Genomic DNA, 230686 nt, shown 5'->3' with positions numbered 1-230686 from the left:
GCTGCAATCAGCTTCTTTGTTACAACCCGCCAAGGCAGTGGCGGCAAGGCCTACACCAGCTGCTGCGAGAATTTGACGACGTTTCATGCAATGCTCCTTCTTGTTGTATTGGTCTTATCACAGGATCACTGTCAGCAGACCGCGCCTGAGTAACATAGGGCGAAGTGACTCTCAAGCCTAGTAGATACGACTAAAGTTGTAGTGCCATTGCTGCATGACCACGAGCTGCCTAGAATCACCGGCCTGCCCGCTTTCTCACCCATAACGATAAGGACTCACCATGTCCGACAAGCCTCCCCTTTTGCTCCATCTTGCGCGCATTATCGATGCGCTGAACAAACGCTTTGGTCAGGCCTGTGCCTGGTTAACCGCATTTCTGGTACTCGGAACCGCCATTGTAGTCGTCCTGCGCTACGGCTTCGGGATCGGCGCCACAGGTTTGCAAGAAGCGGTGTTGTACGCACACGCCCTGGTATTTATGGGCGCAGCAGCCTGGGCATTGCAACGCAACGCACATGTACGCGTGGATATCTTTTACCAGAAATTCAGCGGCAAACGCCAAGCCCTGGTGGATATTCTCGGCACGCTGCTGTTTCTGTTGCCGCTTTGCCTGTTTCTGGGCTGGAGTAGCTGGGACTATGTCGCCAACTCCTGGGCCACTAAAGAGGCTTCAAGCGAATCTGGCGGTCTGCATTTCGTCTACCTACAAAAAAGCATCATCCTGATTCTGGTTGCAGGCCTGGTCCTGCAAGGAATCTCCGACATCATCAAAGCTGTTTACATGCTCGCCGGTCGTCTGCCCGAGCCGGAGGTGAAGCATGGTTGAATTAATGCCGATTCTGCTGTTTATCTGTATCTGTATCGCCTTGATGGCCGGTTATCCGGTCGCCTTCACTCTTGGTGGCGTGTCATTGCTGTTCGCAGGTATCGGTATCGTCACCGGCACCTTCGATGCCACCTACCTCAGTGCATTGCCCAACCGTTTGTTCGGCATCATGAACAACCAGACGATGCTGGCGGTGCCGCTGTTCGTGTTTATGGGGGTGATGCTGGAGAAATCCCGCGTTGCCGAAGACTTGCTCGAATCCATGTCCAGGCTGTTCGGCACCCTGCGTGGCGGCTTGGCCATTTCAGTCTGTGTGGTCGGTGCCTTGCTTGCTGCCAGCACCGGGATCGTCGGCGCGACCGTAGTCACAATGGGCCTGCTTGCACTGCCAACCATGCTGCGGCGTGGCTACGACCCCGCAATTGCGACCGGCACATTGGCCGCAACCGGCACTCTGGGACAAATCATTCCACCTTCGATCGTCCTAGTTCTGCTCGGGGATGTGATGTCCAGCGCCTACCAACAGGCGCAGTTGAAGATGGGTATCTTTTCGCCCAAGACAGTTTCGGTCGGTGACTTGTTCGTCGGTGCATTCCTGCCAGGCATGTTGCTGGTAGGCCTGTATATTCTCTACATCATCGGTGTAGCGATTTTCCAACCGAAGAAGCTGCCTGCGCTGCCACAAGAAGAGCTTGGCCCAATTGAGTGGGGCAAGCTGGCAAACGCCCTGATTCCACCGCTGATCTTGATTGCTGCGGTACTGGGTTCAATTCTCGCCGGTTACGCCACACCGACAGAAGCTGCGGCGCTGGGTGCATTGGGCGCAATGATACTGGCAACGCTAAAGCGCAAACTCAATTTCAAGCAGTTGAAGGAGGTCGCTTACGGCACCACTGAAATCAGTGCCATGGTGTTTATGATTCTGATTGGCGCCTCACTGTTCTCCCTTGTATTCCGTGGCTTTGGTGGTGAAATCCTGATTGAGGAAGTTTTCGCTCAACTACCAGGCGGTGTGCTCGGCGCGTTCTTCCTGGTCATGGTGGTGATCTTCTTCCTCGGCTTCATTCTCGACTTTATCGAGATCACCTTCGTGGTGGTGCCGATTGTTGGCCCGGTATTGCTGGCAATGGGTCTGGACCCGATTTGGCTGGGGGTAATGATTGCACTCAACCTGCAAACCTCGTTCCTCACGCCGCCGTTCGGTTTTGCGCTGTTTTACCTGCGCGGGGTGACACCGGCATCGGTTGCAACCAGCACCATCTACAAAGGTGTGCTGCCGTTCATTTTGATTCAGATTATCTTGCTGGTCATTGCGTATATCTTCCCGGGGCTGATCACTTGGCTGCCGGAACAGGTTTACGGCAACTAACGCGGCACCGCTTGGTCAAAACGCCCGTACTTGTTACGGGCGTTTTGCATTTTGGGCTGCCTAGGCGCGCCCCACTCTCAACATTTACTGCAGGAAATCTAATGACCATGGCAAGCGTAGAACGCATCAAACTCGGCTCACTGGACTGTTGGCGCTTGAGCTTCAACAACAGCAAACTGCTGATAGCTGAGCAAGGTGCACAAATCCTCAGCTATAGCCATGATGATGAACCGCCGATCATCTGGCTCAGTCAACAAGCCGAGCATGAGCCCGGCACTAGCGCGCGCGGTGGCGTGCCTCTGTGCTGGCCGTGGTTCGGTGACTTGCTACGCAACCCGCAAACCGTTCAAGCCATGTACCGGCAGCCAAAACAGGCTCCTGCGCACGGCCTTGTGCGCAGCATTGATTGGTCATTGGTCGGTGTTGAGCAGCAAGAGCAGGCTGTGTGCATCAGCTTTAGCTACAACAGCCTTGAGCAGCCGCTTGAACATTGGCCGCATGCCGCTGAACTAACCCTGAGCGTGCGTCTTGGCGAACGCCTGAGCATCAGTCTGACGTGCCGCAACCTTGGCCAGCAGCCTCTGGTCTTCAGCCAGGCGCTACACAGTTATTTCGCCGTGAGTGACATCAGGCAGGTAACCGTCGAAGGCCTTCAAGGTTGCGACTACATCGAGACTCTGGAGGACTGGCAACGGCGCACACAACTCGAAGCATTGCACTTCAGCGGTGAGACCGATCGTATCTACCTGAAACCACCGGCTGACATCCAGATTATCGACCCCATTTGGCAGCGCACAATCAACCTGCTCAGCGGTGGCTCACAGTCCGCCGTGGTCTGGAACCCTTGGGTAGCCAAAGCTCAGCGCTTATCGCAATTCGACAGCGCGGCCTGGCAACAGATGCTTTGCATCGAGCACGCCAACGTTCTTGATGACGCGGTAACGCTAGCGCCTGCAGCCGAACATGAGTTGTACATCGATATTTGGGCTGAAAAACTAACCACCAATCAAACGCTCGTATGAAGCAACTAATCTATTAACATACTTGCAGTAGCAAAAAGCTGGTTTTGTTTATCTGTGGATACCAACAGACACGTTATTTGATCCGCTAATACCAAATCCTATTTGTGACACACCCCTACTTTAGTATTAGGACTGTTTCACAGAATTAAACATCCATAAAGTGGATAACCTCTTGATCTTATGCAGCTATAAGTGCCTGATAGCGCGGTGATACAACAAAGGCAGTACAAAGTTCAGAACTTTAGTACCAATTAAACCACACGATGGTATATTGCCTAACGAAGGCAAGGCCGATAGGATGCGGGCCTTAGAGACATTTGCGCAACTTATTGCGCATATAAAGTGCGCAAAAAGTTGCGCACTCTCTATGTAAGCTTACATTCACACATGTGAACTAAGCTGCATTTTTTGTTCGCTATATTATACCGAGTCAGGGAATGACCTATTCGAGTCCTTTGTCTGCACGCTACTTCTCGCTTGCAAACAACCCCATATCAGCCGACAACTTTGCTGGCAGCGATATTCGCTATTCGACAGAATACGAACATCTCGAAAGCGAACTTCGCAAAGCAAATGCTTTGCACGAAGTGGGCTCGATTGACTGGCAAAAAGTACTCGAATCCAGTGAAGTAATTCTCACCAGCCACTCCAAAGATATCCGCGTGACAGCTTGGTTGATCTGGGCGCTTTACCAGCGTGAGTCCTTCGCCGGTCTGCACGCTGGAATTGTGCTTTTGCACGCGCTTTGCACCCAGCATTGGGGCAAGCTTTACCCGCAAAAAGCACGCACTCGCGCCGCCGCAATCAGCTGGTTAACCCCGCGTCTGGAACAAGTTCTTGCAGAGCACGTCCCGGTTGGCGAGCGACTCGACCTGTTTGGTGATCTCGCGGCAAAACTGCGCGAGCTTGAAGGCTGCCTGTCCGAACAGCTCGGGGCTGACGCGCCCTTACTGCTGCCGCTGTGCAGACGTCTTGAAGAGCAGACCAAGCGCGCAAGCCAAAGCAAACAGGATTCGAACAAAGGGGTTGCAGGCGCACTTGCCCAGGTCAAACAAACCGCAAGCAACTTACTGACCTCCGCCGCATCGGTTGATAGCGAAAAGGATGCGCACAAGCAGTTGCGTAGCCTGCAAGACCAGTCGCGGCCTCTTTGTGCTTACTGGCTCAAGCAAAAAGTCAGTGACGTGCGCGCTTTGCGGCTGTCCAGAACCCTGCTGTGGCTACCCATCGACAGCTTGCCGGAACGCAACGCCGAGAAGGTTACAGGTTTGCGCGGCCTGCCTGTGGATAAGTTAAAAAGCTATCAGGAACGCTATCAACAAGGCCAATACGCCGACCTCTTGGTTGACCTCGAGACCAGTATTGCCAGAGCGCCCTTCTGGCTCGATGGCCAGCACCTCGCTTGGCAATGTCTGCAAGGTCTGAATGCCGAAGCTGCAGCTCTCGAGATCGAAATCCAGTTGGCGTTATTCATGCAACGTATGAGTGGCCTTGAAGAACTGCAGTTTCACGACGCCACACCGTTTGCCGACGAACAAACCCGAGCCTGGCTGAGCTCTCACGTACTGCCCCACGTAACGCCACAGCAACCAGCTAGCGCGCCAGTGAGCAGCAGCGGTGATAGCCAGCGGGCGTGGGATGAAGCCTTGCAAGAAGCGTTACCCGTATTGCGCAAAGAAGGTTTGAAGCCTGCCGTTCAGCAGATCAAAAAAGCCATGCAATCAGCTCGCGGCGGACGTGAGTCTTTTTTCTGGCAGCTGACGCTCGCAAGGCTCTGCTTCACCGCCAAAAAGTATGAGCTGGCCAAGACCCAACTCGACACCCTTGACCAGATGATTCAAACCTCAGGCATCGCTGCCTGGGAACCCGATCTCGCCCTCGAAGTCCTGCACATGCTGCATAACTGCTGTGAGCTGTTACCGCAGAACCACTCTGTGCGCGAATACAAGGATGAGATCTACCGCAGGTTGTGCCACATCGATCTCGAAGTGGTGCTGGACTAGGCCCCCGGGCCATAACCGAACAGGAGAACTCCCATGGCCAAAGAAGGCTCAGTTGCACCTAAGGAACGGATTAACGTCACTTTCAAGCCCGCCACTGGCGACGCTCAAGAAGAAATTGAACTGCCGCTGAAGTTGATGGTGTTGGGTGATTTCACTCAGCGTCATGACGACCGCAAGATCGAAGATCGCAAACCGGTCAGCATCGACAAAAACACCTTCGACGAAGTGCTCGAGAAGCAAGAGTTGAGCCTGAGCTTCACCGTGCCGAATCGTCTGCAGGAAGACAGTGCCGACGAAGAACTTAGCGTAAAGCTGAACATCAACTCAATGAAGGACTTCAACCCAGCCAACGTGGTTGAGCAAGTTCCAGAATTGAAGAAGCTGATGGAACTGCGTGACGCCTTGGTCGCCCTCAAGGGCCCACTGGGCAACGCTCCAGCGTTCCGCAAAGCCATCGAAAGCGTGTTGGCTGACGATGACTCTCGTGACCGCGTACTCGGTGAACTCGGACTCGCTGCCCAAGGCAAGCTTGAATCCTGATCGCAATTAACAAGGAAGCTATTAGATGAGCACTAGCGCAGCAAAAGACACCGGCGGCCAAGCTACCGAAGTCGGTCTTCTGGACCAAATCATCGCTGAAACCCGGCTGACTCCAGACGACGAAGCCTATGACATCGCCAAACGTGGCGTGTCGGCGTTCATTGAAGAGTTACTCAAACCGCAAAACCAAAATGAGCCGGTTAAAAAGGCCATGGTCGATCGCATGATCGCGGAAATCGACGCCAAGCTCAGCAGCCAGATGGATGAGATTCTGCATAACCAGAGCTTCCAGGCGCTGGAATCTTCATGGCGCGGCCTGAAGCTGTTGGTTGATCGCACCGACTTCCGCGAGAACACCAAACTGGAGCTGATCAACGCTTCCAAGCAAGACTTGCTGGAAGATTTTGAAGACAGCCCAGAAATCGTTCAGTCGGGCCTGTACAAGCACGTCTACACCGCTGAATACGGTCAGTTCGGTGGCCAGCCAGTCGCGGCGATTATTGCTAACTACTTCTTCAACCCAAGCTCGCCAGACATCAAGACCATGCAGTACGTGGCAAGCGTTGCCTCGATGTCGCACGCGCCGTTCATCGCGGCTGCCGGTCCTAAATTCTTCGGCCTGGAAGCCTTCACTGGCTTGCCTGATCTGAAAGACCTCAAGGACCACTTCGAAGGCCCGCAATTTGCCAAATGGCAGAGCTTCCGCGAGCAAGAAGATGCGCGTTATGTTGGCCTGACTGTGCCGCGTTTCCTGCTGCGCAACCCGTATGACCCGGAAGAAAACCCGGTGAAAAGCTTCGTTTACAAAGAAAACGTCGCCAACAGCCACGAGCATTATCTGTGGGGCAACACCGCTTACACCTTCGCCAGCAAGCTGACCGACAGCTTTGCCAAGTTCCGCTGGTGCCCGAACATCATCGGCCCGCAAAGCGGCGGCGCTGTTGAAGATTTGCCATTGCACCACTTTGAAAGCATGGGCGAAATCGAAACCAAGATTCCAACCGAAGTGTTGGTGTCCGACCGTCGCGAATACGAGCTGGCTGAAGAAGGCTTTATCGCCCTTACCATGCGTAAAGGCAGCGACAACGCCGCGTTTTTCTCGGCCAACTCAACGCAGAAGCCGAAGTTCTTCGGTAACAGCGCAGAAGGTAAAAACGCAGAACTCAACTACAAGTTGGGCACTCAGCTGCCGTACCTGTTCATCGTCAACCGCTTGGCGCACTACTTGAAAGTGCTGCAGCGCGAGCAGATCGGTTCGTGGAAAGAGCGCACCGACCTTGAGCTGGAACTGAACAAGTGGATCCGTCAGTTCGTCGCCGACCAGGAAAACCCGAACGCTGAAATCCGTGGCCGTCGTCCGCTGCGCGCCGCTCAGGTTGTGGTTAGCGATGTTGAAGGCGAGCCTGGCTGGTACCGCGTCAGCCTGAATGTGCGTCCGCACTTCAAGTACATGGGTGCAGATTTCACCCTGTCGCTGGTTGGCAAGTTGGATAAGGAATAAGCATCCATGTCATACGGCAGTCTATTTGAACGCATAGGTGGTGAACTTGACCGACGCTCCAGCTGGACGCGTGAGGCAAGTGCCATGGCGTCGGTGGCTGCCCATTTGGCAAAAATGCTCAGCACCCGGGCCGGCAGCGTGCAAACGCTCGCCGACTACGGGTTGCCCGATCTCAACGATATGCGCTTGTCACTGCACGACTCGTTGCAACAAGCGCGTATCGCTATCGAACGCTTTATCGAGGCGTACGAACCTCGTTTACGTGAGGTCAAGGTTGTGTCGATGCCGCGCGACCATAACCCACTGAACCTGGCCTTCGCGATTGAAGGCCTGCTTGAAGTCGCCGGCATTAAACGCCGGGTAAGTTTCGCTGCCAGCCTGGACGGCAGCGGCCAAGTCACCGTTAACGCAGGAGAGCCCCGTGTCTGGTAAACCCGCCGCGCGAATCAGCGATATGACCGCCTGTTCAGGTCATAACAAAAACCCAATCGTAGAGGGTTCTTCAGATGTGCTTTTTGATGGGCTGGGAGCTGCCCGTCTCGGTGACAAAACCGCGTGCGACAGCGTGATCAGCAGCGCGGTAATCGCCAACGTACTGATCAACGGCAAACCCGCAGCGGTACTCGGCTCAACAGCCAGCCATAACAATAACCCGATTGTTACTGGCTCAGGGACGGTGGTGATTGGTAATTCGCATACACCGGCTGAGTTTATTGCGCCTGCGCCAGTGCTCATGACAGGGTTCGATACCCGTGTTCAATTGCTTGACCAAGCAAGCGGTGCACCGATGAAAAGCATAGCTTACACCGCAACCCTAGAGGACGGCAGCGAAGAACACGGCACGACTGACGCCAATGGCTTAACTCGCCCCTTAGGCAAGAAGGATGTACCACAAACCATCGCTCTGTCCGTAAAACCAGGTTGGTTGCTGCGAGGAGAATGACATGACACAAGCTCTGCCAATTCCTGCAGGTACAGTTACTACCACTCCCGCCTTGGACCAATCACCGGTACAGATTTACTTGAGCGGTGAACAAGACTTCGTAATCCCGATTGTCTTCCCTGATTACGAGATCCATATCGATGGTTATGAAGGAACGTTTTTCGGCAAAAAATTCAAAATACCTGCACAAAAAGCCCCCTATCTTGGACATGCCGGTGTACTGGTAATCAATGGCAAAACAGGCCTCTCGAAGTACTACGAATATGGTCGCTATCCCGGACCAGGACCGGCTGGACGCACGCGCCGAGGTCGTATTCCAGACGTGAGCCTCACAGGAGGAATGATCGTAGAGTCCTCTCTAAAGAAAACCCTACGCGCCATCTCCAGTGCGCACGGACAACACGGACGTATTTCTGGGGTAGTACTCAGGGGCCAAGTGTTTGATAAGGCCCTCACGTGGTTGGAAGCCAAAGAAGTGGAAAACGCCGACGCTACGCGTGAGGAGTACGACCTTGGTAATCACAACTGCATGACTTTCGTCGCCGAACTGGTCGACCACATTGGTCTAGACAGCCCTTTTCGTACTCGGGTAATCGTGCCCAGCCTCTACATGGAGCAGTTCCAGCTTAGCGAAATCGATCTGGACTACGACTACGCCACCGAAACGTTGGAGATATCTGATTGAAAGCAGTCAAGTGGCTCATTCTCGCTACAACGGCGCTAATTCTAATTGGTGTCTTGCTGGTTGCGGCTTTTCTGAATCTGGAACCCGTGGCGGCACCGCCTGCTCCTCTACGCGATCACCCGAATGCCCATTGGAGCGGTGGAGTCGATGGCGGCACTTTCTTTGAAATAACCAGCGCCGAGCCGCCTCGGTATTTCGTGGAAATACGTTATGAGAGCGGTGACATATGGACCGAAGGTTGGGTTTCACACCAAGGTCAGCCACTGAAGAACAGTGACTTTTGGGCTTACGACGGCGGAAGTGTTGTCTTTTTGAGAAATGAAACGCAGCTTCAATTGGAGAACAAGGATGGTACTTCAATTGACATGGATTAAAGCGACAACAGATTTGCGTCGGCAGATCGTGGCAATCGTATGTCACGCAGTTGCCTGCCTGCTTTTTCCGTTAGCCACCGCTATTGGTTTTAAAGTGAACACAGCCGTGTTCACAGCCCCACTTACAAGAAGCGTCGGTATTGGGATGGCGTCTTATTCAATCTGGTGCAGTTTTGTCTTATCCAACTGGCTGATTGCCTTGATAAATAAGTTGCTGAGAACAGTTGCGCTCATCAGTGCTCAAGCAATCACGGTGCTGATTTATCTACTACCGCAACATCCGCTTCGTGCAGCGTTTTTTGCTGACCCAAGCGGTGTGCTCAAGTCGCTAGGCTTCAGCGTGCTCATTTGCTTATCAATTTTAGGCGGCTGTACCGCGCAACCCAAAACTGTATTTATTGCCAACCTTGAAAACATTTGCAGTTATCCCGTGAGCGTAATCGCTCACGAGTATTCGAACGCAAAGGATCCATTTGTACTGGAGAAACACCTGAAGCCAAGCGAAAGTACCGAAGTACTTTCATATATTTCATTTAGCGACGACATAGAAAATAGTTTTCCAGAAACTTATCAGTTGGATATCGAGGCGAACGGAAGAGCCCTATCGTTCAATAAACCCAAGCTACTTCAACTGCTTAAACAGTCTGACTACCACCTCAAAGGCAACACCATCCACACATGGAAAATTAGTGACAAAACGCTGTGTCCATATACTCAGTTTTCACGGAGGAATTAAAGTATGGCTCTAAACAGACTCTGCCAACGCATATTAGTCGCGACACTATCAATCGCTTGCCTGCTGATAATCGCACTGGCGCTGGCGACGCGTTTATTCTCCAAGAGTCTAATGCTACTCATGGACCGGATTAACTTCATCCCTAAAGAATCATCTATTTTTTCATTTTCACCCTATAAAATAAATCAAGGGTCTTCATCTTACTGGCTGTATGGCGAAGACGGTGAAAATTACTATTACTTCACCTATGAGCCAGCAGCACCTTATAAACATATATCAAAAGCCAATAACTGCCCTTCATTCGACCAACGAGACATTTCGACATGGTGCAGTGCAACTAATGGTGCAGCAAAGTGATTTATTTATGTGCCCTCATAATTATTTCCGCAACTGGGTTGTGGCTATTCGTGAAAACTGACATAAGCAAAAATACCGAAAATTACTCTAAAATCTGGAGCGATTCAGGTGCCTGCTACATTAACTCTTATATTCCAAACTATCGTGCACTGGGTGTAACAGGGATTACGGTTGGACTATTTAGTAGTGAATCGTTCTTCCGTGTATACCGCAAGGACGGAACACTGTTGAAAAGCTCCGAGTGGCTGCTTACCCAAAGCGAATTCGCAGGAACTGAAAGCGCTAAGTGGATCAACGGCAATGTTATCTATCCGACTAATAGCGGCTATGAAGGCTGGACATTACCCGAATGCAATTGATTGTCAACGGCACAGAGAATTTTAACGCCTATCCAAAGAAAGTTTACTTGGGCGAGCAAAATCTGTGTGCATATTACATCGTGATCTTTACAACCCTTGAACAACTGTTGCTGTTGCGAACCATTATTTCTGAAAAGTTTAATATTGATCTACCTTATGACCGCACTACGGTAACAACCAAAAATAGTGAAACCTTAAGTCTTTCGTATCAACAAGTATTTAGTGAAATACTTGTTGAACTCACCACGAATTCAACACGAATAATTAGCGTGATTGATGAGCTATTTGAAATACCCGCACCTCCATGGCATGCATTTTCCAACTTGCAGCCGATTGAAGCGGTAATGAGTAAACAAGGCGAGCTTGAATATTGGTGGAACTGGGTATGGCTACCGTACTGGGATAACTGCACACCCGCAGAGCGCAATAACTACTTGAGCACAGTTGGTGCTACGCAAGAGTGGCAAGAGTATCTGCGCAATGAAGAATAACTATGACATTGACCTTTACGATTTTAACTACTGCCATGATTTAAAGCCGCAATGGTCACTACCGAATTTGCTTTTAAACATTAACTACCCAATCAAGGATTGATCCGTGTCTTTTAACCACTACTACCAGAGCGAACTCACCGCCCTGCGCCAACTGGGCAAGCGATTTGCCGAGCGCAATCCGGCGTTGGCGCCGTTTCTTGGGCAGAGCGGTCGTGACCCGGATGTCGAGCGTTTGCTGGAAGGCTTTGCCTTTCTCACGGGGCGCTTGCGGCAAAAACTTGATGATGAATTGCCAGAGCTGACCCACTCGCTGATGTACTTGCTGTGGCCTAACTATATGCGCCCGTTGCCGGGCTTCAGCATGCTTCAGTTTGAGCCGCTAAAACGTCCGGGTGCCGCTCAGTTTGTGCCGCGTGATACGCCGGTTGAAGCCAAGCCAATTGAGGGTGTGACCTGTCAATTCCGCACCGCCTATGACACCGATGTATTGCCGCTGGCGATGAACGCTCTGCAGTACTCGGTCAAAGGAATGGGCGCGGTGCTCAGCCTGAAAATGCAGATGAGCGCCGACGGAAATATCGCTGACCTTAACCTGACCAAGCTTCGTCTACACCTCGCTGGCGAGCGTTACATCAGTCAGATGCTGTACCTCGGTCTGTTGCATCACTTGGGCAGCATCCAAGTGGTGTTGCTCGACGAGAATGGCAAACCCATTCTGCGCGATGCTAGGGAAGTCGCGGTACCGAGCCTGACCCTAAGCGCCAATCAGGTTAAGCCGGTTGGTTTTGCCGAAGATCAGGCACTGATTCCCTATCCGCTCAATACCTTCCGTGGCTACCGCTACCTGCAAGAGTATTTCGCCTTCCAAGAGAAGTTCATGTTTGTCGATGTGTTCGGCTTGGATGGCTTGAAGCAGGTTCCGCAGGAGGTCGTGGAACAAGCCCGTGGCATCGAGTTGCGCTTTGATATTAATAAGGCAGGCGAGCAGCGAATCCGCCCGACACTGGATAACGTGCGGCTGTATTGCACCCCCGTGGTCAACTTGTTCGAGCACGACGCCACTCCGATTCGTCTCGATGGCAAGCAGGATCGCTATCTGCTGCTGCCAGCTGAACTCAGCGCCAAGCACTGCGGGGTGTTCTCGGTTGACCGTGTGACCGGCTGGAAGCCCGGCGGCCAAGGGTATGAAGAGTACGTACCTTTTGAGTCATTCGAGCACGACGCTAGTTTTGATGTCGGCACCGCCCGCCCGCATTACAGCGTGCGCCAGGAAACATCCTTGCTCAGAGAAGGCACCGATACCTGGCTCAGTTTTGGCCTGCGCGATCAAGCCGAGCACGAGACCTTGTCGATCGATCTGACCTGTACCAATCAGAACCTGCCGAGCAAATTGGCCCTCGGCGATATTTGTGTGCCCAGCGAAAAAACCCCAGGTTTCCTGCATTTTCGCAACATCAGCGCCGTCACCCCAAGCTATGCACCGCCATTGAATCGCGACTTCCTGTGGAAGCTGATTTCCAACATGTCGCTCAATTACCTGTCACTGGCGAATGTTGAAGCGCTGAAAGTCATTCTCGAAACCTACGACTTGCCGCGCTACTACGACCAGCACGCTGAAAAGGTCAGCAAACGCCTACTCGATGGTTTGAAGAGCATTCGCCACACCCATGTCGACCGCCTGGAACGCGGGCTGCCGATACGCGGCGTGCGGACCGAGATGACCATCGACCCAGACGGCTACATCGGTGAGGGTGATCTGTTTTTGTTCGCATCGGTACTTAATGAATTTTTCGCCCTTTATGCCAGCTTGAATTCTTACCACGAGCTGCGCGTGAACAGTACTCAGGGAGAGGTCTACACATGGACGCCACGCATGGGGCAACAGCCCCTGCTATAAGCCGGCTTAGCCGGGGCATCCGCGAGTACAGCCTGTTTCAGGGTGTGCAGTTGGTGCTTAAACGATTACAACAAGCGCATCCCGAACTGGATGAGGAGTCTTTGCACCTGCACCTTGAGCTGCAGGCAAATCCTAGTCTTGGTTTCCCCGGAAGCGACATCGAGCGCGTCGAATTCATCGAAGAAAACGGTGAGTTGCGAGCCCGTATGCGCATCAATCTGGTCAGCTTGATCGGCTCGGGTTCGCCGCTGCCTGCCTTTTATGGTGAACAAGCGCTTGGCGACAGTGAAGACGGCAATCCAACCCGAGATTTTCTCGACCTGTTCAACAATCGTTTACAACGCTTGTTGCTGCCGGTTTGGCAGAAATACCGATACCACTCGCGCTTCAAGACCGGGGCGCTGGACCCATTCTCACAACAACTGTTTTCGTTGATTGGTCTGCGCGGTGAAGAAATTCGAGCGACCTCAGAACTCAACTGGAAGCGCTTGCTCCCATACCTCGGCCTGCTCAGCTTACGCGCGCATTCGGCGGCGTTGATTGAGTCAGTGCTGCGTTACTACTTCAAGCATTCCGATGTGTACATCGAGCAGTTCATTGAGCGTCGCGTCGAGATTCTCGCCGAGCAACGCAACCAGCTCGGTACCGCCAACAGCATGCTCGGTGAAAGCCTGGTGCTGGGCGGTTGGGTGCGCGATCGCGGCGGCAAGTTCCGCGTACACATCCGCGAACTGAAGTGGGACATGTTCCAACAATTCCTACCCGTTGGCAGCGGCTACAACCCGCTTTGCGCACTGGTGCGTTTCACCTTGCGTGACCCCATGGATTACGACATTCGCCTGCAACTGCGCAAAGACCAGATCAAAGAACTGCGTATTGGCAATGACAATCTCTGCCGACTTGGCTGGACCAGTTGGCTCGGCTGCGACAACGCCGATGGCATCGTCACGCTTGGCAAAAGAGCTCATTAAGGACAGATGAAATGATAAACGTCGATTTACAACAACTGGTACAAGCACTTGATGCCGAAACTAAGCGCGATCTCGAAATGGCGGCTGAGCGTTGCGTAGTACGTAGCGGCAACAAAGTGCTGGTTGAAGACATGCTGCTTGGCCTTTTAGAACGTCCGGAAGGCTTGCTGCAACGTGCATTGAATGATGCTGAAATTGATGCCGGCGAGCTTGTCAAAGCCCTGCACCCGAGTAGCGAACACAGTGCGACGCGCAACCCTGTGTTCTCGACCGAACTGGTGCAGTGGTTACAGGATGCATTGCTGGTTGCCAACCTGGAGTTGGGCAGCAGCCAAATTGATCAGGCGGCGTTGATCCTCGCGTTGTTGCGCAACCCGATGCGCTATGCCGGCAGCCATTATCAAAGCCTGCTCGGCAAACTGAATGCGGAACGTTTGCGCGACTTTGCAATGTCTCAACAACCGCAATCTACCGACGCAAAAACCTCAAGCAGTGCAGAGTCGAACCTGCAGCGCTTTACCCACAACTTCACCCAGCAAGCACGGGACGGCAAACTTGACCCGGTGTTGTGTCGCGATGAAGCGATCCGCCAGATGGTCGATATCCTTGCTCGGCGGCGCAAGAACAACCCGATAGTGGTCGGTGAAGCCGGTGTCGGTAAGACAGCAATTGTCGAAGGCCTCGCCCTGCGCATCGCCACTGACGAAGTCCCTGAAGTGCTCAAAGGCGTTGAGTTGCTGTGTCTGGATCTGGGTTTGCTACAAGCCGGGGCCAGCGTCAAAGGCGAGTTCGAGCGTCGCTTGCAAGGCGTTATTGACGAAGTCAAAGCTTCACCGAAACCGATCATCCTGTTCATCGATGAGGCGCACACCTTGATTGGTGCAGGCGGCCAGGCTGGCAGTGGTGACGCGGCGAACCTGCTCAAGCCAGCGTTGGCCCGTGGTGAGCTGCGTACCATCGCGGCAACGACGTGGAGCGAGTACAAGAAGTACTTCGAGAAAGATCCAGCACTGGCGCGACGCTTCCAGCCAGTTCAATTGCACGAACCCACCGTGCCTGAAGCCGTGACGATTCTGCGCGGCCTTGCTTCGGTGTATGAAAAGAGCCACGGCATTTACCTGCGCGACGATGCTGTTGTTGCCGCCGCTGAGCTTTCCGCACGTTATCTCGCAGGACGGCAATTGCCGGATAAAGCTGTCGATGTGCTGGATACCGCGTGTGCCCGCGTGCGCATCAGCCTGGCAGCAGCGCCCGAATCACTTGAGCAACTGCGTAACGAGATCGCTGAAGGTGAACGTCAAGTCCAAGCTCAACGACGCGACCGCGACTCGGGTCTGAATATCGATAACGTAGCGGCTGAACAACTTGAGCAGCGTTTGCGTGATGCCCGTGCGGAACTTGAACAGCTAGAAACCCGTTGGGCGATTCAGCGTGACTTAGCCCAACAAATAATAAGCCTGCGCATGCGCTGCGCTAATGCTCGCCAACAGCTCAACACGCAGACCAACGTTGCAGCCGATGAGCAGAGCGAGCCATTCGAACCGCTTCATCTCGAAGAGCTCGAGGCCCAATTGCGTGCAGTACAAGCTGAACTAAACGCTGAGCAAAGCCAGCAACGTCTGGTCAGCTATGAAGTATGCCCGCGCTTGGTTGCCGAGGTTATCAGCCACTGGACGGGTGTACCGCTGAGCCAATTGGCGCGCGAACACAACAGCAAAGTCATCAGTTTCTCTGAAGACTTGCGTCTGCGCCTACGCGGACAAGAACAAGCCATTAGCGCACTCGACCGCGCCATGCGCGCAACTGCTGCCGGTCTCAACCGGCCAGATGCACCGGTCGGCGTATTCCTCTTGGTCGGGCCTAGCGGTGTTGGCAAAACTGAAACGGCATTGGCGTTGGCTGACTTGTTGTACGGCGGTGAGCGCTTCCTGACCACCATCAACATGTCTGAATTCCAGGAGAAGCACAGCATCTCGCGGCTGATCGGTGCACCGCCGGGCTATGTCGGTTATGGCGAAGGCGGCATGCTCACCGAAGCGGTCAGACAAAAACCGTATTCGGTGGTGTTACTGGATGAGGTCGAAAAAGCCGATCCGGACATACTCAACCTGTTCTACCAGATCTTCGACAAAGGCGTGGCGAACGACGGTGAAGGTCGCGAGATCAACTTCCGCAATACCTTGATTCTGATGACGTCGAACCTGGCCAGCGAGCGTATCGACTCACTGTGCCAGAACGGTCAGCGTCCAGCCGCCGAAGACCTAGAGCAGGCCATCCGCCCGGCACTCAGCCAGCACTTCAAACCAGCGTTGCTCGCCCGTATGCGTGTAGTGCCTTATTACCCGGTAAGCGGTGAAGTGCTGCACGAACTGACCACACTGAAACTCGAACGTTTTGCCGAACGCCTGCAGCGTCGCCAGTTGCAGTTCAGTCATTGTCAGGCCCTGGTCGAAAACCTCGCCGCGCGTTGCACCCATAGCGAAAGCGGCGCGCGCCTGATTGATCACTTGATCGACCAGCACCTGCAGCCGTTGGTGGTCGACCGCCTGCTCGGTGCAATGGCCAGCGGCGAAACCTTGACTCAGGTTCACGCAACTCTCGATGAGCATGGAGCAGTGGTCTGTGAGTTCACTTAACGTACCGTCCATTCTCGCTCAGGTGCCACAGCCTTTGTGTTATGCGGAGGGGCTGCTACAGCGCTTGGCGGGCTTGGCTCAGGTCAATAATGCCGACAACCTGCTCAGCGGGCTGGTTGAGGCCGCCGCTGAACTGACTGGCTCGGCGCTAAGCCAGCTTTACCTGCTGGACAGTACGCATACACGCCTGACGCTAACCGCAGAATGGCTCGATGGCTTGCAACAGCCTCAGGCTGCCGACAGTTTGCCGAGTGATTATGACGGCGAGCAACTGCTGCAATATTGCCTGTGCCAAAACCGTGTATTGAGCCTTAACGAACTCGACAACAGCCTGCATCAAACTGAGTTCTTACCGGCCACCCAGCAGCCATGGCGTAGCTTGCTGTGCTTACCCATTGTTGATAAGCAGCAACATGTCAGCGGTCTGTTGTTATGCGCCAGCCACCAAACGCAAGACCTGCAAGGTTTTGCTGACTCGTTGAGCCTGCTCGGAAACTTCGGGGTCAACCAGTTGCAATTGATGCATCGCCTGCTCCCGCCGCCGAGCGAAGTGCAACAGCAAGTGCAGGTCGAGCCCATCCGCACCAGCGGTTACGGCCTGATCGGCAATAGCCAGTCCATGCGCGACGTTTATCAGTTGATTGGCAAAGTCCTGCATAACCCGGTGAGCGTATTGCTCACCGGTGAAACCGGCACTGGCAAAGAGTTGGTCGCCCACGCGATTCATAACTGTGGCTCGCGCCGGAGTATGAACTTCGTCGTACAGAACTGCGCTTCATTGCCTGAACATCTACTCGAAAGTGAGTTGTTTGGTTATCGCAAAGGTGCTTTTACCGGCGCTGATCGCGACCATAAAGGCCTGTTTGATGCTGCTGACAACGGCACCCTGTTTCTTGATGAAATAGGCGACATGCCACTTAGCCTTCAAGCCAAACTGTTGCGCGTTCTGCAAGAAGGTGAAGTCCGTCCGCTGGGTTGCAACGACACGCATAAAGTTGATGTGCGAATCATTGCCGCCACGCATCACGACCTGCAAAGCCAAGTTGAAAAGGGTCTGTTTCGCGAAGACTTGTTCTATCGGCTGTCGCACTTCCCAATTGAATTACCACCGTTGCGTGAGCGCAACGAAGACATTCTGCTGTTGGCACGACACTTTGTTGAAAACACCTGCGAGTTCCTTCAGCGCAGTCCTTGTCGCTGGTCCGAAGAGACCCTGGCCGCGCTTGCGCAATATAACTTCCCGGGCAACGTGCGCCAGCTGAAAGGTTTAGTTGAGCGCGCCGTATTGCTTTGTGAAGACGATGAACTGTTGCCCGAGCACTTCAACCTTAATCGCGAAACAGCCAGCGACACTGCGACCCATTTGCGCGAACGCATGGCGAAAGTCGAACGAAATTTTTTGCTCGACAGCCTGCGCAGGAACCGCGGCAATCAAAGCAAGGCGGCCCGTGAACTGGGGCTTCCACGCAGAACTTTGCTGTATCGAATGGAGCGCTTGGGCATCAGCCCAGACGATATTTGAACGACTTAAAAATACTAAATCACAACACTTAACACCCGCTGAGCTCTGCCAGCTTTAACGATAAGGAACTCAAGATGAAGCCACACTTCTGGGCCATAACATTGCTAGCTGTAATGCTGACACTTGCTGGTTGCAACAGTAACTACAAGTTTAACGACGATGAATTTCGTCCACTAGGCGACCCGCAAGCTGACGAACGCGGCAATTGATCTCAGGAGTGTAGGCACCATGGAACTGGTATTCGACGTAGTCAGCGCCCAGCAATTTTTGCCCGGGCTTGCGACCAGCAAAACCTTCAAGCAAGCCGGTGGCATTATCGGCCGTGCGGACACCTGCGACTGGGTTCTACCCGACCGCAAACGCGTTCTTTCGAGCCGCCATGCCGAAATCAGTTTTCGCGATGGTGGCTTTTACCTGACAGATGTCAGCAGCAACGGTATTCAGCTCAAAGACAGCGGCGCCAATCTGCGCAAGCAAGAGCCGCATCGCATTGAGCACGGCAGCATCTATTGCCTCGGCGAGTTCGAGGTACGCGCCCGCCTGATCCAGGACCCAAGCAAGTTTGAGGCTGATATTGGGCTCACGCACACAACCGGCAGCAGCATCATTCCGGATGACGCCTTTCTTGATCTGGACCCGCTTAACGCCTTGGATCAGCAAGAGCAAAGCCACGGTTATGAGCCCAGCGATGAACTGGCTGCGCTTGACGTTCCAGAACTGAGCGATGCGCAGCAACATGATTACGCACGGGTCGAAACCGAAAACCTGTTGGTTCCCGAGCTGGTAGCGCCCAGTGCCGCGCAAGCCAGCAAGCCCGCAGCGCCCGCACCAGAGCCAATGTCCGAGGCTTTTTGGCAGCGCTTTTCAGAAGCACTTGGCGTACCGCTCCATGACCTTGACGAGCCTGCCCGCCAGGCCTTGGCGCTACAAGCTGGCAAGTTGCTCAGACAAAGCGTTAGCAGCTTGCAACAAAGCCTGCGCACGCGCAGCGAGTTGAAAAACGAAATGCGCCTGGCCCTGACCACTGTGCAAAGCACCGGTAATAACCCGCTGAAAACCAGCACCGACACCAGCGATGTGATGAACACGCTATTGCGTGGGCAAAAGCCGGGGCAATTACCCGCTGAACAAGCCATCAGCCGTGGCTTCCGTGACCTGCAAGCGCACCAGGTTGCCTTGCTGGCTGCCAGCCGCGCTGCGGTTAAAGGTGTGTTTGAGCAACTGTCGCCCGAGCAATTAATCCTGCGTTTTGAACGCGACGGTCGCAAACCGCTGTGGGCCACCTCGGGCAGCCGCTGGCGCGCTTACCGCCGCCTGCACAGCAATCTCGAACAAAACAATGAGTGGAATGAGCGCCTGTTTGCCCGCGACTTTGCCACTACTTACGAAGAACAGGTTCGCCTGATCGCCACACTCAACAATGACGTTCAAGGATGATTTCCATGCAACGCTTGCTTTCCCTATTGGTCTTCACCGCACTTTTGGCACTCACCGGCTGCTCAGCACTGTCGCCATACTCGAGCCACACCAAGTTAGAACTGAACCTGTCAGGCAGCAGCGAGCTTAATCCTGATATCAGCAACCGCCCTTCTCCGATCGTCATTCGATTGATGGAGCTGAAGCACCCGGTTGCCTTCCAGAATGCAGATTTTTTCTCGCTTTATGAGCGTCCAAAAGAAGCCCTTTCCCCTGACCTGGTCGCGCTTGAAGAGCTTGAATTACGTCCAGGCGAAAACCGCCAGCTGAAGCTTACGGTAAAAGAAGGCAGCCGTTATGTGGGTGTTCTCGCAGCCTATCGCGACCTGCCAGAAACCCAATGGCAATTCGTCATTCCATTGCATGACAAAGCGCTCAACCAGATCAACTTGCGCCTTGATAAAGAAGGCATACATGCGGTGTCCGACGCCGAAGCGGGCAAGGACTAAACCATGAGCCAACACAAAGTAGTCTGGCAAGAAGGAATGCTGCTGCGCCCGCAGCATTTTCAACAAAATGACCGCTACTACGACTACCAGTTAAAGACCCGCACGCAAAAGCTTGATAGCTATGCCTGGGGTTTCTTCGAGCTGGAGATCGACCGCCAATTCCTCAACATGGGCAAATTGGTCGTGAGCAAGGCCAGCGGTGTACTGCCCGACGGCAGCCTGTTTGACCTTGGCAGTGAGCGCGAGCCGTTGGTAATCGACATACCGCCAAGCACTGGCAACACCCCGGTTTACCTGGCGTTGCCGCTGGTCACGGGCAACCACATCGAAAGCCGCCGACCTGAGCAGCAAGATGTGCTGTCGCGCTATACCGCCGTGGTCGAGAATGTCGCCGACTCGAATGCCGATGACGCCGCCAGCAGCCAAGTCAGTTGCGCCCGCCCGGACTTTCGCTTGCTGTTGGGCGATCAGCAAAGCGACCAGGCGTTCGTCAAACTGCAGTTGTGTGTGATCTTCGACAGCACCCCGGCCGGGGTTGTCAGCCTCGACACCGAGTTCATGCCGAGCTACGTCAATTTCAAGGCATCTGGCTACCTGCTTTCATGCTTGAAAGAAGTCATCAGCATGCTCAGCCATCGTGGCGATATTCTCGCCGAGCGGATTCGCGCATCTGGCAAAGTCGCAGGCGCCGAAGTTGGCGACTTCTTGATGCTGCAGCTAATCAACCGCTCAGAACCGGTGTTGCGTCATTACCTGAATATCGAGCATGTTCACCCCGAGCATATTTACCGTGAACTATTGGCTTTACTCGGCGAACTGGCAACCTATTCCGGCGAGAGTAAACGCCCACGCCTGGACAGTTATTACCTGCACAGCGATCAGGCACAGAGTTTTGGCAAGCTGATGGACGCACTGCGCGAATTGCTTTCGATGGTGCTTGAACAACACGCGATCGAACTTCTGCTGCAACAGCGTCAGTACGGTATTCAGGTCTCACCGCTACACGACCACAAGCTGCTTAACACGTCATCGTTCGTGCTTGCAGCCAGTGCCCAGTGTGACTCCGAGGAACTACGCCGCCGCTTGCCTGCGCACCTTAAAGTCGCACCAGTTGAACGCATTCGCCAACTGGTAAACCTGCATCTGCCGGGTATCAAGGTGAAACCATTGTCGGTGGCTCCACGGCAGATCCCATTCCACTCCGGCAAGACTTATTTCGCACTGGAATTGACCACCGAAGAGCGCGCACAACTGGAGCGCTCCGGCGGCTTCGCATTCCATGTCTCCGGCGAGCTTACTGAGCTTGAGCTGAAATTCTGGGCGATCAGGAACTGACTATGAGTAACAAGGATGACAACTACAGCCAGGGTGACAAAACCGTCATTCTGAGCCGAGACGGTGGCGCTCCAGCACAAAGCCCGCTGACCGATTTTGCCACCGCGCCAAAATTCGAACAGCTCGAAGAGCGGATGATTTACGCCGCACGACTGCGGCCATCGGAAAGCTTCAACATCAGCCTCAACCCGCTGGTTGCTGCTGCTTCGCCACTGCTCTCTGAAGTGGTCAGGCTCAAGCACAGCTATGAGCACGAAGACCTCTCCAGCTTGCATCAGCGTCTGAGCAGTGCAATTCGTTTGTTCGAACACACCTCGCTCAATGAAGGCGCTGACAACAGCCAAGTCATGGCGGCGCGCTATGTACTGTGCACGGTGCTTGACGAAGCGGTCGTCACAACGGCGTGGGGCAATGAAAGCCAGTGGTCGAAAATGAGCCTGCTGAGCAGCTTTCACAACGAGACATTCGGTGGCGAGAAGTTCTTCCTGCTGCTTGAGCGCCTCGCCCGCAACCCAGTCAAACATCTGCCCATGCTGGAGTTGATGTACCTGTGCCTGTCGCTCGGTTTTGAAGGCAAGTACCGCGTCCTGCCACGCGGCATGCTCGAACTGGAAGCGGTACGCGACAGCCTTTACCGGCAAATCCGCCAGTTGCGTGGCGATATTCCACGGGATATCTCACCGCACTGGGAAGGCTTGAAAGATGCTCGCAATCGCCTTGTGCGCATTGTGCCATGGTGGATGGTTGCACTGTTCACCGTCATCTCTCTAGGTGTTATGTACAGCGGTTTCGCCTGGGTATTGAGCGAGCAACGCGACACCACGCTTGAGCCATTTCAGCAAAATCTACCGACCTCTGCAGCGGTCATGGATGATCCAAAATGAAGAGCTTTTTCGGCAAAGTAGCCGTATTCCTGCGTAAAACATGGGTCTGGAGCCTGTTGCTGGTTCTATTCATTGCCCTGATTGTTTGGTTCGCTGGCCCATTGTTTGCGGTCAACGACCACAAATTCTGGGCATCAGCCACCAGCCGCCTGTTAACCATCAGCTTTCTGTTCCTGATCTGGGGACTGACAATGGTGTTCGTCAGCTGGCGAGCGACTGCGCAAAAGAAAGCCGATGAAAACGACGAGCAAGCTCAAGAACGCCTGCGCCGCGAAGGTCAGATCAGCGACGAGCAGCACGAATTGCGCCGCCGCTTTAAAGACGCACTGCGCACTCTCAAGCGCTCGAGCATGTACAAAGGCCGCAGCGAACGCTGGCGCAATGATCTGCCTTGGTACTTGGTTATAGGTCCACAAGGCAGCGGTAAAACCAGCCTGCTGGATTTTTCCGGACTCGAGTTCCCGCTCAACCGGGGCGACGCCTCGCGCATGACCAAGAACGTATCCGGTACGCGCTACGCTGACTGGTACTTTGCGGAACATGCCGTACTGATCGATACCGCCGGGCGCTATCTGACTCAACCAGACCCACAAGTCGACGGCAGCGCCTGGACCACCTTGCTCGACTTGCTGCGCAAACGTCGTGCCCGTCCGCTCAATGGCGTGTTGATCAATATTGCGTTGGATGACCTGCAAGGTAAATCTGAGCAGGCACTGGAAACACTTGCACGTCAGACCCGTCAACGCCTACAAGAGATTCACCAACGGCTTGGGGCGGATGTTCCGGTCTATCTGGCCGTCAGCAAAGCCGACAAAGTGCTTGGTTTTGATGAGTTCTTTGATCAACTGTCCCGCGAAGAAAGCGATCAGGTGCTCGGCGCCAGCTTTCGCAAGGATCAAAACAGCAGCGACACCCCAGTGGTACGCCGCGAGTTCGAAGCCTTGCTCACTCGCCTCAACAGCCAAGTTATTTTGCGCATGCACCAAGAGCGCGACACCTTGCGCCGTGGCCGTATTCTCGACTTCCCGCACCAACTTGGCCAGGTCGGCGAGCGCCTGTGTCTGTTCATTGAACTGGCCTTTAGCGGCAACCGTTATCAGCGCGCCAGCCGCCTGCGTGGCTTCTATTTCACCAGTGCGCCAGAGTTAGACAGCAAACTTGACGGCATGACCGCGAGCATTGGCGACAACCTTGGCTTGATCAACAGCGCTCTGCCGACTTTCCGTAAAGGCCGCACCCGCTTTATCAACCAACTGTTGAGCCGGGTGATCTTTCCTGAGTCGGATTTGGCTGGGCTGGATAAACGCGAAGTTCGCCGTATCGACTGGGGTCACCGGATCATGTACGGCTGCGCAATCGCGTGCCTGGCAATCTTCGGTTTTCTTTGGGCCAATGGTTTCTCATCAAACTACGGACGCCTTGAACAAGTACGCAGCGTTGCTCAGGACCTGACCCAACAGCAGGCTAAAATAACGCCACAAGATGACGCCCTGCGCATCCTTGGCGCGCTGGATAAGAGCTACGCGGCAACTCAGGTTTTCCCGCCTATTGATGATGTCTCCTACTTACAGCGCACAGGTTTGTACCAGGGCGAAGACGTTGACCCGGTGGTGCAGAGCGCTTATCGCGTAGAGTTGGAGGAGCTGCTGCTACCGCGCGTGGCCCGTCAGCTTGAGGCGCAGATTCGCGCCAACATGGATGACCGCGAGCGACTGCTCAACAGCTTGCGCGCCTACCTGATGCTCAACCTCGAATCACGCCGTGACCCTGCGTATCTGCAAGACTGGATGGCCGCTGACTGGTCAGTGAGTTATTCCGGCAATAGCACTGCGCAAAAAAGCTTGAATGATCATTTCGCACGCTTGCTCAGTGGTCCGTTCAAACCCTACGCGCTAAACAGCCCTCTGGTTGCACAAGCACGACAAATACTGCGCAGTGAATCGCTGGCAAATGTGGTTTATCGCATGCTTCGTGATCAAGCGCGTAGCCTGCCAGAGTACCGCCTGAGCCAGAATCTTGGCCCACAAGCGCGACTGTTTATCGGCAGTGATTACACAATTCCCGGTTTCTACACGCAGATGGGTTATCAGAAGATGTTTGTCGCTCAAGGCGGCGATCTGGTGCGCAACATCCTGCAGGACAACTGGGTGCTCGGCGACGACAAGTCAGAAACCCTCAGCGGCAAAGATTTGAGCCGTTTGCTGGTCGAGATGGAGCAATTGTACTTCCGCGATTACGCCAACTACTGGAGTGAGGCGCTGGCGAAGATATCCATCCAGCCGATCTCCAGCACCACGCAAGGCTCACAGGAGTTGGCCGCACTCACCGCCGCTAATTCGCCACTGGTGCAGTTGCTGGTTGAGGTGCGTGAGAACACCCGCTTTGCTGGGCTCGGCGAGGTTGCAGATGGTGTTGCAGCGGCAGGTGACGTCAAAGGGGTAAATGGCAAACTGGGTAAAGCCGCGAAGCTTGCAGCCGCTGCGGCGGAAAAAGCCAAGACCTCGCTGGCCGACAGTCTGCCAGCAACTGCGCGCAAAACCCTTCAGCGTCAATTTGAGCCACTGCATCGCCTGCTCGACAAAGAAGGCGGCCCGGGCCCAGAACTGGCAGCCACTCAACAAGCGCTGAGCGAACTGCAGATACAACTCAATAGCCTGGCCAATGCCAGCGCACCTGAGCAATCGGCATTTGAGCAAGCGAAGGGTCGCATGGGTGGTCGCTCTAATGCGATCGACCAAGTGACTGCTGCCGCCGCACGCTTGCCAATGCCGGTACAGGGCTGGATTCAGCCTCTGGCAACGGGCAGTTGGACGCTGACGCTGAATGAAGCGTACGGCTACCTCAACAAGCGCTACAAGAACGAATTGTACGGGTCGTACCGCACCTCGCTGCGCAACCGTTACCCATTCAGTGCTGACAGTGACAGCGACGTAGCAATTGCCGACTTCCGTGAGTTCTTCAAAGCGGATGGTATTGCTCAGGACTTCTTCGACAGCTACCTGAAGCCTTTTGTACGCGGCAGTTCGGGCAAGTATCAATTGCGCCGTGTGGATGGCCAGGGCATGCCGATCTCAGGTTCGTTCCTGAGACAAATGGGCAACGCTCAAACCATTCGCCGCAGTTTCTTTGCGGAGAATCCAAACGAGCCTCAGGTGTTGTTTACGCTGGAGCCTTACTCACTGGATTCAAGCCTGGCGCGTGCGGATTTCCGCTTCGGCGACGAAAACCTTGAGTACCGTCACGGGCCAATCGTGCAAACCTCATTCAGCTGGCCAGCCCAAGCGAATGAAGGCCGCACCAGCTTGGTCCTTGAGGAACTTGATGGTCGTCGCGTTGGCATTGAGAAGAATAACGGGCCATGGTCGTTGTTCCGCCTGCTCGATGTCATGAGTGTCGACTACCACAGTGGCCGCGATGTGTTATTGCTCAAAGCTGATTTGGGCGGCTTGCGTGCGAACTACTTGCTGCACAGCCAGCGCACACCAAACCCATTCGACATCAACATGTTGCGCAGTTTCAAACTGCCGGCTGCGCTTTGATGCAGAGCGCAGTTAGCCAATGGCGAAGTGTCGCGCGAACCGAGACCGGTAAAGTGCGTGCACGTAATGAAGACGCGTTTCTGGCCATGCCAGAACGCGGTTTGTGGGTGGTCGCCGACGGTATGGGCGGCCATCAAAACGGCGCGCTTGCCAGTCGTTTGATTGTCGAGCAGCTCGCTGATTTACCGCATGACTGCGAGCTTGAGGAGCGCCTCAAGCACGTGCGCAAATGCCTGCATGAGTTAAATCGGCGCCTCGGCCAGGAACTGACCGTCACCGCTGCGCGCCCTGATGCTGTAATCGGCAGCACAGTGGTCGCGCTGCTGATTGATGGCGAGCGAGCGGCATGTGTGTGGGCTGGCGACAGCCGTTGCTATTTGTGGCGCGGCAGTCGGCTTTACCAACTCACGCGTGATCACTCACTCGCACAGCAGTTGATCGACGAGAAAAAACTCACCGTTGAGCAAGCCAAGTTCCATCCAGGCTCGCACGCGCTGACCCGAGCGATTGGCGCGTATGAGGACCTTCAACTCGAGACGATTGAGTTGGATGTGTTCCCCAACGATGCCTTTTTGCTCTGCAGCGACGGTTTGTATCAAGGCCTGAGCGCCGATGCGATCAGTGCTCAACTCAATCTGTCATCGCCGCATCTGGCCATTTCTCGCATGTTTGACCAAGTGCTTGATGGCCCCGCGCGCGACAACCTCAGCGCCGTACTGGTGCGCCAATGAGGACGGTGAATGACTAGCCAGAATGCCGCCGACAGGCCAGCAGCGCTCGATGACGAGCCTGACGATCTGACTTACTTTGCCTTTGCCGAGAATGCCGCCAAATCGGCACCGGAACAGGCGCCTGAAGGGTTGAGCGAGGTGTCGGAAATATTCGGCAATCGCTACACGCTCGAGCGCTTGCTGGGTGTCGGTGGCATGGGCGTTGTCTATCGGGCCCGGGATTTATTGCGCGAGCAATTTGGCGACCCGAACCCGTACATTGCGCTAAAAACATTGAGCGATGATTTCGCTGAATACCCTGACGCCAACGCACTGCTGTTCAGTGAGTTTGCGCTCACCTCCCGGCTACAACACGCGCATGTAGTGCGTGTATTCAGCTTTGATGTGGATATGGCGAGCAAGCGGGCGTTCATCACCCTCGAATTGTTAAACGGCCCAACTCTGGATCAGTTGCTCTGCGACAACCCACACGGGTTGCCGTGGGATGAGCTGCGATCAATTGCAATTCCACTGATCGAAGCACTGCTCTACTCGCACCAACAAGGTGTGCTTCACGGCGATATAAAACCGAGCAACGTGTTACTCGCCGATGATGGTTTGCGCTTATTTGATTACGGTCTGGGCCAGCCAATAGACGGTTTGCTTGCAGGTTTACCGCGTTTGTCGCGCCGACGCTTCAATGCGTGGACGCCGCGCTATGCCGCGCTGGAGTTGATCAACGGCGAGCCGCTGACCCCAGCCGCCGATATTTATGCCCTCGCCTGCGTGTTGCTTGAGCTAAGCAGCGGCAAGCATCCGTTCCAGCGCCTGAGCGCACGCCAGGCGATGAACATAAAGCTTGATCAACAACTGCAGCGCCCCGACCAAATTCCTCAGCACTGCTGGGATGCGTTGCTCAAGGCGATTGCTTTCGAGACACAACACCGCAGCCAGTGCTGCACCGAATTACTGCATGCGTTTCAAACGCCCGAGCCTGTGAGACGAACCGGATGGCTTAGTCATTTCTCGTCAAAAGGTGCCAAAGGATGATTACTGCACAAGGAAACCGACATGTTCAATCCGGCCAATGAGACCCATTTCAGCCTGAACATCAAAGACCTGCCTAACGACTTGCAGGTACTTAACTTCACGGGCGTTGAAAGCATTAATCAGCCCTATCATTTGCAGATTGAGGTGGTCAGCGAGCAGCCGGATATCGACCTTGAGAGCCTGCTTGGCAAAGCCGCATTTCTAGCCTTTACCCCTCAAGGCGCGGGTATTCACGGCATCATCCAAAGCTTTGCCCAGCGTGAGTCAGGTAAACGCCTGACCCGTTATCAATTGAGTATCGTGCCGCAGCTGAGTTACTTGGCTCGGCGCACCAACCAGCGTATTTATCAAGCGCTAAGCGTGCCTCAAATCATCAGTGTGGTGCTTGAAGAGCACGGTATTCTCAGCAACAGCTACCAATTCCAGCTGGGCCCGACTGTCTATCCGCCCCGCGAATACTGCGTGCAGTACGATGAAACCGACCTGCACTTTATTCAGCGCCTGTGCGAGGAAGAAGGTATTCATTACCACTTCCAGCACAGCCCGGACGCTCACTTACTGGTGTTTGGTGATGACCAGACCGTGTTCCCCAAGCTGGGCCAGCCGACGGTCTATTTACCCGGCAGCGGCATGGTTGCCAATGAACCGGCGATCCGCCGCTTTGCCATGCGCCAACAAACGCGTAGCAGCCGTGTCACCCAGCGCGACTACAACTTTGAGACCCCGCGCCTGCTGCTAGAATCTGCCTACAAGCAGCCACAAGACGAAGACGCCAAAGCTCTGCCGGATTTGGAGGATTACAGCTATCCCGGCCACTTCAGCGAGCGCGAACGCGGCAAGCACCTGAGCCAACGCGCAGTTGAACGCCACCGCAGCGACTATCGTTTGGCCGAAGGTAACAGCGACCAGCCGGGGTTGATCAGCGGTCACTTTTTGGAAATTTCAGATCACCCGCGCAGCGAATGGAATGATCTGTGGCTAATCCATCAGGTTCGCCATGAAGGCAAACAGCCGCAAGTGCTCGAAGAGTCCATGACCCATGACGTTGGCGACGCGGATGACTTCCAGCAAGGCTACCGCAATAGCTTTATCGCAACACCTTGGGATATTCCCTTCCGGCCTCCGCTGAAGCATCCCAAGCCACAAGTACTGGGCAGCCAAACCGCCGTGGTCACGGGCCCTGCGGGCGAAGAGATTCACTGCGACGAGTACGGCCGCATCAAGGTGCAATTTCACTGGGACCGTGAGGGCAGCGGCGACGACAAGTCCAGCTGCTGGCTGCGCGTCGCCTCCAACTGGGCAGGCGACCTATACGGCGGCATTGCCATTCCTCGCATCGGCATGGAGGTGTTGGTGACCTTTCTTGAGGCGGACCCAGATCAACCCGTCGTCACCGGCTGCCTGTACCACGCAGAAAACAATGTGCCTTATGCCCTGCCTGCGAACAAAACCCGCAGCACCTTTAAAACCCTCAGCACGCCGGGCGGTGCGGGTTACAACGAACTGCGCCTGGAAGACAAAAAGGGCGAGGAACAAATATTTGTCCACGCCCAGCGCGATCTCGATGAAAACATCGAACACGACCAGAAAATCCACATCGGCAACGAACGCCACGACACCGTCGAAGCCAACAGCTTCAGTGAGTTCAAAGCCGAAGAACATGTAACCGTTACCGGCGAGCGCAAAGTCGAAACCAAAGCCAACGATCACCTGAGCATTGGCGTCAGCCAGCACACCCAACTTGGCACCGCGCAACTGACAAAATCCGGTCGCGAAATCCACCTCAAGGCTGGCCAGAAAATGGTCATTGAAGCCGGCGTAGAACTCACCCTGCAAGCGGGCGGCAGCTTTATCAAACTCGACCCAAGCGGCATCAGCATGGTCGGCCCAATCATCCGCTACAACGCTGGTGGATCTCCGGGTAAGGGCTCTGGGATTGGAATACTTGCACCCGGCTTACCCGGAGCAGCAGACCAAGACTCGGCTGGTGAGGCATTAGGCCAAGCACTAAGCCAAACGGTTACACCGCTAAAAAAAGCCAACCGTTCAATTAATTTTTCAAGTTGAGCTGCCTGCTCAATTCAATGGATTAAAGCTAGGGATTAGACATGGATGACAAAGTGTTGATCACCAACTGGAGCTTGCCGTGCCCAGCCAAAGAAGCGAGTGACGGATCATTTTCAATGTTGACTGCATTGAGTAATGCCGCTGGTGGTACGTACCCAATTGGTGCAAACGGTCTGTGGCATGGCGGTATACATTTCGACAAAGGCACTGCAAATAATTTTGATCAGTCCAGCGTCAAATGTATTGCTGATGGAGAAGTCATCGCCTACCGCATAGACGCGTCCTACCCAACAACTGTGTACCCGGGTAAGCCACCAATGCAGACCACAGCTGCATTTTCGACAGGCTTTGTTTTGGTAAAGCACACATTGCAAGCGCCTGAGAAGCCGACAAAACCTGAAAGTGAGACATCCCAAGCATCAGCGGAAACTGCAACCGCCACTCCACCGAGCATTACTCTGTTTAGCCTGTATATGCACTTGAAGGACTGGAAGAGTTACCAAGTCGACAACAAATTAGCCAAACCAAGCTTCTGGGGCGAAGGTGCTGAATATGCTGTCAAAAGCGATACGAAGGACGCCGTTCTCGGCCTCAATGCGCGCGCAGGTTATCCCGGCCAAACAGGACACAGCACTATCTATGGCGTCATTCCAAGAGGCGTAATTGTTGAAGCCAGCGAAGCGAGTCCAGATGGGTGCTGGCTGAAAGTCAGCAGCACAACACCCAACGTGCCTGAGCTAACCGGAGATGCTTGGGTTTATAAAGGGGAAATGCACAGCTTGGGTGCTGACCAATACCTGATTAGCGAGGAGGACTCCAAAGACAAGCCCGCAACCGAAATACTCGGGCTCAATGTTAGAGAAACCGAGCAAGGCGGAAAAATTATCGCCGTGCTGCCGCGCGCAAGCGTGATAACCATCAGTGGCACAGGCAGATACCGCAAACTCGAATCTATCGTCAGTGGCATTTCAACACCCGCCTTGATACCCGCAGTCGACGGCAAGCTTCCTGGTTACGTCTGGTTTGAATCTTTAGTTGCCGATGCAAAACCAAAAAACACTGACAGCATCGTTACTCTCGACACACCCGCCACTATCAAGGCTGGAGATTTAATCGGCCACATCGGTACTTATCAAAATAATGATGGTGTGGACCAGCAGCAACTTCACGTTGAGCTATTCAGCTGTGATGATGTGCCTGGCTTTATCAGTAAAAGCCGAGCCTGGGCTGCATCCTTAGCCGATGGACAGAAAACACTGCTCAAGATCCACAAAGGTGCGAGCAAACTCATTGCCCACCACGACGGTATCAGCGAGACCAATCCCCCGAAGTTGACCGATGCGGGAACTGAGATCGGTGTAACCATTACCATCCCGCAAAACCTTCTGGACGCATTGCCAGCCACCCATAAAATCAAGATCAGCAAGCCAGCGACTGCCGGCCAACCGCCCGAAACTACGTATTGGTGGCGGCTCGATGACCTTTTGGCGGATAAAAACGGCAAGCCAATCAGCGGTTGGCTGTGCGAGCAAGAACTAATCACTACCCGACACAGCCCATGGGAATGGGAAGGCTATGACTACATTGAAGAGACGGGTAAACCCGTCGAACACGTAGCCTATGCCCTAGACGCTATGGGCATGCTCGATAAAGACGAACAAGCCAATTACCGAACCATGATCAATAAAGTCGATGGCGGCCCGCTAACCAGCACCGCTCGTCTATACGAAATCGTCGATAGCAACAAAGACGACAAATTGACCAGCCGTGAAATCACCTCGGCACTGACTAAACCCTGGTCAGCCCAAGCCCTCTCTCAGATCATCACCAAATACGAGAGCGAGTGGTTTAAAAACCCTGCTAAATGGGACGAACTCGACGACATCCTCACCCCAGAACCCAGTGAACCAAACCTGATCTGGACAGCCGAAAAGCAACGTATTGAGAAATTAAGCTGGTGGGATCAACTAGCAGGCCAACAAGGCTTAAGCGCAGATGGGAAGGCGTGGCATTTAAATCCTACCGCTTTATTGGGAAGCTTCTCATCACACAACAAAGGTAAAATAACAGTTCCATTTCTTGAAAAAATACTCGGAAAGCCTGGAGCATGGTTCACCGGACGTGGTGGGTCGAGTAGATTCATAGAAAATTTCAGGGAAAACTATCCTGCCATATATAACATCGACAAATATAAATTTGTAAAAATATTAAATGCAGCTCTAACAAGGTATGAAATTACCACTAGCTATCAACAGGCGCATTTTTTGGCACAATGCTTTCATGAATCTGCACATTTTGAGACAACAATTGAGTTTGCTTCAGGGGAAGGATATAACCCCGGCCAACATAGAGATGCAGAGAAAAACGGGAATACTACAATAGGAGATGGACCTAGATATAAAGGGAAAGGTTTGATTCAACTCACGTGGAAAAACAACTATAAAAAGTATTCGAGTTACAGAGGAATCGATTTCACAGAATTTCCAGATCAGATTGCATCAGAAATGTTTAATGCCGTGGACGTATCATGTTGGTATTGGCGAAATAATGGTGGCATTCACAGAAAGTACAACGCCAAGGGTGACATCAATATACTGATTGAACATGAACCTAACAACGTTCAGTTGATAACCCTAGCTGTTAATGGCGGAAGCAATGGCTTAGCAGAGCGAATAAAAATTTTTGAGGCCATCAAGAAGGAATGGAGCTTAAAATGAAAAATAACCTTAGCAACAATAATAGTAATACGCATATTTTTTGTACAATTACAATCAGCTTGTTTGTGGCCCTCTTAAACAGCAGCGCAATGGCGTCAGAAAAAAGCCCTATTACGTCGACAGCTGAAGACACAACAAACTTTGTCGTTACAAAATCTCTGCACTCCCTGTCGATCAGCGCTTGCATAAAAGACACGTGCAGAGCGATCACTCCTCCGCAAGACATGTTAAATTCTATCAAAAATGGCTACTCTAAGGTTACCGTAGAAGATTTAACGCTGGACGGTAGTCCAGAAATAGTTCTGACACACGAGGCAGAAGGGAGCGTTAACGCTTGCTCTAAAGTCTATCAATACAACAGCGCCGAAAACTCTTTCACATATTTGGATAGCTTACCAAAACAACTATGTAACTACGTAATAAAAAACAACTATTTAGTTAGCAGTTACAAGAACAATGCAAAATGGCACGAAGACATTTACAAAATAGAAAACAATAAACTTTCACTAAAAATATCCGACAACTGTATTGGATGTGATTATATAAACAGAACAATCTATCTAGCAAAAGACAAAACAGATCATACACTTGTGACTAACAACCTTGACTATACACTTCGCACTCAGCTTTCGACTTCCGTCATATCCATGAAAGCAATGCTTTATCAGGAGCCCAATGAGGATTCAATTACTAAAATGTACTTAATAAGGGATGACAAAGTCGCTCTCACTAACTTTATAGCAACTGAAAATAACGCTTTCTGGTACCAGATCAAATACATCACTAAAAAAGGAGGCATCATAAAAGCTTGGTTAAAGTGCGACAACATTAAATATTGCGCACAATAAAATTGTGGATAGCATAACTAAAGTTGTAAACGAAAATACCGCCAGGCATCCTGAACGCAGGGCAAACTTCACAAGGCTATGGAGTTTAAAAATATTAGATTAATACAGCATAACCCTACAGGTAGATTTAATTAACTAAAAACTTATATAAGCGTTTTCTAAAGGTTGAAGGTGCGCGTGAAATATATTTATATCGCTCTGTCTTTCATTATGTATTTTCCTGTATTAGCACAGGGCACAGAAAAGCCTAACCCTGTGTTCCAGTGCGAAACGGAGAATAATAAAAGCATTAGTGTATACAGTACAAAAAACACATTGACATATGTGTTTGGTCGGAAAAATCACCAGCCAGAGCTTAAACTAACCAAAAACAGAGAACACGTAGAAGTTTCTATAGACCATATTTCAGGCAGTGAATTATCAAACTCTATAACATTCCAAAATGACGTATACGCATATACAGTCATAACAAAAATCAATAGATCTGCAAGTACTCAAGAGCCAAGCAGTGGAGTCTTAGTCTTAAAAAACTCTCACTTCGTCACATATATAGCTTGTATTCCAGACACGGTGCAAGACAACTTGCTTGACCTAGATTGAAACAAAAATATATCGGAAAATTTCACGATAAACATTAAAATACCTATCAATGTAACCTTCCTCTCAATCAACCTCCATAAACTAAACTTGAGCGTTTGGAGTAGGTAAAACTATACAATCTAGTACAGAGCAGGACAAAGAACACGACGCATCACTGTCTGACTTAAATATCCTAAAAACAATCCACACAGATATGACCGGCGATGGGCAAGACGAGACGATTAATGTACGGTTCATGGGCGCTTACTCTTCTAGCGCTCATCACTGCTTAGCTCGCCAAGTCCGTTACAATTCGTTTTTTCGACAGCTGACTCTCTTCTCCTATGCACAAGATTCTTGTTATCGGCTACGTATGGCCAGAACCACGCTCATCGGCTGCGGGCAGTAGAATGATGGAGCTGTTGGAGTTGTTTCAAGCGCAAGATTGGCAGGTGGTCTTCGCCAGCGCCGCTGCGCTGTCAGAACACCGGGCTGACTTAACTACGCTGGGCATTCCGGAGATTCAGGTTGCGCTCAACTGCGACAGCTTTGACCAACTTGTAGCTGAAATGCAGCCAGACATGGTGCTGTTCGACCGGTTTTTCACTGAGGAGCAGTTCGCCTGGCGCGTTGAGCGTGCCTGTCCTAAAGCCCTGCGCGTGCTCGACACCTGCGATTTGCACAGCTTGCGTGAGGCGCGTCAGTTGCTGCTGAAAAATGCGCAGCAAGCCTGTGCAAGCGAGGCGGAAAAGCAGCATGTAGGCGCAGTAACCGCAGACGCTGACCAACTCTTTAGCACAATGGCCGAGTTAGATACCGCCAAGCGCGAGGTCGCAGCGATCTTTCGTAGCGACTTAACCCTGATGATCTCAACCTTTGAGACGCAGTTGCTGCAACAGGCCTTTGCGGTGCCTGCCGCGCTCATTCACGACTGCGCATTGATGTTGATACCCAGCTCCAGCGAGCCCGCTCCGTTCGCCGAGCGGGCGCACTTCATCAGCATCGGCAATTTCCGCCACGCGCCTAACTGGGACTCTGTACTGTGGCTTAAGCACGCGCTGTGGCCGCTGGTTCGCCAACGGCTGCCGCACGCTCAGTTGCATGTATATGGCGCTTATCCTCCGCCCAAAGCCACTGCACTGCATAACCCCAAGCAAGGTTTTCATGTGCTGGGCTGGGCGGATGACGCACATCAAGTCATGGGCCAAGCGCGGGTGTGCCTGGCGCCGCTGCGCTTTGGTGCGGGAATTAAAGGCAAGCTGGCGGATGCAATGGCCTGCGGTACACCGAGCATCACCACCGCAATTGGCAGCGAAGGGATGCATGGCGATATGCCTTGGGGTGGAGCGGTGGTGGATTGCGCAAGTGCCTTTGCCGATGCAGCTACGACGCTGTATGAAGATGAAAACCGCTGGCTGCAGGCTCAAGCGCAAGGCACTGCAATTTTGCAGCAGCGCTTTGATCGCCAGCGTCTGGGAAGCGAACTGATTAGCCAGCTTACTCAGTTAAGCGAAAATCTCGACGCGCACCGACGCAGCAACTTCATCGGTAGCATGCTTCGTCATCACACACTGAAAAGCACGCAATACATGTCACAGTGGATTGCTGCGAAGAATAGAACCGAAAATTGACTTATCCACAGGTGCAAGCCTACTAAAGGTGCGCCGTGCACTGCGTTACAGGTCTTCTTCCTCGACAAGCCTAACCTCACTGGCATCCAGCGCGTAGGCGGCATCTGCGAGATCGTTGCTGACGCTCTCGACCTTAATCTCACCGCTAACCCACAGCGGCGCGTAGATATCTTCCAGCGCGATACCTTTTGGATATCGCACCAGCACCAGTTGATTCGGAGGCGGAGGCGGTACGTGAATGCAGGCACCGGGGTATGGCACGAGGAAAAACAGCGTGCTGCGCCCTTTGGCATCACTTTCGAGCGGCACAGGATAACCGCCAAGACGAATCTGCTTACCGTTAAACGCCGCTACGGTTTTAGCCGAGTACATGACTGCGGGAAGCTTTGCATCACGCTGTTTAAGGCCACCGGATTGGTAGAACGTGCTGTCTTCTTCGGGGCTGTCATGGCTGATATCCGGCATGTTCTCCAAGGCCTTCTGGTCCTCGGCAGGCATCAGCTCCAGCCAGTCAGTCTCGGGCAACTCAGCAAAGGCCAGGCTGCTGATCAGCAACAGAGGCAGTATTAACAAACGCAACATCAACAGTCGTCCCGGCGAAAAGCAGGCCTGCAGTTTTATCCAGTCGGCAGGCACATGCAAGCGTCAGCCCTGCAACGGCGGTAGGCCGTTACAAATGGAAAAGCCACCGTGTGGCGACACACGGTGGCTTTTTGCAGAACAACGACAGAACCTGTATCAGTTCTTTTTAACCATGGCGTAGATAAACAGTAGAACCACTGCACCCACGACTGCACCAATAAACCCGGCGCCTTGGCCCGCTTGGTAAATGCCCAACGCTTGACCACCATAAGTCGCTGCCAGCGACCCACCGATACCTAGCAGGATGGTCATGATCCAGCCCATGCTGTCATCGCCAGGCTTAAGGAAGCGTGCGATTAGACCGACAATCAGACCGATAATAATTGTGCCGATAATTCCCATGGCTTGTTCTCCATTTCAAATGATTGCGCCTTGAGTTCAAGCAGTAGGCATCATCACAGGACGATACTGGCGCTCAAACCACAGTCTAGAACAACTATGGCGCTCAGCAATCTGACGGCCAATCTGAATGGAGGTTCCCCTGACGCTGCGTTGCGCAGCGCCAGGTCAGCTCATCAGGCATCGATAAGGGCCTGTACGGCGGCAACTTGTTGGTCCAGCGTAGCGCGGTCTTTACTGCGCACGGTGGCGTGGCCAACCTTGCGCCCAACCTTGAATGCCTTGCCGTAATGGTGCAAGTGGCAGTCGGCAATGGCGCTCACTTTATCCACAGGCGGAATTTCGCCAATAAAGTTGAGCATGGCGCTCTCGCCCACTTTCGCCGTGGAGCCCAGAGGCAAACCAGCAATGGCGCGCAGGTGGTTTTCAAACTGGCTGCATTCAGCGCCTTCAATCGTCCAGTGTCCGGAGTTGTGCACACGCGGGGCGATCTCGTTAGCTTTTAAGCCACCGTCGACTTCAAAGAACTCAAACGCCAATACACCCACGTAGTTGAGTTCATCCAGCACGCGGCTGGCGTAATCTTCCGCCAGCGCCTGCAGTGGGTGATTGCTGCTGGCGATCGACAAGCTGAGAATGCCGCTGTTATGGGTGTTGTGCACCAGCGGATAAAACTGCGTTTCACCGTCGCGACCACGCACAGCGACCAGCGAGACTTCGCCAGTGAACGGTACGAATCCTTCGAGCAAGCATGGCACGCTGCCCAGCTCAGCAAAGGCATCGACAACATCTGCAGCGCTGCGCAGAACCTTTTGTCCCTTGCCGTCGTAGCCCAAGGTGCGGGTCTTCATCACGGCTGGCAGGCCAATGCTGGCGACGGCGGCATCAAGATCCGCTTGCGATTGAATATCAGCGAACTCCGGCGTCGGGATGCCAAGGTCCTTGAACATCGACTTCTCGAACCAACGATCGCGGGCAATACGCAATGCTTGCGCGCCTGGATAAACCGGTACGAACTGCGACAGAAAGGCAACGGTTTCAGCCGGGACGCTTTCAAATTCGAAAGTCACCAGATCGACTTCATCAGCCAACTGGCGTAAATGATCCTGATCACCGTAATCGGCACGAATATGCTCACCCAGCGCTTGCGCACAGGCATCTGGCGCCGGGTCGAGAAAAGCGAAGTTCATGCCCAGCGGAGTCCCCGCCAGTGCCAACATGCGGCCCAACTGGCCGCCACCGATTACACCGATTTTCATAACACAGCCCTTTTAGATCGACTCAAGCGTGACGCGGGTCTGGATTGTCCAAAACAGTTTCAGTTTGCTCAGCACGGAATTTCTTCAGCGCCTCATGAAACTGCGGGTGTTGATGGCCAAGGATACTCGCCGCCAGCAATGCCGCGTTAATTGCGCCAGCCTTGCCGATCGCCAAGGTTGCAACCGGAACACCGGCGGGCATCTGGACGATAGAGAGTAGCGAATCAACACCTGAAAGCATCGACGATTGCACCGGCACGCCGAGGACTGGAAGGTGCGTTTTAGCCGCACACATGCCCGGTAAGTGTGCAGCGCCACCGGCGCCAGCAATAATCACCTGGATACCGCGAGACTCAGCCTGCTCGGCGTACTGGAAGAGCAAGTCCGGGGTGCGGTGAGCTGAAACAACTTTCACCTCATAACCGATACCCAGCTTATCCAGCATCTCGGTGGTGTGGCTAAGGGTGCTCCAGTCGGACTTGGAGCCCATGATCACGCCTACCAGTGTGCTCATCGTTGTGCCTCTTGCTTTGGCGCCAGCTGGCGCGTCAAAAACTAACAAGCCACGCGGTTTAACCAGCGTGGCTTGTTTGCGATATATAGCCGGGTGCCGCCGGCCGAAGGCCGCGCAGTGTACCGCAAAAAAACGCGTGTAAACACCGGAGAATGGGGCTTTAACCCTGACCGTTGGTCATGCCTTGGTAACAACAAATATACGTCAAACCTACAATTACCAACGAGAACGCCGATATTCGGCAAATTGTCGACAAACCCGGCGTGTATTTTGCTTAAAGTGTATTCAAACAATAAGTATGGACACCGCAATGTTGCAGGCCCACTTAACCACACTGCACGTGGTCTCATTGACCCTCAAGTATTTTGCCAACCAGCCCGAGCTCATCGACGCGTTGCTGGCTGACAGCGGTATCGACCCCAAGGCGCTGGACAGCACCGATACGCGTATTACCCGACACCAGGAATTGCAAGTCTGCGCCAATGGTTTAGCCCTGCGCAGCGACCTTGGCCTTGAGCTGGGCCGGCGCATGCATGTTTCAGCCTATGGTTTGCTCGGTTACGCCGCGCTATCAAGTGCAACCTTAGGTGACGCCCTGCACTTTATGTTCGGTTATCCAGCGTTACTCGGCACCTATTTCGAACTCGATTTGCACGTCGAAAACGATCTTGCCTGGATCAGTGCCAGCGACTACAAACAGCTGGAACAGCTTGAGGTATTTAGCGTCGAGATGTGCATGGCCTCACTGAAGTTGATGTGCGATGACCTTCTGGGTGAACCCATTAGCGTGACCCGCGCGACGTTCACTCATCAGCAACCCGAGTATGTAGCGTTTTACTCATCCAGCTTTGGCCAAGACATTGCGTTTAATGCCAGCCAGAATGCTTTTGCCTTCCCTGCAAGCCTGCTGCAAAAACGCCTGCCGCTGGCCGACCCGGTCACTCATCAAGAAATGCTGGTGCGCTGCCGCCAGCAAAATACCGAGTTCACAACCCGGCAAACGTGGCTGGCACGCGTGCGCCAGCATATCGAAGCGCAGCTTCCCAACCCACCCGGTCTTGAACAACTGGCGCAGCAAATGCACTGCTCGCCGCGAACCCTGCGTCGTCACCTGCACACATTGGGCACGCACTACCAAGAGCTGCTTGATGAGCTGCGTTTCGCCCGCGCTAAAGAGTTACTCGGTAAAGAGCACTGGCCGATCTACCGAATTGCCGAAGAGCTCGGCTTTAGTGAAACAGCCAGTTTCCGGCACGCTTTTCAACGCTGGAGCGGCGTCGCGCCCAGCCATTTCAGAGTTTGAGTACACAACCCGCAAGGGGCCATTGCGATGAGAAAGGCTCGCAGCGGTCGTAAAATTTGGCCATATCGATCCCCTTTTGGCCGTTGTCAGCGTTCACCCGAGCGTCCTGCAGGCAAACAATGGAGCCATAACAAATAACCGTGGGGCTCCAATCATGCTTACCATTTACAGCGACGACCATCATCTTCATCACGGCAGTTGCGAGTTGATCGACGGCAAATTGATGCCCTGCTTTGAGATGCCCAAGCGCGCCGATCATATTCTCCAGCGCGTAAAGGACCGCAGTATTGGTGAGATTCGCGAGCCGCAAGACTTTGGCCGCGCGCCCATAGAACGCATCCACACAGCCCAATACCTGAACTTCTTCGAGGGCGCCTGGGCGCGTTGGCAAGAACAAGATGGAAGCGGGGATTTGCTGCCCTACACCTGGCCTGCGCGCACTTTAAGCCAGCGCTTGCCAACCAGCCTGCACGGGCAACTCGGCTACTACAGCTTTGACGCTGGCGCCCCGATCACCGCAGGCACTTGGCAAGCCGCTTATAGCGCGGCGCAAGTTGCGCTCACCGCACAACACGAAATTGCCAAGGGCGCACAGAGCGCATTTGCCCTGTGCCGGCCACCGGGCCATCACGCTGCCAGTGATGTAATGGGCGGCTATTGCTACCTCAACAACGCCGCAATCGCTGCGCAGGCCTTTATCGATCAAGGCTACAAGCGCGTCGCGGTTCTCGATGTCGATTACCACCACGGCAACGGCACTCAATCCATTTTCTACTCACGCAGCGATGTGCTGTTCACCTCGATTCATGGGGACCCGAAGTTTGAATTCCCCTTCTTCCTCGGCCATGCCGATGAACATGGCGAAGGCGCCGGTGAAGGGTTCAACATCAATTATCCATTGCCTGCAGGCAGTGGCTGGGACAGTTGGGGCGCTGCGCTGGACGACGCCTGCAAACGAATAAACGCATTCGACGCCGAGGTAGTTATCGTCTCGCTAGGCGTCGATACCTATAAAGAAGACCCAATCTCGCAATTCAAGCTCGACAGCCCGGATTACCTGAGCATGGGCGAGCGCATTGCAGCAATGGGCTTACCAACGCTGTTCGTCATGGAAGGCGGCTACGCCGTCGAAGCTATTGGCGTCAACGCAGTCAATGTGTTGGAAGGTTTTGAAAATGTCTGCCGACCTAATAATTCGAAGAAGGACGCATGATCATGAAGAAAATCCGCACCTTGATTGGCGCCGCACTCTGCGGCACAGCCATGCTGGCCAGCGCAGCACATGCTGCTGAGCGTGAGCTACGGGTTTATAACTGGGCCGACTATATTTTGCCGTCGGTGCCGAAAGACTTCGCCAAAAGCACCGGTATCAAGCTGACCTGGGACGTGTTCGATACCAATGAATCGCTGGAAGCCAAGCTGCTAACCGGCAACTCGGGCTACGACCTGGTGGTGCCTTCCAACACCTTCCTCGATACTCAAATCAAGGCTGGCGTGTTCCAAAAACTCGACAAGAGCCAATTACCCAACTGGAAAAATCTCGATCCAGAACTGTTAAAGCTGATGGCGACGAACGATCCGGGCAACGAACACGCTGTGCCTTACATGTACGGCACGGTAATTATTGGTTTCAACCCAGCCAAGGTTAAAGCCGTGCTCGGCGCCGATGCGCCCGTCGATAGCTGGGACCTGATATTCAAAGAAGAAAACATCTCCAAGCTCAAGCAATGTGGTGTGGCGATGCTCGACTCGCCCGGCGATATCCTACCAATAGCCCTGCATTACCTCGGGCTGAACCCCAACAGCACCAAGTCGGCTGACTACGACAAAGCCACCGACCTGATGATGAAAATCCGCCCGAATATTGCCTATTTCCACTCGGCCAAATACATGACCGACATTGCCAATGGCGACATTTGCGTAGCGGTGGGTTATTCGGGCAGCTTCTATCAGTTCGCCAACCGCGCGAAAGAGGCTGGCAACGGTGTGGTGGTTGATTGGCGCTTGCCGAAAGAAGGCGCGCCACTGTGGTTTGACTCATTTGCCATTCCAACCAGCGCGCAAAACGTTGAAGAAGCACATGAGTTCCTCAACAACTTGCTTGAGCCACAAGTGATCGCATCGACCAGCAACTTCCTCGGTTATCCAAACCCGAACAAGGCAGCGTTGCCGCTGATGAAAGCGGAGATCCGCGATAATGCAGGGCTGACGCCGACCGCTGAAGCGCAGAAAACCTTGTATGTGCTGCAACCGCTACCGCAAAAAGCCGAGCGGATGCGCACCCGCGCCTGGACCAAAATCAAGTCAGGCACCTAACTCTCAAACGAGGCCGTCGCACCCTGCCCTGTAGGGTGCGACAACGCGAAGCTTGTCCACCGAAGCCCGGCCAATCGCACAAATATCCACAGCCGCAATGGCGGACGAAAAAAGCGTCGTCCACCCTACTTTCCTGATGCGCCGTAGGGTGTGACAACGCGAAGCTTGTCCACCGAAGCCCAGCCAATCGCACAAATATCCACAGCCGCAATGGTGGACGAAAAAAGCGTCGTCCACCCTACTTTCCTGATGCGCCGTAGGGTGCGACAACGCCAAGCTTGTCCACCGAAGCCCAGCCAATCGCACAAATATCCACAGCCGCAATGGTGGACGAAAAAAGCGTCGTCCACCCTACTTTCCTGATGCGCCGTAGGGTGCGACAACGCCAAGCTTGTCCACCAAAGCCCAGCCAATCGCACAAATATCCACAGCCGCAATGGCGGACGAAAAAAGCGTCGTCCACCCTACTTTCCTGATGCGCTGTAGGGTGCGACAACGCGAAGCTTGTCCACCAAAGCCCGGCCAATCGCACAAATATCCACAGCCGCAATGGCGGACGGAAAAGCGTCGTTCACCGTACTTCCTGATGCGCCGTAGGGTGTGACAACGCGAAGCTTGTCCACCGAAGCCCGGCCAATCGCATAGTTATCAACAGCCGCAATGGTGGATGAAAAAAGCGTCGTTCACCGTACTTCCTGATGCGCCGTAGGGTGCGACAACGCGAAGCTTGTCCACCGAAGCCCGACCATTCGCATAGTTATCAACAGCCGCAATGGTGGGTCAAAAAAGCGTCACTACCCTACTTCGTCTGTCCTACTTCGCCGCTTTCCAGCTTGCGCCAAAGCAGGCGCACGGCGGCTTTGCGCACCAAGGCGCAGCGGTATAAACGAATTTCCAGTGGTGATTGCCACGCGTCTCCACCGCACACCGCCAACTCGCCCCGCGCCAGCTCGGCGGTCACGCTTAAACGCGGCACCCACGCCACGCCCATACCTTGCAGCGCCATGCTTTTGAGGCTGTCCGCCATTGCGGTTTCATACACGGTGGTCGAGCGCAGCGCACGCTGGCGTAGCAACAGATTGACCGAGCGCCCGAGAAACGCCCCAGCGCTATACGCCAGCAACGGCACCGTTTGACCACTGTCGAGATCAAACAAAGGTTGCCCGTGCTCATCCACTGCGCAGACCGGCAACATCTCTGTGCTGCCCATGTACAGCGACGGGAATATCTCCGGGTCCATCTGCAAAGCCGCGTCAGGATCGTAGTAAGCGAGAATCAAATCGCAGCTGCCTTCACGCAACGAATGCACCGCTTCACCCACATTGGTCGCCACCAATCGGGTGTTGAGCGGCAACCCTTCACGACGCAAGCGAGCGATCCATTCAGGGAAAAAGCCGAGAGTCAGTGAGTGCGCAGCAGCGATTTGCAACACCTCGCCCTGCTTGCCTTCAAGGTTATGCAAATGCCGCACGACCTCGCCCAACTGTTCAACCATGCTCCGCGCTGTCACCAGAAACAGCTGGCCCGCCTCGGTCAACTCGATAGGGGTGCAAGAGCGGTTTATCAACGTCAATCCGAGCACCGATTCAAGGCTGCGAATCCGCCGACTGAACGCTGGCTGGGTGACAAAGCGTTTCTCCGCCGCGCGCGAAAAACTACGCGTGCCAGCCAATGCGACAAAGTCTTCCAGCCATTTGGTTTCCAGATTCATCAATCCCCCAATGCCCTGATTGCAGCCTGAAAGTTATCCACAGACCAGCTTCGCGTGCCTGTACAGGTGTGACCATTGCTCAAGCCAGCATCCGCACAACGCTGATTAACGTTGTGAAGTCACACCTACATTATGCCGATTGTGCATAGCATAGCGTTTAACAGCATTGGCTTGAATATCCATGAAGTCCTTACCCTATAAGGCATGGCGATACCTCTCGCCGAATCCAGAGATCATCTCAATCATGTCCGCTGCTGCATCATTCCGCGTTGAAAAAGACCTGCTCGGTACCCTCGAAGTCCCTGCAGATGCTTATTACGGCATTCAAACCCTGCGCGCCGTAAACAACTTCCGTCTTTCTGGCGTACCGCTGGCCCACTACCCGAAGCTGGTCACCGCTTTGGCAATGGTCAAGCAAGCAGCAGCCGACGCCAACAGCCAGCTGGGCCACCTCAGCGGTGAAAAGCACGCAGCCATTAGCGAAGCCTGCGCCCGGATTATTCGCGGCGATTTCCACGACGAATTCGTGGTCGACATGATTCAGGGCGGTGCCGGTACATCGACCAACATGAACGCCAACGAAGTCATTGCCAACATTGCGCTCGAAGCCATGGGCAAGCAAAAAGGCGAGTACGGCTTCCTGCACCCAAACAACGATGTGAACATGGCGCAGTCAACCAACGACGCCTACCCAACCGCGATTCGCCTGGGCTTGTTGCTTGGCCACGACACTTTGCTGGCCAGTCTCGACAGCCTGATTCATGCTTTCGCCGCCAAAGGTGAAGAGTTCGCCCACGTCTTGAAGATGGGCCGTACCCAGTTGCAAGACGCCGTGCCTATGACCCTTGGCCAGGAATTCCGCGCCTTCGCCAATACCTTGGGTGAAGACCTCGCACGCCTGCGCAGCCTGGCACCGGAACTGCTGACTGAAATCAATCTCGGCGGCACAGCAATCGGCACCGGTATCAACGCCGACCCGGGCTATCAATTGCTTGCGGTTGAGCGCTTGGCTGCAATCAGCGGACAACCTCTGGTGCCAGCGGCTGACTTGATCGAAGCCACCTCGGACATGGGCGCCTTTGTCCTGTTCTCGGGCATGCTCAAGCGCACTGCAGTGAAGCTGTCGAAGATTTGTAATGACCTGCGTTTGCTGTCAAGCGGGCCACGTACTGGCATCAATGAAATCAACCTGCCACCGCGTCAGCCGGGCAGCTCGATCATGCCGGGCAAGGTCAACCCGGTCATCCCGGAAGCCGTTAACCAAGTGGCATTTGAAGTGATTGGTAACGATCTGGCACTGACTCTGGCGGCTGAGGGCGGTCAATTGCAGCTCAACGTTATGGAGCCGCTGATTGCTTATAAAATCTTCGACTCGATCCGCCTGTTGCAACGCGCCATGGACATGTTGCGCGAGCATTGCATCGTCGGGATCACCGCTAACGAAGCACATTGCCGTCAACTGATGGAGAACTCCATCGGCCTGATCACCGCGCTGAACCCTTACATCGGGTATGAAAACGCCACCCGTATCGCCAAGCTCGCCCTGGAAAGCGGCCGCGGCGTGTTGGAGTTGGTGCGCGAAGAGAAGCTGCTGGATGACGAAACGCTGAACGACATTCTGCGTCCGGAGAACATGATTGCTCCGCGCTTGGTGCCGCTCAAAGCTTAGCGATTATCCGACGAAAAGCGCTTAAAAATGCTCCATCAGGGGGAAACTTAGGGAGAAAACGCAGCGAACGCTCGGTAAACTGCGCGCCCTTTATGTTTCCCCCTGCCGACACCGCTCACTGTATTTCCCTGCACGTCTCTACTCAACGCCTGCGGTTAAATGCCGAAGGGCCAATGAGTATGTGCAAGTTAGACATTCGCGCGTGGCCAGCAGGTGAACAGCTAACGGATCAATCATCACAGCGCCTCGTACAAGGTGTTGCATGATCCGTCAGCGTAGAAATGCAGGTTACGAGCAACCTTCAAGACCGCACAGACGGTCTGCTCAACAACAGTTACTGGAATGGTGAAATGCATGTCTCAGAGTTCTAAAACCGCAACATCGCCGGGCCTGTGGAAACGTCTACAGCTGTGGCACAAGATCCTTATTGGTCTGGTCCTCGGTGTTGCCACAGGTGCAATCTTCAAAGAAGACGCGCTGGTTCTGGCTCCCATCGGAACCCTGTTCCTCAATGCAATCAAGATGTTGATCGTACCGCTGGTGTTTGTCTCGCTGGTGGCAGGTATCACCTCCATGCAGGATTCCGCCAAGCTCGGGCGGATCAGCATCAAAACTATCTCCATCTATATGGTCACGACTGCATTCGCAGTCAGCATTGGCCTGCTATTTGGCGCGGTATTCACCCCTGGTGACGGCCTCAATATGGTTGCCAGCGGCCAAGAGACTGCCAAAGAAGCGCCATCGCTGGTCTCCATTCTGGTTGGCCTGGTGCCAAGCAACCCGGTGACTGCGTTTGCTGAAGGCAACGTGCTGCAGATCATCGTGTTCGCCATCGCGATTGGTGTGAGCATGAACTTGGTCGGTGAAAAAGCCGCACCGGCAATCAAGCTGTTCGATAGCTTGGCCGAAACCTTCTACAAACTGACCGACCTGATCATGAGCCTCGCGCCCTATGGCGTGTTTGCCTTGATCGCCGGTGTGGTTGGTAGCCACGGCGCCGAAGTCCTGCTGCCGCTGGCCGAAGTGATCGGGGTTATCTACCTCGCCAGCATCGCCCATGTGTTGTTGGTCTACGGCGGCTTGATCAGCTTGCTCGCACGCTTAAGCCCGATGCGCTTCTTACGCGGCATTGCGCCGGCATTGGCTGTGGCGTTCAGTACGTCAAGTAGTTCCGGTACTTTGCCGGTTTCGATTGAATGTGCCCGCAAAAATCTTGGTGTATCGCAGGGTGTAGCGGGGTTTGTGCTGCCGGTTGGCGCGACCATCAACATGGATGGCACGGCGATTTACCAAGGCGTATTGGCACTGTTTATTGCCCAAGCGTTCGGCGTTGATCTTGGCGCTGGCCAGTACATGATGATCATCCTCACCGCCACGCTGGCCTCTATCGGCACTGCCGGTATTCCTGGTGCAGGCTTGATTATGCTCGGTCTGGTCCTGACCGCTGCTGGCTTGCCGCTTGAGGGTGTTGCATTGATTGCTGGCATCGACCGTATTCTCGATATGGCCCGCACCACCGTCAACGTCGCGGGCGACCTGATGACCACAACCTTGGTTGGCCGCAGCGAAAACGAGCTGGATGTCGAGATTTACAACAGCCCCAACCACGACGGCACTCAGTAACACCTGACGCAAAGGGGTTTATTCGATTTCGAATAAACCCTGTCGGATGCGTGCGCCAGCCAAGCGCTGACGCACGTCATCATCAATACGCGGGTCATCGGGTGCATAAAGCATCACCTGACGATAGGTGTTAACCCGGTTGATATCAGTACCAAGAAATTCCCACACCACCCGCGTACAAGCTGGGGTTCGTTGATCACCGCTGGAGACACCGGTCTTCAAGCCATTCAAACGGGTGATGCGACTCTTAAAGCTGGGGATAAGTATGGTCTGACTCATCTCATTGCCGGTCAGGCTTTCATAATCGATCAAAAACACCCGATCCTGAAGATAGAACGCAGCGCCTAAATAACGACACCGCACCCAATCCTCTGCACCGCCACCGCGCGCCCTCTCCTGGCGTTCCTGACGCTCAAATACAAAGCTGCCACGCTCTTCACGCAGGTGCACAAGCGACAACAAAATCTGCCCCGGCACCGACATGCAGTTGGAGTACTCAAAATAGTAACCGCAGTAGCGTGAGAGATCGTTTGAGTGCTCACTGAGTGATTCAAATAACTCAAGGAGTGGCGCGCCTGCTGACGCACTTGCGATGCTGTTGTCGCGGGCACCAATCAGCCGTGAAAACTGCTCCTGCGGAAGTGCTAGCTCGTAATCTTCGACGCCAAAAAAGTCGCAAATTCGCTTCAGGTTATGCGTGGTCGGCCTGCTCTGGCCCGCCAGATAACGATTGAATTGCGCTCGATTTATCGAGAGTTTGCGACATACCTCGGCAATTGAGCGGTAGTGACTACAAAGTAGCTTGAGGTTAGCGCCAAAAGAATCCGACATGCGGGTATTCCAGCCAAGTAAAGTGACGCGATATTAGCATCAAATAGCATCACATCACTGCAACCCGCGAAATTGTTTGTAACATTCACATCTACAATCATTGAAAAAGGTCCGCAGAGACCAACTTCTTATCAGAACAACAAGAGTGACTGCCCCCATGCTCGACTTACTCAATGACCTCATCTGGAGCAAGCTGCTGATCGTAATGCTGATCGGCCTTGGCTTGTTCTTCACCATCGCCTCGCGATTCGTTCAATTCCGCTACTTCGGCAATATGTTCAGCATTTTTGCTGAGGCATTTAAGCGCCAGCCGGGCCAACTCAGCTCGTTTCAGGCATTGATGCTATCGGTTGCCGGGCGCGTCGGCGCAGGCAACATCGCCGGTGTATCGGTGGCAATTATCCTTGGCGGGCCAGGTGCAATTTTCTGGATGTGGATCGTTGCATTGGTCGGCATGGCAACCAGCTACTTCGAGTGTTCGATTGCTCAGCTGTACAAGCGCCGCGAGCCCGATGGCAGCTACCGTGGCGGTCCTGCTTTTTACATTCAGCACGGTCTGGGCCAGCGCTGGTTAGGCATCGTGGTTTCTATCCTGCTACTGATGACTTTCGGCTTCGGCTTTAACGCGGTGCAGTCCTACACTGTCGCCAGCTCGATGTACGACACCTTCGGCGTACCGACTTATGTCAGCGGCGTGGTGTTGATGGCCGTGATCGGCATGATCATCTTCGGCGGCATCAAGCGTATCGCCAAGTTTGCCGACATTCTGGTTCCGGTTATGGCGTTCTCATACATCGGCATGGCTGTGTTCGTCATCGGCAGCAACGCGGATCGCATCCCAGAAGTATTTTCGCTGATCTTTCGCAGTGCTTTTGGCCTTGAGCCAGCGTTTGCCGGCGGTATTGGCGCAGCCATTATCATGGGTGTTAAGCGCGGCCTGTTCTCCAACGAAGCAGGTCTGGGCAGTGCGCCGAACGTAGCCGCTGTCGCCGAGGTTCCACACCCGGTCGCGCAGGGCATCGTGCAATCGCTTAGCGTCTTCATCGATACCATCATTCTGTGCAGCTGCACCGCGCTGATCATTCTGCTCTCGGGCGTGTATCAGCCGGGTAGTGAAATGGCCGGTGTACTGCTGACACAAACCGCAGTCGCCAGTGTGGTCGGTGAATGGGGCCGTGTATTTATCAGCATCGCATTGTTGTTGTTCGTGTTCACCACCTTGATCTACAACTACTATCTGGGTGAAAACGCCTTGGGTTTCTTCAGCCAAAAGCGTACACCGGTTGTGGTTTACCGGGTTATGGTCATAGGGTTGGTGTTCTGGGGCTCGGTACAAGACCTCGGCACCGTATTCGCTTTCGCTGACGTAACCATGGGCTTATTGGCTATCTGCAACCTGGTGGCTTTGGCGCTGCTGTTCAAGATTGGTCTGCGCTTGATGCGTGACTACGACAAGCAGATGAAAGCGGGTGTAAAGTCTCCGGTATTCGATCCTAACGAATTCAGCGATCTGGATCTTGACCCGGCCGTTTGGGCGCAACTGAAGGCTCAGAACAACACTGAGAAAACTGCTGTGACCAATCCAGTTTAAAGCTGGAGCGCCCCAGGCAGGCACAGGGAGCGGCCTGTTACAACGCTATTTGTAACCACAAAAGGGGGCTTGATAGCCCCCTTTTGTTATCCCGCATTTATTGAGGAGCGACCATGGCCGCTTGCAAAAAACTCCTTGTGATCTACACCGGCGGCACCATTGGCATGCAGCAAAGTGCCGAGGGTTTGGCCCCGGCGTCCGGATTTGAAGCCCGTGTTCGTGCACAACAATCCGAAGAAGATCAAGGCCAGCTACCCGATTGGGCTTTCAGCGAATTACTGCCACCCATCGACAGCGCCAACATGAGCCAAGCCAACTGGCTGGCAATGGTTAATGCGATTGTTGAAGGTATTGAGCAAAACGGCTGCGATGGCGTACTTGTTCTGCAAGGCACAGACACCCTGGCCTACAGCGCCGCAGCCTTGAGTTTTCTGCTGCTGGGCTTGCCTGTGCCGGTGGTATTGACCGGTGCCATGCTGCCCGCAGGCATCGAAGGTAGCGATGCGTGGGGCAATTTGTTCGGCGCCATGCGCGCACTGCATCAAGGCCAGGCCAACGGCGTGCAGGTGTATTTCAACGGCGCATTGATGCATGGCGCACGCGTCAGCAAGCTGCAAAGTGACGCCTTTGATGCATTCACTGTATTACCGCGTCAACGGGTCAGTCCGCGCGCTGAGCAAATACCGCAGGCCATTGATTATCGCCAGCCACGCCATCCGGTCAGCATTGCAGTACTGCCTTTCTACCCCGGTATACAAGCTGAACACATCAGCGCCCTGCTCGACAGCGGCGTTCAAGCCCTGCTGCTTGAGTGCTACGGCAGCGGTACCGGCCCTTCGGATAACGCGCCGCTATTGGCGGCGCTTAAAGCTGCGCATGAACGGGGCGTTGTGCTCGCGGCAATTAGCCAGTGCCCGCAAGGCCATGTTGAGTTTGGCGTATATGCTGCCGGTAGCCAGTTGCAAAGTGCCGGGTTGATTTCAGCAGGTGGCATGACTCGCGAAGCGGCGCTGGGCAAGTTATTCTCATTGCTGGGTGCTGGCCTCGAGCAACGTGAGGTCGAGCATTGGTTCAACCTTGACCTGTGCGGTGAGCGCGCTGATTAATCAGCGCGCAAGTTCGCACTCAAACAATAATAATTAACAGGAGGACAGCAGATGGCCGCCCGCATAGAAGTCGAAGTTCGTCCAGTCAGCGCCGACGATCACGCAGCCTGGCTGCCGCTGTGGCAAGGTTACCAGCGCTTTTACATGACCGAGATTCCGGCCGAGGCCAGCGAGGTTAACTGGCAGCGTTTTCTCGACCCTAATGAGCCGGTCAATGCCGCGCTGGCGTGGCACGACGGCCAGGCAATCGGCCTCGTCCACTGGGTCTACCACCGCTCAACGTGGACCGTTGATGACTACTGCTATTTGCAGGATTTATTCATCGACAAAAATGTGCGCAGCAATGGTGGCGGACGCCAACTGATTGAGTTTGTCTACGCACAAGCGCAACAGGCCAATTGCTCACGCGCTTACTGGCTCACTCACGAGAGCAACAGCAAAGCCATGCTGCTCTATGAACGCATTGCCGAGCGCTCTGGCTTTATCCAGTACCGCAAGCAGCTCAAGTAAGCGCGCAACCACCCGCCAGGTAACTCAACCGCCTTGGTTAATAGCCGCATGACCGTGTGGCTCATTCGAAAGGCGGTAGATCGGAATAACGCGGCAAGCTATCGGCAAACTCCACCCATGGCAAATGCTCCGAGTGCCAATAGTGCAGTGTCGGAGTGATCCGCTGCGGCTCATCGAGGCTGCCAACGGTGATATCAATCAAGCCCGGCAGAAAGCCTGCGCTGAACAAAATCTGTGTACCGCAGTGCTCACAGAAGCCGCGCTGAGCATCTGCCGATGAAGCGTATAGCTTAGGCTGCGCCTGAGTGAAGTGGACTTGATCCTGTTGATACATTGCCCAGGCTACAGCCGGCGCCGCATGCGCTCGGCGACACATTGTGCAATGACAGATCGCAGCCATCAGCGGCTCGCCTTCCAGCGCATAACGCACCGCACCACATTGACAACCACCTTCGATTCTTTGCTCAGACATATCCAGCTCCCAGTCTATGAAGCCATAAACTTTAGCTGAGGTAAGTTGATGAGCTATTCCAATTAAGCAGCTGTTACAAAACTGTAAGATGACTCCGTTATAAAAAGCGGCTATCCCCAATAACAAGGACTGCCCGCTGCCATGCATTTTCGACCGACCCATCTTGCCCGCTGTATCGCCCTTAGCCTGTTTGCTGGCGTTACTACGCAGGCGCTGGCAGCCAACCAAACAATTAACGACGCCGTCACCGACAGCCAGGAACTTGCTGGCGAGAGCACGCTGACGATTGCCAACAGCGGCAGCGTTATCACCAAAAAAGACCCGGCGGTGCTGCTGGAAGGCAATACCAGCGGCTCAGGTGTGACCATCGATAACAGCGGCATCCTGCAATCGAGCAAGGATCGTGGCATAGATAGCGATGACGGTGATGGCCCGGCACGCAACTACCAGATCATCAACCGCGCAGGTGCAACCATTGATGCCGCCAAGCAAGGCATCCGCATCGACGGCGATTTTGCCGGCAGCACAATCAGCATCGACAACGCTGGCACCATTACCTCGCAAGGCGACCGGGCAATCATGCTCAAGGCGCTGCAAACCGATGTAAAAATTGACATCCTCAACCGCGAAACAGGCGTCATTCATGGCGTAGTTGAAGACGCGATGCGCCTCGGAGCCAACGCCACGGTGATCAACTATGGCGAGATCAGCAGCGGCGACATGACCGATGACGAAGCCAAGTTCGACGGTATCGACTTCGATGAATCCAGCGGCGGCAAAGTGGAAAACCACGGGTTGATCAGCGGTGGCCGTCACGGCATCACCACAGATATCGGCGCCGAGCTGATCAACTACGAAGATGGTGTAATCATCGGCCGCAACGGCTCAGGCTTCGGCTCTGACGGCGATGGTAAAGTCATCAACTACGGTCGCATCACTGGCAGCTACAACGGCATCGCAGCTAACGGTGACGGCGATGGCGTTGATATCGACGGCCAAGGCTACATCGATAACCGTGGCACCATCGAAGGCACGGGCGCAGGCGGCGAGAAAGACGGCGCAGCGAATACCGGCGAAGGTATCGCCATGGGCGGCGGTACAATCATCAACCGCGAAGGTGCGACCATCAGCGGCGCCGCCAACGCGGTGCTGATTGATGACAGCGCAACCGGCGGTGCACCGTTCGCCACCTTCCTCGAAAACCACGGCAGCATCCTCGGCCTGAACGGCGACGGTGTGCGCATTATTGGTGATCAGGCCGACAGCGTGATTAATAATGGTTTGATCAGCGGCGCCAGCGGTCTGGCACTGGATCTTGGCGGCGGTGATGACAGCCTGACTTTAGGCGCTGGCAGCCAGTTTGTTGGCTTGGTCGATGGCGGCGCCGGGCGCGATAGCGTGACATTGGACGACGCTGCAGGCGGCAGTTTCGGCAACAGCCAGAACTTTGAGTGGCTGGCCGTTAAACAGGGTATATGGACCGTCACCAGCAATGACTTCAGCGAAGGCGGTGAGGTTCAGAGCGGCGCAGAACTGATCAACCAAGGCCAAATCGGCGGCACTTTGAATGTTAAGTCTGGTGCGACCTACAGCGGTGCTGGCCAACTGCAAAACCTCAATCTGGAAGCAGGTTCAACGCTCGCTTTCGCCGTCGCAGCGGATGGCAGCCACACGCCTGTGCAGGTCAATGGCAACGCACAAGTCAATGGGGCCAAACTGGATGTTCGCGCAGGCAGTGGCGACTATCCAACGCAAAGCAACTACAGCGTAATTAACGCAACCGGGGGCGTCAGCGGTGAGTTCGCCAGCGTCAGCAGCAACTTTGCCTTCCTCACGCCAACGCTGTCCTACACCGGTAATAGTGTTGAACTCGAACTGCAGCGCAACGATGTCGCCTTCAGTGACATGGCCAGTGGCGGCAATGCTGCAAGCGTCGCGCAGCGCATCACCGCCAGCAGCAACCCAGCCCTCTACAACGCGTTACTAAGCAGTGATGCAAGCAGCGCCAGCGCAGGTCTGGAGCAACTTTCTGGCGCCAGCAACGCCAGCCTGGCCAACGCCACACTAGCAGGCAGTAGCCAGATTGGCAGCGCCATGCTTGGCGCCATGCAGCAACTCGGTGGCGGCATGAGTGGCAATCTGCAAAGCGCAATCGACCTGCAAGACGGCCCTTTGCTTGCCGCCAACGGCTTGCCCAACGAGGCGCGCAACCTTAATGATCCAAATGCCCAAGGCAGACTCTGGGTTCAGGCACTGGGCAGCCAGGGCACGCTCGACGGTAACTCGGGCAGCCATGATATCGACCAGAATACCGGGGGTGCGATAGTCGGTGCCGACTGGGCGCTGAATACGCAGTGGCGATTGGGGGTATTGGCTGGCTATTCAAGCACTGATATTGACGCCGGTAGCGATGCTGACGGTAACGTCGACAGCTATCACATCGGTACTTACGCCTTGCGTCAAAGCGGTGCCTATAACTTGCGCCTCGGTGCGGCGTACAGCAGCCATGACGGCGACAGCAAGCGTGAGATCAACTTCAACGGCTTTAACGACACGGCTCGCGGTGACTACGACGCCGACAGCCTGCAGGCCTTTGCCGAACTTGGTTACACCATCAACAGCGGCAAACTGCAGGCCGAGCCTTACGCCAACCTCGGCTATCAACGCTACGAGCGCGACAGCTACAACGAAAAAGGTGGCCCGGCCGCATTGCATGTTGAATCTCAAGATCAAGACAACATGACCAGCACTTTCGGTGTGCGCGTTGCACGCTTCGACACTCTGGATAACGGCATGAGTTTCACCCCACGCCTCGGCATCGGCTGGCGTCATGTTTATGGTGATGTTGATAGCAACACGCGCCAGTCATTCATCAGTGGCGGCACGGCATTCAGCGTTGAAGGCAGCGCGCTGGATCGCAACAGCATGCTCGTGGAGACAGGCTTTGACGTCGGCATCAGCGCCAAGCAAAACCTCGGTCTGGCCTACACAGGGCAACTCGGTAATGACTCGCGCAACCATGCCTTGATCGTGCAGTGGCAGCTTGGTTTCTAATGCTCGCGCACGGAGAGTGCTGCCTTAGCTAGATAGCTTCCTTCGCTGCCCCGGTATTTCTTCAAGCGAGGAAATACCGGGGGCGGGAAAGGTTCCTTAGCGAAGCAGCAACACAGCAATGGTGGCTGTGCGCAGCATGGTCGTGGTCGTACTGCCTACCAGAAACTGGCGAATGCGTGAGTGCCCGTAAGCACCCATGACCAGCAGATCAATTCCCTGCTCAGCTTGATAACCGTGCAGTACCGCCTCCACATCGCCTGAGCGGATCTGCGTTTTGACATCAAAGCCAGCAGAGAGCAGCACGTCTGCTGCTTTGCCCAGTACATCACGGTTATCTGCCGAGTCGGTTGCAACCATGACAAGATGAATGGGCAAGCCTTGGCAAATCGGGCTGGCGGCGAGCATCTGCACGGTTTTCTGCGCTGTCGGGCTGCCGTCGAAAGCAAGCATCACCGTTTCCGGCTTTTTGTAGCTATTGGCGGTGATGAGGATCGGCCGGTGAATTGTCCGCACAACAGCTTCTATCTGGCGACCAAGAGTGCAGGCATCGCGCGCGCTGTCTTCACCTACTTTACCGATCACTAACAGGCGGATATCGTCCTGAAGCTCACTCAAACTCTCGACCAAATGCCCGTGGCGCTGCTTGAGTTGAGGGGAAACAGCGCCAAAGTTGAGCGTCCGTTCTTTGGCGTTCTCCAGCATATGCTGGCCCTGCTCCAGAGCCAGCCTGGCGCGCTTGGCATCCAAGGTCGCCAGTTCTTCCAGCAGATGTTCCCGGCTGCCAAGGCCAATATTGCCGCTCAGATCAGCTGTTGCCGGGTATTTTTCTTCATCCAATACATGCAGCAAAGTAAGTGGCGCTGCTAATTGTTGTGACGCCCATGCTGCGTAATCGCAGACGGCCAGTGAAGATTGTGAGTTATCGATGCATGCCATTACGTGGGTCATTGCCAATCTCCTTTAATGGTCCATGAGCTTGTCGATGGCATCAGGCTTGTCATGCACACCAAAGCGATCAACGATTGTGGCGCTTGCTTCGTTCAGGCCGAGCACTTCAACCTCGGCACCTTCGCGACGGAACTTGATGACCACCTTGTCCAGTGCTGCAACGGCCGTGATATCCCAGAAATGCGCCTGGGTCAGATCGATGGTCACTTTCTGCAGCGCTTCCTTGAAGTCAAAAACACCGGTGAACTTATCAGATGAGCTGAAAAAAACCTGGCCGACAACACGGTAAGTACGATGCGACCCGGCTTCATCAAGACTGCTTTTGATATCGAGGTAATGTCCGACTTTGTTGGCAAAGAACAGTGATGCCAGCAGCACACCGACCAATACCCCGAAGGCCAGATTATGCGTGGCGACCACGACAGCTACAGTCGCGATCATGACCAAGTTGGTCGACAGCGGGTGCTCTTTAAGATTGCGCAGAGAATCCCAGCTAAAGGTGCCGATGGACACCATGATCATCACTGCAACCAATGCCGCCATCGGTATCTTGGAAAGCCACTCACCCAGAAACACCACCATCAGCAGCAGGAAGACACCCGCGCACAATGTCGAGAGACGGGTACGGCCACCGGACTTCACGTTGATGATCGACTGGCCAATCATTGCGCAGCCAGCCATACCACCCAACATTCCCGCTGTAATGTTGGCAATACCTTGCCCTTTGCATTCGCGGTTCTTGTTGCTGGTGGTGTCGGTCAAATCGTCGACAATGGTCGCGGTCATCATCGACTCAAGCAAGCCAACAACTGCCAGAGCGGCTGAGTACGGGAAGATGATGATTAGGGTTTCAAGGTTCAGCGGCACTTCAGGCCAAAGGAAAATCGGCAGCGTGTCAGGCAACTGGCCCATGTCACCTACGGTGCGGATATCAAGACCGAGATAGATGGCAACTGCGGTCAGCGTCAGGATGCACACCAGCGGCGAAGGCAACAGCTTGCCGATCTTCGGTACATACGGAAACAGGTAGATGATTCCAAGGCCCGCGGCGGTCATGGCGTAGACATGCCAGGTAACGTTGGTCAGTTCAGGCAGTTGCGCCATGAAAATCAGAATAGCCAATGCATTAACAAAACCAGTCACCACCGAGCGTGAGACAAAGCGCATCAGCGAACCCAGCTTCAGGTAACCGGCGAGGATTTGCAGAACCCCGCATAGCAAGGTGGCGGCCAACAAATATTGCAGCCCGTGCTCTTTGACCAATGTGACCATGAGCAGCGCCATGGCACCGGTTGCCGCCGAGATCATCCCCGGTCGCCCGCCGACGAAGGCAATAACAGCGCAGATACAAAAGGAAGCGTAGAGCCCTACTTTGGGGTCGACGCCCGCAATGATAGAAAACGCAATGGCTTCTGGAACCAATGCCAGACCGACTACGAGGCCCGCGAGCACGTCGGCACGGACGTTAGAAAACCACGTTTGTTTGAGTGATTGCAGCATCAGAATATCCAAGGCAATGCATCGCACGCATATTAGGTGAATGGCGAGTGCGTCGATACGAATTCAAGTTGTGAGGATTATTGCTGGATGCGTTGGGTGTAAGAACCGGGCATACAGCCGTACGCACCGCGCGAATCAGGCGGGTGCGCGATGTTGCGGGGGGCGTAGCGCTAAGGCGGCGTAGGCTGCCAGTAAGTCATTCGAAGTACCATTATGCGGGTGTTTGCTCAAGGGTGAAGCTGAGCGAGAAGTATAGCTTCAAAGCTCCGTTGATTGCGACCGCCTGAGTGAGTTGTTCCGGTTAAAGCTGAAAAGGCAGACCAAAGATCTGCCCTCTTCTACTTACCGCAAAGCTATTTCAGCGCTTTAATTGCCGCGGCAATAAAGTCGTAGGTTTCCATCTCTTGCTTGTCCATCTCCGGCTCTGGCCACGCACTCCAGACCACTGCGACCAGGTTTTCTTTACGGTTCACATAAACAAACTGGCCAAAAATACCCTGCGCTTCAAAAGCACCATCATGCTGAGGTCGCGCTGCTTTGCCGGTAGGGAACAGCCACCATTGGTAGCCGTAACCGAGGATGTAATCTCCGCCGTAGAGCTTACCTGGCGCCAAGTATGAAGCAGGATCAACCTCAGTGGCTTTATCCAGCCAGCCCTTTGGCAAGATACGTTCGCCATCAATCACCCCGTCATTGAGGATGAACTGTCCGAAGCGCCCATAATCTTTAAGCGTGGCGGAGAAACCGCTGCTGCCGATTTCTTGGCCCGCCTGAGCATCCAGTTGCCAAAACGCTGGTTTTTCCATGCCCATGCGCGCCCAGATACGGTCGGACAAGTAATCGCTGGTGGTCATGCCGGTAGCGGCGTGAACCAATTCACTCTGCAAATGCGATTCGCCAGTGCTGTATTTGAAAACAGTCCCCGGCTTAGATTTACGCTTTAATTGGCTTAGCTGTTTGACCAGCGAACCCGGCGTGTTCGATAGCTGCAGCTCGAACATCTTGCGCCGATCCGACGTCGGGTCGCGATAGGTTTCGTTCCAGTCAGCCCCGGAACTCATGCGCAAAACCTGTTCGACGGTAACGCCGTCATAGGCTCCGCCTTTGAGCGCTGGCAGGTATTGGGTAATCGGTGCCTTAACGTTAATTCGGCCTTGCTGCACTGCCGCACCGACCAAGGTCGATGAGATCGACTTAACCACGCTGAATGATGTCCAGCGGGTGTCGGCATCGTTACCCAAGCCGTATTTTTCCAGCACCACCTTGCCATCTTTGATGATCAGCACACCGCCAACCCGATTGCGGCGCATAAAGTCATCAGCGGTTTGTTCGGCACCGTCGGCTTGATAAGTAACGTCGATATTAGCCTGCTGCGGTAACGGATAAACCTTCTCACCGCGAGCTACAGCGCGGGTGAAATACAGCTGATCCATATTGCGATAAGTACCGGGCTGATACAGCGGCGGTAAATCGTATAAGTCTTGAGCGCGGCCTATATATTGGTGTTTCTCTGGCTTAGCTGAAGTATTGGCGGCGCCGGTTTCAGTACTTGCAGTCTGCGCGCACCCACTTATTAACAGGCCAACGGTCATGCTCAGTAAACCGCCTGCGGCTCGCATCGTGATCGACATTGCTGTTCCTTATTTTTAGCGTCTATGGACAATGGGCAAATTATTGATGCCTAGACCATAGCTAGAAACAACCGCGCTGTCGCCCTCAATGGCCAGACTAGAGGCGCTGCGGTCAGCTTACAGATTCACTTCAGCACAGGCCTGAAAAAGCTGCGCTCGTAACTCACAATGCATTTGGTTTCTTCTGCGTAGCGAAAGGCTGCCTGGCAGTCTGCGTCAGTCATCGAGTCAATGCGGTACTGCTCATATGCAGCAAGGCTGGGGAAGCTAAACAGAGCCAGCGCAACATTATTGGCGCCCTCCGAAGGTAAGAAGTAACCGTGATGCTGCCCGCCAAACTTCTCTACCAGCGGAATCCAAAGTTGCGCATAGTGTTCGAACTCTGCTTGTTTATAGGCATCGATGATGTAGCGCAGATAACAGGTAACCATGGGTTGTCCTTATGATGATTGAAAGCCTGAATCACTCGGCTAGCAAAAGCGTTAGACGCCTCCAACAAAGGTGGCTCAGCCGCTTATCAGCGACTCCTTAATAGACCGACCAGCCGATCTTGTCACTGAGCATCTCCAGCGCTTCCAAACCGATCAGCGAGTTACCGGCAGGGTTCAACTCTGGCGACCACACGCAAATGGAATAACGCTCAGGAACGATAGCAATGATCCCGCCTCCGACCCCACTCTTACCGGGCAAGCCAACGCGATAAGCGAATGTGCCCGCCTCGTTATACAGGCCGCTGGTTGCCATGATCGCGTTAATTTGGGTCACTTGACGTGGGCTCATCACTCGCTCGCCAGTGAGCCGGTTTACGCCTTGGTTGGCCAGAAAACTAAAGGCGTGCGCCAGATCCACGCAGCTCATGCGTAAGGCGCAATGGTTAAAGTAACTGCGCAGCACTGAGTCGACATCGTTATGGAAGTTGCCGAATGACTGCATCAAGTAGGCGGCTGCAGCATTACGCGCGCGGTGCTCGTATTCAGACGCCGCCACCACACTGTCGATCACCACGTCACGATTGCCTGACAGGCGTCGCGCCATGTCACGCATGGCCAACGAAGGCGCGGCATAGCACGACTGGTTGATATCGCAGATCACCAAGGCGCCGGTGTTGATAAACGGATTTCGTGGAATCCCGCGCTCCAGCTCAAGCTGCACCAGCGAGTTGAAGGGCTGACCGGAAGGCTCGTAACCGAGCCGGTCCCAGATTGCTTCACCCGAGTGACCAACTGCCTGAACCAGACTGAATACCTTGGAAATACTCTGGATCGAGAACGGCGTCCGCGCATCGCCAGAAGTAAATAACTCGCCTTCGTTGCTGTACACAGCAATACCCTGCTGGTTCGGTTCAACACCGCCCAATGCCGGAATATAGTTGGCGACTTTACCCTGCCCAAGCAAAGGTCGGGTTTTCTCAATGATCTCGTCTAACAGCGCTTGCATCAGCCTACTCGTGATATTTCTGAACGGCGTCCAGCCTACAGTTGCTAGACGCATTCCGGCTAGGCGCAATCACACTCGACGGATAAATCCGAACAAAAAAAGGGAGCCCGAAGGCTCCCGCAGAGAAACTTGTAATTCAATGGCTGCACTCCAGAGCGCAGTCGCTTGGTCAGGGGTGTCTACCCATCGCTATTCGATTTCGACTAATACTTCACCCGGATTAACCCGATCGCCTTTGGCCACGTGCACAACCTTGACCGTGCCGTCGATTGGCGCTTGCACTTCGGTCTCCATCTTCATCGCTTCGGTGATCAGCAGTGACTGGCCCGCCTTGACCGTGTCGCCCTCTTTAACCAGGACATCAACGATGTTGCCCGGCATGCTGGTGCTGACATCGCCCGGACCACTGGCTTGCTTGCGCTTGCCACCGGCACCCGCGACGAAGTCGTTGAGCGGCTCGAACACCACCTCTTCGGGCATGCCATCGATCGATAGATAGAAGTGACGCTTGCCGTCGCCTTTAACGCCAACGCCAGTAATGTCGACGCGGTAGCTTTCACCGTGCACATCGACCACAAACTCGGTCGGCACACCTTCACCGCCCGCCGCTGCGACGCCAGTGCCGTCAGGGATCGGCAGCAGCACTTCAGGCACTAAAGTGCCGGCTTCGCGCTCTTCCAGGAACTTGCGCCCGATGTCCGGGAACATGGCGTAGGTCAGTACGTCTTCTTCGGATTTAGCGACAGTGCCGATTTCTTTGCGCAGTTTGGCCAACTCTGGCTTGATCAAATCAGCCGGGCGGATATCGATGACTTCTTCGCTGCCAATGGCCTGCTTACGCAGCTTCTCGTTGACCTTGCCCGGCGCTTTGCCGTAACGGCCCTGCAGGTAAAGTTTGACCTCGTTGGTGATGGTCTTGTAACGCTCGCCTGCGAGCACGTTGAACACCGCCTGCGTACCGACGATTTGCGAGGTTGGTGTCACCAACGGTGGGAAGCCAAGGTCTTCACGGACCCTTGGAATCTCGGCAAATACTTCGTTGATACGGTTCAGCGCGCCTTGCTCTTTAAGCTGGTTGGCGAGGTTGGACATCATCCCGCCCGGCACCTGATTGACCTGCACACGGGTATCGACTGCGGTGAACTCGCTTTCAAACTGGTGATACTTCTTGCGCACCGCGTGGAAGTACAGCCCGATTTCCTGAATCAGCGCCAGATCAAGACCGGTGTCGTATTGGCTGCCGCGCAGCGCTGCAACCATCGACTCAGTGCCCGGGTGGCTGGTGCCCCAGGCGAAGCTGGAGATGGCGGTGTCGATATGATCAGCACCGGCTTCAATCGCCTTGAGCTGACACATGGAGCCCATGCCTGCGGTGTCGTGGCTGTGGATAAATACCGGCAGATCGATTTCATCTTTCAGCGCTTTAACCAAATCAGCGGTGGCGTATGGGGTCAGCAGGCCCGCCATGTCCTTGATCGCGATAGAGTCGATGCCCATCGCTTGCATGGCTTTGGCCTGATCAACATAGGCCTGAGTGGTATGTACCGGGCTCACCGTGTAGCTGAGGGTGCCTTGGGCGTGCTTGCCAGCCGCTTTGACTGCTTCAATTGAGACGCGCAGGTTACGCACATCGTTCATCGCATCAAAAATACGGAACACATCGATGCCGTTAACCGCTGCCTTGGCGACGAACGCCCTGACCACATCATCGCTGTAGTGCCGATAACCGAGCAGGTTCTGGCCGCGCAGTAACATTTGCAGGCGCGTATTAGGCAGAGCAGCCTTGAGTTGGCGCAGACGCTCCCACGGATCCTCCTTGAGAAAGCGTACGCAAGCATCGAATGTCGCGCCGCCCCAGACTTCCAGCGACCAGTAACCGACCTGATCAAGCTTGGCGCAGATCGGCAGCATGTCGTCGAGGCGCATGCGCGTGGCCAGCAACGACTGGTGAGCGTCGCGCAGGATGGTGTCGGTAACAGTGATTTTCTTAACCATTTCTCAATTCCTCACAGGCCAGCGTGGGCAGCAATTGCAGTGGCGATGGCGATGGCCAGGTGCGACGGGTTACGTTTGATCGAGTACTCGGTCAGTTCCGGATGACTCTCGACGAAGCTGGTGTTGAACTGGCCGCTACGGAATTCCGGGTTTCGCAGAATTTCCTGATAATAGGCAGCGGTGGTCTTGACCCCCTGCACGCGCATGTCATCAAGGGCGCGCAAACCGCGGTCCATAGCCTCTTCCCAAGTCAGCGCCCAGACAATCAGCTTGAGGCACATCGAGTCGTAATAAGGCGGAATGGTGTAGCCGGTATAGATCGCTGTGTCGGTGCGCACACCGGGGCCGCCGGGCGCGTAGTAACGGGTGATCTTGCCGAACGACGGCAGGAAGTTGTTCTTCGGGTCTTCGGCGTTAATCCGAAACTGCAGGGCAAACCCACGGTGAATAATGTCTTCCTGCTTGACCGACAACGGCAAGCCCGAGGCGATACGAATCTGCTCGCGAACGATGTCGATGCCGGTGATTTCTTCGGTGATGGTGTGTTCCACCTGCACCCGTGTATTCATCTCCATGAAATACACCTCGCCCTCGGCGAGCAAAAATTCCACGGTGCCAGCATTCTCATAACCTACAGCTTGCGCTGCACGCACCGACAGATCGCCAATGTAAGCGCGTTGTTCGGGGGTTAGCTGAGGGCTGGGCGCGATTTCGATGAGCTTCTGATTGCGTCGCTGAATCGAGCAATCACGCTCAAACAAATGCACGACGTTGCCGTGGCTGTCCGCGAGAATCTGCGCTTCGATGTGCTTGGGATTAACAATACATTTTTCGAGAAAGACTTCAGCGCTGCCAAAAGCCTTGGTCGCTTCCGAAATGACTCGCGGGTAAGCCTGCTCAAGCTCAGCTTTGCTGTTGCAGCGACGAATACCGCGACCGCCACCACCTGAGGTGGCCTTGAGCATCACCGGATAACCAATGCGCTCGGCTTCTGTCAGTGCCTCGGTAATATCGGCGACGTTGCCTTCGGTGCCAGGTGTGACCGGCACGCCAGCTTTGATCATGCTGCGCCGGGCTTCAGTTTTATCGCCCATGCGCCGGATCACTTCAGCGCTAGGGCCGATAAATTTGATCCCACGCTCGGCGCAGATGTCAGCCAGTTCGGCGTTTTCCGAAAGAAATCCATAACCGGGATGCAGTGCATCACAACCGGTTTCGACCGCCAGATTGACCAGCTTGCGTGGGTTCAGATAACCCGCCAGCGGATCATCGCCAAGGCTGTGCGCCTCATCGGCACGCTTAACGTGCAACGCCATGCGGTCAGCGTCGGAGTAGACAGCCACCGAGCGAATGCCCATCTCGGCGCAAGCACGCACGATACGGACGGCTATCTCGCCACGGTTAGCAATCAGGATTTTCTTGATCACAAGTGTTGTCCTCGAGCATTGGGCTAACAAACCCCGCTCCATCGACTTTCTGTAAGCGGTTGTGTCCCAACCCTACGCCGCTTAATCAATTACCTAAAATCAATAATTATTTGATTACCCATAAGTAAAAACTTATATATAGGTTTTCAGGCGTAGCTTTTTGCTTTGGCTGAGTCGCAAAATCACTGAGGCGAGGCAACAAACCGTGCGTAAATCATTGATGCGAATGACACTTCGCCAATTGCAAGTGTTTCGCTCAGTCTGCGAACAACAGTCCTACAGCCGCGCTGCCGAGGAAATGTCGCTGACCCAACCAGCCGTTAGTTTGCAAATCCGCCAGTTGGAAGAGCTCGTCGGCCAGCCTCTGTTTGATTACGTCGCCAAAAAACTGCACCGCACTGAAGCCGCCGAAGCCTTGCTGAGCGCCAGCGAGGATATTTTTGGCCGACTGGAAAGCCTGGATATGCAACTGAGCAACCTGCAGGGCTCACTGCAAGGCCAACTGAGCTTGGCGGTTGAATCCAGCGCCAAATACTTCATTCCCCACCTGTTTGCTGCATTTCGCCACCAATACCCGGAAATTAACCTACAACTTACCGTGGTTAATCACGCGCAGGCCGTCAAACGACTCAGCGCAAACCGCGACGACTTATTGATTCTGTCGCAGGTGCCAACCGATATGGCGCTGGAGTTTTTACCCTTTCTGAACAACCCGATCATCGCGGTTGCGCCAGCCGATCACCCACTGTGCACTGAGCAAAAGCTGGACTTACAAGCACTGACACCGTATCCACTGCTGACTCGCGAACTAGGCTCGGGCACCCGCAAAGCCTGCGAAGAGTACTGCCACCAAAAACGTGCGCACTTCGCTAATACCTTGGAGTTTGGGTCTTTTGAGGGGCAAATAGAAGGTGTTATCGCAGGCTTGGGCATCGCGCTCTTGCCCCGACATGCCGTGCGCCGAGAACTTGATTGCGGCGTGCTGAAAGAGCTGCCCGTCAGCGAACTACCGCTGCTACGCAGTTGGTGCGTGGTGCATCCGCGCGGCAAATACCTGTCACCCGTGGCACAGGAATTTTTTACTTTTGTGCGCAACCAACGCAGCCAAATTACCTTATTAGCTGAGCGCTTCAGCCTGCCGCAAGCAAAGCCAGAAGCAGTTGCTCCCGGCATTGACTCGAACGGTTAATGCGCTGGGGCCGTCACTGCACGACCCAGCTCGCGTGAAGCAGCGATATAGTTGGCAGCAATTAATTCAGGGTAGTCAGACAACTCCTGCTGCAGCAGACGCTGCTCGGAGTAGCTCTCGATGGCTCGGCGGTATTCCATGCGTCGCTGGTCAACCAATTTACGCCGAGCTTTGGCTTGGCTGCTGGCGTACGGCTGCGATTCATCAACATAGCGCGACATATTCAGACTCCCAGACTGGATATCAGGAGCCTCAGCTTCGCCATAAAACATGACAGCTTTGCGGCAAAACAGTGAAATTGCGATGACCCGCGATCAGCCGCAACAACACTGTAAAACGCCGCGCATTCGCATAGACAGCAATCCCCTAGAACAGCGCATCCAGCAGCCGGTACCACGCGATACCTGCCCCAAGATAGAGGCGCTGAAGCCTATGCAATGGAATTTGCCGGACTGGGCTGACAGGAAATGGAAACACCTCGTTCTTGCCCATCAACCGCAGCGCCAACCGCCTGCCAAGCGCCGTTGACAAAGCGACGCCACGCCCGTTGTAACCGAGCAGACAGGAAATGCCCGGAGCAGGCTCATGCAAGTGCGGTAAAAAATCCTGGGTCAGCGCCACGCGGCCGCTCCACCGATACTCGATGGGAGTACCAGCGAGTTGTGGGAAAAGCCCTGTTAACGAGCGCTCCAGATGTTCCCAGTCGGCCTGTCGAGATGGCTCGGAGAACGGTCCGCGCCCGCCAAGCAACAGACGCCCCTGCGCATCCTGCTTGAAATACAGCAGCAACCGGCGCGCGTCCGAACAGACTTCACCTCCCGGAAGAATACTTTCGCGCAACGACTGCGGCAGTGGCTTGGTGGCGACAATAAAACTGTTGGCGGCTATCAACGTTTGACGCAGCCCTGGTAACAGTTCGTCGCTGTAGCCGTTGGTTGCCAGCAACACCCGTTCAGCGCTCACATTGGCCCCTTGCGCAGTGCTCAACTGCCAACGCCCGTCGTGACGGCGCAACCCCGTAACACGACTACTACCGTGGATGCGCGCGCCTTTTTCACTGGCAATACGAGCCAGGCCGCGGGCATAACTAAGGGGATGCAGACTACCTGCACGCGGATCGACCCAACCCCCCAGGTAATTGCTACTGCCGATACGCTGGGTCACAGCAGCCTGATCAAGTAACTCAACCGCCACCCCGCGCTGACGCCACTGCTCGGCACGCTGCTCAATAGCGCGCATCGAAGTCGTGGATGCAGCTGGTTGAATCCAGCCTTTACGGGTTGCGTCGCACTGGATGGCATGGCGTTCAATCAGATTGAAGACCTCATCTGCAGCGCCCCCCGCCGCGTCAATCAGCGCTTGCCCGCGCTCGTCACCAAAACGAGCCAGCAATTGCTCGGGGTCGTATTTCAAGCCAGGAATTACTTGGCCGCCATTACGCCCGGAGGCACCCCAACCGGGCTCTCCAGCATCAAGAACACAGACATCGACTCCAGCCTCAGCGAGATACAGCGCGGTGACCAAACCGGTATAACCAGCGCCGACAATAACTACATCAGCACGGCAATCGACTGCCAACGGCGCCGTCTCTATGCCCGCCGCAGCGGTCGCCGCCCACAGCGAGTTTGGCAGGTGGGTGGGTCGCGATGCGCTCATGATGCAGAAGCCTCGTGGCTTAGCATGCGCCGCAAGAAATCTTGCGTACGCGCATGCTGCGGTGAGCTAAGCACTTGACGCGCTGGTCCTTCTTCGATGATCACGCCGCCATGCAGAAAACACACCTTGTCAGCAACATCACGGGCGAAACCCATCTCATGCGTCACTACCACCATGGTCATGCCTTCATCGGCCAACTGACGCATTACTGCCAAGACTTCGCCAACCAGTTCCGGATCAAGCGCGGAGGTCGGCTCGTCAAAAAGAATTGCTTTGGGTTTCATCGCCAGCGCCCGCGCAATTGCCACGCGCTGTTGCTGGCCTCCTGACAATTCGTCCGGGTAGGCATCCATGCGATGTGATAAACCGACCTTTTCCAACAGGGCACGAGCATCCTCACGGGCCTGCCCTGGGTTTTCCTTCTTCACATAGACCGGCCCTTCCATGACATTTTCCAAGGCCGTGCGATGAGGAAACAGATTAAAACGCTGAAACACCATCGCCACTTGAGTGCGAATTTCGTGAATGCGCTTATCGTGCCGGTTAACTTTTTCACCGCCTACCAAGACATCACCCTGGTCGTAACTTTCCAGACCATTTATGCAACGCAGCAGTGTCGACTTTCCGGAGCCGGAGGGGCCAATCAAGCAAACCACTTCACCGCTATTGACGCTCAAGTCGATACCTTCAAGCACTTTCATATTGCCGAAGCTTTTGTGCAGCGCCTTGATCTCAATCATTTGGACTTCCTCACGCCAATTCGCGCTTCCAACCGACGCAGCGCGTAGGACAGCGGCAAGCTCAGGGCCAGATAGAGCAACGCCACCAAGGTATAAACGGTCATATTCTCGAAGGTCGACGAAGCAATCAGCTGCCCCGCACGCGTCATTTCAGCCACGGTAATAGTGGAAACCAGCGAGGAGTCCTTGAGCATCATCACCAGCGTATTGCCATAAGGCGGCAGCGCAATACGGAACGCCTGTGGCAGCACCACACGGCGCATGACCATCGCACCGCGCATTCCGATAGACTCTGCGGCCTCAATCTGGCCTTGATGAATGGCCTGGATGCCCGCGCGAAAGTTTTCAGCTTGATAGGCCGAATAGGCGATACCCAAACCAATGACACCGGCCTGAAAAGCACTTAGCTGGATACCAAAATCAGGTAAAACGAAATAGATGTAAAACAACTGCACGATAATTGGCAGGCCACGAATGATGCTGACCAGGCCTATGGCGAACAGGGCTATCGGGCGCACTTTAGAAACCATCATCAGCGCCAGCAGCAAACCGAGTACAGAGCTGAGCAGGAATGAGCCAGCCGTGACCTGAATCGTGACCACCGCCCCTTTCAAAAGAATAGGGAGGAAGTCCAGAGCATTCTGCAAGAACATAAGACTACCCAAGGCTTAACAGAGGGAGCCGCCCGCCAGCTTCAGCGGGCTGGCGAAAGATCAGTTGAGCTTCCACTTCTCAATGATGCGCTCAAGCGAACCGTCGGCCTTGATCGCCGCGATACCCTTGTTGACTCGAGCGAGCATCTCGCTGTCGCCTTTACGCACCACCAGGCAGACATCACCCATGATCACTGGCTGGTAATCACGCACCAGGCGCACTTGATCATGGCCGCCTTGAGCCAACTGGTATGCCATGATCGGGCGATCGGCAAAGCCCGCCTTGATTCGGCCAAGGGTCAGGTCGCGCATCAGGTCGGCGATAGAGTCATAGCCGCGCACTTCCTTGAATATTCCGCGCTTGTTCAACTCATCGAAGAACACCGTCCCCACTTGGGCACCAACAACCTGACCGGCCAGATCTTCCATCTTGGTGTAGGCCGTCTGGTCATCCGCCTTAACCATCAAACCCTCGCCATAACTGAAAACCGGGTCAGAGAACTGCACCACTTTTTCACGCACAGGCGTGCGCAACATGGCCGCAGAAATCACGTCGATCTTCTTCGAAGTCAGAGAAGGAATCAGTGCTGAGAATGTCGTTTGCTGGATACCGACCTCGAAACCAGCCGCATCAGCCACTGCCTGCACGGCATCGATCATCATGCCTTGGATGCTCTGGCTCTTGACGTCGAGAAAGGTAAAGGGAACGCCGGTAGCGGTTGCTCCGACCCTGTATTGAGGCTCAGTAGCGGCACTGACGGAACCCGCAAAACCGCTGACCATTACGCATAGAAGCACGAGTGAACGCAAACGTGTGTACATGGTTTATCTCCAATTGGACGCTGTTATTGTCGTAAGTCCTTGATGGATGGCCTCAGGGGTCGGCAGGAGGCACAAACTGACTATAAACAATTTACAAGAATCGTAAAGAGATTTATAAGTATCGATAATCGATACGATAACAACACAAAGGCCAGCCATGAGCGAAGACAACAGCACTCTGTTCAATCAGTCACTGGAAAAAGGACTCGCGGTTTTACGCGCTTTCGATGCACACCGCCGCACCATGAACCTAGCCGAGGTGGCTGAAGCCGCTGGCATCAACAAGAGTTCAGCCCAGCGCATGATCCATACGCTGGAACAGCTCGGTTATGTCCGTAAGCACCCGCTAACGAAACGCTTCCAATTGACACCCCGAGTAATGGAGATCGGTTATAACTACCTCGCCGCCGACACCTTGGTGGATGTGGCGAATCCATTCCTGGCCGAGTTGGCACAGGTCACTGGCGAAACCACCAACCTGACCGAGCCAGACGGCTTGGAGATGGTCTATGTCGCTCGATTCGTCGCGCCCAAATTTATTCCTATTCACATGCCCATCGGCAGCCGCATACCCATGTATTGCACCGGCTCTGGCCGTGCTTATTTGAGCGCGTTGATGGATACACAGATCGACACGTTGCTGGGCGCCAGCGACCTGAAGCGGCACACCCTGCACACTCTGACTTCGATGGATGAAATTCGCGCACAGATCGAAGCGACTCGTCGCCAAGGATATGCGACCAACAAAGAGGAATTGTTTCTCGGCGACATGACAATCGCGGCGCCTATTCTCGGCAGCCAAGGCCTGCCCGTTGCGGCCGTGCATGTGGTGGCCCCGACCAGTCGCTGGACCCTGGAAGAAGCAGAACGCAAGCTTGCACCCGCAGTTATTGAGTGCGCTCGAGCAATCCGCACTTCGATTCGCACCCTATGATTGAGCGCTGCGCACAACCAAGCTACAGGGGAAGGACGCTCAGATGTCCTCGGACGCCCGCACCGACTTCGGAGACAAACGCAGGCTGCGAAGGCTGCGCTTGACGCTCTTCAGGTGGTTAACCAGCGACGGGCCACGCGCCATGGCAACGCCCATCGCAAGCACGTCAATGACCACCAAGTGGGCGATGCGCGAGGTCAGCGGGGTATAGATTTCGGTGTCTTCGTGAACATCCACCGCCAAGTTGACGCTAGCCAGGTCAGCCAAAGGAGTCTGACTCGGGCATAGGGTAATCAGCGTAGCGCCGGTTTCACGTACCAGATTGGCGGTGACCAGCAAGTCCTTGGAGCGCCCAGACTGGGAAATACAAATAGCCACATCATTGGGCTTGAGGGTGACCGCTGACATCGCCTGCATATGTGGGTCTGAATAGGCCGCTGCCGTCAGCAGCAAACGGAAAAACTTGTGCTGGGCATCCGCCGCCACTGCACCTGATGCACCAAAGCCATAAAACTCCACACGCTGCGCATTGGCACAGGCAGCAATTGCCTGCTGCAACGCTTGCGGATCAAGCTTTTCACGCACTTCCATCAAGGTGTGCAGCGTGGTGTCGAAGATTTTCAGACTGAAATCCGAGACCGAGTCATCTTCATGGATCGCAAACTGGCCAAAACTGGCGCCGGCGGCAAGACTTTGCGCCAGCTTCAGCTTGAGATCCTGGAATCCGGTACAACCAATCGCCCGACAAAATCGCACGATGGTTGGCTCGCTGATTCCGACACTGTGCGCAAGCTCGGCCATGGAGCTGTGCATGACAACTGCAGGATCAAGTAGCACGTGATCAGCCACCTTAAGCTCGGATTTACGGAGCAAGTGGCGCGATTGAGTGATGTGCTGCAACAAATTCACAAGATTAGACTCGGTATTTAACAGGCATGTGAGTCGCCAAGAACCTAACCCGAGTTAGTCTACAAAAACGGACAGGGTTGTGGCCTGACGACACGGTGAAGTAATCATTGCTGTAGTGACTTTGTAGTTATACTACATGAGTGCGTGTATCGCACTGTTTAACCGAGCTGGAGTTGCGATTTTGAGTATTGCGTGTGACATGTTGGTTTTTGGCGGCACCGGCGATCTGGCTCTGCATAAACTGCTTCCAGCGCTCTATTACCTGCATCGCGACGGTCGCCTGCATGCTGATATGCGGATCATTGCCTTGGCCCGCAGCAAGCACAGCAGCGCTGACTACAAAAGCCTTGCAGAGCGACATTGCCGAGCAAAAATCGCCGAATCTGACTTCGATCCGCAGTGCTGGCAAGCCTTTAGCGACCGTCTCGACTACTTCGCCATGGACGCCTCGCAACGCACTGACTTTGCTCGCTTGGCGCAGTTTCTGGGCAACATCGAAAAGCGTGTGCGGGTTTACTACCTCGCGACCGCCCCGGACCTGTTCGAAGCCATCGCTGCACACTTGAAAACCGCCGGCTTGGCTGACGCCTACTCGCGCATCGTGCTGGAGAAACCTATCGGTCACTCCTTACTGTCGGCACAAGCAATCAATGCATCGCTGGGTAATGTATTTGATGAGTCGCAGGTGTTTCGCATTGACCACTATCTCGGCAAGGAAACCGTACAGAATCTGATGGCACTGCGTTTTGCCAACATGCTCTTCGAGCCCATCTGGCGTGCGGCGCACATCGACCACGTACAAATCAGCGTCTGCGAAACTCTTGGCGTCGAAAACCGTGGCAACTACTACGAACACGCTGGCGCCATGCGCGACATGGTGCAAAACCACTTATTGCAATTACTCTGCCTGGTTGCGATGGAGCCACCGGTGCGCTTTGACGCCGAGTCGGTGCGCAACGAGAAGGTCAAAGTACTCGAAGCCCTGAGGCCGATAACCGACCAGGATGTCCGCGACAAAACCGTGCGCGGGCAATACACCGCAGGCCAGATCGCTGGCCAACCCGTGCCTGCCTACTACTTCGAGAAAAATGTCGATAACGACAGCGATACCGAAACCTTCGTCGCGATTCAGGCACAGGTCGAAAATTGGCGCTGGGCTGGGGTGCCATTTTATCTGCGTACCGGCAAACGCCTGGCCGAAAAAACTTCGGAGATTCTGATTCAATTCAAGCCCGTGCCCCATGCGCTGTTTGCCGAAGGCGATGCCAATCAATTGCTGATTCGCCTCCAACCGGAAGAGCGCATCAGCCTGCATCTGATGGCGAAAAATCCCGGTAAAGGCATGAAACTGGAGCCGGTTGCGCTTGATCTGAATCTGGCCACCGCATTCAAGCAACAACGCCGCTGGGACGCCTACGAACGCTTGCTGCTAGATGTGATTGACGGCGATTCGACATTGTTTATGCGCCGCGATGAGGTTGAGGCCGCGTGGCGCTGGGTGGATCCGATCATCAAAGGCTGGCAGCAACATTATCAGCGCCCGCGACCTTATCCCGCTGGCAGCAACGGGCCAGAACAGCTGCAACATTTACTTGAGCGACACGGACGAAAGTGGATGCAATCGCCGGGTTCAAGCTGAGCGAGCGGCGATAACTTCGACCAGTTTCGGCGGCAAATACCGACTCAACTGGTTGTTGCTCAGAGGCAATAGCTTTGGCAGCAATTGCATCAACGCAAGCGGGCTGAGCCTGGCGCAAACACTTGCCTGACGCTGCATGGACAGCATGCCAATCACCCGGACCACAGCCTCCATGTGCCGACGTTGTGCAGCCTATTCGGCAAGACGCGCCAAAAAATCAGTCGAGCAACCACGCAATCCCTGCCCGGCAACCGGAAGGTTTTCCATGTGCTCAAGAATCGACACTACATAGCCTTCGTTATTGAGCGCAAAAAACAGCACCTTCAACTGCGCCGCAGAAAGAAAGTTGGCGAAATCAGCGGCTGTCGAGAATGCATGAATGCTACAAAGCTCTTGGGTCAGCTCAATGTGGAACTCTTCTGGCAAGTCCATGTAGTCATCACGTATGGCTTGCGGCTGCAGATACCTGACCACCTGCGCAATCAGGGGCATCGGCATGCTCTGAGCGAGACGCGTAAATTGTTCGGTCGATAACTGGGTAATAAGCCCAGCCGCCTGTTTAGGGCGAATCCGACCCAGTATTGCCTGCTTAAATGGCAGAGGAATTCTGCCTTTACAGGCCATCAAAAGGCGTACAGCAACGTTGATCTGCGCAGAACCTGGCATGGCAACCTTCCTTAAAAGCCAACCAAACTGAGTCATTTCACTGTCAGCCCTGAGCCGGACCCGATTAGCACGGCAGACGCCCGCTCAGCTCGACAGATAGCCAATTAACATCACACCTTTGTACTGGCTGTAACCAACCAATCGTTAGCAAACGACTGATCTTGTTTGACACCCGGCAACGGCCCGGAACAGAGGTATTTTTCAGTTAACAGCGCAAACCCTGAACTGATTACTTAAACAGTGGTTTGCCCTGCGTGCGCCAGCCCCCTAGAATGCTGCGATGCATGATGATCTCTCGCTTCTCCTCAACTCTCTGAATGACGCCCAACGCCAAGCCGTAGCGGCTGGTCTTGGCCGTCAATTGGTCCTGGCCGGCGCTGGCTCCGGTAAAACCCGTGTGTTGGTGCACCGTATCGCTTGGTTGATCCAGGTTGAAAACGCTTCACCCCACAGCATTTTGTCGGTGACCTTTACCAACAAAGCCGCAGCCGAAATGCGTGTGCGTATTGAGCAGATGCTCGGTACCAGCCCGGCCGGCATGTGGGTTGGCACCTTCCACGGCTTGGCCCATCGGTTATTACGCGCACACTGGCAAGAAGCCGGTCTGACCGAAAATTTCCAAATTCTCGACTCTGATGACCAGCAACGCTTGGTAAAACGAGTGATTCGCGAACTGGGCCTGGATGAGCAGCGCTGGCCGCCACGTCAGGCGCAGTGGTTTATTAACGGCCAGAAAGACGAAGGTCTGCGCCCGCAACACACCCAGCCCGGCGGCGATCTGTTCCTCGCGACCATGCTGAAAATCTACGAAGCCTATGAAGCCGCTTGCGCACGTGCGGGCGTCATCGACTTCTCCGAGCTACTGCTGCGTGCGCTGGATCTATGGCGTGACAAGCCGGGCTTGCTGGAACATTACCAGCGCCGCTTCCGGCATATTCTGGTCGACGAATTTCAGGACACCAATGCCGTGCAATACGCCTGGCTGCGCATCCTTGCCAAAGGCGGCGACAGCTTTATGGTGGTTGGCGATGACGACCAATCGATTTACGGCTGGCGCGGCGCCAAGATTGAGAATATCCAACAGTTCTCCAACGACTTTGCCGACGCTGAAATTATCCGCTTGGAGCAAAACTACCGCTCCACGGCTGGCATCCTCAAAGCCGCTAACGCCCTGATCGCCAATAACCAAGGGCGCCTGGGTAAAGAACTGTGGACCGAAGATGCGGATGGCGAACCCATCAGCCTGTATGCCGCTTTCAACGAACACGACGAAGCGCGTTATGTCGTCGAGTCGATTGAGGATGCGCTGCGCAAAGACGGCCTCAAGCGTAGCGAAATCGCCATTCTATATCGCTCCAACGCCCAGTCGCGGGTACTTGAAGAAGCCTTGCTGCGCGAGAAAATCCCTTACCGCATTTATGGCGGTCAGCGCTTCTTCGAGCGCGCTGAAATCAAGAACGCGATGGCTTACATGCGCATGCTTGATGGCCGCGGCAACGATGCTGCGCTGGAGCGAATCATCAACGTACCGGCCCGAGGTATCGGCGAAAAAACTGTAGAAACCATTCGCGAATTTGCCCGCAGCAATGATGTGGCGATGTGGGAAGCCATACAACTGATGGTTGCGGGCAAGCTGCTGCCGGGGCGTGCGTCTGGCGCACTGGCGGGGTTTATCGAGCTGATTGAAAACCTCGCGGCCAAAGTGCTGGAAATGCCGCTGCACCTGATGGCCCAGACCGTCATCGAGCAAAGTGGTTTGATCGCTTACCACCAGGCTGAAAAAGGCGAAAAAGCCCAGGCTCGTATCGAAAACCTTGAGGAACTGGTCAGCGCCGCGCGCAGCTTCGAGAATGACGAAGATGACGAACAAACACCGCTGCAAGCATTCCTTGGCCATGCTTCGCTTGAGGCCGGTGACACACAAGCGGCCGAGCATGAAGACAGCATTCAACTGATGACCCTGCACAGTGCCAAGGGCCTTGAGTTCCCGCAGGTGTTTTTGGTCGGCGTCGAGGAAGGCCTGTTCCCGCACAAGATGAGCCTTGAAGAGCCCGGTCGCCTCGAAGAAGAGCGCCGCCTGGCCTACGTAGGCATCACCCGGGCCATGCAGAAACTGGTGATCAGCTACGCCGAAACACGGCGCCTGTACGGCAGCGAAACCTATAACAAGGTTTCGCGCTTCGTCCGCGAAATTCCGCCAACACTGATCCAGGAAGTGCGCCTGTCCAACAGCGTCAGTCGTCCGTACGGGGGCAGCAGTCAGGGCACCAGCAGCAGCTCGATGTTCGCTGGCAGCGAGATTCCACAAACCGCATTCAGCCTCGGCCAACGCGTACGCCATGCATTGTTCGGCGAGGGCACCATCCTTAACTTTGAGGGTTCTGGCGCGCAGGCACGGGTACAAGTGAATTTTGAAGATGAAGGCAGTAAGTGGCTGATGCTCAGCTACGCCAAATTAGACGCGTTATAACAATAACCGCACACAGGGGAAGATATTGATGAACCGCCGCAACTTGCTCGGCGCTGCCGTCGCACTGTTCGCCGCCATGGGCCTGGCTGGCTGCAAAGAAGAAACCAAGGCAACAACCGCAGAAACCAGCGCACCGGCACAAAGTTTCCACTGGAAGATGGTCACCGCCTGGCCAAAGAACTACCCAGGGCTGGGCACCGCAGCAGAACGGCTGGCCGAACGAGTCTCGACCATGAGCAACGGCCGCCTGACCATCAAGGTTTATGCCGCGGGTGAACTCGTTCCGGCGCTTGAGGTGTTTGATGCAGTTTCACGCGGCACAGCTGAACTCGGCCACGGCGCAGCGTATTACTGGAAAGGTAAAGTACCAGCCGCACAGTTCTTCACTGCGGTGCCTTTTGGCCTGTCAGCCAGCGAGATGAATGCGTGGCTGAGCAAGGGCGACGGTCAGAAACTCTGGGACGAGGCCTATGCACCTTTCGGCGTTAAACCGATGGTTGTGGGCAACACCGGCATGCAAATGGGCGGCTGGTACAACAAGGAAATTAACTCGCTGGACGACCTCAAAGGTCTGAAAATCCGCATGCCGGGCCTCGGCGGCGAAGTACTCAGCCGCTTGGGTGCAACCACAGTCAATCTACCGGGCGGCGAAGTGTTCACCGCGCTGGAAACCGGCGCAATTGATGCAACCGACTGGGTCAGCCCATATAACGATTTGGCGTTTGGCCTGAACAAATCGGCCAAATACTACTATTTCCCGGGCTGGCAAGAACCGCAAGCTGTGCTTGAGTTGTTGATTAATCAGAAAGCCCTCGACAGCTTGCCGCAAGACCTGCGCGCGATCCTTACCGAAGCCACGCTGGCGGCTAATCAGGACATGATGGACGACTACGTTTATCACAACGCCACAGCGCTGGTTGAGTTGAAGAAACAAGGCACACAACTCAAGCGCTTCCCAGATGAAGTTCTCGCTGCAATGAAACAGCAATCCAGCGCAGTACTGGGTGAATTGGCTGGGCAAAGCGAGCTGAACACACGTATCTGGAACTCGATGAAGGCCTTCCAGGAGCAGGTCACGCCAATGCACGAAGTCTCTGAAAAAGAGCTTTACAACTGGCGCTGAGACTGAGCCTTCTTAAGCCGATGCTCTGTGCACATAATGTGTTGAGGGCATCGGCGTCTCGCCCCTGCATTGACTGCTCAGCGCAGAAAAAACCCGAAACATTCTCTCGCTAGTCATCCTGACAGCGCTCACGCAGTATCGCCTGCATAGCTTCATCACTTGTTTACCACCAAGAGACACACTCTCATGCAACGTTTCATCAGCCTCGCCATGGTGCTTTGCATGGCCATGACTTTCAGCCTGCACGCCGACGCCAAGCGTTTTGGCGGCGGCAAATCATTCGGCTCGGCGCCAAGCCATCAAACCCGCCAGGCTGCGCCGCAATCACAACCCAATGCCGGTGCAGCCGCTGCCGGTCGTCCCGCAGCTGCAAGCGGGGCTTCGCGCTGGCTTGGCCCGTTGGCCGGCTTGGCTGCGGGCGGTTTGTTGGCCTCGATGTTTATGGGCGATGGTTTCCAGGGCATGCAGATCTTTGATTTCCTGATCATCGGCCTGATCGCCTTTATGATCTTCCGCTTTCTCGCCGCCCGTCGTCAGGCCGCACAGCCGCATACAGCTAACGGCGCGCCGATGCAGCGTGAAGTGCCAGGGAATGACTCGCCTGCAGCTTCGATATTCGGCAATAAGGCCGCAGCCAGTAAGCCGGTGATCAATGCACCTGCGTGGTTCAACGAGCAAAACTTTATCGCCGCTGGCCGTGAACACTTTATGAACCTGCAACAGCATTGGGACGCCAATGAGATGGAGCAGATCAGTGAGTTCGTAACACCGCAGTTGCTTGAGTTCCTCAAGCGTGAGCGTGCTGATCTGGGTGATGGCTTCCAGGCCACCTACATCGATGAGCTTGATGTGCAGCTTGATGGTGTCGACGACCAGAGCGACAAAACCATCGCCACTCTGACGTTCAGCGGTATCGCCAAAACCTCACGCTTCGATCAAGGCGAAGCCTTTAGCGAAAGCTGGCGTCTTGAACGGGTCACTGGCGAAAACCAGCCGTGGATTGTTGCAGGCATCCGCCAGAACGCATAAATCCAGCCTTGGGCGTTGCAACCTTCTGAAGTGGCGCAAAGCTACCAGCGGTTGCAGCGCACCAGCCCCGGACTGGATCACGCTGCCACTGAACCAACCGAGGTTTTAGCGCAGCGACCTCGAAGTCAAAAACCGGCACATATTCCACTCAGCAAAATTGCATGCACAATTGGGCTGTTTGCCTGCGCTTGGCTACTGTATAAAGCGCCCATTGCCGATGCGATCCTAGCTCTGCAATCCTACCGCTAGCCATCAACCGTCCAGGAGCCCGCCCGTGGAAGAAGTTATTGATCAACTACGCGAACTGAACGAACCGGTTCCAGTGCCGCTTGAGCTGCCTGAAGAAGAGTTGCTAGTCGAAATTCAGGAGCAAATCCTGATTCACTTGCCTTATGAGTTGCGTGAGTTTCTGCTCAAAGTCAGCGATGTGGTGTATGGCCGTCTTGAGCCTGTGACTGCAACTGACCCGCAATCTCACACCTATCTACCCGAAGTAGCCTCAGTTGCCTGGTCACTGGGCGTACCTCGTGAACTGGTGCCGATCTGTGAAGATCGCGGCAATTACTACTGTGTTGAAGAAGATGGCACCGTAGTTCTCTGGGAACAGGACACCGAAGAACTCAGTGAAGAAAACTGGGAATCGGTTTGGCACTGGGTCCGCGATGTCTGGCTGGAAAGCTGATTGAGCTGAATCCGTGAGTGCAGGCGCGATCCAGCGCCTGCCATGATTGACAGCAAGGCATTTTCACACCGATCATGTGTGAAATAATGAACAACATGTTCTAAATAGCGCTCGCCGCCTGATTAACCACGCACAGACTGAACAACCGAGCAGGCTCAAGCGTCTCAACTCACAAGCTTGCTGCACAAACGCTCGGGAAATTGCCAATCTAATTGCAACGTACAACTACGCTTGATGGAAGCCTCACCCACACACGGAAATCACCACTGGAGTTAGCCTTATGAGCACACCTGTCGTCCTTATCACTGGCGCCGCTGGCGGACTCGGTCGGGCCATCGCCAAACGCTTTTCACAAAGCCGTTGGCGTGTGACAGCCACTGATGTCGACAAAAGTGGTTTGCACTCACTCAATACCTTGGTGCCGTTGGATTACAGTGCGACTGCTGATCTGCGCAGTGCCAAAAATTGTCATGATCTGATCGCGGCAGTACTGGCCAGCACGGGTCGTATCGATGCGGTTATCAACGCTGCTGGTGTCTGGCGCGAAGGGCCGGTTGAAAAGTTCAGTGAAGAAGACTTCGATCTGGTGATGGGGGTTAATCTCAAGGCAGCCTTCTATCTCGGCCAGGCCGCAACGCCACATTTGAAAGAAAGCCGTGGCTGTATCGTCAATATTGCCAGCGATGCAGGTCGCCAGGCCTACCGTGGTTCAGCCGCCTACTGTGCGAGCAAAGCCGGACTGGTGATGCTAAGCAAGACCATGGCTCTTGAACTCGCAGAGTTTGGTGTGCGGGTTAATGTGGTGTCGCCCGGCGATATCGCCACGCCAATGCTCGACTATCAAGCGGAACGCTACGGCAACGGCAACCCAAAGGCTTACAAGCGCGAATTGCTTAGCCAGTACCCTCAAGGCCGTGAAGCGCGCTTCCTGCGCCCGGAAGAAGTCGCCGAGATGGTCTGGTTTCTCTGTCAACCTGCAGCCGAAGCCATTACTGGCGCCGACATGGCCATTGACTTCGGTATCTCTGCCGGTAAGTAATATCAACCCAATAACCGCGTGTGCCGACAACACGCGGTTCCCCGCTTAACACCTGCCTGCAGTATTGCCGAGCGACGCAAACACTGACTGACTATTGATTCAAACCGGCAATGTGTTTGAATCCTTCCTCCTTCAAGATACGGACACTCAGCTAATGGTTCCCGGAAACGCACAATTGACGATGACCGTGCTGATGACCCCAGATATGGCCAACTTCTCTGGCAAAGTCCACGGAGGCACGCTGCTTAAGTATCTGGACGAAGTGGCCTACGCTTGTGCCAGCCGCTACGCTGGCAGCTATGTAGTGACGCTGTCTGTTGATCAAGTGACCTTTCGCCAGCCAATTCACGTCGGTGAACTGGTGACCTTTCTCGCCTCAGTCAACTTCACCGGCACCACCTCAATGGAAGTCGGCATCAAGGTCGTGACTGAAAATATTCGTGAACGCTCAGTGCGCCATACCAACAGCTGCTTTTTCACCATGGTTGCCGTCGATGACCAAGGCCGCTCGATGAAAGTGCCACCGCGCCAACCAGAAACCCCCGAAGAACAGCGCCGTTTTACCAAGGGCCAACAACGCCGTGCGATCCGCCAGGAAATGGAGCACCGCTACAAACAACTCAAAGAGCAAGGCTAACCAAGGCCGCGCAATAGCAGACAATATCGGGCCCGGCTGGCAAGATGCAGCATTGTCTGCCCTGCACGGCTCAACTGGAGCTTCACCATGCTGACCCTCGGCAATATCTTCGTGCTAATGCTGCTCGCCACTGCTGGCGCCTGGCTTTGGCATGCCCATGGGTTGCGTGAGCGCACGCTGGTGTTAGTCAAACAATACTGTGAGAAAGCCGACATCGAGCTGCTGGATGAAAACGTCGCGTTTCGCAAAATCACACTGCTCAAAGATGGCAAAGGACGCAAACGTATCGCCCGCGTTTATGGCTTCGAATTCACGGTGACGGGCGAACAACGCCATGCGGGTCAGGTCATCATGTTCGGGCCCAACCTTGGCAGCATTGAGCTGGCGCCGCATCCATTTCGCGAGCCTCAAAGCGAAGATCCGCAAGTGGTGCGCCAACCTCCGCAGGTTATCGAACTGGATCAATGGCGCCGTGAGCGGCGCCCGCCGCCGCAATAACTCTCGGTTTGCGTAATCGCATCGCACTTGACCGCCCAATTGCTTTGCCGCTGACAAGCGCTTGCATTCAGCTTGACCAATACTCAGCAACGTCTCGACCGGCAGAAAACGGCCAAGAGCGGACCTTGAGATAATTCTAAAAATTCAGGGGAGAATTTACTCCAAGGTCGAGGCTCCCCCGTTCAGTCGCCTTTGCTGTCGGATCTAAGCTGGCTTCGAAATACCATGCACGGTGGATTTGGAGGGGCTACCTGTAGCAGGCCGTTTTTCTTTCCAGAGTTTCGCAACCCTATACCAAGAAACCATTTCTTAAATGCCTGCTCTTGATAATTCCAACTTACGCAGCCGTGGCTAATCGTTCAATGGGTGTTGAGCATTTCTCTCTGATGACGATGTCCTAGAACCTCGTAACCCACTACCGTGATGATCGGCGCAAACATAAGTACGACCAAGCACACTACGATACTCATGCCCATTATCGCCGCGATGATCGCAGTCGCGATGACCACACTGGTCGCAACCAAGAGCCATACATGCAGGAGGTCAAAGCGGCGCACCAGAAAATAATGAAGCGCGTAGATCAAGCCAAGGAAAACCGCAACCGGAATAACTGTGGCGAGCAGAGCTGGGAGCGATCCTATGTATGCCTTGTTCTCAATAACGTTTGCCGCAACGTCCAGACCTGCCCCCGTCGCTACAATGGACGTAATAATCAGTATTTGCCCGTAGCTCCATATGAAAGCGCGTGAGCGATGGGCCTGCAACACGTGCCCCGACGGTAGAATGGAATATACCCACCACAGGCTAAAGGTCAGTCCGACTCCTGCTATGCAGGCCAATGCCGTTTCCAGCGTCCATCCTTGATGCTCCATTGCGGCAGATAAAGTCGCGACGGTACCCACCAATCCTTCACCTAGCGCAAGGATTGCGAATAAGGTATAGCGCTCGGCAATGTGCTCTGCGTGCTAGGGTGTACCGCCATCCTTTCGCTCAGCTAACGCAGGTCCGGTGAACTCGATTAGGAAACCTATGACGACCAAGGTAAGGGTCAAGCTCATCGAGAAAGGGAAAAGAACAATCGCTATCCAACCTATCTGCGCTACTGTTATTGCGACGGCATAAGTGAGGCAAGTGCGGCGCCGTGTGAGGTCTTGCCTCGCTGCACGCAGCCATTGAAAAATCATCGCGACGCGCATGATCACGTAGCCGATTACCATCACCGAGTTATCTAATTGCTGGCCTTGTTCGAGTGAGGTGAACATGCGTGGTAAGCCGACCGCCAGTACCAGCACACCACTCATCTGTACCATCGTGGTGATGCGGAAAATCCAATCGTCAGTGTCGTAGGCTGATGCGAACCAGGTGAAATTGAACCAGGCCCAACAGATGCACAGGCTCGAAAATCCGAACCCGACTAATGCGGCGAAGTAGTGGCCTGCAGCGAGCGCGTGTGCGAACTGTGCAGCAGCAAACGCAAAGCAGATCACGAAAGTCAGGTCGAACAATAACTCCAGCGACGAGGCAACGCGGTGTATCTCGTGCGGATCGCGCCCGGACATTCGTCGTATGTGGTGGTGTAGAGCTTTAGTAACAGACGCAGATGTGCTCATGCATGATCCCTCGTTGGCGAGCGCTATGTATCAAAGGTGATGTGAAAAGTTACGTTCTAAGTGACAAACAAATGCTATCGCTTTCAGTGTGAAACGCCTCCAACTAGTCGGCTAGCACACGCCGCTACTCAGAGGTGTCCGTCTCGAGACGCATGCGTTTGATATCACGCGATGGGGGCGCACCAAACAGTCGCTTGTATTCCCGGTTGAACTGCGAGGCGCTCTCATAGCCAACAAGATTGCTCGCTTCACCTGCATCGAAAGCCTGGTTTAACATTAACTGCCGAGCCTCCTGCAGACGCATTTGCTTCTGGAATTGCAGAGGACTCATGCCGGTGATATCGCGAAAATGTTGTCGGAAGGTAGACGGAGTCATGTGTGCGTGGGCGGCCAAGTCATTCAGATTCAAGGCTTGTTTGAAATTCTTTCTGAGCCAAGAAAGCGTTTGAGCCATTCGTTGACGCGGTGTGCCGTCGGCAATGATGTGTCGAAGTTGGGGGCCTTGAGGGCCAGCTAACAAACGAACAATAATTTCTTGCTGAAGTAGTGGAGCAAGCGGGGTCACCAACATTTGAGGCTCATCCAGTAGCCGCACAAGTCGCATAAGCGCATCGAATAAAGCAGGGTCCAGATTGTGAACAGAGATGGGCTCATAGGCGGTCTCGGACGAGGGCGGTAGTTCCATCTCGTAAGCCACTTGCGCAATCTGGCGAATATCCAGCTTCAGCATCATACCCAGCAGTGGCTCGCTGCGTGACGCCTGCGTGACATGAGCAGTCACTGGCATGTCGAAGGTCGACAGCATCAATTGGCCGGGGCCGTAATTATGTAGTTTGTCACCGACCATGATCTGCTTGTAGCCTTGGGTAATGACGCCTATCCCTAGGTTGTATATGCAAGGCATGGGCTCGCTTACGCCATGACGGCGATGCAGCGTCAGCGCGGGAAGTGTCGTTGTGAAATCGCCGTCGGTGTTGGCAAAGCGCTGAATCGCAGCAGACAACTCTGCTGTCTGAGGGACACTTGCGTTGTTGAATCCCTGATCGCTCTGCATGTGAGAATTACCTGATATACCCAAATGGAAAATGTTAGCAGCAAGGGCCGCTTGAAGTTGCAGCCTTCTGGAATTTCCGGTTTTTTGGGTTAAAAAATTGATGAGATAGGTAAGCGCGTCTCGACTGTAGCGCAGTCCACAAAATGCAAGCCATGCCGCCACCAGTGTTGCCTAGAGTTCTAATGTCGCCGAAATCATTCTCTTTAGGCAGCACAATTTGCCGAATTCGCTGAATTAGGCAAGTAATTCTGACTTTTGTGCAAATAATCAGATTGTTGCTCACCTAACCTGAAGCACATGCTTGGACACCGAAGTGACGGCTGCGGCATTAGCAATCGCGCTTTGAATTAATTATTGGTTTTCACCAGCTCAACCACGAGCGGCGCATAGATGCCGCCCGAATAACTTGGCATGTTCTGGATAAAGCATCTACCAAACTGCCTGTCCAACACCGTGAGTTCGCCTGAAGGATCTTTATAATGAAAACAGGACTGATCACATTACTACTGGCATTGCCCATTTCGGCCATAGCTCTGGCTGACAGCACGGGCACTACCATGCCTGCGGTAGGTAGCGTCAGCAAAGCTGAGGGTTTGAAGGCTTGGCAGCGCATAGAGGCTGTTGTGACTCACCCACGATGTGCCAACTGCCACGTAGGTCCCGATAACACGCCTATGTGGACCATCTCCGGTGAGAACAAAACGCGCCCACACGGTATGAATATCAACGCGGGTGACTCGCGAATAGGTGTAGAGACAGTGTCTTGCGTGAGTTGTCACGCGAGTTCAGATACCCCGAACGTTGCCCCCAATATGCCGCCGCACGTGGGCCTTCCATGGCAGCTGGCTCCAGTCGAGTTCGAGTGGTTCGCAAAAACCGGCGCCGAGATTTGTACGCAGTTGCGTGATCCCAAGCGTAACGGAGGCCGTGATGCCGCGGGTCTGGTCGAGCACTTGCATCATGATGCCAAGATAAAAGGCTTTATCCCTTGGGCCTGGGTTCCCGGGCCGGGGCGCTCCACTCCACCCGGCAGCTTCGAAACGCATGTGCAGGATATGACCGTGTGGGGCGCGGCGGGTCAGCCTTGTCCGGAATGAAAGCCTTATCGATGCGTTGCCAAACACTGTTTGGCGAGCGACCGGCCAGCGCCTGACGTTCGCTTTTTGAACCGCCCTTGGGCAAGCGTTCCGCCAAGCTGGCCTGGCGCCAGCCACGAGAACACCTACGAATCGGAGGATTTCATGATCACGCTTAATATCAATGACAAGGACCTGCGTGTCGACGTTGCCCCTGATACGCCGTTGCTGTGGGTGCTGCGCGATAATTTGCAGCTTACCGGGACTAAGTTCGGCTGCGGCATGTCGCTGTGCGGGGCCTGTACAGTTCACCTCAATGGCCAGCCCGTGCGCTCCTGCGTCACCCCGGTTTCGGCGGCGGTCGAGGCCAAGGTCATCACGATCGAAGGTATTGGCGAAACTCCTGCCGGTAAGGTGGTTCAGGATGCCTGGCAACGGCTTGACGTGGTGCAGTGTGGTTACTGTCAGTCAGGTCAGATCATGAGCGCGGTGGCTTTGCTGCAAACCAATCGCTCACCTTCAGATACCGACATTGATCGAACAATGGGTGGCAACGTCTGTCGCTGCGCAACCTACGTACGCATTCGCGCGGCCATCCACGAAGCGGCCAAGACGCTCGCCTGAGTAACGAGGTAATAAATATGATCCGGTCTATCGAGAACGAAAGTCGCCGTCGTTTCCTCAAGGGTGCGGCAGGCCTGACTTTGGCCGTATATTTGCCTTGGGCGGTTGCTGATGGCACCACCCGCAGTGGCAAGAAGGGAGAGTTTGAGCCCAACGCCTTTTTGCGTGTCGGCGAGGACAACGTCGTCACCGTTATCTCCAAACACTTGGAAATGGGGCAAGGCGCTTACACTGGCCTGGCCACTCTTGTCGCCGAGGAACTAGACGCGGACTGGACGCAAGTTCGCGTGGAGAGCGCTCCTGCGGAGTCGCGCTACAACAATTCGCTCCTAGGTATTCAAGGTACCGGTGGCAGCAGCTCCATCGCCAACTCCTGGGAGCAACTGCGCATGGCCGGCGCCACGGCGCGTGCCATGTTGGTATCGGCCGCGGCTTGGCTGTGGAAGGTGCCTGCGCAGGAAATCGAAGTAGTAGATGGCGTACTGAGGCACCCGGCGTCAGGTAAGCAGGCAACATTTGGTCAACTGGCCAAGCTAGCCTCCGAGCAGCCGGTGCCGACCGAGGTCAAGCTCAAGGATCCCAGTGAATTCAAACTGATCGGTCGCCAACAGCTTGCGCGCAAGGACTCGGCGGATAAGGTCAATGGCAGGGCGATCTATACTCAAGACATCCACCTGCCCGGAATGCTCACAGCGGTCGTCGCTCATCCGCCGCGCTTTGGCGCGAAGGTCAAGTCCTTTGACGCCAAGCCGGCCCTTGCTATCCCCGGGGTCGATCATGTGGTGCAGATCCCCAGCGGTGTCGCCGTTGTGGCGAAAGACACATGGAGTGCCAAGAAGGGGCGTGACGCCTTGTCGATCCAGTGGGACGAGAGTGGCGCCTTCAAGCAGAGTTCGGAGCAGATATTCCAGCGTTACCGTGAGTTAGCCAAAACGCCGGGCACAGTTGTGCGCAACGATGGTGACGTGGATGCCGGCCTTGCGGGCGCCACACGTACGCTGGAAGCCGAGTACGACTTTCCCTTTCTTGCCCACTCGGCCATGGAGCCGATGAACTGCGTAGTCGCCCTGACTAAGTACGGTTGCGAAACTTGGCATGGTGCGCAAATGCAGTCACACGTGCAGACGGTGTTGGCCGATCTGTTCGGCCTGGAACCGGAGCAGGTTCAAGTCCATACACTGTACGCCGGTGGTAGTTTCGGCCGGCGGGCGAGCAAAGATGCTGATTACGTGTTGGAGAATGCCCAGATCGTTAAAGCCATCGGTGGTCGCGCCCCGGTGAAGCTAGTGTGGATGCGCGAAGACGACATGCAGGCCGCCCACTACCGACCGATGTATCATCATCGCCTGACTGCCGGGCTGGATGACCAAGGTCAACTGGTCGCCTGGCAGCACCGCCTGGTCGGTCAATCCGTGTTCGCTGGATCACCATTCTCCGCATTCATCAAGGATGGTATCGATTCCACCTCGGTTGAGGGAGGGTCGACGCTTCCTTACCGAATCCCCAATCTGCGCGTCGATCTGCATACCCCTAGCGATATCCCGATACCGATACAGTGGTGGCGGGTAGTCGGTCACTCCCATAACGCTTTCTCGACTGAGTGCTTCTTCGACGAGCTCGCTCAAATGGCTGGGCAGGATCCAGTAGCCTGGCGCCTAGCAATGCTCGAAGGGCATTCACGTCATATAGAAACGCTCAAGCTGGTGGCGCAGAAGTCCGATTGGGATAAGCCGTTGGCAGCAGGCAAGCAGGGTGAGCGTCGTGGCCGTGGAGTGGCTCTGCACGAAGCTTTTGGTTCAGTGGTAGCACAAGTGGCCGAGGTCACAGTGCAAAGTGACGGCCAATTCAAACTGGACCGTGTGGTCTGCTCGGTGGAGTGCGGCATCGCAGTCAACCCGGACGTAGTTCGTGCACAGGTCGAAGGTTCGATTGGCTTTGCTCTCTCAGCGGCCATGCACGAAGCAATCACCTTGACCGATGGAAAGATTGATCAATCCAATTTCCATAACAACGAACCGCTGCGCATCTATGACATGCCTACGGTAGAGGTGCATATAGTACCGTCGGCAAAACCGCCAACTGGTATCGGTGAGCCGCCTGTAGCACCGCTCGCCCCGGCACTAGTGAATGCTTTGGCCGCAGCGACCGGAAAGCGTATTCGGCGTCTGCCGATCAGTGATCAGTTGTCGGCTTGACTATGCAGCATTTGGACTTGCAGGTTATTGAGCAAGCCTTGGCTTGGGCCCAGAGTGGAGAGACCGTTTGGCTGTGCACAGTGCTTGCCACTTTCGGATCATCGCCCCGGGGGCCTGGTTCTTGGCTAGTGGCTCGCAGCGATGGACGCCACGTGGGTTCGCTGTCGGGTGGTTGTGTCGAGGAAGACTTCCTTGAGCGCTTGCAGGATGGCGAGTTCGTGGATCGTATCCAGGTCGTGCTTTATGGCGATGCGCAGGGTGAGCCTCGAGAGTCACGGATCACTCTGCCTTGCGGTGGCATATTGAAAGTGCTGATCGAGCGTCTGCCGGCCAATTCGATGACATTGGATCAGTTGGAGACCATGCAATCGGCACTGCGTGGGCAGCGTCATCTAATACGTTGCGTCAACCTGAGTAGCGGTGAGACCCGCTTCGACGTCGACGACGGCTTAGGCCCCCGAGTTGTTGAACAGATTGAACGTGAAATCGTGCATCTGCGAATTGGACCGGCAGCACGCCTGATCATCGCAGGCATGTCGCCGGTATCGGCTTCATGTGCTGAGTTTGCCCGCACGCTTGGCTTCGAAGTCATTCTCTGCGACCCCAGAGAGGAGGCCTTTGCAGGTGTTGATCTGCCCGGTATAGAGGTTAAACATATCTTACCGTCGATGTTCATCAGTGCTGGCGGATGCCATGCAGCCACCGCCGTAGTCGCACTTACTCATGATCCGCGTATTGATGATCTGGCAATGATGGAGGCTGTATGCACTTCGGCCTTCTACATTGGCGTCATGGGTTCATTGCAAACTTCTAAGCTTCGCGCTGAGCGACTACACCGCATTGGGGGGTTAAGTGCCGAGCAAATTTCTCGACTGCACATGCCGATAGGCCTGAACTTGGGTAGCAAGACGCCAGCTGAGATCGCTCTGGCAGTGATGGCGGATATAATCCGAGTCCAGCGTGGAAGGTCGCGTGATGCGCTCTGAGTCGACCGTCGAAATGCTCGGAGGCTGGTGTTTGGCGATTTTGCCAAATCAGGAAGTCTTTTTCAGAGCTTTCTTAGCCATGAAAACATAGGGCATCGCCGCAGGTGTAAATGGCGGCCTACCCCATCTAAGCGCAAGTCCTCGCGCGCCGCCAAACTGCTCCAGAGGGCTGACAAAAGAGCGGGAGAGCTGGCAGCGGCTTATGACCGAGTCAGAATAGCTGGACTGACTTGCGAGGCGGCATACACTACAATCAAAAAGTCTAGGCTGAGTGACGAAATGTAGGCGCCGAAAGAGTGGATACATGCCGAAGAATACTGGAAGGCTGACAATCTTGATTGCCCACCTACTAAGCAGCGTCTGGAGCAGGTCGCGGAAGACGAAGACAAAACAACCTCGCAAATCATTCGGGGTTGATAAAGCTATAGCTCATAGAAGCCGAAGCTCGAAGGTTGAGCGGTGAACCGGAGTAATTTGCTTTCGGGCAAGAGAGCATTGGCGTTACACATCGGAATACTCGGCCACTTAGCCCCAAAAACCGTTCTGGTCATCAAGGATGGAGCTATCTATGGAAGTGACGCCAACTCATCCAGAGTACTTTGCGCATGTGCGCACGATTATCGGTATGGTCTTGGGCCTAAGCCTTGCGCGACTGGTAAATGGCCTGACACGCTTCGTACAGCATCCCGGAACAATTAAAGTTTATCCTGTCCACCTTGGGTGGGTGATATTTCTTCTCATCACGATCGTGCATTTTTGGTGGTACGAATTCCATTTGTCGCGGATCCACGTCTGGACATTCCCACTCTATGGGTTCCTGCTTTTCTACGCGATGGTGTTTGCAGCGCTCACGGCGTTATTGTTTCCTGACCAAATGTATGAATACAAGGGATTCGAGGACTACTTCGAGCAGCGCAAGCGCTGGTTTTTCGGACTCCTTGCCTTTGCGTTTCTGCTAGATATTGGAGATACATTAATCAAAGGTGAGGACTATCTGTACTCACTTGGGGTCGAGTACTTGGTCCGACAGGTTGCGTTCGTCATCCTTTGCATAATTGCAGTAGCAACCACTTCGAAGAAACTCCAGTTGGTTTTGGTGCTCGCGTCCATTACTTATCAGGTCAGCTGGATCTTGAGGCTTTATGTCATCCTTTGACAAAGCCCACACGCCCGGGGTCTCTCACGGGCGCCGCAAGTTCCGATCTGCACGCGACGAATCGGCAGGAAAAGAAGCTGCCGTTTGCGAATTGGTAATGCTCGCAATCGTTAACCAATTCCTCCAGCAGTACCCGGATATCAGAATAGAGATTTTCGAAAGCGATGCGTTTGTAGACGTAGTCGCGGGAGGGTTTGACGCAGGGGCGCTTCGGAAATCGCTTAGAAGCAGACATGGTATCCCTGGCTACTGGTTTAAGACGGCCGGTCTGATGGCCGCTCTCCACTAAACTCAGGTGACGAGATTGCAGGGTCAGCTATGCGTATATATGCCAACGTCTTCGCGAAGGGCTGCTTTTGGCCGTTCTCTGCCGGTCGCGACTCCGCCTATTGGTCAAGTTAGAAGGAAGCAGTGGCCACCACCAATGCAATTGGCTGATCAGCCGAGTGCAATTGCCCGCTCGGCTTGCCCGCCAAGATCAGAGCAGCCAAATACGCGTTACTTTTTGCCGCCCAATAAACAAAGGCTCAGGCCCTGACTGAGCGCGTCCACGTCCTGCGCCTGTTTGAAGATCAACTCAATACGCGAGTCTTTACGCCATTCGCTCTGTTGCCAGTGCAGTGGCTGATTGGTTAGCGCATTGGCAGATAGCCAACCGGCGTCGCTGTGCACGATCAATTTGGCGCGCTGCCAAGGCAGCGCCAACAACCAATGCTGTAGGCGCGACAATTCAAACTGCTGGCCCGGGTGCCAGCGCCAACCAATACTCCAGCCTTCTGGCTTATCGTGAATCTGGCGAATCGGTTGATCGTGCTTGCGCCATATTTCAACCGGAGGCGCTACGCCTTCCGGCAATTCGGCCGCACTGGCAGCTGTCGAAGCCTGTGCAGTTAAACCCGGTAATTGCTGCAACTGAAGCTGTGCGTGTTCAGTCCAGATTAGCGGCCGATCAGGCAACAGAAGCTGTACTCGGACCTTATCCGCTTGAGTCAAAGACTCGGACTTATTCAGCAGTAAAAGCCCTGCACTGCCCAAGGCTGTCTGCTGACTCTCAGGCAGCGCAGCACCTTGCGCCAAGGCTTGGGCATCAAGCACCAGCACCGGCGCCTGTACGGCCAATACGTCCTGCCAGGGCGCAAGGCGTAACTGCTCAAGTAATTGCAGCGGATGACCAAGGCCTGAAGGCTCAATAAACACTCGGTGTGGCTTGGCCTTACGTAACAAGCGAGCCAAACCCACCTGAAACGGCACACCGTTAACGCAACACAAACAGCCTCCGGCAACCTCGCCGAGTTCAACGCCATCTTGGTCAGTGCTTAGCAATGCGGCATCCAGGCCTATCTGGCCAAACTCGTTGATCAACACCGCCCAGCGTTCTTGAGCCGGTCTTTGTTCAAGCAGCTGGCGGATCAGACTGGTCTTGCCCGCGCCCAATGGGCCAGCAATCAGATGAGTCGGAATGTTTTTAAGCATAATTTCGTTGAGTTCAAACTCTGCCTGAGTGCCTGTAGATCAGGTTAGCGGCATCATCACGCAGACGCATAAAAAGCAGCGTGATAAAGTCGCCAGCATATCGTTCGGGAGGTATCCAATGCGTTGCCTAGCAGCCGTTTTGTTGTGCGCAGTATCGAGTGTGGCCTGGGGTGAAGCCTGTGTAGTGCATAGCCAGGCGCAAAGACTGGACGTCAAAGTTTGCCAGCAAAACCGGACGATCCCAACAAACTTGTTTCGCACGGGCTTCTGCAAGCCAGAGCTAAAGGGCCAGAAAGTCGCTGTCGACTTTGTCGAGCAATGCCCCGCTGGCGCTTACGGCGTATGCCGCAACGCAACCGTTGGTGGAACGCCGTACCAGCAAGATATTCACTACTACGGCGTGGCCACAGACAGCGCATTTCTTAAGCCGTTTTGCGAGAAACAAAGCAAAGGCGTATGGATGGCACGCTAAGGCGTTGAGCTGTAATCAGTTTGTCATCTGGTTGCGGCTTAATAGCTTCAGGTACCCAAACTCCTCGTGTCAGTTCACGCACTGACACTTTTCAGGTGCTTAAGGCTGCTCATAAAGCAGCCTATTTTTTTGCCTGTTGAAAAGGTTTTTCGCACTTAAACGACGTCTTCAAACCATGGACCGAATGGGTCCGGTAGTTGGCGCCACGCCTCGCTGCCAAGCGCCATTTCTGCATCGGTCAGCAAACAGGCATCGAGTTCTGCATTGAGCTTTTGCAGGTCAATGTTTTGCCCGATAAATACCAGTTCCTGACGACAGTCACCGCAGGTTTCATTCCAGTTTTTGACGATTGCCTGCGTAGACTCGTCGTCGCTCGGCCACTGCTCCTTCGGTACGAAGCGCCACCAGCGTCCTGCAAAACCGTGGCGCAGTAAACCGCCCGCTTGCGACCAACTGCCTGCTTCCTGAAACTTGCTGGCTAGCCAAAAATAGCCCTTAGAACGCAACAAACGGCCGTTAGTCCACTCGCCACTGACAAACTCGAAAAAACGCTGCGGATTAAACGGGCGCCGAGCTCGATAAACCGTCGACGCAATACCGTATTCCTCAGTTTCCGGGTTGTGCTGGCCACGCAACTCTTGCAGCCAACCAGGCGCCTGCGCCGCACGCTCAAAGTCGAAACGTTCGGTATTCAAAATCTTGTGCAGCGCTATTTCACCCATGCTCATCGGTAAAATCTCAGCCTGAGTATTCAGCCCGCGCAAAATCGCCGTCAGCTCTTCGCGTTCAGCTTGGCTGATCAGGTCTGTCTTGCTGATCAGAATTACATCCGCGAACTCAACCTGCTCCACCAGCAAGTCGGTAATGGCTCGCTCATCATCCTCACCCAGCGACTCACCGCGGCTGGCAAGACTTTCAGCCTGATGAAAATCACTCAGGAAATTCACCCCATCAACCACCGTGACCAAGGTATCAAGGCGTGCCAAGTCAGCAAGGCTTTGACCCTGCTCATCACGGAAGGTGAAGGTTTCAGCAATCGGCAGCGGTTCTGAAATACCGGTGGACTCAATCAACAGATAATCAAAACGACCATCACGGGCCAGTCGTGCAACCTCTTCCAACAGATCCTCACGCAGCGTGCAGCAGATGCAGCCGTTGCTCATCTCGACCAGTTTTTCATCGGCTCGGTTGAGACTGACATCGCGCTGAACTTCACCACCATCGATGTTGATCTCACTCATGTCATTGACGATAACTGCGACGCGCAGGTTTTCGCGATTCTTCAACACGTAGTTAAGTAAGGTGCTTTTACCTGCACCTAAAAATCCAGATAACACCGTCACGGGCAAACGGTTTTGCATGTTGCTACTCCTCATGATTCAAGCTGACCTGACGCGCTCACGGCAATAACGTTTTTTTGGTTTTATCTGTGTCTCGCAGAGCTGCGGCACTTGGTTGAGTACGTATCGAAACGCACATTGACGTTATAACATAACATTAACTAAAAATCTTATCAGTTCAACCAACGAAACACAGGAGTAAAAGTCCTACTGAGGCAGACAAAGAGGCTCAAGCCCAGGCTACATGGGGGTTCCACGTGGAACCCCGCCACACGGAATGAAACAACTCACTGCTGGCACCGCAGCCGAGGTATTGCCTGGTTGCAAGTTAATTACAGATTGAACAGGCGCATGTTCTAGAATGTCTAAACGCCAAGTATCAGCGCACCTGCGTAGCTGCCTGTGCTTAAGCCACCCGAAGCAAAAAGGACAATGCCGAGGTTTGCATGCAAATTGAATTGTTGGAAATACGTGACCACCTGAGCCGCTTCCCTCCGTTTGAAGGGCTGCCTGATGAAAGCCTTGACGAGCTGGCGCAGAATACCGAAGTCGGTTATTACAAAGCAGGCACCGACATATTCGAATTTGGTTCAGAAATCAAAGACTTACACTATGTAAGAAGCGGCGCAGTCGAGGTCTATCGACGCAACGGAGAGCTGTATAACCGCCTGACCGAGGGAGATATTTTTGGTCAGTTTGGTCTGTTGCGTAATCACAAAGTGCGTTTTCCCGCCCGGGCAATTGAAGACAGCCTGATTTATTTCATCTCAGGCCAGGTGTTCGACAAGCTCTGTGAGAACAATGATAGCTTTGCCGACTTTGTCGAAGCTGAAGGTCAATCGCGCTTAAAAGCGGCGGTAAGCTCGCAGGGCAAAACCCATGACCTGATGAAGCTCAAAGTCCGTAAGCTGGTCGACCGTCCCGCCGTTACCGTTGATATCAGCGCCACAGTTCGCGAAGCCGCACAGGTGATGGACACGCATAACGTCTCCTCGGTGTTGATCGTTGACCCAAACGTTGAATGGCCAAATTCGCGTTTGGCATCCGTTGCCAATCAGGCGATGCATGTCATGGTTGGCATCATCACTGACCGCGACTTCCGCACTCGGGTTGTCGCTCAAGGATTGTCAGCTGATACCCCGATTACCGAGGTCATGACCAAGAATCCAATCACCTTGCAGTCTGATGACTCGGTGTTTGAAGCAATCTTGTGCATGCTGCGCAACAATATTCATCACCTGCCTCTCGTGCATCGACGTCGCCCGGTTGGCGTGGTGACACTGGCTGACATCATCAAATACGAGTCGCAGAGCAGCTTGTATCTGGTCAATAACGTATTCAATAAACAGTCGGTTGATGAGCTGGAAAAGCTTCTACCCGACATTCGCGCTACGTTTATCCGCATGGCCAACGAAGATGCCAGCGCACACATGATCGGCAGCGCCATGTCTGGGGTTGGGCGCAGCATCAGCCAGCGTTTGCTGGAACTGGCTGAACAAGAATTAGGCCCCGCGCCGGTGCCTTATAGCTTCATGGCCCTTGGCTCTATGGCCCGGGATGAACAGTTGATTGTCACCGATCAGGATAACGCCCTGGTGCTCGACGACAGCTTCGATGCCAATTTGCATGATGAGTACTTTCTCAAACTGGCAACCTTTGTCAGCGACGGACTGGCGGCGTGCGGATACACCTATTGCAAAGGCGGCATCATGGCCACCAACAGCAAGTGGCGCCAACCTTTGCGAGTCTGGAAAGATTACTTCAACGACTGGATCGACAACCCCAACCCAGAAAAACTGCTAAACAGCAGTATCTTCTTTGATCTGGACAGCATTTACGGTGAAGCCGAGCTGGTTGAAACCCTAAAAGACTTGCTGGCTGAACGCGCCAGCGACAGTCCACGCTTCCTTGCGGCCTTGGCACGCAACGCTTTGAACCGTACCCCACCGTTGGGATTTTTCCGGCAGTTTGTGATGGAAACCGATGGTCAGCAGAAGAACATCATCAACCTCAAGGGTCGCGGCACTGCACCATTGACTGACCTGATCCGCGTACATGCGCTGGCCTGCGGTTCAAAGGCACAGAATTCGTTGGATCGCTTGGATGCGATCGCTGCAACCAAACTGATGACGCCAGAAGCCATCAGTCATCTGCGCTATGCACTGGAGTTTTTGTCGCTTGTACGCATCCGCCACCAAGCCTTGGCACTGAGCGAAGACAAAGAAGCCGACAACTATATTGAGCCAGAAAAGTTCTCGTCGACAGAACGGCACAATCTCAAAGAAGCATTTCAGGTACTGAGCCAAGCGCAAAACTTCATGCGCTTTCGTTACCCCTACAATGCACCGCAAAGACCTAAGCCTTCTGCGTCTGCTGGTAAGTCGCGATGAGTGTGTTTGTACCGCGTGAGCCCAAGCTAAAGACGCCATCGCCGCAATGGCAGGAGCATTATCAGTTACTGGCTGAGAAGGCCCAGGATCCACGCCTGGCGAAATTCTATCAAGCACCGATGGTCAGTGCTGATACCCCGCTTGAGCAAGTGCCATTACTCGCCCTTGATGTTGAAACTACAGGCCTTGACGCACAAAACCACTGCATCGTCAGTCTTGGCTTGATTCCGTTCAACCTCCAGCGCATTCAATGCAGCAAGGCGCGGTATTGGGTGGTCAAGCCAAAATCCGAACTCAGCAGTGAGTCGATTACCTTCCACCACATTACCCATTCGGACATCCGCTATGCACCGCGTGTAGAGCAGGTTCTGGGAGAGTTGCTGGAGGCAATGTCTGGCTGCGTGATGGTCGTGCATTACCGCAATATTGAACGATCATTCCTTGATCACGCGCTGCAACAAGCAGTTGGCGAAAACTTGCATTTTCCGGTCATCGACACCATGGAGCTGGAGGCAAGAATTCATGGCTGCCAGCGTAAGCCAAGTTGGTGGGATCGTTTGCGTGGGCGTCAGCCAACCTCGATTCGTCTCGCAGACAGCCGCCTGCGCTACAACCTGCCCCACTATCAAGCGCACCATGCGCTGACCGATGCACTAGCCACTGCTGAGCTGTTGCAAGCGCAGATAGCCACACACTACTCGCCAGAAACAGCCATTGGTGATTTGTGGAGCTAAGGCCTGCTTGATCAAACTCCATCCATTAAAAAGGCGCCACCGTTGCCGGGGCGCCTTTGCTTGAAGCCTGAATCGCCTTAGCGCGGTTCGGACATCAAGCCTTTGACAATGGCAATACAACCCACCAGCAGCACAACGGTAAACGGCAGTCCCGTCGACACCGCCATGGCTTGTAATGCACCCAAGCCACCACCAAGCAGCAGGGCAATTGCCACTACGCCCTCGGTAATCACCCAGAATACTCGCTGCGGAACCGGCGCATTGACCTTACCGCCAGCAGTGATGGTATCGATCACCAACGAACCGGAGTCCGATGAGGTGACAAAAAACACAATAACCAAAACGATACCGATAAACGAGGTGATTTCAGCCAGTGGTAAATGAGCCAGCATGGCAAACAGCTTCAGCTCAAGCGCGGCATCTTTAACCCCAGCAAAGCCTTCGGTGACAAACTGGCCAATTGCGGTGCCACCAAATGCAGTCATCCACAATACCGAAACCAGCGACGGTACCAGCAACACCGAGATCAGGAATTCACGCACGGTACGACCACGGCTTACACGGGCGATAAACATACCCACGAATGGCGACCAGCTAATCCACCACGCCCAGTAGAACGCCGTCCAGCCCTGGGTGAAGTTGGCATCTTCACGGCCGAAGGGGTTCGACAGTTCAGGCAGGTAGGTGGCGTATGCCGCCAGGTTGCTGAAGAAGCCGGTGAAGATCGCAAGCGTAGGCCCGACCACAATGATGAAGCCAAGCAGCAGCAGCGCCAGTCCCATATTGATCTCGGACAGAACCTTGACGCCCTTATCCAGTCCCGCCAAAACAGACAGCAAGGCAATAGCGGTAATGCCGATGATCAACAGTACTTTGCTGGTGTCAGTAAGCGGCATGCCGAACAAGTGGTTAAGCCCAGCCAGTGCTTGCTCAGCACCCACACCCAAGGATGTGGCCAGACCAAACAACGTGGCAAACACTGCGAGAATATCAACTAGGTGACCCGGCCAGCCCCACACCCGCTCACCCAGCAGCGGGTAGAAAATCGAGCGGATGCTCAGTGGCAAGCCCTTGTTGAACGAGAACAACGCCAGGGCCAGCGCGACGATCGCGTAGATCGCCCATGGATGCAGACCCCAGTGAAAAATCGTTGCGGCCATACCCAGTTTCGCAGCCGCCTCTGCGTCACCAACCGCGCCGCCTAAAGGGGCCCAGTCTGTTCGCACACCGTCAGGACCGACAACAATACCCGTCATTGCGGTATCGAAGTGGGTCATCGGCTCAGCCACACCATAGAACATCAAGCCAATGCCCATGCCCGCAGCAAACAGCATGGAAAACCAGCCGATGTAGGTGTAATCCGGCTTGGCATCCATCCCACCCAAGCGCACCTTACCCAGAGGCGAGACAATCAACGCCAGGCAAAGCAGCACAAAGATGTTGGCGGCGCTGAGGAAGAACCACGCAAGGTTATGGGTTAACCAGTCGCGCAAAGCACTGAAGACGGGAGCAACTTGCTCTTGCAAGGCCAAAGTGAGAACCACGAACAGCACGACTGCGAGTGCAGAAATACTGAAAACTTTACCGTGGATATCGAGAGAGAAAAAATATTTGCCGGTGATATTGTCTTGGCCAATCACATAATCAGTGTCGATTAGCGTGGACTTACCGGAAGGTGCAGGAATGCTGTCTAAGCGCTCATCCTGCGGATTCGTGTCATGCGAAGGGTCTTTCCCCATATTGAAATACTCCTTTTTATTACATCTCGCCGACTATTGATAAGGCGCCAAAGCCCTCGTTCCCGGTATAACGCTCCGCCTGTAACTTGATGCAAAAACAAGCGCCGAACTTGCCCGAGTAAATACTCTCAAACACATTTGGCGGCCCAGGAACAGCCAAAAGGGTAACAGGTCTGGGCCTTTCCTGCAGACGCCAGCTGCGCAATGAGGCTAAGGTTAATCGCGTATATAGGCCATCAGGCCCCATAATTACTGTAGTCGTGCTTTACCAATGCAGGGAATATTTAGACAGGAATAAATATGGAAATGGACATCGTTGTCCCGCCATTCGCGACCTATATACTCGCCGCAATTCATGTCTGCGGTTTGATAGCAGCACTGCATGCAGTGTTAACGGTAAGGACTTCCCAAGGCGCACTTGCATGGGCTATCTCACTGTTTTTCATGCCCTATCTGACACTTCTCCCTTACTTGGTTTTTGGCCGCAGCGGCTTTTATGCATATGTAGAGGCTAGGCGCGAAGCCGATACAGAGATGCACGTGGCTATGTCCAAACTGAACTGGCGTCCCTGGGTCGAGGAAGCCGTTTCAGCCAGTGAGCTTCCGGCCTATCAACAGTTAAGAGCATTGCCCCGGCTTGGTAACATGCCGTGCCTGGCCAACAACCATGTTGCGCTACTGATCAATGGCGAAGCGACTTTTGCAGCGATTTTCAAGGCTTTAGCATCGGCCAAGCAGGTTATCCTGATCCAGTTCTTTATCGTCAAAGACGACGATCTCGGCCGGCGCCTGCGCGATATATTGCTTGAGCGCGCTGCAGCTGGCGTCAGTGTTTACTTTTTGTACGACGGCATTGGCAGTCATAGCTTGCCGCGCCGCTATATCGACAGCCTGCGCAATGGTGGCGTGCAGATGCATGCTTTTCCTACTGGAGGCGGCATTCTTAACCGCTTCCAGCTGAACTTTCGCAACCACCGCAAAATTGTGGTGATTGATGGCGAGCGAGGGTTTGTTGGCGGACACAATGTCGGCGACGAATACCTTGGCAAGCGGCCGCCGCTTTCACCCTGGCGCGATACCCATATTGATATCAGCGGCCCGGTCGTCGCATGCCTGCAGGAGTCGTTTGCCGAAGACTGGTTCTGGTCAACCCGACAGTTGCCGAAATTGCTACTCGCCGACGTATTCAGCACTGACGGCGTGATGTGCAAACTGATCACCAGCGGCCCTGCTGACCCAGATGAAACATGTTCGCTGATGTTTGTTGAGGCCGTGCAATCGGCGAAAGAGCGAATCTGGATCACCTCGCCTTACTTCATACCTGACGAGTCGCTGGTTTCAGCACTGCGCTTAGCCGTCATTCGCGGCGTAGATGTACGCATTCTGATTCCATCCCGGCGTGACCACCACATCGTGTTCGCCGCCAGCAACCTGTATGCCTTCGAAGCCGTTCGCGCGGGTGTTCGGGTGTTCCGCTACCAGCCTGGATTTATCCATCAAAAGGTTATGTTGATTGATGATTACGCCAGCGCGGTGGGCAGCGCCAACTTGGACAACCGCTCATTTCGGCTGAATTTTGAAATCACCCTGCTCACTATCGATAACGACTTCGCTGCGCAAGTCGAAAAAATGTTGGTTGAGGACTTCAGCCAAAGCATCGAGATACGCATAGAAGACCGCAAACACATACACCGCCTGCAAAAACTCGGCATGCGAATCGCGCGTTTGCTGTCACCGATTCTGTAATTGAGCCATACCCAGCCCTCTAAGGCCCCTTGAAAAAGGCAGCGAGCGACGATAGGACAAGGCGCAACGACCAACAGGAGTAACAGCCAAAGGCTGGCCCGAAGGGCGAGCGCCAGCGAGTCGAAAAATGCGAAAAAGCGACCGGGGTCGCGCTCGACTTTAGTAGCCTAAATGAGCATTTGATTCGCGTTGCTCACCCCGTTGGGCCGCAGCGAGGGCTGCCCAACTGAAGTTCGTTCAGCCTAAAGGCTGTGAGCAGTTTTTTAACACCGTAATATCTAACGCAGTAGTTTTTCAGAGGTTGCTTAAATGAAAGGCCCGCAAGATGCGAGCCTTAATGCTGCAACTGGCAGCGGCTTAGTTAGCCTGCTGAGGCTTCAAACCACCGCAATCAGCGCCTACCCAGCGCGCGTTGGTTTGCATGGTGCCGTGCTGTTGCTTGCCCTGCTGGGTAAAGGTGCTGGTGACTGTGCTGGTGAATTGTTTGTCGTTGATAAAGCGCGTCTCGCCCTGACCTTTTGCCTGCGGGCAATCAAAGGTGAATGCCCAGAGCTTGTCAGTGCGATCGGTGACTTCCTGCTTACAGCCTGATTGCTCTTGCAGCGGCAACTGGTCGGAGTTGACCAGCGCTTCGCTCAGGCAAACCTGAACACCCGCATCACCCAACTGCACACCTTGCTTGGCCAGCATTTGCTCCATCATCTGGCGTTGCTCAGGCGGTAGGGTTTTGAGCTTTTCGATCATCACATCCATCGCCGGCATCTGTTGGCCATCAACCGCCATGTTACTGGTGCTGATTTCCCACAGACCCGGCAAAATAGGTGCAGCGCTGGCCAGCATCGGGGTGATGCTGAGGCTGAGCACCAAGGTTTTGATAAATCGCGTGCACATAGTCTGCTCCAGAAAATCAGTTAATCGTGATTCAACCAGTCTAGCCGCTTTGGGAGCTCCTGAGTCAGTTAGCCGACTCGGTTGTTACTTCCTCTCGATAAACCTCAAGCCCACGCGCTTTATAGTTGTTCAGCGCGCTCGGGTGATCGAGGGTACAGGTATGCACCCACACACGCTTAACGCCCGGCCATGACCAGGCAGACTCTAACGCGTGGCTGAGCAAGGGGCCGCCAAAGCCTTGGCCGAAAAAGTCTTCAGCCAGACCAAAATAAAGAATTTCGACGTCACCTTCGCCACTCATTTGCAGTTCGTAGTAACCGGCTATTGCACCTTTGCAGTAAGCCACCCAGGTGCGGTGCTGATCACTATTGATCAATGCTTGCCACTGCTCATCGGTCCACACCAGTTTATCTGTCCACAACCAGGGCCCGCCCACCAGTTGGTAGAGAAAACGGTTGAGCTGAAATTGCTTGTGCTGGCACTCGACGACATTCAACTCAGCAGGCAATGGCTTGGCGCGCAGTTGCCCGGAGCCGAGCATCTGCAGGTAAAAGGTGGTGTAGGTCAGATCACTCACAATCAAATTCTCTACAGACTGGATTAATAAGGGTGCAGACGAACAAAACCCCCACTGGCAAAACCAAATGGGGGTTCTCTCCATCATACAACCAGCGCTTGTGGCACTGGGAGCAGGTTAACTGATTAACCCTTACCCGCACCTTTCGAGGCGGGGGAGTCGAGCTCACAACTCCAAAGTTCCAACGCGGGCTGGGACGCTTTTGGCGGGCCGAGCCATTCACTCGCAGAGTGACAACGCTGGTTGAAACACAGTTGATAATCCCCTGCCTCGGGGGTTCGCCCCAAGCGCAGAGGTTGCAGGGGCGGTAACTGGCGATGGTAGTGCCAGCTGCCCTCACGCAGTACGGCGTCATCCGGTATTTCCATACCGGCGCCAGTACCCTTGACTCGCGCCTCACCGAGAACCAAGCCCTCGGCGGTGACGCGATAATCTTCTTCCCAGCGAATGTGTTCGATGGTGTGCTTCCAAGCCAGGGTGAAGTCGCTGACAGGCAACTGCGCCCACACCGCTCCAGCCAGGCCCATGCACAAACCAATCAAACTGCAGCCACCGGCTTGTTGCGCGCACGCCACAAGTGTTGGCCAAGGAACACAGCGGCCAATACAAAACCAATTTCATCACTAATTGGAGTTGCCAGGATCAGGCTCGCACCAGCGGCAAAACCCAGTATGCGTTCCCACCACGACAGTTTGAAGTTGAGGAAGCCGGTAAACACCACGCCCCACAAGCCAATGGCCACAGCCGCTTTGAACAGTGCATAAATAATCGCCAGCCAATTGTCGCTCTGCATCATCAAGGCTGGGTCATAGACCGCCATGAACGGCACGATGAAACCGGCGATGGCAATGCGAATCGCCCATAGGCTGATCTTCAAGCCCTTCTCTTTGGCAATTGGCGCAGCGGCAAAGCAGGCCAAGGCAACCGGCGGGGTCAGATCCGCCATGATCCCGAAGTAGAAAACAAACATGTGCGAAACCACCAGCGGCACGCCCAGTTCAAGCAGTGCAGGCGCGGCAATCGAACTGGTGATGATGTAGTTGGGAATCGTCGGAATCCCCATGCCCAACACCAGACAGGTCAGCATGGTCAGCACCAACGACAGGAACAGATTGTCCTGACCGATCGCCAGGATGTAGCCGGCGAATGTTGAGGCCACACCGGTCAGGGAAACCACACCGATGATCACCCCAACCAATGCACAGGCAATACCCACCGGCACTGCATGGCGCGCACCTTCAACCAGTGCATGCAAGCACACGGTCAAGGTTTCGCGACCACCCTTGATAAACCAGCATGTCGCAACGAGCAATGCGACCACACCAAATACCACGGCAATTCCCATCTGGAAGAAGCCGGCGCAAAGCAGGCCCAACGCCACCCAGAAAGCGATACGCATGCCGGTTGATGACACCCGCATGATGATCGCCGAACCGAGAATCACAATCGCCGTCAGTGCCAGGCCAACCATGCCCGAATACAGCGGTGTGCGCCCGGAGAACAGCAGGTAAACCAGGATGAACAATGGGATCAGCAAATACCAACGCTCTTTAACCGCTGCCCATGGATTCGGACACTGGTCTTTTGGCAAACCATGCAGGTTGGCACGGCGCGCTTCCAGGTGAACCATCCAGAACACCGAGCCAAAGTACAGAATAGCCGGGATCAAGGCCGCTTTGGCCACTTCAAAAAACGGTACGTTAATGGTCTCGGCCATGATGAATGCAACCGCACCCATCACTGGCGGCATGATCTGGCTGCCCATGCTCGACGTCGCCTCGACGCCGCCAGCGAATGCCGGTCGGTAACCGAAACGCTTCATCAGCGGAATAGTGAACTGGCCCGTGGTCACCACGTTGGCCACACCGGAACCAGTGATGGTGCCCATCAGCGCGGACGACACAACAGATACTTTAGCCGGGCCGCCAACCTTGTGGCCAAACAGGCCCATGGCGAAGTCGGTGAACAGCTTGATCATCCCTGCTTGCTCAAGAAATGCGCCGAACAGGATGAACAGGAAGATATAGGTAGCCGAGACGTAGGTCGGCGTGCCGTACAAACCTTCGGTGCCATACGCCAGTTGGTTAACCAGTTGATCCAGGTCGTAACCACGGTGCATCAGATCGCCCGGCAAGTACTGGCCCAGCAGCCCGTAGGCCAAAAACAGCGCACAAATGATCGGCAAGGCGATGCCCATCACGCGACGTGCGGCTTCAAATACCAAAGCAATCAACACCAGACCGACAACCATGTCCATCTGCGTAAGGTCGCCGGAGCGATAGATCAGATCGGCTTCAAATATCCACTGATAAGCCGCCGTGCCCATGCCCGCCAAGCCCAGAATCCAGGCCGCCGGTTGCCATGGTCGGCCTTTGCCAGTGAGGGAAAAACTCAGAAAAACAACCAACAGCAGGAAGCCGACGTGAACCGCACGCAGCACCTGACTCGACACGGGGTGAAATGCCGCCGTGGTGATTTGAAAGATGGAAAACAGCAGCGCAACGAAAAATAGCGCTTTTGGCCACTCACCAGGATTTGCTGAAAGGCCTTGATTGTTCTCACTCATGGCGATGACGCCCTCATTACGAAACGGTTGCGCAGAACCGCTAACAAAACCTACCGTTCCTTCGGAACACTGGTTTTATTAGCACCTCTGGTGCGCGAATATCAGAACAGAAATTGATCGAGGCGCACGCCTGTGCGCCTCGACTCATCAGGATTACAGTGCGCCGACTTCTTTGTAGTAGCGCTCCGCACCTGGGTGCAGCGGGATTGGCAGGTTCTTGGCAGCGGTTTCCAACTTGATGTCCTTGGCCGCGGAGTGGGCATTACCCAAACGCTCAAGGTTTTCAAACATCAGCTTGGTCATTTGGTAGGCGGTTTCTTCAGAAACACCTTCATGGCTCACCAGGATGTTAGTGATGGCAACCGTTGGAACGTCAGCGTCCTGACCGTCGTAAGTGCCCGCTGGGATGCTGGCCGGCTGATAAGCATCGTTACCAATCTTGGCAACCACATCAGCTGGAACCGACACGAAGTTGATTGGCAAGGTAGCCGCGAGGTCACGAATAGCCGCCATGCCCAGGCCCGAAGACTGCAGAGTAGCGTCAAGCTGGCGGTTTTTGATCAGCTCGACCGACTCGGCATACGGCAAGAACTCAACTTTGCCCATGTCTTCATAGGTCAAACCAGCTGCTTTGAGGATTGCCCGAGCATTCAGCTCAGTCCCTGATTTAGGTGCGCCAACCGAGATGCTTTTGCCTTTCAGGTCAGCCAGGGTTTTGATGCCCGACTCTTTGTTGGCAACGATCTGAATGTAGTTCGGGTAAGTACCGGCAATCGCCCGCAGCTTTTTCAGCGGTGCTTTAAAGCCCGCCTCTTCGACACCGTTCCAGGCGTCAGCAACAGAATCACCCAGCGCCAGCGCCAGCTCACCACGGCCTGCTTGCAGCAAGTTGAGGTTCTCAACCGACGCCTTGGTCGCTTGAACTGAGGTTTTCGAACCTTCAATGCCGTTGCTGTAGATCTGCGACAGGCCAACACCAATCGGGTAGTAAACACCGCTGGTGCCGCCCGTGAGGATGTTGATAAAGGTTGGGGCTGCCAGAACTGCAGTGCTTGCAGTCAGGGTTGCGGCAGCTGCGAACAGGCTTAAACGCTTGGTCAATCGCATGGATGAATCTCCGTCGTTGTTATGGCTTTATGCAGAGTTTTTCACTGTAGACGATGCCCCCTGCAAAGAGGCTGGCAGGCGTCAGATCTTATTGGAGCGTCAGAAATAAGCTTTCGCTTACGCGAGGCATATTGCCCGGCGCACTGGAGAAGGCGTTTGCTGTTATGTGCGAATGACTTACGCAATAGGCAAGATGATTCATGGCAAACCTCTAGTCTTTCTTATTGGATTACCCGTAAACAAAAAACGGGTTACATCAAACTTAGCAGATGCCGTGCCAATACGTGAAAGTCCTGCTCTAGAGGGGTTTTGACAAATGAACAACCGAATACCGGCAACAATCCGCCTATAACCGATCACGCATAGGCGATAATTCGCCTATTCATCATCTTGACTGCCCGCCGGACGATAGCTGCTGCGCTGCAAGCCATGGCGCTGCATTTTCTCGTTGAGCGTGCGCCGTGGTAGCTGCAGCAACTCCATGACCCGAGCAATATTGCCCTGACAGTGCAACAAGGCGTTATGCAGGCATTGCGCTTCAAAGCTTTCCATCTGCTCAGCCAACGACTGGCTGGCAAACGCCTCAACCGGCGCGCTTAAGCCCAATGCATGGCGTTCAGCGGCGTTTATCAGCTCACGCACATTGCCCGGCCAGTCATGCCCGAGCAAACGTGCCAGCTCGGTGGCCGGTAGCGGCGAAACTTCACGACCATGACGATGTGCGGCCTCTTGGGCGAAGTGCTCAAACAGCAGCGGAATATCTTCACGACGATCACATAAGGCTGGAACTTGCAGGGTTGCAACGTTTAGCCGGTAGAACAAATCCTCACGGAAGCGACCGTTGCGCACTTCATCGAGTAAATCCGGCTTAACGGCGCTAATCACCCGCAAATCCACTTGAATGCTGCGATTTGAACCCAGCCGTTCAAGGGTCTTTTCCTGCAGAACGCGTAACAGCTTTACTTGCTGAGCCAGTGGCAGACTCTCGATTTCATCAAGGAATAGAGTGCCTCCGTCAGCGTGCTCGATACGACCAATCCGCCTGCCTTGCGCACCAGTAAAGGCACCGCTTTCGTGGCCGAATAACTCACTCTCGAACAAGTTCTCGGGGATCGCCGCGCAGTTCAACGCCACAAACGGCTTGCCCGCTCGCGCGCTGAAATCATGCAAACAACGCGCAACCCGTTCTTTGCCGCTACCGGTCTCGCCGCGAATCAGGATATTCACCGAGGTGCCGGCCAGCTCAAGAATCTGTCGACGCAGATTTTCCATAGGTCGCGAAACGCCGAGCAGCTGACTTTCAATTCGATCTTTATTTGCAAACTGTTGGCGCAGCTCACGGTTTTCACAGACCAAACGCCGCTTTTCAAGGGCGCGGCGCACGCTGTCGAGCAGACGTTCAGGGGTAAATGGTTTCTCGATGAAATCATAAGCGCCCTGATGCAGGGCTTGCACAGCCATCGGCACATCACCATGGCCTGTGACCATAATCACTGGCAGATCACGATCAAGCTCGATCAACTTTTCCAGCAGTTGCAGGCCGTCAGTACCAGGCATGCGCACATCGCTGATGACTACGCCGGGGAAATCCCGATCAACCAAAGCCAGCGCCTGAGCAGCGCTTGAACAGGTTTGCACACTGAAACCAGAAAGCTCCAGCCATTGCTGCACGGCTTCGCGGATTGCCACTTCATCATCAACAACCAACACCTGACTGCTCATACACCCTCCAACTTGAACGCGCGCAGTGTATCGCCATGAGCCTGACTTGGTAGTCTCGATTTGAACAATCCGCTGAAACTGTGAGCAGGTACCATTGGATCACCCCAGCCTTATGGCTCTGGCGCAATCGGCAGCTTCAGGGTGAATACTGCGCCAACATCGCTGTTAGACACTTCTAGCGTGCCACCTAATTCCTGCACGATGCCGTATGACACAGCCAAGCCCAAACCCAAGCCTTGACCGACTGGCTTGGTGGTAAAGAACGGATCGAATACATGGCTCAAGTTATCCCCAGCAATGCCACCACCATTATCGGCGACCGTCAGCACGCATTGCTCAGCACAACGCTGGATAACCACCTCAAGCTGTGCATTTTCAATCTCAGTCATGGCATCCAAAGCGTTATTGAGTAAGTTGAGCAACACCTGCTCAAGGCGAATAGCATCACCCAGAACATGAACGTTGTAATCAACTTGACTGCGGAGTTGCACACTTTCGCTACGTATTCGCGGCGTTAACAGCTGTAGCGCCTGATCCAGAACCTCGCCAAGCTGCAAGCGCTCACTGAGCCCGGCCGGACTTTTGCGGGCAAAGGTTTTCAAATGGCTCGTCAATGAAGCCATACGCTCAAGCAAACCATCGATACGTTGCAAGCCTGCATACACATCCGTTTGGCGCCCGCTGTCGAGTAGCAAGCGTAAACTCCCCAATTGCATGCGCATGGCTGTAAGCGGTTGATTAACTTCATGCGCCATCGCTGCAGACATTTGCCCCAAGGCTGCCATTTTCGCCGCGTGCACCAAACCGTCCTGGGCTTCGCGCAGCTCTGCTGTGCGCAGGCTAACTTCCTGTTCTAAACGCTCACGGATACTCGCTTGCAGGCGATGATTTTTACGCCGCTGGAGCAGGAACAGCAGTAAGAATGCCAGGGTCATCCATACACCTGCGCCAGCCAAGCGATAGCTGCGCACACTGTCGACCACACTTTGTGGCTCAACCAGCAAGTACAGGTTCCAGCCTTCGTCCGCCAATTGCTGGCTCTGCCAGAGATAATCCTGCTTACCGTCCGGACCATCGACGGTACGCCATTGTGACTCGGGGTTAATCTGCAAACGCAACTTGCTGGGAAGTGGTTTTAGCGCTTGTTCCGCATATTTTCGCACCTCAATCAGCTCATTTCGCGCTTGATCACTCAGTTCGCTCAATGTTCGAAAGCGCCATGCAGGGCGATTACTCAGAATTACTACGTTATAAGTATCGGCCACCAGCAAGATACCCGATTGCTCGACCCATTCGCGCTGCAGTTCTTCAAGCTCAAGCTTGACCACCAATACGCCAATGATTTGATCGTGGTCGTCGAGCACCACATGGGAAAGAAAGTAGCCGGGTATCCCCGTCGTCACCCCTACCGCAAAATAACGCCCTGAAGACTGCTTTAGCGCGTCACGAAAATAGGGGCGGAATGCATAGTTATTGCCGACAAAGCTGCTCCACTCACGCCAGTTGCTGGCCGCTAGCGTGTCACCCTCAACATTAAGTAGATAAAGCACATTGGAACCGGCAGCCCGATTCAATTGCTCTAACCGATGATTAAGCGCGGCTCGCAGCAACAGATCATCCGGCGAGCTGAGCACCGCTTTGATATCGCTGTCGAGTGAGAGCACCTCAGGCACCGAGCTAAAACGCTCAACCAAAGTGTGTATGGATTGCGCATACAGCTGTAACTGGCCGCGCGCCTCGACGCTACGCTCCTGCCAGGCGCGTTGCTGTGCATAGCGCCCGGCCAACCACATACTGCCAAGCAGGCCAATGGCAATCAGCAGAACGGTAAGTCCAACGCGGTATCGAAGAAAAAAAGCAGGCATGCACCGATCATCTCAACAAGATTGCAGCATGTTAAGACAAACGCGTCGCTAACGGTGCATTAGCGCCAGCGACGCGGCCCACACAGCGGCTTTATATCTGTACTCAAGAATAGATATCCGCACGCGACCACGGCAAATTATGACCGCCATTCAAGAGTGGTTTAACCGCCAATATTTGGTGCAAGTTCATCCAGCCTTGGGCAAAACCATACGCGCAACCCGCCAGATACAAACGCCAAATTCGCAACGCTTGTTCTGGAACCATTAGCGCAGCTTTATCGAGTTGCGTCTCAAGCCTTTCACTCCAAAAGTTCAAGGTACGCGCGTAATGCAGGCGCAAGCTTTCGACATCAACCACTTCCAATCCTGCGTCACTCAGCGCAGCAGTCATGACAGAAAGATGGGGCAGTTCGCCATGTGGAAAAACATATTTGCCGATAAAGTCACCCGCACCGTGGCCAACCGCACGACCATCTGTATGGCGCGCGGTAATACCGTGGTTCATCACCAGGCCGCCGGGTTTGACCGCGCCATACAGGCACTGGCAATACTCCGGTAGATTGGCGTAACCCACATGCTCAAACATACCGACACTGACCACTTTATCGAATCGCCCATCTTGCGGCAGGTCGCGATAATCCATCAGTTGCAGCTCTACCTGATCGTCCAGGCCTTGCTCGGCAACTCGCTCGCGCGCCAATTTCAGTTGCTCGGCACTGAGGGTAATGCCATAAACCTCTGCACCAAACTCGCGGGCAGCCAAGCGTGCAAAGCCGCCCCAACCACAACCGACATCAAGCAGCTTATCGCCCGGTTGCAGGCGCAGCTTTCGGCACAACAAGCGTATTTTTTCCAACTGGGCTTGCTCCAAAGACTCGCTACCGGCTGCAAAATAGCCGCACGAATAGACCATCTCCGGGTCGAGCCAGAGTGCATAAAACTCGTTGGACAGGTCGTAGTGATAACTTATGGCGGCAGCATCAGTGGCTTTGTCATGTCGCTCATGTTCAACCGCGGCGGGGCTGTCGTCAGGCACCAGCGCTTCACTGAGGTCGACACCGACCTTAATGATGTCACTCATCTTGCCTTCTAACTCAACACGACCCTCAACATAAGCGCCTCCAAGAACGTCGAGACTTGGATTGCTCAGTTGCACTACGAGGCTGGGATCCTTGATCACCAGCGTAACCTGCGGCTGAGGGCCGAGATCAAGCTGTTTGCCGTCCCACAATTTCAAGCGCAACGGCAATTGCAGGCTTCGTAATACCGGCGGTATAAATTGAATCATGTGAACCTCCGCTTTTTGCTAACAACAAAAAGCGTAGCTCAGCTTATTGATTGATGAAGCTATCGACCTGATAGACGACTGGCTCACCAATGTGACGCTGCAAGGTTCCGTCAGCCAGCCACTGGCGAATCCATGTAATTGCCTGACCCATTGCGTTATCACCTAGAGGTGTAAGGTCAGCGCAGAGCTCGGCAAAGCTGCCGCCTTGCACTGCCATTTTGTAGAGCGCACTGGCTTCATCAGGTGCAAGCGTGCGATAGCGGCTAATCAAACCATTGCGCCAAATCAAGCATACTGACACTTGCTCCAGCGCGTGACTGCCTGGAAATTCGCTGTCGTCTTTCAACGCGCGCCATAACGCCAGGGTGTTATAACGCAACGTTTGCCACTGCACGCTTGGCAACAAGCGTGTTTGCAGATTTGGCCACTCATCAGCCTGCAAGCTGGCGAGCAAAGCTTCTGTTAGCGGCTGGCCATCTGCTGCATCGAATGACAGGGTGAACGCCCACTCAAAACGCGCCAACTCGGCCAATGGTTCGGCTTGCTCAGGTATCAGATGAGCCTCGATGAACTCGGCAAACCGGGCACCCAGCCAACGCAGGCTGAAATGATCGGGCGGATAGGCATTGATATAGGCCAGCGCCAGTGCATCAAATTCTTCGTCGCCCATCCAACCATGCACCGCGCTGTAATCGCCGCGCAGGGTTTCGATCAGCCGTGCACGATAGGCGTTGTGATAAATCGCCAAGCCCAGATCGACATCAAGGTTCGCGCTGCCCACCAGCGTGGCGCGCAATTCAGAATTGGCAACCGAGTCAGCCCCAAGCAAATAGGTTTCAATCTCTTGCTGCCACTGACTCAACCGCATAATGACTCCGCCTGAAGTGCTTTAGCGCCTAGCTCGCGGGCTTTTTGCAGTTCGGCCATCAGCTCAGCAAATGGAGGGTAATGGTCATCACGCTCGATCATGGTCGCGACCGGCCCCAGATGTTTGATAGTGCGCTCGTACAACTGCCAAACAGGGTCACATACCGGGTGATCGTGAGTATCAATCAGATAATTGCCGTAATCGGTGTGCCCGGCCAAATGCAGCTGGCGGATTTTATCCACAGGCAAACTGCTGATGTAGGTCCATGGGTCAAAATCATGATTACGCGCACTGACGTAAACGTTGTTCACATCCAGCAGTAAATCGCAGCCAGTGATTGCCGTCAGTTCCGAGAGAAACTCCCACTCGGTGAACTTGTCGCCAGCGCTGCGGATATAGGTTGAAGCATTTTCCAGCACCAGCGGACGCTCAATAACGTCCTGTACCTGATGAACTCGCGCCGCTACGTGCTGCAAACTTTCATCAGTGAAAGGCAGTGGTAGCAAATCGTGCAGGTGATGGGCATTACCGCGGCTCCAGCACAGGTGGTCAGAGATCCATTGCGGTTTAACTCGCTCTGCCAGCAGCTTTAGACGTTTGAGGTAATCGCGATCCAGCTCGTGTGGACCGCCAATAGACAGCGATACGCCGTGCATCACTATTGGATAGTGCTCGGCGACCGCATCCAGGTGATAAAGGGCTTTGCCGCCCTCAATCATGAAATTTTCAGAAATCACCTCGAACCAATCGACATCAGGTCGTTGCTCCAGGATTTCCTGATAATAGGGAATTCGCAGCCCTAGGCCGTAGCCAAGACAGTCTGACTTAGCTGGCATGCCAAGCTCCTTGGTTAGATCCGGACAGTAAAACAGGAGCAGCCATCAACTGATGGCTGCTCCCTGTTGCTGCAATCTTACTCTTCGCCAACGCGACCCTTGGCAGCATTGCAATCAGCCAAAGACATCGCTTTGAAGCCATGGCCTTTACAGATGCCCTGGCCTTTACAGGCGTTATCAGCAGTTTTGCAGTCATTCTGTCCTTTGCATGCGTTAACACCAAAGCATTGAACAGGCGAATCTTCAGCGACAACAACAGTGCTGGCCATGGTTGCAAACATGGTTGCAGCAGTGAACGCGATAGCAGCACCGGTAGCAGCAAGTGTAGTTTTGTTAGTCATGTGTACATCCTCGGATTAATTGTAATACGCCAGCCGCACAGAAGTTGTTTGTGCGCGACATATCAATAGAGAGGGATAGACCATATTCGTTACAACGTCATTTAAATAAACTGCAGCCCCTACTCCCGGCTGCACTGCAACCTTGACCGCAGGACAATCCGCAACCTATCTACACCGGCCAATTGCACCGAACTTATCGAGTTAATCACGCTCACACATAAAACGGTCTCATTGGTTGGTCGCGTCTGTCTCAGCAATGAAACACATCCGCGAGTCAGCACCCGCTGTTTACGCCGCTTTGCCGCTTTTTCTGCGTAACTGTTTCATCCGTGTAACACCCCGTTAAGTGCATGCCTCGCTTGGTCAGACACGGATAAACCTCATACACCTAAACCGTAGTGTCTCATCGGTGAAACACTGTGTTTAGCCCCGCCTGCTACAACAAAATCTAACTCGTTGATATTCCAAGAAAAAACAATTCCGGCACGACTCCTGCGAACACTTCGACACAACCAACCGCAGAGTTGCATTGCACATCTTCAATGCGCAAGAAGAGATGTAGAAGGAATTGATGTCATGGAACGTACAAACAGTTCAGGGTCATTCCAATCGTCATTACTGGCCGTAGCGCTTGTGATGCTTTCAAGCATCTACGTTGCACCTACGTTCGCCCAGGACGGCATTATCGTATTGGGTCGCCAGGTTCAGCCGCGCCTTGCAACACATCCCACTGACATTCCCGACCCCAATCCAACGGTGGTTAACACCAACATTTCTCGGCAAGTCGTCACGACAGTCAATGGCACCCTCAACAACACCCAGATGGGTGGTGAGCTGGGAGATGCTGACTTCGCCAACATCACCACGGGCTCCAGCATCAACTCGATGATCTTGCCCAACGGCAATCTTGCAGGTTTCAACGCACTCGGCACAGACCAAGCCAATCATCAAGGCGCCACCAACACCGGCTCAGCAGGGCATTCAGGCGGCAACGCGGGCAGTGGCCTGGGCAGCACCATCAACAGCACCGTTCAACGCGGACTGGCACCTCTGAACATGCTTACCGGAGGCCAGTGAGATGAGAACCCTGCCCTTGTTAATCACGCTCGCTGTTTGCAGCGCTGCGCTTTCTACCACGGCTCTGGCCGAAACGATCAACCAAGCCAATATCACCAACAGCGCCAGTCACTATCAGGGCGTTGTTTCGGTCAACCAAGCGGCTGGCGAATCGCAACAGCAAAGCAATGCAAGAGCACTGGCAATTGGTAACGGCGCCAGCGCTTCGACCCAACAAATTCAAAACCTGAATATTCATGGCGTCGACAGCTCTCAAGACGCAGGCGTGGCCATTGGGGCTGGCGCATTCAATTCAGGTAACGGCGTCCTCGGTATCAACCAATCCGCAGGCGCAGGAACACAACAGGCCAATGCATTAAGTATCAGCGTGAGTTCGGGGCCAACCAGCCTGGATGACTCGGTGCTGTCGCAAAGCGTGGCCATTACACAAATCTCAGGAACAGTTGCGCCCTCCACTGGGGAGCGACACGTAGCAACCGATGACACTGCGTTTGTCGGGAGCCGTGGAGTCGTGCAATTGAACCAGAGTGCTGGGGTCGGGAACCGCATGGGGAACAACCTCAGTATCAGGGTCAGTGATTAACCCTGAGCGCAACACAAGTGAGTAAGTCCTAAGTCCAACACAGCAAGGCAAGGAGATACACCATGAAAACTAAAATGGTAGTAATGACGCCGCTGGCACTCGCTTTGGCAGTAGCCATGGCAGCGACAACCGTACAAGCTGATCAAAAAAAATCTTGGTTCCCTGAAACAGGTGCATCCGCAACTGTTGACGATACCCAGATCATCAAAAATAACGGCGTACGTAACGAAGGCACTGAAAACGCTGCAGGCGTTGATGACGTTGGGGCAGGCGCCTCGGGTAACGTCGGTATCAACGTTGTTGCAGGTACCAATAACCAACAAGCCAACGCCGCAGCACTTGCCAGTGCTGATGCAAGCTTTGTCTTTGGTACCGCCGAGGCGTCAACTACTGTTAACCAGAAGCTGACCAACAACGGCGTGAAAAACTTCTCCAACCCAAGTACAGCAGCGCTTACCAACTCGCTTAACGGCGCCAGTGGTAACGTCGGTGCCAACATTGCAGCTGGTACTTATAACCAACAGAAAAACGACATGGCTGCAGCCGTCTCTGCCGGCGCGTTCTCTACCGCCAGCAGCACAGCCACTCAGTCTATTTCTGGCAACACCACCAACAACAATGCCACCCTTGACTATGGCTCTGCAAAAGTCACCTTGGGCATGGCCGCTATTGGTGGCTACAAAGGCAAGTCTGACCAGATTGGCGATGTCTATCTCGACTCTTGGGAAGGTGAAGGTCACCCAGGTGGCAGCAACACCGGTCACGTAGATCTTGATAGCGACGCCCAAGGCGCTCAAGACCTTAACGATGACGGCGGCGCACTGGCCTTCAACGAAGAAGGTGTGATCGGCCTGCTCGGTGTGGTCTCAGGCAATATCCCGGTTGTAGCTGGCTTCAACACTCCAGTGGTTAACACTGCAGTGCTCAGCGGCTCACTGAACCGTGTTTCGGGTAACGTCGGTGTCAACGTGGCGGCGGGTGCTGGTAACCAGCAAAGCAACTCCCTGTCGATTGCTGCAGGCTGCACCTCGTGCCCAGCTGGCGGTTCTGGCGGCGGCGAGTCGCTTCGCTACTAAGCAAGTCCTGGGGACTCCGGAGGTTTCGGAGTCCCTTTCTTTTACAAGGACTGACTTATGCGCACCCTTCTCGTTGTCCTGATCATGCTGGTTTGCCCTGCATCCTACTCTGCTCAACTGGGCTTTCCGGTGCTACCGGGTGGTGCCTTGGCATTCAAGAACGTCGAGAGCTTTCGCGAACGACGCTTTAGCAATCTGATTGAACAAAAAACTGATTTCAGCTGCGGCGCTGCATCCTTGGCGACCATTCTGTATCAGGGTTATCGCTTCGACATCGATGAACAAACCGTGATCGAAGGCATGCTGCAACAAGCAGACCTCGACCTGGTTCGCAGCCAGGGTTTCTCAATGCTCGACATGAAGCGTTATGTCGAAGCCATTGGCCTGCGCGCCCGCGGTTATCGCATTCCTGCCGAACAACTTGAACAAATCAAAGTGCCGGTGGTGGTGCTGATCGATGTGCGCGGCTACAAGCATTTCGTGGTGCTGCAGAAAACCGAAGACAACTGGGCCTATATCGGCGACCCGGTCTTGGGTCACAAGCGCTACAAGCTCGAGGAGTTCAAGCAAGGTTGGAACGGTATTGTTTTCGCAGTGATTGGGGCTGGCTATGACCGCAATAACCCACTCACTGACCCGCCGCAGCCACTAACTGCGCGCAATCGGCTGGATCGCTTCAAACCGGTGAATGATGCCGAGTTGATGGAGTTCGGCTTTATACAAAGTGACTTCTTTTAATGGAGCACGACATGAAGACTCAACTGTGTGTGGCAACCATCTGCCTGGTTGCCAGCCTGCCACTTCACGCCACAGGACTGTTTGTTCCTGCTGAACTGAGTGATCAGGAATTATCGCAACTACGGGGCCGCTATGTACTGCCAGGAAGAATTGTGAATTTTGGTGTAACCATGGCCAGCACGTGGCAAAACGCGAGTGGCCAAGTACTCGGCGCCAAGGTTGATATGCAAATCCAGCAAAGCATCAAGCCGGTGTTCAACATCACCACATTCAAGCAGGGCAACAATGATGCTGCGGCCGCAACTATCGCCGCTGGAGTGGGCAACTCGCCCGCCCAAGGAACCGGCCAGCTAAGCGGTGGCAACAGCCTCAATAATGTTCAGGGTGTGGTGCAGACGACCCGTTCTGCCGGTGACTTAAACACCAGCTACAACAACCTCAATATCGATGTCAGCCACGGCAATACGGCGCCTGCTGTCATGTCCGGATCACAGTTAGTCAGCAGTGTGCAGCAGACCAGCGATCTTGGCACGGTAAAGGTCAGCCCAATGGGTGGCGGCTTGCAGTTGGCAATCGATGCTAACGGTCAAGGCGCTAGTCTGCAGCAGCTTGGCGCAGGCGGCGCAGTTCAACGTACCGACATTTATGGCTCACGTAATACTGTCACCAACTTCGCCGCGCTCAACGTATTGCTCAAAGAAAATATGCCGACGGCGAATGGTTTGAATTGTAATTGGAACCAACTTAACAATTTGCGTCCAACAGGGCTGTAAATATCGTCTAGGCTGGATTTGTGACTGATCTGAAACGGAAGTCTTACCATGCCGAAGCACCTGTCTGTTTGCTTGGTTATGTGTGCGGCTAGCGCTGTTGCGGCCCCCAGCTTGATGGCCGCAACTGATGCTGAAGTAGACGCATTAAAACAACAACTCGAACTACTCAAACAACACTACGACGCACAACAAAAAGCCCTGATGGTGCTTGAGCAACGACTCAAACAAGTTGAGTCGCAACCCGTTCAAAAACCACTGCTTCGCCCGATTCCTGCAACCGGACGCAGCGAGACTGTGGCCAAATCAGGGGATGCCGGTTACGGCACCAGCCTGCAAGATGATGCAGCGCCAGCACGCAGCGTTGAGAATATTTACAACGAGGCCAGCGGCTTCTTCGGTACGGGCACCTTCAGTTTCGAAACAGGCCTGACCTACAGCCACTACGACAGCAGGCAACTGTTTCTTAACGGTTTCTTGGCCCTCGACACCATCTTTCTCGGCAACATCGGTGTCGACCAGATTAACTCTGACACCTTAACCCTCGACCTGACTGGCCGCTATAACTGGCATGACCGCTGGCAGTTCGACCTCAACGTGCCTGTGGTGTACCGCGAGACTACATTTGAGTCGGCTGGCGCAGGCGGCGCGAGCACATCCATCTCTGAAGAAACCGTCACCCGCAACCCTGAAATTGGCGATGTCAGCGCCGGTATCGCCTATAAATTCCTGACTGAAACAGAAAGCCGCCCAGATGCAGTGCTGAGCCTGCGAGTCAAGGCGCCTACAGGTAAAGATCCTTACGGTATCAAGCTGCAACAGGTGCCCGGCAACGACAACTTGACGGTTCCAGAAGAGCTGCCAACCGGCAACGGCGTCTGGTCAATTACGCCAGGCATATCGCTGGTCAAAACCGTTGACCCAGCCGTGCTCTTCGGCAACCTGTCGTACACCTACAACCTGGAGGAAGACTACAGCGACATCAGCTCCACCCGCGGGGTCAAACAACCCGGAACGGTGCAGCTGGGTAACTGGTTCCAATTCGGCTTAGGCATGGCCTTTGCGCTTAACGAGCGCATGAGCTTGTCGATGTCTTACTCGCAACTGCTTTCGCAAAAAAGCAAAGTCAAAGCTGAAGGTCAAAGCTTCACTTCAGTGCCAAGCAGTGATGCCAATGCCGCGTATTACAACATCGGCATGACCTATGCGTTCGATGAAAACCTGAGCATCGTGCCCAACCTATCCATCGGCCTGACACCTGATGCCCCCGACTTTACATTCAGCGTCAGATTTCCTTACTACTTCTAGCTCTGGAAGGCTTAACTTATCCACAGACCTAACCGCAGCGTGCTTCGGTTAGGTCTTCGTGCGCCTACTATGCAATCAATCCAAGCACCGTTCAGGCGAGGTTGTTGTGGATACTCAAGCAATGCTCTGGGGATTAGTATTCGGCTCGGTCGGGCTGGGCTTTTTTATCTACGGGCGAAAGCGCAGTAGAACCATGCCTTTTATTTGCGGATTGGGGCTGATGCTGTTTCCGTACTTCATTAGCAGCACTTTGCTGATGGTTGCGATTGGTTGCTCACTTATAGCTCTTCCCTATTTTTTCAGGCTCTGAGCCTAAGCAACCTCAGCGAATCTGGTGCTTATGCAGCAAGCGATAAAATGTCGGCCGTGAGATACCCAAGCCGCGGGCCGCCTGGCTACAGTTCTCAGGATACCTCGCCATTGCATCGCTGAGCGCCTGAATCTCTGCTTTGCGCTTGTAGTCTTCCAAGGTGCCAAGCCGCTCAATAAGAATGCTGCATTGTTCAAGACCAAGATCCTTGGCTTCGATCTGACGCCCCTCTGCCAACACCAAACCTCGCCGCACTCGATTCGCCAACTCACGGACATTACCGGGCCATTTGTGCTCAGCTAACTGCTTCAATGCTTCTTCACTAAAGCGCTTGGCCCGCCGACCAGTTTCGGCGCTGTATAGACTGGCGAAGTAATTTGCCAACATCGGAATATCCGCCGCTCGCTCATGCAAAGCGGCGGTATGCACCTGCAGGACATTAAGGCGGTAATACAGGTCTTCGCGGAAACTGCCGTTATCGATCGCGGCTTCAAGATCGATGTGAGTTGCAGCCAGAACCCTAACGTCAACCGATATTGGCTGGCTCCCTCCCACCCGCTCTATTTGTTTCTCTTGCAGAAAACGCAGCAGGTTAGCCTGCAACTCAAGGGGTAAATCGCCAATTTCATCAAGAAACAGCGTGCCGCCGTCTGCCGATTCAATCCGGCCGATTTTGCGTTGATGTGCGCCGGTAAATGCACCTTTCTCGTGACCAAATAATTCTGACTGAATTAAGTGCTCAGGAATTGCTCCGCAGTTGATCGCAATAAACGGCTTACCTGCTCGGCTCGAACGGCGGTGCAAGGTTCTTGCGACTAACTCTTTACCCGTACCGCTTTCACCACGGATCAATACCGGAGAATGAGTCGGCGCAAGTTTAGCCAGCAATTTACGTAAATCACGGATGGGCGCGCTCTGACCAAGCAGCTCATTTTCATGATCATCAATGATGCCGCTTTTTCGTCCACGTAGCCTTGCCATGCCGTAGGCTCGGCCCAAGGTCACATGCACCCGAGACACGTCAAACGGCAAGGTGTGATAGTCAAAAAACCACTCGCCCACAAACTCACCAAGGGTATTAACCGAAGACAGCAAGTCAGGGCTAAGCACTGCAATCCACTCAGTACCACTGCGGCTTAACAGTTGCTTGATTGCGGCAGGGCGACGCAAGTGCATTTCATTGAGCCGGATCAAACCGACATCGCATTCACGCTCCTCTGCATGCTCAAGCAGGCAGCCTTCCACGGTCCAGCCTGCCTCACGAAGACTTGGTAATAGCGAGCGGCAATCATCACATGGATCGACGACCAAGAGGCGCCGCGGTGCACCCGTATCATTAAGCATACCTTTCCTTGGCGCCAAATATTTAACGTTTTTAATCAAAGGCTTAGGCGCGAGTACAGTTACACTAGCAATACTTTAGATAGCGACTTGGAACAATTCACACTAAGGCGCTAACGCTAAATAACTAGCCGTTCAAAACAGGCTTACTTAGCGGTTAAGTGAGTGAAATAACTGTATTTTTTGTGACGCAGTTCCGCTACGCGCGAACCGCTGGTGCGACAGGCAGATGTGGTTGAGGTCAGGATGTGGACGAAACGAGATATTCAGCCAGCGTAGTCCAAAACCAGCAGGTCTCTGGGCGCAAGTACAGCACTTGGCAGAACATAAAGGCTTATAGCTACAGGCTCAGACTGGATACGAACCGCTTAGGGGATGTGGACAACTCAAGTTATCCACATCCCCCATACCAAAGATGGAAAATCAGGAAGGTTTCCATCTTTTCTATCCCCAGCCGTCACTCCACAGTGACGGACTTGGCCAGGTTGCGAGGCTGGTCGACATCTGTGCCCTTGAGCACGGCGACGTAGTACGACAGCAATTGCAGCGGGATGGTGTAGAGAATCGGGGCGAGCGCATCGTGGATGTGCGGCATGTTGACCACGTGAGTGCCTTCGCCATTGCTCATGCCGGCTTTTTCATCGGCAAACACAATCAGCTCACCGCCACGTGCACGGACTTCCTGCAGGTTGGATTTAAGCTTCTCCAACAACTCGTTATTGGGGGCAACGGTAACGACTGGCATATCCGCATCAACCAAGGCCAATGGGCCGTGCTTGAGCTCGCCTGCCGGGTAGGCTTCAGCATGGATGTAGGAAATCTCTTTGAGCTTCAAAGCGCCTTCCATCGCCACCGGATACTGCGCACCTCGGCCCAGAAACAGAGTGTGGTGCTTCTCGGCAAAGTGCTCGGAAATCTTTTCAACCACATCGTCCATCGCCAATGCTTCACCCAAGCGGGTTGGCAGGCGGCGCAGTTCCGCGACCAACTCAGCCTCAAGCTGTGGATCAAGCGTGCCACGCACGCGGCCCATAGCCAGCGTCAGCAACATCAGCGCAACCAGTTGCGTTGTGAATGCCTTGGTTGAAGCAACACCAATTTCCGGGCCTGCCAGCGTCAGCAACGTCAGGTCGGACTCGCGAACCAGCGAGCTGATACCTACATTACAAATTGCCAAGCTAGCCAAGTAACCGCCTTGCTCTGGCGTGAGGTCTTTGGCGTTGCGCAGCGCCGCCAAGGTGTCGGCGGTTTCACCAGACTGCGAGATGCTGACAAACAAGGTGTCGGGCTGGACCACCACCTTGCGATAACGGAACTCGCTGGCCACTTCGATCTGGCACGGAATACCGGCCAACTCTTCGAGCCAGTAACGCGCAACCATACCGGCGTGATAGCTGGTACCGCAGGCGACGATCTGAATGTTTTTAACCTTGGCGAATATATCCGCTGCTTGTGGGCCAAAAGCCTGCACCAGAACGTGATCATCGGCCAGACGTCCTTCCAGAGTGCGCTGAACTACAGCTGGCTGCTCGTGGATTTCCTTGAGCATAAAGTGGCGATATTCACCCTTGTCTGCAGCCTCTGCACCTTCGTGGTATTGCACCTGCTCACGTTTTACCGGCTTGCCGTCTACATCCCAGATCTGCACCTCATCACGGCAAATCTGCGCGATATCGCCTTCTTCCAGGTACATGAAACGGTCAGTCACCTGACGCAGGGCCAGTTGGTCGGATGCAAGGAAGTTTTCGCCAATACCCAAGCCGATCACCAGCGGGCTGCCGCTGCGGGCTGCGACAATGCGGTCGGGCTGCTTGGCACTGATAACCGCCAAACCATAAGCGCCATGCAACTGCTTGACCGCCACTTTGAGTGCAGCGCTAAGGTCTGCTTCGGTCTTCAGGGTGTGATCGAGCAGGTGCACTATCACTTCGGTGTCAGTGTCGGAACTGAAGCTGTAGCCCAAGCCTTTGAGTTGATCACGCAGGGCATCGTGGTTTTCAATGATGCCGTTGTGCACAACCGCCAATTGATGCCCGGAGAAATGTGGGTGTGCATTGCGCTCACTCGGCGCACCGTGCGTCGCCCAACGGGTGTGCGCGATGCCAACGCGGCCTGGCAATGGCTCAGCCTTGAGTGCGGCTTCGAGTTCGCTGACCTTGCCAACACGGCGACGACGATCCAACTCGGCCGCCTCATTCAACAACGCAACACCGGCGCTGTCGTATCCACGGTATTCGAGGCGCTTGAGGCCCTCAACCAGCACAGCGGTGATATTACGCTCTGCTACTGCTCCGACAATTCCACACATAATTGGCTCCTTACGACTCTAAGCTCGCGCAGATCAATTTGATCCCACGCGCCTGCAATTGGGTTCGAGCGTCTTGGTCCAGACGCTCATCAGTAATCAGGGTATGTACACGTGCCCAAGGCAATTCGAGGTTGGGAATCTTGCGACCGATCTTGTCGCTCTCCACCATCACAATCACTTCACGGGCAACTTCAGCCATGACTTGGCTCAAGCCCAGCAATTCATTGAATGTTGTTGTACCGCGTGTCAAATCGATGCCGTCTGCGCCGATAAACAGCTGGTCGAAATCGTATGAACGCAGCACCTGTTCGGCAACCTGCCCTTGGAAAGACTCTGAGTGAGGGTCCCATGTACCGCCAGTCATCAACAACACAGGTTCGTCTTCCAACTCGCGCAAGGCATTGGCAACGTTGAGCGAGTTGGTCATCACCACCAGACCGGGCTTGCGCCCCAGTTCAGGGATCATCGCGGCAGTAGTGGTGCCACTGTCGATGATGATTCGCGCATGTTCACGGATACAGCTCACTCCCGCGCGGGCAATGGCTAATTTGTAGCTCGATACCGGCTGGCTGACGTCGACCATCAGCTCTTGCGGCAACTGCACCGCGCCGCCATAACGGCGCAACAACAGGCCGTTTTTCTCAAGCGCGGCCAGGTCCTTGCGGATGGTGACTTCAGAGGTCAAAAAGCGTTTCGCCAACTCATCCACACTGACTTCGCCCTGCTCGGTGAGCAAGGCAAGTATTGAGTGGCGACGTTGCGGGGTGTTGCGTTTCGACATGCTATAAGTTTCGATTCGAAAGATAATTTCGTGAATCAAAACCTAATGAAGCTTTTAGGTCAAGCAAAACAGCAAAAAGACCGCCAAATGGCAGCCTTTTTGAAGTTATCAATAGATCAAACGAAAGTTAGCTCGTTTTAAGCCGTTGATTTATTTCTTGGTAGGGCGCTTCCAGCCTTCGATATTACGTTGCTTGCCACGTCCTACAGCCAAGTTATCCACAGGTACATCGCTAGTAATCACCGAGCCTGCGCCCGTGGTCGCTCTATCACCCAAGTTCACTGGCGCAACCAATGAAGTATTCGAGCCGACAAACACATCTTCACCCATGACAGTGCGGTGCTTGTTTACGCCGTCATAGTTGCAGGTGATGGTGCCGGCGCCAATGTTGGTTCGTGCGCCGATTTCAGCGTCGCCTAGGTAGCTCAAGTGGCCGGCTTTAGCGCCTTCACCGAGTACAGCGTTCTTCAGCTCTACAAAGTTACCCACATGCGCCTTGGCACCCAGCACCGCGCCTGGACGCAAACGTGCGAATGGGCCGCAATCGGCGCCCTCACCCACTTCAGCGCCTTCAAGATGGCTGTTGGCTTTGACGATCGCGCCTTTGCGCAGGGTGCTGTTCTTGATGATGCAATTGGCGCCGATCTCGACGTTATCCTCAATCACTACTTTGCCTTCGAGGATGACGTTGATGTCGATCATCACATCACGACCAACAGTGACTTCACCGCGCTGATCAAAACGAGCCGGGTCACGCAGGGTCACGCCTTGCGCCATCAACGCACGCGCCGCACGCAGTTGGTAGTGACGCTCAAGCTCGGCAAGTTGACGACGATCGTTAGCGCCCTGTACTTCCATCGCGTCCAACGGCTGCTCCGTCGCAACTACCAGACCGTCCGCTACAGCCATGGCGATGACGTCAGTCAGGTAATATTCGCCTTGGGCGTTGCTGTTCGACAGACGCCCCAGCCAGTCACCCAGCTTGGTCGCTGGCACCGCAAGAATACCGGTGTTGCCTTCGTTGATCAGGCGCTGCGCTGCGCTGGCATCTTTATGCTCGACAATGGCTTCTACCTGGCCTGAGGCATTACGCACGATACGGCCATAGCCGGTCGGGTCATCCAAGGTGACAGTCAGCAAGCCGAGTTGCTGGTCGTTGACCTGCTCCAGCAGGCGCTCAAGCGTGGTCTTTTCGATCAGTGGGACATCGCCATATAGAATCAACACCCGGTCGCTGCTCAGTGCAGGCAAGGCTTGGGCAACCGCGTGCCCCGTACCGAGCTGCTCGGTCTGCATCACGAAATTCAGATCATCTGCAGCAAGGCGCTCGCGCACGGCATCGGCGCCATGGCCAATCACTACATGAATACCTTGTGGCTTGAGCTCACGGGCGATGTCGATGACATGACCGAGCATCGACTTGCCAGCAACCGGGTGCAGCACCTTGGGCAACGCGGAACGCATGCGTGTGCCCTGACCTGCTGCAAGAATGACGATATCAAGTGACATAACGAAAGCTACCATTGGTTAAAGACGGAATTCCTTTCCATACACTGCATTGCGCAGCTTTTTGGCGCAGCAAAGAAAAAGGGTAGCCTAGGCTACCCTTTTACTTAGATGCAAAAAAGTCTGACTGCTGCGATTAGCCGCCGAACTTCTTACGCAATTGCTGGACGGTGCGCAGCTGAGCTGCAGCCTCGGCCAGACGAGCAGCAGCAGAGCCGTAATCGAACTCGGCGCCTTGCTCGTTTAACGCTTTCTCAGCAGCCTTGACGGCTTCCTGAGCAGACGCTTCGTCAAGATCGGCAGCGCGCTGCACGGTGTCGGCCAAAACCTTCACCATGTTTGGCTGCACTTCAAGGAAGCCACCTGAGATGTAGAACACCTCGGTTTCGCCGCCTTGCTTGATCAAACGGATTGGACCCGGCTTCAGGTCAGTCAGCAACGGCGCGTGGCCTGGAGTGATACCGATATCACCCAAGTTACCGTGCGCAATTACCATCTCGACCAGTCCGGAAAACATCTCCGCTTCTGCGCTGACGATATCGCAATGGACTGTCATAGCCATAACCTTGCCTCACATTACAGGTTGTGGATAAGTCTTATCCACAACCTGATGCGCCCGTTGCCAGGCGCATAGGGTGATTACAGTTTCTTCGCTTTCTCGACCGCTTCTTCAATGCTGCCGACCATGTAGAACGCTTGCTCTGGCAAGTGATCGTAGTCGCCCTTGAGGATGCCGCTGAAGCCTGCAATGGTGTCTTTCAGGGAAACGTATTTGCCTGGAGAACCGGTGAAGACCTCGGCCACGAAGAATGGCTGAGACAGGAAGCGCTGAATCTTACGAGCACGGGATACCAATTGCTTATCGGCTTCGGACAATTCGTCCATACCCAGAATAGCAATGATGTCCTTCAGCTCTTTGTAACGCTGCAGTACGTACTGAACGCCACGAGCGGTGTCGTAGTGCTCCTGACCAATCACCTGCGGATCGAGCTGGCGAGAGGTGGAGTCCAACGGATCCACAGCTGGGTAGATACCCAGGGAAGCGATGTCACGGGACAATACGACAGTTGCGTCCAAGTGGGCGAAGGTGGTCGCCGGGGACGGGTCAGTCAAGTCATCCGCTGGTACGTATACGGCCTGGATCGAAGTAATCGAACCGGTCTTGGTCGAAGTGATACGTTCTTGCAGAACGCCCATCTCTTCGGCCAGAGTCGGCTGATAACCTACTGCCGACGGCATACGGCCGAGCAGTGCGGATACTTCAGTACCGGCCAGGGTGTAACGGTAGATGTTGTCCACGAAGAACAGTACATCGCGGCCTTCATCACGGAACTTCTCAGCCATGGTCAGACCAGTCAACGCTACGCGCAGACGGTTGCCCGGTGGCTCGTTCATCTGACCGTAGACCAGGGCTACTTTGTCGAGAACGTTGGAATCCTTCATCTCGTGGTAGAAGTCGTTACCCTCACGAGTACGCTCACCCACACCGGCGAACACGGAATAACCGCTGTGCTCGATGGCGATGTTACGGATCAGTTCCATCATGTTTACGGTTTTACCAACACCGGCACCACCGAACAGACCAACCTTACCGCCTTTGGCAAACGGGCAGATCAGGTCGATAACCTTGATGCCTGTTTCCAGCAGTTCGTTGCTGCCCGCTTGTTCAGCGTAAGTTGGCGCAGGACGGTGAATGCCCCAACGCTCTTCTTCGCCAATCGGGCCAGCTTCGTCGATTGGGTTGCCCAGTACGTCCATGATACGGCCGAGGGTCTTAACCCCAACCGGTACCTGGATGTTGCTACCTGTGCTGTCGACGTCCAGGCCACGTTTCAGGCCTTCGGTCGAACCCATTGCAATTGTACGAACCACGCCGTCGCCCAGCTGCTGCTGAACTTCGAGGGTGGTTTCAGCGCCGACTACTTTCAACGCTTCATAAACACTCGGCACATGATCACGCGGGAATTCCACGTCGATAACGGCGCCGATGATTTGAACGATACGTCCGCTACTCATCTTTGGTTCCTCTGAATATTTGAACCGTTCTTAAACCGCGGCAGCGCCGCCGACGATTTCCGAAATCTCTTGGGTAATTGCTGCCTGACGCGCCTTGTTATAGATCAGCTGTAGATCACCAATCAAATCACCGGCGTTGTCGGTGGCGTTCTTCATTGCAATCATCCGTGCAGCCTGTTCAGCTGCGTTGTTCTCAACCACTGCCTGGTACACCTGCGACTCCACGTAACGCACCATCAAGCCTTCGAGAAGCTCTTTGGCGTCGGGTTCGTACAGGTAGTCCCAGTGATGCTTGAGCTCTTGATCCGGAGTCGCCACCAATGGAATCAACTGCTCCACTGTCGGCTGTTGCGTCATGGTGTTGATGAACTTGTTCGAGACCACGGACAAACGATCGATACGACCTTCGAGGTACGCATCGAGCATTACCTTGACGCTACCAATCAGATCATTGATCGATGGTTCTTCGCCCAGGTGGCTGATCGCAGCAACAACATTGCCACCAAAGTTACGGAAAAACGCCGCACCTTTGCTACCAATCACGCAGAGATCAATCTCCACGCCTTGCTCGCGATTGCTCGCCATGTCTTTGACCAGAGCCTTGAACAGGTTGGTGTTCAGACCACCACACAGACCACGGTCACTGCTTACCACTACATAACCTACACGCTTTGTTTCGCGCTCGATCATGAACGGGTGGCGGTATTCCGGGTTGGCGTTGGCCAGATGACCAATTACCTGGCGGATACGCTCCGCGTAGGGACGGCTAGACGCCATGCGCATTTGTGCTCTGCGCATTTTGCTTACCGCCACCTTCTCCATGGCGCTGGTGATCTTCTGCGTGCTTTTGATGCTCGCAATCTTGCTGCGAATCTCTTTTGCGCCTGCCATTTGACACCTATCAGGTTAGCAAGCGAGGGCCGTAAAGCCCTCGCTGCGGCTTACCAGGTTTGGGTGGCTTTGAACTTCTCGATACCGGCTTTGAAGCCAGCGTCGATTTCGTCGTTGAAGTCACCCTTCACGTTAATCTTCGCCAACAAGTCAGCGTGATCACGGTTGAAGTAAGCAATCAGGGCTTGCTCGAATGCGCCAACTTTGGCGACTTCGACATCCCGCAGGAAACCACGCTCAGCTGCGTACAGCGACAGCGCCATGTCTGCGATAGACATTGGTGCATATTGCTTCTGCTTCATCAGCTCAGTTACGCGCTCACCGTGCTCAAGTTGCTTACGAGTTGCCTCGTCCAGGTCAGATGCGAACTGGGCGAATGCCGCCAATTCACGGTACTGAGCCAGAGCGGTACGGATACCACCGGAAAGCTTCTTGATGATCTTGGTTTGAGCCGCACCACCAACACGGGATACCGAGATACCAGCGTTGACCGCTGGACGGATACCGGAGTTGAACATCGAGGTCTCAAGGAAGATCTGACCGTCAGTGATCGAAATCACGTTGGTTGGTACGAACGCAGAAACGTCGCCAGCCTGGGTTTCAATGATTGGCAGAGCGGTCAAAGAACCGGTTTTGCCAGTCACAGCACCATTGGTGAACTTCTCAACATACTCTTCGGATACGCGCGATGCACGCTCCAGCAGACGGCTGTGGAGATAGAACACGTCGCCTGGGTAAGCTTCACGGCCTGGTGGACGGCGCAGCAACAGGGAAATCTGACGATAAGCCACTGCTTGCTTGGACAGATCGTCATAAACGATCAGCGCGTCTTCACCACGGTCACGGAAGTATTCACCCATGGTGCAACCGGAGTAGGCAGAAATGTACTGCAGCGCTGGCGATTCAGAAGCCGAGGCAGCCACCACGATGGTGTTGGCCAGGGCGCCGTTCTCTTCCAGCTTGCGCACAACGTTGGCGATGGTCGATTGCTTCTGACCGATGGCTACGTATACGCACTTAATGCCGCTGTTTTTCTGATTGATGATGGCGTCAACTGCCAAGGCAGTTTTACCGATCTGACGGTCACCAATGATCAGCTCACGCTGGCCACGGCCTACCGGGATCATGGCATCGACTGACTTGTAGCCAGTCTGTACCGGCTGATCAACCGACTTACGCCAGATCACGCCCGGTGCAACCTTTTCAACAGCGTCGGTAGCGACGTTGTTCAGCGGGCCTTTACCGTCGATTGGATTACCCAATGCGTCAACAACACGACCCAGCAGTTCCGGACCAACCGGAACTTCGAGGATACGGCCGGTGCACTTCGCGCTCATGCCTTCTGCGAGCGTGGTGTATGCACCCAGTACGACTGCACCCACGGAGTCTTGCTCCAGGTTCAGTGCCATACCGTAGACGCCACCCGGGAACTCGATCATTTCGCCGTACATTACATCGGCGAGACCGTGAATACGCACAATACCGTCAGATACGCTGACGATAGTGCCTTCATTTCGGGCTTGGGAAGAGACGTCGAGTTTTTCGATACGTCCCTTGATGATTTCACTTATTTCGGAAGGATTGAGTTGCTGCATAGCTCTGCTGCCCCTTCAAACTCAAGATTTCAATGCTTCGGCCAGTTTCGCGATTTTGCCGCGAACTGAGCCATCGATAACCAGGTCGCCGGCGCGAATGATGACACCACCTATTAGATTGGCATCCTCCGCGGCGTGCAGACGCACTTCTCGACCGAGCCGTGCACTGAGAACCTTGGCGAGTTTGTCTTGCTGTTCATCGTTCAACGCAAAAGCACTGGTGACATCAACGTCAATCGACTTTTCCTGCTCAGCCTTATACAGCTCGAACAGTTCAACGATTTCCGGCAGCAAAGCCAGACGATCGTTTTCAGCCAATACGTGGATGAAATTGCCTACTTGTGCGTCAAACTTGTCACCACACACTTCAATAAAAGTGGTGGCCTTGTCTTTACTCGTCAAACGCGGGGCCTTGAGCACGCGCTGGATGGTATCGTCTTCCGATACCGCAGCAGCCAGGCCGAGCATGGCTGACCAATTGGCCAGTTGCTGATGAGCCTGGGCGTACTCGAAGGCAGCCTTAGCGTAAGGTCGGGCCAACGTGGTCAATTCTGCCATGATCGCGCCCTCGCTTAAATTTCCGCTGCCAGTTTAGAAACCAGCTCCGCGTGCGCGTTTTGGTCGATTGAAACGCCCAAGATCTTCTCAGCACCGCCGACAGCCAGAGCACCCACTTGGGCACGCAGCGCGTCTTTGACACTGTTGATTTCTTGTTCGATCTCAGCCTGAGCCTGAGCCTTCACACGGTCAGCTTCAACGCGAGCCTGTTCACGGGCTTCGTCGACAATCTGGGTACCGCGTTTCTTGGCTTGCTCAATAATTTCTGCTGCCTGTGTTTTAGCTTCGCGCAGTTGTTGACCCGCTTTTTCTTGGGCCAACTCCAAATCACGAGCTGCACGGTTGGCAGCGTCCAGACCTTCTGCGATCTTCTTTTGACGTTCTTGCAGAGCAGTGATGACCGGAGGCCATACGTACTTCATGCAGAACATCACGAAGATGAAGAAGGCAACGGCCTGGCCAATCAGGGTTGCATTAATGTTCACGCCAACACCTCGCTCGTTCGTTGTCTATCAAACCAAGCACTCGACTTATCGAGTGATTAGCCTGCGATTTGACCAACGAAAGGGTTCGCGAAGGTGAAGAACAGTGCGATACCAACACCGATCATGGTCACGGCGTCGAGCAAGCCCGCAACGATGAACATTTTCACTTGCAGCATCGGAACCATTTCTGGTTGACGCGCTGCGCCTTCCAGGAATTTGCCGCCCAGCAGGCCGAAACCAATGGCAGTACCAAGGGCGCCCAGGCCGATTAGCAGAGCAACAGCGATCGCAGTTAAACCAACTACAGTTTCCATTTTTCCTCCCGACTTTTATGTCGTATTGGTTAAGTGTTTCTAAGGTTAAGCGGTAAAGCTAAATCGTTTGTCCAGCATGCCCTCACGGGCGTCCACCGACAGCGCTGCGCTCCGCTTTATACGGAGCGCAAAGCTATTAGTGGTTGTCTTCGTGAGCCATCGACAGGTAGACGATGGTCAGCATCATGAAGATGAAGGCTTGCAGCGTGATGATCAGGATGTGGAACACCGCCCACGCCCAGCTCAGGGCAACGCCCAGGGTGCTGAGCAAGAACATGCCACTGCCGAACATCACGGCAATCAGAATAAAGATCAGTTCGCCGGCATACATGTTACCGAACAGACGCAGTGCCAAAGAGATTGGCTTTGCAATCAGGGTCACGAACTCAAGCAAGAAGTTCACCGGGATCAACAGTGCTTGAACCAGAATGTTCTTGCTGCCGAATGGGTGCAGGGTCAGTTCGCCAATGAAGCCGCCGATGCCCTTGACCTTGATGCTGTAGAAAATGATCAATGCAAACACCGACAGGGCCATGCCCAGCGTCGCGTTTGGATCGGTGGTAGGTACCACACGGAAGAACATGTGCTCGTCACCCGCGATTTTCTGCGCCAGAACGGGCAGGAAATCCACCGGAACCAAGTCCATCAAGTTCATCAGGAAGATCCAGACGAAGATGGTCAAGGCCAATGGTGCGATCAGCATGTTGCGGCCATGGAAGGTGTCTTTGACACTGCTATCGACGAACTCGATCAGCACTTCAACGAAGTTCTGCAAGCCGCCAGGCTGGCCACTGGTAGCACGTTTGGCTGCCATGCGGAAAATTAGAATGAAAATCAGGCCAAGAGCCACGGACCAACCCAGGGTATCCACGTGGAATGCCCAGAAGCCCATTTCTTTAGCTTGTTCTGCTGTGTGAGCGAACCCCCAGTCACCAGAAGGCAGTTTCCCGAAAGTCAGGTTCTGCAAGTGGTGCTGGATATAGCCCGAAGCGGTTTGTTCTGCCATGTTTGCCTCAAACGCCCTAAGGTCTAAAAAATCTTGTTCTAGTAAGCAGAGGTGAAAACCAATTGACCAATTGGGTCAGGAGAAATACGCCGAAGACCGCCAGCGCATCCAATGGCTTCACACCTGCAAACGTCAGTGCAAACAGCACTGCCGTTAGAATTAACTTGCCCGCTTCGCCAGCATAAAAAGACCGGACGATCGCTTGGGCTGCCCTGGCACCGGAAAACCGAAACGCCTTGTGGGCAAAATAAACATTTGGCAGCCATGCAATAAGGCCGCCGCACAGTCCGGAATATCCGGAAACGCTACCTCGCCACTGCCAAAGAATTACAGCGGCGATCAATACAACTATCAGTTGGACTACAAGCACCGGAAACACCGGTAAACGATGGAACGGCAGGCGATTCGGCGTGCGTACTTCCATCATTGCTTTCCTAAAATCTGATGTTATCCGGCAACAGGCCATTAACTAAAAACTTGGCATAGTTTGTGCCGTCGAAATGCGCGCAGAGTATAGGGGCGCAAGCGCCCCCATTCAACTGTCAGGTAGTGATTTCCGACTAGTGCTACATGTGCAATTGTTTCAACGAATGTGAGCGAGTACACCTTGCAGCTCATCGAGCGAGCTGTAACGAATCACTAATTGGCCTTTACCCTTCTGGCCATGCTTGATTTGCACCGGAGAGCCTAGCCGCTCAGCGAGGCGTTGTTCAAGGCGACTGATATCTGGATCAGCTTTGGCCGTCGTTTTAGGTTGCTCTTTGCTGCTCAACCACTGGCGCACCAAGGCTTCAGTCTGGCGTACGGTCAGACCACGTGCGACAACATGTCGCGCCCCTTCAATCTGTTGTTCAGGCGGTAAACCAAGCAGTGCACGGGCATGGCCCATTTCCAGGTCGCCATGGGAAAGCAGGGTTTTAACTTCTTCTGGCAGGGCAATCAAACGCAGCAAGTTAGTGATGGTTACCCGCGACTTACCCACAGCCTCGGCAACTTGTTGCTGGGTCAGCTGGAATTCTTGCTGCAGGCGTTGCAGCGCCATGGCTTCCTCAATTGGGTTGAGGTCTTCACGCTGGATGTTCTCAATCAGCGCCATGGCTATTGCAGCTTCGTCGGTTAATTCACGGACCATTGCCGGAATAGTATCGAGACCTGCTTGCTGGCTGGCACGCCAGCGACGTTCACCGGCAACAATCTCAAACTGACCTTTAGCAACCGGGCGCACCACAATGGGCTGCATCACGCCATGGGACTTGATCGATTGTGCGAGTTCTTCAAGGGCCGTCGGGTCCATATCCCGGCGCGGCTGGTATTTGCCACGCTGAATAAGGTCGAGCGGCAGGTACTGTAATTCACGGCTATCGACCTTGGCCGCCTCTTCCTGCAATGCGTCGACACTGGTGCCACCCAGCAGCGCATCCAAGCCTCGTCCTAGCCCTCGTTTCTTGGCGGCCATGCAGAAATTCCTTATGCAGTAACAGTACGGGCGCGTGAACGCTGGCGGCGAACTAACTCACCAGCCAGTGCCAAATAAGCGATGGCACCCCGCGATTGCTTGTCATAGACCAACGCTGGCATGCCATAGCTTGGAGCTTCGGCTAAACGCACATTGCGTGGGATTACAGTTTGGTAAAGCAGGTCGCCAAAATGTTCCTTCAGTTGTGCAGAAACATCGTTGGTCAGGCTGATGCGCGGGTCATACATGGTGCGCAACAGGCCTTCAATCTTCAGTGATGGGTTGAGTAGCTTGGCGATGCGCTGAATGCTGTTAACCAGATCACTCAGGCCCTCGAGCGCATAGTACTCACACTGCATCGGAATGATTACGCCATCAGATGCAACCAAGGCGTTAACCGTAAGCATCGATAACGACGGCGGGCAATCAATCAAAATATAATCGTAATTTTCGCGGATCGGCGCCAATGCGTTGAGCAGGCGGCTTTCCTTCATTTGCATTTCCAGCAAGCCAACTTCAGCCGCGGTCAGGTCCCGGTTGGCTGGCAGCAGTTGATAACCGCCATGTTCTGAGAACTGCATGGCCTCGCCCAAATGGCTCTCACCGATCAACACATCGTAGATCGAGTGTTCCAGCGCGTGCTTATCAACACCGCTGCCCATGGTTGCGTTGCCCTGCGGGTCCAGATCGATCAACAGCACCCGGCGCTTGGTAGCAACCAGTGAGGCAGCCAGGTTGACGCAGGTGGTGGTCTTGCCCACGCCGCCTTTCTGGTTTGCTATTGCGAATACTTTTGCCATGCTGCGTTCCCCTTAGACCGAGCGACGCAGTATCAACAGATGTCGCTGGCCTTGGCAACCGGGAACCTTGAGAACCTGCGTTTTAACCAGCTTGAAATCAGCCGGTAGCTCTTGCAGTTCATCATCCGGATGCACACCTTTCATGGCCAGCCACTGGGTGTTGTCGTCGCCGAGATGACGGGTCCAGTCAGAAAAGTCTTTCAGCGAGCTAAATGCCCGAGAGCTAATTCCGCTGAACGGCTGCTCAGGCGTATATCCCTCGACCCGGCTGTGGATAACTTGCAGATTAGCCAGCTTCAACTCCAGCTTTACCTGGGTCAGAAAGCGGGTTTTCTTACCGTTTGAATCAAGCAGCGTGAATTGCTTGTTGGGAAACAGTATGGCCAGTGGAATACCCGGCATGCCGCCGCCACTACCAACATCCAGCCAGTTGTCCCCAGCGTCACTGACATAAGGCGCAACGCTCAAGCTATCGAGCAAGTGGCGCGACACCATTTCATCCGGGTTGCGCACCGCGGTCAGGTTGTAGGCTTTGTTCCACTTGATCAACAAAGCCAGATACGCCATGAGCTGTGCTTGTTGCTCGGGTGAAATTTCTACGCCTAGCTCAACAGCGCCTTGAGCCAACTCTGCGGCGTGACCTTCAGTCACCAACGGCGTTCCCCCTGACATCAAGCGCTCTGCTCCAACTGCTTACCCGCTCCGCGTTTTTTAAGATGAATCATCAACAGCGATATGGCGGCCGGAGTGACTCCTGGGATGCGTCCCGCCTGACCGAGGGTTTCAGGCCGTGAGTCGCCCAGCTTGTGCTGGATTTCTTTGGACAGACCAGAAATCGTCGAATACTCAATATCCACAGGCAACTTGACGTCTTCGCTGGCACGCATGCGCGAGATTTCATCTTGTTGGCGATCAATGTAACCGGCGTATTTAGTCTTGATCTCAACCTGTTCAGCCACTTGTGGGTCCAGCGCACCGCCACCGGTGACCTCGACCAATCCGAGATAATCAATCTCGGGGCGCGATAGCAAGTTGAGTAAATTGTATTCATGAGCCAGTGGTGTACCAAAACGCTGGGAAATAGCATCGCCATCCGCCGTGTTTGGCCGAACCCAAGTGCTTTTCAGGCGCTGTTCTTCTTGAACGATGGCCTCACGCTTGGTTTCAAATGCAGCCCAGCGTTGATCATTGACCAAACCCAGTTCGCGACCTTTCTCGGTCAGACGCAAATCTGCGTTGTCTTCACGCAAAATCAACCGGTACTCAGCGCGTGAGGTGAACATGCGGTAAGGCTCTTGCGTACCGAGGGTAATCAGGTCGTCGACCAGCACACCGATGTACGCCTCATCGCGACGCGGGCACCAGGAATCTTTGCCCTGTGCACGCAGCGCAGCGTTGGCACCAGCGAGCAGACCTTGCGCACCAGCTTCTTCGTAACCGGTGGTGCCATTGATTTGGCCAGCAAAAAACAACCCGTCAATCACTTTGGTTTCGAGGCTGTACTTCAGATCACGCGGGTCGAAGTAGTCATATTCAATGGCATAGCCAGGACGCACGATGTGAGCGTTTTCCATGCCAACAATCGAGCGAACCATCTGAATTTGCACATCGAATGGCAAGGATGTGGAAATCCCGTTGGGATAGAGCTCATGGGTATTCAGGCCTTCAGGCTCAATGAATATCTGATGGCTTTGCTTATCCGCGAAGCGATGGATCTTGTCTTCGATGGACGGGCAATAACGCGGGCCAACCCCTTCGATCACACCTGAGTACATCGGCGAGCGATCAAGGTTGGCGGCAATTAGTTCGTGAGTCCGCGCGTTGGTATGGGTAATCCAGCAGCTGACTTGCTGCGGATGTTGTTCTTTTGAACCCAGGAACGACATTACCGGAATCGGTGTATCGCCTGGCTGCTCAGTCATCACTGAGAAATCGACTGAGCGACCATCGATACGTGGAGGTGTGCCGGTTTTCAGGCGACCCACGCGCAGCGGTAATTCACGTAAACGATGAGCCAAGGCAATCGAAGGCGGGTCACCGGCGCGTCCGCCTGAATAATTCTGCAGACCAATGTGGATAAGTCCGCCAAGAAAGGTGCCGGTGGTCAATACCACCGAGTCTGCGAGAAAGCGCAAGCCCATCTGGGTAACCACACCTCTGACTTCATCGTTTTCAACGATCAGGTCATCAGCGGCTTGTTGAAATATCCACAGATTGTCTTGGTTTTCCAAGGTTTCGCGAATGGCTGCTTTGTACAACACGCGATCAGCCTGTGCCCGTGTGGCACGAACGGCTGGGCCTTTACGGCTGTTCAGAACGCGAAACTGAATACCTGCCTTGTCGGTGGCTTCAGCCATGGCGCCGCCAAGTGCGTCGATTTCCTTTACCAGATGGCTTTTACCAATCCCGCCAATCGCAGGGTTGCAACTCATCTGGCCGAGGGTTTCCACGTTATGGGTCAGCAGCAGGGTTTTGACGCCCATGCGTGCAGCTGCAAGCGCAGCTTCGGTGCCGGCATGACCACCGCCGATAACGATCACCTGAAAACGGGAAGGGAAATCCACCACGCACCTCGTGTTAGTTCTGAACAGCTGTGTTCTGAAATGGGGGGCTTTTGATACGAGCACAGACACAAAATTCAATGTGTCAGGCACAGAAAAGCTAGCTAGCCGGTAAGTATAGGCAGTTAGACGAAGGTAAAGAAGCCTTTTGCACAAAAAATAGCCAACTGGTCTGTGCTTTTCTCTAGTCCTTCAAGTCGAAAGGCGTTAGTCGGTTAATAAAAATAAAAAAGAAAGAATGTTTAAAGATCTTTATTTTTATGTTTATAAAGTAGCAGGCACTTTTCTGTGGATAGATTCATGCAGACCAATAACCATCTACTGTACAGCGATGTATGGTTCTGTGCAGAGCCTGCATTGAAACTGTCAGATAGCAGTCACTAAGCTGTGGATCAAACAGTACTTTATCCACAGGCTGGTTTGTACCCAGCTTTATCACCGGGTTATGGACTGGGCTTAGGGATGGTTTTCCACAGGGTTTATGCACAGCTGATTATTCTGTGGATTGATGCCTACAAGCCCTATCTGACGTGGTTTTTTATTGAGGAATCAGCCAGCTGTTCAGGTAAAAACCGCCACAAAGCAAAACCACAAACAGGATTGCAGCCAGCAACATGGGTTTGAAACCAGCTTGTTTGATAACGCGCCATTGAGTCTGGCTGCCCAGCGCTGCCATCGCCATTGCGAGGGTCAACTGGCTAAGTAGCTGCAGGCTGTGAATAACTTGAACCGGTAAGGCCGCCCAGCTATTGATGCAGGCCGCAGCGATGAAGCCGAAGACGAACCAGGGAACGGTGATTTTTGCTTTGCTCTGGCCCGGTGTTTGCTCATCGCGAAATACCAGACTGCTCAGGATCAGAATGAAAGGTGCCAGCAGCATCACCCTGATCAGCTTGACCACAACTGCAGATTGCAGCGCCTCATCACCGACTGAGTCGCCGGCAGCAACGGCTTGAGCAACTTCATGGACAGTGCTGCCGATATAGATCCCAAAGTTATGCTCGGTCAGACCGCTTAAGTGAAATACCAGCGGATAAATAAACATGGCCAAGGTGCCGAATAGCACCACAGTCGCGACTGCAATGGTTACGTATTGCTGTTTGGCCTTGAGTACGGGTTCACTGGCCAGCACTGCTGCAGCTCCGCAAATAGCGCTCCCGGCAGAGATCAGCACGGCAAGGTCGCGGGGCAAACCAAACAGTCTTATCCCCAGCCAGGTACCGAGGATCAAGATACTGCTGGTCACAGTGATATCCAGCACCACTGCCTGCCAGCCAACCTGCACGATCTGTTGAAAACTCAGGCTGAAGCCAAACAGGATGATGCCGGTGCGCAGTAGCCGCTGTTGGCAGAACCTTGTGAATAACTTTTCCCGCTGGCTAGGTTCAGCCAGATTGAAATGCCCGTAAACAGCACCGAGGACAATCGCCAGTGGTAAGGCACTCAAGCCTAGCTGACTGATTGCCGACACCTGAGCCAACAATAAGGCGCTAATGGCGATGACTGGCAGAGCGATGATTGTGCGCATGGTGTTCACATCTATCCATAACAGTTGTTATGGACGACATACTCATGCACAGGTAATGTTAATAAAAATGGATTGTTCTTATCCTGTGTATAAGTAAAACTGAATTATGAGTATAAGTTTAAGGCAACTGAAGATCTTTGAAGCCACTGCTCGCCTTGGCCGCCTGACAGCTGCTGCAGATGATCAAGCCATAAGCCAATCAGCTGCGAGCCAGGCGCTACGCGAGCTTGAGTCAGGACTTGGTTATCAACTTTTCCATCGTGTTGGCCGTGATTTGCAGATAACCGATGCCGGTCGTGCTGCTCTGCCCAAAGTAGGCTTGATTTTGCAGACCTTGGATAATCTTATTCACAGCCCTTCTGATCCGATTAGCGGCACTTTGCGTATCGCTGCCAGCCTGACCATTGCCAGCTACTTGTTGCCTAAGCTACTGAGCAGTTTTATCCACAAGCACGCGCAGGTCGATCCTGATATACACATCAGTAATACTGAGGATGTGATAAATGCTGTTGAAAAGGGCCAGGTACATCTTGGTTTGATCGAAGGCCCCGCTTTGCACAGCCAGCTGTGTATAACTCCGTGGTGCGAAGATCAACTTCAAGTCTTTTGCCGACCGGATCATCCGCTGGCAGCGGCTGGCAAACTCTCGGCAGAGCAAATATGCGAGCAGCGCTGGGTCCTGCGTGAACCCGGTTCAGGCACCCGTGCAGTATTCGATGCTGCGGTGCAGCAAGTCTCCGGACAGGTAAAACTGGCGCTTGCGTTGAATCGCCAGGAAGCAATCAAACAATCGGTCAAGGCTGGGCTTGGCATTGGTTGTTTGTCGGGGTTATCGATTGCTGAACAGGTTGCAGCAGGCGAATTAGTCATCCTGCAAACGCCACTCGAACTGCGTCGACGTTTCTCTTTGGTCACTCAACCACTGCATGAGAGCAATGCCCTCGCGCAGGCATTCGTTGTGCATATACAGCAAAGTACTGCAGCTGTGGATAACTAAGCTGTCAGTCTGATTGGCAGATTATTTGCCGATGCAGAAACTTGAAAAGATCCGCCCCAGCAGGTCATCAGAGCTAAATGCCCCGGTAATTTCGCCCAAGGCCTGTTGAGCGTGACGCAGGTCTTCTGCAAGTAGCTCACCTGCGCCTGCAAGGGTGAGCTGTGCATAACCGTGATCAAGATGGGTCTGGGCTTGATGGAGAGCATCCAGATGCCTACGCCGAGCGCTAAAGCTGCTTTCGGAGGTCTGTTGATAACCCATGCAGGCTTTAAGGTGTTCACGCAGCAAATCCAGACCTTCCGTTGATTTGGCAGATAAGCTAATAGTGACGTGCCCGTCGTTACTCACCTCAATCGACACAGGCTCTTTGCTTAGGTCTGCTTTGTTGCGGATCAAGGTTACTTTTGCTGGGTCCGGGCGCAGGTCGAGAAATTCCGGCCATAACATAAACGGATCCGCGGCTTCTGGTGCAGTCGCATCAACCACAAGCAATATGCGGTCAGCTTCAGATATTGCTTTTAGCGCACGCTCAACTCCGATCTTTTCCACATGATCATCGGTATCACGCAAGCCGGCGGTATCAACCACGTGCAATGGCATGCCGTCGATGTGGATATGTTCACGCAAAACATCGCGAGTGGTGCCGGCAATCTCGGTCACAATCGCCGCTTCGCGTCCAGCTAGGGCATTGAGCAAGCTCGATTTCCCTGCGTTGGGTCGCCCGGCAATGACCACCGTCATCCCATCGCGCAGCAATGCGCCCTGCCCGGCTTCACGGACTACATTGAGCAATTCAGCGCGGACTTCTTCAAGCAAGCGCAATACGTGGCCATCGGCGAGAAAGTCGATCTCTTCTTCCGGGAAGTCGATCGCAGCTTCAACATAAATACGCAGGCTGATCAGGCGCTCGGTTAAACCATGCACGCGCCTTGAGAATTCACCCTGCAACGAGCGCAATGCGTTGCGCGCGGCTTGCTCTGAGCTGGCTTCAATCAAGTCGGCAATTGCTTCTGCTTGCGCCAGATCGAGCTTATCGTTGAGAAATGCACGCTCGCTGAACTCACCGGGCTTGGCCAGACGCGCACCGAGTTGTACACAGCGGCGCAGCAATAGATCGAGTACCACGGGGCCGCCATGCCCTTGCAGTTCCAGCACATCTTCGCCAGTAAACGAGTTGGGCCCCGGGAAATACAGTGCCAAGCCTTCATCAAGCACGGTATCCGCTTCGCTATAGAAAGGGCCGTAGTGCGCATAGCGTGGTTTCAACTCACGCTGGCAAAACGCCTGAGCCATTGCTCCAGCCAATGGTCCGGACACCCGAACGATACCAACACCGCCGCGACCTTGGGCGGTGGCGACTGCTGCGATGGTTTCACCAGCTACTTGCATGGTTCTCTCCGAAATCTTATCCACAGGCAACATAGCAAAACGCCCCTAAAGAGGGGCGTTTTGTTTACAGCTTAGCCAGTTGCACTTGGCTATTTGGCTTCAGCTGCTTTGGTTGCGGCTTCAATCTTGCGCGTAATGTACCACTGCTGTGCGATCGACAAGCAGTTGTTCACAACCCAGTACATAACCAGACCAGCAGGGAACCAGAGGAAGAAGAAGGTGAAGATGATTGGCATCATTTTCATCACTTTTGCTTGCATCGGGTCCGGTGGTGTCGGGTTCAGCTGCTGCTGGATGAACATCGAAGCGCCCATGATGATCGGCAGAATAAAGAACGGATCTTTAATCGACAGATCGGTGATCCAGAACATCCATGGGGCCTGGCGCATTTCCACGCTTTCCAGAAGTACCCAGTAGAGAGCAAGGAACACCGGCATCTGCACCAGAATCGGCAAGCAACCACCCAAGGGGTTGATCTTCTCTTTCTTGTACAGCTCCATCATGCCTTGAGACATTTTCTGGCGATCATCGCCAAACTGCTCTTTCAGCGCAGCCATTTTCGGCGCTACTGCACGCATGCGTGCCATCGACTTGTAGCTGGCAGCCGACAGAGGGAAGAAAATCAGCTTGATGATGCAGGTCAGAACAATAATCGACCAACCCCAGTTGCCCAGAATGCTGTGGATATGTTGCAGCAACCAGAAGATTGGTTGCGCGAGGAACCATAGAATGCCGTAGTCGACGGTCAGTTCAAGACCTGGCGAGAGGCTGCCCAGGTACTTCTGAATTTTCGGACCCGCATACAGAGAGGCACCGATTTCACCTGTGCTACCCGCCGCAACGCTAAGAGCTGGGCTGGTGTAACCGACAATGTAGTTACCCTGACTGTCTTTGCGCGTCTGAATGACGTTGTTTTCGCTCTGATCCGGCACCCAAGCAGTGACGAAGTAGTGCTGCAGCCAAGCAATCCAGCCACCGCTGACGGTTTCTTTGACTGGCTTTTTGTCGATGTCTTTCATCGACACTTTTTGATAAGTCGAATCAGGAGTCGACATTGCCGCGCCCAGATAGGTCGCAGTGCTGGTCGCTGTTGTCTTCGACGGATCATCGCTGTCGTCGCGCTTGAGCTGGGCAAACATGTTGCCGCTCCACGCCGCACCGCTCTGGTTGTCGATCAGGTATTTAACATCAACCTTATACGACGACGGATCGATACAGCCTGGCTTCTTGAGCATTTGCTCTTTGGCCGAGCACTCAGGGTTCAAGCCACGCTTGAAGGTATAGCGCTTGATGTAATTGACACCCCCATCGCTGAGCGTCAGGTCAACCACCAACTGGTCTTGGCCATCAGCCAGTTCGTAGCTCTTCTGCGCACTGCTCCACAATGCACGACCGCTGGACTTATCCGGAGCGTTGCTGCCGATCAGGCCACTTTGCGCCAAATAAATACGCTCGTTGCCGTTATCGAACAACTGGAAAGGTACGTCTGGACGATCTTGGCGACGTGGATACTGAGGCAACGTAAGTTGCACAACATCACCGCCACGTGGGTCGATCGCCAAGTTCAGCACATCAGTCTTGACCCGAATCAGATCATTGCCTTTGGCAATCTGAGTGGTGTCAGGCTTGAGTTGCTCGGTATTGGCGACAGCCGGGATATCACCAGCGCTGGTGTTTTCAGCGACAGGCGTATCAGGCAGATCGGCGGAGGTGTTGGAAGTTACTGTCGTATTCTGAGTCGGGTAGTCAGCTTGACCGTAGTCCTGGTTCCACTGAAGAACCATCATATAGGACACGACTGCCAGGGCGACGATCAGGATCGAGCGTTTGATATCCATGATTATTCGGCCATCGAAGAGGTACGGGATTTATTCGCAAGGGGAACCGGATCGTAGCCGCCGGGATTCCATGGGTGGCAGCGACCTAACCGACGCAGGGTCAGCCAGCCGCCACGTATGACGCCATGTTGTTCAATGGCCTCATACGCGTAGCAAGAGCAGCTTGGATAAAAGCGACAATGACTCGCCATCAGTGGGCTGATGGCGTAACGGTAAAACTGGATTGGAGCTAGAGCCAGTTTACGCATTCGGTTTGTCACTCACCCCAGAAGGGACGGCTACTTCAGGGCTGGGTTTGCTGCGAGCAAGGCGTTTCCAGAGCTTGTTGAATTGCTGGGCAAGTTCAACATTCTCTAAATCGCCCAGTCCTTTACGCGCCACAATCACGATATCCCAACCGGTCAGGTTGTCCTGACTCTGGCGGAACGTTTCGCGAATCTGGCGTTTAAGGCGATTGCGCTCAACTGAGAGCTTTACGCTCTTTTTACCGATCACCAAGCCCAAACGGGGATGATCTAGGTCGTTGTTGCGCGCAAGCAGCAGGACATTTCTACCCGGAACTTTACCGCTAGGGGAGTCGAAGACTGCCTTGAATTGCCGGGGGGTTAGCAAACGCTTGTCCCGGCTGAAGCCTCGACTCACCACAAGACAGAAAAATTAAACGGCGAGACGAGCACGGCCCTTGGCGCGGCGACGCGACAGGACAGCACGGCCGTTCTTGGTAGCCATGCGAGCACGGAAGCCATGGGTGCGAGCGCGTTTGATGGTGCTTGGTTGGAAAGTGCGTTTCATGGTGTGTTACCTGGTTGATCGACAACGGGCCGGAATGGCCCCCGTTTTAAGAGACCGGCGATTGTAGAGAAACCCGAGGGATAGGTCAATTTCCAACCAGCATGTCTTTCATCTCTTTTCGTTTAGATATAGATAAAGAGAAGAGATTATTTAAAGATCTTTAGATGTGTATGTAATAACTATGCAGCCAAGTATCTGTGTATAAGTGGCTACAGGCCTTTATAGATATGGGTTCTAGCAGATAGCAAGGTTGTCCAAAAACCGTGCTGCAACTGTGTGGATGCAGCGTATAAGCTGAGGATGAAATGCTATTTTATCCACAGGTAGAGTTATCGATAGTTTATGCGCAGGCTTATCCCAAGAGCTGATAGGCAGTTATCCACAGGGTTCCTGCGCTCCCGTTTGTCGGCCGGATTCTTCATTAAGGTGTTGATTTTATATAGCCACTGGCATTTTTACGTGTGGATAACTCAGAGCTCGGAGGCTACAATAGCGACTGATTTTGCCTCACCGCCTTTCGATCTAGGGGATGTCAGTGTCTGTGGAACTTTGGCAGCAATGCGTAGAACTTCTGCGTGATGAGCTGCCTGCTCAGCAATTCAACACTTGGATTCGTCCATTGCAGGTCGAAGCCGAAGGCGACGAGCTCCGTGTATATGCGCCTAACCGTTTTGTACTCGATTGGGTCAATGATAAGTACATCACTCGCCTGCTTGAATTGCTCTCTGAGCGCTCCGAGGGGTTGGTGCCTGCGCTTTCCTTATTAATAGGAAGCAAGCGTAGCGCTAAGCCGCGTGCGGTCACTACACCGACTCCGCCACCGGCTGCAGTACCTGCTCCAATTGTGCCGGCTCAGGTGACCTCTGCTCCCCAAGTAGAGCCTCAGGTGAATCCAGAGCGTTCGCGTTTCGATGGTTCAGCTAATACTGCTCCTGCTGCACAGCCACCGCGTACTGAGCGTGCAGTACAGGTTGAGGGTGCGCTTAAGCACACCAGTTATCTCAATCGCACATTTACCTTTGATAACTTCGTTGAAGGTAAATCGAACCAACTGGCGCGCGCTGCTGCCTGGCAAGTGGCAGATAACCCGAAACATGGTTATAACCCACTATTTTTGTATGGCGGTGTAGGCTTGGGTAAAACTCACCTTATGCACGCTGTGGGTAACCACCTGTTGCAGAAAAACCCGAATGCCAAGGTTGTGTACCTGCATTCCGAACGGTTTGTCGCTGACATGGTTAAAGCTCTGCAGCTCAATGCAATCAACGAGTTCAAACGGTTTTACCGTTCTGTTGATGCATTACTTATTGATGATATTCAATTTTTTGCCAAGAAAGAACGTTCTCAAGAAGAGTTTTTCCATACTTTCAATGCCTTACTGGAAGGTGGCCAACAAGTCATTCTGACCAGCGACCGCTATCCGAAAGAAATCGAAGGCCTTGAAGAACGTCTAAAATCGCGTTTCGGGTGGGGGTTAACGGTGGCCGTTGAGCCACCTGAGTTGGAAACACGCGTTGCTATCTTGATGAAAAAGGCTGATCAAGCCAAAGTAGACTTGCCTCACGATGCAGCCTTCTTTATTGCTCAGCGTATACGCTCCAACGTGCGTGAGCTTGAAGGCGCGCTTAAACGCGTAATTGCCCACTCGCACTTTATGGGGCGTGACATTACGATTGAGCTTATTCGTGAGTCGTTGAAGGATCTGCTTGCGCTGCAAGATAAGCTGGTAAGTATTGATAATATTCAGCGCACGGCAGCTGAGTACTACAAGATCAAGATTTCTGATCTGTTGTCCAAGCGTCGTTCGCGTTCTATTGCGCGCCCACGGCAGGTGGCTATGGCGCTGTCTAAGGAATTGACCAACCATAGCCTGCCTGAAATTGGTGATGCCTTTGGCGGTCGTGATCACACCACGGTGTTGCACGCATGCCGTAAGATTGCTGAACTTAGGGAATCCGACGCGGATATCCGCGAGGACTACAAAAACTTGTTGCGCACACTGACAACTTAATACGCAAATCCACAAGGCAAGGGACTAGACCATGCATTTCACAATTCAACGCGAAGCCCTGTTGAAACCTCTGCAACTGGTCACAGGCGTCGTGGAACGCCGCCAGACCTTGCCGGTTCTCTCGAACGTGCTATTAGTAGTTGAAGGCCAGCAGCTATCGCTGACCGGTACAGATCTCGAGGTAGAACTGGTTGGCCGAGTAACTTTGGAAGATGCTGCTGAGCCAGGTGAAATCACCGTACCGGCACGTAAGTTGATGGATATTTGCAAAAGCTTACCGAGCGATGCCTTGATCGACATTCGTGTCGATGAACAAAAGCTATTGGTTAAAGCTGGGCGTAGTCGCTTTAGCCTCTCAACCCTCCCGGCTAACGACTTCCCAACAGTTGAAGAAGGACCAGGCTCACTGACGTTTGACCTGGTGCAGAGCAAGTTACGCCGTTTGATTGAGCGCACTAGCTTTGCCATGGCCCAACAGGATGTTCGTTACTACCTGAATGGTATGCTGCTTGAGGTGCAAACCGGCATCCTGCGAGCTGTTGCGACTGACGGCCACCGCTTGGCCATGTGCTCAATGCAAGCTGAAATCGAAAACGTTGAGCGTCACCAAGTGATTGTTCCGCGTAAAGGTATCCTTGAACTAGCGCGCCTACTGACTGAGCAGGACGGCGTTGTCAGCATCGTTCTAGGTCAACATCACATCCGTGCGACCACAGGTGAGTTCACCTTCACCTCGAAATTGGTTGACGGTAAGTTCCCTGACTACGAGCGTGTGCTGCCGCGTGGCGGCGACAAGATCGTTATCGCTGATCGTCAGGGGCTACGTGAAGCATTCAGCCGTACCGCAATTCTGTCGAACGAAAAGTACCGCGGTATTCGACTGCAACTGGAATCAGGTTTGCTGAAAATTCAAGCAAACAACCCTGAACAGGAAGAAGCTGAAGAAGAAACCGCAGTTGATTACAACGGCAGCGCTCTGGAAATTGGCTTTAACGTTAGCTATCTGCTGGATGTACTGGGCGTTATGACAACGGATCAAGTTCGTTTGATCCTGTCTGACTCCAACAGCAGCGCACTGGTCCAAGAAGCTGACAACGACGACTCTGCTTACGTCGTTATGCCGATGCGTTTGTAACTAGTTAATGTCCCTAAGCCGCGTCAATGTCACCGCGGTGCGTAATCTGCACCCGGTGACAATTTCTCCCTCCCCGCGTATCAATATTCTCCACGGCGCAAATGGCAGCGGTAAAACCAGCTTGCTTGAAGCCATCCATCTGCTTGGCCTTGCTCGATCTTTTCGCAGCACGCGTTTGCTTCCGGTTATTCAATACGATCAACCCGCCTGTACTGTTTTCGGACAAGTTCAGTTAGCTGACGGTCGTCAAGCCAGTTTAGGTGTATCGCGGCAACGGCAAGGCGACTTCAAAATTCGTATTGATGGCGAGAATGCTCGCAGCGCCACGCAACTTGCTGAAACCTTGCCTCTGCAGTTAATCAATCCAGACAGTTTCCGCTTGCTTGAAGGCGCTCCCAAAATCCGTAGGCAGTTTCTGGATTGGGGAGTGTTCCACGTGGAACCTCGTTTTCTACCTGCTTGGCAGCGCCTACAGAAGGCGTTAAGGCAGCGGAACTCATGGCTGCGACATGGTACACTTGATGCCGCGTCACAAGCGGCCTGGGACCGAGAGCTGTGTCTGGCGAGCGATGAGATTGATAGCTACAGACGTGCCTATATACAAGCCCTTAAGCCGGTATTCGAACAGACCTTAAGCGAGCTGGTCGAACTTGAAGGCTTAAGCCTCAGTTATTACCGAGGTTGGGATAAGGATCGCCCACTTATAGAAGTTTTGGCCTCTACGCTGGCCCGTGACCAACAAATTGGTCACACCCAAGCTGGCCCGCAACGCGCTGATTTGCGTTTGCGTTTAAGTGGTCACAATGCTGCTGACATTCTTTCACGGGGTCAGCAGAAATTAGTTGTTTGTGCGCTGCGCATTGCGCAGGGCCATTTGGTTGATCAGGCAAAGCGAGGTCAGTGCATATATCTGGTGGATGACTTGCCGTCAGAACTGGATGAGCATCACCGACGTGCGCTTTGTAAGTTATTAGATGATTTGAACTGCCAAGTGTTTATCACTTGTGTAGACCATGAATTGTTGCGGGAAGGCTGGCGCACGGACACGCCAGTTGCCATGTTCCACGTGGAACATGGCAGTATCACCCAGACCCACGACCACCAGGAGTGATGAAGGCATGAGCGAAAATCAAACGTACGACTCCAATAACATTAAGGTCTTAAAAGGCCTTGATGCCGTGCGCAAAAGACCTGGTATGTATATCGGTGATACCGACGATGGCAGCGGCCTGCACCACATGGTGTTCGAGGTGGTTGATAACTCGATCGACGAAGCATTGGCCGGCCATTGCAGCGAAATCACCATCATTATTCATCCTGATGAATCGATTACCGTACGTGATAACGGCCGTGGTATTCCGGTCGATATTCACAAGGAAGAAGGTGTTTCAGCTGCAGAGGTCATCATGACCGTATTGCACGCTGGCGGTAAATTCGATGACAACAGCTACAAAGTTTCTGGTGGTTTGCACGGTGTGGGTGTTTCGGTCGTAAACGCACTGTCTAAAGAATTGGTGATGACCATTCGCCGTGCTGGCAAAGTCTGGGAACAGACCTATGTACATGGCGTGCCACAGGCTCCGATTGCACCTGTAGGCGATACCGATACCAGCGGTACTCAGATCCACTTCAAGCCGTCTGAAGATACCTTTGCCAACATCCATTTTAGCTGGGATATCTTGGCCAAGCGTCTGCGTGAATTGTCATTCCTGAACTCGGGCGTGGGCATCGTGCTCAAGGATGAACGTACCGCCAAGGAAGAACTGTTCAAGTACGAAGGTGGCCTGCGTGCCTTCGTTGAATACCTTAACCACAACAAGACAGCAGTCAATCAGGTCTTCCACTTCACCGTACAGCGTGATGACGGTGTCGGTGTTGAAGTTGCCTTGCAGTGGAACGATAGCTTCAACGAGAACCTGTTGTGCTTCACCAACAACATTCCGCAGCGCGATGGTGGTACCCACCTTGCGGGCTTCCGCTCTGCCCTGACCCGTAACCTCAATGCTTACATTGAGCAGGAAGGCCTGGCTAAGAAGCACAAGATTTCAACCACTGGTGATGACGCCCGTGAAGGCTTGACTGCGATTATTTCGGTCAAGGTACCTGATCCAAAATTCAGTTCGCAGACCAAAGACAAACTGGTTTCATCTGAGGTTAAAACTGCAGTTGAGCAAGAGATGGGTAAATACTTCTCTGACTTCCTGCTGGAAAACCCAAATGAAGCTAAAGCTGTTGTCGGCAAAATGATCGATGCTGCCCGTGCCCGTGAAGCCGCACGAAAAGCTCGTGAAATGACTCGCCGCAAAGGTGCTTTGGATATTGCAGGTTTGCCAGGAAAATTGGCGGATTGCCAAGAGAAAGACCCAGCGCTTTCTGAACTCTACATAGTGGAAGGGGACTCCGCGGGCGGTTCTGCGAAGCAGGGCCGTAACCGCAAGACTCAGGCGATCCTGCCGCTCAAAGGTAAGATTCTCAACGTCGAAAAAGCACGTTTCGACAAGATGATTTCTTCCCAGGAAGTGGGCACGCTGATCACCGCTCTCGGCTGCGGTATTGGCCGCGATGAATACAACATCGACAAGCTGCGTTATCACAACATCATCATCATGACCGATGCTGACGTCGACGGTTCGCACATTCGTACCCTGCTCCTGACCTTCTTCTTCCGTCAGTTGCCGGAGCTGGTTGAACGCGGCTATATCTACATTGCCCAGCCGCCGTTGTACAAGGTCAAGAAAGGTAAGCAAGAGCAGTACATCAAAGACGATGAGGCCATGGAAGAATACATGACCCAATCTGCCCTTGAAGATGCCAGCCTGCACGTTAACGAGAATGCACCGGGCCTCTCAGGAGCCTCTCTGGAGCGTTTGGTTAACGATTACCGGTTGGTGATGAAGACCCTTAAGCGTTTGTCGCGCCTGTACCCTCAGGAATTGACTGAGCACTTCGTGTATCTGCCAGGCGTCAGCCTTGAGCAGCTTGCAAACAAAGCCATGATGGAAAGCTGGTTGGCACAGTTTGAGACACGTTTGAAGACCACCGAAAAATCCGGACTGGTTTACAAAACGCGTCTGCACGAAGACACCGAGCGTCATTTGTGGGTACCGGAAGTTGAACTGATCTCGCACGGTAACTCGAGCTATATCATCTTCAACCGCGACTTCTTCGGCAGTAACGATTACAAGACCGTTACCAGTTTGGGCGATCAGCTCAACAGCCTGTTGGAAGAAGGTGCCTACGTGCAGCGTGGTGAGCGTAAGAAGCCGGTAGCGACCTTCAAGGAAGCACTTAACTGGCTGATGACTGAAAGCACCAAGCGCCACAGCGTCCAGCGCTACAAAGGTCTGGGTGAAATGAACCCAGACCAACTCTGGGAAACCACCATGGACCCAGACGTGCGCCGCATGCTTAAAGTGCGTATCGAAGACGCCATCGCCGCCGATCAGATCTTCAACACCCTGATGGGTGACGAAGTAGAACCACGCCGTGACTTCATCGAAACCAACGCCTTGGCGGTGTCAAACCTCGACGTATAATTTGCCGACGGTTAAAGCCAAACCAATAAAAACCCCAGCCGTGAAACGCTGGGGTTTTTTATGCTTTAAGCGAATAAGACTGAAGAGATTTATAGCGCTAGCTGGTCTGGACGAGATTTGGGCGCAAAGACCAATAGAATTGCCGGGATAAACAGCAGGTCGAAGAGTAGTGCAACAAGGATGGTGATGGATGCCATAAGACCCATCCAGGCGTTAATCTGGAAGCCGGAAAATGCCAGGCAGGCAAAGCCGGCGGCTAAGGCAAAGGTCATGGTTATCATGCCGGTGCCCACCGTTGCGAAGCTGTTTTCTACCGCCTGGTAGGCCGACTGCCCTTCCCTGCGTAAGCGTGAGTAAGTAGTCAGCATATGAATGGTATCGTCGACCACAACCCCGAAGGTCACAGAGGCCACAGTGGCGACAGCCATGCCGACCTCACCGTTTACCAATGCCCAAATGCCCAAGGTCACAAGTGCGGGAATGAGGTTTGCCACACTGCCGATAAGACTTAAACCCAGCGAGCGAAAGGCAACGATAAAGACTAACCACACTGCGAAAACACCGATAAGCATGCCCTTGAGCATTTCATGAATATTGCGGTTACCAATGTGGGCAAATAGCAATGAAGTCCCGGTAGCCTGAGCAGAGTCAGCAATGATTGGCGTGTTTTGTTGAGCCCAGCTGTAGGCTTGATCTTGCAGTTCAGCCATGCGCGCGGTGGAAACATCAGTGAGGTTCACCGACAGACGAGAACTGCGTTTATCAGCAGTCAGCTGATTTTTAAGGTCGGTTCCGAACGGTAATGACATCTCATAAAGTGCCAGGAATTGGCTGGAGACAGCCGTTGAGGAAGGCAGTTTGTATTGTGTTTGAGCACCGCCGCTCATGGCCCGGTTCAGGGTTTTGATGATCTCGGGCAAACCATCGACATGGGTTACTCCAGGTTGCTTGCGAAGCCACGCGGAAAACTGTTCGACTTGTGTGAGGTAAGCAGGATCACTGATGCCACCCGCCGTTCCCGAATCCAGCGAGAACTCCAGGGTGTAGAAACCACCGAGCTCTTGGTTGAGCAAGTCTGTTGCCTGGCGGAATTCAAAACTTTGATCAAAGTAGCGGACGTAGCGGTCATCAAGGGTATTGGTGAATGAAAATGCGCTCAGGGAGAGGGAAATCAAACTGACACCGAGCAGAATATTACGCGGATGTTTAATTACTACGGCAGAAACACTGAGGCTTAAACGCTCCGCAGGAATAGCCTTGACCGCTTTCCCTGGCAGTACACAGAGAAGTGCCGGGAGGAAGGTCAAGGTCAGCAGCCAAGCCATTAACGAACCCAGTGCGACAATGATGCCTAGATGAGCAAATGGCGGAACTGCACTGAACAGCAACGAAAGAAAACCAATTGCTGTGGTGATTGTGGTCAATGTCACGGCCCACCAGCATTCGATCAATACCGCTTTGACTGATTCTTTGCGAGATAAGCCTTCGCGCCGTAAGCGCATCATGCCGGAGCAGATGTGGATACAGTCGCAACAGGCGATGGTCAGAATAATATTAGGTGCAACAACGCTGGGTGACGACAAAGGCACGGCCAGCAACGCGGCAATACCTAGCGCGCTTGTGGTTCCAAGGGCGATAACTGCGAAGGTTGCAAAGGAGCCGGCTGCCGAACGCAGGACCAGGAAAATAACGGCAAGCAGCACGATAACCATGCTGGGTAGAAGCACTGAACTGTCGTAGGTACTGGCTTCGACAAAGGCACTGTCCAAGGCAATTGAACCGGACAAGCCAAGATCCAGTTGTGGGTTGCTCTGCTTGAATTGCTCGGCAAGCTTTTGTGCTGCTTGCATGGACTGTGCTGTTTGCTCAGACACTGTGTCTGCGGCAAAACGGAAGTTAACCGCGACCAAGCCAAGACGTCCGTCTTGCGAAACCATACGACCAATAAGCATCGGCTCTAGCTTCGACATTGCCTTCAGTTGCCGCGCATCCGCAACTGATAACGGGTCACCGGTGCGCAGTAATTGATCGATATTAATGTCATCGCCAACAGCCTGGACGCGCTGGAAATTGGTCAGCGAGTCCACCCGTTTCACGTTGGGCAGGTTCCAGGCCTGATCGGTCAGTGTGCTGATGGCGTTTAAAGTAACTGGGGTGAATAAGTCACCCTGCTGCGCCCTGATTACAAATACCAGGGTGTCATTACGACCGTAGATCTGCTCAAATTTTTCGAGCGCAATCAGGTCGGAATTGTTATCAGCAAAGAAGATCCGGCTGTCACTGCGGAAGGTCAGTTGCGACATACCTGCACTGAATGCGATGGCAACCAGCAATGAAGCGATCAGTACTTTCCAAGGATTGGAAGTGACCCAAGTGGCGTAGCCGTGCAGCCAAACCATCATCCTTGCATGAAGCGTATTGCGTGGACTTTTCTCCACAGCATTTCCAGTATTCATGACGTATCACCATCCATGGAGCAAGGAAGTTAGGGAACCTTAGTAGTACCAGGCATAGCCAATCTTGAAGTATCCATCGTTGCGAAAGCCTTGCAGCGCTGGGTCCTTCTTGGCGTTATCGATTTTTATGAACGAAAGCGAGAGCACGCCATCGTTAAACATCCGGCGTGAGGCGCGCAGATCAATAAGGTTGGATTGCCACTCAAGATCATGGGTATTACGCAGTTCGAGCATCTGTCCGTTGAGGTCGTTGAAGCTATAGCGCACCCCGGTAAATACATCGCGTTGAAACGGCGTGATTGGTGCTCGGTCGGAACGGTCGTCGTGGTAGAACTCGGCATACAACGTCAGATCACCCAAGCCCCCAAGCCAACTGGTAAAGCTAGTTTCGGCCCCGACCCCGCCTCCGAAGAATGAATCTTCAGCCCCATCTTGATAGATCACCTCGGATTTGAAAACGCTGTCGCCGTAGACGTATTGCGCCTCAAGCCCGGTTTGCTCGATGGTCTGATATTCAGCGGTAAAAGCATAAACCCCGTTGCGATCTGCAAGTGCCTGGAGCACCGGCTCGCGGGTGTGTCCCTTGAACTGGGATACAGCGATATCAATACGTTCGCCGAGGCGAAATTGATAACGTGCAGCAAAGTCAGGCGCCCAACGGCCCCGGTCATAATCGTCATCAACAATCGGTGCCGGGAGTATGCGTAAACGGTCCCTGCCCTCGCCAAATCGTCGCTCACGGGCGTAGGTTGTGCTGTACAGCGACAGTACCGAGTCATCGAGCTTAAAAGCGGCTACAGCACCGGGTTGCCCAAGCTTTACCTTGCCCTGAAAGTCTTCAGCCATGTCCCGCTGATTGATGATATCCACCGGGCTCCACGCTTCGAGCATGCCCCAGGTTTCAGAGAGCACACCAAATTTGTAATCGGCTTGCGCCTGGCTTATCCACAATGATGCTTGGCGTATATCGCCGGTTACGCTGTGTTGTCGATCAGGCGCAATACGGGCGAATGCTGAAAGGTCGTAACGATTGCCCGATTCGGATTGAGCCGCGAAGTTGATGTCTGCATAGCATGAGCCAAGTACATCGCTGTTGCTCTGCTCATCGTACAGAGGGGCGTCAAAGTAAAGGTTTGCCTCAACGCCCACTGACCCACGCACGCTAGCGGCGTGCGCGGGCAGCAGATATGAAATCACCAGCACTCCGAGAAAGGCTGTTGATAAGTGTTTGCTCATCAGCGCGACCAGAACGCCATGCGGCTGTCTGTCAGGTCTGATTCTTTAAGGCCAGTTTTGAACGCGTAGCTGCTCCATTTGATTTCAGAGACTGAGTTGTCACGCAGATTGGTCATGACGATCCGGTCTGGACGCCAGTACTTACCCTGATATTGTTTGTAGTCGTAAAAATCCAAGCGCTTGAGTTCACGCCCGGCCTTGTCGAAATAAACAATTTTTCGCGGTTGCCAGATACGTGGATCAATGGTTTCAACGAGTTTCGAGTAACCGGAATATTGGTACTTGGGGAAGTTGGCGATGGTGTGACAGGTCGTTGCTGGCTCGCCACAGGGTTGGTCTTTGATAAAGGCGTAGGTGTAGCTGCTCAGCTCCCAAGTCGCGATGTCTTCGTAAGAAAACTCAGAGCCACCGAATGAACCTGTTTTGTCACGTGAGGCCAGGCGCTTCACTCGATTCAGCGCGGGTAAAAATATCCACTGATCATCCGGTGCGCCCGGGTTGTTGTAGGTCAGAGAGACGAACCCTGCCAGGTCGCGTGGGGTTTCAAACACCACCAGACGTTTGTCACCCGTGTTGGGCGACTCAAGGGTGTACATCTGAAAGCTACGATCGGCTGTCGCGCCGCCCGGGCGTTTGATCGTCATGTTGCCAGTGGTTTTGTAATCGACAAATCCTGAGTCATTGTCATTAACCATATTGGCTATCTCGGTACCGCGCTTGGCGGTCTCCGCGCTTGGAGCAGATGTGACAGTTTGCGCGAGTACAGCTGTGCTGATGGCGAGGGGCATGCCGGTGGCGAGCAGTGTCAGGGGTAATTTAATCTTCATAACAGGCTTCCATGTCTGTGGATAACTCAGAGGTGTCTAGAGCGCCGAGCTGGCGTCTTTGACCAACAGGTCGAGCGTGCGAGCGAACATCGTTTCGTCGTGGTCGTGGCTGATAAAACAGCGCAGGCGTGCCGCTTCACGTGGCACCACCGGGTGCATCACCGCATGGGCAATAATTGAGTTATCGAGGAGTTTGGACATCAGTTGCAAAGCGCGCTCGTCCTTGATCATCAGTGGAATGATCGGCACGCCCGCCAGCGAGGAACGGCAATCCAGCCCGCGCTCCTCGGCCATCTGTTTGAAGCGCTCGGCGTTGTGTTGCAGGCGCTCTACCCGCTCAGGCTCGGCGCTAGCCAAGCGCACGGCTGCCAGAGCTGCCGCAGTGTTGGCTGGGCTGATCCCGGTGCTGTAAAGCAACAATCCAGGACAAAAGTGATGCAGCAATTCAATAAGCTGTTTTTTACCGGCGACAAAACCACCGCAACTGGCAAAGCTTTTGGACAAGGTACCGATGATCAGGTCGACCTCTGCAGTGTTCACCGCAAAGTGCTCGCAAACGCCACGACCGGTTTTGCCTACAGTGCCAACTGAGTGCGCTTCATCAATCATCAGCCAGGCGCCGTGCTTTTTCTTCAGGGCGACAACACCGGGCAAATCGACCAGATCACCGTCCATGCTGTAGGCGCCTTCGACCAGAATCAGCGCGCGGCGATAATGCGGGCGGTTTTCACTTAACAGCCGGTCGAGTGCGGCCATGTCATTGTGAGCAAAGGCTATACGCCGGGCTCCAGACATCACCGAGCCCATGATTGCACTGTTGTGCATGTACTCGTCATGGATGATCAGGTCTTGCTTATCGAGCAGATAGCCAATCACTGAAACATTGGCGCTGTAGCCGCCAACGCCAACACTGACGGCTTCAAAACCGGTGAACTCCGCCAGTTCTTGCTCAAGCTGGGCGTGCAGTTCAATTTCGCCTCCCACCATGCGCGCCGCCCCGGCGTGGCAACCGTATTGATCCACGGCCTGATGTACCGCGGCTTTTACCCTTGGGTCATGGGAAAGACCGAGGTAGTTATAGTTGGAGAAGGTGATGTAGTCATTGCCAGCAATCTGCAGGTTGCTGGACACCTCGCCACTGCGCGCCAGGAAGTACGGGTTGCTGATTGCACTGTCGTCGTTGTATAGCGATTTAATGCTCTTCACCAAGCTGTACTCGGGGTATTTGCTTGCATCTGGTGCCTGCAAATCCTGATTGACGACCGGCTCCGAAGCGTTACGAGCGATACCTGAACGAACTTTTGCGAGCAGAGAATCAATCTGCGACTTTGACTTGTCATTCATAATTTAATCCATTAAATATCAGATAGTTAGACGCTTCTTTCAGGTGGCTGCAATTTGCATTAATGCGCGCTCGGCAAGCGCAGCGATGGTGGCTGCGCCGAGCAATTCGATGACCGAATAACTGACTCCAAGCTTTTGTTCGAGCTGTAATTTGATGTCGGTCGAACTCAATGAGTCGACGCCGAAAAAGTCGAAGGTCAAGTCAGGTTTCAAGCGTTCAGGGTTGGTCTTGATGGTTGCGGCAACCACTTCGGCAATCAGTTGCTGGAGAATCAACTGGGCCTCGCCCTCCTCCATTTCGCGCAACGCCTGGTGCAGTTGGTCGAGCAATGAACTGTCCGCAGAGCTAGCGGCGCCACTGGCGGAAATCAATTCAAGATAGGCGGGTGAGGCGTTGGCCATGCTTTCGTAGGCGGCCCATTTATCGAAATGCAGCAGTTCGCTGATCGCAACTTGAGTTAAACCTTTAGCCAGTGCTCGGCCGATACCTTGCAAGGCCAGCTTAGGGCTGATCAAGGTGATGCCTATCCTCAAGAGATGTTGGCTTGTGCGCTCATCGTCATCGAGCATGCCTGTGCCAATAACACCGCCGAGGTGGATGCTCAGTGCGTTCTGGCCATAGCTCTGACGTAAGTTTGCCAGGCCATCCAGAAAGCCATTGGCCGCGCAGTAGTTGGCCTGACGGCTGTTGCCAATCAGGTTGGCGATGGAAGAGAACAAGACGAATTGCTGCAGATTGATCCCCATCTCGGTCGTTGCCTTGTGCAACGCCCAAGCTCCGGCTGCCTTGGGCAGCATGACGCTGTGGATAACCTTCTGCTCCATTTGCTCAAGCGCCTGATCGGCGACGACACCCGCTGCGTGATAAATGCCCAAAAGCGGTTGTTGGGGTGTGTGAATGGTGCGGATCAATGCTTCGACTTTGCTTAGGTCAGCAATATCAAGTGCATGGATGCTGGTGTGTGCGCCATATTCCTGCAGGCTTTGCAGCAACTCTTTGGCGCCCGGGGTATCACCGCCACGGCGTCCCACCAAGACAATGTGCCCTGCCCCGTTGCTTGCCAGCCATTGCGCCACCTTGCTACCAAAACCTCCTAAGCCGCCGGTTACCAGATAGGTACCGTTGCGCTGCAATAGTGGCTGGTCGCTTACCGCAGCCTCGAAGATACTGGGGTCGGAGCTGACGTCCAGAGTCAGCCAATCATTCGGTAGGTCGTTGACATCTTCGACCTGTAAAAGCGCGCTAAAGCCCAGCCGCGTTTTGTTGTTGTCGCTTGGCGCATCGGCGATTACTTCGCGCAAAGCAGCGCGGTAACCCTTGTTGGCGTGCAGCGCGCAGAGGGTGTTAGGCATGCGCAATACACTGTTGCAATGCGCGGGTAAGGCCAGCGGTGAGGCGTCATTACCGAGATCAATCAGCTGACCGCCAGTGGCAAGCGTGAAGAAGCCCACTTCATGGCTCCAACGCACCAAAGGCACTGCGAGCAGATCGTAACCCTGCTGGGTTTCCTGGCGTGGCCAGTTGCAGAAATTATTCGTTACTCGTGAAACGTTTACGCCAGATTGGGTTAGGCGGTGACTGATGGCATCCCCAAGGACGCCTTCGCTAACCAGGGCTGACTGTCCTGATGTCAGTTCGATGCGATTGAGTAACGCCACAGCGCGTGCGTCTACTGGCGCCAGAAGTGGACTGATGCTTTGCCGCGCATCAATCTTTTCAAGGACGCCGAGCTGTTCATTGACCTGCAATACATTCGCCAGTTGATTGGCGACTAATCCAACTACCCGGTCACCTGGACTAAAGCGGGTGGTCTTACTGCCGGCGCGGGTGACTGTAGCGACCACGCCAACTGGCTCCGAGCTTGCCAGTTGCACGCCGAAATGCTCTACACGCAACTCGTAGTCGTGCTCGGCCAAGGGCTGTGCAGGCAACAAGCTGGCCTGATAGCGCTTTTGCTTAAGTACCAGTTGCACACCGGTATCGCTATTGGAGGATGTGTTGATAACTTTGGCTGTGCGCAACTCACCGCTGAGGACCAGAGATGCTGCGAAACGCTGGTTGCCACGTAGCGCAAACTCATCAATCTGCTGCAGTGCTAGTGCCTCGCTAACAACGCTTGCCACCAGGTCTGCATTGGCGCTGATATCGATTGAGGCAATATCGAGGTTGTTCAGCTCGTTACGTGCAGTGCGCAGGAAGCTTGCGATTGCAGTTTGAGCCGGCTGCACTGTATCGCCCGGCAACACATAATGCGCATTGCGTGTAACAACCCGCACAGGTAACTGGCGCCGTTGCTGGGCTAGGGTTTGTAAGGTGGCGAGCAAATGACAAAGCTGGTCTGCACAGAGTCCAACATCGGTTGTCGAGTTGTATTCAGGGACCACGATGGCTCGTGTCACATGGTCTAACTGGGGAAAGTTGGCAAGCTCTTGCCAACTGCATTGATAGACCTGTTTGACACTTTCTGTGGCCGCGCTGGCTAACCAGTCCGTGAGTGAGTTCTGGTCACTGCCAATGACCAATAATGTGCAATCGGTATCGACCTGTGCACTGAGATCGGCTTGCTCGACCCAACTGCGCTGATAGTCGCCCTGTGGATAACCATCACCGCTTTCTCCTCCATTGAGTGATCGGCAATACAAACCGTCCAGACGCGCCAGTAAGCGGCCATTGGTATCGCACAGCTCGAAGTCACACACGACCTGTGCAACGCTTTTTTCAACAATCTGGGCATGGCAGATAATGCTTTCTGGTAGCGAGGCGTAAACCTCTAATGAACGCAAAGACACAGGTAGATAAGCGCCGTCGTCATTGCTCATGAGGACCAACGCCATCTGGAAGCATCCATCCAGTAATGATGGATGAAGCACGTAGGCGCTGGCTGGTTCACCAGCAGATTCTGGCCGTTTCAGGGTTGCAACTGCGATACCGGAAGCCAGGTTGCGCTGCAGTGTTTGGATCGCTTGAAACGCTGGGCCGTACTGCAGTTTCATTGCAGCAAGTCGTGTGTAAAGTGACTGCGCATCAAGTTGTTCCAGTTCCAAACCTTCGGCTAACTTGATGCTCGAGGCAGCAGGCGAGCCTGTGAAGGGGTAAAGACTGGCTTCAGCGTGGAGCAGCCCAACCTCGCGACTGCCGACTTCTTTTGAGTACAGTTGGGTGCGATGGCTCGTTGGGTCGATTTGCACATGCAGGTGCACGGCACGGCTTTGATCAATCAACAGCGCTTGATGAATATGCACATCGCAGATCATCAGCCCCTGGCTTTCGGGCCAGCGATTGCGTGCTTTTTCACACAAGGCTTCGAGAAAGCCTGCGGCGGGCATGATGGCTGAGCCATCAACCACGTGATCAAGCAAGTAGTTGAGGCGGTGCAAATTCAGGTCTGCTCCGCCCTCAAGCGCATTCAGTGGTGCGCGTTGCTGTTCAAGGCGATCGTTGACCTGGTGACTGGCTTCGTTCCACAAGATCTGGCGTTGCCAAGGGTAAACTGGCATTTCAACTAGCGAGCCTTGTGGGCTTCGAACAGCCCAATCAACATTTGCGCCATGAGCGAAGACCTCGGCCACTGCATGTTGCACAGCCTGTTGTTCAGGCTTATTCATCCACAATGTAGAGGCGATACGTGGCGCAATATTGCGGGCATTACAGATTTCTTCGAGCGAGCGGCGCAGCACAGGGTGCGGGCCAACTTCGATGAACAAGGTAAACCTATCATCAATCATGGTGTTGATCGTATCGGCGAAGTACACCGGGTTACGCACGTTGTCGCACCAGTATTCGGCATCAAAACCAAGGTGGTGGTTTGGGTCCTGATTGATCAGGTTTGCGGTAACGGTTGAGTACAGCGGGATCTTCGATGGTTGAGGATTAAGGCTTGCCAGTGTGGTGCGCAATTCAGGCTTGAGCGGCTCCATCAACGGGCTGTGATAAGGAACTTCGACATCGAGCATGCGCGCAAAAATACTGTTGCTTTCACATTGGGTGCGAATTTGTTCCAGTGCTGTTCGGTCGCCGGCGACCGTCAAGCTATTCGGCGAGTTGATTGCTGCAAACGAGACAAGGTCGTCATAGGGTTTAAGCAGCTTGCTTGCTTCATCGACAGACATGCCAATAGCAAGCATTGCCCCGGTGTTGGCTGTCTTGGCTTGGATGCGGCTGCGCTGGTAACTCACAAGCAGCGCTTGCTCCAGACTCAAGGCGCCAGCCGCCCAACCCGAGGCAACTTCCCCAACTGAATGGCCAACCACTGCATCGGCATTGATTCCTTCAGCGTTAAGCAGTGCCGTCAGGCCAATTTGAATCATCAGGTTGGCAGGCTGGGCCAATTCGGTTCGTTTGATTTGCGAGTCAGCTTCATCGCAGAGCATTTCTTGAAGAATGGAAAAGCCGGAAATTTGAAGGAAGATTGAATCGGCACGCTCAAGCGCCGCCCTGAAAATCGCACTGCTTTGTAGCAGTTCTCGGCCCATGCCCCACCATTGAGGGCCCATGCCGGTGTAGACGAAGGCGAGACGCGGGCTGGCATTGAATGGTCGAACGCCCTCGACGGCTTGGCCTATGTCGTCGGTTGAAAAAGCATGCAGAGCTTCAGCAATCTCTGCATTGGTTTGGCCCCAGACAGCCACACGATTACTCATATGTGAGCGGCGCAAGCTGGCGGTGTAGAGCAAGTCGTCCAGCGCAGGTGAGTTGGGTTGATCCATCAGCTCGGCGAGCTGCCTGGCGCGCTCACGCAGCGCTGTGGGGTCGCGGGCAGAAAGGGGCAAAAGTTTGAATGATGCCAGTGACTGTGTTGAGTTTTTGTCGGGCGCGGGCGATGGATTGGTGCTGAGAATTACATGAGCGTTGGTGCCACCATAGCCAAAGGAGTTGATCGCAATGCGCCGTGGCTGATTGCGTAAACTCAAGGCGGTAGGCTTACGCGGCAGCAGTACTTCCTTGGGGATTTGCGGATTTACCGTTTCCAGCCCGGCGATCGGCGGCACTATGTTATTACGCAGCATTTCAACCGCTTTAATAATGCTGGCGACACCTGCTGCGGCTTCAAGATGGCCAATGTTGGCTTTGACTGAACCAACGACACAACCACCATCACACCCGTAAACCTGGGCAATTGCGCGTGTTTCGAGCGGGTCGCCAATAGGTGTTCCGGTGCCGTGGGCTTCGATGTAATCGATATCGCTGGCTTTCAACCCGCTAGCTGAAAGCACGCGTTGCATCAGTGCTTGTTGGGCGGCTGGGTTGGGTACGGTGATACCGCTGGTTCGTCCATCCTGGTTAACACCTGCGCCTTCGATAAGAGCGAGTATGTTGTCGCCGTCACGCAGCGCCTCGGCATAGTTTTTAAGCACCACTACACCACCGCCCTCACCTCGCCCGTAACCATCTGCGCGTGAATCAAAGCTTTTTGAGCGACCGTCTTTTGCCAGAAAACGCCCTTTTGACATGGCGATCGAATACTCAGGACGCAAAATAAAGTTGGCACCACCGACAAGCGCGGTATCGCATTGATTGCTTTGAATCGCGTTCACCGCTTGAGCCAATGCAACCATTGAGGATGAACAGGCTGTATCAACCGACAGGCTCGGCCCACGGAAATCAAATGCGTAGGATATCCGGTTCGAGAGCATGGTAAGGGTTGCCCCGGCCGCGCTATTGGCGCCGATGGTTTGTCGCGAGCTTGGGCTGAACTGATTCAGCAGGTGGTCAACGGTAAAGCCACCGACAAACACCCCTGTCTGCGAGCCAACCATGTTTTCAATATCCAGCCCGGCGTTTTCCATGGCCTCCCAGCTCAGCTCCAGCAAAAGGCGTTGCTGAGGGTCGAGGGCTTCAACCTCGCGGGGAGAAAAATTAAAAAAGTCAGCATCGAATGCGCGAAAGTCGTAGTCCCGTAAAAAATGCCCAGAACTGACATAGGCTTTACCTGCGGCATCCTTTTCATTGAAGAACTTGTCGACTGACCAACGATCTTCCGGCACTAGGCTGACATAGTTTTGACCGGTCAGAAGTTTGTTGAAAAATACCTGAGAGGTATTTGACCCACCGGGAAAACGACAAGCAGAACCAATCAAGGCAACCTGAATTGAGCCAGTATTAGTTGACATATGTTGTGCCCCATTAAATCCATTTAAATTGATAGCGTTCATTGCGAACTGCTAGCAAGGCGTAGTGCGATTATCTTAAATTGCAGGCTGATTGGTTGATCGGTAGAGGCTTACGTAGTGCTATAAATGTCAATTTATAGCACTACGTATTCCTGCCAAATAATAGCAATGGCATATCAATATCAATTATGCATTAAGTTTCAAAAGCGGCTTAATAGTGTTTCTGTAATTGGCTCCTGTAGAACATTAAACGCCTATGCCTTCTAGCTCGCATAGATAGAAACACGATTATATGACTGTGGGTTAATGTGCCTGTACTGGCTCTTTGTATAATAAAAGCGGCAGTGAAAAGGCAGGCATTGGTATGTTTAGGTCGTGATTGTAAGTGACTTTAGTATATTAAACTTAATATCCATGAAAATGATATGCAGGCAATGTGCAGCTAAATGGATATCAATTTGGATATTCATATATGAGTATCTATATAGATGACGATATTGTTATTTTTTAGACCAATCATAGGAATGGTTGATGTTGTGTGGCCATTACTGAATATGATTGTTTGATCTGTTATGTACGGTATGTGTTGGAAGATAGTATGTGCAGTACAAACTTTAGAGTAGTGAATGGGTACTTAAGCAAGTATATCGGCGGATATAGTTACACAATGCTAAGTAACAAATTAGAGCGGTCCAGTGATGGCTAATTGCAGCAGACTATTTTTTGGCAACCGAATGAATTGCGTGCTATCAAATCATACTGCCCTGTAGTCAGTTGCTTAGCTTCGAGTGGAGATGTTGGTTTAAGCCGCGTGCTAAACGCTCTAGAAATGGATATAGAGGCTGCGCAGGACTACTCCGTCTCGCTCCATTGCGGTTGAGATGGGTATCAGCGTCTATAGCTTGCTCTGGCGACAGCAGGCTACCCGGAAGGAGCCAGGATTGACCCAGCTTCCGGCGCTTGCTGACCAGCATAGTCTGGTGGACAGATTCGCTTGGTTCGCTACGGTTGGCCTAATACCGCACTGAAAGCACTGCCTGAGCATAACCCTAGCTTCTGTTGCGGCACGCTGAGCTGGCGTTTCACGGGTAATTGATATTCACCACATAAGAACCGCTCCGAATCGTCTTACCTGATGCGTCGATCAGTATGTACTCCTGGCCATATTCAGCGCCAGACAGCTCCTTGTTCGTGATGAGCCTGGCTTCGACGCTGGAATTATCTGCCGCTGCAACACTGGTCACTGTAGTAACGCGTTTTACCTCGAGAATATTGCCTGCGGAGATGATTGACGGACATCCTTGAAGCATCAGCGTGAGATCCGCTGATACCTCAGTGCTGCATGCAGGTTCAACAATCTGCCCTCGTATATTGAGACTCCCGGTCATCGGTGCAGCAGCCACCGAGCACGACCCAACCAAAACAACGTACAAAATTTGGCCAAGCAGTAATCGCGTACCGTTCATCTAAGCTACTCCTTATGTGTATTAAGAGTGCTTCGTCAGCGCAGAGGAATACTTTAGAGAAATCAGGAAATGGTATTCCAGCTGTTGGCCACATCCAGAGGACACATGTCTTCGAGTTTGCGGCGAAGCTATAAGCTCCGCAGCTATGGTGCGTACGGTCCCGAGGCCCCGTGTACGTGGGGATTCAGCCCTTTTAAGCGAAAACAGATGATAGTGCCAAAGGCATGCGTAAACGGCCGATTTTGAGTGGCGACGGTTATCTACAGCAGAGGTGAAAAACTAGTCGAAAGGTGTGGGCTTAAGTTAGGGCTATTGCTACGTTTAGCCAATAACCCCAGTCAGCTATTGGGCTCAAGCGTGGCTTGAGCCGGTGAGTTGAGGTCATTGGCTAAATCTTTAACGCAGTCTGATTCGCTGCGTTCGTCCCGTTTTTATCCTGCCTAAAGTGGCTGATCTACCGGGTTGGCAGCTGCTTCATCGCGCAAGCAACCAATATCACGTTGCGCCTTGCTTACCCATGCGAAGGCCCGGTCGTTCAGTTCGGCGATGGCGCGGGGGCCAGTGCCTTCTGCGTACATTGGCTCACCGATGACTACCTGAATGGTGCCCGGCTTTTTAGCCCAACCCTCTTTTGGCCAGTATTTGCCAGCGTCGTGCGCGATTGGCAGTACCGGTAAGTTGGCATTTACTGCAAGGGATGCGCCGCCGCGTGAGAACTTGCCAATCTGGCCCGTCGGGATGCGCGTGCCTTCAGGGAATACCAGCACCCAGCAGCCAAGCTTTAGTCGCTCATGACCCTGTTTTGCAAGCTGCTTGAGCGCCGCCTTGGGATTGCTGCGGTCAATGGCGATGGGTTTGAGCATGGCCATTGCCCAGCCGAAGAACGGTACATACAACAGCTCACGTTTGAGCACTTGGCTGAGGGGTTCAAACAAGGCTGAAAGAAAGAAGGTTTCCCAGGTGCTTTGGTGCTTGGAAAGAATCACACAAGGCGTATCCGGGATATTCTCGAGGCCTTTGACTTCATATTTGATGCCGACCATGGCACTGGTCAGCCAAACCGCAAAACGGCACCAGTTTTGGTTGACGAAGCGGTAGCGTGCACGAAAGGGTAAAAACGGCACGATAAAAAAACTCAGGGTGCACCAGAGAAACGAACTGGTCGCCAGCAGGATGTAGAAGAAGAAAATGTTGATAGCCCGCAGTTTCGACATAAGTGCATGTACCGTCGCGGGCAAGCCGCGTTTTATTGATTAAGTAAGTATCCAGCAACTGCTGCCAGATCATCGAATATCAAGGTATTGGCTGGCAATCCTTTGGCCAGTGTGCGCTCGCCTTTGCCGGTTTTTACCAAAACTGGCTGACAATCGACGGTCGTGGCCGCTTGTAGGTCACCACTGCTGTCCCCCACAAACCATATGCCCTTCAGGTTAACCCCATAATGCGCAGCGATGCTGTGGAGCATGCCTGGTTTTGGCTTGCGGCAAGCGCAGCCTTCATCCGGGCCATGTGGACAATACATGATCAAGCCGATTTCACCGCCCTGCTCTGCAACCAGTTGGCGCATGCGCTGGTGCATGGCTTCAAGTTCAGCTACGCCGTAGTAACCGCGCCCTATGCCGGATTGATTGGTGGCGATGGCGATGGTCCAGCCGGCTTTGGACAAGTCGGCAATCGCAGTGATCGAACTGGGGATGGGAATCCATTCTTCAACGGATTTGATGTAGGCGTCGGAGTCGTGATTAATCACCCCGTCGCGGTCGAGAATCAGTAGCTTCATGGCGCATCTCAAAAGTCATTAAAGCTTAACCGCGCGGCGCTGCTGCCTAGGCAAGCCTGCCGCGCGGTTAACCTGCGTCAGCTCAGGACCGAGATGTCCGCAACACCGAGGAACAGGCCACGCAGCTTCGCCAGCAAGGCGTAGCGGTTGGCGCGCACATTCGGGTCTTCAGCGTTGACCAGTACGGTCTCGAAGAAGCTGTCGACCGGTGTCCGCAGCGAGGCCAATTTGGCCAGCGCTTCGTTGTACATCCGCGCTTGGGCCAAAGGTTGTACCGCCTGCTCCGCCTGTTGAATCGCGGCGTTGAGGGCGAACTCGCTTGGGGTATCAAAGTAATGCGCAGCGATGCTGGTGGCGACCTTGCCATCAGCCTTGCCGAGCAGGTTCGATACCCGCTTGTTGGCTGCGGCCAGTGCTTCGGCTTCAGGCAGCTTGCGGAACGCCTGCACCGCTTGCACGCGCTGGTCGAAGTCCAGCGGCGAGACCGGATTTACCGCGCGAACAGCCTGGTAAACCGCTACGTCGACACCTTGGTCTTCGTAGCGCGCACGCAGACGGTCGAAGATAAATTCCTGCACTTGCGCGGTGAGACCGGCTGCCTTGATTTTGCTGCCGAACTGCTTGATCGCAAACTCAACTGCCTCAGTCACATCCAGTTCAAGCTCTTTCTCGATCAGGATGCGCAGCACGCCCAGCGCCGCACGACGCAGCGCATAAGGGTCTTTGCTACCGGTTGGCAGCATGCCGATGCCGAAGATACCGACCAGTGTGTCGAGCTTGTCAGCCAGGGCAACAGCAGCGCCAGTCAGGGTGCTTGGCAGCTCTGCGCCAGCGCCGCGGGGCATGTACTGTTCGTTCAGCGCCAGGGCAACGTCCTCGGGTTCACCGTCGTGCATGGCGTAGTAGTAGCCTGCAATGCCTTGCATTTCCGGGAACTCGCCAACCATTTCACTGGCCAGATCGCACTTCGACAACAAGCCAGCGCGGCCTGCACGTTTAGCGTCACCGCCAATCTTCTCGGCGATGTAAGCCGCCAGCGCCGACACACGCTGAGCTTTGTCGTAGACCGAGCCCAACTGCGCCTGGAACACCACGTTGGCCAAACGCTGGTTGAAGGTTTCGAGTTTTTGCTTTTTGTCCTGCTTGAAGAAGAACTCGGCATCGGTCAGTCGCGGACGCACAACTTTCTCGTTACCCGAGATGATTTGCGCGGGGTCTTTGCTTTCAACGTTGGCCACGGTGATAAAGCGCGGCAGCAGCTTGCCTTCGGCATTGAGCAGGCAGAAGTACTTCTGGTTGTCCTGCATGGTGGTAATCAGTGCTTCTTGCGGTACGTCGAGGAAGCGCTCTTCAAAGGAGCACACCAGCGGTACCGGCCATTCAACCAGCGCACTGACTTCATCAAGCAACGCAGGCGGCACGATCGCCGTACCATTTTGCTCGGCAGCCAATTGCTCGACACGCTTGCTGATTTGCTCACGACGCTCGGCAAAGTCAGCAATGACGTAGGCCTTGCGCAGGTCTTCGGCATAGTTGGCGGGCGCGCTGATGGTCACTTCAGTGTTGTGATGGAAGCGATGGCCGCGGGAGACGCGACCGGCAGTCTGCGCGAGGATCTCGCAATCAAGCACGGTGTCGCCAAACAGCATCACCAGCCACTGGCTTGGGCGTACGAACTCGGTACGACGCGCGCCCCAGCGCATGCGCTTGGGAATCGGCAAGTCGTTAAGCGCGGTTTCAACCATCTCCGGCAACAGCTGTGCGGCCTTTTTGCCGACAATGGTCTGGCTGAAGCGTAGCTTTGGGCCGCTGGCGTCGATTTCGGACAGGTCCACGCAACACTTGTTGGCGAAGCCGAGGGCGGCCTGGGTTGGATTACCCTCGGCATCGAACGCGGCCTTGACTGGCGGGCCGTCGAGATTCATCACCCGATCAGGTTGCTCGGTGTCGAGTTGCTCCACCAATACCGCCAAACGGCGTGGCGCGGCGTAGTAACGGGCTTTGGCGTAATTCAGGCCCGCTGCTTTGAGGCCTTTTTCAATCCCGGACAAAAACGATTCGCCCAGGGTTTTCAGGGCTTTTGGCGGCAGCTCTTCAGTGCCCAGTTCTACCAGAAAGTCTTGTGCACTCATTCTGCAGCCTCCAGCTTAGCCAGTACTTCATCACGCAGTTCAGGGGTGGCGAGCGGAAAGCCGAGCTTGGCCCGAGCTTGCAGGTAACTTTGAGCAACATCACGGGCCAGAGCACGCACACGCAAAATATATTGCTGGCGCGCGGTGACAGAGATCGCCCGGCGCGCATCCAGCAGGTTGAAGGTGTGCGAAGCCTTGAGCACCATTTCATAGGTTGGCAGCGGCAACTCAAGTTCGATCAAACGGTTGGCTTCGGACTCATAGAAATCGAACAGTTCAAACAGCTTCTCGACGTTGGCGTGTTCGAAGTTGTAGGTCGATTGCTCGACTTCGTTCTGGTGGAACACATCGCCATAGGTGACTTTGCCGAACGGGCCATCCGCCCATACCAGGTCATACACCGAATCTACGCCCTGAATGTACATGGCCAGACGCTCAAGACCGTATGTGATCTCGCCTGTGACCGGGTAGCACTCAATGCCGCCGACTTGCTGGAAGTAGGTGAACTGGGTGACTTCCATACCGTTGAGCCAGATTTCCCAGCCCAGACCCCAGGCGCCAAGCGTTGGCGATTCCCAGTTGTCTTCCACAAAGCGAATATCATGCACCAGTGGGTCGATACCGATAGCTTGCAGCGAACCCAGGTACAACTCCTGGAAGTTCTCCGGGTTAGGTTTCAGTACTACCTGAAACTGGTAGTAATGCTGCAGACGGTTGGGGTTCTCACCATAACGGCCATCAGCCGGGCGACGGCTTGGCTGTACATAGGCCGCGTTCCAGGTCTCGGGACCGATGGAACGCAAGAATGTAGCGGTGTGGAAAGTGCCAGCACCGACTTCCATATCGTATGGCTGCAACACAACGCAGCCCTGCTCAGCCCAGTATTTCTGCAGGGCGAGAATCAAATCTTGGAAGGTGCGCACGGCAGGCGTAGTCTGGCTCACGAAAAATTCACCTGTTTTGGCTGCGACAGAAAGAGCGGGAGTATACCGCAAACCACGTGGCCTAGACCTGCTAGGGATTGTCTTATGACTCGTTGCTTCTGGTGTTCTGAAGATCCGCTGTACATGGCTTACCACGATGAAGAATGGGGTGTGCCCCTAACTGACCCCGATAAGCTCTTCGAGTTGCTGCTGCTTGAGGGTTTTCAGGCCGGTTTATCGTGGATCACCGTGCTGAAAAAGCGCGAGCGTTACCGCCAGGTGCTGCATGGCTTCGATGTCAAGCGGCTGGCCAAGCTGAGTGATGATGAAATCGAAGCGCTGATGCAAGATCCTGGCATTGTGCGTAATCGCCTCAAACTCAAGGCGGTTCGGCAAAATGCCTTGGCCTGGCTCAAGCTTGATGACCCGGCCAAGTACTTGTGGTCGTTTGTTGATGGCAAGCCGCTGATCAACCGTTTCAGCGAGCGCGCCGAAGTCCCAGCCATCACGCCGCAAGCCGAGGCCATGAGTAAAGCTCTGAAAAAAGCCGGTTTCAACTTTGTCGGCCCCACCATCTGCTACGCCTTTATGCAGGCCAGCGGCATGGTGATGGATCACACCACAGACTGCTTTCGTTATCCTCAGCTTGCCAAAGCGTGAGCCGCAAATAAGCGTGCGCGGGTGTAGAACGGTACAATAGGCTTTTTGATCTCGGGGGAGTGGGCTGTGGAGAAGTTCAAAGGTGCACTGGTTGTAGGTTTTCTGCGCCTGTTTGCTCTGCTGCCATGGCGCGCAGTGCAAGCAACTGGCGCTGCAATCGGCTGGTTGATGTACAAGCTGCCAAATGGCTCGCGTGAAGTCGCCAGCACCAATTTGAAGAAGTGCTTCCCGGAGCTTAATGAGGCTGAGCATCAGAAGTTACTTGGCGAAACCTTGAGGGGAATCAGTCAAACCTTGACTGAAAGTGCCTGCGCATGGATCTGGCCAGCGCAAAAGTCGCTCGGCCTGATCCGTGAGGTTGAAGGTCTTGAGGTGCTTGAACAGGCCCTTGCCTCGGGTAAAGGCGTGGTGGGTATTACCAGCCACTTGGGCAACTGGGAGGTGCTCAATCACTTCTATTGTTCGCAGTGCAAACCGATCATCTTCTATCGTCCTCCGAAGCTCAAAGCGGTGGACGACTTGCTGCAAAAGCAGCGTGTACAAATGGGCAACCGGGTCGCCGCCTCGACCAAAGAGGGCATCCTCAGCGTGATCAAAGAGGTGCGTAAAGGTGGATCAGTGGGGATTCCAGCAGACCCTGAACCGAGTCTTTCCAGCGGTGTATTCGTACCCTTTTTGGGGACTGTTGCACTGACCAGTAAATTTGTACCAAGCATGCTTACCGGCGGCAAGGCCGTTGGTGTTTTCCTGCATGCGTTGCGGCTAGAAGACGGCAGCGGCTATAAAGTCATTCTTGAAGCCGCGCCAGAAGCCATGTACAGCGAAGATATCGCGGTTGGCGTTGCCGCCATGAGCGAAGTGATTGGTCGTTATGTCCGCGCTTACCCAAGCCAGTACATGTGGACCATGAAACGTTTTAAGAAGCGCCCAGAGGGCGAAGCCAAGTGGTACTGATGTAGTTACGCCTGAGGCTGGTTTTAGGCTATCAAGCAGTTAATCAGAGGATTGCCAGAGTCATGTCGAATAACCGCCAGCATCCGCGTACCGCGATGAAGTGCATGATCAAAATCAGTCACCCAAGTTTTGGTGATGTGGTAGCGCAGACGCGAGACCTGTCTGATGGCGGCGTCTATGTGAAGCACGGTGACTTACATGCGCTAAAGCTGGGCGATGTGGTCACCGGTCAGGTACAGGGCATGCCAATTGAAGCGCCAATCTTGCAGATGGTGGTGACCCGTGTTGATGCTGAAGGCGTGGGTTTGCGTTTCGTCACCGAGTGACCAACTGTCAGTAAAGCGCTTAAAACCTATCTTGTGAGTCAAGTATTCGCTAAAATGTCGCGCGCCGCATAGGCGCGGCATTTTCGAAATGGGTTCCCTCACCCCATAAAACTTAAAAAGGCTCACATGCAAACCACCCTGACAACGATCCGCCGACCCGCTTTGGTGGCGCTGATCGCCTTTCATATCCTGATTATCATCGCCAGTAACTATCTGGTGCAGTTGCCGATTACCCTTTTCGGCTGGCACACCACCTGGGGCGCGTTTAGCTTCCCGTTTATCTTTCTCGCCACCGACCTGACTGTGCGTTTATTGGGCAAAGCCCCGGCGCGCAAAGTGATTGCGCGAGTGATGTTGCCTGCGTTGGTGGCCTCATACGTGGTGTCGGTGCTGTTTAAAGACGGCGTGTTTTCAGGCTTTGCGGCGTTGCAGGAGTTCAACGTATTCGTTGGCCGTATCGCGCTGGCCAGTTTTTGCGCTTATGTGCTGGGTCAGCTGCTGGATATCCAGGTGTTCGACCGAATGCGCCGACTGCGTCAGTGGTGGGTTGCACCGACGGCTTCGACCATTCTGGGCAACCTGCTCGACACCTTTGTGTTCTTCTCTATCGCCTTCTGGCAAAGCAGCGACCCGTTTATGGCCGAGCACTGGGTCGAGATCGCCAGCGTCGACTACGCGATCAAGCTGGCCGTGAGTCTGGTGCTGTTCGTGCCGCTCTACGGAGTACTGCTCGGGGCGATTGCCCGTTTACTCGAAGGGCGTACAGCGCCAGCGCGCTGAACCAACCAATAAGAAAGCCCGGCTTGAGTTAATCATCGCCGGGCTTTTTATTGGCTAAACATGAGTCAAGGCGGGCTGTTGAGCTTATCCAGCTTGCGCAAAAAAACGCCCATTTCCTTCTCCGCTTGCTTGTCGCCATGGGCTTGCGCAGCGACTATGCCCTGCTCCCATGCGGTGCGTGCGGCAGTTGGCTGATCGTTGTTGAGCAGTGCTTTGCCAAGCAACTTCCAGGCGGCGGAATACTTGGGATCAAGCTCCACGCAGCGTTGTAAATGCTCAGCCGCCAGCGCCGTTTCGCCAGCATCGAGATAACCCTTGCCGAGGCCGAAGCGCAGCAATGAGTTATCCACACCCTTGGCGAGCATTTTTTCCAGTGATTCAAGCATTGGGTCTCCTGTCTGGTTACTTAGAAGAAGGTCAGGCCGACCTGAAACAAGCTCTCGGCATCGCGGATGTACTTCTTGTCGACCAGGAACAGAATCACGTGGTCGCCGCTCTGGATCATAGTGTTGTCGTGGGCGATCAGCACTTCTTCATCGCGAATCACCGCACCGATGGTGGTGCCGGGTGGCAGGTTGATGTTGCCGATTTCGCGTCCGACCACTTTGCTCGACTTGGCATCGCCGTGGGCAATCATTTCGATTGCCTCGGCAGCACCACGGCGCAGGGAATGCACACTTTCGATATCGCCACGGCGAACGTGGGTGAGTAAGGTGCCGATGGTTGCCAGTTGTGGGCTGATGGCGATATCAATATCCCCGCCCTGCACCAAATCGACGTAAGCCGGGTTGTTGATGATGGTCATCACCTTGCGCGCGCCCATGCGCTTGGCCAAGAGCGACGACATGATGTTGGCTTCGTCGTCGTTGGTCAGTGCTAGGAAGATATCCGCATCGTTGATGTTTTCTTCAACCAGCAAATCACGGTCCGAGGCACTGCCCTGCAGCACGATGGTGCTGTCCAAAGTCTCAGAAAGGTAGCGGCAACGCGCAGGGTTCATCTCGATGATCTTCACCTGGTAGCGGCTTTCGATGGCTTCTGCCAAGCGCTCACCAATATGGCCACCTCCGGCTATGACGATCTTTTTGTAGCTGTCTTCAAGGCGGCGCATCTCGCTCATAACAGCGCGGATGTGTGCTTTGGCTGCGATGAAGAACACCTCATCATCGGCCTCAATCACGGTGTCGCCTTTAGGCATTATCGGTCGGTTGCGGCGGAAAATCGCGGCAACGCGGGTGTCGACGTTGGGCATGTGTTCGCGCAGTTGGCGCAACTGTTGACCTACCAGCGGGCCGCCGTAATAGGCTTTGACTGCGACCAACTGGGCTTTGCCGCCGGCGAAATCGATAACCTGCAGCGCGCCGGGATACTCGATCAGGCGCTTGATGTAGTTGGTCACAACTTGCTCAGGACTGATTAGCACGTCGACCGGAATGGCTTCATTGTCGAACAGGCCGCTACGGGTCAGGTAGGCTGCCTCACGCACACGCGCGATTTTGGTCGGGGTGTGGAACAAGGTGTAGGCGACCTGACAGGCGATCATGTTGATTTCGTCGCTGTTGGTTACGGCGACCAACATGTCAGCATCCTCGGCACCCGCTTGGCGCAAGACTGTTGGGAATGAGCCGCGGCCTTGTACGGTGCGAATATCCAGGCGATCACCAAGATCACGCAAGCGGTCGCCGTCGGTGTCGACCACTGTGATGTCATTGGCTTCGCTAGCCAGGTGTTCTGCCAGCGTGCCGCCTACTTGCCCGGCACCAAGAATGATGATTTTCATCCGATTCCTTCCTCAGCCGCGGGGTGTCGCGGCGATCTTGATCAGCTTGGCATAGTAAAAACCGTCATGCCCATCTTCTTGTGCAAGCAATTGACGGCCATGGGGCTGTGGCAGGCCAAAAGGCCCGGCAATATCGAGTTCGCGAGCGCCCGGCGTCCGCGCCAGAAAGGCTTCAATCACTTGCGTGTTTTCTGTCGGTAAGGTCGAGCACGTGGCGTAAAGCATGATGCCGCCAACGGCCAGCGTTGGCCAAAGCGCATCAAGCAACTCGCCCTGTAACTCTGCCAGCGCGGGAATATCTTCCGGCTGGCGGGCGATTTTAATATCAGGGTGACGACGGATAACCCCGGTTGCTGAACAGGGGGCGTCGAGCAGAATGCGCTGAAATTGCTGGCCATCCCACCACTTATCCACAGCCCGACCGTCGGCGGCAATCAATTCGGCATCTAACTTTAGGCGCGCTAGGTTTTCGCGCACGCGCACCAGTCGCTTGGGCTCCAGATCAAGCGCAACCACACCGGCAAGTTTGGCTTCGGCCTCGAGAATGTGACAGGTTTTGCCGCCAGGTGCGCAGCAGGCATCAAGAACCCGCTGGCCCGGCGCTAATTCGAGCAGGTCAGCAGCCAGCTGTGCGGCTTCATCTTGCACGCTCACCCGGCCTTCGGCGAAACCGGGCAGCGTGGTGACGTCGCAAGCTTGGATCAGGCGGATGCCATCGCGGCTAAATGCGCAGGCTGCGGCCTCTATACCGGCTGTTTGTAGTTCTTGCAGGTAATCATCACGGCTGCCATGGCGACGATTGACGCGCAATATCAGTGGCGGATGGGCGTTGTTGGCTGCGCAGATGGCTTCCCAGTGTTCGGGCCAGAATGCTTTCAGCGATTTTTGCAGCCAGCGTGGATGGGCGGTGCGAACCATTGGATCGTTTTGCATCTCGGCCAACAGCGGTTCGGCTTCACGCTGGGCGCGGCGCAGTACGGCGTTGAGCAGACCCTTGGCCCACGGCTTTTTCAGCTTGTCAGCGCAGCCTACGGTTTCACCCAGTGCGGCATGTGCTGGCACACGTGTGTAGAGCAGCTGATACAGACCAACCAGCAGCAAGGCTTCGACATCTTTGTCGGCTGCCTTGAACGGTTTTTGCAAAAGTTTCTCGGCCAGCGCCGACAGCCGAGGCTGCCAACGCGCGGCGCCAAAGGCCAGCTCTTGAGTGAGGCCGCGATCACGTGGTTCAACTTTATCCAGTTGCGGCGGTAGGCTGCTGCCTAACGAAGCTTTACCAGACAGCACTGCGCTAAGTGCTTTGGCGGCGGCGAGACGTGGGTTCATCAAACCAGTACCGCGCCGACGGTGAAGTATTCACGACGGCTGTTATAAAGGTCGGCGAAATTCAGTGCCTTGCCACCCGGAAGTTGCAGGCGAGTAAGTAACAGCGCGCCGCTGCCGCAAGCGACGGTCAGACCGTGCTTGCTTGCATCGAGAATAATCCCAGGCGCGCCTTCACCGGCGCAACATTCGGCGCTGAGCACCTTTATTGGCGCATCATTAAGCGTGCTGTGGCAGATCGGCGTTGGGTTGAATGCGCGAATCAGGCGTTGCAGCTCATCCGCCGGGCGCGCCCAGTCGATACGAGCCTGCTCTTTGTTGAGCTTGTGTGCGTAGGTCGCCAGGCTGTCATCTTGAATCTCGCCAACCAGCGAACCTGCGGCCAAGCCATTAACGGCTTCGATGACCGCATCGGGCCCTAGACGCGCTAAGCGGTCATGCAGGCTGCCGCCGGTGTCTTCGGCGCTGATTGGGGTGCTGACCTTGAGCAGCATCGGGCCAGTGTCGAGCCCAGCTTCCATCTGCATCACGGTGACGCCGGACTGCGCATCGCCCGCCTCTATCGCCCGCTGGATCGGGGCTGCGCCACGCCAGCGCGGCAGCAAGGATGCGTGGCTGTTGATGCAGCCCAGACGTGGGGTATCGAGCACTATTTGCGGCAAGATCAAACCGTAGGCCACCACCACCATCAAGTCGGCATTAAGTGCTGCCAGTTGTGCTTGGGCGTCGCTGTCGCGCAGGGTTTGCGGTTGATACACCGGTATTTCATGTTGCAGGGCGAGTTGCTTGACCGGGCTCGGCATCAGCTTTTGCCCACGGCCAGAAGGTCGGTCCGGCTGGGTGTACACCGCGATGATCTGGTGGTCGGTGCCAAGCAGGGCGTTGAGGTGCTCGGCGGCGAATTCCGGGGTGCCAGCAAAAATGATGCGTAAAGGGTCAGTCATGGGTTCTCGCTAAACTCAGGTGCGGGGTCAAGCGCCCTTACCTGCTGCAAATAAAAAGGCTTGCCGCAGCAAGCCTTTGAAAGTCATCGGTCAAGCCTGCTGACGGTGCTGCTTTTCCAGCTTCTTTTTAATCCGGTCACGCTTGAGCGTAGACAGATAATCGACAAACAGCTTGCCGTTGAGGTGGTCACACTCGTGCTGAATGCACACGGCGAGCAAACCTTCGGCGATCAGCTCATAAGGCTTGCCGTCGCGATCAAGTGCTTTGATCTTAACTTTCTGCGGACGGTCGACATTTTCGTAAAAACCGGGAACCGAGAGACAACCTTCCTGATATTGGTCCATTTCTTCGGTCAGCGGTTCGAATTCCGGGTTGATAAAAACCCGGGGTTCGGAGCGGTCTTCAGACAGGTCCATAACCACCAAACGCTTATGAACATTGACTTGCGTGGCAGCAAGACCGATGCCCGGCGCTTCATACATGGTTTCAAACATGTCGTCGATTAGCTGACGCAAATCGTCATCGACTACGTCCACTGGCTTAGCAATGGTGCGTAAACGTGGATCGGGAAATTCGAGGATGTTTAAAATCGCCATATGCGTTGTGTGATGCACTTGTGGAATAAAGTCAAAATCCGCTGCTAAGATGTTGCGCAGCATTGAAAAGCGGCTTAACGCCGCATTTCTATTGGGGTTAGGTTGCAGCGCTAGGGCGCTTCACAGAAGACACATAATAAAGGGATTCACCGCATGAGGAAATCACTACTCGCTTTGCTGCTCCTTGCAGCTAGCGGTTTGGCCCAGGCAGATGTGCAACTTAAGGATGGTCATCCGGACCGTTACACAGTGGTCAAGGGCGATACTCTATGGGATATCTCCGGTAGATTCCTGCGTGAACCCTGGAAGTGGCCTGAGATTTGGCACGCTAATCCACAGGTTGAAAACCCGCATCTTATCTATCCTGGCGATACGCTGAGCCTGGTATATGTCGACGGTCAGCCACGCTTGATGCTTAATCGCGGCGCTTCACGTGGCACCATCAAACTGTCGCCAAAAGTGCGTAGCACGCCGATGGCCGAGGCCATTCCAGCTATTCCGCTGGAAGCCATCAACAGCTTCTTGCTGTACAACCGCATTGTTGATGACCCAAAAGACTTCGAACGCGCACCTTATATTGTTGCGGGTGACGCCGAGCGCGTTGTCAGTGGCGCAGGCGACCGTATATATGCACGTGGCAAGTTCAGCACGGCCACGCCGAACTACGGGATTTTTCGTCAGGGCAAGAGCTACTTCGATCCTGAAACCAAAGAGTTCCTCGGTATCAATGCCGATGACATCGGTGGCGGTGAGATTGTTGCTGAAGAAGGCGACATAGGCACCATGGAACTGCGTCGCAGTACGCAGGAAGTGCGCAATGGCGACCGCTTGTTTGTGACCGAAGAGCGGGCGATCGACTCGACATTCATGCCGAGCGAGCCTACCGGTGAAGTCAAAGGCTTGATCATCGATGTTCCCCGTGGCGTCAATCAGATTGGTCAGTTTGATGTAGTGACCATCAACAAAGGCGCGCGTGAGGGCCTGGTTGTGGGTAACGTGTTGGCCGTATACAAGACCGGTGAGACCGTACGGGATCGCGTGACCGGTGACTCAATCAAGATTCCAGACGAAAGAGCGGGTTTGATGATGGTGTTCCGCACCTATAACAAGCTCAGCTATGGTTTGATTCTGCATGCCAACCGCAACTTGGCGGTACTCGACAAGGTGCGTAACCCGTAACTCTCGAAAGCCCAGCAACAGCTGGGCTTTTAAGTCATACGCCGGTGCATTCCAGCGGCGTAGGGCGCGACCGATCAAGGATGATCAGTATGTCGCAACACCTCAGCAAAACCGCTGCACCTTCCCCTGCCGAGACTGAAGCTCGGATCCGCTTGCATTGCTTGCCTGAACTCGGCCCCAAGCGTTTCAAAAAACTCCTAAGTGCCTTTGACTCTGCCTCCTCCGCGCTCAGTGCGCCCGCCTCTGCCTGGAGAGCGCTTGGGTTGCCCACTGTCTGTAGCGAAGCTCGGCGCAGCAGCGAGATACGTGAACAGGCCAATGCGACTCTGGGTTGGCTGGAAGACCCAAGCAACCAGTTGCTGATGTGGGATTCAGGGCGCTATCCGGCGCTATTGGCAGAACTTAGTGATGCGCCACCGCTGTTGTTCATTCGCGGTGATGCCAGCTTGCTTGAGCTGCCACAACTGGCCATGGTCGGTAGCCGCCGCGCTTCCGCGCCCGGTTTGGACACCGCGCACAGTTTTGCCAAGAGCCTGGCGGCTGGCGGTTTTGTAATCACCAGTGGCTTGGCTTTGGGTATTGATGGTGCAGCGCATCAGGGCGCCTTGGACGCTCAGGGTAAAACGGTTGCGGTGCTCGGAACCGGCTTGCAGCACATGTACCCTGCCCGCCACCGCAGATTAGCAGCCGATATCGTTGCCAATGGCGGCGCTCTGGTTTCTGAGTTGCCGCTGAACAGCCCGGCGCATGCGAGTAATTTCCCCAGACGAAATCGCATTATCAGTGGCTTGTCGCTAGGTGTGTTGGTGGTCGAGGCCAGCCCGTCGAGTGGTTCGTTGATTACCGCGCGCCTGGCCGCCGAACAAGGCCGTGAGGTGTATGCGATTCCGGGTTCAATTCATCATCCGGGTGCCCGGGGCTGTCATCAGTTGATTCGTGATGGCGCCTCTTTGGTCGAGAGCATCGAACATATTCTTGAGGCATTACGCGGTTGGCAGCAAATCTCTTCCAGTGTTGAGCGCCCAACTCCAGCCCGACACCCGTTGCTTGATTTGTTATTTGCAGCGCCGCAAAGCACTGAAGTTTTGGTGCTTTCCAGCGGTTGGCCGTTGTCTGATGTGCTGGCGGAGTTAACTGAGCTTGAGCTCGAAGGCCGGGTGAGTTGTGAGGCTGGCCGTTGGTATGCGCGCTAGTCAATTGTTCCGGGGCTTAGATACACTGCGCGGCATGGGTTCAACGGAGCACGATTGATGGTCAATAGCTGGCAAGTACAACAAGCCGCGCGGGTGGTGATGCAAGGGGGGGTGATTGCCTATCCGACTGAGGCAGTTTGGGGGCTGGGCTGCGATCCGTGGGATGAGCTGGCGGTTGAGCGCTTGCTGGCGCTAAAAAATCGGCCGATGCACAAAGGTCTGATTTTGGTTGCTGACAATATTCACCAGTTTGACTTTCTTATTGAAGACTTGCCGGACATCTGGCAAGACCGCTTGGCCAGTATGTGGCCGGGGCCGACTACGTGGCTGGTGCCGCATCAGGATCGCTTACCTGAATGGATTACCGGCCAGCACAACAGTGTTGCCTTGCGCGTTAGTGATCATCCATTAGTGCGTGAGTTATGCGCCCTCACCGGCCCGCTGGTTTCGACCTCCGCCAATCCTGCTGGCCGTCCTGCGGCGCGCAGTCGTTTGCGCATTGAGCAGTACTTCCCGCGTCAGCTCGACAAGGTCTTGAATGGTGCCTTGGGTGGGCGTAAAAACCCGAGCCTGATTCGCGACTTGATCAGTGGCGACGTGGTGCGGCCCTCGTAAGCAGCGCTGTTTCAGCTGACACCAGTCGCTCACCTGTGTGAGCGACTGGTGCTTGGCAAGTTACGGCAACAAAATCGTCGAGCCCGTGGTCTGGCGCGCGCTCAAGGCAATTTGCGCTTGCGCGGCTTCCGCCAGCGGGTAGCGCTGATTGATCTCAACATCCAGCTTGCCGCTGCTGATCATGCTGAACAGTTCGTCAGCCATTTTCTGCAGGCGTTCAGGGGTGTCGGCGTAGCTGGCCAGAGTGGGTCGAGTGACGTACAGCGCGCCCTTCTGCGCCAGAATCCCCAGGTTAACTCCGCTGACCGCACCCGAGGCATTGCCAAAGCTGACCAGCAGGCCGCGTGGCGCAACGCAGTCCAGCGACGTTGCCCAGGTGTCCTTGCCGACGCCGTCATAAACCACCGGACATTTCTTGCCATCAGTCAGTTCAAGCACGCGTTCGGCGACATTTTCATGGCTGTAGTTAATGGTCGCCCAAGCGCCCTGCTGCATCGCCCGTTCGGCTTTTTCAGCGGTGCTGACTGTGCCAATAAGTTTGACGTCGAGGGCTTTGGCCCACTGGCAGGCGAATGAGCCAACACCGCCCGCAGCGGCATGAAACAGCACGGTTTCGCCGCCTTTCAATTCAAAGGTCTGACGCAGCAGGTATTGCACTGTGAGGCCTTTGAGCATGACGGCTGCAGCTTGTTCAAAGCTGATGCTGTCAGGTAGTTTCACCAGTTTGCTGGCGGGTAATACATGCAATTGACTGTACGCACCCAGTGGCCCGGTGGCGTACGCGACACGGTCACCCACCTGGAATTGAGTGACGCCAGCGCCAACGGCTTCAACAATCCCAGCACCTTCAGTGCCCAGGCCAGATGGCAGCGCGGGCGGCTGATAAAGGCCGCTGCGGAAATAAGTGTCGATGAAGTTCAGACCAATGGCCTGGTTCTGCACGCGGACTTCACCGGCGCTTGGCGCTGCGGGTTGGTAGTCAACGAACTCAAGTACTTCAGGGCCACCGTGGCTGCTAAATTGAATGCGCTTGGTCATTGCAGGCTCCGTAATTAGGGTCATTAGTGACCTAATGATGCACCTGACAAATGTTTTTGGCACCCATTGCCGGGCATCTATCGTCGAATTGACTCGAGTCAACTGCGATCACCGGGGTGCAAATGGTATGCTGAGCGCCGATTTCGCCGCACAACTAAAGCCGTGCGGCTTAACCTGCTTTCCAAGGTGGCGCCGTGAGTGATCGTACTGAGGCCGTAAAAGCCTATTTGCTAGACCTGCAAGACCGTATTTGCGCAGCGTTGCAGGCTGAAGATGGCAGCAGCCTATTCATTGAAGATGCCTGGCAGCGTCCGGCGGGTGGCGGTGGTCGCACGCGCGTGATCGAGAACGGTGGTTTGATCGAAAAAGGTGGGGTCAACTTCTCTCATGTGTTTGGCACCGGTTTGCCTCCCTCTGCCAGTGCTCACCGTCCTGAGCTGGCCGGTCGCGGGTTTGAAGCCATGGGCGTGTCGTTGGTGATTCACCCAACCAACCCACACGTGCCGACTTCACATGCGAACGTGCGGTTCTTTATCGCTGAAAAAGAAGGCGAAGAAGCGGTCTGGTGGTTTGGTGGCGGCTTTGATTTGACGCCTTATTACGCCAACGAAGAAGACTGTATGCATTGGCATCGCGTTGCGCAAAAAGCGTGCGAGCCATTCGGCGCCGACGTCTACCCGCGCTATAAAGAGTGGTGTGATCGCTACTTCCACATTAAGCATCGTAACGAGCCTCGCGGCATTGGCGGTCTGTTCTTCGATGACTTGAACGAGTGGGACTTCGACACCAGCTTTGCCTTCTTGCGCGCTATTGGTGATGCCTATCTTGAGGCCTACTTACCGATTGTGCAGCGCCGCAAAAACATGGCGTATACCGAGCAGCAGCGTGAGTTCCAAGCGTTCCGCCGCGGGCGCTATGTGGAGTTCAACCTGGTTTATGACCGTGGCACCTTGTTCGGCTTGCAGTCGGGCGGGCGTACCGAGTCGATCTTGATGTCGTTGCCACCGCACGTGCGTTGGGGCTACGACTGGAAAGCTGAGCCAGGCACCGAAGAGGCACGTCTCACTGACTATTACCTGACTGATCGAGACTGGCTGGCCAACCTTTGAACAGGCTTATTCAAGGGCGCGTAGCAGGTTTGCTGGTTGCGTTAGCGCTGCTGGCGGGTTGTTCGACCGCGCCACCGAAAGATCAAAACAACCTGTGCAATATCTACCGAGAATACCCGGACTGGTACGAAGACTCGCTGGATATGCAAGACGCTTACGGCACGCCAATGAATGTGGCGATGGCGATCATCAAGCAAGAAAGCAGCTTTGTTGAAGACGCCTTGCCGCCACGAGACTATTTGTTGTGGGTCATTCCGTGGGGACGAGTCAGTTCGGCGTACGGTTATGCACAGGCTCAGGACCCGGTTTGGGGCGAGTACAAAGACCAGACTGGCAACGGCGGTTCGCGTGATGATTTTGAAGATGCGATCATGTTTGTCGGCTGGTATACCCACGTCACGCAGCGCACCTTGGGCATCTCCAAGTGGGACACTTACAATCAGTACCTGGCTTATCACGAAGGTCGCGGAGGCTATAGCCGCGGCACCTATCGCAGTAAAGCCTGGCTGATGCAGGTTGCGCGCAAAGTCGAGCAGCAAGCAAAGAATTATGGCTGGCAACTGAAGCAGTGCCGGAGCGAGTTGGAGAGCAACCGCAGTTGGTGGTAAAGCTCCACTGCGTGATTGCCGGACGTTAACAGTGGTAGAAGTAAGGATTCCAACATGGACCGTTACGGCGTATTTGGTAACCCAATCGGCCACAGCAAGTCGCCGTTGATCCACAAATTGTTTGCTGAGCAAACCAATCAACAACTGTCTTACGAAGCCTTGCTGGCGCCGCTTGATGGTTTCAGTGATTTTGCCCGAGACTTTTTCAGTGAAGGCAAGGGCGCCAACGTTACTGTGCCTTTCAAAGAGCAGGCCTTTGCTCTGGCAGACACCTTGTCTGCGCGTGCACAGCGTGCTGGTGCGGTTAATACCTTAAAAAAACTGTTAGACGGCACGCTGGTGGGTGATAACACCGATGGCGCTGGGCTGGTGCGTGACCTACAGATCAATGCAGGGTTTTTTCTGCGCGGCAAACGCATTCTGATACTGGGTGCAGGTGGTGCTGTAAGAGGCATTATTGAGCCCTTTATGGCTGAGCAGCCGAGCAGTGTGGTGATCGCCAATCGTACCGTTGAAAAGGCTGAGCAATTGGCCCAGCAGTTTGCCGATTTAGGCCCGATCGCGGCCAGCGGCTTTGACTGGATTGACGCTCCGGTAGATCTGATTATCAATGGCACTTCAGCGAGCCTTGCGGGCGATGTCCCGGCGATTGCCGCTAGCCTGATCAAGCCTGGACACACCGTGTGCTACGACATGATGTATGGCAAAGAAGACACTGCATTTAACAGTTGGGCGGCTGAGCAAGGCGCAGCGCGGACAATTGATGGCTTGGGCATGTTGGTCGAGCAAGCGGCTGAAGCGTTCTTTATCTGGCGTGGTGTACGCCCGGCAACGGGGCCTGTGCTGGCTGAACTGCGGCGCTTACTGGCTGAGTAAGCGTCCTACTAATCCTCGAAAACAACAGGGCACTGTTCTGCGCCTTCCAGCTTTTGGATTTCTTCGAGTACCTGTGGCCGGGCTCGGCGAATGATCAGGTTGCGCTTTTGTCCGCGCAGGCGCCGGGCTTCCTGGTGAAGCATCTCAACTCCGGCGTAATCAATGAAGTTGACGTGGTGCGCATCGATAATCACCCGCTCGCCACGGCTGCGTTGAATGATCTGTTGCAGGTAGTGGCAAGCGCCAAAGAAGATCGAGCCTTCAATGCGTAATAACTCTTCGTCGCCGTCCTGCCAAAACTTCACGCGCGGCTGTGAGGTGCGCTTCAGGTAGAAAAACAGCGAAGCCAATACACCGGCATAGATGGCTGTTTGTAACTCCATTACCAGTGTTGCGGTCAGGGTTAATAGCATCACCAGGAACTCTGAGCGACTGACCCGGTACAGCGCTTTCACCCCGCCAATATCCAGTAAACCCCAGCAGATCAACAAGATACCCGCCGCCATGCAGGGCAGCGGAATGTGCTCGATTAACTTTGCGCCGAACAAGGCAAACAGCGCCACCAGAATCGCTGAGAACACGCCTGCCAGAGGTGAGCGCGCACCTGCCTGCAGGTTAAGCGCCGAGCGGGTAAACGAGCCTGCCGACAGCGAGCCGGAGAACCAGGGCCCGATAATGTTGGATAAACCCTGTGCGCGAACCTCTTGGTTGGCATCAAGGAATTGCTGCGATTTACTCGCCAGCGAGCGTGCAATCGACAAGCTGGTGACCAGCCCGAGCATGCCGCAGGCGATAGCTGCAGGGAGCAATTGCAGGACGCTTTCGAGATCAAAATTGAGTAACACCAGCGGCGGTAGCTTGCCCTCGAATGGGCTGACCAATGTGACGTGCCCGAGCTGCTGCGGCAGGACAAACACCGCGAGGCTGCCCGCCACAAGGCTGACCAGCAAGGCCGGTCCGCGCGGCCAGAATTGTTTACATAATATGCTGACCGCCAAGGTAAATGCCGCCAGAGCTACCGAACCCCAGTCAATTTCGCCAAGGTGCTGGCCGATATTGGCCAGTGACATAAGTGCGGTTTTTTGGCTTGGAATGTCGATGCCGAGCAAATTTGGCAGTTGTCCCAGTGCGATCACGATTGCCGCGCCCAGGGTGAAACCGAGCACCACGGAGTGTGAGACGAAGTTGACCAAGGCGCCGAAGCGCATTAGCCCGAGCAGCCATTGGAATAATCCGGCAATAAAACTGAGCAGCAGTATCAGCGCAACAAAGTCATCGCTGCCAGGCTTGGCCAGTGGGCTGACGCTGGTGAACAAAATAATCGAGATGGCCGCTGTTGGCCCACAGATCAAGTGCCAGGAAGAGCCCCAGAGCGAGGCAATAATCACTGGCACAATCGCTGCGTATAGGCCGTACTCGGGTGGCAGCCCGGCAATCAGTGCGTAAGCGATGGATTGCGGCAACGCCAGAATCGCTCCAGTCAAACCGACCAGCGCATCGTTGCCCAGGGTTTTCCGAGGGGTAGCGGGCAGCCAGCGCAGGAACGGCAGCAAGCTTTGCAGGCTAGGTCGTCGCATCAGCGAGCTTGAGCGTCTAAGTTGCTGTGCATGACAAACCTGACCTTAAACAACTTAATAGTTCGCATCAGTATGACGTATTCCGCAGCGGCTATTCCAAGTATTGTTGAGTCGTGAGATTGGCTTTGGTTCTTGTGCTTGGGTTTGTTCGGCCAAGCTCGGCGGACTTAAGTCGAAAGCGCTTAAGCCCGCCCGTTTAGCACAGCATTATAGCTTGGCTTGAACTGCTTTGAGACCGTCGCCGCCGTCGAGGGTTTTAACCCCATCGAGCCAGCCTTTGACCACTTCCGGGTTGGCCGCCATCCAGGCTTTGACAGCTTCGCTGTTGCTCGCTTGCTTGCTCAGGACTTTATCCATCACCGTGTTTTCCATCTCTTGGGTGAAGCTAAGGTTGCTCAACAGTTTGCCAACATTCGGGCACTGCTCTGCATAACCTTTGCGGGCGAGGGTGTTAACACTGCCAGTTTCGCCGAAATAGGCTTCGCCGCCTTTGAGGTATTTCATGTCGTACTGAACGTTCATCGGGTGTGGCGTCCAGCCGAGGAACACCACGAATTGGTCGCGTTTTATGGCGCGCCCGACCTGAACCAGCATGGCTTGCTCGCTGGACTCAATCAGCTTCCAGTCTTTGAGGTCAAAGTCGTTGGTCTCAATCATTTTGCGGATCGACTCATTACCCGGTGAGCCGGAGGCAATACCGTAGAGTTTATGATCGAACTTATCAGCGAATTTGTTCAGGTCAGCGAAAGTTTTAACCCCGGCCTCATACGCGTAGCTCGGTACAGCGAGGGTGTATTCAGTGCCGGTCAGGTTCTGCTTCAGGTTGTCGATCTTGCCGTTGGCGACAAACTTGTCGTAGTTGCTTTGCTGGGCCGGCATCCAGTTACCCATAAATACATCGACCTGACCTTTTTGCAGGCCAGCAAAGATGATTGGCACGGCCAGCGTCTGGGTTTTGGCCTGGTAGCCTAGGCTGTCGAGAATGAAGCTGGTGACGCCATTGGTCACGGCAATATCACTCCAGCCCGGATCTCCCAGTTTCACCGTACTGCAGCTTGCGTCTTCTGCTTGGGCACCGATACTGGCGGCCAGTAACAGGCTGCCTGCAAATATAGGTGTGAGAGTTTTCATGCCTTCTCCTTTGTTATGTTTTTTCCTGTGCCAGCTTTTGCTGACGACAGTGAGTGATGGCAGTTCAATTTGATTTATCTTAGTAGACGGTTTTAAGCATCGACCTGAGGAAAGCGTGCGCGTCGTTCAAGGTCATCGAGGTCGATGTGGTTTCGCATGTACTGCTGGCTGGCGTCGACCATCGGCTGGTGGTCCCAGCTCTTCAGTGTGCCCTGGCTAAGTGCGTCTGCAACCAGGCGACGGCGGCGTTGGCTGGCCAGCGTGGCTTGGTGAATGGCGGCAATATTCCACTGTTCCTTAGCTTCTTGAACCAAGCTCGCGAGTACTGTTTGATGATCATCTGAGTTGGCAAGGTTCTCACGTTCTTGTGGATCGTTGCTTACATCGAACAGCAACAGCGGGTCGACTTCCGAGTAGATCAACTTGTAGTCACCGCGCCGAATCATCATCAGCGGGCTGTTGCTGCCCTCTGCCATGTATTCGCCAAGTACGTGATCGTGACCTGTGCCGGTTTCCAGGTGCGTGAGCAGTGAGCGGCCATCGAGTGCTAAGTCGGGGTTAACTTTACCGCCTGCCAGCTCAACGAAGGTTGGCAGTAAGTCCATGGTTGATACCGATTGGCTGACCCGCCGCGCTGCGAAGCGCTTGGGTGCATGTACCAGCATTGGCACGCGGGCAGACATTTCATACCACTGCATCTTGTACCACAGGCCGCGCTCACCAAGCATGTCGCCGTGATCACCCGAGAATACGATGATGGTGTCATCGTCCAGACCGCATTCCTTGAGGGTTTGCAGCAGCTTGCCAATGTTGCTGTCGATATAGCTGCACGCGCCGTAATAGGCGCGGCGGGCATCCTTGATCTTGTCATCAGGCATCGGCTTGTTCCACAGGTCGATGACCTTCATCACCCGCTTGGCGTGCGGGTCTTGCTGATCTTGCTCGATAAACTGTTTTGGCAGGTCGATATCGACGCCTTGGTACATATCCCAAAATTCGCGGGTGATGGTGTACGGATCGTGCGGGTGGGTCATCGACACCGTCAGGCAGAAAGGTTGGTCATTACCTGTACGCACATGGTCGTACAAGTACTGCTGTGCCTTGAACACCACCTCTTCATCGAAATCCAACTGGTTGCTGCGCACACAAGGCCCGGCTTGCAGCACCGATGACATGTTGTGGTACCAGCTCAGGCGCTCTTCGGGGGCATCCCAATTGACCGACCAACCGTAATCCGCCGGGTAAATATCACTGGTCAGTCGCTGCTCATAGCCATGCAATTGGTCCGGGCCACAGAAGTGCATCTTGCCCGATAAGGCGGTGCGATAACCCATCAAGCGTAAATAGTGAGCATAAGTTGGCACGTCGGCGGGCAAGTCTGCAGCGTTATCGTAGGCGCCGATTTTGCTCGGCAGTTGACCGCTGACCAAGGTGAAGCGCGAGGGCGCACACAATGGGCTGTTGCAATAGGCTGAGTCGAATACCACGGCTGATTCTGCGAGTTGCATCAGGTTTGGCATCTTGATTTGCGAGTTGGCATCGTGCAGCGGCAGGATCGGTGCGGCCATCTGGTCGGCCATGATGAAGAGGATGTTGGGTCGTGTCATGGCCAGTCTGTATCCCATATAAAAAATTTATGCGAAAGTGCTGTATCTATAATCAAGCCAACAAAAACTGGGGTAAACCCGCATCAAACACATAGCTTGGATAACTACAGCTTATGTATGAGCGCTTCAACGACCTGTCGCTGGATGTGCTGCGAGTCTTTGAATCTGCCGCGCGGCAGTTGAGCTTTACTGCTGCGGCCTCCGAGTTGGGTACCAGTCAGCCAGCCATAAGCCAACAGATAAAACGCCTTGAGCAACGCTTGCATACCCGGCTGTTTGATCGGGTTTATCGCGGTATTGTTCTCACCGAGGCTGGCGAGCATTTATTGCATTACGTTCAGGATGGCCTGAGTACGCTCGATGCTGGACTGCAAGCGGTTACCTCGCAGCAACAACATGAAGTCCTTCAGGTCGCGACTGATTTTGCCTTTGCCGCGTATTGGTTGATGCCTCGTCTTAAACGCTTCAACCAGTTGTATCCCGAGGTCGATGTCAGCCTGCTTACCGGCGAGCGTGATCTGGGCGCCTTGTCAGCTGAAATTGATGTGGCGATTGCTTTTGGCGATGGTCGGGTCAAGAACGGCCAGTCGCGGTTGTTGTTTGCCGAAGAGGTGTATCCGGTGTGCAGTGCGCAGTTGCTCAAAGACTATGCAAAACCTTTAGCCCCCGCGATGTTGGCACATCTACCGTTGCTGCACTTGCGTCCTGAAAGCCGCGCCAGCTGGTTGGATTGGCAAGGGTTGTTTACCGCGCTGGGGATTGCTGAGGCGCCGAGCCCCGGCAGTTTACGTTTCGATAACTACACGCTGTTGATCCAGGCGGCGATTGCCGGGCAGGGCGTGGCGATTGGCTGGCGCTATTTAATTGATGAACTGCTGGAACAAGGCTTGTTGTGTCGAGCCTGTGAGGGCGGAGCTTGCACAGAACTGGGCTACTATCTGCTACTGCCTGAACGTAAACGCCGACAGCGCATTACCCAACTGTTTGTTGATTGGCTGCAAGATGAACTGGCCGGTACCCGAGCAGAAATCGGCTAGTCTGTTTGCAGACGAAAGGTAGGAACATCATCGACCCAGGGGGCTCCAAGAACCCTGAATGAATTCCGTATACTTAGCACGCTTGAATATGCTGTTCAGGCTCACCTAACTTTGCTCAGTGAACTTCCCTTGAAAATTCGTCATTCGATAGTCAGTCTGTTGCTGGTTTGCAGCAGCGTTTTAGTTACATCGAACGTGCTGGCTGCCAGCAAAAAGCCTGTGCATCAAGAACTGGCGGCGGGCAGTGCGCTGTTGGTCGACTTGAATACCAATAAGGTGCTGTATTCGAGCAATCCTAACGTGGTTTTGCCCATCGCCTCGGTGACCAAGCTGATGACCGCCGTCGTCACTTTGGATGCCAAGTTGCCGATGGAGCAGATGCTCGATATCAACATCGCTGACACCCAGGAAATGCGCGGTGTTTTCTCCCGTGTGCGGATCGGCAGCGAGCTGAGTCGCCGGGACATGCTGCTACTGGCGCTGATGTCATCTGAAAACCGCGCGGCGGCGAGTCTCGCCCATCACTATCCGGGCGGCCAGACTGCATTTATTGCAGCGATGAACGCCAAGGCCCGCGCGCTGGGTATGCGCAATACCCATTACGTCGAGCCGACAGGCCTGTCGCCGCTCAACGTTTCGACTGCGACCGATCTGGTATTGCTGCTCAAGGCCACGCGTAATTATCCACTGCTCAGCAAGCTAAGCACCGCTGACGATAAAACCGTGGCCTTCCGCAAACCCAACTACAGCCTGGGCTTTCGCAACACCAATGGTTTGGTGCGCAAGGCGAACTGGAATATTCAATTGACTAAAACCGGGTATACCGATGAAGCGGGCCATTGTCTGGTTATGCGCACGGAGATGAACAAGCGCCCGGTGGCTTTTGTCGTGCTGGATGCATTCGGCAAATACACCCACATGGCCGACGCCAATCGTTTGAAAAAGTGGATGGAAACTGGCGCTATTACCCCGGTTCCACCCGCTGCTATCGCGTATCGCCAGCAAAAACAGGCGCAGCGTCAGATGCAAGCGCTGCGCTGACTATAAGAGCAAAATCCTTCCTCCAAGCCGCAGCGACCCGGGCAATTTGCAGGGTTGTGCGTCCCGCTCAAGCGGCCTTTCTCAGGCCGCTTGATCCGACAACTTGCTAAAGTCTCCGACTTAAAATTAGCGAGTTGTTAATGCGTTCGAAAACAATAGCCGATGTCAGATTAATATATATGCCTGATCTATCTGTGGCTGTGACCCTTGTTCTTTAAGGGTTAGATGAGTGTTTCATGACTTCAGTCAATGGTTAATTATTATGTTAACTGCACAGACAAGATAGTATTGAACTTCGGAGCGTTCGCTTGATAGCGCTCGAACAATCAGAAGGCTGTTAGTGTGTATTGTAGTTCTGCCTGACAGGAGATTCGTTTAATAGGGAGTGTTTACGATGAATCTGCCAACTTGCTTAACCTTAGTGTGTGGCATTGCAACTCTGCTTCCAGGCGCCCTGATGGGGCAATCCGCAACCCCTGAAAAGAACACATCAGCTACCCAGTCTGCAGATGCTGAATTACCGGCTGGTGGACCTGAACATAATACGCCAAGCAGTTCCAGTGACACTTCGGGACCTGATGCTGCGGAATTGGAAAAGCTTGCCAAGGAAACAGCCAACCCCCTGGGCGCCGCTTGGATGTTGTGGTTTCAGAATGACTATACCCACATGGACGGCGACAACGACGCATTACCCAGCAATGGGCGCTGGGCTAACTCGACAAAATTCCAGCCGGTCATGTCATTTCCTTATGACGTGGGTGATGACGAGTGGAACCTGATTGTACGTCCGGTAGTGCAATACCAGTCATCGCCCCTCGATGACAGCTTTGGAGATGCTCTACAGGGGCGTACCGGGGACATTCCAACGAATAAGCTGTTAGGCCATAACTATCCCTATAGCGATCGCACAACTGGCTTTGGTGATACCGGCTTGTTGACGTTGACAGGGCCAGCTCGTGCGATGGCTTGGTCTGGGGCGCAGGTGTTACCCAGTTATTCCCGACGGCTGAAGAGGATGTTCTGGGCCAAGGCAAATACCAGGCGGGACCGGCGGTATTACTGGCCTCGCTGGCGCCAGACCCAGGTGGTTGGAACGTTGGTGTATTGGCTCAGCATTGGTGGTCATACGCCGGTGATGAGGATCGGGATGACACCAGCCAGTCGGACATTCAATACTTTCTGAATTACCGACTCAGTGCCACAGAGTTAGTCGGTATGACGCCAAACGTCAAAGTTAACTGGAAAGCTGACAGCGGCGAGAAAGTTAATTTCCCAATTGGATTGGGTTATTCCAATGTAATTAAAATTAATAAGTTACCTGTGCGGTTTGCTGTTGAAATGCAGTACAGCGTGGTTAAAGGCGATGAATACGATGCGGATTGGAATTTGAGATTTATGTTTATTCCCGTTATTGCCAACCCATTTAAAAGTTATTGATTGCTAATGTGAGCAATAAAAAAGGCCAGCCCGTATTACCGGGCTGGCCTTTTTGTTTGCTGACCGAAGGCGCGTTATACCAGAGCAGGTTGCGGCTCTGGCTCACGGCGCCGACGTTGCAGCCAGACTACCAAGGCAAACAGCAATAGCCCAGGTATCCACATGTACTCTTTCTGCCAACGCTCAGTCGGGGCACGCACTAGCAATATCTGCTGGTCGAACTCTAGACCCGCCTCAGCAGCAGGGCTGCCGAAGGTGACGTTATCGATGAGTACTTTGTCACCATCCACATAGGTTTGCAGGCCCAGTTTGGCCAGACGCTCCTCGCCGCTTGCACCTTCAGGTACTGGCAGCAGGATGGAGAACTCGCGGGGGTCACCCACCGCATCTTCACCGCGAATGCGCATGCGCAGCTTACTGCCGACGTCAACATTGCCCAGCGCTTGTGAGAACTCGGCTGGTGCGATGGTGCGATACGGATCGTGCACGATGTCCATCCAGAAGCCAGGGCGGAACAGGGTGAATGCGATCAACAGCAACAGAATGCTTTCGTACCAGCGGCTTTTAACCAGGAAGTAACCCTGGGTGCCAGCAGCAAATATCAACATGGCTCCCGTTGCGACAATAAAGATCAGCACGCCGTGCCAGAAGTCGACATTGATCAACAGCAGGTCAGTGTTGAAGATGAACAGGAACGGCAGCGCTGCGGTCCTGAGGCTGTAGTAGAACGCGGTGATACCGGTCTTTATCGGGTCGCCCTTGGACACGGCAGCTGCCGCGAACGAAGCCAGGCCGACTGGCGGTGTCACGTCAGCCATGATGCCGAAGTAGAAGACGAACAAGTGGACCGCAATCAGCGGCACGATCAAACCGTTCTGTTGGCCTAGAGTAACAACCACGGGCGCGAGCAGGCTTGAAACTACAATGTAGTTGGCGGTAGTCGGCAAGCCCATACCTAGGATCAAGCTGAAGACGGCGGTGAGCACCAGCATCAGCAGCAAGTTACCCATCGACAACAACTCAACCAGATCGGCGAGAACCAGACCGACGCCGGTTTGCGAAACGGCACCGACGATAATGCCCGCCGCAGCAGTGGCAATACCGATACCAATCATGTTGCGTGCACCCGCGATCAGGCCTTCGCGCAGATCAATAACGCCATCTTTGAAATTGCCATGCTCGTGCGTGCCATCGGTGCGCAACCAGCTTAGCAGCGGGCGTTGCGTCAGCAGGATAATAGTCAGCATCACGCTGCCCCAAAATGCTGACAAGCCGGGTGACAGGCGTTCGATCATCAAACACCAGACCAGTACCACTACCGGCAGCAGAAAGTGCAAGCCGCTAAGTAATACCGCACGGGTTTTAGGCAGTGTTTCCAGCGGCGCATTAGGGTCTTCAGGTGGCAGCGGTGGAACGCTCGCAGCAATCTTTAGCAGGCCCAAATAGACCACCGCCAACAGCACGCTAATGCCGGGCAGGGCGTATTCGCCCAATGCAGGTTTGAGCCAACCCAAACCGTAGTAGACCACCAGTGAAATACCGGAAATCAGGGCAACACCGAATGCAAAACCTGTAATGCGGCGCAGCCAAGGCTTAGGCACATGGCCGCCAATCGGCTGCAGGCCAAGCTTGAGTGACTCAAGATGGACAATGTAGAGCAGGGCAATGTAGGAAATCGCAGCAGGTAGGAATGCGTGCTTGATGATCTCGACATAGGACATGCCGATGTATTCAACCATCAGGAACGCAGCCGCACCCATTACCGGCGGCATAATCTGGCCGTTAACCGATGACGCCACTTCAACTGCGCCGGCTTTCTCCGCGGAAAAACCGGTGCGCTTCATCATCGGAATGGTGAAAGTACCGGTGGTAACTACGTTGGCGATCGAGGAGCCGGAAATCATCCCGGTCAGACCCGATGCCACAACCGCTGCTTTTGCTGGGCCGCCGCGCAGGTGGCCGAGCATGCTGAACGCCAGCTGGATGAAATAATGACCAGCGCCGGCACGTTCCAGCAAGGCACCGAACAGCACAAACAGGAATACAAAGCTGGTGGAGACTCCCAAGGCGATGCCGAATACACCCTCGGTGGTGATCCACTGGTGGTTGGCCATTGCGGTGAAACTTACCCCGCGATGCGCCAGTAAGCCCGGCATATAAGGTCCGGCCAGACTGTAGATGAGAAACAACAAAGCGATAATTGCCAGTGGCGGGCCAAGGGCTCGACGTGTGGCTTCGAGCAGCAGTGGAATACCAATGCACGCTGTCACCAGATCGGCAGTGGTTAAACTGCCGGGGCGCTGTGCCAACTGCTGATAGAAAATAAACAGGTAGGCCGCGCTGGCCGCCGCTATCAGCCCCAAAGCAATATCCATTGCCGGGACATAATCACGCGGTGACTTTTTAAAGGCCGGATACGCAAGAAACGCCAAGAGCAAGGCAAATGCCAAGTGAATGGCTCGGGTTTCAGTATCGTTAAGCACCCCAAAACCGAAAATGAACGGTAGCGGCGATGCAATCCAGAGCTGAAACAGCGACCACAACAGCGCCAGGCCGGTGATTACTGTCGCCATCGCTCCAATTGGCAAGCGCGCGCCAACATCCTGGGCAATCAGTTCTTCAGTGGATAGTTGTTTTTCATCCATGGAGTGGAACCTGCATTCAAGAGTTCATCAAACAGCAAAGCCCGCAGCCATTAGCTAACGGGCTTGCTTCACGTAAGGCTAGTTCAGTTAAGGGCTCTTCACGAAAAGGAGCCCTAACCAAAGGCAGTTTGCGCGCCCTTGGTGAGTGCGCAAACAACTGGCCGATTACATCCAGCCGCGTTCTTTGTAGTAACGGATCGCGCCTTCGTGCAGTGGAGCAGTGAGACCAACCTTGATCATGTCTTCTTCTTTCAGGTCGGCAAATGCAGGGTGCAGACGCTTGAAGCGATCAATGTTGTCGAATACCGACTTAACCAACTGGTAAACCACTTCAGGGTCAGCTTTAGCGGTGGTCGAAAGAACTGCTTTACCACCGATCGACTGAGTTGGGGCATCGCTGCCTTTGTACATCCCGCCTGGGATTTCAGCTTTGGTGTAGTAAGTCTTTTCAGCCAACAGCTTGTCGATGTCCGGGCCAGAAACTGGAACCAGTATCGCGTCAGTTGTGGTGGTGGCTTCTTGAATTGCACCGTTTGGATGACCAACAAAGTAGGTCATTGCATCGATGTTGTTGTCACCCAAAGCAGAAGCTTGTTCAGCAGGCTTCAGCTCAGCAGCCAGCGAGAACGCCGACTTGTCCCAGCCTTTAACGCGCATGATTTCTTCGAGGGTGTCACGCTGACCGGAGCCTGGGTTACCGATATTGACGCGCTTACCTTTGAGGTCATCAACGGTTTTGATATTGGCGTCACGACGGGCGAGGATGGTGAAAACTTCGCTTTGCAGGGAGAACACTGCACGGATGTCTTCCATCGCGCCTTCGGCTTCAAATGGCGGCAGGCCTTTGAGTGCTTTGAACTGGTGATCAGACTGCATGATGCCGAAACTGAACTCACCGCTGCGCAGACCGTTGACGTTTGCTACGCCACCGCCGCTGGCAGGCGCGTTGCACTTGATGCCGTGATCAGCATTGCCGCGGTTTACAAAGCGGCAAATTGACTGACCAGCGACGTAATAAACGCCTGTCTGGCCACCTGTGCCAATGGTGATGAATTTATCTTCGGCCTGGGCCGCGCCACTCAGAGTAATGCCTGCGAGTGCAGCTGACAGAACCCATGCTAAGGATTTGCCTTTCATGGGGAGTTCTCCTTTCTTGGTTATTGTGATCCCTCTATGCCTTTTGAGCGTAGCGGAAGGATGAAAGTTTAACCGTTCTCGAGCCCCATGCACGGGACAATTCGTTTTTGCGCTTTATTGGAGCGAACGTCCAACATAATAGCTGGGGAAGCAGAGCTGGATATGTCGTCGCTATTTGGGCTATCGCAAAGCTGTTGCATTGGGCAAAATCCCTAGCATGCAAACATCTTCAGTTTCCCATGATCATGCCTCCGTCAGTGCCAGCATCACCTTGGCCGTGTTGCATGCCGCTGTCCGTCTTGGTCTGGAGCGTGAAGCTCTATTGGTGAGTTGTGGCCTGACTGAGGAGCAACTTGCAGACCCGGACGCACGCGTTCCCTTCACCACTCAGGAACATCTCTGGCAGTTACTCAGCAGCTTGCCCCTTGCTGAGCCCGGGCTGGCGATTGGGGTCAACTTGGCGCCAGGACCGTTCAGCGTGCTCGGTTACCTGCTGCAAAGCAGCCAAACCTTGAATGATGCGCTGAACGCCGGTATGCGTTATCAACGCCTTGTGGGTGAGGGCGGTGAGATGCATATGCAGGAGTTGGCAGAAGGTCTGCAGATACAATACCGGCCCTTGCATCCAAGTTTGCCCGCCACGCGTACCCGAGTGCTGGCTCTGATGGCCTGTTGGGTGCAGATGTTTAATCCATTGCTTGAAGATTTTCATCTGCTCAGCGCGCAGTTTGCCCATGAGCAACCCGAAGACCTCAGCCCTTACCGGCAGATATTTGCCTGCGACTTGCAGTTTAATTGCGCTGAGTACGCGGTTGTCTTGCCCCACGATTTGCGCCGCTCCAATCTGATCCAGGCCAACCAGCCGCTAGAGGATTTACTCCGCCAGCATGCTGAAGCCTTGCTTGCGCGTTTGCCCAGCCAAGGCTTGAGTACTCGGGTGGTGGCGCTGCTGGGTGAGCAATTGGCCCACGGTGAGCCGCATCGTGGCGAGCTGGCCCGCGCTTTAAATCTCAGCGAGCGCACGCTGCAGCGGCGTTTAACCGATGAAGGTTGCAGCTATCAACAACTTCTCAATGATACCCGTAGACAGCTCGCCGAGCGTCATCTGAGCAGCGGTAAGCTACCGGCTGCCGAGATCGCACTGCTGCTGGGGTATTCTGAGCCCAGTGTGTTTTTCCGAGCGTTTCGCCAGTGGACAGGTTTGACCCCTGGTGAATATAGAGCGCGACACAACACGCAAAACCGCTAAGCCGTAGGCCGGCCGATGCCACGTGATTTGATAAATGCCAGAAATGCTTCACGGCTGGTGTAGCGTGGGGTATAGCCGAATATGTTTTTCAGTCGGGCATTTGCCAGCACGGGGCGATAACGTAGAAAGTCTATTTGCTCAGGGCCATATTGGCTGAGCCCCAAAGGCTTAAGAATGCGCAGTACGCTTTTAATCAGCAGCGCTGGCAATGGCCGATAGGGTTTGCCAAGCAAGACGGCGATTTCGCGTAGGGTTAAAGCGCCATCGCCAGCCAGATTGAAGATACCTTCAGCTTGTTTTTCCAGGCCTTGGCAGATGATGTTGATAACGTCTTGGTCCCAGATAAACACGAAGCGGCTGTCGCTACCCATAACGCCAAGAACTGTGGGTTTATTGAACAGGTCGGTGATCTGATTGTTCATCTGTTTGCCCAGTATGGTTCCCGCCCTCAGCACAAGTTGCTTGAGTTGTGGGTTTTTCTCACGTGCCTGGGCCAGCATCACTTCTACTTCACGCTTGTGTTTGGCGTAGGCAAAATTGTCATGTCCCCGTAGCGGCTGGTCTTCATCTATCCATTCGGCGTTGCTGCACGAGTAACCGTAGGCTGCACCTGAGCTGGTAATGATCAACTGTTCGACCGCCTCGCTGACGGCGGCATCAATTATTGTGCGTGTGCCGCCCACATCAATGGCTTTTAACTGTTGGTCGGTCATGCCGCGGGGCGGCGTCACCACTGAGGCGAGGTGCACAATCGCTTGTGGTTTCCAGGTGGAGATACAAACTTTGACCTCTCGCGACTTACTGATGTCCAACTGCAGTAGCTCGACATTTATGCCCAGCCCAGTGCGGCTCTGTGGCCGTATATCTGCTGCGATGAGCGTCCAGTCTGGATGTTGAACCGATAATTGGCGCAACAGCTGCTGACCAATAAAACCAGCAGAGCCGGTGATTAAAACGCGCATAGCACTCTCCAAGGAACGACAATTATGACTCACCGCGACAGCGATCCATTGCTCTGTAACGTCTTACTCACCCATACAGACTAGCCATAGCTAGCAGCGGTGACAGTGGCAATTTTAGCCACCGAAAGTGGCGAATCGCGACGTAAGTGTTATGCAGGTATGCTGGTAGTGAGCTTGTTAAGGGGGCTTCATGGCGAAAACGTTTTTATTCAGCCTGGTCGCGGGTTTATGGCTACTCACAGGCACTAGCGCCAGTGCCGAGGATCATCTGCAGGTTGAGGGTTACGTACTCGAAAACGGTCTGCAGTTGCTACTTAAACCTACCGCTGAACGCCAGCACGTCGCTATTCGGCTGATTGTAGGTGTTGGCTTTGATAACTTTTCATGTGCCCACAAAGAGCTTCCACACGTGCTTGAGCACTTGCTCTTCAGCGGTATCGACAAGCACGACGAAGTAGACCTGGAAACGCAGATGCAAGCGTTGGGCGGCGAATGGAATGCGTACACGCGCGATACCGACACCACTTTTGTGATTGAGGCGCCGGCTGAAAATCAGCGGGCTGTACTTGATCTGCTTCTGGCAAGCCTGACGCAAAGCCACTTCACCGAGGAAAAGCTTGAGTCTGCAAAAAAGGTCATTGAACACGAGAACGGTGGGCATTACTCCAATTTACAGCGCCTTATTGACCAGCAGAATCTCAGCCGCGAAGCTAATCAGCAACTAGCCGTTGAGCTGGGCTTGGCCTGTGCTGAGAAAAATAATGTCAGCCAACTCTCTCTGCAGCAGTTGGAGCAACTGCAAAGCGATTGGTATGCGCCTAACAATATGACCCTGATTGTTGTGGGCGGTCTTGATCCACGGCTACCGGCTTATCTGGACCGTCAATACGGTGCGATTGCGCCACACGACTTGCCGCAAGCCATTGAGTTACCCCAAGTTAGCCGCAAAGCTGAACCGCGCCGTGAGTTGATTACTCGCATAGTCGGTGAAAATGCCAGCCTGCACTGGATATTTCCAGAGCCTTGGGTTGGCGCCAATGACTACGAGGTTTGGGAGCTGATCAGCGACTATGTCGACTGGAAGCTCTATGAAACCCTGCGCATAGAGCGCAACCTCAGTTATGGCCCTAGCTCTGAGCGCAATGTTTTTGGTAGCACCAGTTTTTTCAGTCTCAATGGTACGTTGGAACGCGGCGACCTTGATGCTGCTGAACAGGCGCTGCGTGAGATGGTTGCTACGCTGAAAAAAGACGGTCTCGATGAGAAAACCTTCTTACGTTTGCAGACTGCCGCAGTCGCCAAGCAGGAGTGGGGTGTGCAAGGCAACAGTGCAATCGCTGATTACTACTGGGGTTCGCTCGCCGACTACGAAAATGGCCGTTTCCGTGATCCGGCCAAACGCCTTAAGAACGTAACCTTTAAGCAAGCCAATCAAGCCTTGAAGCAGTTGTTTGAACAGCAAGGTTATATCCGTATTGAGAAACCATTGCTCACCGCCAATGGTCTGTATCTTTGCTTGGCGGTAATGGCAGGTTTGCTGTTGCTTGCGTTCTTCGTCGGACGCTTGAGTAAACGCTCAAACTGAGCTGGCGTATTGCACCTGATGGACCAAACTGAATAGCGCAGCAGTATGGATTGCAAGTGCTTTGCAAGAAGCGTGTGGCTGAGTATCCTGCGCGCCTAAACAACCGTCTGAAGGGACTCAGTCATTTTTGAGGCGGCCACCTGCCTCATGATTTTTTTGCTAATGCGACCCTTCAATGCAAGCTTGGACTAACCGCCTCACCCCGCTTATTGCCTTGGCTCAACGCCATCCCGGCCTCATCGCGATTTTTGGTTTTTGCTCTGGCGTTGCCAGCTTCTTTTTAGTTAAGCGCCAAGCTGAGCTAGCTCAGGTCCTGGCATTGGTGATGCTGGTGAGCTGGTTGTGGCTGGTGTTGGGAAACCTCTTGGGCGATCAGATCGCCAAATGGTTTGGGTTCAAAGTCCCGCTGCCATTGCTGCGCTATGCCACCCAGTTGATCCACCAGGAAAGCCTGTTCTTTGTTCTGCCATTCTTCTGGATTACCACAACCTGGAACAGCGGCCAGATGCTGTTTAGTGGTTTGTTAACGGTTGCTGCGTTGGTCTCGATCATTGACCCGCTGTACTACAAATGGCTCGCGCCGCGCCGCTGGCTGTACCTGATGTATCACAGCCTGACATTATTCGCGCTGCTGCTAACAGCGCTGCCTATCGTGTTCAAACTAACCACTGAGCAAAGTTACGAGCTGTCGCTGGCTATCGCCGCGCTGTTGTCTTTTCCGAGCCTGATGGGGATCATCACGTTCCAGCGCTGGTGGCGTGGCCTGCTACTTGTAGGTGCTACGCTGTTGTTGGTTGGATTCGGCTGGCTGGCACGGGTTTGGGTACCGCCAGCAACCTTGTGGCTCAATGAAGTAGCAGTGACGACCCAATTCAATGATCAAGAGCGCGCGCCAGGCAAGAGTCTTGATGAGCTGAGCGTGGCGGAACTACGCGCTCAGGGTTTGTATGCATACACCGCGATCAACGCGCCGCGTGGCCTCAATGAGCGTATTTATCACGTGTGGCGGCACAACGGCCAGGAAGTCGAGCGCATTGCGCTGGACATCCATGGCGGTCGGGAAAAGGGCTATCGGGCCTGGACGCACAAACAGAACTTCCCGGAAGATGCTACTGGCAAGTGGCAGATTCAAGTCCTCACCGAAGCCGGGCAAATGATTGGTGTGCTGCGCTTTCAGGTTGAGCCTTGAGTGAGTATACGGTGCGCAAGGCCGCGGATTAGCTCGGTTCTGACTCGGTAAACACCAAGCGATTGCCGAAGGGGTCATGCACGGTCATATCCCGCGAGCCCCACGGCGTGGCTTCGATGCCTGGCCTGGCGTTGGCATACTGTTTAGCCAACAGCTGTTGCTGATAAGCATCTAGCTCAGAGGTTTCAATACGCAGCGCTGCGCCCGGGCAGCAGTCGCCATGGTGTTCTGAAATATGCAGCAAGCAGCCGTCTTTCGATACCTGCATATAGAGCGGCAGATCTTCGCTGAAGCGGTGTTCGAAATCGAGCTTGAAGCCGAGAAAGTCGAGATAGAACGCCTTGGCTTTGGCGGCATCAAAGCTACGTAGAATGGGTATTGCTTGTTGTAAGGCCATAATCGTCACCTCTGAATGATTAACCAAAGAACCAGTAACATACGCTGATTGCCGCAACCACTCCGGCAAGCTCCGCCAGCAATGCGCAGCCAACAGCATGGCGCACCCGTTGGATGCCCACCGCACCAAAATACACAGCGACTACGTAAAAGGTTGTCTCGGTGCTGCCTTGAATGGTTGCAGCCACCAATGCAGGGAAACTGTCGACGCCTTGGCTTTGCATGGTTTCAATCAACATTGCCCGCGCCGCACTGCCTGAGAACGGTTTGACCATCGCCGTGGGCAGAGCTTCAACAAAGCGCGTGTCCCAGCCCGCATAGGTAAGGAGCCAGCGGATGCCGTCCAGGCCCATATCCAGCGCCCCTGATGCGCGCAAAACACCCACCGCGCAGAGCATCGCCACCAGATACGGCAGCAGGCTTTTGGCAACGTCGAAACCTTCCTTGGCGCCCTCAACAAACTCTTCGTACACCGCCACTTTTTTGTAGGCACCAAGGACTAAAAACAGCAGTACTACGCCGAACAAGGTGAGATTACCGACCAGTGATGAGAGGGCGGCCAGCGCCGTTGCGCTCATGCCGCCGAGCACCGCCATAAACGCGCCGAGCAGCAGTGCTGCCGGTAGCAGATAAGCCAGCACTACAGGATCCCACACACGTAGCCGCTGCATCGCTGCGACCGAGAGCAGGCCGACCAGGCTAGAAGCGCTGGTGGCGAGCAGGATTGGTAGAAACACCAGGGTTGGGTCGGGTGCACCTTGTTGCGCGCGATAGACAAAGATCGTTACCGGCAGCAAGGTCAATGACGATGCATTGAGGACCAGGAACAGGATTTGTGCGTTGCTTGCCACGGTCTTGCTCGGATTGAGCTCTTGCAGCGAGCGCATGGCCTTGAGGCCGATTGGCGTGGCTGCGTTATCCAGCCCCAGGCCATTGGCGGCGAAGTTCATGGTGATCAAACCAAGAGCAGGGTGGCCGCGTGGTACTTCCGGCATCAGCCGCGCAAACAATGGGCCGAGCATTCGTGCCAAGGCATCGACCAGCCCGGCTTTTTCGGCAATGCGCAGCATGCCCAGCCACAAGGTCAGGGTGCCAAACAGCACAATCATGACTTCGACTGACAGCTTGGCCATGGCAAACAGGCTTTCGACCATCGCCGCGAACACCGCAGGATCATCACCAATCAGCCAGCGCGACAGCCCAGCGACAGCAGCCACGATAAAAAAACTTAGCCACAGGCCATTGAGCATGCTTGGTCTCCCTCGTTCAATGCGCGAATAATAACGCGCCTTAAGGGCGACAGGGTCAGCATATGAGTCACGGGTGAGAAGTTACTGCGTTGCGCTTGAGATAAATCGCTGGCCGACCGGCGCTGTGATCAGCGCCTTGGCCTGCAATACCGCGGGGAGCGGGATGCATAAAACTAGGAACCTCTGAAAAACTACTGCGCTCGATATTGCTGCGGCAGCCGATGCTGGGGCAGCCCGTGCTGCGGCAGTCGATACTGCGACCCCGAAGGGGTGAGCAACGCGAATCAAATGCTCATTTACAGCAGTAAAGTCGAGCGCGACCCCGGTCGCCTTTAGCAGTTTTTGACTCGCTGGCGCTCGCCCTTCAGGCCAGCCTTTGGCTGTTACTCCTGTTGGTCGTTGCGCCTTGTCCTATCGTCGCTCGCTACCTTTTTCAGAGAATCCTTAGTACCAGTTCGGGTCTTTCTTCAACTGCTCAAGCAGCATCTCTTTAATTCCTTCGTCTGGCTCGCCCAGCCACTCTTCTGTGGCGTATTTGCTTGGGGCTTTATCTTTCGGCAAGGCCTCAGGCAGCTGTACGTAGAGGGCGTAAGCGTCGTCTTTGTCCCAGCTGAAGGCAACATACAGGCGCTGGTTGAAGCAGTTCTGCGCCTCACATATCTGGCCAACCAGGAACTTGTCGCCATCTTCTTCGAGCGCTTTCATCGGCGGCGCAACACCGTCGAGATTCATGATCCATTCTGGCAAACGTTCTTGGTGCTCAACTAAATCCTGCCAAGTTTCTTGGTATTGCGGATCAGTTTTAAGCAGCTCGTTGAGATGAAATTCGGTATCAGTGTCAGCGGCCAAGGCCGCTGCACTGCCGCCAAACATCAAGGCGGCAGTGAGCGTCTTGAGAACGTTCATAGTGGCTCCTTTATGCATGTGCTGAATCCTCAGTGTTTGACCTTAAAGGTCAGCCCCGCGGACGACGGCCCATGATGAACGAGACAACGAAGAGCACCAGGAACACAATGAATAGAATCTTCGCGATACCTGTTGCGGTGCCTGCGATACCACCGAAGCCCAATACTGCAGCGACAATGGCGATGATCAGAAAAGTAATTGCCCAGCTTAACATGGCGTTTCTCCTTGATTTTAGTGGGTCTAGCGGTACATCAGTTGTGACTAACCAAGACCATTGCAGAGGTTGTGCCAGCCTTGGTAAAAAATAAAATGCAGCTAAAACAGTAGCTTATAAAAAATAGTGAAAGCTTGAAGCGTGCATCCTGCATGGTTGCTCCTAGGGTTCAGGCTTATTGCACGATCAACCTGGTTAAAAAGCGGAGCGTCCTTGCTCCCCCATCACACACTTACTTACTGCATCGATTGCTTCAGGTTGCGCATGCGGTCATGGCATGCACGCACTTTCGGCATCTCAACAGCAAGTAAAGCTTTTACATCCGGCTCTGCGTCTTCAAGTGCATCTTCAAAGGCATGCAGGATCCGGTCTTCGGCTTCTTCGAGCTGGGAGACATAAGTCGCCTCTTCATCGCTCGATAACGTGGCGCGCGCGTCGGCGTAAACTTCACGCATCTTGCCCATCATGGTGCCGCCGGTTGCCGGAGTTTTATCGTTGGCTGCAACCTTGACTGCCAGCGCCTCGATGATTTGTGTTTTAACGGTTGAAAGATCACGGAACATGGTCTGTAAACGGACATCTTTCACTTCAGTGATCGCATGCTCGTAAAAGCGCTTACCGTCACGGGTAATTTCGATCAGTTCGTTCAGTTGTGCTGTTTTAGTACTCATGGTTTATCTCCTTCCATTTGACGGTTGGCCGGTTGGCCAGCGTCTGAAATCCGCACTTTCTAAATGTGCGCAATACTTGAATTAGCTTTACTTGAATTAGCTTTCGATCCGCAGGGCGTCAGCATCAACGCCACGTACGCCGCGGATATCGCGAGCGGTTTCAACCGCAAGGCTTTTGGCGGCGCTGCTCAATACCGTGCCGCTTAACTTGACCACGCCGTCGTTGGTCTCAACAGTGATGGCGAATGCATCAAGGTTGCGGGTATAGACAAAACTCGACTTAACTTTGCTGGTGATCCAGGCATCGCTAATGGCAGCGCTGGCATCGTCAGCGGCGTTTTGAGCCTCGGTCGCAGTGCTGTCGGCTTTACTGATGCTCAGGTGGTTGAACACCTCACGCACACCTTCGGTGTTTGCAGCTAAACGCCCGGCCAGTTCCTTGGCAGCAGGGGTTTTTGCGTTACCGCTGAGGGTGACTGCGCCTTCTTCGGTCTTGACGCTGATATCCAAGCCTTCAGTGTTGGTGTTCCAGAGCAACTTGGACTTAACTGTGGCGGTGATTCCCGCGTCATCCAAACGGGTGGCCAAAGCTTGTGAGTCTTTGCCATTTGGTTTGACTTTGTTGTCGATTTTGAGCTGGTTATCGACTTTCTTGATACCGTCGATACTCAGTGCAACCTGCTCAGCAAGATCGCGCTCAACGCTGCTTTCAACGGTGCCGGTCAGAATCGCGGTGCCGTTTTCAACCTCATTGTCGATGCTGAACGGATTAAGGTGGCGATTCAGTGCCATCGCGGTCCAGATCGAGCCTTCTTGACGTGCCTCACTCAGCTCTTGGCGCACATCTGCTTCTGCAGCATTGGCCGCCAGTGGGGTCAGGGCGAACATGCCAACTGAAGCTGTTGCCAGTACCAAATTCTTTAGCTTATGCATTCTGTTCCTCCATGCTTTGTTCAAGCAGTCCGCGTTAAGCGGTTGTTGGAAGTAACATCGCAAGCCCTGTGCCAGCTTTTTGATAAATATTTAATCTTTATAAAACAATAGGTTATGAGTTAAATAGACAGGGTGCCAGCATGCAGCCTGCAAGATAGAGTCATACTGGCCGTGCAACTTGCACGATTTCTCATTGACTAATCTATGCACATCTTGGATCGGAGCCTTTAATGGACGCAGTAGAAGCAAAAAGCGGTCGTATTTTGTTAGTTGATGATGAGTCGGCAATTCTGCGTACCTTTCGTTATTGCCTTGAAGATGAGGGCTATAACGTCGCAACCGCCAACAGTGCCGCGCAGGCAGAAGCCTTGCTGCAGCGGCAAGTGTTTGATCTGTGTTTCCTCGACCTGCGGCTGGGCGAGGATAACGGTCTGGATGTACTCGCCATGATGCGTGTGCAATCACCGTGGATGCGTGTCGTGATTGTTACCGCTCATTCGGCCATTGATACCGCAGTGGATGCAATGCAGGCTGGTGCTGCTGATTATTTGGTCAAACCCTGTAGTCCTGAGCAACTGCGGTTAGCCGCGGCCAAACAGCTCGAAGCCCGGCAAATGGCGGCGCGCCTTGAAACTCTCGAAGGCCAGGTCCGCCAGCGCAAACGCGATATCGACTCCAGTAGTCCATCAATGATGGCCGTGTTGGAAACAGCGCGTCAGGTGGCGGTAACCGACGCCAACATCCTCATTCTTGGTGAGTCGGGCACAGGTAAAGGAGAGCTGGCGCATGCCATTCATCATTGGAGCCGCCGGGCTAAAAAGAACTCGGTGACTATTAACTGTCCGTCGCTGACAGCCGAACTGATGGAAAGCGAATTGTTTGGGCACAGCAAAGGGGCGTTCACCGGCGCCAGTGAGAGCACGCTGGGCCGGGTTAATCAGGCTGACGGCGGCACACTGTTTCTCGATGAGATCGGTGACTTCCCGTTGAGCTTGCAACCTAAACTGCTGCGTTTTATCCAGGACAAAGAGTACGAGCGTGTAGGTGACCCGGTTACTCGCCAGGCGGACGTGCGCATTGTTGCCGCGACCAATCTCAACCTTGATGAAATGGTTCGTGAAGGACGCTTTCGTGAAGATTTGCTTTACCGACTTAATGTCATCACCTTGAAGTTACCGGCCCTGCGCGAGCGCACCGAAGATGTGCTGACCTTGGCGGATCGCTTCCTGGCTCGCTTCGTCAACGAGTACGCCCGTCCTGCACGCAGCTTCAGTGAAGAGGCGTTATCGGTGCTGGCCAATTATCCTTGGCCCGGCAATATCCGGGAGCTGCGCAATGTGGTTGAACGCGCGAGCATTATTTGTCAGGAAGAACAGGTGCAGGTCATTCACTTGGGCTTGACCGAAAGTGGCAATAATCAGGTGCCGCGTGTCGGTGGAGCCATGAGTCTCGAGGAGTTGGAGAAGAGCCATATTGCGGCAGTGATGGCCAGCAGTGAAACGCTCGACCAGGCAGCGAAGTCACTCGGCATTGACGCTTCCACCTTGTACCGCAAGCGCAAGCAGTACGATTTATGAAACTGCGCACTCGGTTATTCATCAGTGGCAGTGCGCTGCTGACTGTGGCGTTGATTGGTTTGATTTTTGGGATGATCAGCGTCTGGCAGATCACCCGCGTGCAAAATCAGGCGATGACGCGCAACCTCGACATCATCAATGCCACGCTCGGCTTCCGACAGGAGATGGGCACGCAGGTGATCCTGCTGCTTGAAGATGAGCTGGATCCGCTGGCGATTAAAGAGTCCAATACCCGCTTTCATCGTTGGCTGGCCATTGCCAGACAGTACAGTGTGACGGATGAAGATCGTCAGGCGATTGCTGAAATTTCCAGCGCTTATGAGTTGTTCGGCAAGATGCTCGACTCACCCGCCAGTCTGCGCCGCAATCTGCTGAACAACGATGAATTTACCCGCGCGTTGCAAGGTTTGCGTGACCACATTAATGGGGTGCAGCTGCGTTACGTTGATGCCGTGCAAAATGCTCAGGAAGTTTCGCGAGAACGAGCTACGGTGGTAACGGTACTGCTCGGTTTGATTGGGTTGGCTTTGCTGATCATTGGCTTTATCACCGCACACAGCATCGCCAGGCGGGTGGCTCAACCGATTGAGTCACTGGCCAGTGCGGCTGACCAGATTGGCCAGGGTGATTTGCACGTTTCTCTGCCACAGTCCCCGGTTGCCGAGCTGGCGGCCTTGAGTCACCGCTTCGGGCTGATGGCGGACTCCTTGCGCCAATTCAAGAACAGCAATGTTGCCGCCTTAATGGCTGAACAGCAGCGTTTACAAGCGGTGCTCGACAGTATCGATGACGGTCTTTTGATGTTTGATCGCAACGGTTTACTTGAGCACTTCAACCCGGTTGCTGGGCGCCAGCTTGACTGGAGTCAGCAGCGTATTGGTGAAAGTCTCGATCAGGCACTGCAAAAAGAGGGGTTTAACGCACAGATACAGACTGTTTTGCAGGGTAAAACCTTGAAGTCGGCACTCGATGATCTGCAGGTTTATGTGCAAGGTGAAAACCGTTTGCTGAGCTACAGCCTGACGCCGGTAAGCCAGGAACAAGGCGGTATTCTCGGTGCAGTGATGGTGTTGCGTGATGTCACCAAGCAACGGGCATTTGAGCAGGCGCGCAGCGAGTTTGTATTACGCGCCTCGCATGAGTTGCGCACGCCAGTGACAGGTATACACATGGCTTTTGCGCTGCTCCGGGAGCGGCTCAAATTTGATCCACAATCCCGTGAAGAAGACCTGATGCAAACCGTGGACGAGCAGTTGCAGCGGCTCGTGGATCTGATTACCGATTTACTGAATTTTTCACGTTATCAGAGTGGTGTGCAAAAGCTTGAGCTGGCTCCTTGCAACATGGTCGATCTGGTCAGTCAAACCGAACAGCGCTTCGCCAGTGAAGCGGCTGAAAAGGACATTAAGTTAACCTGTGAAGCTGATGATCATCTGCCCGAGGTACCGCTAGACCGTGGCCAAATTGAGCGAGTGCTCGACAACCTGATGGCCAACGCCTTGCGTCATACAGCGGCAGGCGGCGAGATTCTGCTCAATGTGCAGATTGAACAGGAAACCCTGATCATTTGTGTCAAAGACGATGGCGAAGGAGTGTTGTTCAGTCAGCAGTCACGAATCTTCGAGCCCTTCGTACAGGTTGGCAAACGCAAGGGCGGGGTGGGGTTAGGGTTGGCGCTGTGTAAGGAGATTGTGCAACTTCATGGTGGCCATATCAGTCTGGAGTCGAAACCGGGAGAAGGTGCGCTGTTCTGCATCAATTTGCCGATTCATTCCCTGGATGAGTGATCCACAAAAAAATGCCGGATACCCATTGAGGGTATCCGGCATTCAGGAAATGGGTGTTCGTAAAGTTTGACTATGGGCTGAGTTTCAAGGCCCTGACGGGGTGACTCAGCGCAGCACCGGGTCAAATTTGATCCGCCGGCCTAATGCCAGCGCTACGATCGATGCGCACAGTGCAAGCGCGAATGTGCACTTAAGCACAGCGCTGCTTTCACTGCCGGAAAAAACATCCATCAGTAATACAGTACCGCTCAAAACAGTCAGGACCAGTAATCCCAATGCAGTCTTTGACATAACGCCTCCAGAGCTTTTGACTTGCTACTCAGTCTGTGCGCCTTGCTTGTACGAGCTGTCATTGCTCGTCTTGGCGCTTGATGGTTTCGGTAATGCAGTGGCTTAGAACACCCAGCGCTGATTGGCATAGGGTATTGGCTCGGCCTGGAAGGCTGGCTGCTGCTTATCTGCCTCCGTTGCGGGCAAGAACGCAGCGGTGCGTGCCGCGGAATTGGCAAATGGCTGGTGCTGAAAGGTTGGCGCTGACTGCACCTTGATCTGGGCGTTAACCTTAGCGTCGGTATCCAGAGTCGAAGCGCTTGATGCAACAGCACCGCTGATCACAACTGCTGCAGCACTAAGCAAGTTCAGTACAGTATTCATCACGGTTGCACCCTATTGGATATTTTAATATTGAAGGGTGTTTTGCAGGCAGCGTGCCAAAACGGATCTACAATTAAATCCTTATAAATCAATAAGTTAATTGATTATTTTGGATCAGGGCTATTGCAGTTTGCATGATTGCCAATTGCAGGCATTGCAAATTGCACGGTCTGCCTGCTTTTTGCCTTGATCCTCAGCTATCACTGGGCGAAGTGCTTGCCTGCAGCGGCAAGGTGACGGCAAATGTAGCGCCTTCACCTTGGGAACTTGTAACGCTGATTTGCCCTTGATGGGCGGTGACGATTTGTTCGGTGATAAACAGTCCAAGACCCAGGCCTTGAGCAGACTTGTTAGCGTTTACCCGTTCAAACTGTTCAAAGATACGTTGCTGATCCTGCTCGGAGATGCCGATGCCGTGATCCTGAACCTGCAGATAGGCGAATTGGTCGTCGGCGAACACCCGCACGGCAATCGGTTTCTTGGCGCCGTAACGCATGGCGTTGGTCAGCAGATTGATGATTACCTGTTCAATCCGAAAGGCGTCCCAGGTGCCGACAACACCGCGGGCAATATCGCTGCTCAGCGTGCAGCCAGATTCGCTGAGTTGAGCGCTGTAGCGATCCAGCACCTGCTCGACTAAATCGCTAAGATCAACCTCTGCACGCCGTATCGACAGTTTGCCGGTGCGAATGCGTGAAACATCGAGAATATCTTCGATCAAGCGGATGAGGCTAGTGATTTGTCGTTCATCACGGGCGTTCATCAACTGTAATCGGTCCGCACTGAACGCTTGCATATTGCCGTTTTCAAGATGCATTTTGCGCAACTGGTTGTCGAGGATCAGGCCATTGAGGGGGGTGCGCAGCTCGTGGGAAACGATCGACATAAAATCATCACGCATCCGAACGGCAAGCTTCAGCTCTTCTTGTGTGCTGCGTAATTCACTGAGTAGGGTTTCTTGCTCGCGGCGGCTCTGTTCCAGCGCTTTGACCTGAATGTTGATGGCTTGGCGTTGGCGGTCCAGGTCAGCGAAAACCGCAACCTTACTGGTTACAGCCTGGACATCCAATGGCTTCTGCAGGAAGTCCACAGCGCCGGTCTCGTAGCCTTTGAAGGCATAGTTGAGTTCACGGCCAGCGGCGCTGACAAAGAAGATCGGGATGTTCTTGGTTTTTTCCGTACCGCGCATCAACTCTGCCAGTTCAAAGCCGTTCATATCAGGCATCTGTACATCGATAATCGCCAACGCAAATTCGTGCTGCAGCAATAGCCCCAGTGCTTGTTCACCGCTGCTGGCGTGGAAAATCTGCCGGCCTTCACCGCGAATCAAGGCGTCGAGTGCCAGCAAGTTCTCTGGGATGTCATCGACTATGAGTAGTTTTGTAATGATCTTGCTCAGCATGCTTAAGCCGCTTCCATTTCAACGAGCAGCGCTCGAATTTCCGCCAAGTCGGCGATTACGTCTGGTTGATGCAAGGCCAGCGCCGCCAACGGCATGGTCGGAACCTGTGCATCTTGTGGGTCTTGCACCACGGTAAAACCGCCAAGCCGTTTGATTGCCGTCAGACCTGCAGCACCATCTTGATTGGCACCCGTCAACAAGATGCCTGCCAGGCTGGAGCCATAGGCATCAGCCGCAGACTCAAAAAGGAAATCAATCGAGGGGCGTGAAAAGTACACCGGTTCCTCGCGGCTATAGGAAAAGCTGTGATCGGCCTCGACCGATAAATGATAGCTAGGTGCGGCGAAGTACAAAGTTCCGGCTTGCAACGGCTCAAGGTTCTCTGCTTCTTTGGCGGGGAGGCCCAGGCGTTTGCTCATGACTTCTGCCAGCGAGCTCTGGCGGTTATCCGGCAGGTGTATAACCACGGCAATGGGCAGCCTGAAGTTGGCTGGCAAACCGGAAAAAATCGTCAGCAAGGCACTGACGCCACCGGCAGATGCACCGACCACCAGTGCTTCGATCGGTGCTGGGTGCGCGGCAAGTGCTTGTTGCCAAATACGCGGGTTCATAGTTTCCGGAAAACCCGTTCGGCCCGGCTCAGCGCTTCAAAGCTGCGTGCATAGGCTGAGAAGTCGATGCTTTCCTTGCTGCCTAGGCCAAGAAAACCACGGTGGCAGAGTGACTCATGGAATAAACCAAGTGCCCGGTCCTGCAGCGGCTTGTTGAAGTAGATCAGCACGTTGCGACAGGATACGAGATGAGTTTCGGCAAACACCGTGTCAGTGGCCAGGCTGTGGTCGGCGAAGGTGATATTGGCGCGCAATGTCTTGTCGAACAGCACCCCGTCGTATGCTGCGGTGTAATAGTCCGAGAATGATTTAAGACCACCGGCCTGCTGGTAGTTCTCGGTGTAGCTGCGCATGTTGTCCAGACTGAAGATGCCGCGCTCGGCACGTTCCAGGGACACCGGGTTTATATCAGTTGCATAGATGATCGAGCGCTCAAGCAAGCCTTCTTCCTTGAGCAAAATTGCCATGGAATATACTTCCTCGCCGGTGCTGCAACCCGCAATCCAGATTTTCAGCGACGGATAGGTGCGTAGAATCGGCATCACATTCTGGCGCAAGGCCAGAAAGTAACTGGGATCGCGAAACATCTCACTGACCGGGATGGTCAGGTACTGCAACAGCTGCATGAATACGCCCGGCTCATGCAGCACTTTCTCTTGCAACGCCGAAATGCTCTGGCATTTGAGCTGGACCAGCGCATGGCGCACACGCCGCTTGAGCGAAGCTCCGGAGTAGTCGCGAAAATCATAGTTGTACTTGAGGTAGATGGCCTCGACCAACAGGCGCAACTCAATATCGCGGGTTCGCTCAGGCGCCATTAAATTCGTTCCAGTTTGGGCATCCATACCCGGATCAGAGAGAACAACCGGTCAAGATCAATGGGTTTGGCCAGGTAGTCGTTGGCACCGGCTCGCAAGCAGCGATCCTGGTCGTCCTTCATGGCTTTGGCGGTCACCGCAATAATCGGTAGTTTGCGCCAGCGCAGGTCCTTGCGAATAATTTCGGTGGCTTCATAGCCATCCATTTCCGGCATCATGATGTCCATCAACACCAGGTCGATATCGTCAAACTGATTAAGCTTTTCAATCGCCTCGCGACCGTTACAACCGACCTCGACCACCGCACCTTTTTGCTCAAGGGCGCTGGTCAGGGCGAAGATATTGCGCACGTCATCATCGACCAGCAGGATGCGCCGACCTTCAAAGACCTTGTCCCGGTTGCGCGCCGTCTTGAGCATGCTTTGGCGCTCTGTGGATAACTGCGACTCGACCTTGTGCAGGAACAATGTCACTTCATCGAGCAGGCGCTCCGGTGAGCGCGCGCCCTTGATGATGATCGACTTGGAATACTTCATCAGATCCGCTTCTTCATCGCGGGTCAGATTGCGCCCGGTATAGACGATGACGGGTGGAAAGGCGCAAATGTCCTCGGAAGACATGCGCTTGAGCAACTGGTTGCCCTGCATGTCTGGCAGTTTGAGGTCGATGATCATGCAGTCGAAAATCGTTGTGCGCAGCAGTTCAAGCGCCTGTTCACCAAACTCGACTGCGGTGATCTCAATATCATCGTCACCAATCAAATGAGCGATGCTCTCACGTTGCAAGGCATCGTCTTCGACCAGCAGTACCCGCTTGACCTGCTGGGAAAGCTTGGCCTCAAGCTTGGCGAATACATCCTTGAGGTGTTCGCGGGTGGTGGGTTTTACTGCATAGCCAATGGCGCCCAGTTGCAGCGCGGCTTCCATGCGGTCTTCAACCGAGATCACATGAACGGGGATATGCCGGGTCAACGGGTTGTTTTTCAAGCGCTGCAATACCGTAAGGCCAGATGCATCGGGCAGGCGCATATCGAGCAGAATGCCTTGTGGCAACAGCTTCGACGCCAGTTCCACCCCTTCGTCTGCGCCATGGGCGACCAGGCAGTTGTATTCAAGTTCGTGGGCCAGGTCATAAAGAATCTGCGCGAACTTGGGTTCATCCTCAATCACCAGCACGCAACGTCCAGCCGCTGGCAGTTGGTCGCGGTCATCGGCGAAGCTCGGTAGCTGTATCGGCGCGGTCACTGTGGGTACAGGCACAGAAGCCTGCGCGACAGTGATGGGCTGTTGCACCTCAACCTCGACACGTGGGCCGGTGTTTGCACTGGCCGCAGTTTCGTCATAGGTCTCTGGCAGCAGCAAGGTAAAGGTGCTGCCTGCGCCCGGCTCGCTGGTGATGCTGATCGAGCCGCCAAGCAATGTTGCCAGGTCACGAGAAATGGAAAGGCCCAAGCCGGTGCCACCGTAACGCCGGTTGATTGCGCCATCGGCCTGGCGAAATGCTTCAAAAATGCTTTCTTGCTGCTCTTGGCGGATACCAATGCCGGTGTCCTGGACGGCGAACGCAATACCGGCGCCAGGTTGGCGGCTCACGGTTAGCACTACGCGGCCTTTCTCAGTGAATTTGATCGCATTTGACAACAGGTTCTTGAGGATCTGCTCAATGCGCTGCTGGTCACTGACCATTTCGTCCGGCACGCCTGCCAGTAGCTGGATATCGAATTCAAGGTTCTTGTCGTTGGCCAGCGGTTCAAAGACGTTGCGCATGCTCTCGATAACGCGCTCGACCTTTAGCTCATGCAGGTGAACTTCAAGCTTGCCGGCTTCGACCTTGGAAATATCAAGGATGTCATTGATCAGGTTGAGCAGGTCGTTGCCTGCTGAGTAGATGGATTCGGCAAACTTGATCTGCTCGTCGCTGAGGTTACCTTGCGGGTTGTCCGCCAGCAGCTTGGCCAGGATCAGCGAGCTATTGAGTGGTGTGCGCAGCTCATGCGACATATTGGCGAGGAATTCGGACTTATACAGACTGGCGCGTTGCAGCTCTTGGGCGCGTTCCTCCAGCAGTATCTGAACCCGACCCAGTGCGGTATTGCGTTCGTCGAGTGCGTCACGCTGATCTGCCAGCGTCTGGGTCTGCTCCGCCAACTGCTCGTTGGTTTGTTCAAGTTCTGCCTGCTGGGTTTCAAGGTGCGCCTGCGACTCCTTGAGCACTCGTGACTGCTCCTCCAACTCCTCGTTTGCCGTGCGCAGCTCTTCTTGTTGCACTTGCAGCTCTTCGTTCAGTTGCTGGGTTTCCGAGAGCATTTCCTGCAGGCGCTGGCGATTGCGTACCGAGTCGATGGATGTACCAACTGGCTCGGCGATCAGCTTGAGAAACTCGCTCACGCGCGGATCAATCGGCTTTAAAAAGCCCAGCTCGAGTACGCCATTGACCGTGTAGCCGTTGCTGATCGGCAGCAGCACAATACTGACCGGCGACGTGCTGCCCAGTCCGGAGCTGACTTTCAGGTAGCCATTGGGCAGGTTATCCAGTTGCAGGAGTTTGTTTTCGCTGGCGGTTTGGCCAACCAATGACTCGTTGCTGCTGAAGTCTTGCGCGGCATTTTCCAGCTCTCGGCTGAAGCCGTAACTGGCGATCCGGCTGATGTCGCCTTGTTCTGAGCGTACATAGAAGGCGCCAACCGCGACGTTCAGGTACGAAGCCAGGCAATTGAGTACATTGCGTCCCAGCGTCTGCAAGTTCGCCAGGCCAAGAACTTGCTCTGCCAACAAGCTTTGGCCATTACTCAGCCAGGCTTTTTGCTCAATGAGTTCAGTGCTTTGGCGCTGTTGTTCGAGGATCTGCGCATGTTGCGCCGCCAACCCAAGCAGGTCTCGACGACCAAAATAGGCCAGTAAACAGCTCAGCGTCAGGCTGCCCAATATGTAGAGCAGCACATACAGGGTGACTGAGTCGTTGACCTTCTGGCTGCGCAGATGACGACGCTGCTGCTCGACTTGGATAAAGCTGTCGTATTCCTCACGGGTGCTGTCGGTAATATGCTTGCCACGGCCTGAGCGCACAGAGTTTCTGATGTCGGCATTTTCCTGACGCAGTTTGATCAGCCCCGTCGCGTAACTGTCCCACTCCTCATGCAAGGCTTGAATGCGTTCTAAGCGCGCACTCTGATCCGGATCGTCCTTGACCATTGCCTTGAGATTTTTTAACTCTACTTTGATCAGTGGTCTGGCTTCTTCGTAGGGCTGCAAGAAGTCGTTGTCACCGGTGATCAAGTAACCGCGCAGCGATGTCTCCAGATCGATTGTCAGCTTGATCGACTGGCTGGCGCTGCTTATTACCTGCTCGGTTTGGTCGGCGGATTTTTGCGTGTTGATCAGGTAGGCGATTAAACCAATAAAAAATAAGGCAGTAACCAAACCGATACCGAGTGGCAGCGCAATATTGCGGCGAACTAGCTGGTGAAAACTCTGCTCGCTGTTCGGTACTGACGTGGTCATGGTTTGCCCCAAGCTTAAAAAATCAGATTTTGCAGGAGTATGCGTAAATAATCATACTTAAGAACAGTGACTAATGAGAAAATGCGCGAAACACGCCAAGCCAGTCCAAGTGGATTGGCTTGCGCCGCTCAGGTCATGACAGCGCTGTGCGAGTAGCAGGCGCCAACGCAATTCGTTTCACTGAAGACCCTAACCTACAAAAAAATTCGCCGTTTGGCGCAAACGACAAGGCCTGCATATGCAAAATAGGACCGACGCCTTCAGTGGAAATCTGCATACCATTCTAGTGGTTGAAGATGATGCGGTGGTCAGAGCTTTGACCCGCGAAGTACTTGAGGCGTTCGGCTATCAGGTGTTCGCTGCTGAAGATGGCGGTACGGCCTTGAATATTCTGCGCGGTGAACAAGCATTGAGCCTGCTGATGACCGACATTGGCTTGCCGGATATCAGCGGCCTTGAGTTGGCCGAGCAAGCGTTGACATTGCGACCTGATATTGCGGTTTTGCTTGCCAGCGGTTGCGACACCCAAGAGCATCAGAGTATGCGCGACACTGTGGGTAATGGCGTAGTCGCCACTATCACCAAACCCTTTCATCTGGATCAGTTGCGCAGCGTTCTCCAGAGCATGCTTGCTTAATTACGCGCGAGGATTGTGCGCTCTGCTGGCAGTCGCCCCATAAGCCCGATCAATTAGCCTTGACCCTCGCGCCGGGTCAGGCATTGTCGGCTTAATATCGTTGGGGAAAACTAATTTATGCCAAGCCTTAACCCAAGTCGTGAGCAACTTGCTGCGTTTGCCGAGCGCATGCCCGACAACACACCGATCCTGATGCTTAATCTGCTGCGCTTTAATGCGCAAGCCAGTTATCCCGAGGGCAGCGAGCACACGCCATGCAGCGGCCAGCAAGCGTACGCGACATACAGCAAGACGGCCCTGAAGAAAGTGCAGGGTGTAGGCGGCAGTGTTGAGTTGTTGGCCAATGCCCATGTCGCGCTGATCGCGCCGGGCGATGAGCACTGGGATCAGATGTTGTTAGTGCGCTACCCGTCGAAACAAGCGTTTCTGAGCATGATCAATGACCCGCAATATCAAGCCGTTACCGTACACCGCACAGCTGCTCTGTCTGACTCGCGCCTGATTGGCACCACTGCTGTAACCCAATAACCGCCAAGCTTCAACTCGCAGGGGCGGCTAGCAGTTTGGGGTGCCATGCGCAGGCGGGTTCTTTGTGAGTGTGTGGCGGGCAGGCTTCGCCTTGCCACACCTCGCACATTTTCAAAGTTTGCTGTTCAGCACCAGCAGCATGGCGGCGGTTTCAGCATCCGCTTGGCCAGCATAATTGCTTGGCCGATACTTCATCTGAAATGCGGTGAGCACTTTGCGGGTTTGCGTATCGAATTGGCCGTTCTCGATGATCTCATAGCCCTGACGTGCCAACTGGTGCTGGAACCAGGCGATGTTCGGTAAGTTGGCCGCCAGTTGCAGTTGTTTACGCGCGACTTCGTTGGCATCCGGCCACGGCACCAAGCCTTCATCGGCGAGGCGTTTCCACGGGAAGTACGGGCCTGGGTCAACCTTGCGCTGCGGCGCCACATCGCTGTGCCCGATAATGCTGCCAGGCGGAAGCTCGTGACGTTTAACTATGTCTTTGAGTAAAACGATCAGCGCTTGAATCTGGGCCTCCGTATACGGCTGCCAAACCCGGCCAGAAGACGTGTCGGTGTAACCCTTGTTGACCATTTCAATGCCGATTGTAGTGCTGTTGAGCCAGGTTCGGCCTTTCCACGAACTGACTCCGGCATGCCAGGCGCGGCGGTTCTCATCAACCAGTTGGTAGATGGTAGCGGGGCTCGAGTCGATCAAGTAATGGCTGCTGACATCTTGAGTGGTAAGCAGCTCCAGGGAGCGGGACAAATTGGTTGAGGTGTAGTGCAGCACTACAAATTGCACGCGACTGTTTTGTCCGGTTGCGCTATAGCTTTTGTCGATGCTCGGGCCGCTGGTGCAGCCAGCAAGTAAGATCAACATCAGGGTGACACAGAATAATTTCATGGTTTGATATGTCATAGATTTTGCGGGCTGTTCAGAGGCGGCTTAGCGGCGGACAGGTCATTCTGCATGAGGCGTATCAGGCGCATGGCAACAACGATCGCCGAGGTCTCACGCCCCCGGCTTGCGCCAAGCCTAGCTTGGGATCGACGTTTGGTAATGTAGAAATGTAAGTCGCGATGTTAGCGAGTGGGTCAGTCGCCAGAGCTATCAAAACCGGGAGGCGTAAATATCCATGCATCGCTTCACCTTCCTTGGGCTAGTTTAGTCATCTTCTGCGCAACAGTCTTTGCTGCTTGGGTTTTAGGGCAATTTTGCCGGTATCTTCGTAGAACTACAGTGAATGTGTTTGGTTTGCGGGGTAGCACACGACTGTTGGCGCTGTGCAAGGCTAAGTCATTTTGCGTTGCTAGCCCTGTTCGACTCGGTTACGCCCCAGATTCTTGGCTCGATACAGTGCTTGGTCAGCGCGCTCAAAGACTTCGTCGCTAGGCTCATCTTCGGCAAAGGCACTGATGCCTGCCGATAAGGTGATCGTGACCGGTTCGCCCTTGAAATGAAACGGACACTTTTCAATGGCGCTGCGCAGTGTTTCTAGCAGCTGTAGGCCACCTTCCAATGGAGTTGACGGCAGCAATACGACAAATTCTTCGCCCCCAAAGCGGGCGATGAAATCAGACTTGCGCATACGCTTTTGCAGTTCTCCGGCAATGATTTTAAGTACTTTATCGCCAGCTAAGTGTCCGTAGTCGTCGTTGATTCGTTTGAAATGGTCAATGTCGATAATAGCCAGTAACAAGTGTCCGTTGTAGCGCTGCCAGCGAGCCAGCTCAATTTCCAGTCGTTCGCCCCATGCTGCGCGATTTGGTAATCCAGTGAGTGGGTCGATCAGGGCTTTTTGCCGCTGTTCTTCAATGTGCTGGCGGAAACCGGTCGCCTCTTGCTCCATGCTTGCAACGCGCTCGACGAGTGCCTGCAAGTGCTCGGTAACTTGCCGCTCACGTTCATCACGCTGGGATTGATATTGCTCCATGGTGCCAAGCAAGCCACTCAGACGATTTTCAACCAGCCCTTTGAGGTTGCTGAGGTCAGTGGCTTCTTGCACGCTGACATTCAGGCCATCAACCTGCTCGCGTAGCTCTGTATCTAATGCGCGCTCGGTATTGACTGCCTCAACGTAGCCTTCATGAGTCTCTTTGAGCGAGCCTTGAAAGTGGGCAAGGCGCTCGTTAAGTTGCTTTAGATAACCTTCAAACTCACGTTGGCCAACATCTGCGATGACGCGCATCAGTACTGCAAGGTCATCGAGTACGGGGACCAATTCATACATGTTCAAGCCTGCACGGATACGCGTGCTTAGTGCCTCGGCTTGCGACTGGTGATGCTCGGGCAGCGGCAGTTCGGCAAGCAGGTCGAGCAGGGTTGCTTCAACGTGATCAGCAATTGCGCTGTACACCGGTTCGGGTTCTTGCTGCTGGGCAGTCGTTTCAATCTGCTGAGCATGGTCCGGTGGTGCTAGTTCGAGCTGCGCTTCTGTGTACTCAGGTACTTCGGGCTCGGTATTTGTATCGGCCCCGGCAATGATGGATTTTTGGGCTTCTTCATGAAGCTCTATGGCGGGCGTATCGGTGCCTGCAACGGGCTCGGCTGGTTCTTCACTTGTTACTGGTGCCGGCTGGTTTGCTGCGGGCTGATCTTCCCGCTGCTCGGTTTCAAGTGTGCTGTCGCTGTCCGTCGTTTCCAGTGAATATTGGGCTTGAGTTGCAGCTGTAAGTGCTTCAGGTACTTGCTCAGGCTCAGGCTCCAACGTGGCAGAAGGTTCTACCAGCGCAACGGCTTCATGCATGTTCTCGGCGGGTGGCAGTGGCTGAGCGGCTGAGGCGTGGCTCGGCGCAACACCTGGCAACGCTTCATTTGACGCTTGCGGGACGTTCGGGGCGTTTGCGATTGCCGGTGCAGCGGCTGTTGATTGCTGGCTGCCAAACAGGCGTTGGAGTAAACCGGGGCGTTGGCTGTCCTTGTTTTCCAGTGCCGCTAATGTTTGTTGCTGCAGGCTGCTGAGTTCGGTGAGGAGTCCGGGCAGCTCACTGGAGTGCTCATATGAGCGTTCGAGCTTCTTGGCAAAAGCTTTTAATGGTTTGCTTACTTCGCGTGGCGGCTCAAGGCGAAACAGTTGATCAACCAATGCGGTCAAAGCTGCGGTAATTCGTTCGGCGCGTTTTTTACGCTGCTTTTCCGAGTCGAGAACAGTGCGCTCAAGGTGCGGGATCAGGTTGGACAGACCGGCATCGATGTCATTTTTACGCAGCACTGCACGTAAATCCTGCATGCATTGGTCTACCGCTTTATCCGCACCTTCTGCTGCGAGGCTGCTACGCACCAGGCCACGGCGCAGCAGGTCGAGCCGCATATCCCAGCTGCGCTCCAGCTTTTCTTGTTGCTCGAGGCCGGATAGATACTTGTGTTTCCAATGATCAGCATCAGTGCTCATTCAAGGTTTCCGCGCGGATGATGTAGTTACCATAGGCGGCTTTGCGGTGTTTGGCGTGTTCGGTAAGCCAATCTCAACGGCAACCGGCAAATGATCAGAGATCGGCTGAGCCAGAACTTCAACGCGTTTCAATTCAAGTGTCGGGCTGAGCAAAATATGATCAAGGCAGCGTTGAGGGCGCCAGCTCGGAAAGGTTGCATTAACTTGTGGCGCCAATAGGCCCAGGTCGCGCAATGGCGAGTTGAGCAGCAAGTCGTTGGCATGGGTGTTCATATCGCCCATTAAAATATGATGGCGATAGCCGCTGAGCAATTCGCGGATATAGGCCAGTTGCCGTGTACGCGTGCGGGCGCCCAATGAGAGATGCATCATTACGACTGCAATTGCATCATCGCCCTCGCCAATGCGCAGCAGGATTGCTCCGCGACCTGGCGGTCCGGGCAGAGGGTGGTCTTCTATCAGGGTCGGGCGAATACGGCTCAACAAACCGTTGCTGTGCTGGGCAAAACGTCCCAGATTGCGGTTGAGTTGTTGATACCAGAAAGGAAACTCGCCGAGCTGCGCAAGATGCTCAACTTGATTGATATTGCCTGAGCGCAAGCTGCCACCATCGGCTTCTTGCAAGGCTACCACGTCATAATCGGCCAGTAGCGCGCCAATACGCTGCAGATTCAGTGAGCGCCCCGCGTGGGGCAATATGTGCTGCCAGCCACGGGTCAGATAGTGGCGATAACGTTCGGTACTGATACCTACCTGAATATTAAAACTGAGCAGGCGTAAGCAGTCGTTTTCAGGCCATTCGTTTATTGGTTCACACGCCAAATTAACTTGCGGGTCGCACAAGTTAATTTGGCGCGTCTTTTGCCAGCGGCGCAGCATGCTAACGCCTCGGGGCAGGCGCGCTTATTGCGCTGCCCGCTCCTTGGCGATCAGGTGGTCAGCAACTTCAAGCGCTTGCTGTGGGCCACCGGAGCTGCTGATGTCAAAACGGTATTTGCCGTTGACGATCAGAGTGGGTACGCCGCTGATCTGGTAGGCCATGGCCAGCTTCTTATCTTTCTCCATCTGGCTCTTCACGCCAAAGGAGTTGTAGGTCTTGAGGAACTCTTCACGGTCAACACCCAGGCCAGCGAGGTAGTCAGCCATCTCTTCTGGAGTGGCCAGTTTTTTACCCTGGTTGTGGATTGCATCGAATACTGACGTATGAACCTGATGCTCTACACCCATGCTTTCAAGGGTGATAAACAATTGACCGTGAACATTCCAAACACCGCCGAACATGGCTGGAACGCGGACGAAGTTGACGTCATCAGGCAACTGCTCGACCCACGGGTTGATGGTCGATTCAAACTGGTAGCAATGCGGGCAGCCGTACCAAAACAGCTCAACCACTTCGATCTTACCTGGCTTGGACACCGGTACGGGGTTCGACAACTCAACATACTGTTTGCCGGCTTCGATTGGTTCAGCGTGCGCCGAAAGGCCAAACAGACTAGCAGTGACCAGGGCGGCGCTAAGAATTAGGTTACGCATGCAAAACTCCTTGAACAAAAAAGCGATGTCTAGCGGTAGATCACAGGTTCGTCAGTTCGACCGGCAGTCTTTTGCGAGGTTCCAGCCATTGTAGCGGCGTAACAAATAGAAAAGGGTGGCCTTTGCCACCCTTTTTTAACACTTCATTTCAGTAGTGTACGCAACTCAGTGCAGGCCTTGCACGTAACTCGAAATGGCAGCGATATCTTTATTGCTCAGTTTGGCAGCGATAGAGCGCATGATCATTGCGTCGCCATCGTTGGTGCGGTTGCCTTCACGGAAGTCAGTCAGCTGTTTGGCAACATAGGTAGCGTGCTGGCCGCTAAGATGTGGGAAGCCAGCAGCAGCGATACCTGCGCCATTTGGTGAGTGGCAACCGATACAGGCTGGCATGCCTTCTTCCAGTTTGCCGCCGCGGAACAAAGCTTCACCGCGCTTGACCAGTTCAGGGTCAGCGGCGCCGACACTCATTTTCTGGCCGGCGTAAAAAGCAGCGATATCAGCAATGTCCTGCTCGGAAAGGTTATCCAGAATGCCTGTCATCTCGACAACGGTACGGTCACCGTTCTTGATGTCATGGATCTGCTTGAGCAAGTAGCGCTCGCCTTGACCCGCCAGTTTAGGAAAGTTTGGGGCTGGGCTATTGCCGTCAGGGCCATGACAGGCGCCACATACAGCGGCTTTGCTCTGACCAGCAGTAGCGTCGCCGGCGGCATGCGCCAAACCAGTGATACCAAGGGTCAACAGCAGACTCACGAGTACTTTGTTCATCAGCTAATCCAATAACGGCTAAGAGAGAAAGAGTAATAGACCGGGTTTATTCAGTCATCAATTTGATGACCGCTTTGTAATCCTCGGCCGTGCAGTCCATGCACAAACCGCGTGGCGGCATGGCATTCAGACCATTGGTGACGCTCGCAACCAGAGCGTCAGTACCTTTGGCCAAACGCGGCTCCCACGCAGCCTTGTCGCCTTTTTTAGGCGCCATAGGCAGTTGACCGTTATGACAAGCAGCACACGCTTTCGCGTAAACAGCTTCAGGGTCTTGGGCAGCCTGGGTGTTTAATGACAGTGTCAATACACCTGCAGCTAGCAATATTTTTTTCACGAGATCAACCTCATCAGGGAGGGAACGTTCTGCATTCTATGCGCAGATAAGCTTATTCGTTCCCGTGCACACTTAGCCAAGTAAAGGACAAAGCGCACACAAAATCTGCGGCATTATATACTGACCGGACTGAAACGGAAACGACGCGACTTGCCCGATGCAGCTATCACAGGCAGGATGCGCGCAAATGTCGCAAGGGCCACACCCATTCGTAGCGCAAAATATGCGCCGCTCCCGCCCAAGCTCTTACCGGATATACCAGGCAATTAAATGCAATTAAAGAACCCGATCATCGGCTTGTGTCAAAAAGCCACCTTCCAGATCAGCGCCGCAAAGGTTGATCAATGTCCGTCCGATCACGGTCATGAAGTAGCATTTGCTGGGCGTTCCAACGCAGGTAAGTCGAGCGCGTTGAACACCATCACGCACGCGAGTCTAGCGCGAACCTCGAAAACCCCGGGGCGCACGCAGTTGCTGAACTTCTTCCGTTTGGATGACGAGCGGCGCTTGGTCGACTTGCCGGGGTATGGCTACGCCAAGGTGCCTATTCCGCTGAAGTTGCACTGGCAGAAACACTTGGAAGCGTATCTGGGCAGCCGTGAAAGTCTGCGTGGGTTGATTTTAATGATGGATATCCGCCATCCACTCACTGAGTTTGACCAATTACTGCTCGACTGGTCGAAAGCCAGCGGCATGCCGCTGCATATTTTGCTGACCAAAGCTGACAAGTTGACCTTTGGTGCAGCCAAGAACGCACTGTTGAAGGTCCAGCAAGAAATTCACAAGCGATGGGGCAAGCAGATCAGCATTCAACTGTTTTCCGCACCTAAGCGTCTAGGCGTTGAAGATGCGCAAGCGGTTCTGGCCGAATGGCTGATGTTGAATGAACCTGAGGCAGAAGCGTCGTTGCAGGACGAAATCGAAGACTAAAGCAGCGTGTTAGTGATGGCGGGCTTGCCGACGGCGGCCCAGTCGTTGCTTGGCTTTTAGAGGAGCTGGACTTTTCTTTAGGCAAAAAAAACTCCGAGCTTCATATGGGGAGGGAGAAGTTCGGAGTTTAAGGGTCTGAACCGCTAGGGCGGGGTTCAGATGTCTGCCAACACTTAACACAACAAAGGAGCATGAATGGCTTTGTGGGCCATTCATAAACTCTGACTGGTTGCTTGAAAAGAAAGTTCAGCTGTTTTGAAAAAACTTTTGGTCATAAATCTATATTTTTAATAACTTTGCGGTTCGTTGCACGGACGCCACTCGGCGTCCGTGCTTGAGCCCTCGTCATTAGTGGGCTTCGTCCCAGTTGTTACCCACTCCGACCTCAACCAGTAGCGGCACATCGAGCTCTGCGGCGCCGCTCATTTGCTGTTTTATTTGTTCGCTAATCTGATCAACCAGATCTTCGCGAACCTCAAGCACCAATTCATCGTGAACTTGCAGGATGACTTTGGCATCCAGCTTTGACTCAGTCAGCCAGTTATCCACCGCAATCATCGCGCGCTTGATGATATCGGCGGCTGTGCCCTGCATCGGGGCGTTAATTGCCGTGCGTTCAGCGCCTTTACGCAGTGCCGGGTTTTTCGCGTTGATCTCCGGCAAATACAGGCGCCGGCCAAAGATGGTCTCGACGAAACCTTGTTCGGCGGCTTTCTCGCGGGTGCTCTCCATATACGCCAAGACACCCGGATAGCGGGCGAAATAGCGGTCTATATAGGCTTGCGACTGTTTACGGTCGACGCCAATTTGCTTGGCCAGGCCGAAAGCGCTCATGCCGTAGATCAGACCGAAGTTGATGGCTTTGGCGCTGCGTCGCTGATCGAGGGTGACATCATCAAGCTCAACACCGAATACTTCGGCTGCAGTAGCTTTGTGCACGTCCAGGTCGTGACGGAATGCATCGAGCAGGCCTGCGTCCTGTGCCAGATGCGCCATGATGCGCAGTTCAATCTGTGAGTAGTCAGCCGCTAGCAGTTTGTAGCCTTTGGGGGCGACAAAGGCTTGGCGAATGCGCCGGCCTTCTGCGGTGCGAATCGGGATGTTCTGCAGGTTCGGATCACTCGACGACAAGCGCCCAGTGGCCGCAACAGCCTGATGATAGCTGGTGTGGATACGCCCCGTGCGCGGATTGATTTGTTCCGGCAAGCGGTCGGTGTAGGTGCTTTTTAGCTTGCTCAGGCTGCGGTATTGCATCAGCACTTTGGGCAGCTCGAAGTCTTGCTCAGCCAGCTCGGCAAGTACGGCCTCAGCGGTGGATGGCTGACCTTTGGCTGTCTTGCTGATGATTGGCAGGCCGAGTTTTTCATAAAGAATCACGCCGAGCTGCTTGGGTGAGGCCAGATTGAACTCTTCGCCAGCGATGTCGAAAGCCTGGCGTTCAAGCGCTACCAGCTTTTCACCCAGCTCGCGGCTTTGCTCGCCGAGGAGCTTGGCATCGACCAGTGCACCTTGGCGCTCGATGCGTGCGAGCACCGGTACCAGCGGAATTTCAATATCACTGAGCACGCTGAGCAGGCTTGGTGTGGCCGAAAGTTTCTCCCACAGCGCTTGGTGCAGACGCAGGGTTACATCTGCATCTTCAGCAGCGTAGGGGCCGGCTTGTTCGAGAGAAATCTGGTCGAAGGTCAGCTGCTTGGCACCTTTGCCAGCAATATCTTCAAAACGGATGGTGCTGTGGCCGAGGTACTTGAGCGCAAGGCTGTCCATATCGTGGCGCGTTGCCGTGGAGTCGTACACGTAGGACTCAAGCATGGTGTCAAATTTGACGCCTTGCACGCTGATTGGCGTCGAGGCATTGGCCAGTATATTGATGTCGTACTTGGCGTTCTGGCCGACTTTGGCTTTATTCGGGTCTTCGAGGATTGGCTTCAATGCCTTGAGCACAGCATCGCGATCCAGTTGCGTTGGTACGCCCATGTAGGAGTGCGCCAGTGGTACGTATGCGGCTTCCCCTGCGCTGACCGCAAATGAAACACCGACCAATTGTGCCTGTTGGGCATCAACGCTGGTGGTTTCGGTATCAAAAGCGATGAGTTCGGCTTTATTGAGTTTCTCAAGCCAGGCGTCAAAGTCGGCCTGCTTAAGTACGGTCTGATAACCGCCTGCTGCGGTTACTGCATCGCTGGCATGCGCCGGTGCATCGGCGACATCCGCTGGCAGGGCAAACAGGTCATTGGACGGCGCCGCTGCAACCTTGGCTGCCACTGCTTTGTGTTTGCGCTGCAGTTCATCGCGCCAGGTTTTAAATTCGAGTTCTTCATACAACTCAAGTAACTGCTCAACGTCAGCGGTGCCCGGGTGGAGCGCCTCGATTTCAACGTTGAGTTCGACGTCGAGCTTGATGGTTGCCAACTGGTAGGAAAGGTAAGCCATGTCGCGGTGTTCTTCGAGCTTGGCTGGCAAGCCTTTGGCGCCACGAATTGGCAGCTCAGGGACTTTGTCGAGATTGGCGTAGATCACATCAAGGCCGCCACCGACACCCACTAACAAGCCCAGCGCGGTTTTTTCCCCGACTCCAGGTACGCCTGGAATGTTGTCGACCTTGTCGCCCATGAGCGCGAGGTAGTCGATTATCAACTCAGGACCGACTCCGAATTTCTCTTTAACGCCTTCGATGTCGTAGACGCTTCCGGTCATGGTGTTGACCAAGGTAACGTGCTTGCAGACCAGTTGCGCCATGTCCTTGTCGCCGGTGGATATCACCACATCACGGCCTTCACCTGCAGCTTTGCGCGCCAGCGTGCCGATTACGTCGTCGGCCTCAACGCCTTCAACGCAGAGTAATGGCAAGCCTTGGGCGCGCACGCTGGCATGCAGCGGTTCGATCTGTACGCGCAGTTCATCCGGCATGGAAGGGCGGTTGGCTTTGTATTCGGCAAACATTTCATCGCGGAACGTGCCGCCTTTTGCATCGAAAACTACAGCAAAGGGGCTATCTGGATATTGCTTGCGCAAACTCTTGAGCATGTTCAACACGCCCTTGACCGCACCCGTGGGCAGACCTTTTGAGGTGGTCAGTGGTGGCAACGCATGGAAGGCGCGGTACAGGTACGAAGAACCGTCTACCAGAACCAGAGGGGTTTGACTCATGAGCAGGTTTAACCTTTTGACGGGGGCAGTCTTAATGATGTTCGAGCGTAAACAGGGTAGCCGAACTGCGCGCAGTTTTTCTAAAACCGACGAACAACAATTAACCCTATAGACCGACTAACCACTAGAATGACTGCATCGTTGACTACAAAAGGGCAAGGTTACCATGCGCATACTTAACTGCCTGTTACTGGCTGGTTTACTTGGCTTTGGCGCAACCGTGGCGCATGCCGAAGATCCGGTCAGTGCAGAACCTGACGTAACCATCCGCCAAGAAGGCGATCGCACGGTGCAGGAGTACCGGGTTAACGGCTTTCTTTATGCGATCAAAGTAATTCCAAAGAACGGCAAGCCGTACTTTTTGGTGCGCTCTGATGGTAGCGACGGCAATTTCATCCGTTCCGACGACCCTGACATGCTGATTCCTGCATGGGAAATCTTCAGCTGGTAGTCGAGCAGCACCGTTAACGTTTAAGGCGCAAAGGCAGTTTTGACATGTCCGTGTTTACCCCTCTGGAACGTCCAGAGTTAGAAGTATTTCTCGCCCCTTACGGTTTAGGTCGCCTGCGCGACTTCCAAGGTATTGCTGCGGGCAGTGAGAACACCAACTTTTTTATCAGTCTGGAGCAGGGCGAATACGTTCTGACGCTGATTGAGCGCGGCCCAAGTGCAGATCTGCCGTTCTTTATCGAGCTGCTCGATGTGCTGCATGAGGCGGGCTTGCCTGTGCCTTATGCGTTGCGCACAACCGACGATGAAGCGCTGCGCAGTTTGGCTGACAAGCCCGCACTGCTGCAGCCGCGCTTGAGTGGCAAGCATATAAGCGAGGCAAATGCTCATCACTGTCAGGAAGTTGGCGAGTTGTTGGCACGTATTCACTTAGCCACGCGTGAGCGGCCAATTCTTCGCAAAAGTGATCGTGGTCTCGACTGGATGCTGCAGCAAGGGCTAAAGCTGGCCGAGCAATTGCCAGCGGAGTCAGCTGAGTTGCTTAATGCGGTGCTGGCTGAAATTAACCAGCACAAGGCGCATATCCAGGCGCTGCCACAGGCGAACCTGCATGCTGACCTGTTCCGTGACAACGTGTTGTTTGATGGCCCGCATTTGGCTGGGGTGATCGACTTTTACAATGCTTGCTCAGGACCGATGCTGTATGACCTGGCGATCACGCTTAATGATTGGTGCTCAGGCCCAGACGGCCAGCTTGACTTGCATCGGGCGCGAGCCCTGCTTGGCGCATACGCCGCGCTGCGGCCGTTCACCGCCGGTGAGGCTGAACTTTGGCCAACCATGCTGCGGGTGGCTTGTGTGCGGTTCTGGTTGTCGCGGTTAATCGCCGCAGAGTCATTCGCCGGTCAAGAAGTGCTGATTCACGACCCGGATGAGTTTCGTCAGCGTTTGAGCCATCGTCAGCAAGTCGATTTGCACCTGCCGTTTGCCCTGTAAGTAAAGTTTGCCTGCGCTAAAACGCAGGCAAACGGTTGTTTTCGCGCAGTCTTGGGCTATTTCGCAGCAGGCAAATTGCTCAGGCATTGAGTCAGATCGTTGGCCAAGTTATCCATCAGTGTCTCGTAGCCTGTTGCGCTGGCGCTCAACTCAGCGCCCATTGGGTCGAGTACGGCTAGATTTACAGGCAAGTCTGCGGTCAAGGTTTTGGCCAGGCGCGGCACAAATGGTGGCTCGCTGAATACGCAGGCGGGCCCCGCCTCTTGTAAGCGCTCGCGCATCGCGTCGACATGCTTGGCGCCTGGCTGCACCTCACCCAAAACGCTAAATACGCCAGCATGTTCGAGGCCATAGGCGTTTTCGAAGTAGTTATAGGCCTCGTGGAAAACAAAGTAGGGTTTGCCTTCGGCTGCGATCAGGCGGGTTTTCAGACGGGCATCGAGTGTTTTCAGGCGCTCGCTGAATGCGGCTAAGTTGGCTTGATAACGCTCGGCGTTTGCAGGGTCGGCGGCGCTCAAGTCAGCGGCCATACGTGCTGCAATGACCTGAGCGTTGACTGGGTTCAGCCACAAATGCACATCAAGGCTGCCCGGCTGATGGTCATGATCGTGCTCATCGGCGCTATGCCCATGTTCCTCGTGTTCACCGGGTTCGTCGAAGTGCTGCAATTTCAGTCCCGCGAGTGTTTGTATGGCAACACTGGGCTGCTCGCGCTGGGCCATTACTCGTGGCAAAAAGCTCTCCAGGTCAGGGCCAATCCAGTACATCAGTTGGGCGTCACGCACCCGGCGAATGTCTGAAGGGCGCAGCGCGTAATGATGCGGCGAGGCGCCAGGCGGAAGCAGTACATCAGGTTTGCCTGCGCCATCTTGCACTGCTGCGGCAATTAGTTGCAGGGGTTTGATGCTGGTCAGCACTTGCACCTCTGCATGGGCTGCGGCGCTGCATAAAAAAGTGGTCAGCAATAAACAAATGGCAGAATTGACACGCAACACGATAAATACTCGATAAGAACCAAAGAGGTTATATAATAACGTCTCTCAACCAAAACGTCGCCGCTCATGACTCAAACGCCGCTAGCATCTCGCCCCCACGACCATTCGCACTGCGTTAGCCATGCCTTGGCTGAAGCAGAACATATCTGCTTGCGCCAAGGCACGCGCCTGACTGCGTTGCGTAAACGCGTGCTTGAACTGGTCTGGCAAAGTCATAAACCGCTCGGTGCCTACGATATTCTCGGCGTATTGAGCGACGAAGACGGTCGCCGCGCCGCGCCGCCTACGGTTTACCGCGCGCTCGACTTCCTGCTGGAAAACGGTTTGGTGCACCGAATCGCCTCACTCAACGCATTTGTGGGTTGTAATCAGCCCGAGCACGCGCATCAGGGCCAGTTTCTGATCTGTCGCGACTGCCATGTGGCCGTTGAGCTTGAGCACGAGAAGATCAGCCAAGCCATTCTTCATAGCGCCAAGAGCATCGGCTTTGCGGTCGAAAGCCAAACCGTCGAGGTGGTTGGTTTGTGCGCGGCCTGCCGGGAGCCTAAATGAGTGGCGCGTTGATTCGACTTGAAGATGTCGGCGTCCATTTTTCTGGTCAAGCCGTGCTTGAAAACGTGCAACTCGGCGTCAGTCCGGGTGAAATTGTTACGCTGATTGGGCCTAACGGTGCCGGCAAAACAACGTTGGTGCGCGCCGTGCTCGGGCTGCTGAAAATCGATACCGGCAGCGTTTGGCGAAAGCCCAAGTTGCGCGTCGGCTACATGCCACAGAAGCTGCATGTGGATGCCACATTACCGCTCACCGTGCTGCGGTTTCTGCGTTTGGTGCCGGGAGTGGATCGCCGCAAAGCGCTGGCGGCACTGGCTGAAGTGGGTGCCGAGCATGTTATCGACAGCCCATTGCAAACCGTCTCCGGCGGAGAGATGCAGCGGGTTTTGCTAGCGCGGGCGTTGCTGCGTGAGCCTGAGTTGCTGGTACTTGATGAGCCCGTCCAGGGTGTTGATGTGGCTGGGCAAGCTGAGCTGTACCGGTTGATCACTCGCCTGCGCGACCGCCACGGTTGCGGCGTGTTGATGGTTTCCCATGACTTGCACTTGGTGATGAGCACCACCGACAACGTGGTTTGTCTGAATCGCCATGTGTGTTGTTCGGGGCATCCGGAACAAGTCAGTGGCGATCCGGCATTTGTCGAACTGTTCGGTCAGGATGCCAAGAGCCTCGCGGTCTATCACCACCATCACGACCATGCGCATGACCTGCATGGTGGCGTTGTCATCGACACCCCTCATGTACATGGCCCCGATTGCGGGCACGCGCCGGGGAGCGCGGAAAAATAATGGCTGATTTTTTAATTAACGCGCTGGTTGCTGGGCTGGCATTGGCGCTGGTTGCCGGCCCGCTCGGTTCGTTCGTGGTGTGGCGGCGCATGGCATATTTCGGCGATACGCTGTCACATGCGGCGTTGCTCGGCGTTGCGCTCGGCTTGATGCTCGATGTGAGCCCAATGTTCGCGGTTACCGTCGGCTGCGTGCTGATTGCGGCGCTCTTGGTGACTCTGCAAACTCGTCAACCCTTGGCCTCTGACACCCTGCTTGGGATTCTTGCGCACAGCACCTTGTCCCTCGGTTTGGTGGTGCTGAGCTTTATGCATGACGTGCGCATTGATTTGATGGGCTATTTGTTTGGTGATTTGCTGGCTGTCGGTCCGACTGATTTAGCGTGGATTCTTGGCGGCAGCGCGTTGGTGCTGGTGCTACTGGCGATACTTTGGCGGCCCTTGCTGGCCATTACCGTGCATGAGGAACTGGCCAAGGTCGAAGGGCTGCCGGTCGCGGCGATTCGTCTGAGCTTGATGCTCCTGATTGCGGTGGTGATTGCGGTGGCGATGAAAATCGTCGGTGTGCTACTGATTACCTCACTGCTGATCATTCCGGCCGCCGCCGCCCAGCGTCATGCCCGAACGCCGGAGCAAATGGCTTTCGGCGCGAGTCTGTTGGGTATTGTTGCGGTGTGCTGCGGGCTGAGCCTTTCCTGGTTTCAGGACACGCCCGCTGGGCCTTCGATTGTGGTTTCTGCGGCCAGTTTGTTCTTGCTCAGTTTTGTGTTGCCCAAGCGCCACGCATAACACTTGAGCGGTAGATTCGTGGTCTATCTTCTTGCTGGTGTAAACTTGCGTGTTTTTTGTTCAATTCGAGACTAACAGAATGATGCGATTAGCCTTACGTCGCCTGTTTATCGTTGCGACTTTGCTGGTTTTGGCGGCCTGCCAACACGCGCCTCAAGAGGCTGCTAGTGTGCCGACTGACAAACTGGTCAGCGATTTCAATCAGCTCGACCAAACCCTGACCGCCGGAGACTTGGCTGCTGCCGAGCAGCAACTCGATGCCTTGAAGACAAGTGCAGAGGGCGACCCGCGCCTTGAGTCCTACCAGCGAAAACTGGCAGAGGCGTATCTGCATCAAGGCCAGCAAGCCCTGCAAAGTGGCGATCTAAATACCGCAACCACCGCCCTTGGCCGTGCGCGTAGCATGATGCCGCAAGCCCCCGCGCTGACCACGGGCCTCGATGGTGCTATTGCCAAAGCCCGAGAGACCGAGCTTAGCGCCGCGCAAGAACAGCGCGCAGCAGGCGCCAAGGCTGAGGCTGCCCGTCTTGAGCAAGCACAACTACTGCGTCAAGCAGCTGAAACCCAAGCGGCGGTGCTGGGTGTTGCGCGTTTGGCCGAACCCGCAGTGGGTAACAGAACACCGGGTAAACCTAAGGCGCAATTAATCAATCCATCAGAGGCCAACAGCCAAGTATTGATGCCGATGCTGGATAACCACGACAACGACAGCCTGCGCCGCCTGCTCGACAAAGCGGCTTCTGATGTCGTGCTTTTCAACTGCGCCGCACACCTTCAGGTTCGCGAGAGTAAAGATTATCCCTGGGTTGCAGCGTTGCTCAACGCACGGATCAAGCGGATTGACCCCAATTACAAGGCGAGCCTGAGCTACACCATCAAAGCAGATTCGGTGCCGCGCCTGGTGCTTAGCCCGCGACCGAAGTTTTAATCGGTCCGGCAACCCTCTGCTGCGACAAGACAAAGCACCAGCGTGAATTTCTGGCTTGCCCAAGACTAATTGGGTAGCCAGCTAAACTGCGCTAAATACCACGATCGTTATTTCGATTTAGTTATAACCATAGGTCTATAAAGATTTTTGAGACCTATAGAGCAGCGGGTAAACTACGCAACCTTTTTGCGCTTACCCCGCAGTTTGAAGACCCAAAAGGTTTCCCGCGTGATCAATTTTCAACAGGTCCATAAGGCGTACCACGTCAATGGCCAAGCGATAACGGCGCTACAGCCGACCGACTTGAACATCGCCCGTGGCGAAGTGTTTGGCATTATCGGCCATTCCGGTGCCGGTAAAAGTACCCTGCTGCGTTTGATCAACCGTCTGGAAGAGCCTTCCGGTGGTCGCATCGACATTGATGGTGAAGAAGTTACGGCGCTGGACGCCAACGGCTTGCGCGGTTTCCGCCAGCAGGTCGGAATGATTTTTCAGCACTTCAATTTGCTGTCATCGAAAACCGTGGCGGACAACGTAGCCCTGCCGCTGAAACTAGCTGGCAAGCTGTCACGTGCCGATCTCGATAAGCGTGTTGCCCAGTTGCTTGCCCGCGTCGGCTTGAGCGATCACGCCAAGAAGTATCCCGCGCAGTTATCCGGCGGCCAGAAGCAACGTGTTGGTATTGCCCGCGCATTGGCCACCGAGCCGAAAATCCTGCTCTGCGATGAAGCCACCAGTGCGCTTGACCCGCAAACAACCGCGTCGGTCCTGCAATTGCTGGCTGAGATTAACCGCGAGCTGAACCTGACCATCGTGCTGATTACTCATGAAATGGATGTGATCCGCCGTGTATGTGACCGCGTCGCAGTGATGGATGCGGGGGTGATTGTCGAGCAAGGCCCAGTGGCGGATGTGTTTTTGCACCCGCAGCACAGCACCACCAAGCGCTTTGTGCAGGAATCTGAGCACGTTGATGAGCAAGAGCAGCGCGACGATTTCGCCCATGTTGAAGGCCGTATCTTGCGCCTGACCTTTCAGGGTGACGCAACCTATGCTCCGCTGCTGGGCACTGTTGCCCGCCAGACAGGTGTTGATTACAGCATTCTTGCCGGTCGTATCGACCGCATCAAAGACACCCCATACGGTCAATTAACCCTAGCCCTGACTGGCGGCGACTTGGACGCGGCGATTGCTTGCTTCGCTGCGGCTGACGTTCACCTGGAGGTGCTGCGCTAATGGAAAGCCTATTCCCCAACGTTGACTGGGTCGAAATCTGGCAGGCCAGCCTCGATACCCTGAGCATGCTCGGTGGTTCTCTGCTGTTTACCGTATTGCTCGGTTTGCCGCTCGGTGTGTTGTTATTCCTCACCAGCCCACGGCAAATGTTCGAGCAAAAGGCTTTTTACGGCCTGCTTTCGTTGCTGGTTAACGTACTGCGCTCGGTGCCGTTTGTGATCCTGCTGATTGTGATGATCCCGGTAACGGTGGTGATCACCGGCACTTCACTCGGTGTTGCCGGTGCCATTCCGCCGCTGGTGGTTGGTGCGACGCCATTCTTCGCTCGATTGGTTGAAACCGCGTTGCGTGAAGTTGATAAAGGCATCATTGAGGCGACTCAGGCGATGGGCGCAACCACCAAACAGATCGTGATCAACGCGCTGCTGCCAGAAGCTTTGCCGGGCATCTTTGCAGCAATCACCGTGACCGCAATTACCTTGGTTTCCTATACCGCGATGTCCGGCCTGATTGGCGGCGGCGGCCTTGGCGATCTCGCGGTGCGTTACGGTTATCAGCGCTATCAACCCGACGTAATGATGGTCACCGTAGTGCTACTGCTGATTCTTGTGCAGGTTCTGCAAACCGTCGGTGACAAGCTGGTGGTGCATTTTTCACGCAAATGATTGCAGCAAGTTTACTCAAGTTACCCAATAGCTTAACCAACAGAATAGTGCGGTTATCAGCCGCCGCTTAACATCCTACAAGGAGATAAATGATGAAAAAGTTGCTCGTTGCTGCTTTCGCAACTGTTGCTGCCTTTGCCGCGCAGGCTGAAACCCTGAGCGTCGCGGCGACCGCTGTCCCGCATGCTGAAATCCTCGAATTCGTTAAGCCAACGCTGGCCAAAGAAGGCGTCGATCTGGACATTAAAGTGTTCACTGACTACGTCCAGCCAAACGTACAGGTTGCAGAAAAGCGTCTGGACGCCAACTTCTTCCAGCACCAGCCGTATCTCGATGAGTTCAACAAGAGCCGCGGCACCAAGTTGGTAAGCGTTGTCGGCGTTCACGTTGAGCCCTTTGGTGCTTACTCAACCAAGCACAAGAGCCTCGACGAGCTGCCACAAGGCGCAATCGTGGTTATCCCGAACGATGCGACCAACGGCGGCCGCGCGTTGTTGTTGCTGGAAAAAGCGGGCCTGATCAAACTGAAAGATTCCAACAACATCCTCGCGACACCAAAAGATGTGGTTGAGAATCCGAAGAACCTCAAGTTCCGTGCACTCGAAGCCGCAACTTTGGCCCGTGTTCTGAGCCAGGTTGACCTTGCGCTGATCAACACCAACTACGCGCTGGAAGCCAAGCTCAACCCAACCAAAGACGCTTTGGTGATCGAAGACAGCAACTCGCCATACGTTAACAATCTGGTTGCCCGTGAAGACAACAAGGACAGCCCAGCCATGCAGAAACTGGCCAAGGCACTGAACAGCCCTGAAGTTAAAACCTTCATCGTTGAGCAGTACAAAGGCGCTATCGTTCCAGCGTTCTAATAGATTGCTGCAACCATAGCCCCATGAAAAAGCCGCTCCTTAAAAGCGGCTTTTTTGTTGGCGATGACCCGTCCTGAATAAGGTTTACACCTTCTAGGTTCTTTTTCAGGAGAGTCCCATGACTGAAGGTGTACGACGAAG

204 protein-coding genes and 1 pseudogene (1 of these 205 cut by a window edge) are annotated in these 230686 nt (G+C 54.3%); 102 read left to right on the top strand and 103 right to left on the bottom strand.

The features are described 5' to 3' along the window. Nucleotides 1-87 carry the 5' end (the start) of a TRAP transporter substrate-binding protein gene (locus tag ACN0UH_RS04245; protein ID WP_417660890.1) on the bottom strand. The gene continues 1038 nt to the left of window position 1, outside the view, so only the first 87 of its 1125 coding nucleotides appear in the window; it begins with the start codon at nucleotides 85-87; the stop codon falls past the left edge of the window. 193 nt (nucleotides 88-280) lie between these two features. Between ACN0UH_RS04245 and ACN0UH_RS04240 the strand changes: the two genes are divergently transcribed. The 30 genes from ACN0UH_RS04240 (at nucleotide 281) to ACN0UH_RS04095 (ending at nucleotide 35520) form a co-directional block, all read left to right on the top strand. Continuing rightward, nucleotides 281-826, top strand: coding sequence for a TRAP transporter small permease subunit (locus tag ACN0UH_RS04240; RefSeq protein ID WP_417660889.1), 546 nt, complete (start codon nucleotides 281-283; stop codon nucleotides 824-826). Further along, the gene (locus ACN0UH_RS04235; RefSeq protein ID WP_417660888.1) at nucleotides 819-2195 is read left to right on the top strand and encodes a TRAP transporter large permease; all 1377 of its coding nucleotides are present in this window, start codon (nucleotides 819-821) and stop codon (nucleotides 2193-2195) included. Before ACN0UH_RS04240 ends, ACN0UH_RS04235 begins: the two co-directional genes overlap by 8 nt. 101 nt (nucleotides 2196-2296) lie before the next feature. After that, nucleotides 2297-3217, top strand: coding sequence for a D-hexose-6-phosphate mutarotase (locus tag ACN0UH_RS04230; protein WP_417660887.1), 921 nt, complete (start codon nucleotides 2297-2299; stop codon nucleotides 3215-3217). 437 nt (nucleotides 3218-3654) lie between these two features. Continuing rightward, on the top strand, nucleotides 3655-5220 hold the full coding sequence (tssA, locus tag ACN0UH_RS04225) for a type VI secretion system protein TssA (RefSeq protein ID WP_417660886.1): 1566 nt from the start codon (nucleotides 3655-3657) through the stop codon (nucleotides 5218-5220). Between the two features lie 33 nt (nucleotides 5221-5253). Continuing rightward, complete coding sequence (gene tssB / locus ACN0UH_RS04220; protein ID WP_417660885.1) at nucleotides 5254-5760, top strand: type VI secretion system contractile sheath small subunit; 507 nt, start codon at nucleotides 5254-5256, stop codon at nucleotides 5758-5760. Nucleotides 5761-5785: 25 nt separating this feature from the next. Beyond that, on the top strand, nucleotides 5786-7261 hold the full coding sequence (tssC, locus tag ACN0UH_RS04215) for a type VI secretion system contractile sheath large subunit (RefSeq protein WP_417660884.1): 1476 nt from the start codon (nucleotides 5786-5788) through the stop codon (nucleotides 7259-7261). A 6-nt stretch (nucleotides 7262-7267) separates the two neighbouring features. Next, a complete protein-coding gene (gene tssE, locus ACN0UH_RS04210) occupies nucleotides 7268-7693 on the top strand; it encodes a type VI secretion system baseplate subunit TssE (protein WP_417660883.1) in 426 nt (141 codons plus the stop codon). Then, nucleotides 7683-8204, top strand: coding sequence for a PAAR domain-containing protein (locus ACN0UH_RS04205; RefSeq protein WP_417660882.1), 522 nt, complete (start codon nucleotides 7683-7685; stop codon nucleotides 8202-8204). Before tssE ends, ACN0UH_RS04205 begins: the two co-directional genes overlap by 11 nt. 1 nt (nucleotide 8205) lies before the next feature. After that, entirely contained in the window at nucleotides 8206-8889 is a 684-nt protein-coding gene (locus tag ACN0UH_RS04200) for a DUF6695 family protein (protein ID WP_417660881.1), read from the top strand. Next, nucleotides 8886-9263, top strand: coding sequence for a hypothetical protein (locus tag ACN0UH_RS04195; RefSeq protein WP_417660880.1), 378 nt, complete (start codon nucleotides 8886-8888; stop codon nucleotides 9261-9263). Before ACN0UH_RS04200 ends, ACN0UH_RS04195 begins: the two co-directional genes overlap by 4 nt. Next, nucleotides 9238-9999, top strand: coding sequence for a hypothetical protein (locus tag ACN0UH_RS04190; RefSeq protein WP_417660879.1), 762 nt, complete (start codon nucleotides 9238-9240; stop codon nucleotides 9997-9999). The genes ACN0UH_RS04195 and ACN0UH_RS04190 overlap by 26 nt, the downstream gene beginning before the upstream one ends. Before the next feature lie 3 nt (nucleotides 10000-10002). Then, entirely contained in the window at nucleotides 10003-10356 is a 354-nt protein-coding gene (locus ACN0UH_RS04185) for a hypothetical protein (protein ID WP_417660878.1), read from the top strand. 50 nt (nucleotides 10357-10406) lie between these two features. Then, nucleotides 10407-10715 carry a hypothetical protein gene (locus tag ACN0UH_RS04180; RefSeq protein ID WP_417660877.1) on the top strand — a complete coding sequence of 103 codons (309 nt, stop codon included), beginning with the start codon at nucleotides 10407-10409 and terminating at the stop codon, nucleotides 10713-10715. Further along, a complete protein-coding gene (locus ACN0UH_RS04175) occupies nucleotides 10706-11206 on the top strand; it encodes a hypothetical protein (RefSeq protein WP_417660876.1) in 501 nt (166 codons plus the stop codon). Before ACN0UH_RS04180 ends, ACN0UH_RS04175 begins: the two co-directional genes overlap by 10 nt. A gap of 106 nt (nucleotides 11207-11312) precedes the next feature. After that, a complete protein-coding gene (gene tssF, locus ACN0UH_RS04170) occupies nucleotides 11313-13106 on the top strand; it encodes a type VI secretion system baseplate subunit TssF (protein WP_417660875.1) in 1794 nt (597 codons plus the stop codon). Continuing rightward, nucleotides 13070-14077, top strand: coding sequence for a type VI secretion system baseplate subunit TssG (gene tssG / locus ACN0UH_RS04165; protein ID WP_417660874.1), 1008 nt, complete (start codon nucleotides 13070-13072; stop codon nucleotides 14075-14077). Before tssF ends, tssG begins: the two co-directional genes overlap by 37 nt. An 11-nt stretch (nucleotides 14078-14088) precedes the next feature. Continuing rightward, complete coding sequence (gene tssH, locus ACN0UH_RS04160) at nucleotides 14089-16713, top strand: type VI secretion system ATPase TssH (RefSeq protein WP_417660873.1); 2625 nt, start codon at nucleotides 14089-14091, stop codon at nucleotides 16711-16713. A gap of 10 nt (nucleotides 16714-16723) precedes the next feature. Beyond that, nucleotides 16724-18235 carry a sigma-54 interaction domain-containing protein gene (locus ACN0UH_RS04155; protein ID WP_417661104.1) on the top strand — a complete coding sequence of 504 codons (1512 nt, stop codon included), beginning with the start codon at nucleotides 16724-16726 and terminating at the stop codon, nucleotides 18233-18235. Nucleotides 18236-18309: 74 nt separating this feature from the next. Continuing rightward, nucleotides 18310-18444: a type VI secretion protein gene (locus tag ACN0UH_RS04150; protein ID WP_417660872.1), complete on the top strand. Its 135-nt coding sequence runs from the start codon at nucleotides 18310-18312 to the stop codon at nucleotides 18442-18444. A 19-nt stretch (nucleotides 18445-18463) separates the two neighbouring features. Then, complete coding sequence (gene tagH / locus ACN0UH_RS04145; protein WP_417660871.1) at nucleotides 18464-19672, top strand: type VI secretion system-associated FHA domain protein TagH; 1209 nt, start codon at nucleotides 18464-18466, stop codon at nucleotides 19670-19672. A gap of 5 nt (nucleotides 19673-19677) precedes the next feature. Next, the gene (gene tssJ / locus ACN0UH_RS04140; protein WP_417660870.1) at nucleotides 19678-20160 is read left to right on the top strand and encodes a type VI secretion system lipoprotein TssJ; all 483 of its coding nucleotides are present in this window, start codon (nucleotides 19678-19680) and stop codon (nucleotides 20158-20160) included. A gap of 3 nt (nucleotides 20161-20163) precedes the next feature. After that, the gene (gene tssK / locus ACN0UH_RS04135) at nucleotides 20164-21495 is read left to right on the top strand and encodes a type VI secretion system baseplate subunit TssK (protein ID WP_417660869.1); all 1332 of its coding nucleotides are present in this window, start codon (nucleotides 20164-20166) and stop codon (nucleotides 21493-21495) included. 2 nt (nucleotides 21496-21497) lie between these two features. Next, the gene (icmH, locus tag ACN0UH_RS04130; RefSeq protein ID WP_417660868.1) at nucleotides 21498-22379 is read left to right on the top strand and encodes a type IVB secretion system protein IcmH/DotU; all 882 of its coding nucleotides are present in this window, start codon (nucleotides 21498-21500) and stop codon (nucleotides 22377-22379) included. After that, nucleotides 22376-25918, top strand: coding sequence for a type VI secretion system membrane subunit TssM (gene tssM, locus ACN0UH_RS04125; RefSeq protein ID WP_417660867.1), 3543 nt, complete (start codon nucleotides 22376-22378; stop codon nucleotides 25916-25918). Before icmH ends, tssM begins: the two co-directional genes overlap by 4 nt. After that, a complete protein-coding gene (locus ACN0UH_RS04120) occupies nucleotides 25918-26649 on the top strand; it encodes a PP2C family protein-serine/threonine phosphatase (protein WP_417660866.1) in 732 nt (243 codons plus the stop codon). The genes tssM and ACN0UH_RS04120 overlap by 1 nt, the downstream gene beginning before the upstream one ends. A gap of 9 nt (nucleotides 26650-26658) precedes the next feature. After that, nucleotides 26659-27678 (top strand): serine/threonine-protein kinase, encoded by a 1020-nt coding sequence (locus ACN0UH_RS04115; RefSeq protein ID WP_417660865.1) that lies wholly within the window; start codon nucleotides 26659-26661, stop codon nucleotides 27676-27678. Between the two features lie 21 nt (nucleotides 27679-27699). Beyond that, complete coding sequence (locus ACN0UH_RS04110) at nucleotides 27700-29745, top strand: type VI secretion system tip protein VgrG (RefSeq protein ID WP_417660864.1); 2046 nt, start codon at nucleotides 27700-27702, stop codon at nucleotides 29743-29745. Between the two features lie 41 nt (nucleotides 29746-29786). Continuing rightward, the gene (locus tag ACN0UH_RS04105; RefSeq protein WP_417660863.1) at nucleotides 29787-32462 is read left to right on the top strand and encodes a glycoside hydrolase family 19 protein; all 2676 of its coding nucleotides are present in this window, start codon (nucleotides 29787-29789) and stop codon (nucleotides 32460-32462) included. After that, nucleotides 32459-33310 (top strand): XAC2610-related protein, encoded by an 852-nt coding sequence (locus ACN0UH_RS04100; RefSeq protein WP_417660862.1) that lies wholly within the window; start codon nucleotides 32459-32461, stop codon nucleotides 33308-33310. The genes ACN0UH_RS04105 and ACN0UH_RS04100 overlap by 4 nt, the downstream gene beginning before the upstream one ends. Before the next feature lie 923 nt (nucleotides 33311-34233). Further along, on the top strand, nucleotides 34234-35520 hold the full coding sequence (locus ACN0UH_RS04095) for a glycosyltransferase (protein ID WP_417660861.1): 1287 nt from the start codon (nucleotides 34234-34236) through the stop codon (nucleotides 35518-35520). A 45-nt stretch (nucleotides 35521-35565) separates the two neighbouring features. On the opposite strand, the gene ACN0UH_RS04090 is transcribed toward ACN0UH_RS04095, so the two are convergent. The 4 genes from ACN0UH_RS04090 to purE form a co-directional block, all read right to left on the bottom strand. Then, on the bottom strand, nucleotides 35566-36102 hold the full coding sequence (locus tag ACN0UH_RS04090) for a DUF3299 domain-containing protein (protein ID WP_417660860.1): 537 nt from the start codon (nucleotides 36100-36102) through the stop codon (nucleotides 35566-35568). Between the two features lie 156 nt (nucleotides 36103-36258). Then, entirely contained in the window at nucleotides 36259-36504 is a 246-nt protein-coding gene (locus tag ACN0UH_RS04085; RefSeq protein ID WP_417660859.1) for a GlsB/YeaQ/YmgE family stress response membrane protein, read from the bottom strand. A gap of 173 nt (nucleotides 36505-36677) precedes the next feature. Then, nucleotides 36678-37760, bottom strand: coding sequence for a 5-(carboxyamino)imidazole ribonucleotide synthase (locus tag ACN0UH_RS04080; protein WP_087518826.1), 1083 nt, complete (start codon nucleotides 37758-37760; stop codon nucleotides 36678-36680). 22 nt (nucleotides 37761-37782) lie between these two features. Beyond that, nucleotides 37783-38274, bottom strand: coding sequence for a 5-(carboxyamino)imidazole ribonucleotide mutase (gene purE, locus ACN0UH_RS04075; protein ID WP_417660858.1), 492 nt, complete (start codon nucleotides 38272-38274; stop codon nucleotides 37783-37785). Between the two features lie 310 nt (nucleotides 38275-38584). Between purE and ACN0UH_RS04070 the strand changes: the two genes are divergently transcribed. From ACN0UH_RS04070 to ACN0UH_RS04060, 3 genes are all read left to right on the top strand, one after another. Further along, nucleotides 38585-39577: an AraC family transcriptional regulator gene (locus ACN0UH_RS04070; RefSeq protein ID WP_417660857.1), complete on the top strand. Its 993-nt coding sequence runs from the start codon at nucleotides 38585-38587 to the stop codon at nucleotides 39575-39577. A 154-nt stretch (nucleotides 39578-39731) separates the two neighbouring features. Continuing rightward, on the top strand, nucleotides 39732-40790 hold the full coding sequence (locus ACN0UH_RS04065) for a histone deacetylase family protein (protein ID WP_417660856.1): 1059 nt from the start codon (nucleotides 39732-39734) through the stop codon (nucleotides 40788-40790). Nucleotides 40791-40792: 2 nt separating this feature from the next. Further along, on the top strand, nucleotides 40793-41893 hold the full coding sequence (locus tag ACN0UH_RS04060) for a polyamine ABC transporter substrate-binding protein (protein ID WP_417660855.1): 1101 nt from the start codon (nucleotides 40793-40795) through the stop codon (nucleotides 41891-41893). A gap of 799 nt (nucleotides 41894-42692) precedes the next feature. Here ACN0UH_RS04060 and ACN0UH_RS04055 read toward each other — a convergent pair. After that, a complete protein-coding gene (locus ACN0UH_RS04055) occupies nucleotides 42693-43604 on the bottom strand; it encodes a LysR substrate-binding domain-containing protein (protein WP_417660854.1) in 912 nt (303 codons plus the stop codon). Nucleotides 43605-43848: 244 nt separating this feature from the next. Between ACN0UH_RS04055 and ACN0UH_RS04050 the strand changes: the two genes are divergently transcribed. Then, on the top strand, nucleotides 43849-45273 hold the full coding sequence (locus tag ACN0UH_RS04050) for an aspartate ammonia-lyase (protein WP_417661103.1): 1425 nt from the start codon (nucleotides 43849-43851) through the stop codon (nucleotides 45271-45273). Between the two features lie 354 nt (nucleotides 45274-45627). Then, nucleotides 45628-46896, top strand: coding sequence for a dicarboxylate/amino acid:cation symporter (locus tag ACN0UH_RS04045; RefSeq protein ID WP_417660853.1), 1269 nt, complete (start codon nucleotides 45628-45630; stop codon nucleotides 46894-46896). 18 nt (nucleotides 46897-46914) lie between these two features. On the opposite strand, the gene ACN0UH_RS04040 is transcribed toward ACN0UH_RS04045, so the two are convergent. Then, the gene (locus ACN0UH_RS04040; protein ID WP_417660852.1) at nucleotides 46915-47727 is read right to left on the bottom strand and encodes a helix-turn-helix domain-containing protein; all 813 of its coding nucleotides are present in this window, start codon (nucleotides 47725-47727) and stop codon (nucleotides 46915-46917) included. A gap of 157 nt (nucleotides 47728-47884) precedes the next feature. Between ACN0UH_RS04040 and ACN0UH_RS04035 the strand changes: the two genes are divergently transcribed. The 3 genes from ACN0UH_RS04035 to ACN0UH_RS04025 all read left to right on the top strand — a co-directional run bounded on the left by ACN0UH_RS04035 (nucleotide 47885) and on the right by ACN0UH_RS04025 (nucleotide 50934). Then, the gene (locus ACN0UH_RS04035) at nucleotides 47885-49318 is read left to right on the top strand and encodes an alanine/glycine:cation symporter family protein (protein WP_417660851.1); all 1434 of its coding nucleotides are present in this window, start codon (nucleotides 47885-47887) and stop codon (nucleotides 49316-49318) included. Between the two features lie 113 nt (nucleotides 49319-49431). Next, nucleotides 49432-50424, top strand: coding sequence for an asparaginase (locus ACN0UH_RS04030; RefSeq protein ID WP_417660850.1), 993 nt, complete (start codon nucleotides 49432-49434; stop codon nucleotides 50422-50424). 51 nt (nucleotides 50425-50475) lie between these two features. Next, nucleotides 50476-50934, top strand: a complete 459-nt coding sequence (locus tag ACN0UH_RS04025; RefSeq protein WP_417660849.1) for a GNAT family N-acetyltransferase — start codon at nucleotides 50476-50478, stop codon at nucleotides 50932-50934. Nucleotides 50935-50995: 61 nt separating this feature from the next. Here the strand turns inward: ACN0UH_RS04025 and ACN0UH_RS04020 are convergent, their stop codons facing one another. Beyond that, nucleotides 50996-51406, bottom strand: coding sequence for a GFA family protein (locus ACN0UH_RS04020; protein WP_417660848.1), 411 nt, complete (start codon nucleotides 51404-51406; stop codon nucleotides 50996-50998). Between the two features lie 141 nt (nucleotides 51407-51547). On the opposite strand from ACN0UH_RS04020, the gene ACN0UH_RS04015 reads away from it, so the two are divergent. Then, the gene (locus ACN0UH_RS04015; protein WP_417660847.1) at nucleotides 51548-54460 is read left to right on the top strand and encodes an autotransporter outer membrane beta-barrel domain-containing protein; all 2913 of its coding nucleotides are present in this window, start codon (nucleotides 51548-51550) and stop codon (nucleotides 54458-54460) included. A gap of 96 nt (nucleotides 54461-54556) precedes the next feature. Here ACN0UH_RS04015 and ACN0UH_RS04010 read toward each other — a convergent pair whose 3' ends face one another. From ACN0UH_RS04010 to ACN0UH_RS03980, 7 genes are all read right to left on the bottom strand, one after another. Then, a complete protein-coding gene (locus tag ACN0UH_RS04010; RefSeq protein WP_417660846.1) occupies nucleotides 54557-55408 on the bottom strand; it encodes a universal stress protein in 852 nt (283 codons plus the stop codon). 12 nt (nucleotides 55409-55420) lie between these two features. Then, on the bottom strand, nucleotides 55421-56908 hold the full coding sequence (locus tag ACN0UH_RS04005) for a SulP family inorganic anion transporter (RefSeq protein WP_417660845.1): 1488 nt from the start codon (nucleotides 56906-56908) through the stop codon (nucleotides 55421-55423). Between the two features lie 353 nt (nucleotides 56909-57261). Beyond that, nucleotides 57262-58500 carry a serine hydrolase domain-containing protein gene (locus tag ACN0UH_RS04000; RefSeq protein ID WP_417661102.1) on the bottom strand — a complete coding sequence of 413 codons (1239 nt, stop codon included), beginning with the start codon at nucleotides 58498-58500 and terminating at the stop codon, nucleotides 57262-57264. Between the two features lie 164 nt (nucleotides 58501-58664). Then, complete coding sequence (locus ACN0UH_RS03995; protein ID WP_417660844.1) at nucleotides 58665-58970, bottom strand: NIPSNAP family protein; 306 nt, start codon at nucleotides 58968-58970, stop codon at nucleotides 58665-58667. A gap of 97 nt (nucleotides 58971-59067) precedes the next feature. Then, the gene (glsB, locus tag ACN0UH_RS03990; protein ID WP_417660843.1) at nucleotides 59068-59976 is read right to left on the bottom strand and encodes a glutaminase B; all 909 of its coding nucleotides are present in this window, start codon (nucleotides 59974-59976) and stop codon (nucleotides 59068-59070) included. A gap of 189 nt (nucleotides 59977-60165) precedes the next feature. Continuing rightward, nucleotides 60166-61971, bottom strand: a complete 1806-nt coding sequence (gene oadA / locus ACN0UH_RS03985; protein WP_417660842.1) for a sodium-extruding oxaloacetate decarboxylase subunit alpha — start codon at nucleotides 61969-61971, stop codon at nucleotides 60166-60168. 11 nt (nucleotides 61972-61982) lie between these two features. After that, the gene (locus ACN0UH_RS03980) at nucleotides 61983-63398 is read right to left on the bottom strand and encodes an acetyl-CoA carboxylase biotin carboxylase subunit (protein ID WP_087518845.1); all 1416 of its coding nucleotides are present in this window, start codon (nucleotides 63396-63398) and stop codon (nucleotides 61983-61985) included. A gap of 205 nt (nucleotides 63399-63603) precedes the next feature. On the opposite strand from ACN0UH_RS03980, the gene ACN0UH_RS03975 reads away from it, so the two are divergent. Continuing rightward, the gene (locus tag ACN0UH_RS03975) at nucleotides 63604-64587 is read left to right on the top strand and encodes a LysR family transcriptional regulator (protein WP_417660841.1); all 984 of its coding nucleotides are present in this window, start codon (nucleotides 63604-63606) and stop codon (nucleotides 64585-64587) included. On the opposite strand, the gene ACN0UH_RS03970 is transcribed toward ACN0UH_RS03975, so the two are convergent. The 5 genes from ACN0UH_RS03970 to ACN0UH_RS03950 all read right to left on the bottom strand — a co-directional run bounded on the left by ACN0UH_RS03970 (nucleotide 64584) and on the right by ACN0UH_RS03950 (nucleotide 68458). Continuing rightward, nucleotides 64584-64808, bottom strand: coding sequence for a PA3496 family putative envelope integrity protein (locus ACN0UH_RS03970; RefSeq protein WP_417660840.1), 225 nt, complete (start codon nucleotides 64806-64808; stop codon nucleotides 64584-64586). The genes ACN0UH_RS03975 and ACN0UH_RS03970 overlap by 4 nt on opposite strands. 145 nt (nucleotides 64809-64953) lie before the next feature. Further along, a complete protein-coding gene (locus ACN0UH_RS03965; RefSeq protein ID WP_417660839.1) occupies nucleotides 64954-66243 on the bottom strand; it encodes an NAD(P)/FAD-dependent oxidoreductase in 1290 nt (429 codons plus the stop codon). Then, nucleotides 66240-66983, bottom strand: coding sequence for an amino acid ABC transporter ATP-binding protein (locus tag ACN0UH_RS03960; RefSeq protein ID WP_417660838.1), 744 nt, complete (start codon nucleotides 66981-66983; stop codon nucleotides 66240-66242). Before ACN0UH_RS03960 ends, ACN0UH_RS03965 begins: the two co-directional genes overlap by 4 nt. After that, complete coding sequence (locus tag ACN0UH_RS03955) at nucleotides 66980-67636, bottom strand: amino acid ABC transporter permease (RefSeq protein ID WP_417660837.1); 657 nt, start codon at nucleotides 67634-67636, stop codon at nucleotides 66980-66982. Before ACN0UH_RS03955 ends, ACN0UH_RS03960 begins: the two co-directional genes overlap by 4 nt. 60 nt (nucleotides 67637-67696) lie before the next feature. After that, the gene (locus tag ACN0UH_RS03950; protein WP_417660836.1) at nucleotides 67697-68458 is read right to left on the bottom strand and encodes an ABC transporter substrate-binding protein; all 762 of its coding nucleotides are present in this window, start codon (nucleotides 68456-68458) and stop codon (nucleotides 67697-67699) included. 157 nt (nucleotides 68459-68615) lie between these two features. On the opposite strand from ACN0UH_RS03950, the gene ACN0UH_RS03945 reads away from it, so the two are divergent. Beyond that, nucleotides 68616-69392 carry an IclR family transcriptional regulator gene (locus ACN0UH_RS03945; RefSeq protein WP_417660835.1) on the top strand — a complete coding sequence of 259 codons (777 nt, stop codon included), beginning with the start codon at nucleotides 68616-68618 and terminating at the stop codon, nucleotides 69390-69392. Between the two features lie 39 nt (nucleotides 69393-69431). Here the strand turns inward: ACN0UH_RS03945 and hexR are convergent, their stop codons facing one another. Next, nucleotides 69432-70301 carry a transcriptional regulator HexR gene (hexR, locus tag ACN0UH_RS03940; RefSeq protein ID WP_417660834.1) on the bottom strand — a complete coding sequence of 290 codons (870 nt, stop codon included), beginning with the start codon at nucleotides 70299-70301 and terminating at the stop codon, nucleotides 69432-69434. Between the two features lie 199 nt (nucleotides 70302-70500). Between hexR and zwf the strand changes: the two genes are divergently transcribed. Continuing rightward, nucleotides 70501-71940, top strand: coding sequence for a glucose-6-phosphate dehydrogenase (zwf, locus tag ACN0UH_RS03935; protein WP_417661101.1), 1440 nt, complete (start codon nucleotides 70501-70503; stop codon nucleotides 71938-71940). Between the two features lie 192 nt (nucleotides 71941-72132). On the opposite strand, the gene ACN0UH_RS03930 is transcribed toward zwf, so the two are convergent. Beyond that, nucleotides 72133-72606: a hypothetical protein gene (locus ACN0UH_RS03930; RefSeq protein ID WP_417660833.1), complete on the bottom strand. Its 474-nt coding sequence runs from the start codon at nucleotides 72604-72606 to the stop codon at nucleotides 72133-72135. A 280-nt stretch (nucleotides 72607-72886) separates the two neighbouring features. Here ACN0UH_RS03930 and uvrD point away from each other — a divergent pair, with 280 nt between their 5' ends. From uvrD to ACN0UH_RS03895, 7 genes are all read left to right on the top strand, one after another. Next, nucleotides 72887-75076, top strand: a complete 2190-nt coding sequence (gene uvrD / locus ACN0UH_RS03925; RefSeq protein ID WP_417660832.1) for a DNA helicase II — start codon at nucleotides 72887-72889, stop codon at nucleotides 75074-75076. A 28-nt stretch (nucleotides 75077-75104) separates the two neighbouring features. Next, nucleotides 75105-76199: a TRAP transporter substrate-binding protein gene (locus tag ACN0UH_RS03920; RefSeq protein WP_417660831.1), complete on the top strand. Its 1095-nt coding sequence runs from the start codon at nucleotides 75105-75107 to the stop codon at nucleotides 76197-76199. Between the two features lie 186 nt (nucleotides 76200-76385). Beyond that, the gene (locus ACN0UH_RS03915; RefSeq protein ID WP_417660830.1) at nucleotides 76386-77228 is read left to right on the top strand and encodes a Tim44 domain-containing protein; all 843 of its coding nucleotides are present in this window, start codon (nucleotides 76386-76388) and stop codon (nucleotides 77226-77228) included. Nucleotides 77229-77502: 274 nt separating this feature from the next. Continuing rightward, nucleotides 77503-77910: an SMI1/KNR4 family protein gene (locus ACN0UH_RS03910; protein ID WP_417660829.1), complete on the top strand. Its 408-nt coding sequence runs from the start codon at nucleotides 77503-77505 to the stop codon at nucleotides 77908-77910. 280 nt (nucleotides 77911-78190) lie between these two features. Next, on the top strand, nucleotides 78191-78949 hold the full coding sequence (locus tag ACN0UH_RS03905; protein ID WP_417660828.1) for an SDR family NAD(P)-dependent oxidoreductase: 759 nt from the start codon (nucleotides 78191-78193) through the stop codon (nucleotides 78947-78949). 154 nt (nucleotides 78950-79103) lie between these two features. After that, nucleotides 79104-79586 carry an acyl-CoA thioesterase gene (locus ACN0UH_RS03900; protein ID WP_417660827.1) on the top strand — a complete coding sequence of 161 codons (483 nt, stop codon included), beginning with the start codon at nucleotides 79104-79106 and terminating at the stop codon, nucleotides 79584-79586. An 87-nt stretch (nucleotides 79587-79673) separates the two neighbouring features. Further along, nucleotides 79674-80084: a DUF3301 domain-containing protein gene (locus ACN0UH_RS03895; protein WP_417660826.1), complete on the top strand. Its 411-nt coding sequence runs from the start codon at nucleotides 79674-79676 to the stop codon at nucleotides 80082-80084. A 359-nt stretch (nucleotides 80085-80443) separates the two neighbouring features. Here the strand turns inward: ACN0UH_RS03895 and ACN0UH_RS03890 are convergent. Continuing rightward, nucleotides 80444-81643 (bottom strand): annotated as a pseudogene (locus ACN0UH_RS03890) (low temperature requirement protein A). A gap of 175 nt (nucleotides 81644-81818) precedes the next feature. Then, entirely contained in the window at nucleotides 81819-82748 is a 930-nt protein-coding gene (locus tag ACN0UH_RS03885; protein WP_417661100.1) for an AraC family transcriptional regulator, read from the bottom strand. A gap of 479 nt (nucleotides 82749-83227) precedes the next feature. Here ACN0UH_RS03885 and ACN0UH_RS03880 point away from each other — a divergent pair, with 479 nt between their 5' ends. The 6 genes from ACN0UH_RS03880 to ACN0UH_RS03855 all read left to right on the top strand — a co-directional run bounded on the left by ACN0UH_RS03880 (nucleotide 83228) and on the right by ACN0UH_RS03855 (nucleotide 88785). Then, nucleotides 83228-83845, top strand: coding sequence for a hypothetical protein (locus ACN0UH_RS03880; RefSeq protein ID WP_417660825.1), 618 nt, complete (start codon nucleotides 83228-83230; stop codon nucleotides 83843-83845). Between the two features lie 144 nt (nucleotides 83846-83989). Continuing rightward, complete coding sequence (locus ACN0UH_RS03875; protein ID WP_417660824.1) at nucleotides 83990-84448, top strand: (2Fe-2S)-binding protein; 459 nt, start codon at nucleotides 83990-83992, stop codon at nucleotides 84446-84448. 17 nt (nucleotides 84449-84465) lie between these two features. After that, entirely contained in the window at nucleotides 84466-86643 is a 2178-nt protein-coding gene (locus ACN0UH_RS03870) for a molybdopterin cofactor-binding domain-containing protein (RefSeq protein ID WP_417660823.1), read from the top strand. A gap of 2 nt (nucleotides 86644-86645) precedes the next feature. Beyond that, nucleotides 86646-87629, top strand: coding sequence for an XdhC family protein (locus ACN0UH_RS03865; protein ID WP_417660822.1), 984 nt, complete (start codon nucleotides 86646-86648; stop codon nucleotides 87627-87629). A gap of 27 nt (nucleotides 87630-87656) precedes the next feature. Then, a complete protein-coding gene (locus ACN0UH_RS03860; RefSeq protein WP_417660821.1) occupies nucleotides 87657-87914 on the top strand; it encodes a DUF2514 family protein in 258 nt (85 codons plus the stop codon). Between the two features lie 283 nt (nucleotides 87915-88197). Next, on the top strand, nucleotides 88198-88785 hold the full coding sequence (locus ACN0UH_RS03855) for a hypothetical protein (RefSeq protein ID WP_417660820.1): 588 nt from the start codon (nucleotides 88198-88200) through the stop codon (nucleotides 88783-88785). Nucleotides 88786-89283: 498 nt separating this feature from the next. Here ACN0UH_RS03855 and ACN0UH_RS03850 read toward each other — a convergent pair whose 3' ends face one another. Then, nucleotides 89284-90258 (bottom strand): CobW family GTP-binding protein, encoded by a 975-nt coding sequence (locus tag ACN0UH_RS03850; protein WP_417660819.1) that lies wholly within the window; start codon nucleotides 90256-90258, stop codon nucleotides 89284-89286. Between the two features lie 118 nt (nucleotides 90259-90376). Here ACN0UH_RS03850 and ACN0UH_RS03845 point away from each other — a divergent pair, with 118 nt between their 5' ends. Further along, entirely contained in the window at nucleotides 90377-90730 is a 354-nt protein-coding gene (locus ACN0UH_RS03845) for an NADH:ubiquinone oxidoreductase (RefSeq protein ID WP_417660818.1), read from the top strand. 155 nt (nucleotides 90731-90885) lie between these two features. On the opposite strand, the gene zigA is transcribed toward ACN0UH_RS03845, so the two are convergent. Next, on the bottom strand, nucleotides 90886-92091 hold the full coding sequence (zigA, locus tag ACN0UH_RS03840; RefSeq protein ID WP_417660817.1) for a zinc metallochaperone GTPase ZigA: 1206 nt from the start codon (nucleotides 92089-92091) through the stop codon (nucleotides 90886-90888). 425 nt (nucleotides 92092-92516) lie between these two features. Between zigA and ACN0UH_RS03835 the strand changes: the two genes are divergently transcribed. Beyond that, nucleotides 92517-94460 (top strand): DUF294 nucleotidyltransferase-like domain-containing protein, encoded by a 1944-nt coding sequence (locus ACN0UH_RS03835; RefSeq protein WP_417660816.1) that lies wholly within the window; start codon nucleotides 92517-92519, stop codon nucleotides 94458-94460. Continuing rightward, nucleotides 94457-95194, top strand: a complete 738-nt coding sequence (locus ACN0UH_RS03830; RefSeq protein ID WP_417660815.1) for a 3'-5' exonuclease — start codon at nucleotides 94457-94459, stop codon at nucleotides 95192-95194. Before ACN0UH_RS03835 ends, ACN0UH_RS03830 begins: the two co-directional genes overlap by 4 nt. 77 nt (nucleotides 95195-95271) lie before the next feature. On the opposite strand, the gene ACN0UH_RS03825 is transcribed toward ACN0UH_RS03830, so the two are convergent. Next, nucleotides 95272-96933, bottom strand: coding sequence for a BCCT family transporter (locus tag ACN0UH_RS03825; RefSeq protein WP_417660814.1), 1662 nt, complete (start codon nucleotides 96931-96933; stop codon nucleotides 95272-95274). A gap of 306 nt (nucleotides 96934-97239) precedes the next feature. Between ACN0UH_RS03825 and cls the strand changes: the two genes are divergently transcribed. Next, nucleotides 97240-98679 carry a cardiolipin synthase gene (cls, locus tag ACN0UH_RS03820; RefSeq protein WP_417661099.1) on the top strand — a complete coding sequence of 480 codons (1440 nt, stop codon included), beginning with the start codon at nucleotides 97240-97242 and terminating at the stop codon, nucleotides 98677-98679. A gap of 357 nt (nucleotides 98680-99036) precedes the next feature. Here cls and ACN0UH_RS03815 read toward each other — a convergent pair whose 3' ends face one another. From ACN0UH_RS03815 to ACN0UH_RS03765, 11 genes are all read right to left on the bottom strand, one after another. Then, on the bottom strand, nucleotides 99037-99570 hold the full coding sequence (locus ACN0UH_RS03815) for a DUF3617 domain-containing protein (protein WP_417660813.1): 534 nt from the start codon (nucleotides 99568-99570) through the stop codon (nucleotides 99037-99039). A gap of 64 nt (nucleotides 99571-99634) precedes the next feature. After that, nucleotides 99635-100147: a GNAT family N-acetyltransferase gene (locus ACN0UH_RS03810; RefSeq protein ID WP_417660812.1), complete on the bottom strand. Its 513-nt coding sequence runs from the start codon at nucleotides 100145-100147 to the stop codon at nucleotides 99635-99637. A 125-nt stretch (nucleotides 100148-100272) separates the two neighbouring features. Beyond that, a complete protein-coding gene (locus ACN0UH_RS03805) occupies nucleotides 100273-100689 on the bottom strand; it encodes a DUF1850 domain-containing protein (RefSeq protein WP_417661098.1) in 417 nt (138 codons plus the stop codon). Continuing rightward, a complete protein-coding gene (locus tag ACN0UH_RS03800) occupies nucleotides 100686-102713 on the bottom strand; it encodes a TRAP transporter permease (RefSeq protein WP_417660811.1) in 2028 nt (675 codons plus the stop codon). Before ACN0UH_RS03800 ends, ACN0UH_RS03805 begins: the two co-directional genes overlap by 4 nt. Nucleotides 102714-102866: 153 nt before the next feature. Next, nucleotides 102867-103820: a TAXI family TRAP transporter solute-binding subunit gene (locus ACN0UH_RS03795; protein WP_417660810.1), complete on the bottom strand. Its 954-nt coding sequence runs from the start codon at nucleotides 103818-103820 to the stop codon at nucleotides 102867-102869. A gap of 378 nt (nucleotides 103821-104198) precedes the next feature. Further along, a complete protein-coding gene (locus tag ACN0UH_RS03790; RefSeq protein WP_417660809.1) occupies nucleotides 104199-105542 on the bottom strand; it encodes a sigma-54-dependent transcriptional regulator in 1344 nt (447 codons plus the stop codon). 110 nt (nucleotides 105543-105652) lie between these two features. Further along, the gene (locus ACN0UH_RS03785; protein WP_417660808.1) at nucleotides 105653-107407 is read right to left on the bottom strand and encodes a sensor histidine kinase; all 1755 of its coding nucleotides are present in this window, start codon (nucleotides 107405-107407) and stop codon (nucleotides 105653-105655) included. Nucleotides 107408-107510: 103 nt separating this feature from the next. Continuing rightward, on the bottom strand, nucleotides 107511-108695 hold the full coding sequence (cfaB, locus tag ACN0UH_RS03780; protein ID WP_417660807.1) for a C17 cyclopropane fatty acid synthase CfaB: 1185 nt from the start codon (nucleotides 108693-108695) through the stop codon (nucleotides 107511-107513). A gap of 43 nt (nucleotides 108696-108738) precedes the next feature. After that, nucleotides 108739-109563, bottom strand: coding sequence for a putative DNA-binding domain-containing protein (locus ACN0UH_RS03775; RefSeq protein WP_417660806.1), 825 nt, complete (start codon nucleotides 109561-109563; stop codon nucleotides 108739-108741). Beyond that, nucleotides 109554-110399, bottom strand: a complete 846-nt coding sequence (locus ACN0UH_RS03770; protein ID WP_417660805.1) for a DUF692 domain-containing protein — start codon at nucleotides 110397-110399, stop codon at nucleotides 109554-109556. The genes ACN0UH_RS03775 and ACN0UH_RS03770 overlap by 10 nt, the downstream gene beginning before the upstream one ends. A 77-nt stretch (nucleotides 110400-110476) precedes the next feature. Beyond that, nucleotides 110477-110740 carry a hypothetical protein gene (locus ACN0UH_RS03765; protein ID WP_417660804.1) on the bottom strand — a complete coding sequence of 88 codons (264 nt, stop codon included), beginning with the start codon at nucleotides 110738-110740 and terminating at the stop codon, nucleotides 110477-110479. Nucleotides 110741-111316: 576 nt separating this feature from the next. Here ACN0UH_RS03765 and ACN0UH_RS03760 point away from each other — a divergent pair. From ACN0UH_RS03760 to ACN0UH_RS03730, 7 genes are all read left to right on the top strand, one after another. Next, entirely contained in the window at nucleotides 111317-111817 is a 501-nt protein-coding gene (locus ACN0UH_RS03760; protein ID WP_417660803.1) for a hypothetical protein, read from the top strand. Between the two features lies 1 nt (nucleotide 111818). Beyond that, nucleotides 111819-112400, top strand: a complete 582-nt coding sequence (locus ACN0UH_RS03755) for an adhesin (protein WP_417660802.1) — start codon at nucleotides 111819-111821, stop codon at nucleotides 112398-112400. Between the two features lie 62 nt (nucleotides 112401-112462). Then, complete coding sequence (locus ACN0UH_RS03750; RefSeq protein WP_417660801.1) at nucleotides 112463-113476, top strand: hypothetical protein; 1014 nt, start codon at nucleotides 112463-112465, stop codon at nucleotides 113474-113476. Nucleotides 113477-113533: 57 nt separating this feature from the next. Next, nucleotides 113534-114214 carry a C39 family peptidase gene (locus tag ACN0UH_RS03745; RefSeq protein ID WP_417660800.1) on the top strand — a complete coding sequence of 227 codons (681 nt, stop codon included), beginning with the start codon at nucleotides 113534-113536 and terminating at the stop codon, nucleotides 114212-114214. Nucleotides 114215-114225: 11 nt separating this feature from the next. Next, the gene (locus ACN0UH_RS03740; protein ID WP_417660799.1) at nucleotides 114226-114987 is read left to right on the top strand and encodes a hypothetical protein; all 762 of its coding nucleotides are present in this window, start codon (nucleotides 114226-114228) and stop codon (nucleotides 114985-114987) included. A gap of 48 nt (nucleotides 114988-115035) precedes the next feature. After that, the gene (locus ACN0UH_RS03735; RefSeq protein ID WP_417660798.1) at nucleotides 115036-116292 is read left to right on the top strand and encodes a transporter; all 1257 of its coding nucleotides are present in this window, start codon (nucleotides 115036-115038) and stop codon (nucleotides 116290-116292) included. A gap of 106 nt (nucleotides 116293-116398) precedes the next feature. Continuing rightward, nucleotides 116399-116602 carry a hypothetical protein gene (locus ACN0UH_RS03730; RefSeq protein WP_417660797.1) on the top strand — a complete coding sequence of 68 codons (204 nt, stop codon included), beginning with the start codon at nucleotides 116399-116401 and terminating at the stop codon, nucleotides 116600-116602. A gap of 12 nt (nucleotides 116603-116614) precedes the next feature. Here ACN0UH_RS03730 and ACN0UH_RS03725 read toward each other — a convergent pair whose 3' ends face one another. From ACN0UH_RS03725 to ACN0UH_RS03640, 18 genes are all read right to left on the bottom strand, one after another. Then, nucleotides 116615-117946, bottom strand: coding sequence for a sigma 54-interacting transcriptional regulator (locus tag ACN0UH_RS03725; RefSeq protein WP_417660796.1), 1332 nt, complete (start codon nucleotides 117944-117946; stop codon nucleotides 116615-116617). 454 nt (nucleotides 117947-118400) lie between these two features. Continuing rightward, nucleotides 118401-120251 (bottom strand): glutamine--fructose-6-phosphate transaminase (isomerizing), encoded by a 1851-nt coding sequence (gene glmS, locus ACN0UH_RS03720; protein ID WP_417660795.1) that lies wholly within the window; start codon nucleotides 120249-120251, stop codon nucleotides 118401-118403. Between the two features lie 10 nt (nucleotides 120252-120261). Next, the gene (locus tag ACN0UH_RS03715; RefSeq protein WP_417660794.1) at nucleotides 120262-121032 is read right to left on the bottom strand and encodes a DeoR/GlpR family DNA-binding transcription regulator; all 771 of its coding nucleotides are present in this window, start codon (nucleotides 121030-121032) and stop codon (nucleotides 120262-120264) included. 150 nt (nucleotides 121033-121182) lie between these two features. Continuing rightward, nucleotides 121183-122541, bottom strand: coding sequence for a bifunctional UDP-N-acetylglucosamine diphosphorylase/glucosamine-1-phosphate N-acetyltransferase GlmU (gene glmU, locus ACN0UH_RS03710; protein WP_417660793.1), 1359 nt, complete (start codon nucleotides 122539-122541; stop codon nucleotides 121183-121185). A 133-nt stretch (nucleotides 122542-122674) separates the two neighbouring features. Beyond that, a complete protein-coding gene (locus ACN0UH_RS03705) occupies nucleotides 122675-123100 on the bottom strand; it encodes a F0F1 ATP synthase subunit epsilon (RefSeq protein ID WP_010487835.1) in 426 nt (141 codons plus the stop codon). 77 nt (nucleotides 123101-123177) lie between these two features. Next, nucleotides 123178-124554: a F0F1 ATP synthase subunit beta gene (atpD, locus tag ACN0UH_RS03700; protein ID WP_339513507.1), complete on the bottom strand. Its 1377-nt coding sequence runs from the start codon at nucleotides 124552-124554 to the stop codon at nucleotides 123178-123180. Nucleotides 124555-124584: 30 nt separating this feature from the next. After that, on the bottom strand, nucleotides 124585-125445 hold the full coding sequence (atpG, locus tag ACN0UH_RS03695; RefSeq protein ID WP_010487840.1) for a F0F1 ATP synthase subunit gamma: 861 nt from the start codon (nucleotides 125443-125445) through the stop codon (nucleotides 124585-124587). Nucleotides 125446-125495: 50 nt separating this feature from the next. After that, entirely contained in the window at nucleotides 125496-127040 is a 1545-nt protein-coding gene (atpA, locus tag ACN0UH_RS03690) for a F0F1 ATP synthase subunit alpha (RefSeq protein WP_339513502.1), read from the bottom strand. Between the two features lie 21 nt (nucleotides 127041-127061). Further along, nucleotides 127062-127598, bottom strand: coding sequence for a F0F1 ATP synthase subunit delta (locus tag ACN0UH_RS03685; protein ID WP_339513500.1), 537 nt, complete (start codon nucleotides 127596-127598; stop codon nucleotides 127062-127064). A 14-nt stretch (nucleotides 127599-127612) separates the two neighbouring features. Continuing rightward, nucleotides 127613-128083 carry a F0F1 ATP synthase subunit B gene (locus tag ACN0UH_RS03680; RefSeq protein ID WP_010487844.1) on the bottom strand — a complete coding sequence of 157 codons (471 nt, stop codon included), beginning with the start codon at nucleotides 128081-128083 and terminating at the stop codon, nucleotides 127613-127615. A 56-nt stretch (nucleotides 128084-128139) separates the two neighbouring features. Then, nucleotides 128140-128397, bottom strand: a complete 258-nt coding sequence (atpE, locus tag ACN0UH_RS03675; RefSeq protein ID WP_003097235.1) for a F0F1 ATP synthase subunit C — start codon at nucleotides 128395-128397, stop codon at nucleotides 128140-128142. Between the two features lie 136 nt (nucleotides 128398-128533). Next, nucleotides 128534-129403, bottom strand: coding sequence for a F0F1 ATP synthase subunit A (gene atpB / locus ACN0UH_RS03670; RefSeq protein WP_339513495.1), 870 nt, complete (start codon nucleotides 129401-129403; stop codon nucleotides 128534-128536). Between the two features lie 16 nt (nucleotides 129404-129419). Beyond that, nucleotides 129420-129827, bottom strand: a complete 408-nt coding sequence (locus ACN0UH_RS03665) for a F0F1 ATP synthase subunit I (protein WP_417660792.1) — start codon at nucleotides 129825-129827, stop codon at nucleotides 129420-129422. Nucleotides 129828-129986: 159 nt separating this feature from the next. Further along, nucleotides 129987-130859, bottom strand: a complete 873-nt coding sequence (locus ACN0UH_RS03660) for a ParB/RepB/Spo0J family partition protein (protein WP_087518903.1) — start codon at nucleotides 130857-130859, stop codon at nucleotides 129987-129989. An 11-nt stretch (nucleotides 130860-130870) separates the two neighbouring features. Beyond that, nucleotides 130871-131659 carry a ParA family protein gene (locus tag ACN0UH_RS03655; protein WP_417660791.1) on the bottom strand — a complete coding sequence of 263 codons (789 nt, stop codon included), beginning with the start codon at nucleotides 131657-131659 and terminating at the stop codon, nucleotides 130871-130873. Between the two features lie 12 nt (nucleotides 131660-131671). Then, the gene (rsmG, locus tag ACN0UH_RS03650) at nucleotides 131672-132331 is read right to left on the bottom strand and encodes a 16S rRNA (guanine(527)-N(7))-methyltransferase RsmG (RefSeq protein WP_417660790.1); all 660 of its coding nucleotides are present in this window, start codon (nucleotides 132329-132331) and stop codon (nucleotides 131672-131674) included. Then, complete coding sequence (mnmG, locus tag ACN0UH_RS03645) at nucleotides 132331-134223, bottom strand: tRNA uridine-5-carboxymethylaminomethyl(34) synthesis enzyme MnmG (RefSeq protein WP_417660789.1); 1893 nt, start codon at nucleotides 134221-134223, stop codon at nucleotides 132331-132333. Before mnmG ends, rsmG begins: the two co-directional genes overlap by 1 nt. 535 nt (nucleotides 134224-134758) lie before the next feature. After that, the gene (locus tag ACN0UH_RS03640; protein ID WP_417660788.1) at nucleotides 134759-135748 is read right to left on the bottom strand and encodes a YeiH family protein; all 990 of its coding nucleotides are present in this window, start codon (nucleotides 135746-135748) and stop codon (nucleotides 134759-134761) included. A 106-nt stretch (nucleotides 135749-135854) separates the two neighbouring features. On the opposite strand from ACN0UH_RS03640, the gene ACN0UH_RS03635 reads away from it, so the two are divergent. Next, nucleotides 135855-136745 carry a LysR family transcriptional regulator gene (locus tag ACN0UH_RS03635; RefSeq protein ID WP_417660787.1) on the top strand — a complete coding sequence of 297 codons (891 nt, stop codon included), beginning with the start codon at nucleotides 135855-135857 and terminating at the stop codon, nucleotides 136743-136745. A gap of 21 nt (nucleotides 136746-136766) precedes the next feature. On the opposite strand, the gene mnmE is transcribed toward ACN0UH_RS03635, so the two are convergent. The 5 genes from mnmE to rpmH form a co-directional block, all read right to left on the bottom strand. Next, on the bottom strand, nucleotides 136767-138134 hold the full coding sequence (mnmE, locus tag ACN0UH_RS03630) for a tRNA uridine-5-carboxymethylaminomethyl(34) synthesis GTPase MnmE (protein WP_417660786.1): 1368 nt from the start codon (nucleotides 138132-138134) through the stop codon (nucleotides 136767-136769). 89 nt (nucleotides 138135-138223) lie between these two features. Next, on the bottom strand, nucleotides 138224-139972 hold the full coding sequence (gene yidC / locus ACN0UH_RS03625) for a membrane protein insertase YidC (RefSeq protein ID WP_417660785.1): 1749 nt from the start codon (nucleotides 139970-139972) through the stop codon (nucleotides 138224-138226). A 2-nt stretch (nucleotides 139973-139974) separates the two neighbouring features. After that, the gene (gene yidD / locus ACN0UH_RS03620) at nucleotides 139975-140220 is read right to left on the bottom strand and encodes a membrane protein insertion efficiency factor YidD (RefSeq protein WP_417660784.1); all 246 of its coding nucleotides are present in this window, start codon (nucleotides 140218-140220) and stop codon (nucleotides 139975-139977) included. Then, on the bottom strand, nucleotides 140213-140614 hold the full coding sequence (gene rnpA, locus ACN0UH_RS03615; protein ID WP_087518908.1) for a ribonuclease P protein component: 402 nt from the start codon (nucleotides 140612-140614) through the stop codon (nucleotides 140213-140215). The genes yidD and rnpA overlap by 8 nt, the downstream gene beginning before the upstream one ends. 15 nt (nucleotides 140615-140629) lie before the next feature. Continuing rightward, nucleotides 140630-140764: a 50S ribosomal protein L34 gene (rpmH, locus tag ACN0UH_RS03610; protein WP_003213577.1), complete on the bottom strand. Its 135-nt coding sequence runs from the start codon at nucleotides 140762-140764 to the stop codon at nucleotides 140630-140632. A 535-nt stretch (nucleotides 140765-141299) separates the two neighbouring features. On the opposite strand from rpmH, the gene dnaA reads away from it, so the two are divergent. Genes dnaA through gyrB form a run of 4 tightly spaced genes read left to right on the top strand, consistent with a single transcriptional unit; the run spans nucleotide 141300 to nucleotide 147446 of the window. Next, nucleotides 141300-142775, top strand: a complete 1476-nt coding sequence (gene dnaA / locus ACN0UH_RS03605; protein ID WP_417660783.1) for a chromosomal replication initiator protein DnaA — start codon at nucleotides 141300-141302, stop codon at nucleotides 142773-142775. A 31-nt stretch (nucleotides 142776-142806) separates the two neighbouring features. Beyond that, complete coding sequence (gene dnaN / locus ACN0UH_RS03600; RefSeq protein WP_417660782.1) at nucleotides 142807-143910, top strand: DNA polymerase III subunit beta; 1104 nt, start codon at nucleotides 142807-142809, stop codon at nucleotides 143908-143910. A gap of 7 nt (nucleotides 143911-143917) precedes the next feature. Next, entirely contained in the window at nucleotides 143918-145021 is a 1104-nt protein-coding gene (recF, locus tag ACN0UH_RS03595; protein WP_087514857.1) for a DNA replication/repair protein RecF, read from the top strand. 7 nt (nucleotides 145022-145028) lie between these two features. After that, entirely contained in the window at nucleotides 145029-147446 is a 2418-nt protein-coding gene (gene gyrB, locus ACN0UH_RS03590) for a DNA topoisomerase (ATP-hydrolyzing) subunit B (RefSeq protein WP_087514858.1), read from the top strand. 89 nt (nucleotides 147447-147535) lie between these two features. Here gyrB and ACN0UH_RS03585 read toward each other — a convergent pair whose 3' ends face one another. The 10 genes from ACN0UH_RS03585 to glyQ form a co-directional block, all read right to left on the bottom strand. Then, nucleotides 147536-149902, bottom strand: a complete 2367-nt coding sequence (locus ACN0UH_RS03585) for an efflux RND transporter permease subunit (protein WP_417660781.1) — start codon at nucleotides 149900-149902, stop codon at nucleotides 147536-147538. A gap of 39 nt (nucleotides 149903-149941) precedes the next feature. Further along, complete coding sequence (locus ACN0UH_RS03580; protein WP_417660780.1) at nucleotides 149942-151138, bottom strand: hypothetical protein; 1197 nt, start codon at nucleotides 151136-151138, stop codon at nucleotides 149942-149944. Beyond that, entirely contained in the window at nucleotides 151138-151965 is an 828-nt protein-coding gene (locus ACN0UH_RS03575; protein ID WP_417660779.1) for an outer membrane lipoprotein-sorting protein, read from the bottom strand. The genes ACN0UH_RS03580 and ACN0UH_RS03575 overlap by 1 nt, the downstream gene beginning before the upstream one ends. 36 nt (nucleotides 151966-152001) lie before the next feature. Then, nucleotides 152002-153309: an aminotransferase class I/II-fold pyridoxal phosphate-dependent enzyme gene (locus ACN0UH_RS03570; RefSeq protein ID WP_417660778.1), complete on the bottom strand. Its 1308-nt coding sequence runs from the start codon at nucleotides 153307-153309 to the stop codon at nucleotides 152002-152004. A gap of 39 nt (nucleotides 153310-153348) precedes the next feature. Continuing rightward, nucleotides 153349-159420 (bottom strand): type I polyketide synthase, encoded by a 6072-nt coding sequence (locus ACN0UH_RS03565; protein ID WP_417660777.1) that lies wholly within the window; start codon nucleotides 159418-159420, stop codon nucleotides 153349-153351. A gap of 1082 nt (nucleotides 159421-160502) precedes the next feature. Further along, nucleotides 160503-160886: a type 1 fimbrial protein gene (locus tag ACN0UH_RS03560; RefSeq protein WP_417660776.1), complete on the bottom strand. Its 384-nt coding sequence runs from the start codon at nucleotides 160884-160886 to the stop codon at nucleotides 160503-160505. A gap of 440 nt (nucleotides 160887-161326) precedes the next feature. After that, nucleotides 161327-162100 (bottom strand): lysophospholipid acyltransferase family protein, encoded by a 774-nt coding sequence (locus ACN0UH_RS03555; protein ID WP_417660775.1) that lies wholly within the window; start codon nucleotides 162098-162100, stop codon nucleotides 161327-161329. A 32-nt stretch (nucleotides 162101-162132) separates the two neighbouring features. Further along, nucleotides 162133-162666: a D-glycero-beta-D-manno-heptose 1,7-bisphosphate 7-phosphatase gene (gmhB, locus tag ACN0UH_RS03550; protein WP_417660774.1), complete on the bottom strand. Its 534-nt coding sequence runs from the start codon at nucleotides 162664-162666 to the stop codon at nucleotides 162133-162135. Nucleotides 162667-162743: 77 nt separating this feature from the next. Next, a complete protein-coding gene (gene glyS / locus ACN0UH_RS03545) occupies nucleotides 162744-164798 on the bottom strand; it encodes a glycine--tRNA ligase subunit beta (protein ID WP_417660773.1) in 2055 nt (684 codons plus the stop codon). After that, nucleotides 164795-165742: a glycine--tRNA ligase subunit alpha gene (gene glyQ, locus ACN0UH_RS03540; protein ID WP_417660772.1), complete on the bottom strand. Its 948-nt coding sequence runs from the start codon at nucleotides 165740-165742 to the stop codon at nucleotides 164795-164797. Before glyQ ends, glyS begins: the two co-directional genes overlap by 4 nt. Nucleotides 165743-165826: 84 nt before the next feature. Here glyQ and ACN0UH_RS03535 point away from each other — a divergent pair, with 84 nt between their 5' ends. The 4 genes from ACN0UH_RS03535 to ACN0UH_RS03520 all read left to right on the top strand — a co-directional run bounded on the left by ACN0UH_RS03535 (nucleotide 165827) and on the right by ACN0UH_RS03520 (nucleotide 168441). After that, nucleotides 165827-166381, top strand: a complete 555-nt coding sequence (locus tag ACN0UH_RS03535; RefSeq protein WP_417660771.1) for a DNA-3-methyladenine glycosylase I — start codon at nucleotides 165827-165829, stop codon at nucleotides 166379-166381. A gap of 66 nt (nucleotides 166382-166447) precedes the next feature. Beyond that, nucleotides 166448-167335, top strand: coding sequence for a lysophospholipid acyltransferase (locus tag ACN0UH_RS03530; RefSeq protein ID WP_417660770.1), 888 nt, complete (start codon nucleotides 166448-166450; stop codon nucleotides 167333-167335). 62 nt (nucleotides 167336-167397) lie between these two features. Further along, the gene (locus ACN0UH_RS03525; protein WP_417660769.1) at nucleotides 167398-167661 is read left to right on the top strand and encodes a PilZ domain-containing protein; all 264 of its coding nucleotides are present in this window, start codon (nucleotides 167398-167400) and stop codon (nucleotides 167659-167661) included. Between the two features lie 126 nt (nucleotides 167662-167787). Continuing rightward, entirely contained in the window at nucleotides 167788-168441 is a 654-nt protein-coding gene (locus tag ACN0UH_RS03520; RefSeq protein ID WP_417660768.1) for a 7-cyano-7-deazaguanine/7-aminomethyl-7-deazaguanine transporter, read from the top strand. Between the two features lie 65 nt (nucleotides 168442-168506). Here the strand turns inward: ACN0UH_RS03520 and ACN0UH_RS03515 are convergent, their stop codons facing one another. From ACN0UH_RS03515 to def, 5 genes are all read right to left on the bottom strand, one after another. Continuing rightward, nucleotides 168507-168827, bottom strand: a complete 321-nt coding sequence (locus tag ACN0UH_RS03515; RefSeq protein ID WP_417660767.1) for a tetratricopeptide repeat protein — start codon at nucleotides 168825-168827, stop codon at nucleotides 168507-168509. 20 nt (nucleotides 168828-168847) lie between these two features. After that, nucleotides 168848-170221, bottom strand: coding sequence for a Trk system potassium transporter TrkA (gene trkA, locus ACN0UH_RS03510; protein ID WP_417660766.1), 1374 nt, complete (start codon nucleotides 170219-170221; stop codon nucleotides 168848-168850). Between the two features lie 12 nt (nucleotides 170222-170233). Then, nucleotides 170234-171547, bottom strand: a complete 1314-nt coding sequence (rsmB, locus tag ACN0UH_RS03505; RefSeq protein WP_417660765.1) for a 16S rRNA (cytosine(967)-C(5))-methyltransferase RsmB — start codon at nucleotides 171545-171547, stop codon at nucleotides 170234-170236. Further along, nucleotides 171547-172488 carry a methionyl-tRNA formyltransferase gene (gene fmt / locus ACN0UH_RS03500; protein WP_417660764.1) on the bottom strand — a complete coding sequence of 314 codons (942 nt, stop codon included), beginning with the start codon at nucleotides 172486-172488 and terminating at the stop codon, nucleotides 171547-171549. The genes rsmB and fmt overlap by 1 nt, the downstream gene beginning before the upstream one ends. A 90-nt stretch (nucleotides 172489-172578) precedes the next feature. Then, nucleotides 172579-173085 carry a peptide deformylase gene (gene def / locus ACN0UH_RS03495; RefSeq protein ID WP_417661097.1) on the bottom strand — a complete coding sequence of 169 codons (507 nt, stop codon included), beginning with the start codon at nucleotides 173083-173085 and terminating at the stop codon, nucleotides 172579-172581. Nucleotides 173086-173238: 153 nt separating this feature from the next. Here def and ACN0UH_RS03490 point away from each other — a divergent pair, with 153 nt between their 5' ends. The 3 genes from ACN0UH_RS03490 to ACN0UH_RS03480 all read left to right on the top strand — a co-directional run bounded on the left by ACN0UH_RS03490 (nucleotide 173239) and on the right by ACN0UH_RS03480 (nucleotide 176072). Then, nucleotides 173239-174264 carry a LysM peptidoglycan-binding domain-containing protein gene (locus ACN0UH_RS03490; RefSeq protein WP_417660763.1) on the top strand — a complete coding sequence of 342 codons (1026 nt, stop codon included), beginning with the start codon at nucleotides 173239-173241 and terminating at the stop codon, nucleotides 174262-174264. Between the two features lie 89 nt (nucleotides 174265-174353). Next, on the top strand, nucleotides 174354-175457 hold the full coding sequence (gene dprA, locus ACN0UH_RS03485) for a DNA-processing protein DprA (RefSeq protein WP_417660762.1): 1104 nt from the start codon (nucleotides 174354-174356) through the stop codon (nucleotides 175455-175457). A gap of 57 nt (nucleotides 175458-175514) precedes the next feature. Then, nucleotides 175515-176072, top strand: a complete 558-nt coding sequence (locus ACN0UH_RS03480) for an L-threonylcarbamoyladenylate synthase (RefSeq protein ID WP_417660761.1) — start codon at nucleotides 175515-175517, stop codon at nucleotides 176070-176072. A 60-nt stretch (nucleotides 176073-176132) separates the two neighbouring features. Here the strand turns inward: ACN0UH_RS03480 and ACN0UH_RS03475 are convergent, their stop codons facing one another. Beyond that, nucleotides 176133-177110: an NADPH:quinone reductase gene (locus tag ACN0UH_RS03475; RefSeq protein ID WP_417660760.1), complete on the bottom strand. Its 978-nt coding sequence runs from the start codon at nucleotides 177108-177110 to the stop codon at nucleotides 176133-176135. A gap of 194 nt (nucleotides 177111-177304) precedes the next feature. Here ACN0UH_RS03475 and hemF point away from each other — a divergent pair, with 194 nt between their 5' ends. Genes hemF through aroE form a run of 3 tightly spaced genes read left to right on the top strand, consistent with a single transcriptional unit; the run spans nucleotide 177305 to nucleotide 179703 of the window. Beyond that, nucleotides 177305-178219 carry an oxygen-dependent coproporphyrinogen oxidase gene (gene hemF / locus ACN0UH_RS03470; RefSeq protein WP_417660759.1) on the top strand — a complete coding sequence of 305 codons (915 nt, stop codon included), beginning with the start codon at nucleotides 177305-177307 and terminating at the stop codon, nucleotides 178217-178219. Continuing rightward, nucleotides 178216-178827 (top strand): hypothetical protein, encoded by a 612-nt coding sequence (locus ACN0UH_RS03465; RefSeq protein ID WP_417660758.1) that lies wholly within the window; start codon nucleotides 178216-178218, stop codon nucleotides 178825-178827. Before hemF ends, ACN0UH_RS03465 begins: the two co-directional genes overlap by 4 nt. A 54-nt stretch (nucleotides 178828-178881) precedes the next feature. Beyond that, a complete protein-coding gene (gene aroE / locus ACN0UH_RS03460) occupies nucleotides 178882-179703 on the top strand; it encodes a shikimate dehydrogenase (protein WP_417660757.1) in 822 nt (273 codons plus the stop codon). 8 nt (nucleotides 179704-179711) lie between these two features. On the opposite strand, the gene ACN0UH_RS03455 is transcribed toward aroE, so the two are convergent. From ACN0UH_RS03455 to betC, 3 genes are all read right to left on the bottom strand, one after another. After that, nucleotides 179712-181280: a SulP family inorganic anion transporter gene (locus tag ACN0UH_RS03455; RefSeq protein WP_417660756.1), complete on the bottom strand. Its 1569-nt coding sequence runs from the start codon at nucleotides 181278-181280 to the stop codon at nucleotides 179712-179714. Nucleotides 181281-181487: 207 nt separating this feature from the next. Next, nucleotides 181488-182411, bottom strand: a complete 924-nt coding sequence (gene choX / locus ACN0UH_RS03450; RefSeq protein ID WP_417660755.1) for a choline ABC transporter substrate-binding protein — start codon at nucleotides 182409-182411, stop codon at nucleotides 181488-181490. Between the two features lie 92 nt (nucleotides 182412-182503). Further along, entirely contained in the window at nucleotides 182504-184018 is a 1515-nt protein-coding gene (gene betC, locus ACN0UH_RS03445) for a choline-sulfatase (RefSeq protein ID WP_417660754.1), read from the bottom strand. A gap of 113 nt (nucleotides 184019-184131) precedes the next feature. Between betC and ACN0UH_RS03440 the strand changes: the two genes are divergently transcribed. The 4 genes from ACN0UH_RS03440 (at nucleotide 184132) to ACN0UH_RS03425 (ending at nucleotide 187533) form a co-directional block, all read left to right on the top strand. Beyond that, nucleotides 184132-185055 carry a choline sulfate utilization transcriptional regulator gene (locus ACN0UH_RS03440; RefSeq protein ID WP_417660753.1) on the top strand — a complete coding sequence of 308 codons (924 nt, stop codon included), beginning with the start codon at nucleotides 184132-184134 and terminating at the stop codon, nucleotides 185053-185055. 129 nt (nucleotides 185056-185184) lie between these two features. Further along, nucleotides 185185-186096, top strand: coding sequence for a D-alanyl-D-alanine endopeptidase (gene pbpG, locus ACN0UH_RS03435; protein ID WP_417660752.1), 912 nt, complete (start codon nucleotides 185185-185187; stop codon nucleotides 186094-186096). 394 nt (nucleotides 186097-186490) lie between these two features. After that, entirely contained in the window at nucleotides 186491-187279 is a 789-nt protein-coding gene (locus tag ACN0UH_RS03430) for a hypothetical protein (protein ID WP_417660751.1), read from the top strand. A gap of 32 nt (nucleotides 187280-187311) precedes the next feature. Beyond that, a complete protein-coding gene (locus ACN0UH_RS03425; protein WP_417660750.1) occupies nucleotides 187312-187533 on the top strand; it encodes a hypothetical protein in 222 nt (73 codons plus the stop codon). 74 nt (nucleotides 187534-187607) lie between these two features. On the opposite strand, the gene ACN0UH_RS03420 is transcribed toward ACN0UH_RS03425, so the two are convergent. Further along, nucleotides 187608-190178, bottom strand: a complete 2571-nt coding sequence (locus ACN0UH_RS03420; protein ID WP_417660749.1) for a TRAP transporter permease — start codon at nucleotides 190176-190178, stop codon at nucleotides 187608-187610. Nucleotides 190179-190343: 165 nt separating this feature from the next. Next, nucleotides 190344-191315, bottom strand: coding sequence for a TAXI family TRAP transporter solute-binding subunit (locus tag ACN0UH_RS03415; RefSeq protein WP_417660748.1), 972 nt, complete (start codon nucleotides 191313-191315; stop codon nucleotides 190344-190346). Between the two features lie 217 nt (nucleotides 191316-191532). Between ACN0UH_RS03415 and ACN0UH_RS03410 the strand changes: the two genes are divergently transcribed. After that, the gene (locus ACN0UH_RS03410) at nucleotides 191533-192564 is read left to right on the top strand and encodes an AraC family transcriptional regulator ligand-binding domain-containing protein (RefSeq protein WP_417660747.1); all 1032 of its coding nucleotides are present in this window, start codon (nucleotides 191533-191535) and stop codon (nucleotides 192562-192564) included. On the opposite strand, the gene ACN0UH_RS03405 is transcribed toward ACN0UH_RS03410, so the two are convergent. Next, nucleotides 192561-193526 (bottom strand): NAD-dependent epimerase/dehydratase family protein, encoded by a 966-nt coding sequence (locus tag ACN0UH_RS03405; protein WP_417660746.1) that lies wholly within the window; start codon nucleotides 193524-193526, stop codon nucleotides 192561-192563. The genes ACN0UH_RS03410 and ACN0UH_RS03405 overlap by 4 nt on opposite strands. Nucleotides 193527-193716: 190 nt before the next feature. On the opposite strand from ACN0UH_RS03405, the gene ACN0UH_RS03400 reads away from it, so the two are divergent. Then, the gene (locus tag ACN0UH_RS03400; protein WP_417660745.1) at nucleotides 193717-195111 is read left to right on the top strand and encodes a M16 family metallopeptidase; all 1395 of its coding nucleotides are present in this window, start codon (nucleotides 193717-193719) and stop codon (nucleotides 195109-195111) included. A gap of 175 nt (nucleotides 195112-195286) precedes the next feature. Beyond that, nucleotides 195287-196300, top strand: coding sequence for a DUF5924 family protein (locus ACN0UH_RS03395; RefSeq protein WP_417660744.1), 1014 nt, complete (start codon nucleotides 195287-195289; stop codon nucleotides 196298-196300). Nucleotides 196301-196328: 28 nt separating this feature from the next. On the opposite strand, the gene ACN0UH_RS03390 is transcribed toward ACN0UH_RS03395, so the two are convergent. The 6 genes from ACN0UH_RS03390 to ACN0UH_RS03365 form a co-directional block, all read right to left on the bottom strand. After that, complete coding sequence (locus ACN0UH_RS03390) at nucleotides 196329-196697, bottom strand: glyoxalase superfamily protein (protein ID WP_417660743.1); 369 nt, start codon at nucleotides 196695-196697, stop codon at nucleotides 196329-196331. A gap of 19 nt (nucleotides 196698-196716) precedes the next feature. Next, nucleotides 196717-197946, bottom strand: a complete 1230-nt coding sequence (locus ACN0UH_RS03385) for a nucleoside recognition domain-containing protein (RefSeq protein WP_417660742.1) — start codon at nucleotides 197944-197946, stop codon at nucleotides 196717-196719. A gap of 444 nt (nucleotides 197947-198390) precedes the next feature. After that, nucleotides 198391-198852 (bottom strand): inhibitor of vertebrate lysozyme family protein, encoded by a 462-nt coding sequence (locus ACN0UH_RS03380; protein ID WP_417660741.1) that lies wholly within the window; start codon nucleotides 198850-198852, stop codon nucleotides 198391-198393. 49 nt (nucleotides 198853-198901) lie between these two features. Then, nucleotides 198902-199066 (bottom strand): DUF1328 domain-containing protein, encoded by a 165-nt coding sequence (locus ACN0UH_RS03375; protein WP_087514897.1) that lies wholly within the window; start codon nucleotides 199064-199066, stop codon nucleotides 198902-198904. Nucleotides 199067-199302: 236 nt separating this feature from the next. Then, nucleotides 199303-199737, bottom strand: coding sequence for a PA2169 family four-helix-bundle protein (locus ACN0UH_RS03370; RefSeq protein ID WP_417660740.1), 435 nt, complete (start codon nucleotides 199735-199737; stop codon nucleotides 199303-199305). Nucleotides 199738-199833: 96 nt separating this feature from the next. Beyond that, on the bottom strand, nucleotides 199834-200670 hold the full coding sequence (locus tag ACN0UH_RS03365) for a BON domain-containing protein (protein ID WP_417660739.1): 837 nt from the start codon (nucleotides 200668-200670) through the stop codon (nucleotides 199834-199836). 230 nt (nucleotides 200671-200900) lie between these two features. On the opposite strand from ACN0UH_RS03365, the gene algB reads away from it, so the two are divergent. Continuing rightward, nucleotides 200901-202247: a sigma-54-dependent response regulator transcription factor AlgB gene (algB, locus tag ACN0UH_RS03360; RefSeq protein WP_417660738.1), complete on the top strand. Its 1347-nt coding sequence runs from the start codon at nucleotides 200901-200903 to the stop codon at nucleotides 202245-202247. Beyond that, complete coding sequence (locus tag ACN0UH_RS03355; RefSeq protein WP_417660737.1) at nucleotides 202244-204034, top strand: KinB sensor domain-containing domain; 1791 nt, start codon at nucleotides 202244-202246, stop codon at nucleotides 204032-204034. The genes algB and ACN0UH_RS03355 overlap by 4 nt, the downstream gene beginning before the upstream one ends. 105 nt (nucleotides 204035-204139) lie before the next feature. Here the strand turns inward: ACN0UH_RS03355 and ACN0UH_RS03350 are convergent, their stop codons facing one another. The 6 genes from ACN0UH_RS03350 to ACN0UH_RS03325 form a co-directional block, all read right to left on the bottom strand. Then, complete coding sequence (locus ACN0UH_RS03350) at nucleotides 204140-204325, bottom strand: PA3371 family protein (RefSeq protein WP_417660736.1); 186 nt, start codon at nucleotides 204323-204325, stop codon at nucleotides 204140-204142. A 102-nt stretch (nucleotides 204326-204427) separates the two neighbouring features. After that, nucleotides 204428-204688, bottom strand: coding sequence for a hypothetical protein (locus tag ACN0UH_RS03345; RefSeq protein ID WP_417660735.1), 261 nt, complete (start codon nucleotides 204686-204688; stop codon nucleotides 204428-204430). Between the two features lie 193 nt (nucleotides 204689-204881). Next, the gene (locus ACN0UH_RS03340; protein WP_417660734.1) at nucleotides 204882-206090 is read right to left on the bottom strand and encodes an ATP-binding protein; all 1209 of its coding nucleotides are present in this window, start codon (nucleotides 206088-206090) and stop codon (nucleotides 204882-204884) included. A 2-nt stretch (nucleotides 206091-206092) separates the two neighbouring features. After that, entirely contained in the window at nucleotides 206093-206701 is a 609-nt protein-coding gene (locus ACN0UH_RS03335; protein ID WP_417660733.1) for a chemotaxis protein CheB, read from the bottom strand. Next, on the bottom strand, nucleotides 206698-207519 hold the full coding sequence (locus ACN0UH_RS03330; protein WP_417660732.1) for a CheR family methyltransferase: 822 nt from the start codon (nucleotides 207517-207519) through the stop codon (nucleotides 206698-206700). The genes ACN0UH_RS03335 and ACN0UH_RS03330 overlap by 4 nt, the downstream gene beginning before the upstream one ends. Continuing rightward, a complete protein-coding gene (locus tag ACN0UH_RS03325; RefSeq protein WP_417660731.1) occupies nucleotides 207519-211019 on the bottom strand; it encodes a response regulator in 3501 nt (1166 codons plus the stop codon). Before ACN0UH_RS03325 ends, ACN0UH_RS03330 begins: the two co-directional genes overlap by 1 nt. A gap of 238 nt (nucleotides 211020-211257) precedes the next feature. Here ACN0UH_RS03325 and ACN0UH_RS03320 point away from each other — a divergent pair, with 238 nt between their 5' ends. Beyond that, nucleotides 211258-211656, top strand: coding sequence for a response regulator (locus ACN0UH_RS03320; RefSeq protein WP_417660730.1), 399 nt, complete (start codon nucleotides 211258-211260; stop codon nucleotides 211654-211656). A gap of 117 nt (nucleotides 211657-211773) precedes the next feature. Then, nucleotides 211774-212184 carry a DUF1330 domain-containing protein gene (locus ACN0UH_RS03315; RefSeq protein ID WP_417660729.1) on the top strand — a complete coding sequence of 137 codons (411 nt, stop codon included), beginning with the start codon at nucleotides 211774-211776 and terminating at the stop codon, nucleotides 212182-212184. A 111-nt stretch (nucleotides 212185-212295) separates the two neighbouring features. On the opposite strand, the gene ACN0UH_RS03310 is transcribed toward ACN0UH_RS03315, so the two are convergent. From ACN0UH_RS03310 to ACN0UH_RS03285, 6 genes are all read right to left on the bottom strand, one after another. Then, the gene (locus ACN0UH_RS03310) at nucleotides 212296-213072 is read right to left on the bottom strand and encodes an N-acetylmuramoyl-L-alanine amidase (protein WP_417660728.1); all 777 of its coding nucleotides are present in this window, start codon (nucleotides 213070-213072) and stop codon (nucleotides 212296-212298) included. Between the two features lie 406 nt (nucleotides 213073-213478). After that, nucleotides 213479-215560 carry a diguanylate cyclase gene (locus ACN0UH_RS03305; RefSeq protein WP_417660727.1) on the bottom strand — a complete coding sequence of 694 codons (2082 nt, stop codon included), beginning with the start codon at nucleotides 215558-215560 and terminating at the stop codon, nucleotides 213479-213481. Then, entirely contained in the window at nucleotides 215561-216439 is an 879-nt protein-coding gene (locus ACN0UH_RS03300) for an endonuclease/exonuclease/phosphatase family protein (protein ID WP_417660726.1), read from the bottom strand. It abuts the gene before it with no gap. A 24-nt stretch (nucleotides 216440-216463) separates the two neighbouring features. Continuing rightward, on the bottom strand, nucleotides 216464-217093 hold the full coding sequence (locus tag ACN0UH_RS03295) for a thiol:disulfide interchange protein DsbA/DsbL (protein WP_417660725.1): 630 nt from the start codon (nucleotides 217091-217093) through the stop codon (nucleotides 216464-216466). 165 nt (nucleotides 217094-217258) lie between these two features. Next, a complete protein-coding gene (locus ACN0UH_RS03290) occupies nucleotides 217259-217864 on the bottom strand; it encodes a c-type cytochrome (protein ID WP_417660724.1) in 606 nt (201 codons plus the stop codon). Nucleotides 217865-217910: 46 nt separating this feature from the next. After that, nucleotides 217911-218201, bottom strand: a complete 291-nt coding sequence (locus ACN0UH_RS03285) for a c-type cytochrome (RefSeq protein ID WP_339513310.1) — start codon at nucleotides 218199-218201, stop codon at nucleotides 217911-217913. 270 nt (nucleotides 218202-218471) lie between these two features. Here ACN0UH_RS03285 and yihA point away from each other — a divergent pair, with 270 nt between their 5' ends. Next, nucleotides 218472-219131 carry a ribosome biogenesis GTP-binding protein YihA/YsxC gene (yihA, locus tag ACN0UH_RS03280; RefSeq protein WP_417660723.1) on the top strand — a complete coding sequence of 220 codons (660 nt, stop codon included), beginning with the start codon at nucleotides 218472-218474 and terminating at the stop codon, nucleotides 219129-219131. A gap of 348 nt (nucleotides 219132-219479) precedes the next feature. Here yihA and polA read toward each other — a convergent pair whose 3' ends face one another. Then, the gene (polA, locus tag ACN0UH_RS03275) at nucleotides 219480-222281 is read right to left on the bottom strand and encodes a DNA polymerase I (protein ID WP_417660722.1); all 2802 of its coding nucleotides are present in this window, start codon (nucleotides 222279-222281) and stop codon (nucleotides 219480-219482) included. 166 nt (nucleotides 222282-222447) lie between these two features. Here polA and ACN0UH_RS03270 point away from each other — a divergent pair, with 166 nt between their 5' ends. Together ACN0UH_RS03270 and ACN0UH_RS03265 are read left to right on the top strand one after the other, a co-directional pair. Further along, a complete protein-coding gene (locus ACN0UH_RS03270; protein ID WP_087514921.1) occupies nucleotides 222448-222732 on the top strand; it encodes a DUF2782 domain-containing protein in 285 nt (94 codons plus the stop codon). 44 nt (nucleotides 222733-222776) lie between these two features. Beyond that, nucleotides 222777-223727 (top strand): homoserine kinase, encoded by a 951-nt coding sequence (locus ACN0UH_RS03265; protein ID WP_417660721.1) that lies wholly within the window; start codon nucleotides 222777-222779, stop codon nucleotides 223725-223727. A gap of 56 nt (nucleotides 223728-223783) precedes the next feature. On the opposite strand, the gene znuA is transcribed toward ACN0UH_RS03265, so the two are convergent. Continuing rightward, nucleotides 223784-224722 (bottom strand): zinc ABC transporter substrate-binding protein ZnuA, encoded by a 939-nt coding sequence (gene znuA, locus ACN0UH_RS03260; RefSeq protein ID WP_417660720.1) that lies wholly within the window; start codon nucleotides 224720-224722, stop codon nucleotides 223784-223786. Between the two features lie 66 nt (nucleotides 224723-224788). Between znuA and ACN0UH_RS03255 the strand changes: the two genes are divergently transcribed. From ACN0UH_RS03255 to ACN0UH_RS03225, 7 genes are all read left to right on the top strand, one after another. Next, entirely contained in the window at nucleotides 224789-225274 is a 486-nt protein-coding gene (locus ACN0UH_RS03255; protein WP_417660719.1) for a Fur family transcriptional regulator, read from the top strand. Then, entirely contained in the window at nucleotides 225271-226062 is a 792-nt protein-coding gene (znuC, locus tag ACN0UH_RS03250) for a zinc ABC transporter ATP-binding protein ZnuC (protein WP_417660718.1), read from the top strand. The genes ACN0UH_RS03255 and znuC overlap by 4 nt, the downstream gene beginning before the upstream one ends. Then, on the top strand, nucleotides 226062-226850 hold the full coding sequence (znuB, locus tag ACN0UH_RS03245) for a zinc ABC transporter permease subunit ZnuB (protein WP_417660717.1): 789 nt from the start codon (nucleotides 226062-226064) through the stop codon (nucleotides 226848-226850). Before znuC ends, znuB begins: the two co-directional genes overlap by 1 nt. A 79-nt stretch (nucleotides 226851-226929) precedes the next feature. Then, nucleotides 226930-227778, top strand: coding sequence for a hypothetical protein (locus ACN0UH_RS03240; RefSeq protein WP_417660716.1), 849 nt, complete (start codon nucleotides 226930-226932; stop codon nucleotides 227776-227778). A 228-nt stretch (nucleotides 227779-228006) separates the two neighbouring features. Beyond that, nucleotides 228007-229014 carry a methionine ABC transporter ATP-binding protein gene (locus ACN0UH_RS03235; protein ID WP_417660715.1) on the top strand — a complete coding sequence of 336 codons (1008 nt, stop codon included), beginning with the start codon at nucleotides 228007-228009 and terminating at the stop codon, nucleotides 229012-229014. Further along, a complete protein-coding gene (locus tag ACN0UH_RS03230; RefSeq protein WP_417660714.1) occupies nucleotides 229014-229679 on the top strand; it encodes a methionine ABC transporter permease in 666 nt (221 codons plus the stop codon). Before ACN0UH_RS03235 ends, ACN0UH_RS03230 begins: the two co-directional genes overlap by 1 nt. Nucleotides 229680-229771: 92 nt before the next feature. After that, nucleotides 229772-230545, top strand: coding sequence for a MetQ/NlpA family ABC transporter substrate-binding protein (locus ACN0UH_RS03225; RefSeq protein WP_417660713.1), 774 nt, complete (start codon nucleotides 229772-229774; stop codon nucleotides 230543-230545). The last annotated feature ends 141 nt before the right edge of the window (nucleotides 230546-230686 follow it).

It is taken from the genome of Pseudomonas sp. (assembly GCF_048265905.1).
GTDB lineage: Bacteria > Pseudomonadota > Gammaproteobacteria > Pseudomonadales > Pseudomonadaceae > Aquipseudomonas.
This window is presented reverse-complemented; position numbering and strand designations above follow the sequence as displayed.

Coding starts and splice junctions, on each gene's coding strand:
- ACN0UH_RS04240 (WP_417660889.1), top strand. CDS start 281: ATGTCCGACAAGCCTCCCCTTTTGCTCCATCTTGCGCGCATTATCGAT.
- ACN0UH_RS04235 (WP_417660888.1), top strand. CDS start 819: ATGGTTGAATTAATGCCGATTCTGCTGTTTATCTGTATCTGTATCGCC.
- ACN0UH_RS04230 (WP_417660887.1), top strand. CDS start 2,297: ATGACCATGGCAAGCGTAGAACGCATCAAACTCGGCTCACTGGACTGT.
- tssA (WP_417660886.1), top strand. CDS start 3,655: ATGACCTATTCGAGTCCTTTGTCTGCACGCTACTTCTCGCTTGCAAAC.
- tssB (WP_417660885.1), top strand. CDS start 5,254: ATGGCCAAAGAAGGCTCAGTTGCACCTAAGGAACGGATTAACGTCACT.
- tssC (WP_417660884.1), top strand. CDS start 5,786: ATGAGCACTAGCGCAGCAAAAGACACCGGCGGCCAAGCTACCGAAGTC.
- tssE (WP_417660883.1), top strand. CDS start 7,268: ATGTCATACGGCAGTCTATTTGAACGCATAGGTGGTGAACTTGACCGA.
- ACN0UH_RS04200 (WP_417660881.1), top strand. CDS start 8,206: ATGACACAAGCTCTGCCAATTCCTGCAGGTACAGTTACTACCACTCCC.
- ACN0UH_RS04190 (WP_417660879.1), top strand. CDS start 9,238: ATGGTACTTCAATTGACATGGATTAAAGCGACAACAGATTTGCGTCGG.
- ACN0UH_RS04185 (WP_417660878.1), top strand. CDS start 10,003: ATGGCTCTAAACAGACTCTGCCAACGCATATTAGTCGCGACACTATCA.
- ACN0UH_RS04175 (WP_417660876.1), top strand. CDS start 10,706: ATGCAATTGATTGTCAACGGCACAGAGAATTTTAACGCCTATCCAAAG.
- tssG (WP_417660874.1), top strand. CDS start 13,070: ATGGACGCCACGCATGGGGCAACAGCCCCTGCTATAAGCCGGCTTAGC.
- tssH (WP_417660873.1), top strand. CDS start 14,089: ATGATAAACGTCGATTTACAACAACTGGTACAAGCACTTGATGCCGAA.
- ACN0UH_RS04150 (WP_417660872.1), top strand. CDS start 18,310: ATGAAGCCACACTTCTGGGCCATAACATTGCTAGCTGTAATGCTGACA.
- tagH (WP_417660871.1), top strand. CDS start 18,464: ATGGAACTGGTATTCGACGTAGTCAGCGCCCAGCAATTTTTGCCCGGG.
- tssJ (WP_417660870.1), top strand. CDS start 19,678: ATGCAACGCTTGCTTTCCCTATTGGTCTTCACCGCACTTTTGGCACTC.
- tssK (WP_417660869.1), top strand. CDS start 20,164: ATGAGCCAACACAAAGTAGTCTGGCAAGAAGGAATGCTGCTGCGCCCG.
- icmH (WP_417660868.1), top strand. CDS start 21,498: ATGAGTAACAAGGATGACAACTACAGCCAGGGTGACAAAACCGTCATT.
- tssM (WP_417660867.1), top strand. CDS start 22,376: ATGAAGAGCTTTTTCGGCAAAGTAGCCGTATTCCTGCGTAAAACATGG.
- ACN0UH_RS04120 (WP_417660866.1), top strand. CDS start 25,918: ATGCAGAGCGCAGTTAGCCAATGGCGAAGTGTCGCGCGAACCGAGACC.
- ACN0UH_RS04115 (WP_417660865.1), top strand. CDS start 26,659: ATGACTAGCCAGAATGCCGCCGACAGGCCAGCAGCGCTCGATGACGAG.
- ACN0UH_RS04110 (WP_417660864.1), top strand. CDS start 27,700: ATGTTCAATCCGGCCAATGAGACCCATTTCAGCCTGAACATCAAAGAC.
- ACN0UH_RS04105 (WP_417660863.1), top strand. CDS start 29,787: ATGGATGACAAAGTGTTGATCACCAACTGGAGCTTGCCGTGCCCAGCC.
- ACN0UH_RS04100 (WP_417660862.1), top strand. CDS start 32,459: ATGAAAAATAACCTTAGCAACAATAATAGTAATACGCATATTTTTTGT.
- ACN0UH_RS04095 (WP_417660861.1), top strand. CDS start 34,234: ATGCACAAGATTCTTGTTATCGGCTACGTATGGCCAGAACCACGCTCA.
- ACN0UH_RS04090 (WP_417660860.1), bottom strand. CDS start 36,102: ATGTTGCGTTTGTTAATACTGCCTCTGTTGCTGATCAGCAGCCTGGCC.
- ACN0UH_RS04085 (WP_417660859.1), bottom strand. CDS start 36,504: ATGGGAATTATCGGCACAATTATTATCGGTCTGATTGTCGGTCTAATC.
- ACN0UH_RS04080 (WP_087518826.1), bottom strand. CDS start 37,760: ATGAAAATCGGTGTAATCGGTGGCGGCCAGTTGGGCCGCATGTTGGCA.
- purE (WP_417660858.1), bottom strand. CDS start 38,274: ATGAGCACACTGGTAGGCGTGATCATGGGCTCCAAGTCCGACTGGAGC.
- ACN0UH_RS04070 (WP_417660857.1), top strand. CDS start 38,585: ATGTTGCAGGCCCACTTAACCACACTGCACGTGGTCTCATTGACCCTC.
- ACN0UH_RS04065 (WP_417660856.1), top strand. CDS start 39,732: ATGCTTACCATTTACAGCGACGACCATCATCTTCATCACGGCAGTTGC.
- ACN0UH_RS04060 (WP_417660855.1), top strand. CDS start 40,793: ATGAAGAAAATCCGCACCTTGATTGGCGCCGCACTCTGCGGCACAGCC.
- ACN0UH_RS04055 (WP_417660854.1), bottom strand. CDS start 43,604: ATGAATCTGGAAACCAAATGGCTGGAAGACTTTGTCGCATTGGCTGGC.
- ACN0UH_RS04050 (WP_417661103.1), top strand. CDS start 43,849: ATGTCCGCTGCTGCATCATTCCGCGTTGAAAAAGACCTGCTCGGTACC.
- ACN0UH_RS04045 (WP_417660853.1), top strand. CDS start 45,628: ATGTCTCAGAGTTCTAAAACCGCAACATCGCCGGGCCTGTGGAAACGT.
- ACN0UH_RS04040 (WP_417660852.1), bottom strand. CDS start 47,727: ATGTCGGATTCTTTTGGCGCTAACCTCAAGCTACTTTGTAGTCACTAC.
- ACN0UH_RS04035 (WP_417660851.1), top strand. CDS start 47,885: ATGCTCGACTTACTCAATGACCTCATCTGGAGCAAGCTGCTGATCGTA.
- ACN0UH_RS04030 (WP_417660850.1), top strand. CDS start 49,432: ATGGCCGCTTGCAAAAAACTCCTTGTGATCTACACCGGCGGCACCATT.
- ACN0UH_RS04025 (WP_417660849.1), top strand. CDS start 50,476: ATGGCCGCCCGCATAGAAGTCGAAGTTCGTCCAGTCAGCGCCGACGAT.
- ACN0UH_RS04020 (WP_417660848.1), bottom strand. CDS start 51,406: ATGTCTGAGCAAAGAATCGAAGGTGGTTGTCAATGTGGTGCGGTGCGT.
- ACN0UH_RS04015 (WP_417660847.1), top strand. CDS start 51,548: ATGCATTTTCGACCGACCCATCTTGCCCGCTGTATCGCCCTTAGCCTG.
- ACN0UH_RS04010 (WP_417660846.1), bottom strand. CDS start 55,408: ATGACCCACGTAATGGCATGCATCGATAACTCACAATCTTCACTGGCC.
- ACN0UH_RS04005 (WP_417660845.1), bottom strand. CDS start 56,908: ATGCTGCAATCACTCAAACAAACGTGGTTTTCTAACGTCCGTGCCGAC.
- ACN0UH_RS04000 (WP_417661102.1), bottom strand. CDS start 58,500: ATGACCGTTGGCCTGTTAATAAGTGGGTGCGCGCAGACTGCAAGTACT.
- ACN0UH_RS03995 (WP_417660844.1), bottom strand. CDS start 58,970: ATGGTTACCTGTTATCTGCGCTACATCATCGATGCCTATAAACAAGCA.
- glsB (WP_417660843.1), bottom strand. CDS start 59,976: ATGCAAGCGCTGTTAGACGAGATCATTGAGAAAACCCGACCTTTGCTT.
- oadA (WP_417660842.1), bottom strand. CDS start 61,971: ATGGTTAAGAAAATCACTGTTACCGACACCATCCTGCGCGACGCTCAC.
- ACN0UH_RS03970 (WP_417660840.1), bottom strand. CDS start 64,808: ATGTCGCGCTATGTTGATGAATCGCAGCCGTACGCCAGCAGCCAAGCC.
- ACN0UH_RS03965 (WP_417660839.1), bottom strand. CDS start 66,243: ATGAGCGCATCGCGACCCACCCACCTGCCAAACTCGCTGTGGGCGGCG.
- ACN0UH_RS03960 (WP_417660838.1), bottom strand. CDS start 66,983: ATGATTGAGATCAAGGCGCTGCACAAAAGCTTCGGCAATATGAAAGTG.
- ACN0UH_RS03955 (WP_417660837.1), bottom strand. CDS start 67,636: ATGTTCTTGCAGAATGCTCTGGACTTCCTCCCTATTCTTTTGAAAGGG.
- ACN0UH_RS03950 (WP_417660836.1), bottom strand. CDS start 68,458: ATGTACACACGTTTGCGTTCACTCGTGCTTCTATGCGTAATGGTCAGC.
- ACN0UH_RS03945 (WP_417660835.1), top strand. CDS start 68,616: ATGAGCGAAGACAACAGCACTCTGTTCAATCAGTCACTGGAAAAAGGA.
- zwf (WP_417661101.1), top strand. CDS start 70,501: ATGTTGGTTTTTGGCGGCACCGGCGATCTGGCTCTGCATAAACTGCTT.
- ACN0UH_RS03930 (WP_417660833.1), bottom strand. CDS start 72,606: ATGCCAGGTTCTGCGCAGATCAACGTTGCTGTACGCCTTTTGATGGCC.
- uvrD (WP_417660832.1), top strand. CDS start 72,887: ATGCATGATGATCTCTCGCTTCTCCTCAACTCTCTGAATGACGCCCAA.
- ACN0UH_RS03920 (WP_417660831.1), top strand. CDS start 75,105: ATGAACCGCCGCAACTTGCTCGGCGCTGCCGTCGCACTGTTCGCCGCC.
- ACN0UH_RS03915 (WP_417660830.1), top strand. CDS start 76,386: ATGCAACGTTTCATCAGCCTCGCCATGGTGCTTTGCATGGCCATGACT.
- ACN0UH_RS03905 (WP_417660828.1), top strand. CDS start 78,191: ATGAGCACACCTGTCGTCCTTATCACTGGCGCCGCTGGCGGACTCGGT.
- ACN0UH_RS03900 (WP_417660827.1), top strand. CDS start 79,104: ATGGTTCCCGGAAACGCACAATTGACGATGACCGTGCTGATGACCCCA.
- ACN0UH_RS03895 (WP_417660826.1), top strand. CDS start 79,674: ATGCTGACCCTCGGCAATATCTTCGTGCTAATGCTGCTCGCCACTGCT.
- ACN0UH_RS03885 (WP_417661100.1), bottom strand. CDS start 82,748: ATGCAGAGCGATCAGGGATTCAACAACGCAAGTGTCCCTCAGACAGCA.
- ACN0UH_RS03880 (WP_417660825.1), top strand. CDS start 83,228: ATGAAAACAGGACTGATCACATTACTACTGGCATTGCCCATTTCGGCC.
- ACN0UH_RS03875 (WP_417660824.1), top strand. CDS start 83,990: ATGATCACGCTTAATATCAATGACAAGGACCTGCGTGTCGACGTTGCC.
- ACN0UH_RS03870 (WP_417660823.1), top strand. CDS start 84,466: ATGATCCGGTCTATCGAGAACGAAAGTCGCCGTCGTTTCCTCAAGGGT.
- ACN0UH_RS03865 (WP_417660822.1), top strand. CDS start 86,646: ATGCAGCATTTGGACTTGCAGGTTATTGAGCAAGCCTTGGCTTGGGCC.
- ACN0UH_RS03855 (WP_417660820.1), top strand. CDS start 88,198: ATGGAAGTGACGCCAACTCATCCAGAGTACTTTGCGCATGTGCGCACG.
- ACN0UH_RS03850 (WP_417660819.1), bottom strand. CDS start 90,258: ATGCTTAAAAACATTCCGACTCATCTGATTGCTGGCCCATTGGGCGCG.
- ACN0UH_RS03845 (WP_417660818.1), top strand. CDS start 90,377: ATGCGTTGCCTAGCAGCCGTTTTGTTGTGCGCAGTATCGAGTGTGGCC.
- zigA (WP_417660817.1), bottom strand. CDS start 92,091: ATGCAAAACCGTTTGCCCGTGACGGTGTTATCTGGATTTTTAGGTGCA.
- ACN0UH_RS03835 (WP_417660816.1), top strand. CDS start 92,517: ATGCAAATTGAATTGTTGGAAATACGTGACCACCTGAGCCGCTTCCCT.
- ACN0UH_RS03830 (WP_417660815.1), top strand. CDS start 94,457: ATGAGTGTGTTTGTACCGCGTGAGCCCAAGCTAAAGACGCCATCGCCG.
- ACN0UH_RS03825 (WP_417660814.1), bottom strand. CDS start 96,933: ATGGGGAAAGACCCTTCGCATGACACGAATCCGCAGGATGAGCGCTTA.
- cls (WP_417661099.1), top strand. CDS start 97,240: ATGGACATCGTTGTCCCGCCATTCGCGACCTATATACTCGCCGCAATT.
- ACN0UH_RS03815 (WP_417660813.1), bottom strand. CDS start 99,570: ATGTGCACGCGATTTATCAAAACCTTGGTGCTCAGCCTCAGCATCACC.
- ACN0UH_RS03800 (WP_417660811.1), bottom strand. CDS start 102,713: ATGAGTGAGAACAATCAAGGCCTTTCAGCAAATCCTGGTGAGTGGCCA.
- ACN0UH_RS03795 (WP_417660810.1), bottom strand. CDS start 103,820: ATGCGATTGACCAAGCGTTTAAGCCTGTTCGCAGCTGCCGCAACCCTG.
- ACN0UH_RS03790 (WP_417660809.1), bottom strand. CDS start 105,542: ATGAGCAGTCAGGTGTTGGTTGTTGATGATGAAGTGGCAATCCGCGAA.
- ACN0UH_RS03785 (WP_417660808.1), bottom strand. CDS start 107,407: ATGCCTGCTTTTTTTCTTCGATACCGCGTTGGACTTACCGTTCTGCTG.
- cfaB (WP_417660807.1), bottom strand. CDS start 108,695: ATGATTCAATTTATACCGCCGGTATTACGAAGCCTGCAATTGCCGTTG.
- ACN0UH_RS03775 (WP_417660806.1), bottom strand. CDS start 109,563: ATGCGGTTGAGTCAGTGGCAGCAAGAGATTGAAACCTATTTGCTTGGG.
- ACN0UH_RS03770 (WP_417660805.1), bottom strand. CDS start 110,399: ATGCCAGCTAAGTCAGACTGTCTTGGCTACGGCCTAGGGCTGCGAATT.
- ACN0UH_RS03765 (WP_417660804.1), bottom strand. CDS start 110,740: ATGACTAACAAAACTACACTTGCTGCTACCGGTGCTGCTATCGCGTTC.
- ACN0UH_RS03760 (WP_417660803.1), top strand. CDS start 111,317: ATGGAACGTACAAACAGTTCAGGGTCATTCCAATCGTCATTACTGGCC.
- ACN0UH_RS03755 (WP_417660802.1), top strand. CDS start 111,819: ATGAGAACCCTGCCCTTGTTAATCACGCTCGCTGTTTGCAGCGCTGCG.
- ACN0UH_RS03750 (WP_417660801.1), top strand. CDS start 112,463: ATGAAAACTAAAATGGTAGTAATGACGCCGCTGGCACTCGCTTTGGCA.
- ACN0UH_RS03745 (WP_417660800.1), top strand. CDS start 113,534: ATGCGCACCCTTCTCGTTGTCCTGATCATGCTGGTTTGCCCTGCATCC.
- ACN0UH_RS03740 (WP_417660799.1), top strand. CDS start 114,226: ATGAAGACTCAACTGTGTGTGGCAACCATCTGCCTGGTTGCCAGCCTG.
- ACN0UH_RS03735 (WP_417660798.1), top strand. CDS start 115,036: ATGCCGAAGCACCTGTCTGTTTGCTTGGTTATGTGTGCGGCTAGCGCT.
- ACN0UH_RS03725 (WP_417660796.1), bottom strand. CDS start 117,946: ATGCTTAATGATACGGGTGCACCGCGGCGCCTCTTGGTCGTCGATCCA.
- glmS (WP_417660795.1), bottom strand. CDS start 120,251: ATGTGTGGAATTGTCGGAGCAGTAGCAGAGCGTAATATCACCGCTGTG.
- ACN0UH_RS03715 (WP_417660794.1), bottom strand. CDS start 121,032: ATGTCGAAACGCAACACCCCGCAACGTCGCCACTCAATACTTGCCTTG.
- glmU (WP_417660793.1), bottom strand. CDS start 122,541: ATGTCACTTGATATCGTCATTCTTGCAGCAGGTCAGGGCACACGCATG.
- ACN0UH_RS03705 (WP_010487835.1), bottom strand. CDS start 123,100: ATGGCTATGACAGTCCATTGCGATATCGTCAGCGCAGAAGCGGAGATG.
- atpD (WP_339513507.1), bottom strand. CDS start 124,554: ATGAGTAGCGGACGTATCGTTCAAATCATCGGCGCCGTTATCGACGTG.
- atpG (WP_010487840.1), bottom strand. CDS start 125,445: ATGGCAGGCGCAAAAGAGATTCGCAGCAAGATTGCGAGCATCAAAAGC.
- atpA (WP_339513502.1), bottom strand. CDS start 127,040: ATGCAGCAACTCAATCCTTCCGAAATAAGTGAAATCATCAAGGGACGT.
- ACN0UH_RS03685 (WP_339513500.1), bottom strand. CDS start 127,598: ATGGCAGAATTGACCACGTTGGCCCGACCTTACGCTAAGGCTGCCTTC.
- atpE (WP_003097235.1), bottom strand. CDS start 128,397: ATGGAAACTGTAGTTGGTTTAACTGCGATCGCTGTTGCTCTGCTAATC.
- atpB (WP_339513495.1), bottom strand. CDS start 129,403: ATGGCAGAACAAACCGCTTCGGGCTATATCCAGCACCACTTGCAGAAC.
- ACN0UH_RS03665 (WP_417660792.1), bottom strand. CDS start 129,827: ATGGAAGTACGCACGCCGAATCGCCTGCCGTTCCATCGTTTACCGGTG.
- ACN0UH_RS03660 (WP_087518903.1), bottom strand. CDS start 130,859: ATGGCCGCCAAGAAACGAGGGCTAGGACGAGGCTTGGATGCGCTGCTG.
- ACN0UH_RS03655 (WP_417660791.1), bottom strand. CDS start 131,659: ATGGCAAAAGTATTCGCAATAGCAAACCAGAAAGGCGGCGTGGGCAAG.
- rsmG (WP_417660790.1), bottom strand. CDS start 132,331: ATGTCAGGGGGAACGCCGTTGGTGACTGAAGGTCACGCCGCAGAGTTG.
- ACN0UH_RS03640 (WP_417660788.1), bottom strand. CDS start 135,748: ATGCGCACAATCATCGCTCTGCCAGTCATCGCCATTAGCGCCTTATTG.
- ACN0UH_RS03635 (WP_417660787.1), top strand. CDS start 135,855: ATGAGTATAAGTTTAAGGCAACTGAAGATCTTTGAAGCCACTGCTCGC.
- mnmE (WP_417660786.1), bottom strand. CDS start 138,134: ATGCAAGTAGCTGGTGAAACCATCGCAGCAGTCGCCACCGCCCAAGGT.
- yidC (WP_417660785.1), bottom strand. CDS start 139,972: ATGGATATCAAACGCTCGATCCTGATCGTCGCCCTGGCAGTCGTGTCC.
- yidD (WP_417660784.1), bottom strand. CDS start 140,220: ATGCGTAAACTGGCTCTAGCTCCAATCCAGTTTTACCGTTACGCCATC.
- rpmH (WP_003213577.1), bottom strand. CDS start 140,764: ATGAAACGCACTTTCCAACCAAGCACCATCAAACGCGCTCGCACCCAT.
- dnaN (WP_417660782.1), top strand. CDS start 142,807: ATGCATTTCACAATTCAACGCGAAGCCCTGTTGAAACCTCTGCAACTG.
- recF (WP_087514857.1), top strand. CDS start 143,918: ATGTCCCTAAGCCGCGTCAATGTCACCGCGGTGCGTAATCTGCACCCG.
- gyrB (WP_087514858.1), top strand. CDS start 145,029: ATGAGCGAAAATCAAACGTACGACTCCAATAACATTAAGGTCTTAAAA.
- ACN0UH_RS03585 (WP_417660781.1), bottom strand. CDS start 149,902: ATGAATACTGGAAATGCTGTGGAGAAAAGTCCACGCAATACGCTTCAT.
- ACN0UH_RS03580 (WP_417660780.1), bottom strand. CDS start 151,138: ATGAGCAAACACTTATCAACAGCCTTTCTCGGAGTGCTGGTGATTTCA.
- ACN0UH_RS03575 (WP_417660779.1), bottom strand. CDS start 151,965: ATGAAGATTAAATTACCCCTGACACTGCTCGCCACCGGCATGCCCCTC.
- ACN0UH_RS03570 (WP_417660778.1), bottom strand. CDS start 153,309: ATGAATGACAAGTCAAAGTCGCAGATTGATTCTCTGCTCGCAAAAGTT.
- ACN0UH_RS03565 (WP_417660777.1), bottom strand. CDS start 159,420: ATGTCAACTAATACTGGCTCAATTCAGGTTGCCTTGATTGGTTCTGCT.
- ACN0UH_RS03560 (WP_417660776.1), bottom strand. CDS start 160,886: ATGAACGGTACGCGATTACTGCTTGGCCAAATTTTGTACGTTGTTTTG.
- ACN0UH_RS03555 (WP_417660775.1), bottom strand. CDS start 162,100: ATGTCGAAACTGCGGGCTATCAACATTTTCTTCTTCTACATCCTGCTG.
- gmhB (WP_417660774.1), bottom strand. CDS start 162,666: ATGAAGCTACTGATTCTCGACCGCGACGGGGTGATTAATCACGACTCC.
- glyS (WP_417660773.1), bottom strand. CDS start 164,798: ATGAGTGCACAAGACTTTCTGGTAGAACTGGGCACTGAAGAGCTGCCG.
- ACN0UH_RS03535 (WP_417660771.1), top strand. CDS start 165,827: ATGACTCGTTGCTTCTGGTGTTCTGAAGATCCGCTGTACATGGCTTAC.
- ACN0UH_RS03525 (WP_417660769.1), top strand. CDS start 167,398: ATGTCGAATAACCGCCAGCATCCGCGTACCGCGATGAAGTGCATGATC.
- ACN0UH_RS03520 (WP_417660768.1), top strand. CDS start 167,788: ATGCAAACCACCCTGACAACGATCCGCCGACCCGCTTTGGTGGCGCTG.
- ACN0UH_RS03515 (WP_417660767.1), bottom strand. CDS start 168,827: ATGCTTGAATCACTGGAAAAAATGCTCGCCAAGGGTGTGGATAACTCA.
- trkA (WP_417660766.1), bottom strand. CDS start 170,221: ATGAAAATCATCATTCTTGGTGCCGGGCAAGTAGGCGGCACGCTGGCA.
- rsmB (WP_417660765.1), bottom strand. CDS start 171,547: ATGAACCCACGTCTCGCCGCCGCCAAAGCACTTAGCGCAGTGCTGTCT.
- fmt (WP_417660764.1), bottom strand. CDS start 172,488: ATGACTGACCCTTTACGCATCATTTTTGCTGGCACCCCGGAATTCGCC.
- def (WP_417661097.1), bottom strand. CDS start 173,085: ATGGCGATTTTAAACATCCTCGAATTTCCCGATCCACGTTTACGCACC.
- ACN0UH_RS03490 (WP_417660763.1), top strand. CDS start 173,239: ATGAGGAAATCACTACTCGCTTTGCTGCTCCTTGCAGCTAGCGGTTTG.
- dprA (WP_417660762.1), top strand. CDS start 174,354: ATGTCGCAACACCTCAGCAAAACCGCTGCACCTTCCCCTGCCGAGACT.
- ACN0UH_RS03480 (WP_417660761.1), top strand. CDS start 175,515: ATGGTCAATAGCTGGCAAGTACAACAAGCCGCGCGGGTGGTGATGCAA.
- ACN0UH_RS03475 (WP_417660760.1), bottom strand. CDS start 177,110: ATGACCAAGCGCATTCAATTTAGCAGCCACGGTGGCCCTGAAGTACTT.
- aroE (WP_417660757.1), top strand. CDS start 178,882: ATGGACCGTTACGGCGTATTTGGTAACCCAATCGGCCACAGCAAGTCG.
- ACN0UH_RS03455 (WP_417660756.1), bottom strand. CDS start 181,280: ATGCGACGACCTAGCCTGCAAAGCTTGCTGCCGTTCCTGCGCTGGCTG.
- choX (WP_417660755.1), bottom strand. CDS start 182,411: ATGAAAACTCTCACACCTATATTTGCAGGCAGCCTGTTACTGGCCGCC.
- betC (WP_417660754.1), bottom strand. CDS start 184,018: ATGACACGACCCAACATCCTCTTCATCATGGCCGACCAGATGGCCGCA.
- ACN0UH_RS03440 (WP_417660753.1), top strand. CDS start 184,132: ATGTATGAGCGCTTCAACGACCTGTCGCTGGATGTGCTGCGAGTCTTT.
- ACN0UH_RS03430 (WP_417660751.1), top strand. CDS start 186,491: ATGAATCTGCCAACTTGCTTAACCTTAGTGTGTGGCATTGCAACTCTG.
- ACN0UH_RS03425 (WP_417660750.1), top strand. CDS start 187,312: ATGACGCCAAACGTCAAAGTTAACTGGAAAGCTGACAGCGGCGAGAAA.
- ACN0UH_RS03420 (WP_417660749.1), bottom strand. CDS start 190,178: ATGGATGAAAAACAACTATCCACTGAAGAACTGATTGCCCAGGATGTT.
- ACN0UH_RS03415 (WP_417660748.1), bottom strand. CDS start 191,315: ATGAAAGGCAAATCCTTAGCATGGGTTCTGTCAGCTGCACTCGCAGGC.
- ACN0UH_RS03410 (WP_417660747.1), top strand. CDS start 191,533: ATGCAAACATCTTCAGTTTCCCATGATCATGCCTCCGTCAGTGCCAGC.
- ACN0UH_RS03405 (WP_417660746.1), bottom strand. CDS start 193,526: ATGCGCGTTTTAATCACCGGCTCTGCTGGTTTTATTGGTCAGCAGCTG.
- ACN0UH_RS03400 (WP_417660745.1), top strand. CDS start 193,717: ATGGCGAAAACGTTTTTATTCAGCCTGGTCGCGGGTTTATGGCTACTC.
- ACN0UH_RS03395 (WP_417660744.1), top strand. CDS start 195,287: ATGCAAGCTTGGACTAACCGCCTCACCCCGCTTATTGCCTTGGCTCAA.
- ACN0UH_RS03390 (WP_417660743.1), bottom strand. CDS start 196,697: ATGGCCTTACAACAAGCAATACCCATTCTACGTAGCTTTGATGCCGCC.
- ACN0UH_RS03385 (WP_417660742.1), bottom strand. CDS start 197,946: ATGCTCAATGGCCTGTGGCTAAGTTTTTTTATCGTGGCTGCTGTCGCT.
- ACN0UH_RS03380 (WP_417660741.1), bottom strand. CDS start 198,852: ATGAACGTTCTCAAGACGCTCACTGCCGCCTTGATGTTTGGCGGCAGT.
- ACN0UH_RS03375 (WP_087514897.1), bottom strand. CDS start 199,066: ATGTTAAGCTGGGCAATTACTTTTCTGATCATCGCCATTGTCGCTGCA.
- ACN0UH_RS03370 (WP_417660740.1), bottom strand. CDS start 199,737: ATGAGTACTAAAACAGCACAACTGAACGAACTGATCGAAATTACCCGT.
- ACN0UH_RS03365 (WP_417660739.1), bottom strand. CDS start 200,670: ATGCATAAGCTAAAGAATTTGGTACTGGCAACAGCTTCAGTTGGCATG.
- algB (WP_417660738.1), top strand. CDS start 200,901: ATGGACGCAGTAGAAGCAAAAAGCGGTCGTATTTTGTTAGTTGATGAT.
- ACN0UH_RS03355 (WP_417660737.1), top strand. CDS start 202,244: ATGAAACTGCGCACTCGGTTATTCATCAGTGGCAGTGCGCTGCTGACT.
- ACN0UH_RS03350 (WP_417660736.1), bottom strand. CDS start 204,325: ATGTCAAAGACTGCATTGGGATTACTGGTCCTGACTGTTTTGAGCGGT.
- ACN0UH_RS03345 (WP_417660735.1), bottom strand. CDS start 204,688: ATGAATACTGTACTGAACTTGCTTAGTGCTGCAGCAGTTGTGATCAGC.
- ACN0UH_RS03340 (WP_417660734.1), bottom strand. CDS start 206,090: ATGCTGAGCAAGATCATTACAAAACTACTCATAGTCGATGACATCCCA.
- ACN0UH_RS03335 (WP_417660733.1), bottom strand. CDS start 206,701: ATGAACCCGCGTATTTGGCAACAAGCACTTGCCGCGCACCCAGCACCG.
- ACN0UH_RS03330 (WP_417660732.1), bottom strand. CDS start 207,519: ATGGCGCCTGAGCGAACCCGCGATATTGAGTTGCGCCTGTTGGTCGAG.
- ACN0UH_RS03325 (WP_417660731.1), bottom strand. CDS start 211,019: ATGACCACGTCAGTACCGAACAGCGAGCAGAGTTTTCACCAGCTAGTT.
- ACN0UH_RS03320 (WP_417660730.1), top strand. CDS start 211,258: ATGCAAAATAGGACCGACGCCTTCAGTGGAAATCTGCATACCATTCTA.
- ACN0UH_RS03315 (WP_417660729.1), top strand. CDS start 211,774: ATGCCAAGCCTTAACCCAAGTCGTGAGCAACTTGCTGCGTTTGCCGAG.
- ACN0UH_RS03310 (WP_417660728.1), bottom strand. CDS start 213,072: ATGAAATTATTCTGTGTCACCCTGATGTTGATCTTACTTGCTGGCTGC.
- ACN0UH_RS03305 (WP_417660727.1), bottom strand. CDS start 215,560: ATGAGCACTGATGCTGATCATTGGAAACACAAGTATCTATCCGGCCTC.
- ACN0UH_RS03300 (WP_417660726.1), bottom strand. CDS start 216,439: ATGCTGCGCCGCTGGCAAAAGACGCGCCAAATTAACTTGTGCGACCCG.
- ACN0UH_RS03295 (WP_417660725.1), bottom strand. CDS start 217,093: ATGCGTAACCTAATTCTTAGCGCCGCCCTGGTCACTGCTAGTCTGTTT.
- ACN0UH_RS03290 (WP_417660724.1), bottom strand. CDS start 217,864: ATGAACAAAGTACTCGTGAGTCTGCTGTTGACCCTTGGTATCACTGGT.
- yihA (WP_417660723.1), top strand. CDS start 218,472: ATGCAATTAAAGAACCCGATCATCGGCTTGTGTCAAAAAGCCACCTTC.
- polA (WP_417660722.1), bottom strand. CDS start 222,281: ATGAGTCAAACCCCTCTGGTTCTGGTAGACGGTTCTTCGTACCTGTAC.
- ACN0UH_RS03270 (WP_087514921.1), top strand. CDS start 222,448: ATGCGCATACTTAACTGCCTGTTACTGGCTGGTTTACTTGGCTTTGGC.
- ACN0UH_RS03265 (WP_417660721.1), top strand. CDS start 222,777: ATGTCCGTGTTTACCCCTCTGGAACGTCCAGAGTTAGAAGTATTTCTC.
- ACN0UH_RS03255 (WP_417660719.1), top strand. CDS start 224,789: ATGACTCAAACGCCGCTAGCATCTCGCCCCCACGACCATTCGCACTGC.
- znuC (WP_417660718.1), top strand. CDS start 225,271: ATGAGTGGCGCGTTGATTCGACTTGAAGATGTCGGCGTCCATTTTTCT.
- znuB (WP_417660717.1), top strand. CDS start 226,062: ATGGCTGATTTTTTAATTAACGCGCTGGTTGCTGGGCTGGCATTGGCG.
- ACN0UH_RS03240 (WP_417660716.1), top strand. CDS start 226,930: ATGATGCGATTAGCCTTACGTCGCCTGTTTATCGTTGCGACTTTGCTG.
- ACN0UH_RS03230 (WP_417660714.1), top strand. CDS start 229,014: ATGGAAAGCCTATTCCCCAACGTTGACTGGGTCGAAATCTGGCAGGCC.
- ACN0UH_RS03225 (WP_417660713.1), top strand. CDS start 229,772: ATGAAAAAGTTGCTCGTTGCTGCTTTCGCAACTGTTGCTGCCTTTGCC.